This window comes from Nitrogeniibacter aestuarii (assembly GCF_017309585.1).
Classification (GTDB): Bacteria; Pseudomonadota; Gammaproteobacteria; order Burkholderiales; family Rhodocyclaceae; genus Nitrogeniibacter; species Nitrogeniibacter aestuarii.
Window position 1 is genome coordinate 2,580,666 of sequence record NZ_CP071321.1, and the last position, 230,686, is coordinate 2,811,351.

The 230,686-nt window shown below is 61.4% G+C and carries 223 protein-coding genes and 1 pseudogene (2 of these 224 only partly in view); 96 read left to right on the plus strand and 128 right to left on the minus strand.

Features of this window, described 5'->3' with window-relative positions; translation table 11 throughout:
- The 3 genes from J0W34_RS11880 to J0W34_RS11890 all read left to right on the plus strand — a co-directional run.
- A protein-coding gene (locus J0W34_RS11880; RefSeq protein WP_230968934.1) for a cupin domain-containing protein crosses the window boundary here: on the plus strand, nt 1-480 show its 3' end. The gene continues 654 nt to the left of window position 1, outside the view; the window shows 480 of its 1,134 coding nt (coding positions 655-1,134); its start codon lies beyond the left edge, outside the window; its stop codon occupies nt 478-480.
- Nucleotides 467-961: a DUF7931 domain-containing protein gene (locus J0W34_RS11885; protein ID WP_230968935.1), complete on the plus strand. Its 495-nt coding sequence runs from the start codon at nt 467-469 to the stop codon at nt 959-961. Before J0W34_RS11880 ends, J0W34_RS11885 begins: the two co-directional genes overlap by 14 nt.
- A gap of 133 nt (nt 962-1,094) precedes the next feature.
- Entirely contained in the window at nt 1,095-1,544 is a 450-nt protein-coding gene (locus J0W34_RS11890) for a hypothetical protein (RefSeq protein WP_227814318.1), read from the plus strand.
- A gap of 68 nt (nt 1,545-1,612) precedes the next feature.
- Here J0W34_RS11890 and J0W34_RS11895 read toward each other — a convergent pair whose 3' ends face one another.
- From J0W34_RS11895 to J0W34_RS11910, 4 genes are all read right to left on the minus strand, one after another.
- Nucleotides 1,613-2,392 carry an MBL fold metallo-hydrolase gene (locus J0W34_RS11895; protein ID WP_230968936.1) on the minus strand — a complete coding sequence of 260 codons (780 nt, stop codon included), beginning with the start codon at nt 2,390-2,392 and terminating at the stop codon, nt 1,613-1,615.
- Nucleotides 2,393-2,396: 4 nt separating this feature from the next.
- Nucleotides 2,397-3,533 carry an outer membrane protein assembly factor BamC gene (gene bamC / locus J0W34_RS11900; RefSeq protein ID WP_230968937.1) on the minus strand — a complete coding sequence of 379 codons (1,137 nt, stop codon included), beginning with the start codon at nt 3,531-3,533 and terminating at the stop codon, nt 2,397-2,399.
- Nucleotides 3,534-3,552: 19 nt separating this feature from the next.
- A complete protein-coding gene (dapA, locus tag J0W34_RS11905) occupies nt 3,553-4,431 on the minus strand; it encodes a 4-hydroxy-tetrahydrodipicolinate synthase (RefSeq protein WP_227814315.1) in 879 nt (292 codons plus the stop codon).
- Between the two features lie 121 nt (nt 4,432-4,552).
- Nucleotides 4,553-5,479, minus strand: a complete 927-nt coding sequence (locus tag J0W34_RS11910; RefSeq protein WP_227814314.1) for a histone deacetylase family protein — start codon at nt 5,477-5,479, stop codon at nt 4,553-4,555.
- A gap of 145 nt (nt 5,480-5,624) precedes the next feature.
- Here J0W34_RS11910 and J0W34_RS11915 point away from each other — a divergent pair, with 145 nt between their 5' ends.
- The 4 genes from J0W34_RS11915 to mltB are packed head-to-tail and all read left to right on the plus strand — an operon-like array spanning nt 5,625 to nt 10,498.
- Nucleotides 5,625-6,539, plus strand: coding sequence for an AAA family ATPase (locus tag J0W34_RS11915; protein WP_230968938.1), 915 nt, complete (start codon nt 5,625-5,627; stop codon nt 6,537-6,539).
- A 46-nt stretch (nt 6,540-6,585) separates the two neighbouring features.
- The gene (locus J0W34_RS11920) at nt 6,586-7,524 is read left to right on the plus strand and encodes a DUF58 domain-containing protein (RefSeq protein WP_230968939.1); all 939 of its coding nucleotides are present in this window, start codon (nt 6,586-6,588) and stop codon (nt 7,522-7,524) included.
- The gene (locus J0W34_RS11925; RefSeq protein WP_230968940.1) at nt 7,521-9,461 is read left to right on the plus strand and encodes a transglutaminase TgpA family protein; all 1,941 of its coding nucleotides are present in this window, start codon (nt 7,521-7,523) and stop codon (nt 9,459-9,461) included. Before J0W34_RS11920 ends, J0W34_RS11925 begins: the two co-directional genes overlap by 4 nt.
- Nucleotides 9,461-10,498 (plus strand): lytic murein transglycosylase B, encoded by a 1,038-nt coding sequence (mltB, locus tag J0W34_RS11930; protein ID WP_227814310.1) that lies wholly within the window; start codon nt 9,461-9,463, stop codon nt 10,496-10,498. The genes J0W34_RS11925 and mltB overlap by 1 nt, the downstream gene beginning before the upstream one ends.
- Here the strand turns inward: mltB and rpoS are convergent.
- The 5 genes from rpoS to J0W34_RS11955 form a co-directional block, all read right to left on the minus strand.
- Nucleotides 10,495-11,430, minus strand: a complete 936-nt coding sequence (gene rpoS, locus J0W34_RS11935) for an RNA polymerase sigma factor RpoS (RefSeq protein WP_227814309.1) — start codon at nt 11,428-11,430, stop codon at nt 10,495-10,497. The two genes, mltB and rpoS, sit on opposite strands and share 4 nt — an antisense overlap.
- A gap of 13 nt (nt 11,431-11,443) precedes the next feature.
- Nucleotides 11,444-12,376: a peptidoglycan DD-metalloendopeptidase family protein gene (locus J0W34_RS11940; RefSeq protein WP_230968941.1), complete on the minus strand. Its 933-nt coding sequence runs from the start codon at nt 12,374-12,376 to the stop codon at nt 11,444-11,446.
- Between the two features lie 2 nt (nt 12,377-12,378).
- The gene (locus tag J0W34_RS11945) at nt 12,379-13,035 is read right to left on the minus strand and encodes a protein-L-isoaspartate(D-aspartate) O-methyltransferase (RefSeq protein ID WP_407941172.1); all 657 of its coding nucleotides are present in this window, start codon (nt 13,033-13,035) and stop codon (nt 12,379-12,381) included.
- A gap of 5 nt (nt 13,036-13,040) precedes the next feature.
- Nucleotides 13,041-13,781 carry a 5'/3'-nucleotidase SurE gene (gene surE / locus J0W34_RS11950; RefSeq protein WP_230968942.1) on the minus strand — a complete coding sequence of 247 codons (741 nt, stop codon included), beginning with the start codon at nt 13,779-13,781 and terminating at the stop codon, nt 13,041-13,043.
- Nucleotides 13,782-13,942: 161 nt separating this feature from the next.
- Complete coding sequence (locus J0W34_RS11955) at nt 13,943-14,593, minus strand: hypothetical protein (protein WP_230968943.1); 651 nt, start codon at nt 14,591-14,593, stop codon at nt 13,943-13,945.
- Nucleotides 14,594-14,693: 100 nt separating this feature from the next.
- Here J0W34_RS11955 and J0W34_RS11960 point away from each other — a divergent pair, with 100 nt between their 5' ends.
- Genes J0W34_RS11960 through J0W34_RS11985 form a run of 6 tightly spaced genes read left to right on the plus strand, consistent with a single transcriptional unit; the run spans nt 14,694 to nt 22,790 of the window.
- Nucleotides 14,694-15,545, plus strand: coding sequence for a M15 family metallopeptidase (locus J0W34_RS11960; protein ID WP_227814304.1), 852 nt, complete (start codon nt 14,694-14,696; stop codon nt 15,543-15,545).
- Nucleotides 15,546-15,596: 51 nt separating this feature from the next.
- Complete coding sequence (locus J0W34_RS11965; RefSeq protein ID WP_227814303.1) at nt 15,597-15,863, plus strand: PAAR domain-containing protein; 267 nt, start codon at nt 15,597-15,599, stop codon at nt 15,861-15,863.
- A 14-nt stretch (nt 15,864-15,877) separates the two neighbouring features.
- On the plus strand, nt 15,878-17,281 hold the full coding sequence (locus J0W34_RS11970; RefSeq protein WP_230968944.1) for a hypothetical protein: 1,404 nt from the start codon (nt 15,878-15,880) through the stop codon (nt 17,279-17,281).
- A 6-nt stretch (nt 17,282-17,287) separates the two neighbouring features.
- Complete coding sequence (tssM, locus tag J0W34_RS11975; protein WP_230968945.1) at nt 17,288-21,019, plus strand: type VI secretion system membrane subunit TssM; 3,732 nt, start codon at nt 17,288-17,290, stop codon at nt 21,017-21,019.
- Nucleotides 21,019-22,002, plus strand: a complete 984-nt coding sequence (gene tagF, locus J0W34_RS11980) for a type VI secretion system-associated protein TagF (protein ID WP_230968946.1) — start codon at nt 21,019-21,021, stop codon at nt 22,000-22,002. Before tssM ends, tagF begins: the two co-directional genes overlap by 1 nt.
- A gap of 2 nt (nt 22,003-22,004) precedes the next feature.
- The gene (locus J0W34_RS11985; RefSeq protein WP_230968947.1) at nt 22,005-22,790 is read left to right on the plus strand and encodes an OmpA family protein; all 786 of its coding nucleotides are present in this window, start codon (nt 22,005-22,007) and stop codon (nt 22,788-22,790) included.
- Nucleotides 22,791-22,793: 3 nt separating this feature from the next.
- Here J0W34_RS11985 and J0W34_RS11990 read toward each other — a convergent pair whose 3' ends face one another.
- A complete protein-coding gene (locus J0W34_RS11990; RefSeq protein WP_407941094.1) occupies nt 22,794-24,299 on the minus strand; it encodes an FMN-binding glutamate synthase family protein in 1,506 nt (501 codons plus the stop codon).
- Nucleotides 24,300-24,449: 150 nt separating this feature from the next.
- Here J0W34_RS11990 and nadC point away from each other — a divergent pair, with 150 nt between their 5' ends.
- Entirely contained in the window at nt 24,450-25,298 is an 849-nt protein-coding gene (nadC, locus tag J0W34_RS11995; protein ID WP_227814297.1) for a carboxylating nicotinate-nucleotide diphosphorylase, read from the plus strand.
- 20 nt (nt 25,299-25,318) lie between these two features.
- Nucleotides 25,319-25,456 carry a hypothetical protein gene (locus J0W34_RS12000; RefSeq protein WP_230968948.1) on the plus strand — a complete coding sequence of 46 codons (138 nt, stop codon included), beginning with the start codon at nt 25,319-25,321 and terminating at the stop codon, nt 25,454-25,456.
- A 72-nt stretch (nt 25,457-25,528) separates the two neighbouring features.
- Here the strand turns inward: J0W34_RS12000 and thrC are convergent, their stop codons facing one another.
- The 3 genes from thrC to J0W34_RS12015 all read right to left on the minus strand — a co-directional run bounded on the left by thrC (nt 25,529) and on the right by J0W34_RS12015 (nt 29,791).
- Entirely contained in the window at nt 25,529-26,986 is a 1,458-nt protein-coding gene (gene thrC, locus J0W34_RS12005; protein WP_230968949.1) for a threonine synthase, read from the minus strand.
- A 58-nt stretch (nt 26,987-27,044) separates the two neighbouring features.
- The gene (locus tag J0W34_RS12010) at nt 27,045-28,358 is read right to left on the minus strand and encodes a homoserine dehydrogenase (protein WP_230968950.1); all 1,314 of its coding nucleotides are present in this window, start codon (nt 28,356-28,358) and stop codon (nt 27,045-27,047) included.
- A 125-nt stretch (nt 28,359-28,483) separates the two neighbouring features.
- Nucleotides 28,484-29,791 (minus strand): pyridoxal phosphate-dependent aminotransferase, encoded by a 1,308-nt coding sequence (locus J0W34_RS12015; protein ID WP_407941095.1) that lies wholly within the window; start codon nt 29,789-29,791, stop codon nt 28,484-28,486.
- Nucleotides 29,792-29,927: 136 nt separating this feature from the next.
- Between J0W34_RS12015 and J0W34_RS12020 the strand changes: the two genes are divergently transcribed.
- The 5 genes from J0W34_RS12020 to J0W34_RS12040 all read left to right on the plus strand — a co-directional run bounded on the left by J0W34_RS12020 (nt 29,928) and on the right by J0W34_RS12040 (nt 35,062).
- Entirely contained in the window at nt 29,928-30,305 is a 378-nt protein-coding gene (locus tag J0W34_RS12020) for an Mth938-like domain-containing protein (protein WP_227814294.1), read from the plus strand.
- Between the two features lie 83 nt (nt 30,306-30,388).
- A complete protein-coding gene (locus J0W34_RS12025; RefSeq protein WP_230968951.1) occupies nt 30,389-30,844 on the plus strand; it encodes a peroxiredoxin in 456 nt (151 codons plus the stop codon).
- A gap of 73 nt (nt 30,845-30,917) precedes the next feature.
- On the plus strand, nt 30,918-32,330 hold the full coding sequence (locus J0W34_RS12030) for a PhoH family protein (protein WP_227814292.1): 1,413 nt from the start codon (nt 30,918-30,920) through the stop codon (nt 32,328-32,330).
- 130 nt (nt 32,331-32,460) lie between these two features.
- Complete coding sequence (locus J0W34_RS12035; RefSeq protein ID WP_230968952.1) at nt 32,461-34,353, plus strand: DUF294 nucleotidyltransferase-like domain-containing protein; 1,893 nt, start codon at nt 32,461-32,463, stop codon at nt 34,351-34,353.
- 61 nt (nt 34,354-34,414) lie between these two features.
- On the plus strand, nt 34,415-35,062 hold the full coding sequence (locus tag J0W34_RS12040) for a 3'-5' exonuclease (RefSeq protein ID WP_230968953.1): 648 nt from the start codon (nt 34,415-34,417) through the stop codon (nt 35,060-35,062).
- Here J0W34_RS12040 and J0W34_RS12045 read toward each other — a convergent pair.
- The gene (locus tag J0W34_RS12045; RefSeq protein WP_230968954.1) at nt 35,041-35,691 is read right to left on the minus strand and encodes a hypothetical protein; all 651 of its coding nucleotides are present in this window, start codon (nt 35,689-35,691) and stop codon (nt 35,041-35,043) included. The genes J0W34_RS12040 and J0W34_RS12045 overlap by 22 nt on opposite strands.
- Nucleotides 35,692-36,097: 406 nt before the next feature.
- Here J0W34_RS12045 and J0W34_RS12050 point away from each other — a divergent pair, with 406 nt between their 5' ends.
- Nucleotides 36,098-36,649, plus strand: a complete 552-nt coding sequence (locus J0W34_RS12050) for a C40 family peptidase (RefSeq protein WP_227814288.1) — start codon at nt 36,098-36,100, stop codon at nt 36,647-36,649.
- A 6-nt stretch (nt 36,650-36,655) separates the two neighbouring features.
- Here J0W34_RS12050 and J0W34_RS12055 read toward each other — a convergent pair whose 3' ends face one another.
- The gene (locus J0W34_RS12055) at nt 36,656-36,994 is read right to left on the minus strand and encodes a DUF2325 domain-containing protein (protein WP_227814287.1); all 339 of its coding nucleotides are present in this window, start codon (nt 36,992-36,994) and stop codon (nt 36,656-36,658) included.
- Nucleotides 36,995-37,117: 123 nt separating this feature from the next.
- On the opposite strand from J0W34_RS12055, the gene J0W34_RS12060 reads away from it, so the two are divergent.
- Nucleotides 37,118-38,134, plus strand: a complete 1,017-nt coding sequence (locus J0W34_RS12060) for an extracellular solute-binding protein (RefSeq protein WP_227814286.1) — start codon at nt 37,118-37,120, stop codon at nt 38,132-38,134.
- A 65-nt stretch (nt 38,135-38,199) separates the two neighbouring features.
- On the opposite strand, the gene J0W34_RS12065 is transcribed toward J0W34_RS12060, so the two are convergent.
- Together J0W34_RS12065 and J0W34_RS12070 are read right to left on the minus strand one after the other, a co-directional pair.
- The gene (locus J0W34_RS12065; protein WP_230968955.1) at nt 38,200-38,757 is read right to left on the minus strand and encodes a GNAT family N-acetyltransferase; all 558 of its coding nucleotides are present in this window, start codon (nt 38,755-38,757) and stop codon (nt 38,200-38,202) included.
- Complete coding sequence (locus J0W34_RS12070; RefSeq protein WP_230971676.1) at nt 38,754-40,397, minus strand: ABC transporter permease; 1,644 nt, start codon at nt 40,395-40,397, stop codon at nt 38,754-38,756. Before J0W34_RS12070 ends, J0W34_RS12065 begins: the two co-directional genes overlap by 4 nt.
- Nucleotides 40,398-40,564: 167 nt before the next feature.
- On the opposite strand from J0W34_RS12070, the gene J0W34_RS12075 reads away from it, so the two are divergent.
- The 12 genes from J0W34_RS12075 (at nt 40,565) to J0W34_RS12130 (ending at nt 50,678) form a co-directional block, all read left to right on the plus strand.
- A complete protein-coding gene (locus tag J0W34_RS12075; protein WP_227814284.1) occupies nt 40,565-41,656 on the plus strand; it encodes an ABC transporter ATP-binding protein in 1,092 nt (363 codons plus the stop codon).
- On the plus strand, nt 41,653-42,345 hold the full coding sequence (gene aat, locus J0W34_RS12080) for a leucyl/phenylalanyl-tRNA--protein transferase (RefSeq protein WP_230968956.1): 693 nt from the start codon (nt 41,653-41,655) through the stop codon (nt 42,343-42,345). Before J0W34_RS12075 ends, aat begins: the two co-directional genes overlap by 4 nt.
- A gap of 18 nt (nt 42,346-42,363) precedes the next feature.
- A complete protein-coding gene (locus J0W34_RS12085) occupies nt 42,364-43,095 on the plus strand; it encodes an arginyltransferase (RefSeq protein ID WP_230968957.1) in 732 nt (243 codons plus the stop codon).
- A gap of 81 nt (nt 43,096-43,176) precedes the next feature.
- Nucleotides 43,177-44,187 (plus strand): quinone-dependent dihydroorotate dehydrogenase, encoded by a 1,011-nt coding sequence (locus J0W34_RS12090; RefSeq protein ID WP_230968958.1) that lies wholly within the window; start codon nt 43,177-43,179, stop codon nt 44,185-44,187.
- Between the two features lie 101 nt (nt 44,188-44,288).
- Nucleotides 44,289-44,873, plus strand: a complete 585-nt coding sequence (rsxA, locus tag J0W34_RS12095) for an electron transport complex subunit RsxA (RefSeq protein WP_227814280.1) — start codon at nt 44,289-44,291, stop codon at nt 44,871-44,873.
- A gap of 58 nt (nt 44,874-44,931) precedes the next feature.
- Nucleotides 44,932-45,483, plus strand: coding sequence for an electron transport complex subunit RsxB (rsxB, locus tag J0W34_RS12100; RefSeq protein ID WP_227814279.1), 552 nt, complete (start codon nt 44,932-44,934; stop codon nt 45,481-45,483).
- Complete coding sequence (gene rsxC / locus J0W34_RS12105; protein WP_230968959.1) at nt 45,480-47,180, plus strand: electron transport complex subunit RsxC; 1,701 nt, start codon at nt 45,480-45,482, stop codon at nt 47,178-47,180. Before rsxB ends, rsxC begins: the two co-directional genes overlap by 4 nt.
- The gene (locus J0W34_RS12110) at nt 47,180-48,184 is read left to right on the plus strand and encodes an RnfABCDGE type electron transport complex subunit D (protein WP_230968960.1); all 1,005 of its coding nucleotides are present in this window, start codon (nt 47,180-47,182) and stop codon (nt 48,182-48,184) included. The genes rsxC and J0W34_RS12110 overlap by 1 nt, the downstream gene beginning before the upstream one ends.
- The gene (gene rsxG / locus J0W34_RS12115) at nt 48,181-48,873 is read left to right on the plus strand and encodes an electron transport complex subunit RsxG (RefSeq protein ID WP_230968961.1); all 693 of its coding nucleotides are present in this window, start codon (nt 48,181-48,183) and stop codon (nt 48,871-48,873) included. The genes J0W34_RS12110 and rsxG overlap by 4 nt, the downstream gene beginning before the upstream one ends.
- Nucleotides 48,870-49,559, plus strand: coding sequence for an electron transport complex subunit RsxE (gene rsxE, locus J0W34_RS12120; RefSeq protein WP_227814275.1), 690 nt, complete (start codon nt 48,870-48,872; stop codon nt 49,557-49,559). Before rsxG ends, rsxE begins: the two co-directional genes overlap by 4 nt.
- Nucleotides 49,560-49,573: 14 nt before the next feature.
- Nucleotides 49,574-50,233, plus strand: a complete 660-nt coding sequence (nth, locus tag J0W34_RS12125) for an endonuclease III (protein WP_230971677.1) — start codon at nt 49,574-49,576, stop codon at nt 50,231-50,233.
- Between the two features lie 4 nt (nt 50,234-50,237).
- The gene (locus J0W34_RS12130) at nt 50,238-50,678 is read left to right on the plus strand and encodes a DUF1841 family protein (protein WP_230968962.1); all 441 of its coding nucleotides are present in this window, start codon (nt 50,238-50,240) and stop codon (nt 50,676-50,678) included.
- Between the two features lie 64 nt (nt 50,679-50,742).
- Here J0W34_RS12130 and J0W34_RS12135 read toward each other — a convergent pair whose 3' ends face one another.
- The 3 genes from J0W34_RS12135 to J0W34_RS12145 all read right to left on the minus strand — a co-directional run bounded on the left by J0W34_RS12135 (nt 50,743) and on the right by J0W34_RS12145 (nt 52,649).
- Entirely contained in the window at nt 50,743-51,063 is a 321-nt protein-coding gene (locus J0W34_RS12135) for a c-type cytochrome (RefSeq protein WP_227814272.1), read from the minus strand.
- Complete coding sequence (locus tag J0W34_RS12140; protein WP_227814271.1) at nt 51,060-51,380, minus strand: c-type cytochrome; 321 nt, start codon at nt 51,378-51,380, stop codon at nt 51,060-51,062. The genes J0W34_RS12135 and J0W34_RS12140 overlap by 4 nt, the downstream gene beginning before the upstream one ends.
- Before the next feature lie 312 nt (nt 51,381-51,692).
- Complete coding sequence (locus J0W34_RS12145) at nt 51,693-52,649, minus strand: SGNH/GDSL hydrolase family protein (RefSeq protein WP_230968963.1); 957 nt, start codon at nt 52,647-52,649, stop codon at nt 51,693-51,695.
- Nucleotides 52,650-52,809: 160 nt separating this feature from the next.
- On the opposite strand from J0W34_RS12145, the gene J0W34_RS12150 reads away from it, so the two are divergent.
- The 3 genes from J0W34_RS12150 to J0W34_RS12160 all read left to right on the plus strand — a co-directional run bounded on the left by J0W34_RS12150 (nt 52,810) and on the right by J0W34_RS12160 (nt 57,204).
- Nucleotides 52,810-53,652 carry an AAA family ATPase gene (locus J0W34_RS12150; RefSeq protein WP_230968964.1) on the plus strand — a complete coding sequence of 281 codons (843 nt, stop codon included), beginning with the start codon at nt 52,810-52,812 and terminating at the stop codon, nt 53,650-53,652.
- Nucleotides 53,653-53,754: 102 nt separating this feature from the next.
- Nucleotides 53,755-55,674 carry a TIR domain-containing protein gene (locus J0W34_RS12155; RefSeq protein ID WP_230968965.1) on the plus strand — a complete coding sequence of 640 codons (1,920 nt, stop codon included), beginning with the start codon at nt 53,755-53,757 and terminating at the stop codon, nt 55,672-55,674.
- A gap of 348 nt (nt 55,675-56,022) precedes the next feature.
- Entirely contained in the window at nt 56,023-57,204 is a 1,182-nt protein-coding gene (locus J0W34_RS12160) for a vWA domain-containing protein (protein WP_230968966.1), read from the plus strand.
- A 4-nt stretch (nt 57,205-57,208) separates the two neighbouring features.
- Here the strand turns inward: J0W34_RS12160 and J0W34_RS12165 are convergent, their stop codons facing one another.
- The 3 genes from J0W34_RS12165 to J0W34_RS12175 all read right to left on the minus strand — a co-directional run bounded on the left by J0W34_RS12165 (nt 57,209) and on the right by J0W34_RS12175 (nt 61,679).
- Nucleotides 57,209-58,984 (minus strand): M61 family metallopeptidase, encoded by a 1,776-nt coding sequence (locus tag J0W34_RS12165; RefSeq protein WP_230968967.1) that lies wholly within the window; start codon nt 58,982-58,984, stop codon nt 57,209-57,211.
- A 78-nt stretch (nt 58,985-59,062) separates the two neighbouring features.
- Nucleotides 59,063-60,955: an ATP-dependent zinc metalloprotease FtsH gene (ftsH, locus tag J0W34_RS12170; RefSeq protein ID WP_227814261.1), complete on the minus strand. Its 1,893-nt coding sequence runs from the start codon at nt 60,953-60,955 to the stop codon at nt 59,063-59,065.
- A 103-nt stretch (nt 60,956-61,058) separates the two neighbouring features.
- Entirely contained in the window at nt 61,059-61,679 is a 621-nt protein-coding gene (locus tag J0W34_RS12175; RefSeq protein WP_230968968.1) for an RlmE family RNA methyltransferase, read from the minus strand.
- A 40-nt stretch (nt 61,680-61,719) separates the two neighbouring features.
- On the opposite strand from J0W34_RS12175, the gene J0W34_RS12180 reads away from it, so the two are divergent.
- Nucleotides 61,720-62,079: a YhbY family RNA-binding protein gene (locus tag J0W34_RS12180; protein ID WP_230968969.1), complete on the plus strand. Its 360-nt coding sequence runs from the start codon at nt 61,720-61,722 to the stop codon at nt 62,077-62,079.
- Here the strand turns inward: J0W34_RS12180 and J0W34_RS12185 are convergent, their stop codons facing one another.
- The 7 genes from J0W34_RS12185 to J0W34_RS12215 form a co-directional block, all read right to left on the minus strand.
- Nucleotides 62,080-62,553: a DUF4149 domain-containing protein gene (locus tag J0W34_RS12185; protein WP_230968970.1), complete on the minus strand. Its 474-nt coding sequence runs from the start codon at nt 62,551-62,553 to the stop codon at nt 62,080-62,082.
- The gene (gene greA, locus J0W34_RS12190; protein WP_227814257.1) at nt 62,550-63,026 is read right to left on the minus strand and encodes a transcription elongation factor GreA; all 477 of its coding nucleotides are present in this window, start codon (nt 63,024-63,026) and stop codon (nt 62,550-62,552) included. Before greA ends, J0W34_RS12185 begins: the two co-directional genes overlap by 4 nt.
- A 6-nt stretch (nt 63,027-63,032) precedes the next feature.
- Nucleotides 63,033-66,251, minus strand: a complete 3,219-nt coding sequence (gene carB, locus J0W34_RS12195) for a carbamoyl-phosphate synthase large subunit (protein ID WP_227814256.1) — start codon at nt 66,249-66,251, stop codon at nt 63,033-63,035.
- Nucleotides 66,252-66,328: 77 nt separating this feature from the next.
- Nucleotides 66,329-67,471, minus strand: coding sequence for a glutamine-hydrolyzing carbamoyl-phosphate synthase small subunit (gene carA, locus J0W34_RS12200; protein ID WP_230968971.1), 1,143 nt, complete (start codon nt 67,469-67,471; stop codon nt 66,329-66,331).
- Nucleotides 67,472-67,661: 190 nt separating this feature from the next.
- On the minus strand, nt 67,662-70,247 hold the full coding sequence (locus J0W34_RS12205) for a response regulator (protein ID WP_230968972.1): 2,586 nt from the start codon (nt 70,245-70,247) through the stop codon (nt 67,662-67,664).
- A 163-nt stretch (nt 70,248-70,410) separates the two neighbouring features.
- Nucleotides 70,411-71,223, minus strand: a complete 813-nt coding sequence (gene dapB / locus J0W34_RS12210) for a 4-hydroxy-tetrahydrodipicolinate reductase (protein ID WP_230968973.1) — start codon at nt 71,221-71,223, stop codon at nt 70,411-70,413.
- Between the two features lie 2 nt (nt 71,224-71,225).
- Nucleotides 71,226-71,681 (minus strand): outer membrane protein assembly factor BamE, encoded by a 456-nt coding sequence (locus J0W34_RS12215; RefSeq protein WP_230968974.1) that lies wholly within the window; start codon nt 71,679-71,681, stop codon nt 71,226-71,228.
- 120 nt (nt 71,682-71,801) lie between these two features.
- Between J0W34_RS12215 and fur the strand changes: the two genes are divergently transcribed.
- On the plus strand, nt 71,802-72,242 hold the full coding sequence (gene fur / locus J0W34_RS12220; RefSeq protein ID WP_227814251.1) for a ferric iron uptake transcriptional regulator: 441 nt from the start codon (nt 71,802-71,804) through the stop codon (nt 72,240-72,242).
- A 186-nt stretch (nt 72,243-72,428) separates the two neighbouring features.
- On the opposite strand, the gene recN is transcribed toward fur, so the two are convergent.
- Both recN and J0W34_RS12230 read right to left on the minus strand, forming a co-directional pair.
- Nucleotides 72,429-74,093 carry a DNA repair protein RecN gene (recN, locus tag J0W34_RS12225; protein ID WP_230968975.1) on the minus strand — a complete coding sequence of 555 codons (1,665 nt, stop codon included), beginning with the start codon at nt 74,091-74,093 and terminating at the stop codon, nt 72,429-72,431.
- A 21-nt stretch (nt 74,094-74,114) separates the two neighbouring features.
- Nucleotides 74,115-74,999, minus strand: a complete 885-nt coding sequence (locus J0W34_RS12230) for an NAD kinase (RefSeq protein ID WP_227814249.1) — start codon at nt 74,997-74,999, stop codon at nt 74,115-74,117.
- Nucleotides 75,000-75,130: 131 nt separating this feature from the next.
- Between J0W34_RS12230 and hrcA the strand changes: the two genes are divergently transcribed.
- The 3 genes from hrcA to J0W34_RS12245 are packed head-to-tail and all read left to right on the plus strand — an operon-like array spanning nt 75,131 to nt 77,655.
- Nucleotides 75,131-76,159 (plus strand): heat-inducible transcriptional repressor HrcA, encoded by a 1,029-nt coding sequence (hrcA, locus tag J0W34_RS12235; RefSeq protein ID WP_227815075.1) that lies wholly within the window; start codon nt 75,131-75,133, stop codon nt 76,157-76,159.
- A 33-nt stretch (nt 76,160-76,192) separates the two neighbouring features.
- Nucleotides 76,193-77,293 carry a ferrochelatase gene (gene hemH, locus J0W34_RS12240; RefSeq protein WP_230968976.1) on the plus strand — a complete coding sequence of 367 codons (1,101 nt, stop codon included), beginning with the start codon at nt 76,193-76,195 and terminating at the stop codon, nt 77,291-77,293.
- Complete coding sequence (locus tag J0W34_RS12245) at nt 77,290-77,655, plus strand: phage holin family protein (protein ID WP_227814247.1); 366 nt, start codon at nt 77,290-77,292, stop codon at nt 77,653-77,655. Before hemH ends, J0W34_RS12245 begins: the two co-directional genes overlap by 4 nt.
- Before the next feature lie 47 nt (nt 77,656-77,702).
- Here the strand turns inward: J0W34_RS12245 and J0W34_RS12250 are convergent, their stop codons facing one another.
- Nucleotides 77,703-78,233 carry an AP2 domain-containing protein gene (locus J0W34_RS12250; RefSeq protein WP_227814246.1) on the minus strand — a complete coding sequence of 177 codons (531 nt, stop codon included), beginning with the start codon at nt 78,231-78,233 and terminating at the stop codon, nt 77,703-77,705.
- A gap of 167 nt (nt 78,234-78,400) precedes the next feature.
- Between J0W34_RS12250 and trxC the strand changes: the two genes are divergently transcribed.
- Complete coding sequence (trxC, locus tag J0W34_RS12255) at nt 78,401-78,838, plus strand: thioredoxin TrxC (protein ID WP_227814245.1); 438 nt, start codon at nt 78,401-78,403, stop codon at nt 78,836-78,838.
- Here the strand turns inward: trxC and J0W34_RS12260 are convergent, their stop codons facing one another.
- Complete coding sequence (locus J0W34_RS12260) at nt 78,839-80,200, minus strand: serine/threonine protein kinase (RefSeq protein WP_227814244.1); 1,362 nt, start codon at nt 80,198-80,200, stop codon at nt 78,839-78,841. It lies immediately after the preceding gene.
- Nucleotides 80,201-80,374: 174 nt separating this feature from the next.
- Here J0W34_RS12260 and grpE point away from each other — a divergent pair, with 174 nt between their 5' ends.
- The 5 genes and pseudogenes from grpE to J0W34_RS12285 all read left to right on the plus strand — a co-directional run bounded on the left by grpE (nt 80,375) and on the right by J0W34_RS12285 (nt 86,978).
- A complete protein-coding gene (gene grpE, locus J0W34_RS12265; RefSeq protein WP_230968977.1) occupies nt 80,375-80,941 on the plus strand; it encodes a nucleotide exchange factor GrpE in 567 nt (188 codons plus the stop codon).
- A gap of 84 nt (nt 80,942-81,025) precedes the next feature.
- A complete protein-coding gene (dnaK, locus tag J0W34_RS12270; protein ID WP_230968978.1) occupies nt 81,026-82,957 on the plus strand; it encodes a molecular chaperone DnaK in 1,932 nt (643 codons plus the stop codon).
- A 92-nt stretch (nt 82,958-83,049) separates the two neighbouring features.
- Nucleotides 83,050-84,174 (plus strand): molecular chaperone DnaJ, encoded by a 1,125-nt coding sequence (gene dnaJ / locus J0W34_RS12275; protein WP_227814241.1) that lies wholly within the window; start codon nt 83,050-83,052, stop codon nt 84,172-84,174.
- 296 nt (nt 84,175-84,470) lie between these two features.
- Nucleotides 84,471-85,642 (plus strand): annotated as a pseudogene (locus J0W34_RS12280) (ABC transporter substrate-binding protein).
- A 190-nt stretch (nt 85,643-85,832) separates the two neighbouring features.
- A complete protein-coding gene (locus J0W34_RS12285; RefSeq protein WP_230968979.1) occupies nt 85,833-86,978 on the plus strand; it encodes an ABC transporter substrate-binding protein in 1,146 nt (381 codons plus the stop codon).
- A 69-nt stretch (nt 86,979-87,047) separates the two neighbouring features.
- On the opposite strand, the gene J0W34_RS12290 is transcribed toward J0W34_RS12285, so the two are convergent.
- Both J0W34_RS12290 and cysS read right to left on the minus strand, forming a co-directional pair.
- A complete protein-coding gene (locus J0W34_RS12290) occupies nt 87,048-87,773 on the minus strand; it encodes a Crp/Fnr family transcriptional regulator (protein WP_230968980.1) in 726 nt (241 codons plus the stop codon).
- 57 nt (nt 87,774-87,830) lie between these two features.
- Nucleotides 87,831-89,210, minus strand: a complete 1,380-nt coding sequence (gene cysS / locus J0W34_RS12295) for a cysteine--tRNA ligase (RefSeq protein ID WP_230968981.1) — start codon at nt 89,208-89,210, stop codon at nt 87,831-87,833.
- 185 nt (nt 89,211-89,395) lie between these two features.
- On the opposite strand from cysS, the gene J0W34_RS12300 reads away from it, so the two are divergent.
- The 5 genes from J0W34_RS12300 to J0W34_RS12320 are packed head-to-tail and all read left to right on the plus strand — an operon-like array spanning nt 89,396 to nt 93,531.
- Entirely contained in the window at nt 89,396-90,508 is a 1,113-nt protein-coding gene (locus J0W34_RS12300) for a nuclear transport factor 2 family protein (RefSeq protein ID WP_230968982.1), read from the plus strand.
- Between the two features lie 2 nt (nt 90,509-90,510).
- Entirely contained in the window at nt 90,511-91,683 is a 1,173-nt protein-coding gene (locus tag J0W34_RS12305; RefSeq protein ID WP_230968983.1) for a L,D-transpeptidase family protein, read from the plus strand.
- Between the two features lie 17 nt (nt 91,684-91,700).
- Nucleotides 91,701-92,258, plus strand: coding sequence for a peptidylprolyl isomerase (locus J0W34_RS12310; protein WP_227814234.1), 558 nt, complete (start codon nt 91,701-91,703; stop codon nt 92,256-92,258).
- Between the two features lie 33 nt (nt 92,259-92,291).
- Nucleotides 92,292-92,786 carry a peptidylprolyl isomerase gene (locus tag J0W34_RS12315; protein WP_230968984.1) on the plus strand — a complete coding sequence of 165 codons (495 nt, stop codon included), beginning with the start codon at nt 92,292-92,294 and terminating at the stop codon, nt 92,784-92,786.
- Between the two features lie 4 nt (nt 92,787-92,790).
- A complete protein-coding gene (locus J0W34_RS12320) occupies nt 92,791-93,531 on the plus strand; it encodes a UDP-2,3-diacylglucosamine diphosphatase (RefSeq protein ID WP_230968985.1) in 741 nt (246 codons plus the stop codon).
- A gap of 19 nt (nt 93,532-93,550) precedes the next feature.
- On the opposite strand, the gene J0W34_RS12325 is transcribed toward J0W34_RS12320, so the two are convergent.
- The 31 genes from J0W34_RS12325 to fdxA all read right to left on the minus strand — a co-directional run bounded on the left by J0W34_RS12325 (nt 93,551) and on the right by fdxA (nt 130,976).
- Nucleotides 93,551-94,735, minus strand: a complete 1,185-nt coding sequence (locus tag J0W34_RS12325) for an O-succinylhomoserine sulfhydrylase (RefSeq protein WP_230968986.1) — start codon at nt 94,733-94,735, stop codon at nt 93,551-93,553.
- 3 nt (nt 94,736-94,738) lie between these two features.
- On the minus strand, nt 94,739-96,277 hold the full coding sequence (gene purF / locus J0W34_RS12330; protein ID WP_227814230.1) for an amidophosphoribosyltransferase: 1,539 nt from the start codon (nt 96,275-96,277) through the stop codon (nt 94,739-94,741).
- An 11-nt stretch (nt 96,278-96,288) separates the two neighbouring features.
- Entirely contained in the window at nt 96,289-96,780 is a 492-nt protein-coding gene (locus J0W34_RS12335; RefSeq protein ID WP_230968987.1) for a CvpA family protein, read from the minus strand.
- An 18-nt stretch (nt 96,781-96,798) separates the two neighbouring features.
- Nucleotides 96,799-97,467: an SPOR domain-containing protein gene (locus J0W34_RS12340; RefSeq protein WP_230968988.1), complete on the minus strand. Its 669-nt coding sequence runs from the start codon at nt 97,465-97,467 to the stop codon at nt 96,799-96,801.
- 9 nt (nt 97,468-97,476) lie between these two features.
- On the minus strand, nt 97,477-98,757 hold the full coding sequence (gene folC / locus J0W34_RS12345; RefSeq protein ID WP_230968989.1) for a bifunctional tetrahydrofolate synthase/dihydrofolate synthase: 1,281 nt from the start codon (nt 98,755-98,757) through the stop codon (nt 97,477-97,479).
- Complete coding sequence (accD, locus tag J0W34_RS12350) at nt 98,750-99,619, minus strand: acetyl-CoA carboxylase, carboxyltransferase subunit beta (protein WP_227814226.1); 870 nt, start codon at nt 99,617-99,619, stop codon at nt 98,750-98,752. Before accD ends, folC begins: the two co-directional genes overlap by 8 nt.
- On the minus strand, nt 99,616-100,428 hold the full coding sequence (gene trpA, locus J0W34_RS12355; protein WP_230968990.1) for a tryptophan synthase subunit alpha: 813 nt from the start codon (nt 100,426-100,428) through the stop codon (nt 99,616-99,618). Before trpA ends, accD begins: the two co-directional genes overlap by 4 nt.
- Nucleotides 100,429-100,462: 34 nt before the next feature.
- On the minus strand, nt 100,463-101,674 hold the full coding sequence (gene trpB, locus J0W34_RS12360) for a tryptophan synthase subunit beta (protein ID WP_227814224.1): 1,212 nt from the start codon (nt 101,672-101,674) through the stop codon (nt 100,463-100,465).
- On the minus strand, nt 101,661-102,287 hold the full coding sequence (locus J0W34_RS12365; protein WP_230968991.1) for a phosphoribosylanthranilate isomerase: 627 nt from the start codon (nt 102,285-102,287) through the stop codon (nt 101,661-101,663). Before J0W34_RS12365 ends, trpB begins: the two co-directional genes overlap by 14 nt.
- Nucleotides 102,254-103,087 carry a tRNA pseudouridine(38-40) synthase TruA gene (gene truA, locus J0W34_RS12370; RefSeq protein ID WP_230968992.1) on the minus strand — a complete coding sequence of 278 codons (834 nt, stop codon included), beginning with the start codon at nt 103,085-103,087 and terminating at the stop codon, nt 102,254-102,256. Before truA ends, J0W34_RS12365 begins: the two co-directional genes overlap by 34 nt.
- Complete coding sequence (locus J0W34_RS12375; RefSeq protein ID WP_227814221.1) at nt 103,084-103,686, minus strand: energy-coupling factor transporter transmembrane protein EcfT; 603 nt, start codon at nt 103,684-103,686, stop codon at nt 103,084-103,086. Before J0W34_RS12375 ends, truA begins: the two co-directional genes overlap by 4 nt.
- Nucleotides 103,687-103,721: 35 nt before the next feature.
- Nucleotides 103,722-107,027: a FimV/HubP family polar landmark protein gene (locus tag J0W34_RS12380; RefSeq protein WP_230968993.1), complete on the minus strand. Its 3,306-nt coding sequence runs from the start codon at nt 107,025-107,027 to the stop codon at nt 103,722-103,724.
- A gap of 230 nt (nt 107,028-107,257) precedes the next feature.
- Entirely contained in the window at nt 107,258-108,376 is a 1,119-nt protein-coding gene (gene asd / locus J0W34_RS12385; protein ID WP_227814219.1) for an aspartate-semialdehyde dehydrogenase, read from the minus strand.
- 39 nt (nt 108,377-108,415) lie between these two features.
- Complete coding sequence (gene leuB, locus J0W34_RS12390) at nt 108,416-109,477, minus strand: 3-isopropylmalate dehydrogenase (protein ID WP_230968994.1); 1,062 nt, start codon at nt 109,475-109,477, stop codon at nt 108,416-108,418.
- A gap of 45 nt (nt 109,478-109,522) precedes the next feature.
- Nucleotides 109,523-110,161 (minus strand): 3-isopropylmalate dehydratase small subunit, encoded by a 639-nt coding sequence (gene leuD / locus J0W34_RS12395; RefSeq protein WP_230968995.1) that lies wholly within the window; start codon nt 110,159-110,161, stop codon nt 109,523-109,525.
- A gap of 63 nt (nt 110,162-110,224) precedes the next feature.
- Nucleotides 110,225-111,637, minus strand: a complete 1,413-nt coding sequence (gene leuC, locus J0W34_RS12400; protein ID WP_230968996.1) for a 3-isopropylmalate dehydratase large subunit — start codon at nt 111,635-111,637, stop codon at nt 110,225-110,227.
- A 199-nt stretch (nt 111,638-111,836) separates the two neighbouring features.
- Entirely contained in the window at nt 111,837-112,646 is an 810-nt protein-coding gene (locus J0W34_RS12405; protein ID WP_230968997.1) for a M48 family metallopeptidase, read from the minus strand.
- A gap of 13 nt (nt 112,647-112,659) precedes the next feature.
- Nucleotides 112,660-113,805, minus strand: coding sequence for an MFS transporter (locus J0W34_RS12410; RefSeq protein ID WP_230971678.1), 1,146 nt, complete (start codon nt 113,803-113,805; stop codon nt 112,660-112,662).
- Nucleotides 113,806-113,897: 92 nt separating this feature from the next.
- On the minus strand, nt 113,898-114,146 hold the full coding sequence (locus J0W34_RS12415) for a YdcH family protein (RefSeq protein ID WP_227814213.1): 249 nt from the start codon (nt 114,144-114,146) through the stop codon (nt 113,898-113,900).
- 74 nt (nt 114,147-114,220) lie between these two features.
- Nucleotides 114,221-115,360 (minus strand): chorismate synthase, encoded by a 1,140-nt coding sequence (aroC, locus tag J0W34_RS12420; protein ID WP_227814212.1) that lies wholly within the window; start codon nt 115,358-115,360, stop codon nt 114,221-114,223.
- A 114-nt stretch (nt 115,361-115,474) separates the two neighbouring features.
- On the minus strand, nt 115,475-115,783 hold the full coding sequence (gene ilvN / locus J0W34_RS12425) for an acetolactate synthase small subunit (RefSeq protein ID WP_227814211.1): 309 nt from the start codon (nt 115,781-115,783) through the stop codon (nt 115,475-115,477).
- A gap of 12 nt (nt 115,784-115,795) precedes the next feature.
- Nucleotides 115,796-117,460 (minus strand): acetolactate synthase large subunit, encoded by a 1,665-nt coding sequence (ilvB, locus tag J0W34_RS12430; RefSeq protein ID WP_227814210.1) that lies wholly within the window; start codon nt 117,458-117,460, stop codon nt 115,796-115,798.
- 351 nt (nt 117,461-117,811) lie between these two features.
- Nucleotides 117,812-118,123, minus strand: a complete 312-nt coding sequence (locus J0W34_RS12435) for a DUF3325 family protein (RefSeq protein ID WP_230968998.1) — start codon at nt 118,121-118,123, stop codon at nt 117,812-117,814.
- Entirely contained in the window at nt 118,116-119,657 is a 1,542-nt protein-coding gene (locus J0W34_RS12440) for a PepSY-associated TM helix domain-containing protein (protein WP_230968999.1), read from the minus strand. The genes J0W34_RS12435 and J0W34_RS12440 overlap by 8 nt, the downstream gene beginning before the upstream one ends.
- Nucleotide 119,658: 1 nt before the next feature.
- A complete protein-coding gene (locus J0W34_RS12445; protein WP_230969000.1) occupies nt 119,659-119,937 on the minus strand; it encodes an iron transporter in 279 nt (92 codons plus the stop codon).
- A gap of 17 nt (nt 119,938-119,954) precedes the next feature.
- The gene (locus tag J0W34_RS12450; protein ID WP_230969001.1) at nt 119,955-122,078 is read right to left on the minus strand and encodes a TonB-dependent receptor; all 2,124 of its coding nucleotides are present in this window, start codon (nt 122,076-122,078) and stop codon (nt 119,955-119,957) included.
- Nucleotides 122,079-122,343: 265 nt separating this feature from the next.
- Entirely contained in the window at nt 122,344-124,014 is a 1,671-nt protein-coding gene (fadD, locus tag J0W34_RS12455; RefSeq protein ID WP_230969002.1) for a long-chain-fatty-acid--CoA ligase FadD, read from the minus strand.
- A gap of 148 nt (nt 124,015-124,162) precedes the next feature.
- Nucleotides 124,163-124,612 (minus strand): CBS domain-containing protein, encoded by a 450-nt coding sequence (locus J0W34_RS12460; RefSeq protein WP_227815074.1) that lies wholly within the window; start codon nt 124,610-124,612, stop codon nt 124,163-124,165.
- Nucleotides 124,613-124,749: 137 nt separating this feature from the next.
- Nucleotides 124,750-127,983, minus strand: coding sequence for a UvrD-helicase domain-containing protein (locus J0W34_RS12465; protein WP_230969003.1), 3,234 nt, complete (start codon nt 127,981-127,983; stop codon nt 124,750-124,752).
- Complete coding sequence (locus J0W34_RS12470; RefSeq protein ID WP_230969004.1) at nt 127,970-130,642, minus strand: PD-(D/E)XK nuclease family protein; 2,673 nt, start codon at nt 130,640-130,642, stop codon at nt 127,970-127,972. Before J0W34_RS12470 ends, J0W34_RS12465 begins: the two co-directional genes overlap by 14 nt.
- A 10-nt stretch (nt 130,643-130,652) precedes the next feature.
- Nucleotides 130,653-130,976 carry a ferredoxin FdxA gene (gene fdxA, locus J0W34_RS12475; protein WP_227814202.1) on the minus strand — a complete coding sequence of 108 codons (324 nt, stop codon included), beginning with the start codon at nt 130,974-130,976 and terminating at the stop codon, nt 130,653-130,655.
- Between the two features lie 258 nt (nt 130,977-131,234).
- Here fdxA and trxA point away from each other — a divergent pair, with 258 nt between their 5' ends.
- Together trxA and rho are read left to right on the plus strand one after the other, a co-directional pair.
- Nucleotides 131,235-131,561: a thioredoxin TrxA gene (gene trxA / locus J0W34_RS12480; protein ID WP_227814201.1), complete on the plus strand. Its 327-nt coding sequence runs from the start codon at nt 131,235-131,237 to the stop codon at nt 131,559-131,561.
- A gap of 146 nt (nt 131,562-131,707) precedes the next feature.
- The gene (gene rho, locus J0W34_RS12485; RefSeq protein ID WP_227814200.1) at nt 131,708-132,967 is read left to right on the plus strand and encodes a transcription termination factor Rho; all 1,260 of its coding nucleotides are present in this window, start codon (nt 131,708-131,710) and stop codon (nt 132,965-132,967) included.
- A gap of 71 nt (nt 132,968-133,038) precedes the next feature.
- Here rho and J0W34_RS12490 read toward each other — a convergent pair whose 3' ends face one another.
- On the minus strand, nt 133,039-133,686 hold the full coding sequence (locus J0W34_RS12490) for an RES family NAD+ phosphorylase (RefSeq protein ID WP_230969005.1): 648 nt from the start codon (nt 133,684-133,686) through the stop codon (nt 133,039-133,041).
- Between the two features lie 31 nt (nt 133,687-133,717).
- Nucleotides 133,718-134,098: an antitoxin Xre/MbcA/ParS toxin-binding domain-containing protein gene (locus tag J0W34_RS12495; protein ID WP_230969006.1), complete on the minus strand. Its 381-nt coding sequence runs from the start codon at nt 134,096-134,098 to the stop codon at nt 133,718-133,720.
- A 183-nt stretch (nt 134,099-134,281) separates the two neighbouring features.
- On the opposite strand from J0W34_RS12495, the gene J0W34_RS12500 reads away from it, so the two are divergent.
- Entirely contained in the window at nt 134,282-135,565 is a 1,284-nt protein-coding gene (locus J0W34_RS12500) for a glycerate kinase type-2 family protein (RefSeq protein WP_230969007.1), read from the plus strand.
- On the opposite strand, the gene J0W34_RS12505 is transcribed toward J0W34_RS12500, so the two are convergent.
- Entirely contained in the window at nt 135,537-136,448 is a 912-nt protein-coding gene (locus J0W34_RS12505) for a LysR substrate-binding domain-containing protein (RefSeq protein WP_230969008.1), read from the minus strand. The genes J0W34_RS12500 and J0W34_RS12505 overlap by 29 nt on opposite strands.
- 100 nt (nt 136,449-136,548) lie before the next feature.
- Here J0W34_RS12505 and J0W34_RS12510 point away from each other — a divergent pair, with 100 nt between their 5' ends.
- Entirely contained in the window at nt 136,549-137,763 is a 1,215-nt protein-coding gene (locus J0W34_RS12510; protein WP_227814195.1) for an MFS transporter, read from the plus strand.
- 132 nt (nt 137,764-137,895) lie between these two features.
- Nucleotides 137,896-139,020 (plus strand): polyphosphate kinase 2, encoded by a 1,125-nt coding sequence (ppk2, locus tag J0W34_RS12515; RefSeq protein ID WP_230969009.1) that lies wholly within the window; start codon nt 137,896-137,898, stop codon nt 139,018-139,020.
- A 66-nt stretch (nt 139,021-139,086) separates the two neighbouring features.
- Here ppk2 and J0W34_RS12520 read toward each other — a convergent pair whose 3' ends face one another.
- Entirely contained in the window at nt 139,087-140,073 is a 987-nt protein-coding gene (locus J0W34_RS12520; protein WP_230969010.1) for an OmpA family protein, read from the minus strand.
- A 68-nt stretch (nt 140,074-140,141) separates the two neighbouring features.
- Nucleotides 140,142-140,528 (minus strand): hypothetical protein, encoded by a 387-nt coding sequence (locus J0W34_RS12525; protein ID WP_227814192.1) that lies wholly within the window; start codon nt 140,526-140,528, stop codon nt 140,142-140,144.
- Between J0W34_RS12525 and J0W34_RS12530 the strand changes: the two genes are divergently transcribed.
- The 4 genes from J0W34_RS12530 to J0W34_RS12545 all read left to right on the plus strand — a co-directional run bounded on the left by J0W34_RS12530 (nt 140,527) and on the right by J0W34_RS12545 (nt 143,744).
- Nucleotides 140,527-141,735, plus strand: coding sequence for an RtcB family protein (locus J0W34_RS12530; protein WP_230969011.1), 1,209 nt, complete (start codon nt 140,527-140,529; stop codon nt 141,733-141,735). The genes J0W34_RS12525 and J0W34_RS12530 overlap by 2 nt on opposite strands.
- A gap of 157 nt (nt 141,736-141,892) precedes the next feature.
- A complete protein-coding gene (locus tag J0W34_RS12535) occupies nt 141,893-142,846 on the plus strand; it encodes a hypothetical protein (protein WP_230969012.1) in 954 nt (317 codons plus the stop codon).
- Between the two features lie 10 nt (nt 142,847-142,856).
- Entirely contained in the window at nt 142,857-143,033 is a 177-nt protein-coding gene (locus J0W34_RS12540) for a hypothetical protein (protein ID WP_230969013.1), read from the plus strand.
- Between the two features lie 9 nt (nt 143,034-143,042).
- Entirely contained in the window at nt 143,043-143,744 is a 702-nt protein-coding gene (locus J0W34_RS12545; protein WP_230969014.1) for a penicillin-insensitive murein endopeptidase, read from the plus strand.
- Nucleotides 143,745-143,792: 48 nt separating this feature from the next.
- Here the strand turns inward: J0W34_RS12545 and J0W34_RS12550 are convergent, their stop codons facing one another.
- The 3 genes from J0W34_RS12550 to J0W34_RS12560 all read right to left on the minus strand — a co-directional run bounded on the left by J0W34_RS12550 (nt 143,793) and on the right by J0W34_RS12560 (nt 149,493).
- Complete coding sequence (locus tag J0W34_RS12550) at nt 143,793-146,390, minus strand: bifunctional aconitate hydratase 2/2-methylisocitrate dehydratase (protein ID WP_230969015.1); 2,598 nt, start codon at nt 146,388-146,390, stop codon at nt 143,793-143,795.
- A 187-nt stretch (nt 146,391-146,577) separates the two neighbouring features.
- A complete protein-coding gene (locus tag J0W34_RS12555) occupies nt 146,578-146,964 on the minus strand; it encodes a response regulator (protein WP_227814186.1) in 387 nt (128 codons plus the stop codon).
- Between the two features lie 3 nt (nt 146,965-146,967).
- Entirely contained in the window at nt 146,968-149,493 is a 2,526-nt protein-coding gene (locus J0W34_RS12560) for a sensor histidine kinase (RefSeq protein WP_331001518.1), read from the minus strand.
- Nucleotides 149,494-149,594: 101 nt separating this feature from the next.
- On the opposite strand from J0W34_RS12560, the gene acnA reads away from it, so the two are divergent.
- The 5 genes from acnA (at nt 149,595) to J0W34_RS12585 (ending at nt 155,913) form a co-directional block, all read left to right on the plus strand.
- Nucleotides 149,595-152,273, plus strand: a complete 2,679-nt coding sequence (gene acnA, locus J0W34_RS12565) for an aconitate hydratase AcnA (RefSeq protein WP_407941173.1) — start codon at nt 149,595-149,597, stop codon at nt 152,271-152,273.
- 214 nt (nt 152,274-152,487) lie between these two features.
- A complete protein-coding gene (locus J0W34_RS12570; protein WP_230969017.1) occupies nt 152,488-153,102 on the plus strand; it encodes a hypothetical protein in 615 nt (204 codons plus the stop codon).
- A 270-nt stretch (nt 153,103-153,372) separates the two neighbouring features.
- Entirely contained in the window at nt 153,373-153,762 is a 390-nt protein-coding gene (locus J0W34_RS12575) for a YchJ family protein (protein ID WP_230969018.1), read from the plus strand.
- A gap of 58 nt (nt 153,763-153,820) precedes the next feature.
- Complete coding sequence (locus J0W34_RS12580) at nt 153,821-154,204, plus strand: DUF6394 family protein (protein WP_230969019.1); 384 nt, start codon at nt 153,821-153,823, stop codon at nt 154,202-154,204.
- Entirely contained in the window at nt 154,201-155,913 is a 1,713-nt protein-coding gene (locus J0W34_RS12585; protein ID WP_230969020.1) for a potassium channel family protein, read from the plus strand. The genes J0W34_RS12580 and J0W34_RS12585 overlap by 4 nt, the downstream gene beginning before the upstream one ends.
- On the opposite strand, the gene J0W34_RS12590 is transcribed toward J0W34_RS12585, so the two are convergent.
- Entirely contained in the window at nt 155,854-156,276 is a 423-nt protein-coding gene (locus tag J0W34_RS12590; RefSeq protein WP_230969021.1) for a response regulator, read from the minus strand. The genes J0W34_RS12585 and J0W34_RS12590 overlap by 60 nt on opposite strands.
- Nucleotides 156,277-156,379: 103 nt before the next feature.
- On the opposite strand from J0W34_RS12590, the gene J0W34_RS12595 reads away from it, so the two are divergent.
- A complete protein-coding gene (locus J0W34_RS12595) occupies nt 156,380-157,216 on the plus strand; it encodes a DUF4922 domain-containing protein (protein ID WP_230969022.1) in 837 nt (278 codons plus the stop codon).
- A 5-nt stretch (nt 157,217-157,221) separates the two neighbouring features.
- On the opposite strand, the gene J0W34_RS12600 is transcribed toward J0W34_RS12595, so the two are convergent.
- Nucleotides 157,222-157,581: a YkgJ family cysteine cluster protein gene (locus J0W34_RS12600; RefSeq protein ID WP_230969023.1), complete on the minus strand. Its 360-nt coding sequence runs from the start codon at nt 157,579-157,581 to the stop codon at nt 157,222-157,224.
- Here J0W34_RS12600 and J0W34_RS22230 point away from each other — a divergent pair.
- Nucleotides 157,580-157,702 (plus strand): hypothetical protein, encoded by a 123-nt coding sequence (locus J0W34_RS22230; protein ID WP_265332565.1) that lies wholly within the window; start codon nt 157,580-157,582, stop codon nt 157,700-157,702. The genes J0W34_RS12600 and J0W34_RS22230 overlap by 2 nt on opposite strands.
- Nucleotides 157,703-157,772: 70 nt before the next feature.
- Here J0W34_RS22230 and J0W34_RS12605 read toward each other — a convergent pair whose 3' ends face one another.
- From J0W34_RS12605 to J0W34_RS12625, 5 genes are all read right to left on the minus strand, one after another.
- The gene (locus J0W34_RS12605) at nt 157,773-159,002 is read right to left on the minus strand and encodes an ABC transporter substrate-binding protein (protein ID WP_230969024.1); all 1,230 of its coding nucleotides are present in this window, start codon (nt 159,000-159,002) and stop codon (nt 157,773-157,775) included.
- Nucleotides 159,003-159,193: 191 nt separating this feature from the next.
- A complete protein-coding gene (locus J0W34_RS12610) occupies nt 159,194-159,559 on the minus strand; it encodes a YkgJ family cysteine cluster protein (protein WP_227814177.1) in 366 nt (121 codons plus the stop codon).
- The gene (locus tag J0W34_RS12615) at nt 159,543-160,241 is read right to left on the minus strand and encodes a UPF0149 family protein (protein ID WP_230969025.1); all 699 of its coding nucleotides are present in this window, start codon (nt 160,239-160,241) and stop codon (nt 159,543-159,545) included. Before J0W34_RS12615 ends, J0W34_RS12610 begins: the two co-directional genes overlap by 17 nt.
- Before the next feature lie 77 nt (nt 160,242-160,318).
- Nucleotides 160,319-160,993 (minus strand): tRNA (guanine(46)-N(7))-methyltransferase TrmB, encoded by a 675-nt coding sequence (trmB, locus tag J0W34_RS12620; RefSeq protein ID WP_230969026.1) that lies wholly within the window; start codon nt 160,991-160,993, stop codon nt 160,319-160,321.
- Between the two features lie 16 nt (nt 160,994-161,009).
- Entirely contained in the window at nt 161,010-161,981 is a 972-nt protein-coding gene (locus J0W34_RS12625) for a tRNA dihydrouridine synthase (protein ID WP_227814174.1), read from the minus strand.
- A gap of 75 nt (nt 161,982-162,056) precedes the next feature.
- Between J0W34_RS12625 and arsC the strand changes: the two genes are divergently transcribed.
- From arsC to J0W34_RS12640, 3 genes are all read left to right on the plus strand, one after another.
- Nucleotides 162,057-162,410, plus strand: coding sequence for an arsenate reductase (glutaredoxin) (arsC, locus tag J0W34_RS12630; protein ID WP_227814173.1), 354 nt, complete (start codon nt 162,057-162,059; stop codon nt 162,408-162,410).
- Nucleotides 162,411-162,573: 163 nt separating this feature from the next.
- Nucleotides 162,574-162,789 (plus strand): 50S ribosomal protein L31, encoded by a 216-nt coding sequence (gene rpmE, locus J0W34_RS12635; protein WP_227814172.1) that lies wholly within the window; start codon nt 162,574-162,576, stop codon nt 162,787-162,789.
- A 123-nt stretch (nt 162,790-162,912) separates the two neighbouring features.
- Nucleotides 162,913-164,532 carry an ArnT family glycosyltransferase gene (locus tag J0W34_RS12640; RefSeq protein ID WP_227814171.1) on the plus strand — a complete coding sequence of 540 codons (1,620 nt, stop codon included), beginning with the start codon at nt 162,913-162,915 and terminating at the stop codon, nt 164,530-164,532.
- 3 nt (nt 164,533-164,535) lie between these two features.
- Here J0W34_RS12640 and orn read toward each other — a convergent pair whose 3' ends face one another.
- Nucleotides 164,536-165,096 (minus strand): oligoribonuclease, encoded by a 561-nt coding sequence (orn, locus tag J0W34_RS12645; RefSeq protein ID WP_227814170.1) that lies wholly within the window; start codon nt 165,094-165,096, stop codon nt 164,536-164,538.
- A gap of 103 nt (nt 165,097-165,199) precedes the next feature.
- Between orn and J0W34_RS12650 the strand changes: the two genes are divergently transcribed.
- The 3 genes from J0W34_RS12650 to rsgA are packed head-to-tail and all read left to right on the plus strand — an operon-like array spanning nt 165,200 to nt 167,688.
- On the plus strand, nt 165,200-166,447 hold the full coding sequence (locus J0W34_RS12650; RefSeq protein WP_230969027.1) for a M48 family metallopeptidase: 1,248 nt from the start codon (nt 165,200-165,202) through the stop codon (nt 166,445-166,447).
- A 16-nt stretch (nt 166,448-166,463) separates the two neighbouring features.
- Nucleotides 166,464-166,778, plus strand: a complete 315-nt coding sequence (locus J0W34_RS12655) for a hypothetical protein (protein WP_227814168.1) — start codon at nt 166,464-166,466, stop codon at nt 166,776-166,778.
- Between the two features lie 19 nt (nt 166,779-166,797).
- Nucleotides 166,798-167,688 carry a ribosome small subunit-dependent GTPase A gene (rsgA, locus tag J0W34_RS12660; RefSeq protein ID WP_230969028.1) on the plus strand — a complete coding sequence of 297 codons (891 nt, stop codon included), beginning with the start codon at nt 166,798-166,800 and terminating at the stop codon, nt 167,686-167,688.
- A 71-nt stretch (nt 167,689-167,759) separates the two neighbouring features.
- On the opposite strand, the gene J0W34_RS12665 is transcribed toward rsgA, so the two are convergent.
- From J0W34_RS12665 to J0W34_RS12720, 12 genes are all read right to left on the minus strand, one after another.
- Entirely contained in the window at nt 167,760-169,379 is a 1,620-nt protein-coding gene (locus J0W34_RS12665) for a methyl-accepting chemotaxis protein (RefSeq protein WP_230969029.1), read from the minus strand.
- A gap of 200 nt (nt 169,380-169,579) precedes the next feature.
- Nucleotides 169,580-170,761 (minus strand): acetyl-CoA C-acyltransferase family protein, encoded by a 1,182-nt coding sequence (locus J0W34_RS12670; RefSeq protein ID WP_227814165.1) that lies wholly within the window; start codon nt 170,759-170,761, stop codon nt 169,580-169,582.
- Nucleotides 170,762-170,781: 20 nt separating this feature from the next.
- The gene (locus J0W34_RS12675; RefSeq protein ID WP_230969030.1) at nt 170,782-171,708 is read right to left on the minus strand and encodes a CobD/CbiB family protein; all 927 of its coding nucleotides are present in this window, start codon (nt 171,706-171,708) and stop codon (nt 170,782-170,784) included.
- Nucleotides 171,709-171,787: 79 nt separating this feature from the next.
- Nucleotides 171,788-172,375 carry a CoA pyrophosphatase gene (locus tag J0W34_RS12680; RefSeq protein ID WP_407941096.1) on the minus strand — a complete coding sequence of 196 codons (588 nt, stop codon included), beginning with the start codon at nt 172,373-172,375 and terminating at the stop codon, nt 171,788-171,790.
- 44 nt (nt 172,376-172,419) lie between these two features.
- Nucleotides 172,420-173,079, minus strand: coding sequence for a retropepsin-like aspartic protease family protein (locus J0W34_RS12685; RefSeq protein WP_227814163.1), 660 nt, complete (start codon nt 173,077-173,079; stop codon nt 172,420-172,422).
- Between the two features lie 159 nt (nt 173,080-173,238).
- Entirely contained in the window at nt 173,239-173,427 is a 189-nt protein-coding gene (locus J0W34_RS12690; RefSeq protein WP_227814162.1) for a putative motility protein, read from the minus strand.
- 4 nt (nt 173,428-173,431) lie between these two features.
- On the minus strand, nt 173,432-173,917 hold the full coding sequence (locus tag J0W34_RS12695; protein WP_227814161.1) for a YajQ family cyclic di-GMP-binding protein: 486 nt from the start codon (nt 173,915-173,917) through the stop codon (nt 173,432-173,434).
- A gap of 77 nt (nt 173,918-173,994) precedes the next feature.
- Nucleotides 173,995-174,318 (minus strand): pyrimidine/purine nucleoside phosphorylase, encoded by a 324-nt coding sequence (gene ppnP / locus J0W34_RS12700; protein WP_227814160.1) that lies wholly within the window; start codon nt 174,316-174,318, stop codon nt 173,995-173,997.
- Between the two features lie 41 nt (nt 174,319-174,359).
- Nucleotides 174,360-174,590 carry a DUF2788 domain-containing protein gene (locus J0W34_RS12705; protein ID WP_227814159.1) on the minus strand — a complete coding sequence of 77 codons (231 nt, stop codon included), beginning with the start codon at nt 174,588-174,590 and terminating at the stop codon, nt 174,360-174,362.
- 11 nt (nt 174,591-174,601) lie between these two features.
- Nucleotides 174,602-175,828: an argininosuccinate synthase gene (locus J0W34_RS12710; RefSeq protein ID WP_227814158.1), complete on the minus strand. Its 1,227-nt coding sequence runs from the start codon at nt 175,826-175,828 to the stop codon at nt 174,602-174,604.
- Nucleotides 175,829-175,890: 62 nt separating this feature from the next.
- Nucleotides 175,891-176,817, minus strand: a complete 927-nt coding sequence (gene argF / locus J0W34_RS12715) for an ornithine carbamoyltransferase (protein WP_227814157.1) — start codon at nt 176,815-176,817, stop codon at nt 175,891-175,893.
- An 18-nt stretch (nt 176,818-176,835) separates the two neighbouring features.
- Nucleotides 176,836-178,008 (minus strand): aspartate aminotransferase family protein, encoded by a 1,173-nt coding sequence (locus J0W34_RS12720; protein WP_230969031.1) that lies wholly within the window; start codon nt 178,006-178,008, stop codon nt 176,836-176,838.
- A gap of 303 nt (nt 178,009-178,311) precedes the next feature.
- Between J0W34_RS12720 and J0W34_RS12725 the strand changes: the two genes are divergently transcribed.
- Nucleotides 178,312-178,608, plus strand: coding sequence for a DUF3579 domain-containing protein (locus J0W34_RS12725; protein ID WP_227814155.1), 297 nt, complete (start codon nt 178,312-178,314; stop codon nt 178,606-178,608).
- Between the two features lie 69 nt (nt 178,609-178,677).
- Here the strand turns inward: J0W34_RS12725 and rpsT are convergent, their stop codons facing one another.
- A complete protein-coding gene (gene rpsT, locus J0W34_RS12730; protein ID WP_227814154.1) occupies nt 178,678-178,944 on the minus strand; it encodes a 30S ribosomal protein S20 in 267 nt (88 codons plus the stop codon).
- 151 nt (nt 178,945-179,095) lie between these two features.
- Between rpsT and murJ the strand changes: the two genes are divergently transcribed.
- Complete coding sequence (gene murJ, locus J0W34_RS12735) at nt 179,096-180,631, plus strand: murein biosynthesis integral membrane protein MurJ (RefSeq protein ID WP_230969032.1); 1,536 nt, start codon at nt 179,096-179,098, stop codon at nt 180,629-180,631.
- Between the two features lie 60 nt (nt 180,632-180,691).
- On the plus strand, nt 180,692-181,321 hold the full coding sequence (locus tag J0W34_RS12740; RefSeq protein WP_230969033.1) for a YbhB/YbcL family Raf kinase inhibitor-like protein: 630 nt from the start codon (nt 180,692-180,694) through the stop codon (nt 181,319-181,321).
- A gap of 6 nt (nt 181,322-181,327) precedes the next feature.
- Here J0W34_RS12740 and J0W34_RS12745 read toward each other — a convergent pair whose 3' ends face one another.
- From J0W34_RS12745 to J0W34_RS12780, 8 genes are all read right to left on the minus strand, one after another.
- Nucleotides 181,328-183,052, minus strand: coding sequence for a gamma-glutamyltransferase family protein (locus J0W34_RS12745; RefSeq protein ID WP_230969034.1), 1,725 nt, complete (start codon nt 183,050-183,052; stop codon nt 181,328-181,330).
- Nucleotides 183,049-184,305, minus strand: coding sequence for a 6-phosphofructokinase (locus J0W34_RS12750; RefSeq protein ID WP_230969035.1), 1,257 nt, complete (start codon nt 184,303-184,305; stop codon nt 183,049-183,051). Before J0W34_RS12750 ends, J0W34_RS12745 begins: the two co-directional genes overlap by 4 nt.
- A gap of 83 nt (nt 184,306-184,388) precedes the next feature.
- On the minus strand, nt 184,389-185,042 hold the full coding sequence (gene adk / locus J0W34_RS12755; RefSeq protein ID WP_227814149.1) for an adenylate kinase: 654 nt from the start codon (nt 185,040-185,042) through the stop codon (nt 184,389-184,391).
- A gap of 62 nt (nt 185,043-185,104) precedes the next feature.
- Complete coding sequence (gene kdsB, locus J0W34_RS12760) at nt 185,105-185,881, minus strand: 3-deoxy-manno-octulosonate cytidylyltransferase (protein WP_230969036.1); 777 nt, start codon at nt 185,879-185,881, stop codon at nt 185,105-185,107.
- Nucleotides 185,878-186,063, minus strand: a complete 186-nt coding sequence (locus J0W34_RS12765) for a Trm112 family protein (RefSeq protein WP_230969037.1) — start codon at nt 186,061-186,063, stop codon at nt 185,878-185,880. The genes kdsB and J0W34_RS12765 overlap by 4 nt, the downstream gene beginning before the upstream one ends.
- Nucleotides 186,044-187,060 (minus strand): tetraacyldisaccharide 4'-kinase, encoded by a 1,017-nt coding sequence (lpxK, locus tag J0W34_RS12770; RefSeq protein WP_230969038.1) that lies wholly within the window; start codon nt 187,058-187,060, stop codon nt 186,044-186,046. The genes J0W34_RS12765 and lpxK overlap by 20 nt, the downstream gene beginning before the upstream one ends.
- A gap of 4 nt (nt 187,061-187,064) precedes the next feature.
- Nucleotides 187,065-187,484, minus strand: a complete 420-nt coding sequence (locus J0W34_RS12775; protein ID WP_230969039.1) for an ExbD/TolR family protein — start codon at nt 187,482-187,484, stop codon at nt 187,065-187,067.
- A gap of 10 nt (nt 187,485-187,494) precedes the next feature.
- Nucleotides 187,495-188,103: a MotA/TolQ/ExbB proton channel family protein gene (locus J0W34_RS12780; RefSeq protein WP_227814144.1), complete on the minus strand. Its 609-nt coding sequence runs from the start codon at nt 188,101-188,103 to the stop codon at nt 187,495-187,497.
- Nucleotides 188,104-188,460: 357 nt separating this feature from the next.
- Here J0W34_RS12780 and xseA point away from each other — a divergent pair, with 357 nt between their 5' ends.
- The 5 genes from xseA to J0W34_RS12805 all read left to right on the plus strand — a co-directional run bounded on the left by xseA (nt 188,461) and on the right by J0W34_RS12805 (nt 192,160).
- Complete coding sequence (xseA, locus tag J0W34_RS12785) at nt 188,461-189,825, plus strand: exodeoxyribonuclease VII large subunit (RefSeq protein ID WP_230969040.1); 1,365 nt, start codon at nt 188,461-188,463, stop codon at nt 189,823-189,825.
- A gap of 89 nt (nt 189,826-189,914) precedes the next feature.
- Nucleotides 189,915-190,499, plus strand: a complete 585-nt coding sequence (locus tag J0W34_RS12790; protein ID WP_230969041.1) for a superoxide dismutase — start codon at nt 189,915-189,917, stop codon at nt 190,497-190,499.
- A gap of 121 nt (nt 190,500-190,620) precedes the next feature.
- Nucleotides 190,621-191,229 (plus strand): sigma-70 family RNA polymerase sigma factor, encoded by a 609-nt coding sequence (locus J0W34_RS12795; protein WP_227814141.1) that lies wholly within the window; start codon nt 190,621-190,623, stop codon nt 191,227-191,229.
- A complete protein-coding gene (locus J0W34_RS12800) occupies nt 191,223-191,417 on the plus strand; it encodes a zf-HC2 domain-containing protein (RefSeq protein ID WP_227814140.1) in 195 nt (64 codons plus the stop codon). The genes J0W34_RS12795 and J0W34_RS12800 overlap by 7 nt, the downstream gene beginning before the upstream one ends.
- Nucleotides 191,414-192,160 carry a pseudouridine synthase gene (locus tag J0W34_RS12805; RefSeq protein ID WP_227814139.1) on the plus strand — a complete coding sequence of 249 codons (747 nt, stop codon included), beginning with the start codon at nt 191,414-191,416 and terminating at the stop codon, nt 192,158-192,160. The genes J0W34_RS12800 and J0W34_RS12805 overlap by 4 nt, the downstream gene beginning before the upstream one ends.
- A gap of 19 nt (nt 192,161-192,179) precedes the next feature.
- On the opposite strand, the gene J0W34_RS12810 is transcribed toward J0W34_RS12805, so the two are convergent.
- Entirely contained in the window at nt 192,180-192,416 is a 237-nt protein-coding gene (locus J0W34_RS12810; RefSeq protein WP_227814138.1) for a hypothetical protein, read from the minus strand.
- 266 nt (nt 192,417-192,682) lie between these two features.
- On the opposite strand from J0W34_RS12810, the gene arsS reads away from it, so the two are divergent.
- The 5 genes from arsS to J0W34_RS12835 all read left to right on the plus strand — a co-directional run bounded on the left by arsS (nt 192,683) and on the right by J0W34_RS12835 (nt 198,567).
- Nucleotides 192,683-193,648: an arsenosugar biosynthesis radical SAM (seleno)protein ArsS gene (gene arsS, locus J0W34_RS12815; protein ID WP_230969042.1), complete on the plus strand. Its 966-nt coding sequence runs from the start codon at nt 192,683-192,685 to the stop codon at nt 193,646-193,648.
- Nucleotides 193,649-193,664: 16 nt separating this feature from the next.
- The gene (locus J0W34_RS12820; RefSeq protein ID WP_230969043.1) at nt 193,665-195,065 is read left to right on the plus strand and encodes a sodium:solute symporter family transporter; all 1,401 of its coding nucleotides are present in this window, start codon (nt 193,665-193,667) and stop codon (nt 195,063-195,065) included.
- Nucleotides 195,062-195,985 carry a hypothetical protein gene (locus J0W34_RS12825; protein ID WP_230969044.1) on the plus strand — a complete coding sequence of 308 codons (924 nt, stop codon included), beginning with the start codon at nt 195,062-195,064 and terminating at the stop codon, nt 195,983-195,985. The genes J0W34_RS12820 and J0W34_RS12825 overlap by 4 nt, the downstream gene beginning before the upstream one ends.
- A 74-nt stretch (nt 195,986-196,059) precedes the next feature.
- Entirely contained in the window at nt 196,060-197,013 is a 954-nt protein-coding gene (locus J0W34_RS12830; protein ID WP_230969045.1) for a sensor domain-containing diguanylate cyclase, read from the plus strand.
- A 183-nt stretch (nt 197,014-197,196) separates the two neighbouring features.
- Entirely contained in the window at nt 197,197-198,567 is a 1,371-nt protein-coding gene (locus J0W34_RS12835) for a carbohydrate porin (RefSeq protein WP_230969046.1), read from the plus strand.
- 66 nt (nt 198,568-198,633) lie between these two features.
- Here J0W34_RS12835 and infA read toward each other — a convergent pair whose 3' ends face one another.
- Nucleotides 198,634-198,873 (minus strand): translation initiation factor IF-1, encoded by a 240-nt coding sequence (gene infA, locus J0W34_RS12840; protein WP_227814132.1) that lies wholly within the window; start codon nt 198,871-198,873, stop codon nt 198,634-198,636.
- Between the two features lie 454 nt (nt 198,874-199,327).
- Between infA and J0W34_RS12845 the strand changes: the two genes are divergently transcribed.
- The 8 genes from J0W34_RS12845 (at nt 199,328) to tal (ending at nt 207,335) form a co-directional block, all read left to right on the plus strand.
- A complete protein-coding gene (locus J0W34_RS12845) occupies nt 199,328-201,493 on the plus strand; it encodes an FAD-dependent oxidoreductase (protein WP_230969047.1) in 2,166 nt (721 codons plus the stop codon).
- Complete coding sequence (locus J0W34_RS12850; protein WP_230969048.1) at nt 201,490-202,299, plus strand: DUF547 domain-containing protein; 810 nt, start codon at nt 201,490-201,492, stop codon at nt 202,297-202,299. Before J0W34_RS12845 ends, J0W34_RS12850 begins: the two co-directional genes overlap by 4 nt.
- Nucleotides 202,289-203,023 (plus strand): DUF1223 domain-containing protein, encoded by a 735-nt coding sequence (locus tag J0W34_RS12855; RefSeq protein WP_230969049.1) that lies wholly within the window; start codon nt 202,289-202,291, stop codon nt 203,021-203,023. Before J0W34_RS12850 ends, J0W34_RS12855 begins: the two co-directional genes overlap by 11 nt.
- Nucleotides 203,024-203,040: 17 nt before the next feature.
- Nucleotides 203,041-203,736 carry a TIGR04283 family arsenosugar biosynthesis glycosyltransferase gene (locus J0W34_RS12860; RefSeq protein WP_230969050.1) on the plus strand — a complete coding sequence of 232 codons (696 nt, stop codon included), beginning with the start codon at nt 203,041-203,043 and terminating at the stop codon, nt 203,734-203,736.
- Complete coding sequence (locus J0W34_RS12865) at nt 203,733-204,365, plus strand: TIGR04282 family arsenosugar biosynthesis glycosyltransferase (RefSeq protein WP_230969051.1); 633 nt, start codon at nt 203,733-203,735, stop codon at nt 204,363-204,365. The genes J0W34_RS12860 and J0W34_RS12865 overlap by 4 nt, the downstream gene beginning before the upstream one ends.
- Nucleotides 204,362-205,081, plus strand: a complete 720-nt coding sequence (locus J0W34_RS12870; protein WP_230969052.1) for a DUF3047 domain-containing protein — start codon at nt 204,362-204,364, stop codon at nt 205,079-205,081. The genes J0W34_RS12865 and J0W34_RS12870 overlap by 4 nt, the downstream gene beginning before the upstream one ends.
- On the plus strand, nt 205,078-206,169 hold the full coding sequence (locus J0W34_RS12875) for an FAD-dependent oxidoreductase (protein WP_230969053.1): 1,092 nt from the start codon (nt 205,078-205,080) through the stop codon (nt 206,167-206,169). Before J0W34_RS12870 ends, J0W34_RS12875 begins: the two co-directional genes overlap by 4 nt.
- 83 nt (nt 206,170-206,252) lie before the next feature.
- Entirely contained in the window at nt 206,253-207,335 is a 1,083-nt protein-coding gene (gene tal / locus J0W34_RS12880; RefSeq protein ID WP_230969054.1) for a transaldolase, read from the plus strand.
- 160 nt (nt 207,336-207,495) lie between these two features.
- On the opposite strand, the gene J0W34_RS12885 is transcribed toward tal, so the two are convergent.
- The 22 genes from J0W34_RS12885 to J0W34_RS12995 all read right to left on the minus strand — a co-directional run.
- A complete protein-coding gene (locus J0W34_RS12885) occupies nt 207,496-208,293 on the minus strand; it encodes a fatty acid desaturase (protein WP_230969055.1) in 798 nt (265 codons plus the stop codon).
- A 253-nt stretch (nt 208,294-208,546) separates the two neighbouring features.
- Complete coding sequence (locus tag J0W34_RS12890; RefSeq protein ID WP_227814113.1) at nt 208,547-208,912, minus strand: DUF3135 domain-containing protein; 366 nt, start codon at nt 208,910-208,912, stop codon at nt 208,547-208,549.
- A gap of 149 nt (nt 208,913-209,061) precedes the next feature.
- Entirely contained in the window at nt 209,062-210,978 is a 1,917-nt protein-coding gene (locus J0W34_RS12895) for a chemotaxis protein CheA (RefSeq protein WP_227814112.1), read from the minus strand.
- A 67-nt stretch (nt 210,979-211,045) separates the two neighbouring features.
- Nucleotides 211,046-212,134, minus strand: a complete 1,089-nt coding sequence (gene cheZ / locus J0W34_RS12900; protein WP_227814111.1) for a protein phosphatase CheZ — start codon at nt 212,132-212,134, stop codon at nt 211,046-211,048.
- Between the two features lie 29 nt (nt 212,135-212,163).
- Nucleotides 212,164-212,565, minus strand: a complete 402-nt coding sequence (cheY, locus tag J0W34_RS12905) for a chemotaxis response regulator CheY (RefSeq protein ID WP_227814110.1) — start codon at nt 212,563-212,565, stop codon at nt 212,164-212,166.
- A gap of 37 nt (nt 212,566-212,602) precedes the next feature.
- A complete protein-coding gene (locus J0W34_RS12910) occupies nt 212,603-213,556 on the minus strand; it encodes a chemotaxis protein (protein ID WP_227814109.1) in 954 nt (317 codons plus the stop codon).
- A 44-nt stretch (nt 213,557-213,600) separates the two neighbouring features.
- A complete protein-coding gene (locus tag J0W34_RS12915) occupies nt 213,601-214,569 on the minus strand; it encodes a chemotaxis protein (protein ID WP_227814108.1) in 969 nt (322 codons plus the stop codon).
- 93 nt (nt 214,570-214,662) lie between these two features.
- Nucleotides 214,663-216,342 (minus strand): methyl-accepting chemotaxis protein, encoded by a 1,680-nt coding sequence (locus J0W34_RS12920; protein ID WP_227814107.1) that lies wholly within the window; start codon nt 216,340-216,342, stop codon nt 214,663-214,665.
- Between the two features lie 222 nt (nt 216,343-216,564).
- On the minus strand, nt 216,565-216,864 hold the full coding sequence (locus J0W34_RS12925) for an STAS domain-containing protein (RefSeq protein WP_230969056.1): 300 nt from the start codon (nt 216,862-216,864) through the stop codon (nt 216,565-216,567).
- Between the two features lie 33 nt (nt 216,865-216,897).
- A complete protein-coding gene (locus J0W34_RS12930) occupies nt 216,898-217,983 on the minus strand; it encodes a protein-glutamate methylesterase/protein-glutamine glutaminase (protein ID WP_227814105.1) in 1,086 nt (361 codons plus the stop codon).
- A gap of 10 nt (nt 217,984-217,993) precedes the next feature.
- The gene (gene cheD, locus J0W34_RS12935; protein WP_227814104.1) at nt 217,994-218,614 is read right to left on the minus strand and encodes a chemoreceptor glutamine deamidase CheD; all 621 of its coding nucleotides are present in this window, start codon (nt 218,612-218,614) and stop codon (nt 217,994-217,996) included.
- On the minus strand, nt 218,604-219,458 hold the full coding sequence (locus J0W34_RS12940) for a CheR family methyltransferase (RefSeq protein ID WP_230969057.1): 855 nt from the start codon (nt 219,456-219,458) through the stop codon (nt 218,604-218,606). Before J0W34_RS12940 ends, cheD begins: the two co-directional genes overlap by 11 nt.
- 38 nt (nt 219,459-219,496) lie before the next feature.
- Nucleotides 219,497-221,374 (minus strand): methyl-accepting chemotaxis protein, encoded by a 1,878-nt coding sequence (locus J0W34_RS22280; protein WP_331001519.1) that lies wholly within the window; start codon nt 221,372-221,374, stop codon nt 219,497-219,499.
- 83 nt (nt 221,375-221,457) lie between these two features.
- The gene (locus J0W34_RS12955) at nt 221,458-221,973 is read right to left on the minus strand and encodes a chemotaxis protein CheW (RefSeq protein WP_227814102.1); all 516 of its coding nucleotides are present in this window, start codon (nt 221,971-221,973) and stop codon (nt 221,458-221,460) included.
- A 95-nt stretch (nt 221,974-222,068) separates the two neighbouring features.
- Nucleotides 222,069-224,381 (minus strand): chemotaxis protein CheW, encoded by a 2,313-nt coding sequence (locus J0W34_RS12960; protein WP_230969058.1) that lies wholly within the window; start codon nt 224,379-224,381, stop codon nt 222,069-222,071.
- Between the two features lie 49 nt (nt 224,382-224,430).
- Nucleotides 224,431-224,796 carry a response regulator gene (locus J0W34_RS12965; protein WP_227814100.1) on the minus strand — a complete coding sequence of 122 codons (366 nt, stop codon included), beginning with the start codon at nt 224,794-224,796 and terminating at the stop codon, nt 224,431-224,433.
- Nucleotides 224,797-224,825: 29 nt separating this feature from the next.
- Nucleotides 224,826-226,019, minus strand: coding sequence for a methyl-accepting chemotaxis protein (locus tag J0W34_RS22285; RefSeq protein WP_331001520.1), 1,194 nt, complete (start codon nt 226,017-226,019; stop codon nt 224,826-224,828).
- 120 nt (nt 226,020-226,139) lie between these two features.
- Entirely contained in the window at nt 226,140-227,234 is a 1,095-nt protein-coding gene (gene motB, locus J0W34_RS12975; protein ID WP_230969059.1) for a flagellar motor protein MotB, read from the minus strand.
- Between the two features lie 25 nt (nt 227,235-227,259).
- Nucleotides 227,260-228,114 carry a flagellar motor stator protein MotA gene (gene motA / locus J0W34_RS12980; RefSeq protein ID WP_230969060.1) on the minus strand — a complete coding sequence of 285 codons (855 nt, stop codon included), beginning with the start codon at nt 228,112-228,114 and terminating at the stop codon, nt 227,260-227,262.
- A 261-nt stretch (nt 228,115-228,375) separates the two neighbouring features.
- The gene (gene flhC / locus J0W34_RS12985; RefSeq protein ID WP_227814097.1) at nt 228,376-228,933 is read right to left on the minus strand and encodes a flagellar transcriptional regulator FlhC; all 558 of its coding nucleotides are present in this window, start codon (nt 228,931-228,933) and stop codon (nt 228,376-228,378) included.
- A gap of 18 nt (nt 228,934-228,951) precedes the next feature.
- Entirely contained in the window at nt 228,952-229,269 is a 318-nt protein-coding gene (gene flhD / locus J0W34_RS12990; RefSeq protein WP_227814096.1) for a flagellar transcriptional regulator FlhD, read from the minus strand.
- Between the two features lie 165 nt (nt 229,270-229,434).
- A protein-coding gene (locus J0W34_RS12995; RefSeq protein ID WP_230969061.1) for a putative bifunctional diguanylate cyclase/phosphodiesterase crosses the window boundary here: on the minus strand, nt 229,435-230,686 show its 3' portion. 491 nt of this gene lie beyond the right edge of the window; 1,252 of the gene's 1,743 nt are visible here — the last part of the coding sequence; the start codon falls outside the window, past its right edge; the stop codon is at nt 229,435-229,437.

The following is a 230,686-nucleotide window of genomic DNA, read 5'->3' on the forward strand; positions in this document are numbered from 1 at the left end:
TATGTCCAGGAAAACCTGTGTATCGACGGCATTTATGCCGACCCCGATCTGCAACTGCAAACCAACAGCGCCGAAGTCAGCGCTGCGATGGTGAACCAGGTCAGCAGCATGATCGAGCGCCTCACCTGGGACAGGAACGACATCGGCGATTTCCTCGGCCGCTATCTGAGTGAGCCCAAAGCGGCCGTGGTCTTTGATGCGCCGGATACCCCGCTGTCCGAGAAGCGCTTTGTCAGCGCCGCGAGCAAACTTGGCATTGCTTTGACGATCAAGAGCGTCATGCTGTTCCACGGCGACGAAATCTATCTCAATGGCGAAGCCCTCGACTGTGTCGAAGAGGACATCGACGCGCTCAAGATCATGGCCCATGAGCGCTCGCTGACCCCGGCTCAATTCAATGCGCTGACAGCAGACACACAGGGGCTACTCCATGCCTGCTACGAAGACGGCTTTCTGGCACTGATCGATGGCAGAACCTGACGGCGAGGCCCAGGCCCTCGACACCTGGAAGCAAGGGTTCGATGCGTGGCGACAAATGCTGGAAGCCACCGAGCACACGCTCTGGGTTCTCGACCACGATCTCACCGGATTCCACCTGGACCGGGATGCCTGGCCGGCCACACTACAGTCATGCTTGCGCCGGTTGGCGCAAGCGCGGATCAGAATCCTGATTCGCGACGATCAGCCATTGCTGACACGCTTGCCGCGAACGCGCCAGATGCTGGTCGATTACGGACATGTGGCACAGGTCAGAAAAATCGCAACGCAGCATGCCAGCGCGATTCAACAGGCCCTCGTCGTGAGTGACGAACGCCACATACTGCTGCGCCCCCAGTACGATGCACCCCGCGCTTTCCTTCGCCGAAACGACCCGGCCGACTGCCTTCGCCACCTCCCCACATTCGAAGGATTCTGGGATAGCGCCGAGCCGATCAGTCTGGGCACCGTTCTGGGTCTTTGAAGCGCGTCAAACTGTTGCAAGCCGTGTCAATCGATTCAAAACGCCCAAAGCAACGTGCTAACATTTCGGGCTGATGCTGCATTTGCACATCACGAAAAACTAAATCAATCATAGATTGAGAGGAATCAGACCCATGAAGAAATCTCTCCTCGTTGCCGCGCTTGTCGCACTTGCCGTGTCTGCATGCGGCCAAAAGGAAGAGTCGGCCACGACCAACGCTGTTGAAGCCGCCAAGGAAGCCGCGAACGCCGCCACCGAAGCTGCCAAGGAAGCCGCTACGGCCGCTGGCGATGCTGCGTCTGACGCCGCCACCGCAGCCAAGGAAGAAGCCGCCGCTGCCGCTGACACGGCAAGCGAAGCCGCAGCTGACGCCAAGGAAGCCGCTGGCGAAGCCATGGAAGCCACCAAGGAAGGCGCTTCCGACATGGCCGAAGCGGCTACCGAGAAAGCCGAAGCGGCTGCTGACGCTGCTGGCGATGCCGCTGCCGACGCCAAAGATGCTGCTGAAGCCGCTGTCGAAGCTGCCAAGCAGGATGCAGCCGAAGCTGTCGACGCAGCCAAAGAGGCTGTCGAGCAGAAGTAATCTTCGCTTCGCATCAAAAAAGCCGGCATCAAGCCGGCTTTTTTACGCCTGGACGATTTGTCGTCCAGTCAAAGACGCCCGCCAATCGTGAGCCAACCGAAACCTTGGCTCTGACGCGCCACGCACACATCTTCCGGCGCCACATCCAGGGTCGCACACAGGTGTCCGGTGACATGCTCGGGCGTGTTGTTCTGCTCGCTCAGATGGGCTGCCAGTACATGCTGAAGTCGATCGTGCTTGAGTTGCTGGAGCAAGCCGGCGGCCGTCTCGTTATCAAGATGCCCCTCGGGGCCCCCGATTCGACGTTTCAGAAAGGCCGGATACGGTCCGGAGGCCAGCATGTGGCGGTCATGATTGAACTCCAGCATCAGACCTTCGCAATGCGCAAGCGCGTCTGAGATGGTCGCGGTCACGGAACCGGCGTCCGTGAGCACGCCGAGCCGCACAGCGCCGTCGCTGATCACGTATTGAAGTGGCTCAACCGCGTCGTGTGGCACGGCGTAGGGCGTGACCGAGAGATCCCCGATTGCCACCGGGGTGTCGGCACACACGATATGGAGCGGACCGGGAAAAGGATGTCGAGCGGCCAGGACGGAACGTGTGCCGGCCGACAGATAGACCGGACATCGGGTCCGCCGCTGTAGAGCCAGCAGACCGGCGCAGTGATCACTGTGCTCGTGCGTCACGATCACCGCGTCAAGCTGGTCGACAACGGCCCCCAGACGCGCCAGGCGCTCTGAGAGCGCCCGGATGCCAAAACCGCAATCGACCAGAATCCGCGTTGCGCCGGACTGGACCAGCAAGGCATTTCCCTTGCTGCCGCTGCCCAACGACGCAAAGCGAATCACGCGATTATTTCAACTGCTCATGCAGCAAGGAGATGATCTTGCGCGCAGTGCCTGCAGGCACCGCGCCGCCGTCCTTTGTCTGCACCGTGACACGCGCCTGATCATTGCCCGCATCCGCCAACTGCACGCGGAATTCAGCGCCTGCTTCGGTCGCCTTCTCGTCGTCGCGCCAGAACGCAAGACTCGACAACCAGCTGGAGCTCTTCTTGGACTCGTTATCTGCCTGCGGATCGATGTAGCGAACAAAATAGACGCCCTCGGCCCGGTTGCGGTCCTGCACGGTGAAGCCGATGCGGTCCAGCGCCAGGCCCACACGCCGCCATGCGCGCGCATACACATCGTCCACCAGCAAGGCCGGAGTACCGTTCGCATCGACAATGGAAGCGCGCTCGTCACGGGCCTGCTTGTCCACCTGGGTTTCTGCGTAGGCTTCTTCGGCCCCCAGATACACCATCATGCGGCGCAGGATCTCAGCCTCGAGCTCCGGGTCGGCCGGCTGAGGCTGCCATACCGTGCGGCTTTCCGATTCGTTTTCGTAAATCTCGACCATACGGCGATGACTCACGAACACGTCGATCGAACCCGCCTGATCACCCTGCTCGATCCGGGTGCGGAACTTGTCGCGCTCCGGCACGGAATACAGACCATCGAGCACGCGACCAATGGCGCTGCGAATGAAATCCTGCGGGAGCTTGGCACGATCTTCTGCCCAATCGGTCTCCATCACACCGATGGCCGGCGCATCGACATTGAGGACAAAGCCCATCTCGATCCAGAAGTTGCGCAGCTTCGGCCACAACTCGTCGGCGTTGGCGCTCTTGATCACCAGCCAGCGCTCGTCGCCTGCGCGTTGCACCGTGATGTTGTCCGTCTTGAGCAGAACATCGCGCGATTCACCCGCGCCCGGCTTGTATTCACGTTCGGCGTTGTAGGTGGACAGCGTCGCCGTACCACGGCTACCGGTTTCCGGCAGCGCGAATCGATCCGACTGGTTCGGTGCCGTCAGATCCGGCGGCACCTCGAGAGACGGTGCCTGACCTGCGCTCTTGTAGTCGATTTTCTTGGATTCAAGTGCGCCGCACCCGGCGACGGCAAGACTGATGACGCACAGGGAGAGCTTGGCGAGTTGATGTCGCACCATTGTGTTCAATACCCTTGTATTAGCTGATCACACCGGCCTGATTCATGGCCGCGCGGAGACGTTCGTGGTTCGATGCGTCGAGTTGGGTCATCGGTAGCCGCATGGTCGGGCCCACCAGGCCCATCTGGGACACTGCCCACTTGACCGGAATCGGGTTGGCTTCGCAGAACAACTGCTTGTGAAGGCCCAGCAGCGTCTGATTGATCGCGCGTGCCTTGAGGACGTCGCCCTCCATGGCCGCGACGCACATCTCGTGCATGGCCTTGGGTGCCACGTTGGCGGTCACCGAAATGCAGCCGTGACCACCCAGCAGCATGAAGGCCAGGGTGCTCATGTCGTCGCCGGTGTACAGCGCGAAGTCCTTGGGCGCCCGCGCCACCAGGTCACAGATGCGTTCGATGCTGCCCGTCGCATCCTTGATCGCCGTGATGTTGGGGATCTGGGCCAGGCGAAGTGCGGTGTCGTTGGCCAGATCCGCCACGGTCCGCCCAGGCACGTTGTACAGCCAGATCGGCAGATCATCGGCTTCGGCAATGGCCTTGAAGTGCTGGTAAAGCCCTTCCTGGCCCGGCCTGTTGTAGTACGGCACGACAGACAGACCTGCCGCGGCACCCGCCTTCTTGGCAAAGCGCGTCAGCTCGATCGCCTCTGCGGTTGAATTTGCGCCGACACCCGCGATCACCGGAATACGGTTGGCCGCGTGACTGACAGTGACACGGATGAGCTCGCAATGCTCGTCGACGTCAACCGTCGGCGACTCACCCGTGGTACCTACGATAACGATGCCGTCAGTACCCTGATCGACATGAAAATCAATCAGCTTGCGAAGGCTGTCGAAGTCGAGACTGCCATCTTCATGCATCGGCGTGACGATGGCGACAATGGAACCGGTAATCATCTGGCTACTGGGCTATGAAAAGCAAAAGCGCATTGTACCCGAATCACCGAAGCGAACACGCTGCAGCGCACGCATGAAAAAGGCGGGCCTCAGGCCCGCCTTCCATGAGCAGACGTCCGCTTCAGATGTCAGCCAATGCCTTGATATGCGAGACCACTGAACGCGCCAGGGACGAAAGTGCGTAGCCGCCCTCGAGCATCGACACGATGCGCTTCTGCGCGCTCTCTTCTGCAATCTCGCGCAACTGCCCGGTCACCCAGACATAGTCGGATTCAACCAGTCCGAGCGAGCCCATGTCATCTTCGTAATGCGCATCAAAACCGGCCGATATGATGATCAGCTCGGGCTGGTGCGCCCGCAGGGCAGGCATCCACATGTCCGTCACGATCTGACGGAATGCATCGCCCCGGGTACCGGCCGGAACGGGCACGTTACACATGTGTGCCGGCGGATTGTCGGCACCGCTGTATGGATAGAACGGGTGCTGGAAGATGCTGACCATCTGAACGCGCGGATCATCACGGAAGATGTCTTCCGTCCCGTTCCCGTGGTGAACATCAAAATCGACGATGGAGATCCGCTTCAGACCATGAGCGGCCATCGCATGGTGAGCGGCCACGGCCACATTGTTGAAGAGGCAGAACCCCATGGCCTTGCTGCGCTCGGCGTGATGCCCGGGGGGACGAATGGCGCAGAAAGCATTTTCCACTTCGCCGCCCATCACCAGATCGACACCCATGATGCCAGCACCGGCGGAACGAACTGCCGCCTTCATGGACCCGGGGCCGACGGCGGTATCCGGATCCAGGTGACGAATGCCGTGTTCCGGCACATTGGCGAGCAGGGACTCGACGTAATCCTTCGGATGAGCGCGTGAGAGCTGCTCGACACTTGCCGCTGGCGCGTCATGAAAGCTGAGGAACAAATCCAGCCCGGCGGCAATCAATCGGTCATTGATTGCAGAGAGCCGATCCGGGCACTCCGGGTGGTGCGCCCCCATGTCATGCAACCAGCAATCCTTGTGAGAAATGAACGCAGTAAGTGACATAGCCCCCCTTCAGCCAAAAGTCATATCCTCGATGGCCTGCCCGGCGCACTGACGCCTGCTGGCAATGATGGGCATTCAAGTCGATGCCTCTTCTTTCCGTTCCATCATTATCCACTCAACCCGAAAAAATCCCAACCGACAATCCATGAATCCGAGCAAAGCGCACACACTGCTGGACATCGCGGGCACCATCCTGCTGGGAAAAGCTCACCCACTACGGCTATCGCTGTGCTGCCTGCTGGCGGGTGGCCATTTGCTGATCGAAGATGTTCCCGGGGTCGGCAAGACGACACTGGCCCATCTGATGGCTCGACTCCCCGGTCTTGCCTTTCAACGCATACAGTTCACCAGCGATCTGCTGCCGGCCGACATACTCGGCGTTTCAATCTTCGACCGTGACAGCAGCGCCTTCAGATTCCACCCCGGGCCGGTCTTCGCGCAGCTGATTCTTGCCGACGAGATCAATCGTGCAACGCCTAAGACCCAGAGCGCACTGCTCGAAGCGATGGAAGAAGGACAGATCACGGCCGATGGCGCAACCCTGCCCCTCCCGGATCCGTTCTTCGTGATTGCGACCCAGAACCCGATGAGCCAGATCGGCACCTTTTCCCTGCCGGAGAGTCAACTCGACCGATTCCTGATGCGGATCGAACTCGGCTACCCGGACCCGGCCGCCGAGCTTGCCCTGCTCCAGGGGCAGTCGGGGCGACAACGGCTGAGCACCGTTGATCCGGTTTTCAGTGCTGAAGACCTCATGCAGATGCAGCAAGCATGCGAGGCGGTCCACGTCTCGCCACCGATCGCCCGCTACGTTCATGCGCTACTCACGCATACGCGGCACAACCCGGATATTCCTCTGGGGCTGAGCCCTCGCGCCGGACTTGGCCTGATTGCAGCCGCGCGCGCATGGGCCTGGCTGGACGAGCGAGACCACGTCACGCCTGAAGACGTCCAGGCCGTGTTCGGCGCCGTCGCCAATCACCGCATGGGCCTGGGGCACGACATGTCGAATGCCCAGGGCACGTCACAGGCCATTCTCGCGGCCGTCGCGGTGCACTGAAGATGGGGATGATGTGTTCGTGAGAAGCCAATGGCTGAGTCGGGCGATGGATTTGCGCCTGTTCCGGATACGGCCCGCCGAAGCCTATCCGATCGTGCTGGAGCGGCGGCGTATCTTTGTGCTACCCACGCGCAGCGGACTGCTGTTCGCTTTCACCCTGTTCGCCATGTTGCTGGCGTCGATCAACTACACCCTGAGTCTGGGCTACGCCCTGACCTTCCTGCTTGCCGGTGTGGGCGTCACCAGCACATTTCACGCGTACCGCAATCTGCTGGGGATCGAGGTCAACGGCGGCCACGGTACGCCGGCCCACGTCAGCGACATGGTTGGGTTCGAATTCAGCTTGAACGACAAAGCACGTCGTGATCGTTTCGCCATCGGTGTCATCAATAGCGAAGAGACGGTCGTCACCGACCTGCCTGCCTCGAGCACGCTTCATGTTCGCCTGACATGCCGCGCAATCCGCCGTGGCCCGCTCGATGCGGGTCGCATCGTGATCGAGACGCGCTTCCCGCTCGGTCTGGTCCGCGCGTGGAGTGTCTTTACGCCCGACCACACCGTGATCGTCTATCCGGCGATCGAGCGAGAGGCCCCCAACCCACCGCGTGGAGGAGAAGACCACGATGGCGAGAGCAGTGCGAGCGACGGCAGTGACGACTTTGCCGGACTGCGTGGCCACCGCAACACGGATTCGCCCAGGCAGATGGCATGGAAGGCCATTGCACGAGCCGACACGCTCATTTCCAAGTCGTTCACCGCGTCAGCCGGTCAGCAGCTCGACCTGCGGTGGTTCGACCTCCCGGATACGCTGGACACGGAGGCGCGGCTCTCGCGCCTGACCCGCTGGGTGGTCGATGCGGCTGCGCAGGCGAGGGAATACACGCTCACCCTGCCGGACCAGTCCATCGGCCCCGGGCATGACGCCACTCATCGTGATCGCTGCCTGACCGCACTCGCGCTGTTCGGCATGTCGGCACACTCATGAACGCAGCGCCGGCAGACACACGTGCCTTCTGGTGGATGCTGCTCACCGCCGCCATGTCGACGCTCCCGCATCTGCCCTACATCGCGTCGTGGCTGGGCGGCGGCACCGTCATTATTCTGGCCTGGCAAGCGTGGCGGATTCACCGCCGCATCGACGCGCCCAGGTGGTACATCACCACCCCACTGGCGATCGGCGCCGGTGTCGCAGTGGTCATCACCTATCAGACACTCCTCGGCAAGCAGGCCGGCATTGCACTGCTGGTCGTCCTCTTGAGCCTCAAGCTGCTTGAATCGCGCTCACCGCGCGACTTGCGGGTCTGCATTTTTCTGGCCATGTTCCTGCAGCTTGGCCTCTTCCTCGACACCGAGTCGGCCCTGACGGCAGCCATCGCAGTGCTGAGTGCGCTCAGTGCCATCGCGACGCTCATTTCCCTGTCGGGTCTGCGTTCGCCGCAAAGAACACTGAAACTCGCAGGCACCATGGTGCTGCAGTCCGTCCCCTTCATGCTGTTGCTGTTCTTTCTGTTTCCACGCATCCCCGGCCCGCTGTGGGGCTTGCCGGAAGACGCGTTCGCCGCCAGAACCGGCCTCTCGGACAGCATGTCCCCGGGGAGCATCTCCGAATTGATCCAGTCCGGCGCAGTCGCATTCCGCGTCAAATTTGACGAAAGTCCACCGCCACGCCACCAGCTCTACTGGCGTGGCCCGGTGCTTACCAATTTCGATGGGCGCAGGTGGACACCGGTCAAGACGGGCGACGCTACGGCGCCTGAGTACGCGGTGGCGGGCACACCCTATCGCTACACCATGACGCTCGAGGCGCACGACAAACCCTGGCTGCTGGCGCTCGACTACCCCGGGCCGGGCGTTCAGAACGCGCGCTACGCCACCGACTATCGATTACTCGATTCCAAGCGCATTCAGCAACGCACGCGCTACACAGCCGAAAGCTATCCGGAATCCCGAGTCGGCCTGAACGAATCGCAAAGCACGCTCGTCGTTGCGTTAACGCTCCCGCCAGAGCGCAACCCGCGCACGGTCGAACTGGCCCGCACACTTCGTGCAAGCCACGAGTCACCCGAAGCCACCTTGAATGCAGCCCTGTCGTGGATGCGCACCGCAGGTCTCAACTACACACTCCGTCCGCCGACACTCGGCCTGAATACGGCTGACGAGTTTCTGTTCGACACCAAGCGCGGGTTCTGCGAGCACTTCGCCAGCAGCTTCGTGATTCTCATGCGCGCGGCCGGCATTCCCGCGCGCGTGGTCACCGGTTATCAGGGCGGAGAACTCAACGCGTATGACGGTCATCTGGTTGTTCGTCAGTCCGATGCCCATGCCTGGTCCGAGGTCTGGCTGGAAGGCCGCGGCTGGTTGCGTGTCGACCCGACCGCTCAGTCACATCCGGCACGGCTCGACGACGGCCTGGCCGCGGCTCTGGGCGCCAATGACGCCATCCCCCTGTTCATTCGCCCGGACATGCAGTGGCTCAGGGATTTGCGCCAACGGTGGGACTTTGTCAACAACGCCTGGAATCAATGGGTCCTCGGGTACGATCAGGCGCGACAGCAAGACTTCCTGAGCCGCCTGGGACTCGAGAAAGGCAACTGGCCACAGCTGGCGGGCGTTCTGCTTGGCATGAGCGCGCTGATCATGCTGACTCTTCTCTGGTGGGCACACCGCACGCAACGGGAATCCGACCCACTGCTGCGCCAATGGGCGCGATTCGAACATAAACTGCGTCGAGCCGGCGTTCCGCGGTTGATCCACGAAGGCCCTGACGACTATGCTAGGCGAGCAGGCGCGGCCCTTGTGGCTCATCGCGACGCCATCGGCTCAATCGCCACGCAGTATTCACGCCTGCGGTACGGTCGAGGCACACCGGAGCGCCATGAAATCCAGCAACTCAAATCCATGATCGACAGGTTGAAATTCTGATGTCACTTCTTGCGCGCATCCGGCGCCTATCGATGGCCACGGCCATCGCCATCCTCCCCGTCACCGCGTTTGCTCAACAAAGTTACGCAGAACACCCGGAGGCCCTTGCATTTGCGCGCAAGATGCACGCTGAGCACGGCTTTGCTCAGGAAGAGGTCATCGCAACCCTTGGGCAGCTCAATCCCGACAACCGGGTCATTCGATTGATTACTCCACCCAAGAAGTCCGGTCGCAAACGCTCGTGGGATCGCTATCGCAGTCAGTTCATCGAACCGATGCGCATCGAGCACGGCGTTGAATTCTGGAACGAAAATGCCGACACGCTCGCGCGTGCCAGTGAGCGTTACGGCGTCCCCGAAGAAGTGATCGTCTCCATCATTGGCGTCGAAACCATCTATGGACGCAACACGGGTCACTTCAACGTCGCCGAGGCCCTCGCGACGCTGGCCTTCGACTATCCGCCGCGCGCAGAGCTGTTTCGCAAGGAGTTGGAAAACCTCTTTTTGCTGGCCCGGGAACAGGGGCGTGATCCCCTGATTTTCGAGGGTTCTTACGCCGGCGCCATGGGATATCCGCAGTTCCTGCCGAGCAGTGTCCGCAACTACGCCGTCGACTTTGACGGCGATGGGCACATCGACCTGGAATCCAGCACGGCAGACGCGATCGGCAGCGTGGCCAACTATCTGGCCGCACACGGCTGGGAGCACGGTGGTCCGGTCGCCATTCGCGCCCATGTCGAATCGGAAACCGCCATCAAGCCGCTCATCGACGCAGGTATCGATCCGGTCTTTTCAGCGGAAGACTTCAGCGCACACGCCGTCCTGCCGCTGGACGACTATCCCGCCGAACAGCGGGCGGCATTGATTGACCTGGAAACGCCGGGGGCGGCAACTGAATACTGGCTGGGATTCCGGAATTTCTACGTGATCACGCGCTACAACCGCAGCAGCTTCTACGCCATGGCGGTGTTCGGTCTGTCACAGGCACTGAGAAACGCCCACACGGAGACGACGGTCAGTGCCGCTGCGATGCGTTAGAGCAGAGCGTCCTTGTGCATGCCACGCCGCTTGAGGATGCGGCGTAACTGACCCAGCGCTTCGAGCTGAATCTGCCTGACGCGCTCGCGCGTAAGGCCCAACTGGCCCGCGAGTTCCTCAAGCGTATAGACCTCGACCTCATCAATGCCGTAGCGGTGGCGAACGACCATTTTCTGCTTGTCGTTCAGCATGTCGATCCATTCGTGGATGAGCTCTTCCACCTCGTGTGTATGGATACTGATCTCGGGCAGGTCGGCATTTTCGTCGCGCAATGACTCGCCAATGGAAAGGGACGGATCGATGTCCAGCGGGGCATCCAGCGACGCCGTGTGCTCATTGAGGGCAAGCATGGCGCGCACGGTCTCTTCGGTTTTTCCGGTCTCCCGGGCAACTTCCTCGATCAGGCGATCCTTGTTGCCTGCCGCCTCGACCTTTCGGCAGGCGCGCAAGACCTGATTGAGCTCCTTGACCACGTGCACCGGCAGGCGAATGGTGCGCGACTGGTTCATGATCGCGCGCTCAATATTCTGGCGGATCCACCAGGTGGCATAGGTGGAAAAACGGAAGCCCCGCTCCGGGTCGAATTTTTCCAGCGCGTGCATCAAGCCCAGATTGCCTTCCTCAACGAGGTCGAGCAGAGGAATACCCCGATTCAGGTAATGCTTGGCGATGTTGACCACGAGGCGCAGGTTGCGCTCGATCATGATCTGGCGGGCCTCGAAGTCACCCTTGCGCACACGTCGCGCCAGCGCGCCCTCTTCCTCTGCAGTCAGCAGCGGATTGGCACCGATATCGTTGAGATAGAGCTGAGTGACGTCGCTGAGGAACTCGCTTTCGAAGGTCTTTGCCGGCGTCCCGCTGAACGCTTCTACTTCTGGCGGCAGATCCGGCGATTGATCGTCAACGTCATCGTTCAAAGCCGGATCGTACATCGCTACATCCCTCTCATCGGTTGGGCAAGTACTTGAGTGGATCAACCGGTTTTCCGCGTCGCCGAATCTCGAAATGCAGCTTCGGCCGATCCGCGTCGGTATCCCCGAGTTCAGCAATCTTCTGACCTTTGGCGACCGATTGCCCCTCTTTGACGAGCAGGGTTCTGTTGTGTGCGTACGCGCTAAGGAAATCGGCGTCGTGCTTGATGATGACGAGTTTTCCATAGCCGCGCAAGCCAGCGCCGGCATAAACCACCCGCCCTGACGAGGAGGCAAGCACATCGTCACCCGGTTTGCCGGCGATATCGATTCCCTTGGTCTTGCCATCGGCAAAATTCGACAGCACCTTTCCACCCGTCGGCCAGATCCAGGGCGTGGACAGGTCAGGCGCAGCCACCGCAGACTCGTTCGCCTGAGGCTCGCTTGGCGTCTCGGCGACAACTGTCTTGCTCTCGTTGGCGGCCTTCCAGGCCTCGTCCGAATAGGCGACAACCCGCCCAACGGGCTCCCGCTTGACTTCAGGCGCCTGAGCAGACGTCGCCGGCGCCGTCGTGACCGGTTCAGTCGTCGCCACAGGGGTCGAACCGATCGTGGGCCCGGAAGGCGACACCGGAGTGACGGTCACGACATTGCCTGAAGGCGGTGCCACGCGAATGCGCTCACCGACCGCCAGCTGGTTCGGATCGGTCATGTTGTTCCAGCCGGCAACCTCTTGCCAGGTATAGCCGAATTTCTGCGCGATGCGATTGAGCGTATCGCCCTTCTCCACCACGTAGTATTCCTGCCGGGCTGGCGCGCCGACGACACCCTGCTCGGCCTGCCCAACCGTGGGCTGGCCCTCTTGTGACACAGGGCGATCCGCCACCGGGGCCGTGTCGGGCGTGGTGCACGCGCCCAGCACCAGTGCCAGGCTTGCCAGAATCAGACGAAGGTTCATTCCTTTCATGTTCACTCGGTACCCGCCAGAAGCGGTACAAATCTTACAGCGTCGAGACGGGTCTCCTTGAAGACGCCCCCCTGACGCTCAACGAGAATCAGCGACTGCTGCCGGTCGCCAACGGGAACCAGCGCGCGCCCGCCGGGCGCCAGCTGGTCCTTCAGTGCCTGAGGCACACCACCAGCCGAGGCCGCCGCCACGATGATGGTGTCGAACGGTGCCGCTTCAGGCAAGCCAAGCATGCCATCAGTGTATTTCAGCCGCACATTGGGCAACCTGAGCTGCCGAAGGTTCTCCCGCGCACGGTCGAGCAGCCCGCGAATGCGCTCGACGGCATAGACATCGGAACACAGGTGCGAAAGCACCGCCGCCTGATACCCGCATCCGGCACCCACTTCAAGCGTCTTGCCCAACTCGCGTCCTGATCGCAGGATCTCGGCCATGCGGGCCACGATGAACGGTTGCGAGATGGTCTGCTGATACCCCAAGGGCAGTGCCGTATCTTCATAGGCACGCGAGGCCAGCGCCTCTTCGACGAACAGGTGACGCGGAACCAGATTGAGCGCCGCCAGTACCTTTTCATCCTTGATGCCGTGCTGCCGCAGGCGTTCCACCATTCGCGCCCGTGCGCGCGTGCGCAGAGCGGCGGTGGCGTTGGGGCTGCGCAACTCGGTCACCGAAGCCACTCCTTCACGTCGATCAACTGGGCACCATGCGTCAGATCAATCTGCAACGGCGTGATTGAAACGTAGCCTTCTTCAACGGCATGGAAATCGGTCCCTTCGCCTGCATCCTGTGCGGCGCCGGCAGGCCCGATCCAGTACAGCGTCTCGTTGCGGGGGGATTTCATACGAATGACCGGTTCGGCCTTGTGCCGGCGCCCCAACCGTGTCACGCGCATCCCCTTGATGGCATCCAGCGGCCGTGCCGGGATGTTGACGTTCAGCAACACGGGCGCATTGAACGGGCGTGCCTTGAACTGTTGCGCGAGCTTCGTGGCGACGTGCGCAGCAGCGGAGAAGTCGTCCGCAGTATGGCTTGCCAGCGAGAAGGCCATGGCGGGCACGCCCAGCAGATATCCTTCAGTCGCCGCGGCCACCGTTCCGGAATAGATCGTGTCATCGCCCATGTTGGCACCGTGATTGATACCGGAGACCACCATGTCGGGCAGCGCGTCCAGCATGCCGGTCACCGCCAGATGCACACAATCGGAGGGCGTGCCGTTCACGTAGTGGAAACCACTGCTGGCGCGTCTCAGCGAGAGCGGCCGATCCAGAGTCAGTGAGTTGCTGGCCCCCGATCGATCGCGTTCTGGTGCCACCACCGTGACATCGCCCACATCTCCCATGGCTTCGGCCAAGGCCTGAAGGCCGGGGGCAAAATAACCGTCATCGTTGCTGATCAGGATACGCACGAGCGCCGCGTCTCTTTTGTCGGAAATTCATCAGGCCGTCAGGCCCAATGCCCCGGCAGAACAGCGCCCGAGTTTAGCACAGGGGTTTGTCCGTACGTTGCGCGCGGTGAGCCACCGAATGAAGGCGCAGACGCGCCTGAGGTGAGTCTCCGAGCCCGCTGTTACCGACCTGCACTACGCACGATGGCAGTGATGATATCCACGTCAGCGTCAGGCGCGACTTCGCGCCTGGGCGCTTGGGACTTCGCGACGGCTTTCGCTTGCTTTTTTGGTTTCGGCGCAACGGCTGGCGGCGAGACAACAGGGTCACTGTTTGCGCCGAGCTGGACTTCCTCCGGCGGCTGTACAACGGACTCCACGACACCAGCATCCTGGTGCTCGACCGGGTCAGCGGAAAGCATGCTCTCGACCGATGTCGCCGGTGCCTGAGGCGCGACATCCCTGATCAATGCAGCTTCGGGTGCCTGTTCAACGAGCGTCGTCTCGATTTCAACCGGTACAGCTGTCGTCACCACGGCGTCAGTCACTGGTGGCACCGGCTCCGTTATGGCGACGACCTCCGGTGACTCCTGGAGGTCGGACGCGACGGTGAGATCGGTGAATTCGGGGGCAAGCTGAAACGCCAGCAACGCGAGTGCAGCGGATGCAACCCCCATGACCAGCAGCGGCTTGCGCAATCGACCGGAACGTGTCCTGCGCTGGCGTGAATCGAGTGATCCGAGAATGCTGACGTTGGACACATCATCCGAGGACGTATCTGCCTGACCGACGAGCGAAGGGGTTGAAGATGAACGGGGTGTGAACGAACTCATGCCGATGGCAACTTTTTATGACAATCAGGAAATCATTTCGCGTAAGATACACCCTTTTCGAAAACGCGATTCGCATTTTTTTGCCTGATTCTTCTGCTGGTTGTCCGATTTGATCCTTCTCGCCATCGCCCTTTATTTCCTGTTGTTCGCCGGCTGCGCAGGGTTGATCATCTTTGCTCCGGCGCGCGTTGCGCTGTCCCGTTCGGCCGGCCGTCTCGCCATCGGTTTGCGTGAAACCGCCAGAACGGGTGTAAACGGGGCGGTCCTGCAGCCAGTACGACTCATCGGTCGCGGCCTGCTGAAGACTTGGGCCTGGTTGGTAGTGCAGAGGAAGACGCTCGGTCTCGTGGCATTGGCCGTCGTCACGCCGTCACTGCTCGTGGCATGGCTGCTGGACAAACCGGTTTTCGACTTCACCGACAACTACGACGCCCCAGATCGCAAGATCGCCATGCTTCTGGCCGGCGAGCAATTGAGCGCGCCACCGCCGCTCGCGCCCGAGATCTTCACCACCCGCGAAGTCGAACTGATCCGCCCCGCCACCGCCTGGGCCAGCCGCGACTGGGCCCTGCTCGACGACGATTTTCGCCAGCGCCTGCTGAGCCTCTTCAAACTCATGCGCGAGGACCATGGTTACGAAATGGTCATCCTCGAAGGCTACAGGAGCCCCGAACGTCAAGCGGCTCTGGCTGCCATGGGCCCTTCCGTCACGCAGGCCGGTCCGGGCATGAGCTACCACCAGCACGGTCTCGCCGCAGACTGCGCCTTCTTGCGCGACGGCAAGCTGGTGATCAGTGAGCAGGACCCATGGGCGATGCGCGGCTACCAGCTGTATGGACAACTCGCCGAGCAACTGGGTCTGACATGGGGCGGGCAATGGCGCATGCGTGATTTCGGCCATGTTGAACTTCGCGTACCCGGCGCGCTCTCCCGGGCTGTCGCCCCCGACTGATCCGACCGTTCCGTCCCTCCCCACCAACGTATTGCCTTCAAAGAGCCCACTATGAGCCGACCCTTCATTCTTCTCGGAGACAAGACCTCTCATGGCGGCACCGTCATCAGTGCCTCGCAAACGAGCGACTGCGATGGAAAAGGCATCGCGCGCGTCGGTGACAAGGTGACCTGCCCGAAAAAAGGCCATGGCCGGATCACCACCATTGCCACCGGCGATCCGACAGCCATCATCGACGGCAAACCTGCAGCGCGCCATGGTGACAAGACGGCATGTGGTGCGACGCTGATCTCCAGCCAGTCACTCACCACTGACTGACCCCGCCGAACTCCATGGTGATGCTCATCGTTCGCTACGCCGCACTGTTCCTGATCACGGGTATCGTGATCTGGGCGCTCGTGCTGGGCTGGTGGCAATCGAATGACCACTCGCCGTCGCCGGGCGAATCCGCCCTGTATTTGCTTGCCCTGCCCATCGCGCTGTTTGGTGGCTTCGTGTTCCTGAATGCGTTCATCAAGAACATGCGAACGCCTTCGGCGCCCCCCCAGACTGCGCCTGAGTCGTCGACGTCAGCCATCGACCCGACCGCACTTGCGAGCGAAGCCGGTCTGCGTCGTCGGCAGCTGGCGGTTCTGGCGAACAGTATCTATGCGCCCGGTTCGGTGGATGCAGCCGGGTTTCTCGATGTGGTGCGGGAGGGGAAGACACCACAGCCAGACAAACAATTGAAAGACGATGACGGCTTCCCGGCCTTCGTCGCCCGAATTGCAGAAGTCGACGATCTGTCGAATGCGGAACATCTGACGTCATACGATGACGTCGCTGAGTGGCCGAACGGCTTCGTCCGCAACATGGCCATTCTTGAGCAGGTGCTGATCGGCATCCTGCCGGACACGCTGAGCTTGATCGACACCGACAAGGCCAGCGACGTCTTTCTGCGTATCGTCTGGATTACCGACGCAAAACTCGACAAGACTCAGCTCGAACGCGCGCACGCCTGGCTGATGACGCATCATTTTTCAGGCATCGCGTCCGGCCGACTCGATCTGGTGATCGAGATGGCGGATGACGACATCGCACTTCCGATGCGGATCAACCAGCTGTGCGATTTGACGCCCGACGCCACGGAAGGCGCCGTCACACTGCTGCTTGCCACAGCATCGAACGTCTCGGAAGTCACGCTGCGCCAGTGGCAGGCTCGAGGGACACTGTTCTTGCCCGATCAGCAAAACGGCCAGATTCCGGGCGAGATGGGTGCCGCTGTGCTGCTTGCCGCACCTTCGCTCGCGACGCAACTGAGCGACGAGAAACCGATCCTCGTCAGCCGCCCGAACGCGCAGGCCCGAGACAAATCGGCAGACGCAGGCGGGCGCATCAGTGCGGACCTGTGTACCCGCCTTTGTGAGGAACTGCTCTCCCTGTTCGAGCGCACTCCGGATCAACTCGGTGCGCTTGTGACCGACAGTGACCATCGTGCATCACGCCAGGCCGAAGCGCTGGGCGTCATCACCGAGGATTTCACCCACATCGAGCCGACGCAGGATTTCCTCGCGCTCGGTACTGCCGCAGGCACGGCACCGCCCGCATCTGCCTTGCTGATGCTGGCGTGTGCCACCGAACTTTCCAGAGAAAAAGATGGGCCCGTGCTGGCATTGAGCGTTCAGCATCCGACCCGACGTGCCGCCATGCTGCTCATGCCTGCACCCGACCCCGTGTCATCGCCTCCTTCAGAATAAGACCCCATGTCCCGTTTGCGATCATTCTTTCTCGACACCCGAACACTGACCTTTCTCGGCCTCGCCGCCCTGATCGGGTTCTTCTTCCTCGGCGCCAGCACACTCCAGCTGGCGCTCACGTGGGCTGCGATCGCCACCGGCGTCATCCTGTTCATCTGGCTTTGCGTATGGGTCTGGCGCCGACGCAAGGCCCGTAAGGCCGCCGCCGCCCTTGATCAGGTGCTGGAAGATCAGGCTGTTCGTGCGGCCTCCGAGGCCGGTGACGAAGACGCCAAAGCCGAAATCGCCGCACTGCGCTCACGCATGCAGGAAGCGGTCAAGACTATCAAATCCTCGAAGCTCGGCCAGCTCTCGGGCAATGCGGCGCTTTACGAGTTGCCCTGGTACATCGTGATCGGCAATCCGGCGGCAGGCAAGAGCTCGGCCGTGGTCAATTCAGGCCTCAAGTTCCCGTTCGCCGATGGTCGCAGCAATATCATCCATGGCATCGGGGGCACCCGGAACTGTGACTGGTTTTTCACCTCCGAGGGCATTCTGCTCGACACCGCCGGACGCTATGCAGTTCATGAAGAAGACCGCAGCGAATGGCTCGGCTTTCTCGATCTGCTCAAGCGGCACCGGAACCGGGCCCCGATCAATGGCGTGATTGTCACTGTCAGCATTGCCGAACTGGTGGGCAACCCCCCTGAATTTGCCATCGAGCTGGCCAAAAACCTGCGTCAGCGGGTTCAGGAGCTCACGGAGCGGCTTGAAGTGTTTGCGCCGGTCTATGTCATGTTCACCAAGGCGGACCTGATCACGGGCTTCAATGATTTCTTCCAGGACGTGGACTGGAACGAACGCGACCGTGTCTGGGGCGCAACACTGCCCTATCAGGTGGAACACCCCATCGACGTGATCGCGCAGTTCGACTCGCACTTCGACGAACTCTACGAAGGTCTGCGCGAGATGAGTGTGGCTCAGATGGCGTTGTCTCGTGGCGGCGCCATGCCGCCGGGTCTGCTTGCCTTCCCGCTGGAGTTCGCCGCCATCAAGCCGGCCTTGCGCGGTTTCATGGCCACCCTTTTCGAAGAAAACCCCTTCCAGTACAAACCCGTTTTCCGCGGCTTCTATTTCACCTCCGCAGTCCAGGAGGGCGAAGCCAGGAGCGCATCAACCCAGCGTGTTGAAGATCGATTCGGCCTGACCGGAGATGGCCCGGCACCGACGCGCATCGCATCGTCCAACGGATTCTTCCTGAAAGACCTGTTCTCCCGGGTCATCTTTGCTGATCGCAATCTGGTCCGCCAATACACCTCGCGACGCAAGACCCAGATGCGCTACGCCGGCTTCGCCCTGTCCGTGCTCTTGCTCGGGTTTGCACTTGCGGGCTGGACCTGGTCTTTCCTCAACAACCAGTCACTCATGGATAACATCCGTGCCGATCTGGACCAGGCGGTCAGCGTTCAGGCCGACCGGATCGATCTTGCCTCACGTCTTGAAGCACTCGACATCCTCCAGGACCGGATCGCGCAGCTCGAACAATTCGAACAGAATCGCCCGCTGGAACTCAGCCTCGGCCTTTACCAGGGCAAGGAGCTGAAACAGAAGTTGCTCGCGGAATATTACGCCGGCGTTCGCAACATCATGCTCAAGCCGGTCAAGGAAAACATCGAGGCCTTCCTTGCCGAGGTCAACCAGCACGCGGACGAACTCAAACCAATGCAACCGGCGGACGCCCGAGACGTTGCTGCACCGTCCGGCACATATTCCAAGGCCTCGGCCACCAAGGTCGAAGACGGATACAACGCCCTCAAGACCTATCTGATGCTTTCCAACCGCGATCATGTGGAGGCAGGTCATCTCTCCGATCAGATCACCCGATTCTGGCGCAGCTGGCTGGAGGCCAATCGCGGCACCCTGCCTCGCGAACGGATGATCCGCAGCGCCGAGCGCATCCTCTCGTTCCACCTGGCACATGCCAACGATCCCGCGTGGCCGACGATCGACACCCAGCTGGCGCTTGTCGACGCCACCCGCGAGAACCTGCGCCGTGTGGTCCAGGGCATGCCTGCGGTCGAACGAGTCTACGCCGACATCAAGGCTCGGGCCTCCACCCGGTTCCCGCCGGTCACCGTCGCGAGTCTGGTGGACGAAAAGGACGCCAAACTCGTGACCGGAGCGCATGCCATCTCGGGCGCGTTCACCGAAGAGGCATGGAAGTCCTACGTGCGCGAAGCCATCAAGGAGGCCGCGACCAACGAACTACAAAGCAGCGACTGGGTGCTCAAGACATCGGTCCAGGACGACCTGACCCTCCAGGGGAGCCCGGAGCAGATCCAGAAGTCCCTCACACGCATGTACAAGGAAGAATACGCGAGCCAGTGGCGTGCCTTCGTCGCTGGGGTCAATGTTGCCCATTTTGCCGACTTCGACGATGCCGCCAACGCCATGAATCGCATCGGCGACCCCCAGGTCTCGCCCGTCGACCGCTTGATCAAGACGATCCACACGCAGACCGTCTGGGATAACCCGTCGGCCGTCAACAAGGGCCTCGAGCGTGCGCAGACCGGATTCATCGAGTGGTTCAAGCGCTCGATCCTGCGCATGCAGCCCAGTCGCGTCCAGGTGGATCTGAACGTCAACAGTGACAAGGCCGGCGTGGCGATGGGCCCCATCGGTGAAGCGTTCTCCGGCATCGCCACCATCACCGCCGAGCGTGACGGTTCGGATTCGATGGAGAGCACCTATCTCAAGCAACTGGGCAAGGTCAGGTCGAGACTCAATCAACTGAAGCTGCAAGGGGACCCGGGCCCCGGGGCCATCCTGTTGATGCGCCAGACCATCGAGGGCAACGGCTCCGAACTGGCCGACACCCTCAGATTCGTCGACGAACAGATGCTCGCCAACACGCCAGACGAACAACGCAAGGTGCTCCGTCCCCTGCTCGTTCGCCCGCTACTTCAAACATACGCCGCCATGATCCGCCCGGCAGAGCGCGAGCTCAACAAGACCTGGCTGGCGCAGGTGTTCGATCCGTTCCAACGCAAACTCTCGATCAAATACCCCTTTGACGCCGAATCGAGCATCGAGGCCACACCCACCGAGATTGCACAGGTATTCGGCCCCGAAGGCGCAATCTCCAAGTACATCGAAGGTGCCATGGGGCCTCTTGTCGTACGCCGAGGCAATACCATCGTTGCCCGCACCTGGGGTGATCTGGGCATCGCCATCCGGCCGGATTTCCTGCGCGGCGTCGGGCAATGGGTCGCCCCCATCGACGGCGGCGCAGCCAGCGGCAGTGCGCAGACCATCTTCCAGCTTATGCCACATCCGGCTGCCAACACCACCGAGTACGTGGTCGAGATCGACGGCCAGCAATTGCGCTACCGGAACACCGCCGCACAATGGGCCAACTTTGTCTGGCCAAACGCACAGGGCACACCGGGGGCTCGTATCGTTGCGACCACCTTCGATGGGCAGAGCGTCGAGATCATCAATTTCCCGGGGCGCTTCGGGCTTGAAAAACTCATCAATTCGGCAACCCGCCAGCGCCGTGAAGACGGCACCTTCCAGCTGGCGTGGAGCCGCGAAGGCGTGACCGTCAAGGTCAATCTCCGCATTATCAGCAGCCCGGGCAAACAGGCCGAACAGAAAGGCGATCAAGGCGTGGCAACGCAGCAGCTGCCACGCGCCGTCGTGGGGAGCTCGCCTGTCGCCACACCGTCCGTTGCGGCAGCAACAGCGGAGGCAAACTGATGCAGGCGCCTCATGCCCAGGCCACCTACTTCGGCAAAGTCCCGACCCGAGGCGATTTCATCAAGGGGAGCGGCCAGAATCAACTGCTCAGCATGCTTGATCGCTGGCTCTCGAGCACGATGGAGCGCATGGCCGACGATCCGCACTGGAAGAGCGCCTACGACGCGGCAACGCCGGTGCATTTCGCCTTTGTGGGACCGCGCAGCAAAGTCTCGGTGGTCGGTCACCTGCGCCCGAGTCACGATGCGTCGCAACGGCGCTTCCCGTTCTTGACAGCCACCGCCATCGACGCCGACGAGGGCGCGCTCTTTTCCCATGCGCCCGCCTACTTTTCCCAACTATGGGGGCGCTTCAAGCGGGTCACGGAACAAAGCTGCACCGCGGATGAAGCCTCGGTTCATCTCAAGGCCCTGCAGCAGCTTGACTGCCATCAGGAGATCGCCGCTGCGGCCCAGGGCGATCCACTCGGTGTATTCTTGCGCACCCACACGCTCGGCCGGCTCGAGACACTGCTGGCAAACGACACCGGCGCGGCCGATGTGCGACGCATCTTTCTCGCGCTGGGTTTGCTACTGAACCCGCTGCTTGGCAGCGCGCGCATCACGATCGAAAAAGGCCTGAGCCTTCCGTTGCCCAGCGACCCCATGTACCGGGATCTGACGGCAGCCTTGTGGATGAGTCTCGTCGCCGGCTTTCTCGCGCGCAGTCAGACCGAGGTGCAGCTGCTCATCGGCGCTCGGGCGCATCAGCACCGAATGGTCATCGGTTTCAACGGCGCCACCCCCCAGCCGCTGGTCAGCCTACTGTCGCCTCGCGCCGGCAGCGAGACAAACATCGAGCTGGATGACCCCGAATGGGTCGAGACCCATCCCGACATGCAGCACAACTATGGCGTGGCCAAGCTGTCGAGCTATCTCGCTCGCCCTGATACGGCCTTGGCCTCGGCCATCAAATCGTTCAACGAAGTCTTTCTCGGAGTCTGAGCATGTCGCGTATCGATGCTGCCCAACGCCTCATCTTCCTCTGTGCGCTGATTGCCCTCGCGACGCCTTGGCAACCGGTCGCAGCCGAGCCGCTTCGCGAGCCGGTCAAGGTCAGCGGTACGGTGCCGGATGAAGCGACCCGTGCCGAAATTCTCGCCCGCTTGCGCGACATCTATGGGCCCAAGGGCGTGATTGATGCCATCGAGGTCGGCGGCGTCGTGCCCCCGCCCAACTGGAAAAAGCACGTCACGGCCATGATCACGGACGATCTCAAGGGAATCAGGCAAGGGCAGCTGCACATCGATGGCACCCAGGTGCAGTTGAGTGGTCAAGTGGGCAACGAAGCCCAGCGGCAAGGCATTGCCAGTCGGGTGGCGACCGCGCTCAATCCGACCTACGTCGTGGACAACGAGCTTGTTGTTGTCGAACAGGCGCAGGAGGTGATCGATGCGACGCTGGCTGATCGCATTATCGAATTCCAGAGCGGATCGGCTCAGCTGACCGACAGCGGTATCGCCGTGCTCGACGAAATGGCTCAGGCCATCGCCCGTTTCGACGGTGCCGAGATCCAGGTGGTTGGGCACACTGACGACAGCGGCAGCCGAATGGCCAACATTGCCTTGAGTCTCTCGCGCGCCAACGCCGTACGCGACTACCTCATGAGCAAGGGGATCGACGGCGGGCGCATCATGGCGCTGGGCGCAGGCCCCGACAAGCCGATTACCACCAACGATACGGCCGAAGGACGTGCCCGCAATCGACGTATCGAGTTCCGCATGCTCAACTGAGCATCAACGAAAGGGGACGGCACCGGGCTCTCGATGCTCCGGGTAAGGAAAACGGACATTCAAGGCAACCGTCCGGCCGTCTCCCTGGGCGATGCGCACATGCTCGCGACGCAGCTCACGAGCGTGGGTGAGCCCGCAGGAGTGGGCAATCATGTCCACCTCTTTTCCGATGTTGCGACAGTAGTTGGCCACACGCAGACACTTGTCTTCAACCACAAGGCCTCGATGCAGCTTCGGATTATGCGTGGTGATGCCGGTCGGGCAGCTGTTGGTGTGACACCGCATCGCCTGGATGCAGCCAAGCGAAAACATGAAACCGCGGGCACTGTGCACGAAGTCGGCGCCTGCCGCCATCGCCCAGGCCACGCGCGCCGAGGTCACGAGTTTGCCACTGGCGATGACCCGAACCCGGTCTCGCAGTCCGTATTCAATCAAGGAGTCCACCACCCGTGGGAGGGCCTCCTCAATCGACAGGGCCATGTGATCAGCCAAGGCCTGGGGCGCCGCTCCTGAGCCCCCCTCTCCGCCATCAACGGTGAGAAAGTCGGGCGCAAACTCCTTGCCTCGAACCGCAATCGCTTCGCACAGCTCGCTCATGAAATACCAGCCACCGATCGCGGTCTTGATCCCGACCGGCTTGCCCGTATGCTCTCGCAGCATGGCGACGTAATCGATCAGCTCGTGCACATTGCGGATCTCTGGATGGCGATTCGGGCTGATCGACGCGACCCCGACCTTGATCCCGCGAATGCGCGCGATTTCCTCCGACACCTTCTGTGCCGGCAACATGCCGCCCTTGCCGGGCTTCGCCCCCTGGGACAACTTGAGTTCGAACGCCCTGACGGACTCATAGGCCGCGATTTCCTTGAGACGCGTCTCTGATAGGCGACCATCTTCGTCCCGCACGCCATACTTGGCCGTTCCAATCTGCGCGATCAGGTCACATTCGCCCTCAAGGTGGTATGGACTCACGCCACCCTCGCCCGTGTTGAGCCAGCAACCCGCAATCTTCGCGCCTTTGGAGAGCGCCTGTACCGCCGGCGCCGACAGCGCGCCGTAGCTCATTCCGCTGATGTTCATGATCGAGCCCGCCATGAACGGATTGTCGCAATAGCGCTCGCCGATACACAGGGCTGGCGTTGGAAGTTGATCTTCGTGGAGCACCGGGAAGGGCGAATTCACAAAAACGATTGCCCCCGCCTCATGCATGTCGTAGGTCGAACCGAAACCCACGGTGCCGCCCTCGTCTTTGGCCAGGCGATATACCCAGCCTCGTGTCGACCGGTTGAAGGGCATTTCCTCGCGATCGCCCAGGAAGAAATATTGTCGGAAATACTCCCCCAGTTCCTCGAAAAAATAGCGCAGATGCCCCACCACCGGGAAGTTGCGCAAGATGGCGTGCTGCTTCTGGGTAATGTCTCTGAGAAAGAGAAACACCGTCGCGGCGACGAGAATGACCACTAGAATCACCCCCAGCCCGACTGAAAAGACTGTCGTCACCCCACCCATCGCCTCACCTCCCCTCGTTATTGCCTGCAACCTGTTTATGTAACGGGGGCCGAGCCCCGTGCTTGAGCGCGCCCGAGCCCAAGAAACCGCTCATCATAGGGCGCCCCCAATGATAGAATGCCTCGGCAATCACAGGCACATAGAAACCGAATGGAATCCATCGAGCAACTTCGAGTCGAAATTCAACGCACCGTTGCCGCCGCACTTGCGGAAGATATCGGAACAGGCGATCTGACCGCGCGACTCATTCCCGACAGCACCGAGGCCCGCGGCCGCGTCATCACGCGTGAAGACGCAGTTCTGTGCGGCACGGCCTGGTTCGATGCGGCATTCGCCACGCTCGACCCCACCGCAACCATCCTCTGGCACGTTCGCGATGGCGAGCATGTGAGTGCCGGGCAGAGCCTGTGTGACGTGGTCACCGGCGCGCGTGCCTTGCTCACAGCCGAGCGCACTGCGCTGAACTTCCTGCAGCTGCTCTCCGGCACGGCGACCCTGACCAGCCGCTATGTGGACGCAGTGGCTGGCACCAACGCCAAGATTGTCGACACGCGCAAGACATTGCCGGGTCTGCGCCTGGCGCAGAAATACGCGGTTGCCGTCGGTGGTGGCACGAATCACCGGGTTGGGCTGTATGACGGCATCCTCATCAAGGAAAACCACATCATTTCCGCCGGGGGCGTCGCTCAGGTCATGGCAGAAGCACAGCGCATTGCCCCGTCCAATGTCTTTATCGAGATCGAGGTGGAAACGCTCGACCAGTTGCGCGTGGCGCTCGACGCGGGCGCGCGAATGATTCTGCTCGACAACATGTCTCTCGACGAAATGCGCGAGGCGGTCGACATCAACCAGGGGCGTGCCGAACTGGAAGCGTCGGGCGGCGTCAATCTCGACCGCGTCCGTTCGATCGCCGAGACCGGGGTTGATCGCATTTCCATCGGCGGGCTGACCAAAGACATCCGGGCCATCGACCTGTCACTGAGACACGTCGAAGACTGAAGCACCACAACGGATCAACCATGCTTTTTGCGCTGTATTACGTTTTCGCAATTACCGTGCTGGTTCTCCATTTCACGGGAACGTTGGCGCGACGCAACCTCGAATGGCTGCTGTACCTGGTGGCGATCACCGTCTTCCCCGCGGTGCTCTACCTTTAGGCAAGGCCAGTCCCAACAGAAACGGCACCCTCGGGTGCCGTTTCTGTTGGGACAATCACTCAGGACATCGCCTCAATCATTCGCATGCTTGCGGATGAAATCCTTCACGGCATTCACATCCACCGGCATGACTTCCACTCGTTGAGGCAGGGCTTCGAGGTGATCGAAGCCATCGGGTCGCGGCGGTGGTGCGCCAAGCGCTTCGAGAATCGTCTCTTCGAACTTGGCCGCCTGCGCGGTTTCGAGGACCAGCATCGGCGCCTGATCGTCACGGTGCTCTCGCCCCACCTTGAGGCCGTCCGCCGTATGAGTGTCGACCACGATACCGTAGGCATCGCGAGTGGCTCGAATCGTCTCGAGACGGTTCGCGTGGTTGCTGCTACCGGACTCGAAGCCGAAATCAGCCACCTTGGCGCCGAACGGCGTTTCGTTCAGATCGAAACTGCCACCGGATTCCACTTGCTGCCACAGTGCGCGAACCCTGTCACCATCACGGCCGACCAGGTCGAAGACAAAGCGCTCGAAGTTCGACGCCTTGGAGATATCCATCGACGGGCTGGACGTCACATGGGTTTCGGCCGAGGTACGCGGGCGGTAAACGCCAGTCCGGAAGAATTCGTCCAGCACATCGTTTTCGTTGGTGGCACACACCAGCTTGCGAATCGGCAAACCCATGGTGCGGGCAATATGACCAGCACAGATGTTGCCGAAATTGCCCGACGGCACGGCCATATCGACCTGCTGATCGTTGCTCGTGGTGGCGCCAAAATAGCCGGCAAAGTAGTACACCACCTGGGCGACCACTCGGGCCCAGTTGATCGAATTGACAGCACCGATCTTGTATTGCTTCTTGAAGGCGTGATCGTTGGACACGGCCTTCACGATGTCCTGCGCATCATCGAACATGCCTTCGATGGCGATGTTCAAGATGTTCTCGTCCTGCAGGGAATACATCTGCGCACGCTGGAAGGCACTCATCCGGCCATTGGGCGAGAGCATGAAGACACGCACACCGTGCTTGCCACGCATGGCGTATTCAGCCGCCGAGCCGGTGTCCCCAGACGTCGCGCCCAGAATGTTGATCTCCTGGCCGCGCTTGTCGAGCACGTACTCGAACAGGTTGCCCAGCAATTGCATGGCCATGTCCTTGAAGGCCAGCGTCGGCCCATTGGACAGTTCGAGCAAACCGAGGCCACCGCGATGGTTCTCGCCTTCGCCCGCTTCAAGCCACGTCACCGGGGTGATCCTGCTCGCGTCGCTCCCCTCGCGGGTATTGCAATACACCTCTGCCGTATAGGTTTTGTCGCAGATGGCGCGCAGATCGTCGGCCGGAATGTCGTCGATGAAACGGGACAGAATTTCGAAGGCCAGTTCGGCATACGACAGATCGCGCCATGCCGTCAGTTCCGCATCCGAGATTTCCGGATAGGACTCGGGCAGGTACAGGCCGCCATCGGGCGCCAGACCACCGAGCAGAATGTCGCAGAACTGTTGGGTGGGCGCCTGCCCACGGGTCGAGAGATAACGCATATATGACAGTCAAAATGCAGATCGGCAGCGAAGCGCTGCCGATCCGGGGTTCATCAAATCAGCGGTCGAGCTGTTCCATTCGCAGGCGGGTGACTTCACCGGCCACCACCGGCAGCGCTTCGATCTGCGCGATGGCCTGGTTGGCATTGCCTTCCACGGTGACGTGGGTGAGCAGGATCACATCGGTCTGCGATTCACCCTCGGCCGGCTCTTTCTGGATCAGCGCATCGATGGAGATTTCGTTGTCCGCTAGGATACGCGTGATGTCGGCCAGCACGCCCGGCTTGTCCTCAACGCGCATGCGCATGTAGAAACCACAACGGCACTGTTCGATCGGCAGCACCTTGAGATCTTCGAGCTGATCGGGCTGGAAAGCCAGATGCGGCACCCGGTGCTCGGGATCGGCAGTGTGCATGCGCGTAACATCAACCAGATCGGCAATCACCGCGCTGGCGGTCGGCTCGTCGCCGGCGCCCTGGCCGTAATAGAGCGTCGGCCCCACGGCATCGCCCTTGACCAGCACGGCGTTCATGGCGCCTTCCACGTTTGCCAGCAGGCGACGGGCCGGGATCAGGGTCGGGTGAACGCGCAGTTCGATTCCATCGTCGCGCTTCTTGGCAATGCCCAGCAACTTGATGCGGTAGCCCAGTTCCTCCGCATACGCGATGTCGCGCGCGTCGAGCTTGGTAATGCCCTCGATGTGGGCCCGCTCGTACTGGGTCGGCACGCCGAAGGCGATGGAGGCCATCAGGGTGGCCTTGTGCGCCGCGTCGTTACCTTCGATATCGAAGGTGGGGTCGGCTTCGGCATAGCCCAGAGCCTGGGCTTCCTTGAGCACCACATCGAAGGGAAGACCCTTGTCGCGCATCTCGGACAGAATGAAGTTCGTGGTGCCATTGATGATGCCGGCGAGCCACTCAATGCGGTTGGCGGTCAGGCCTTCACGCAATGCCTTGATGATGGGGATACCACCGGCCACGGCGGCCTCGAACGCCACCATGACGCCCTTCTTCTGGGCTGCGGCAAAGATTTCGTTGCCGTGCAAGGCCAGCAGGGCCTTGTTGGCGGTCACCACGTGTTTGCCGTTTTCGATCGCGGTCAGCACCAAGTCCTTGGCGACGGTGTAGCCCCCGATGAGTTCGACAACAATGTCGATCTCCGGGTCCTTGCACACCGAAAACGCGTCATCGACCAGCTTGGCCTGACCTTTGGTGACCTCACGTGCCCGATCGAGATCACGGTCGGCCACGGTGGTAATGGAAATCGGACGCCCCGCACGGCGGGTAATTTCTGCTGCGTTACGGGTAAGGACGGTCCAGGTGCCGCCGCCAACAGTGCCGATGCCCAACAGGCCAACATTGATCGGTTTCATTGCAGTGGTTTCTTGTCTCTTGAGTAGTCACCCCCGGGCGTCCGGCCCGGGACAAAATTGCCTCGATCGACGCCCGGCGCATCACCGGGCGACAGATCGAGACGCGTATTCTAACCGCTTCCGCTTCAGCCGCCCGCGTGACGCTTGCGGTAATGGTCGAGGAAGCGTGCGATGCGCCCGACAGCGTCGCGCAGGTCGTCTTCGTGCGGCAGGAACACCAGACGGAAGTGATCCGGCTGCGCCCAGTTGAAACCCGTGCCCTGAACGATCAGCACCTTTTCCGCCTCGAGCAGTTCGAGCACGAACTGCTGATCGTTCTGGATCGGGTACATCGTCTGATCGAGCTTGGGGAACAGATAGAGCGTTGCCTTGGGCTTCACGCAGCTCACCCCCGGAATCTGGGTGAGCAGGTCGAAGGCGAGGTCACGCTGTCGCGTCAGACGGCCGTCCGGTGCCACCAGCTCGGTAATGCTCTGGTAGCCGCCCAGCGCCGTCTGGATACCCGACTGCCCGGGGACATTCGAACACAGACGCATCGAGGCCAGCATGTCGAGGCCTTCGATGTAGTCACGGGCATGGCGCTTTTCCCCGGAAACCACCATCCATCCGGCACGGTAGCCGCAGGCACGATAGTTTTTCGACAGACCGTTCATGGTCACGCACAGCACGTCATCGGCCAGGGAGGCGATGGACGTATGCGTGGCACCGTCGTAGAGCATCTTGTCGTAGATTTCGTCGGCGAACACGATCAGCTGGTGCTGGCGGGCCACCTCGAGAATCTGCTTGAGGAATTCGTCCGGATACAACGCGCCGGTCGGATTGTTCGGATTGATGATGACGATGGCGCGCGTGTTGCTGCTGATCTTGCGCTTGATATCAGCGATATCCGGAATCCAGTCCGCCTGCTCGTCGCACACATAGTGGACGGGTGTGCCGCCCGCCAGGCTGACGGCTGCGGTCCACAGCGGATAGTCCGGTGCCGGCACCAGCACTTCGTCACCATTGTTCAGCAAGGCCTGCATGGACATGACGATCAGCTCGGACACGCCGTTGCCGATGTAGATGTCCTCGATGCCCACCCCGGCAATGTTTTTCTGCTGGGTGTAATGCATGATCGCCTTGCGCGCAGAGAACAGGCCCTTCGAATCGGTATAGCCGGAGGCGCCACGCAGATTCTTGATCACGTCGACAACGATCTCTTCGGGCGCTTCAAAGCCGAAGGGCGCCAGATTGCCGATGTTGAGTTTGGTCACCCGGTGACCTTCGTCTTCGAGCTGCTTGGCGCGCTCGAGGACCGGGCCGCGAATGTCGTAGCAGACATCCGCCAGCTTGTGGGACTTGCGCACCGCCCGCATGGCGGCCGCATCGGTGCAGGCCGCGCCTGCTGCGCCTCCGACCGATTCTGCCACCTTGAGATTGGGCGTCGTGCTCATTTCATTCCCCTTTGACTGGATCACCCCGACCCCTCCGGCTCGCCCCATTGCGAACAACGGTAATTTGGTCGGGAAAACAAAAGATTGTAATCTAAATCATCCCCTGTTCGCGGCCCTGCCCGCACTGAATGAATTCATGAAACTTCACGAAGACACGCTGGACGACCTGAACGTGATCACCGGCTACGGTGACGACCATGTACTCATCAACGGCGAGGCCATGACAGGCAATGTCATCGTCCTGCCGCGCAGCACCCGCACGGGATGGGCGCCGAACGGTTTCGACGGGCTGACGAGCGACGACATCGCCCCACTGGCCGCACTGGAGACCGATATCGTCATCATCGGCACCGGATCGCGTCAGCGCTTCCCCTCCCCGGCCATTCTGCGCCCCCTGATCGACGCCCGAATCGGCATGGAAATCATGGACGTAGCAGCGGCCTGCCGCACCTACAACATTCTCGTGGGCGAAAACCGCAACGTGGCCGTGGCCCTCATGTTCGACGCCGCCTGAGGGCGGCGGGCACTGCGCCCGTTTGTCTTCCGGTCGCGTTGTCGATTACTCTGCGATCACACCCGTTCCACGCAGGAGAATCGATGAGCGCGACCACCGCCCCCGACATCAGCTTGCCGGCCACCGGCGACCAGGAAATCAACCTGGCCAACCTGAAGGGCCAGCCGGTCGTGGTGTACTTCTATCCGAAGGACAGCACCCCCGGATGCACCAATGAAACCCGCGATTTCGGCACTCTCCATCCCGAGTTCGAAAAGCTCGGTTGCAAGGTCTTTGGTGTCTCCCGCGACAGCATCAAGTCCCACGACAACTTCAGAGCCAAGCTCGAAACGCCGTTCGACCTCATCTCGGACGCCGACGAAGCGCTGTGCTACGCCTTCGATGTCATCAAGATGAAGAACATGTACGGCAAACAGGTGCGCGGCATCGAACGCAGCACCTTCGTCATCGACAAGGACGGCAACGTCTGCCAGGAATGGCGCAAGGTGAAGGTGGATGGCCACGCCGCCGCCGTCCTCGAATTCGTCAAGACGCTGTAAGCAAACCGTCACACCATTGGGGTTGCAAGCCCCGCTTGCAGCCACACCCGCCAGCCCTGATTCCGGAGCCTGCATGGTCACCAAACGGCGAACCAAAGCCTACAAGAACAAGCTGTTCGTACTCGACACCAACGTGCTGATGCACGACCCCACCAGCCTGTACCGCTTCGAGGAGCACGACCTGTTCGTGCCGATCATGACCCTCGAAGAACTCGACGGAAACAAGAAGGGCATGTCCGAAGTGGCGCGCAACGCGCGTCAGGCCAGCCGCATGATGGACGAGATCGTCAAGGCCTGCCCCGACGGCATCGAAGAGGGCATCGATCTCACCATTCCGTCGCGCGAACAAGCCACCGGCAAGCTCTTTCTGCAGACCGAGGCCATCGATCTGCATCTGCCGCCCGGCCTGCCCACCGGTCGCGGCGACAACCATATCCTTGCCGTGGTCGCCTTCCTGGCCAAACGCTTCCCGAAGCGTCCGGTCATCCTGGTCTCGAAAGACATCAACATGCGCATCAAGGCGCGTGCCCTCGGTCTGGAGGCTCAGGACTACTTCAACGACAAGGTCCTTGAAGACACCGATCTGCTCTACGCCGGCGCGCGCGAGCTGCCACCCGACTTCTGGGAAGCCCACGCCGCGGATCTGGAATCCTGGAAGGAAGAAGGACGCACCTACTATCGCCTCAAGGGGCCGCTGGCCAGCGAACTGACGATCAACGAGTTCGTGTTCGACAGCAAGCAGGATGGCGCCTTCGACGCATGGGTGGTCGAGCAGGACGGACCGTCGGTCGTGCTCGAAACGCTGACCGACTATTCGCATCAGAAGAACAATGTCTGGGGCATCACCGCTCGCAACCGCGAACAGAACTTTGCCCTGAACCTGCTCATGAATCCGGAGATCGATTTTGTCTCCCTGCTCGGCCAGGCCGGTACCGGCAAGACCCTGCTCACACTGGCTGCCGCACTGACCCAGGTGCTCGACACCAAGCGCTACAGTGAAATCATCATGACCCGGGTGACGGTACCGGTCGGCGAGGACATCGGCTTCCTGCCCGGAACGGAAGAAGAGAAAATGACGCCGTGGATGGGTGCGCTGGAAGACAACCTGGACGTGCTCAACGGCACCGTTGACGAAGGCGGCGAATGGGGCCGCGCCGCCACGCGGGACCTGATTCGTTCGCGCATCAAGATCAAGAGCCTGAACTTCATGCGCGGGCGCACCTTCATCAACAAGTTCCTCATCATCGATGAGGCGCAGAACCTGACCCCCAAACAGATGAAGACGCTCATCACCCGCGCCGGCCCCGGGACCAAGGTGGTGTGTCTGGGCAACATCGCGCAGATCGACACGCCCTACCTCACCGAGGGCAGTTCGGGTCTTACGTTCGTGGTCGATCGTTTCAAGGGCTGGCCGCATTCCGGCCATATCACCTTGCAGCGTGGCGAGCGCTCCCGCCTCGCCGACCATGCCGCAGAGGTCCTCTGAAGCACATTCCGACGGCATGAATACAACAAGGCGCCCCCGAGGCGCCTTTTTCATACCCGAAGTTTGAGCGAGATCAGCCTGCGGGCGAACACCCCTCCTATAATTCGCGGATAACGATGAGGGAGCAACGATGACGACAGCAGCACAGGTACTTGCCGGGGCCAGCACCGACTTTCTGAAGCGGTACTCGCCATTCGACCAGATGCAGCCCGAAGCGCTCGAATTTCTCGGCGAACGGCTCCTGCTCAGTCACTTCGCCAAGGGCAGCGCCATTCTGTCGCCCGAGATGGGGCAGCCGCGTCACTTCTTCATCATCCAGCGTGGCAAAGTGCAGGCCAGCCAGGCGGGCAACGTGGCGGTCACCGAATACGCCACCATGACACTGAGCCCGGGTGAATGTTTTCCGATCGGCGCCATTTCCGCTGGGCGTGCCTCCACCAACAACTACGTCGCACTGGAAGACACGTTCTGCTACCAGCTCCCCGCGCGTGACTTCATGGAGCTGATGCGCATCAGCCCTGAATTTCACGTCTTCTGCACCCAGTACATCGCCAGCCTGCTCAACCAGTCCCGGCAGCAGCTGCAGACGACATTCTCGCAGCGTGCGGCCGAACAACAGACCATGACGACGCCCCTCGGCGCGCTGATCAAGCACGAACCGATATGCGTCACGCCCGACACGCCCTTGCGCAAAGCGCTCGAAACCATGGCGGAACAACGCATCGGCTGCATGGTGATTGCCGATGAGGCATTGAAGCCGGTCGGCATTCTCACCCAGAGCGATCTGTTGCCCCGCGTGGTGCTGCCGGAGTTCGACCTGAGCCGCCCGATCTCCGAGGTGATGACCAGCAAGCCGCACGTGCTGTCAGCCACCGCTACCGCCTACGATGCGGCACTCGAGATGGCCACCCACGCCGTTCGGCATCTGCTGGTCGTCGATAGCATGGACCGCCTCAAGGGCGTCGTCTCCGAGCGCGATCTGTTCACCCTGCAGCGCATTGGCCTGCGCCAGATCCGGGCAAGCATCGAAGGTGCCGAGGATATCGATTCGCTGCAACGGGCCAGCCAGGACATCCGTCAGCTCGCGCTCAACCTGATCGCCCAGGGCATTGGCGCTGAACAGCTCACCCACTTCATCTCCGCGCTGAACGACGCCCTCACCCGCCGGATCATCATCCTCGAACTGGATCGCCACGACCTGGCCGGCATCGCATTCTCGTGGGTCGCATTCGGCTCCGAAGGCCGGCACGAACAGACCCTGTCCACCGATCAGGACAACGGCATCATCTACGACCCGAAAGACAGCAACAAGGACGAGGCCAAGACCCGACTCCTGGCGTTTGCCAAGGATGTAAACAAGGCTCTCGATGCCTGCGGATTCCCGCTGTGCAAGGGAAACATCATGGCCAGCAACCCGGATCTGTGCCTGACGCGCGAGGAGTGGGAGCGCCGCTTTGGCGCATGGATTCGCCAACCTGATCCGCAGGCGCTCCTGAATGCCTCGATCTTCTTCGACTTCCGCGTGCTGTACGGCAACGAAAAGATCGCCGACGAGCTGCGCCGCTGGCTCAACAACGCCGCCAAGGGCAACAGCGCTTTCCTGCGCATGATGGCGCACAACGCACTTCAGGTCGCGCCACCGCTCGGACGCATTCGCGACTTCGTGGTTGAAGACGACGGCATGATCGACCTGAAGAAATCCGGCGCGCGTCTCTTTGTGGATGTGGCCCGCATCTTTGCGCTACGTTCAGAGGTTGAATCATCCAGCACGGTGCAGCGCCTGCGTCAGGCGGGCCAGAAGTCCGGCATGCCCGCGGACGAACTCGATGCCATGATCGAAGGCTTCCACTTCATTCAGCTGCTGCGCCTGCGCTCGCAGCACCTGGAGACCGAGCATGATGCCCCGGGTGACAACAAGGTCCATCCGGATCGACTCAACGAACTGGACCGACGCATCCTGAAAGAGGCATTCCGACAGGCACGCAAGCTCCAGTTGCGCCTCAAACTGGACTACCAGCTCTGATTCTTCCGACAATAACAATACGGCCGCGCCTGCCGCGGCCCCACACGAAAGAGCATTGCCAATGAACTGGCTGACCAAGATGTTTTCCGGCGACCACCCGGCCGCCAACCTGCCTGAGGCGCTGCGAGAGCGCGTCGAACAGTGGCGCGCGCTTGAGGAACCGTCACTCGACAGCTCCCACAGCGACACCCGCTATTGCATTGTCAATACCGAAGCCACCGGCATGGACCTGAGCAAGGACCGCCTCCTCGCCGTGGCCGGCATCGGCGTCGAAAAGGGCCTCATCGCCCACCGTGACGCCCTCGAAATCGGCTTCGATTCGCCCGCCGAGGCGCTGGTGCAGATGCTCGAATTCATCGGAAAGTCACCGGTGATCATTTTCAACGCCGAATTCAACCGGACGGCATTGATGGCGGCATTCGAGATGCATCTCGGTTTCGAGCCGGACATCGAATGGATCGATGCCTACTGGCTGCTGCCCAGCCTCTTCAACGACAAACACGACCGTCCGGTACGTCTGGCCGACTGGATGAAGGCGATGGGCGTTGAAACCTTCCAGCGGCACCGGGCGCTGGGTGACGCCTATGCCATCGCCAAGCTCTTTCTTGCTGCACAGTCGAGGGCCAGTCAGCGCGGCTATCGCACGGTGCGCAGCATTGTCGATCTGGCCATCTCCCGAAAACGGCTTCAGCGCTCGATTTCGTCCTGAGTGCTCACCGTCGGCTGCGCCATCAACCACTCGCGCAAGAACTGCTTGTCCGGCAATTGGGATGCGTTCCAGCACGCGTAACGGACCCCGACCTCATCGAGCATCTCGCGCTTGAGGCGGTTTGCCGCAAGGTCCTGCCGAGCCCGCTCCAGATCAACAACGCCGGCCACACGCAGCTCTGCATCGCAAATAACGAAATCGAGCAGCATGTCCTTCTGGGCGCGGTCCTTGCCCACCACCCGGCGCAAGGAGCCGCGCGCAAAGATCTCATGCCCCGGCAAGGCCGTCTTGAGCCACCGCCACACAATGAGGTGGGAACGCTCCAGATACACCGGGCCAATCGCGCTGGGGCGCACATCGGGCTCTCGCTCAGGCACCGGGGTGAAGCCCATCGGGACCCGCGAGATCTCCGCCTCCCGGGCATGAGCTGCCACTATCGATGACACCGCTGGCGAGCCGGTTGCGGGGCTGTCCATCATGACGTCACCGCCGCGACGCCCGTGCATCTCCATCAGAAATGCCTGCGCACGCGCCTCCTCCGCTTCTCGGAGCTCCTCACGTCGCCGACGCAAGTAATAAAACAAGCCTGCAAATGCAGCAATGAAGATGAACGTGAACAACCACGCCATATTCGACTCCCGTCTCGGCCGGGCCGGTCAGATCAAGTGAAATCATGTTAGCGACACTTGCATACAGGGTCGAGTCATTCACCGATCCCCCATCCGGAGAAACAGTCCACCGGTCAGATCAGGGCCACAGCCATGCGGATACGCAGCAGTCGCGGTTATGCATCGGAGCAGGCTGAGATGAGAGCGATCATGCTGTCGGAGGCACTTCTGGAGAACACAGGGCCTAGACTATTGGGTCAGGACTCATGCTGTCGAACTCGACCGCTTCGCTTTTGCGAGCCCCCGGTTCTGCGGCCAGACAACCCGACGAAGACCCGATGCATGGGGTTGCACTGAACGGCGCTCGCAAAGACCGCCATTAAATCAGCGCTTTACGAAACATCTCGTCATGCGTATAGTCACGCCGATGCGATTTTTGACAGCGCTACCTTTCTTGCTGACCTGCCTGTTGGGCTCCGCCCATGCGACCGAGGCACCTTCGGCCCAGCTTGACGCTGTCCCGGTGGTGAGTGTGGATCCGACGGTCAAGCCCAGTCGCAAGCCTCAACTCACCGAAGTCGTGCTGCACGGCTTGAGCTTTCTGGACATCCCCTACCGCTACGGTGGCACCACCCGGGATGTCGGCCTCGATTGCAGCGCCCTGGTCCAGAAGGTGTTTTTCGAATCTCTCGGCATGTCTTTGCCGCGCACCACGCGCGGGCAGGCACTCGCCGGTGTCAAGGTTGCTCGCAAAGAGCTCAAACCCGGCGACCTCGTGTTCTTCAACACCCGCCGTCGCGCCTTCTCCCATGTTGGCATCTATCTGGGCAACGACCGATTCCTGCACGCGCCTTCCAAGGGCGGCAAGGTTCGCATCGAAAAGCTCAGCGTGAGCTACTGGAACAAGCGATTCAACGGCGCCCGCCGAGTGATCAAGCCTCAGACGCAGCTGACTGCGGCGACCCAGACCACCCCCTGAACACGCTCATGCCCGACTGCGGCGATCGCAGGCGGGTGATTCGCACTGACGGCAGCGACTGGCTTCGCGTTTGTCGAGCGCTTGTTTAAGGGCACACACCGACCGGCGACAACACACCAGTTCAACCCCCGCTCGCGAGGCCGCTTCGCGGAAACGCAGCATGACGTTGTGCCCCAGAAAGTCGGTAAACAGAATCACCATCTCGATGCCGGTGGGCAGATCCGAGGCGCGGCGCTGGTGCGAGCGATCACGTCCGGTCACATGCGCCGCGATATGGATACCGAACTCTTCGAGTACGCCTGGAATATTGCCAAGTCGATCTGCGCCGACGAGCATTGCGTTCATGATGAACTCCTATATGCGAATGGTTCTCATTCACTATACCTAAACGCGAATGGTTTGTGTTTACAAATTGTTCTCGTTACACTTCCCTCCAGCTTGAATCCGATCCACGAAGGAACCTTCAGAATGAAACGTCTAGCACTCGTCTCGGCGATTTTTGCCACCCTGACCACTGCCGTCGCGCACGCCGAAGAACAGGTGGTCAACCTCTACACCTCCCGCCACTACCAGTCCGACGAAGTCCTGTACGAGAACTTCACCAAGACGACAGGCATCAAGGTCAATCGCATCGAAGGCAAAGACGACGCCCTGATCGAGCGCATCCGCAACGAAGGCGAACACAGCCCGGCCGATGTCCTGCTCACCTCCGATGCCTCACGCCTCGGCAAGGCATCGAGCCTCGGCCTGCTTGCCCCGCTCGACAGCAAGGTGCTCGAGGAGCGCATCCCGGCCAACCTGCGCACCAGCGACTGGTTCGCCTTCTCCAAGCGCGCCCGCATCATTGTGTACAACCAGAAGAACATCGACCCGGCCATGGTCCAGAATTACGAAGATCTGGCCGATCCCAAGCTCAAGGGCAAGGTCTGCACCCGCTCCGGCAGTCACCCGTACAACCTGTCGCTGGGCGCCTCCCTCATCAAGCGCCTTGGCGCAGATGCGACGGAAGCCTGGGCCAAGGGCGTGGTCGCCAACTTCGCCCGCAAGCCCAAGGGCGGCGACACCGATCAGATCCGTGCCGTTGCCGCCGGGGAATGCGGCGTGGCGATCGCTAACTCCTACTACTTTGCCCGCTTGATGAATTCAGACAAGCCGGAAGACCAGGAAGTGATCAGCAAGGTCGGCATCGTGTGGCCGAATCAGGCCAACGTCGGCACCCACGTGAACATCTCCGGTGGCGGTCTGGTCAAGACTGCACCGCATGCAGCCGCCGCCAAGGCGTTTCTGGAGTACCTGAGCACCGACGAGGCGCAGCAGTATTTCGCCAACGGCAACAACGAGTGGCCCGCCGTGCCGAGCGTCAAGGTGAGCAACCCGGCGCTGGACAAGATGGGCGAATTCAAGGCAGACCCGCTGCCGGTCGCCGAACTGGCCGACGGCGTGGCCGAAGCCCAGAAAATGTATGATCGCGCCGGTTACCAGTAATCAGCCCGACATCGACAAAAAGCCCGGCATGCCGGGCTTTTTGTTTTTTGATCCTCCGTTTTACATCAGCCCCCGGGGGTCAGGCAGAACATCAACGCCTCATGCGCCTGCTGACGGAACATCAGCCGGTTCGCCAGAAGCCCCTCGCAACGCGCACCCAGCTTCTCGGCAACGCGCCGGCTGCGCAGGTTGTCAGGCAAGACCACGATTTCCAGCCGATTGAGCCCCATGTGCTCGAAACCGAACCGCACCGCCAGTTGCGCAGCACGCGTCGCAACCCCCTGCCCCGTGTGCAACGAAGACACCCAGTACCCCAGGTTGGCAAAGCGATTGCACGGGTTGATCTGATTGATCCCGACGCAGCCGACCAGTTGCTCGCGCTGCGTGTCGAAGATGCCGAACTCCCGATTTGCCAGCGAAACGGCCCACTGACCGCAACTGTCGTCAATGAAGGCTCGCGCCGAATCGATTGAATAGTCGGCGCTCGCCCAATCCTGCCAGCGCGACAACTCAGGCATGGACGCGCTCACGGCGTCGAACAGCGCCATTGCATCGTCCGGCACCAGCGGTCGAATGAAACACCGGCCCTGCGCATAATCAATGCGCAGGCTGGCTGTGCTCACGCCTGACTCCGTCGCTGCCGCGCAATCTGTGCGGAAAGCACGATCACGGGTACCAGCCCCACGGCAACGATCATGAGCGCCGCCGTAGAGGCCTCCGCCAGGCGCTCATCCGCAGCAAGATTGAAGGTCTGGGTGGCCAGGGTGTCGAGATTGAAGGGACGCATGACAAGCGTTGCCGGCAACTCTTTCATCACATCCACGAAGAGCATCAGCCCTGCGGTGAGCAGGCTGCCCCTCAGCATGGGCGCATGAATGCCGCGCAAGGTCGCCCACAGGCCAGCCCCCAGATTGCGTGCCGCTTCATCCATCGACCGGGTGATGCGCCCCAGACCGGTATCGATGGTATGCAGCGCTACACTGAGGAAGCGGGTGAGATAGGCATAGACCAGCGCCGCCATACCACCGGTCAGAATGAGGCCGGGACTCACGCCGGACAGCGCGGCGATGGCATCGGCCAGCCAGTTATCCAGTTGCGTAACCGGGATCAGCACGCCCACCGCAATGACGGTGCCCGGCACGGCGTAGCCCAGACCCACGAGCCGGTTGAAGAACGCGGTGACCGGGGTTCGGGACAAGCGCTGGGCATACGCCAGCAGCAAGGCCAGCACCACACCGATGACGGCAGTGACGCTTGCCAAGGTGAAACTGTTGGCCGCCAGACCGATGAATCGTGGCCCGAACTGGGCATCGCCCTCATTGAAGGCCATCTTGAGCAGCAAACCCGCCGGCAGCAAGAACCCGAGCAGCAGAGGCAGGAAACATACGGCAAAGGCCCCCCAGCCCGCCATGACGGACAAGCGCTGCCCAAACCCCGGGCGACGTTGACGGGAGGTGTCGTTGAAGCGGGCCCGCCCCCGACTCATGTGCTCCAGCACCAGGACGAAGATCACGAACGACAGGAGCACGCCAGACAGTTGCGCCGCTGCAGTGCGATCCCCCAGGGAGAACCATGCGCGATAGATGCCCGTGGTGAACGTCTGGACCCCGAAGTATGAAACCGTGCCGAAATCCGCCAGCGTTTCCATCAACGCGAGTGCCGTCCCTGTCACGATGGCCGGGCGTGCCAGCGGCAGCGATACCCGAAAAAAACAGGCCCACGGGCCCAGTCCGAGTGAGCGCCCTGCCTCCATGGCCCCGGACGCACGCTCCAGAAAGGCCGTACGCGCCAGCATGTAAACATAGGGATAGAAAACGAAAGCAAACATGGCGATCGCGCCGCCCACTGTTCGCACGTCGGGAAACCAGTAATCACCGGCCTCCCAGCCGAACAGGTTGCGCAACCCCGTCTGCACCGGGCCGACAAACTGCAGAAAATCGGTAAATACGTAGGCCATGACGTAAGCCGGCATGGCAAGCGGCAGGATGAGGGCCCACTCAAAGAGGCGACGGCCCGGAAAATCGTGCATCACGGTCAGCCATGCGGTCGCGACCCCGACCACTGCAACACCAAGGCCCACGCCCAGGCACAGCCAGACCGTGTTGATCACGTATTCGGCCAGCACCGTCTCAAGCAGGTGTGACCAGGTATCACCGGTGCTCCAGTCAGTGAGCGAAGCAAACACCGCCATGATCGGCACTGCCGCAAGCACGGCGACCACAATGGCGGCGACGGTCAGCCAGCGGTGCTCACCGAGGGGCATTGAGCGACGGAGCTTGGGCAAATCAATCGATCCGAAGGTAGGATGTTGGGCAGACGGTACTGCCGGGCCGCGCCCGGAGCAAGAAAATCAAGCCTCATGCGTGAGGTGTGGAGCGGCTAAATTATAATGGATCTCATTCTCTTTCACCCGCGAATTGCGCCGATTCCATGACCTTGCTTGAAGTCGATCAGCTCACGCTGGCCTACGGCCGCCACCTGGTGGTGGATTTGCTGGACTTTGCCCTCGAAAAGGGCAGTATCGGATGCCTGCTCGGTCCCTCGGGTTGCGGCAAGACCACCGTCTTGCGCGCCATTGCGGGCTTCGAGCGCGTCCATGGCGGCAGCATCCGCATCGGTGCCGAACAGGTCAGCGGTACCGGCGTGCACATCCCCCCCGAGCGTCGGCGCATCGGCATGGTGTTCCAGGACTATGCGCTATTCCCACACCTGACGATTCGCGACAATATCGGCTTCGGCCTTCACCGTGCCGATGCCGGCACCCGGAGCCGACGCGTCGACGCCATGCTCGAGCTGGTGGGCCTCGGGCCGCAGGCCCAACGATTTCCGCATGAACTCTCCGGTGGGCAGCAGCAGCGGGTCGCACTCGCGCGAGCACTGGCCCCCGCCCCCGATCTGCTGCTCATGGATGAGCCCTTTTCCAACCTGGACGTCGAGCTGCGCGAGCGCCTGTCGCTCGAAGTGCGGGCCATTCTCAAGGAAACCGGAACCACCGCCATTCTGGTGACCCATGACCAGAATGAGGCTTTCGCCGTGGCGGATGTGATCGGTCTCATGCACGACGGCGCGCTTCAGCAATGGGACACGCCCTACAACCTGTATCACAAGCCGGTGAACCGCTTCGTGGCGGACTTCATCGGCCAGGGTGTGCTGATCCCCGGTCGCATCATCGGCGAGAACCAGGTCAAGATCGCCCTGGGCACCTTGCGCAGCGAGTTGCCCATGGACTGCGGCCCGCTTGGCATCTGCCCGCCCGGCTCGGACGTGGACGTGTTGCTCCGCCCCGATGACGTGGTTCATGACGACGCCAGCGAACAGACGGCCGTTGTGACCAACAAGGCGTTCCGGGGTGCCGACATCCTCTACACCCTGGAACTCGACAACGGCGTCAAGCTGCTCTCGCTGGTGCCCAGTCATCACAATCATGCGCTGGGCGAACGTATCGGCATCCGGCTCAATGTGGATCACGTGATCACCTTTTTCGAGCCCGCGCGATTGCCCGAGAGCGAACTCGATTCATGATTCCCTGGCTCACCGAGCCGGCCTTCCCCCCGGTCACACAGGCACTCGAAGAACCCAACGGACTGCTTGCCGCAGGCGGCTCGCTGGAGCCGCACTGGCTGCTTGCTTCGTATCGTCGAGGCATCTTCCCCTGGTTCAGTGACGGGGAACCGATCCTGTGGTGGAGCCCCGATCCGCGCATGATCCTGCGTCCGGGTCACATCAAGGTGTCACGCAGCCTGCGCAAGACACTGCGTCAGGGGAAATTCGAATTGCGCGTCGACAGCGACTTCCCGGCCGTGATCCATGCCTGCGGCCAGCTGCGAGCGCAAACCCATGGCACCTGGATCACCCCGCACATGGAGCGCGCCTACTGCCGGCTGCACGAACAGGGCTTCGCGCACAGTATCGAGAGCTGGCTGGACGGCCAGCTGGTGGGTGGCCTGTACGGGGTTGCGCTCGATCGCGCGTTTTTTGGCGAATCGATGTTCTCCATGGTCACTGATGCCTCCAAAGTGGCGCTGGTGCACCTGGGCGAACTGCTTGAGCCACGCGGATTTGGCGTGATAGATTGCCAGATGACGACGGCGCATTTGCGCTCCATGGGTGGCGAAGAGATCCCCAGAGCGCAGTTCGTCGAGGAACTCAACCGTCTGGTGTCACCCTTACCGACGCCGCAGGATTGGCGCCGACCCGACGGAGATTCATGAGGACGCCCCCAACGGCCCATGCAGCAGGATTATCCCTACGCCCTCATTCAGTTCTATGTGACCGGTCCGTACGACTGCTCGTATCTGGCGGATCAGCGGGCTCGCTCGCAGGTCGCCACGCCCAACCACATCATTGACACACCGGTCTATTCGGAACTGGTTCGAAACGGTTTTCGACGCAGCGGTGTCTTCACCTACCGGCCTTACTGCGATCACTGCCGGGCCTGTGTGCCTGTCCGGGTCCCGGTCGCGAAGTTCGTCCCCAACCGCTCCCAGAAGCGCGCGTTGCAACGACACCACCAGATGACCGTGCGCGAGATGCCGCTCGAATTCAATGACGAGCACTATCAGCTTTACCAGCGATATCAACTGGCCCGGCACGCGGGCGGCGGCATGGACCAGGACAGCCGCGAACAGTATGGTCACTTCCTGCTTCAGAGCCATGTGGACACGCGGCTCATCGAGTTTCGCCAGGATGGCATCCTGCGCATGGTGTGCATCATCGACTGGCTCACCGATGGTCTGTCGAGCGTCTACACCTTCTTCGACCCGGAAATCCCCAACGCCAGCTACGGGACCTGGGGCGTGCTCTGGCAGATCGAGGCCTGCCGCCAGCTCAACCTGCCCTACCTCTACCTGGGCTACTGGATCCGCGACAGCCGCAAAATGGCCTACAAATCGCGTTTCCGCCCGCTCGAAGGGCGAGTCGCCGGCAACTGGCGTCCGCTGACCGACAGCGACTTCGAGTAGCCATCAGACCCGCCTGAAACGGGCTTAAAAGGCTGACGCAACGCAACAAATCAGGGCAGCAGTGGAGTAAAATGCGCCGCTATGCTCTACGACCTCGCACGCCCCCTGCTCTTCGCGCTTGACGCGGAATCCGCCCACGAAATGTCCCTGTCCGCGCTGTCGCGCCTGGGCGCGCTCTTGCCGCCTGCCAAGCCGTTGCCGGCCACGCCGACGACGGTCATGGGCATCGAGTTTCCCAACAAGGTGGGCCTTGCCGCCGGGCTGGACAAGAACGGAGAAGCCATCGACGGTCTGGCCCGCTTCGGATTCGGCTTCATCGAGATCGGCACCATCACGCCACGTCCGCAACCGGGCAACCCGAAGCCGCGCCTGTTCCGGCTGCCCGAGGTCAAGGGCATCATCAACCGTATGGGTTTCAACAACCACGGGGTCGATGCGCTGATCGAAAACGTCAAGGCGGCCAAATTCAAGGGCGTGCTGGGCATCAATATCGGCAAGAACTTCGACACGCCGATTGAAAACGCCGTGGATGACTATCTGGCCTGCCTCGAAAAGGTCTATGCCCTGGCCACCTACGTGACGGTGAACATCTCGTCACCCAACACCAAGAACCTCCGTGCGTTGCAAGGCGCTTCAGAGCTCGATGGCCTGCTCGGCCCGCTCAAGGCGGCCCAGACACGACTGGCCGACACCCACGGGCGCTACGTACCGTTCGCCCTCAAGATCGCGCCGGACCTCGAAGCCGATCAGGTCACCAACATTGCAGACGCACTCAAGCGCCACCACATCGACGCGGTGATCGCCACCAACACGACCATCGCCCGCGACAAGGTCCAGGGCGTCAAACATGGTGACGAACAAGGCGGCTTGTCCGGCGCGCCGGTGCGCGAGTCGAGCACGCATATCATCCAGTCGCTGTCGCAACAGCTCGCTGGCGAACTGCCGATCATTGGCGTCGGCGGCATTCTGGGTGGCCGTGACGCGCTTGAAAAGATCGAGGCCGGCGCTTCGCTGGTCCAGGTCTACAGCGGGCTCATCTACCGCGGTCCGGCGCTGGTGCGCGATTGCGTCAGCACCACGGCCAGTGTGTAAGCCGCACGCGGGCGTGACGGTCATATACCTATAACTTCAGCAGGGTTGAGCCCCCCTGACCGGCAAGCGATAATCGACGACTTGGGAAAATTCAAGCGCATATGAGCAGTTATCTTTTCGTCATTCTCGGCGCCGTTCTGGTGAACAACGTGGTGCTGGTCCGCATTCTGGGCCTGTGTCCGTTCATGGGTGTCTCCAAAAAGCTCGAAACCGCCATTGGCATGGGGGCAGCGACAACATTCGTGCTCACCCTGGGCAGCGGTACGAGTTACCTGATCGACCACTATCTGCTGGTGCCGAACGATCTGGTTTATCTGCGCACGCTGTCCTTCATCGTGGTTATTGCCGCCATTGTCCAGCTGACCGAGCTGGTCATTCACAAGACCAGCCCGCTACTGCATCAGGTGCTTGGCATCTACCTGCCGTTGATTACCACCAACTGCGCGGTGCTCGGTGTGCCCTTGCTCAATGTGGGCCTGCGACACAACCTGCTCGAATCCCTGCTGTTCGGCTTTGGCAGCTCGATCGGCTTCACGCTGGCGCTGATCCTCTTCGCCGGCATCCGCGAGCGCCTCGACGGCGCCGACGTGCCGCTGCCGTTCAAGGGCACCGCCATCGCCATGATCACCGCCGGCCTCATGAGCCTTGCCTTCATGGGCTTTGCCGGCCTGGACCGCTACCAGTGACACCCATGAGTACACGCTTGCACCTCATGACAGCCACACACACCGAGAGCACACGTTCATGCTGACCGCCATCATCGTCATGGCCGGCATCGCCATCGTGCTCGGTGGCGCACTCGGTTTTGCCGCCATCCGCTTCAAGGTCGAAGGCGACCCGCTGGTGGACAAGATCGATGAGATCCTGCCCCAGACCCAGTGTGGCCAGTGCGGCTTCCCCGGTTGCCGGCCCTATGCCGAGGCCATCGCCAACGGCGAGGCCGACATCAACCAGTGCCCGCCGGGCGGTGAAGAGGGCATCCGTCACCTGGCCGATCTGCTCGGGCGCGAGTTCAAACCCCTGGATGAAGAACACGGTGTCGAAAAGCCCAAATCCGTCGCGCTGATTGACGAAGAGACCTGCATCGGCTGCACCTTGTGCATCCAGGCCTGTCCGGTCGATGCCATTGTGGGCGCCGCCAAGCAGATGCACACCGTGATCGAAAAGGAATGCACCGGCTGCGAACTGTGCCTGGCGCCCTGCCCGGTCGATTGCATCACCATGGAGCCGCTGCCCGAAACGGTCAAGAACTGGAAGTGGCGTTACCCGGTCATCAAGCTCAAGGAGGTTGCATGATCGCCGGGCTCTTCAAGTTCAATGGCGGCGTCAAACCCGATACGCACAAGAACGAATCGGCGCAGACACCGATTCGCACGGCACCGATGCCGGCCCGGCTCTTCGTGCCCTTGCGCCAGAGTGCTCGAACGACCGCACGCTGCATTGTCCAGCCGGGCCAGAAGGTCCTCAAAGGCGAGCGCATCGGCGTACCCGACGAATTCCTCGGTACCGCCATCCATGCGCCCACTTCGGGAACGGTCATCGGCGTTGAACTGCACACCATGGCCCACGCCTCGGGGCTGGGCACTCGCTGCGTCATCATCGAAGCCGACGGCGAAGATCGCTGGATCGATCACCATGGCTTCGACAAGGTCGATGCCACCCGCGAGGACAAACTCGCCTGGCTGCGCGACTGCGGCGTGGTGGGCCTCGGGGGGGCGACCTTCCCGAGCCATATCAAGGCCGGACGCGGTACGGGCATCGATACCCTGGTGCTCAACGGGGCCGAGTGCGAACCCTGGATCACCTGCGATGACCGCCTCATGCGCGAACAGCCCGCCGACATTCTCGCCGGCGCACTGATCCTGCAGGAACTGGTCGGTGCCACCCGCATTGTCGTCGGTATCGAGGACAACAAGCCCGAAGCCATCGAGGCAATGCGCGCCGCAGTGAAAGACACCGACGGCGACATCACCGTGACGGCCATCCCGTCGATTTACCCGGCGGGTGGCGAAAAGCAGCTCATTCGTGTGCTTACCGGCATCGAGATCCCCCACGGCAAACTGGGGGCGGACTTTGGCGTGCAGTGTTTCAACGTGGGCACGGCCCGGGCGGTTTATCGCGCCATGGCCTTCGGTGAGCCGCTGATCTCCCGTGTCGTCACGCTCACCGGCAATGTCGAGCAACCGGGCAATGTGGACGCGCTCATCGGCACGCCGGTGACGGACCTGATCGCCCAGGCGCGCCCCAAGGCCGATACCAACCGCACCCTGCTGGGCGGGCCCATGATGGGCTTCGAGTTACCGGCGCAGGACGTCCCGCTGGGCAAGGGCATCAACTGTCTGATTGCCTGCTCGCCGTCACTCTTCCCGCCACCGCCGCCCGAAATGAACTGCATTCGTTGCGGTGCCTGCGCGCGCGCCTGCCCGGCCGATCTTCAGCCGTTCGAGCTGTACTGGTTCTCGCGCGCGAAGAACTTCGGCAAGGCCCAGGAATATCACCTGTTCGACTGCATCGAGTGCGGTTGCTGTGCCTATGTGTGCCCGTCCCACATCCGGCTGGTGGACTACTACCGCTTCTCCAAGAGCGAGATCTGGGCACGCGAGCGGGAAAAAGCCGCTGCCGATGCCGCTCGGGATCGCTTCGAGTTCCGTAACGAGCGCCAGGAGCGGGAGAAGCGCGAGAAGGCCGAACGCCTTGCAGCCAAGGCTGCCGCCACCAAGGCCAAACTGGCTGAAGAGGCCAAAGCCAAGGAAGGTGAGTCCGGCGCTGATACGGGCGCCAAAGCGGGTGAAGATGACGCCAAGGCCGCCTTGATCAAGGCGGCGCTGGAGCGGGCCAAACAGCAAAAGGCGCAGGTTCAGGCCAAGAACACCGACAACCTGCCGCCCGGCGTCGAAGCACAGATTGCCGAAGCCGAAGCACGGCGTCAGGCCGAGCTTGCGCCCGAAGTACCAGCCCAAGACACCCCGCCCGACGCACCGGAAAAACAGTGATGTTCACGTCCCCCTTCGTACGCAAACCCGCCAGTGTCCAGCAGGTGATGTTCACCGTGCTGGTCGCACTCGTACCGGGCGTGGCCATCTACGTATCGCAGTTCGGGCCCGGCATTGTGGTGAACCTGCTGATCGCCTCGCTGGCCGCCATCGCCGCAGAGGCCCTCGTGCTGTGGTTGCGAAAGAAACCAGTCGGTCTTTATGTGACCGATCTGTCGGCAGTGGTCACGGCCTGGCTCATCGCACTGGCGTTTCCGCCCATCATTCCCGCCTGGATTCTCATCCTGGCGACGGTGCTGGCCGTGGTCGCCGTCAAGCACCTGTACGGCGGTCTGGGGCAAAACCCCTTCAACCCGGCCATGGCGGCTTACTGCCTGATGATCGTCGCGTATCCGTCTGCCATGTCCCAGTGGCCGCCTGCCGGCTGGATGGATCTGGCGACGCACTGGCAGCACATCGTCGGTGGCAACATGGACGCCATCACGGGCGCCACGCCGCTCGATGCGATGCGCACCGGTGTCCGTGGCAATGCCACTGTTCATGACGTTCTCCAGGGCAATGCATTCGGCGTGCTCGGTGGCGCGGGCTGGGAATACATCGGTCTTGGCTATCTCGTCGGCGGCCTCTTCATGTGGTGGCGCAAGACCATTACATGGCACCTGCCCGTGGCCTTTCTGGCCGGTATGGCTGCGATCTCGGGCCTGTTCTGGCTGATCGACAGCACTCGATACGCCTCTCCCCTGTTCCATCTGGCCAGCGGCGGCGCCCTGCTGGCGGCCTTCTTCATCGTGACTGATCCGGTCTCGGGCGCGAGTACGCCGCGCGGCAAACTCATCTTCGCGGCGGGCATCGGCGTCATTGCCTATTTCATCCGCACCTTCGGCGCGTATCCGGACGGTATTGCCTTTGCCGTTCTGCTCATGAACATCTGCGTTCCGCTCATCGACATGAAGACCCAACCCGCCGTCTTCGGACACAAAGGGTCGAACGGAGGGGCGTCATGAGCACGACGCAATACACCGCCGGGCGCACCGCGGCCCGTACCGGCGCCATTCTGACCGTGTTCGCGGCCCTGTTCACGGCGGCCATGGCGTTCACCTACAGCCTCACCAAGCCGGACATCGCGGCGGCTGTTGCCGAAACGAAGCGCAAACTGATTGCCGAGGTGCTGCCGCCTGACGCCTATGACAACGCCCTGCTCGAAGACGCCATTCACCTGCCGGCCAATGAGAAGCTCGGGCTGGACGATGGCGGCACGGTCTATCGGGCGCGCGAAGCCGGCAGTCCGGTCGCCCTCATCGTCGAAGCCCGTGCGCCCAATGGCTATGGCGGCGCCATCGGCATGATCGTCGCCGTGCGTACCGACGGGAGCCTGTCGGGTGTGCGCGTGACCGATCACAAAGAGACGCCGGGGCTGGGGGACTACGTTGATCGCAAGAAAGACAGCAACAAGGCCAGCCCGTGGATCGATCAGTTCTCGGGCACGTCGTTCGAGACCCTGCCCCGTGACGATTGGCGCGTCCAGAAAGACGGGGGCCGGTTCATCTATCGCACCGGCGCGACGATCAGCGCACGCGCCGTGATCGAAGCCGTCGCCAAGACGCTCGACTGGACCAACGCCCACCGCGAGGCGCTGTTCGCCACGCCCACGGGCACCACCTTCAAGCCGAACGCTGGGGGGGAAGCGAAATGATCGAATTCAATCGGGACAACTGGATCAACGGGCTGTGGAAGCAGAACCCGGGGCTGGTCCAGCTGCTGGGGCTGTGCCCCATCCTTGCCGTCAGCACCACCATGGTCAATGCCGTGAGTCTGGGGGTGGCCACCATCCTGGTGATGGCGCTGGCCAACCTCGGCGTGGCCATCCTGCGCAACTTCATCCCCTACGAAATCCGCATCCCGGTGTTCATTCTGGTGATTGCGTCCTTGGTGACGGTGGTCGATCTGCTCTTCAACGCTTATCTGCACGGACTTTATCTCGTGCTCGGCATCTTCATTCCGCTGATCGTCACCAACTGCATCGTGCTCGCTCGCATCGAAGCCTTCGCCGCCAAGAACAACCCGGTTGCGTCCACCTTCGACGGCATCGCCCAAGGTATCGGCCTGCTCTGGGTGCTGGCCGTGCTGGGCGCCGTGCGCGAATTCCTGGGCTCGGGCACCCTGTTTGGCGGCATCGACCTCATCATCCCCGAGGCAAGTGCCATCAAGCTTCTGGGCGATGACTACCCGGGCTTCCTGATTGCCATCCTGCCCCCCGGGGCTTTCTTTGCGCTGGGTTGCCTGATCGCGGCATTCAACTGGCTCAACCTGCGCAAGCACGAGCACAAACCGGCACCCGCTACCCCGGTATCGACCGACGCCACCACGGCCGAGGCCTGAGCATGGCGCGGCCGATGACGCGCGAGGCCATCGCGCAGATGTTCGAGCGCTTTGCCGCCGCCAACCCGTCTCCACAGACAGAACTCGAATACGCTTCGCCCTATCAGCTGCTGGTTGCCGTGGTGCTCTCCGCCCAGGCCACCGACAAGAGCGTGAACATCGCGACGCGCGGTCTCTTCAAGGCAGCCCCCACGCCCGAAGCCATGGTCACTCTGGGCGAAGCCGGTATTGCCGAGCACATCAAGACGATCGGTCTGTATCGCAACAAGGCCAAGAACGTCGCCGCACTCTCCCACCTGCTGCTGGAACGCCATCTGGGAGACGTCCCGGATACGCGCGATGAACTTGTCGCACTCCCCGGCGTCGGACGAAAAACCGCCAACGTTGTGCTCAACACCATCTTCAGGCAACCGGCCATGGCGGTCGATACACACATTTTTCGTGTGTCCAACCGGACCGGCCTGGCCAGTGGGAAGAACGTCGACGAGGTGGAACAACGCCTGCTCAAGCGGGTGCCCAAGGAATTCCTGCTCGACGCACATCATTGGCTGATTCTTCATGGCCGCTACACGTGCACCGCGCGCAAACCCAAATGTGGCGAATGCATCGTGCGCGACCTGTGCAATTTCAAGGACAAGACGGACGTGCCCATCGAGCGCGCCCCAGAGGACTGACACCATGTTCGACCCCAGCCGTGACCAGGCGCGCCAGTTTTTCATCGAGGCATGGAAGAAGCACCGCGACGGCAACGTCCTGACTGCCATGGAAACGATGTTCATCGGCATCGCCGAGGCGCACCCGGAATACCATGCCCTGCTCGAGGATCCCGAGGCCATCGACAAGGACTTTGCGCCCGAGGATGGCCAGATCAACCCTTTTCTGCACCTGTCGCTGCACCTGGCGGTGGAGGAGCAACTCTCCATTGACCAGCCGCCCGGCCTGAAGCCCGCCTTTGCTCAGCTTCAGCTCAAACTCGGCAGCCGGCACGATGCACTCCACGACGTGGTGGAATGTCTGGGTGAGACGATCTGGCGGGCACAGCGCGATCGCCAGCCGCCTGACGGCATGGCCTACGTGAACGCCGTACGCAAGCGCGCCGGGCTCCCCATCGCGGGCTGACACGGCCGACACCAAATGAAAAAAGGCGGGCCTGAGCCCGCCTTTGCCGTTTCAACGTCAAGATTTACTTCTTGACGACCAGCCCCTTCTGGGACGCGAAGAAGGCCGCGAGATCGGCAATGTCTTGCGAGCTCAGCGGCTCGACCTGACCTGCCATGATTTCATTCTTGCGATTCTTGAGTTTGTAATCAGTGAGAGCGCGTACCAGATAGTCCTCATGCTGGCCAGCCAGCTTGGGGAACATGGGCGTCGGACTGTTGCCGTCCGCCCCGTGGCACGCGGCACACACCGCGGATTTTTCCTTACCGGCTGCCGGATCACCTCCCGCCAGCGCCGGGGCACAGGCGAGCGTGGCGACCAGAACAGCCATCCATTGCAACTTCATTGAGCACTCCCGTAGTAAGCAGCCAGATCCGCCATGTCCTGATCACTCAGGCTGGCGGCAATGCCCTGCATCGTTGGGTGACTGCGCGTACCGTCTTTGTAGGCCATGAGCGCAGCCACGATGTAGTCGGGGTGCTGACCACCGATTTTGGGTACGTGATACACAGACGGGAACGCCGTGCGATAGCCCGGAATGCCATGACAGCCCACACACATGGAAATTTTTTGTTTTGCAGCTTCGGCACTGCCATCGGCTGCCCATGTGGCTGTGGACGCGACTGCCAGCACGGCAGCCAGGATGAACCGTTGTCCCTTCATGAAGACTCCTCTGTTGGGTTTGGGGGAATCTGAAACTGAAACGGCCCGTCGATTCTAAAGGTGAAAAAGCGCGTGTTGCAAACTATTCTCGCTTCGCTGCGACGCACAAATTTACTTAAAAATCATCAACTTCTAATCTAGCTCGACGCCAACCCGAGCAAATCCGCACGTTTTCCAGTGGCAACCCGATACGACGAACTCGAATCGGATTGAAAAGACAGTTTCCAATACCGGTTTTGCGCCGCACTGCGGCAGAGCAAACCCCCGCAGCATGAATCAATCCGGCGGGGGCATTTTCAATTCATCTGGTGTTCAGAAGACACGACGTCTTGCAGCGATGAACGCGCCGAGGGCCAGCAGTGAGAGCAAGGCAGTCGACGGTTCCGGTATCTGGCGGGCCACCGCATCGGCAAACGCCAGGCCCAGTTGCTGATGGGCTGCGGTTGTGGGATGGACGCTATCCCAGAACAGGTAGGTACTCTGTTCATTGGGATCTAGGACGCAGGCAAGCGAGTCGATGCAGGCAGCATCGACCACGGCCAGGCCCACACTCGCCGGGTCAGCCACGACATCCCGGAGGAAATTGAAGGTGTCAAAGGTCGTCACGCGCGCGTCCGGCGTACTGATCCGGAATGACATCAAGGCCTGGTCGAGCAGCAGATTGAATCCCGCCGAAACCGCCGTCATCGTGCCTTGCTCAGCGGTGCCGAGAAAAGAGGGCGTCAGGCCCAGATCCGGCATGTTCGGCAGGAAGAAATTTCGAGCACCGAGCGAGTAAAGATCCCCCAGGACCACCATCAGATTGGCCACCGACTGATCGGGCGTCAGACCGGCCTCGAAGTAATCATTGGGCCCGCCCCAGACGCCATACAAGGCATCCGGATCCGCCGGCGCACCACCGAGCGCATTGGCAAACATACCCACTTGCGCCTGCATACCGGTTCCGTTCAGCCCCTCAGCCCACAGAAAGCTATCGTTGCCATTCACGTCGAACCCGGTCTTGGCACCGCCAAAGGCAAAGTCGGTCAGACTCAGCCCGAGCGAGTCGGCCATGTACTCCGCCGCCACCGGACCATTGCTGAACCGGCCATCCACATAGGGTGGCGGCGGGAACGTACTTCCGCTCAGCGCGAACACGTTTCCGTTGTCCGAAAGGCTGTCGCCGAAAAAAACGAGTTGGGAATAGTCGCTTGACAGCAAGGCAGCCGTGCCGGTCTGAGCCATGACGGCCATGCACAATGCGGTGAAGACTTGACGCAAGCCACGCATAAGGGATCTCCTCTGTCGGTTATAGTTTCCGCGTCCCCTGCACACGGAGTTGATACACACTAGTGCAGTGCTACAGAATAATCAAACGATCGTTCGCATCTCCTCGATGTGGGAAAAGGACACATTCATGTAATGTTGCCTGAACGATCAAGGAAACCCCATGCGCTTTGAAGGCAGTCAGAACTACGTCGCCACCGACGACCTGAAACTTGCGGTGAACGCCGCGATCACGCTCGAACGCCCTTTGTTGATCAAGGGCGAACCGGGCACCGGCAAGACCATGCTGGCAGAGGAAGTGGCAGCTGCGCTCGGGGTGCCGCTGCTTCAGTGGCACATCAAATCGACCACCAAGGCTCAACAGGGGCTTTACGAGTACGACGCGGTGTCGCGGCTGCGCGACTCGCAGCTGGGTGATGATCGGGTCAAGGACATCGGCAACTACATCGTCAAGGGTGTGCTGTGGCAGGCTTTTGAACAAGACACGCCGTGCGTGGTCCTGATCGACGAGATCGACAAGGCGGATATCGAATTCCCCAACGATCTGCTGCGCGAGCTCGATCGCATGGAGTTTCATGTGTATGAGACACGCGAGACGATCCGGGCGCGCAACCGGCCGATCGTGTTCATCACCTCCAACAATGAGAAGGAACTGCCGGACGCGTTTCTGCGCCGGTGCTTCTTTCACTACATCCAGTTCCCCGACCGGGAGACGATGCAGGCCATCGTTGATGTGCACTTTCCCGGCATCAAGAAAACGCTGCTGACCGAGGCGCTGGAGGTTTTCTTCGGCCTTCGGGATGTTCCGGGGCTCAAGAAGAAACCGTCCACATCGGAATTGATCGACTGGCTGAAGCTCTTGATGGCCGAAGACATTCCAGCGGAAGTGTTGCATACACACGATCAGGGCGAGGCCTTGCCTCCGCTTCACGGGGCACTGCTCAAGAACGAGCAGGACGTTCACCTCTATGAGCGACTGCTCTTCATGAACCGGCGCAACCGCTGAACGGCAGCAAGGCGTGGCGATGACGTGATCCAGTACCGGCAGGGTTCCTGAGCGCCCTGCTTCACGTTATGCTGAGCGGAAACCCGCGAGGATAACGACGGTTTGGACGGTATTTTCATCAGCTATCGACGCGACGACTCGGCCGGCTACGCCGGGCGTCTGTACGACCGCCTGGCAGCCCATTTCGGGGTCGATCGCGTGTTCATGGATGTCGAAGGGATCGAGCCGGGCACCGACTTCATCGTCGCCATCGAAAAGGCCCTGAGATCGTGCCGCGTCCTCATCGTCCTGATCGGGGACGAATGGCTCGACATTCGCGACGTACGCGGCCGCCGCCGGCTGGATGACCCGAACGATTTCATTCGCATCGAAACCGGCACGGCGCTTGGGCGCGATATACGTGTGGTGCCGGTGCTGCTCGATGGCACCCCAATGCCGGACTCAGACGCCCTGCCGGACGACCTGAAGTCACTGGTGCGACGCCACGCGGTGGAACTCACACACAAACAGTGGGAAGCCACGTCGGGCGAACTCATCGCCACGCTGGAAAAGATTCTTCAGCAGAACCCCGTGCCTGTCGAACCCGCAACGGGCGGCGGGACTCAAGCCCCGCCATCCCCCGAGACAGCACCAAGCAAGGGGTCCCGTGGCGTCAAACGATGGCTCGCGTTCGCCGCTGTGGCGATCGCACTTGTGCTGGCCCTCGCCTATTGGGCGGCGAAACCGATCAACTCGGTCAGCGTTGATACGGATTCATCCCGGCTTGCCGTCGAGCGCAAGACGTCGCCCCCCCGTCTGTCGAGCCCACAGACGCAACTCGATTTTGGCAAGGTGCCGGCATCGGAGACCAAACACCTCGAATGGCTCGTCCGAAACGCAGGCGGCACCAGCGGAAACGTTGAAATCGTTCTTGACGGTCCGGATGCAAGCGTCTTTTCAACCCCGGTCGACACCTGCAGCGCCGGCATTCGCGAGGACAGCCAGTGCAGCATCTCGGTCCGCTATCAGCCTGTGGCATCCGGTGCCCATTCAGCGCGCCTGACGGTGCGCACTCAAGGGTCGAGCACTGCCGTCGCGCTCGTCGGCCTCGCTACTGATACCGTCGCTTCTCCGCCCCCCACAGCACCGCAAGCACCGAGCACACCGCCAGAGCCGCCAGCCACGCCCGCTGCGCCTCCTGCTGCGACGGTCAAGCCAAAACCCTCGATAGAAGACATCAAACTTGTGGCGCGTGACGGCGGCGTCACTCTTTGTCACGAAACCCGTCACGCGACTGAACTGCGCATCACCCCCGGAAATATCGTTGCCAACGACCCCGCGCGCGGCTGCATCGAGATTCCACTATCGACAACCACAACGCTCACGGTGACGGCCAGCAACGCCCACGGCCAGACCAGCAAACGCATCACGGCTTCACCGGCCGCGCCCGCGGCGGCGGCCGGTGATTCAAGACTGCCGAGCCCTGGCGACCGCTGGGTCTACCAGACCCGCGGCAAATGGGCCAACAGCCCCAAACGCACGGTCTCGGTCACCGTCGATAAAGTCGAAGATGCGCTGATCTACGAATCCATGGCGCTGAAGATCCCGAATGCGCGACCGGGTGGTAGCAAGCGATCCAGCCGAGTGCGCCCGGCCATCATCGACTGGACGTGGCTGGGCTGGGAGTTCGCCCCCTGGCTGGCCGCGGGCGATGCGCTCGAGACCGCGCGCTGGCGAGGATTTTCAGTTCCGGATGTGGGCGCACACTGGACCAACTGGCGCGGAGAGGCCGAGGTTGTCGGTCGGGAGACCGTGACCGTGCCTGCAGGTCGATTCGACACGATCAAGGTCAAGGTGCTTGCGCAGCGTCGTCAGAGCGGTAGTCAGATCGAGGCCGACGTCGAGCCGACGCAAACAAAACTTACGGTTTGGTACTCGCCCAAAACCAAGCGCTACGTGAAGATGGAACGCATCATCGACGCCGCCAGTGGGACGGAAATCGAACGAGATCAGATCGAACTGATCGAGTATCGAACTCAATAGCGCCCTGATCGCATCATGCATGCTGGCGCCTCAGGAGACGTCAGCGCTTGGTTCGACTTTCATTGTGTGTGATGGCGTGCGCCCTTTCGAGCGCGGCATACGCCGGGCTGTGTCCGTCCCCGCCGGTGGTGACGCTCAATCAGGCGATGTGCCTGGCACGCAACTTTGTCGAGCGCCCGTCCCCACCACCATGGCAAACGGACTATCGCGTTTTCAAGACGACCAGCGGCTGGTCGGTGCGCTATGCACCGCGCACGCCAACCCCGCGCGGGGGTTCGGGCGAACTGCTCATTGACGCCCAATCCGGTAGAGTGAGAGTCATACGCATGGACCGCTGAGTGTCACGACGTGCTGATCGACTTTTTCCTGTATCTGCGCACCCACAAACTGCCCGTTTCGACCAAGGAGTTTCTGCTCCTGCTCGAGGGCGTGCGCAGTCACGTCTGCGGGCACTCGATCGATGAGTTCTACTATTTTTGCCGCACCTGTCTGGTCAAGGACGAGACTCACTACGACCGCTTCGATCAGGCCTTTGGGCGCTACTTCAAAGGCGTGAGCGAACTGCCTGGGCTGGATGCGGACCTGCCGGATGAATGGCTCAAGGCTTTCACCAGGAAATACCTCTCCCCGGACGAACGGGCCAAGCTCGAAAAATTGGGTTGGGACGCGCTCATGGAGACGTTTCGCAAGCGGCTGGACGAACAGCAGGCACGCCACGAGGGTGGAAACAAGTGGGTTGGCACGGGCGGGACATCCCCATTTGGTAACAACGGATATCACCCGGAAGGGCTCCGCGTGGGCGGGGAATCCGGAGGAAACCGCACCGCGATCAAGGTCTGGGACAAGCGCGAATTCCGTAATCTGGACGATTCAGTCGAGATCGGCACGCGCAACATCAAGGTGGCCCTGAGGCGCCTCAGGCGATTTGCGCGCGTCGGCGCCGCCGATGAACTCGATCTGGAATCGACCATTGCCGCAACGGCCCGAAACGCCGGCTGGCTCGACCTGCATATGCGTCCGGAACGCCACAACGCCGTCAAGGTGCTCATGTTTTTCGACATCGGCGGCTCGATGGACGATCATATCAAGGTCTGCGAAGAACTGTTCTCGGCGTCCAGATCCGAGTTCAAGCATCTGGAGTATTTCTACTTCCACAACTGCGTCTACGAGCATGTGTGGCGAAATGCGCAACGGCGTCACAGCGAGCGAACCCCGCTGCTGGACGTCATCCACAAGTACGGGCCGGACAACAAACTGATCTTCGTGGGCGACGCGACCATGAGCCCTTACGAGATCCTGCATCCGCATGGCTCGGTCGAATACATGAACAAGGAGGCCGGCGCCACCTGGCTGAGACGCCTGCTCGACGCTTACCCGTCAGCGGCCTGGCTGAATCCGGAGCCAGAACGTCTGTGGAGCTATCGCCAGTCGATCGAAATCATCCAGGACATTATCGGCAAGGGGCGGATGTACCCCATGACGCTAGCCGGCCTGACCGATGCCATTGCCCAGCTATCGAAAAAACGCTGAGCGTTCAGGCGCCGATCCAGGCTTTTCGCAAGCGCTTCGCCGCGGCGCCCGGCTTTGCCGCCAGCATGAGCTTGACCGTTTCCTCTGCCGGGGACAGTCTCAGTACGGATGACATGAGCTCGTCGCGGCGGAAGTAGTGAACCTCCAGGCGGTCGCCCGGCACCTTGCGATCAAGCACACCGTCGAGCGAGTCGGCCGACACCCTCAGCCCATCGATCGCGATCAACTCATCGCCGGCGCTCAGGCCTGCGAGGTGGGCCGCGGACGCCTCGTGAACAGCCGCAATCACCGCCTTTCCGGATTTGCTCTTGAGGCGCATACCGATCGAGGGGCGCTGTCCCGGCACACGGGTGAGTGACACGCCAAGGGATTTGAGCAGCGAAGCCAGTGGAAGGTCATCCGTTCCGGTGACAGCACGTTTGAGCCAGCGCGCGGTCGGCTCGTCCGAAACCTCGGTCACGACCGTGAACACGCCATCCTCAGGGACGCCGACGCCGGTTTCGCCGTACTGGGCCCACAGCGCACGCATGACATCGTCCATGCTCTTCTTGCCTTTGCTGTCCCCACGCAATTTGAGATCGAGCGCGAGTGCAATGAGAGAGCCCTTGGTGTAGTAGCTCACGATGGCGTTGGGGGCGTTCTCATCCTGCTTGTAGAACTTGCTCCAGGCATCGAAAGATGATTCTGCAACACTCTGTTTCAGCCGACCGCTGCCCCGCTCGACCCGCGTGATGACGTCACCGACGGTCTTGAGGTAGGCCGCAGGTTCGATAACACCACTGCGCACCAGACACAGGTCATCGAAATAGGAGGTAAAGCCTTCGAACGCCCATAGCAGCCGCGTGTAGCTTTCTTCAGCGAGTTCGTAGGGCGTAAAGCGTGCCGGCTTGATGCGTTTCACGTTCCAGCTGTGGAAGTACTCATGGCTGCACAGACCGAGGAATCGCTGATACGCCTCAGGCGTACCCTGCATGCCCTTCCATGGCAGGTCCTCGCGCGATGTCAGCAGGGCCGTGCTGGCACGATGCTCGAGCCCGCCGTATCCATCGCCGGTCACCATGGTGAGAAAGAGGTATCGATCCATGGGCGGCCGACCGCCGAACAGGTCGATCTGCCACTGACAGATCTTCTTCAGATCGGCGCACAAACGCTCGGTATCGCAGTCGTGACGTCCGGTGAGGACGACTTCGTGCGTGATCCCGCCCGCCTTGAAGCTCGCGAGCGTGAAGTCCCCCATCTCGACGGGATGATCGATCAGCTCGTCGTATGAATCCGCCTTGTACAGGCCAAAGCCATGCCGCTTTGCGGCCCCCTTGCTCCCCTTGGCCTCGCGCATCGCCGTTGCCACTTTCCAGGTACCAACAGGCGCTGCCTTTGGAGGACAGATGTCCACCAGACAGGGCTGATCCTCCTGACCATCGACACTCAGAAAAACACTCGTCCCATTGAAAAAGCCGTGGGTCTGATCAAGGTGAGCCGCGCGAACCGACAGATCCCACGCATACACGTGATAGGTCACACACAACATCGCGTCGGCGAGGACCCGACCGCATCGCCAGGTCTGCTTGTCGAGTTTTTCAACATCCACTTTCTTGCCGCCTGCCTCGGCAGACAGCGTCACGATGTTCTTAGCAAAGTCCCGAATCATGTAACTACCGGGAATCCACGCCGGCAAGCTCAGCACCTGATCACGAGGTGCGGGGCGATCGATTTCGAGGCGAACTTCGAACAGGTGGGCGGCGAGATCGGAGGGCTCGATACGGTATCGGATGGCTGCCATGGTGTCGTCGGTCTTCGAATGGTGTCAGGCAAAAAAACAGGGCCGGCTGTTGAGCCGGCCCTGTCCGCGATACTTCAATCAGGCTGCGGGCGCAGGGGGCGCTGCAGGCGCTGCGTCCGGCGAATCATCGCCGGACTTCGGCTTGGGCGGCGTGCTCGGCTTCGGCGGCCGCGGCTCACGCCCATCCATGATGTCGTTGATCTGGTTCGCGTCAATCGTCTCCCACTCCAGCAACGCCTTGGTCATCATTTCGACCTTGTCGGTATTTTGCTCGAGCAGGTTACGCGCCAGCGAATACTGCTGATCAAGAATACGACGAATCTCGGCATCCACCTTCTGCATCGTCGATTCCGACACGTTCTTGTGCGTGGTCACGGCACGGCCGAGGAAGATCTCACCCTCCTCTTCGCCATACACCATCGGACCGAGAACGTCGGACATACCCCACTGGGTCACCATCCGTCGCGCAAGATCAGTGGCACGCTGGAAGTCGTTGGACGCACCCGTTGTCATCTGCTTCATGAAGATCTCTTCGGCGATACGGCCACCGAACAGGACCGCGATGGTCTGCATGAGGCGTTCGCGATCCTGACTGTATCGATCTTCTGCCGGCAACTGCATGGTCACCCCGAGGGCGCGGCCGCGCGGGATGATGGTGACCTTGTGCACCGGGTCGGTCTTGTCCAGCAGCTTGGCCACAACGGCGTGACCCGACTCGTGGTAAGCCGTGTTCCGGCGCTCTTCTTCAGGCATGACCACAGAGCGGCGCTCGGCGCCCATCATGATCTTGTCCTTGGCACGTTCGAAATCGTCCATGTCCACCAGGCGCTTGTTGGAGCGCGCGGCAAACAAGGCAGCTTCGTTGACCAGGTTGGCCAGATCTGCACCGGCAAAACCCGGTGTGCCGCGCGCCAGCACCATCGGCTCGACGTCCGGCGCAATCGGCACCTTGCGCATGTGGACACGCAGAATCTGCTCACGACCACGAATGTCCGGGAGCGGCACCACAACCTGACGGTCAAAGCGCCCCGGACGCAACAACGCAGGGTCGAGCACGTCAGGACGGTTGGTGGCTGCAATCACGATGATGCCGGTCGCGCCTTCAAAGCCATCCATTTCAACCAGCAACTGGTTTAGCGTCTGCTCACGTTCGTCGTTACCGCCGCCCAGTCCGGCACCACGCTGGCGACCGACCGCATCGATTTCGTCGATGAAGATGATGCAAGGGGCCTGCTTCTTGGCCTGCTCGAACATGTCACGGACGCGAGCCGCACCCACGCCGACAAACATCTCGACGAAGTCAGAGCCGGAGATGCTGAAGAACGGGACCTTGGCTTCGCCGGCAATGGCCTTGGCGAGCAAGGTCTTACCGGTACCCGGCGAACCCACCATGAGGACGCCCTTGGGGATGCGGCCACCCAGCTTCTGGAACTTGGATGGATCACGCAGGAAGTCCACCAGCTCGGACACTTCCTCTTTGGCTTCATCGCAGCCGGCCACGTCGGCGAATGTCACCGTATTGGCCGAATCGTCGAGCATGCGCGCCCGTGACTTGCCGAAAGAGAACGCACCGCCGCGACCACCGCCCTGCATCTGGCGCATGAAGAAGATCCAGACACCGATCAACAGCAGCATCGGGAACCAGGAGACAAAGATGTTCATCAGGAAGGACTGTTCCTCGTCCGGCTTGGCTGCGCGAATCTTGACGCCATAGCGCATCAGATCGGATTCAAGCCAGATATCCCGCCCTGTCTGATAAACGGTGACCGACCGGTCGTCCTGAGTGCGGGCGTGGATGACCTGCCCGTCGATCTGGACTTCCTTGATATTGCCGGACTTGGCCTCTTGCATGAACTCGGAGTAAGCCATGCTCTGCTGGGCCATCTGTCGGGTGTTGAACTGATTGAAGACCGTCATCAGCACGACACCGATCACCATCCAGATCGCCAGGTTTTTGAACAGATTATTCAATGCGACTTCCTTGAACGCCCGTCAGGGGCTTTAGTAGCAGACTCATTCTATTAGTGAATGTTCCCGCAGGTAAAGCAATCGACCGGATAGGTCGGGCCTATGCTCATGCTCGCTTGCCAACACCGAGGAAATACACCTCTGAACTGCGATCGCGCGATGCGGCGGGCTTGCGTACGACCACCTTGGAGAAGACGTCCTGCATGGCGCGGCGATACTCATCGATGCCGGCACCCTGGAAGACCTTAACGAGAAAATGCCCCTCCGGCTTGAGATGCGTTGCCGCAAAATCCAGCGCCAGTTCGCACAGCCCGATCGCCCTCGCCTGATCCGCGGTCGCAATACCTGAGATGTTGGGGGCCATATCGGAAATTACAAGATCCACCGGCTGATTTTCGAGTGCTGCTTCGAGCGCATGCAGTACGGTATCCGACTGAAAATCACCCTGGATGAAATGGACATTGTGCAAGGGCGCCATCTCGAGCAGGTCCAGCGCGACGACCTTTCCGTTGTCGCCCACCTTCCGTGCCGCGATCTGGCACCAGGACCCGGGGGCTGCCCCAAGATCCACGACCGTCATCCCGGGCTTGAGCAGATGATCCTTCTCGTCAATTTCCAACAGCTTGAACGCGGCCCGTGCCCGATAGCCCTCTGCCTTGGCCATGTGAACATAGTGGTCGTTCACGTGCTCACGCATCCATGCCTTACTGGTCTTGCTTCGCTTCATAGGAGTAGAATCACGCCCTTCCTCGAGGAATCAAATGTCTATGACCGAACTGTCCAGCGCGCAGCGACGAGCATTTCGCGCGCAAGCCCATCATCTTAATCCGGTTGTCAGTGTCGCCGGTAACGGACTCACGCCCGCGGTGCTAGCCGAGATCGAAAAAAACCTGCTCGCCCACGAGTTGATCAAGGTGCGCGTGTATGGCGAGGACCGCCATCAGCGCGACGCCATGATGCAATCGATCTGCGAAAGTACAGGGGCGGCCGCCGTCCAGCACATCGGTAACATTCTGGTGATTTACCGTCAGGCCCCTGCCCCGGAAAAGAAGCCCGTCAAGCCGGTGCAGAAAGGCCGCGCTTCCGGCACGAAGAAGCCGAGCACCTCAAAACGCGCCAACCGCTGATCAGAGATCGGTTGGCGCCGAGCGCCAGACCGCAAGCGCGCCCAGCATGCTGGCAATGAGGAACAGCGTGCTTGAAATGCCGTGAAGGGCGCCGAAGCGTGAGCGCAACTCACCGCTCATTTCGACGCCTGCCGGAAACTGCGCCTTGATGTCGGCCATCATCGGCTGAAGGCCGAACTGGCCGACCCCCGTGATGATCAGCATCGCAACGATGCAGCTCAGCGCTACACGGCTCAGCCCGCGATGACGCGCGCGCCATTGCACAAGCAGGATCAGCCCACCACAGAGGAATCCGATCCAGGAGACGATCGAAAAAAGGGTACCGGCAATGGCCCCCGCCTGCATGCGACTTTCGATCGCAGCAAACAGGACCGGCGCTGCCACGTATCCGATCGCCCACATCGCACCCACCCAAACAGTGAGCAGCAGTCGCTGCACACCGTTGAGCGGATGGGCGATGCGAAACAGCTTCACACGTACCGAACGTCGACGAGTTCGTACTCGCGGGTACCGCCGGGCGCTTGCACCTCGGCCACATCACCCGCGTATTTTCCGATCAGTGCCCGGGCAACCGGAGAACTGACCGAGATCTTGCCTTTCTTGATGTCGGCTTCGTCTTCACCAACGATCTGGTAGGTGACCGTGTCGCCACTATCCAGATCTTCGAGTTCGACGGTTGCACCGAATACACAGCGACCATCAGCATCAAGCAGCGCCGGATCGATGATCTGTGCGTTCGACAGGGTGCCTTCGACCTCCTTGATGCGTCCCTCGATAAAGCCCTGACGCTCCTTGGCCGCGTCGTATTCGGCGTTCTCGGACAGATCGCCGTGGCTGCGAGCCTCGGCAATCGCCTCAATCACGGACGGACGCTCCACCGTTTTTAGACGATGCAGCTCCGCTCGCAGTTGCTCCGCCCCTGCGACGGTCAATGGAATTTTGTTCATATAGGTTTAGCCGAGTTCCGCGTGCAGGTCCTGCACCGCGTAAACTTCCAGTTGTTCGAGATGCTGCAAACCCATGCAGGCGGCGCGTGCGCCCTCTGCCGTGGTGTATGCGGTGATCTTTGCGCCCAGGGCGCTGGTGCGAATCGAGCGCGAGTCGGTGACCGCTTGACGACGCTCTTCGACCGTATTGATCACCAGAGAGATCTCGTGGTTCTTGATCATGTCAACGATGTGCGGACGCCCCTCGTTGACCTTGTTGACCGGCGTCACCGGAATGCCGGCCGCTTCGATGGCGGACGCCGTTCCACGCGTCGCAACCAGACCGAAACCGAGCTCATGGAGCTGGCGCGCGACGTCGACGGCCGCCGGACGATCCGTGTGCTTGACGCTGATGAATGCCGTACCGCCCTTGGGCAGACGAATGCCGGCGGCGATCTGCGACTTGACGAAGGCTTCGGCGAAGGTGCGGCCGACGCCCATCACTTCACCGGTAGACTTCATTTCAGGCCCGAGAATGGTGTCCACGTTCGGGAATTTGTTGAACGGGAACACCGCTTCCTTGACCGAGTAATACGGCGGCACGATTTCGCCGGTCACCCCCTGGTCCGCGAGGGAACGGCCCGCCATGCAACGTGCGGCAATCTTGGCCAGCGGCAAAGAGCAGGCTTTGGAGACAAACGGCACCGTACGCGAAGCACGCGGATTCACTTCAAGCACATACACCACAGCCGCATCGCCCTCACCCTGAATGGCGAACTGCACATTCATCAGGCCACACACGTTGAGCGCCTTGGCCATGGCTTCGGTCTGGCGACGCAGTTCATCCTGCAACGCCTTGCCAAGCGTATAGGGTGGCAGCGAGCAGGCAGAGTCACCGGAGTGAACGCCGGCCTGCTCAATGTGCTCCATGATGCCGCCGATGATCACCTGTTTGCCATCGGACAGCGCATCGACGTCCACTTCGGTCGCGTCATTCAGGAAACGATCGAGCAACACGGGCGACTCGTTGGACACCTTCACGGCCTCGCGCATGTAACGCTCGAGATCCTTCTGCTCGTGCACGATTTCCATGGCGCGACCACCGAGCACATAAGACGGGCGCACCACCAGCGGGTAGCCGATCTCGGCGGCGAGGCGGACTGCCTCGTCCGGTGTCCGTGCCGTGCGGTTGGGCGGTTGCTTGAGACCGAGGTCATTGAGCAGCTTCTGGAAGCGCTCGCGGTCTTCGGCCGCGTCGATCATGTCCGGGGTGGTGCCGATGATCGGCACACCATTCGCTTCGAGCGCGCGGGCACGCTTGAGCGGCGTCTGGCCACCGAACTGGACGATCACGCCCTCGGGCTGTTCGATATGGGTGATCTCAAGCACGTCTTCGAGCGTGATCGGCTCGAAGTAAAGGCGATCGGAGGTATCGTAGTCGGTCGACACCGTTTCGGGGTTGCAGTTGACCATGATGGTCTCGTAACCGTCTTCGCGCAGTGCCAGAGCGGCATGCACGCAGCAGTAATCGAATTCGATACCCTGACCGATACGGTTCGGACCGCCACCGAGAACCATGATCTTGCGATTGCCGGTCGGCTGAGCTTCACACTCTTCCTCGTAGGTCGAGTACATGTAGGCGGTCGACGTGGCGAATTCGGCCGCACACGTATCCACGCGCTTGTAGACCGGGCGCACTCCGAGCGAATGACGATGCAGGCGCACAGCGGTTTCGTCTGCAGCCATCAGCTTGGCCAGACGACGATCGGAGAAGCCCTTGCGCTTGAGCGCACGCATCTGTTCGGCATTGAGTCCCTTGAGGGAACGGCCGGAGATGGACTTTTCGGTGGCCACGATATCTTCGATCTGCGCGAGGAACCACGGATCGATCTTGGTCAGGTTGAACACCTGCTCCAGGGTCATGCCTTCGCGGAATGCCTGACCCACGTACCAGATGCGCTGCGCGCCCGGATCGGCCAGCTCGCGCTCGAGTTCATCGGTATCGGCGTCGATTTCATCGAGACCGTACACACCGACTTCCAGACCGCGCAAAGCCTTCTGAAACGATTCCTGGAACGTGCGACCGATCGCCATAACCTCGCCCACGGACTTCATCTGGGTGGTCAGGCGGTCGTTTGCCATCGGGAATTTCTCGAAGGCAAAACGTGGAATCTTGGTTACCACGTAGTCGATCGACGGTTCGAAGGACGCCGGCGTGGCCCCACCGGTGATGTCGTTCTTGAGTTCGTCGAGCGTGTAACCCACTGCCAGCTTCGCCGCCACCTTGGCGATCGGGAAACCGGTGGCCTTGGAGGCCAGTGCAGACGAGCGCGACACCCGCGGGTTCATTTCGATGACGATCATGCGACCGTCCTGCGGATTGATGGAGAACTGAACGTTCGAGCCACCGGTATCGACCCCGATCTCGCGCAATACGGCGATCGAGGCGTTCCGCATGATCTGGTATTCCTTGTCCGTCAGGGTCTGCGACGGCGCCACCGTGATGGAGTCGCCGGTATGCACGCCCATCGGGTCCAGGTTCTCGATCGAGCACACGATGATGCAGTTGTCGGCGCGGTCACGCACCACTTCCATCTCGTATTCCTTCCAACCGATCAGCGACTCTTCGATCAGCAGTTCGTTGGTCGGGCTGGCTTCGAGACCGTTCTTGCAGATGTCGGAGAACTCTTCCATGTTGTAGGCAATGCCGCCACCGGTGCCGCCCAGTGTGAAAGACGGACGAATGATCACCGGAAAACCGATACCGGCCTGCACCTGAAGCGCCTCCTCCATCGAATGCGCAATGCCGGAGCGCGCGGAACCCAGGCCGATCTTGGTCATGGCCTGCTTGAATTTCTCGCGGTCCTCGGCCTTGTCGATGGCTTCTTTCGACGCGCCGATCAGCTCAACACCGTACTTGTCGAGCACGCCGTGCTTGGCCAGATCGAGCGCGCAGTTGAGCGCGGTCTGACCGCCCATGGTCGGCAGGATCGCATCCGGCTTTTCCTTTTCGATGATGCGCTCGACCGCCTGCCAGGTGATGGGCTCGATGTAGGTCACGTCGGCCGTACCCGGGTCGGTCATGATGGTCGCCGGGTTGGAGTTCACCAGAACAACCTTGTAACCCTCTTCACGCAGGGCCTTGCAGGCCTGGGCACCGGAGTAGTCGAATTCGCAGGCCTGGCCGATGATGATCGGGCCGGCACCGATGATCAGAATTGTTTGAATGTCTGTGCGCTTGGGCATTTCTTTGCCTCGAAAATCTGTTTTGGGGTGATGTGCTTGCGGTTGTGGATCGGGCACCTTCCGGTGCCCGCCTCACATCACGCCCGCTCGTCCATGAGCTTGATGAATCGATCGAACAGGTAGGCCACATCGTGCGGCCCCGGACTCGCTTCCGGATGCCCCTGGAAACTGAAGGCAGGCACATCGGTACGTGCAATCCCCTGCTGCGTACCGTCGAACAACGAGACGTGCGTGGTACGCAGGTTGTCCGGCATGGTGGTTGCGTCGACCGCAAAGCCATGGTTCTGACTGGTGATCAGCACCTGACCGCTGTCCTGATCCTTGACCGGGTGATTGGCACCATGGTGACCGAACTTCATCTTCATGGTCTTGGCGCCAGAGGCCAGCGCCAGCAGTTGGTGACCCAGGCAAATGCCGAACGTCGGTTTGCCAGAAGCAACGATCTCCTTGATCGCAGCGATGGCGTAATCGCACGGCTCGGGGTCACCCGGGCCGTTGGAGAGGAACACACCGCCAGGGTTCATGGCGAGCACTTCGGCGGCCGGGGTCTGGGCCGGCACCACAGTGAGCTTGCAGCCGCGGCTGGCGAGCATGCGCAGGATATTGCGCTTGACGCCGAAGTCATAAGCCACCACGTGATATTTGGGGGCTGCCTGCTTGCCGTAACCGGACTCGAGATCCCATTCGGTCTCGGTCCATTCGTAGGCTTCAGAAACCGTCACTTCCTTGGCCAGGTCCATCCCGGCGAGGCCCGGGAATCCCTTGGCCGCCTGCAGCGCAGCATCCACATCGAGCTTGCCATCCGCGCCAGCGGTGACAATGCAACCGGCCTGAGCGCCCTTTTCGCGCAGAACGCGGGTCAGGCGACGGGTATCGATGTCGGCAATGGCCACGATGTTTTCGTCGCGCAGATACTGATCGAGTGAGCGCGTGGAGCGCCAGTTCGAGACGCGCAGCGGCAGATCGCGAATCACCAGCCCGGCGGCATGAATGCGGCTGGCTTCGACGTCTTCTTCATTGACACCGGTGTTTCCGATGTGTGGATAGGTCAACGTGACGATCTGGCGGGAGTAGCTCGGATCGGTAAGAATTTCCTGATAGCCCGACAAGGAAGTGTTGAACACCACTTCACCTACCGTCTGGCCCACAGCGCCAATACCTTTACCGCGAAAAACCGTCCCGTCAGCGAGGACGAGAATGGCGGGCGGAAATTGAGTCACGACGAAGCTCCTGAAGACGAATTCATGCGTTGAAACGAGCAAAACCGCAGCGTGACAGCACCCCACAGCCCACACGTGAAAAACGGGACCGGTCGTTGCGACCCATCCCGCTCAACAATCAACAAGTTAATCTCTCGATTTTAGCGAATTAGCCGGTCTCAGGCAATGCGCTGCAACATCGAAAGACGACTCAGCGAAACGCAACCGAGTGCTTTCTCAGTTCGGTGGCCAATGAATTGAGCGCATCGAGCAACGCCGGCAAATGAGATCGGGCCCGTTCGAGATCGCCCTTTCTGGCAGCATGCTCCACCGCCTGCGCGGCCTCGGCCGCAGGTGCGGCATTGAATACGCCCACCGACCCCTTGACCGTGTGCGCCACACTCGCCAGCTGGTCCAGCGTACCTTCAGCGGCTGACGTCTTGAGCGTTTGAAGATGTTTCCCCAGATCGGCAAAAAACAGATCGATCAGTTGCTTGAGGGCGAACTCGTCACCATCGAGCAACTCGAGCGTATCGTTGAGGTTCAGCACGGTTCCCATCTCGGAGAAGCGGCCGAAATCCTCAAGCAGACTGTCTTCCGGATCGTCGTACCCTCTGCCGTTGATCGGTTGGGTTACACGCTCGATCGCGGCGAAGAGTTCGCGCGGGCTGATGGGTTTCGACACATAGTCATCCATCCCGGCCTCAAGACATCGCAGCCGGTCACCCGCCATGGCGTGAGCAGTCATGGCCACGATGGGCACGGCATGCCAGTTCCCGGCCATTGCCCAGCTCTTGCGCGCCTCGCGGGCTCGAATCGCCTGCGTGGCCTCAATCCCGCCCATAACCGGCATCTGCACGTCCATGAGGATCAGGTCGAAATTGTTGTCATTCACCAGTTCGACCGCTTCCTGACCGTGCGATGCCAGCGTCACGCGATGGCCCGCCTTTTCGAGTATCTTCGTCGCAACCGTCTGATTGACCGGATTGTCCTCGACCAGCAGGATCGAGAGCGCATCGTCCCTGGCTTCGGCAGTGAGCTGTGTCAGCGTCATTTCGGGATCGAATCCGAATTGATCACCTTCGTCCGCACTCACTCCACTGAGCGCCGAAAGCAATACTTCGGATACATCTTCGGCAGAAAAAGGTTTGACCAGCCGTGAATTGACGCCCAGAGATCGGCATTGCTCCGAATCTTTCCGCTGCGAGACGGTGGTCATCATCATCACGACCCGATCGAGCAACTCCGTCTCCTCCTTGAAACGCTTGACCAGTCCGAACCCGGCTGGCGGGGCCATGTTCGTCGCCAGCATGATGAAATCATAGGGCTCGACCAGATCGGTCGCTCGTTTGAGCGCCACTTCCATGGCGTCGGCTGTCTCGGCAGTCGCCACATGCAAACCGATTCGCTGCAGTATCCGCTGTATCACCGCGGCAGCCACAGGGTTGGACTCAACAACGAGCACTCGACGGCCAAGCAATCCCGTGTCCCGGGCGCGACTTGGTGGCGCAATCACAGAGAGCCGGGCCGTGAAAGAGAAGGTACTGCCCTTGCCTTCAGCGCTCTCAAGACCCATCCGGCCATTCATCAAGGCCACCAGTCGCGTTGAGATCGCCAACCCGAGCCCGGTGCCCCCGTACCGTCGCGTCGTGGATGAATCTGCTTGCGAGAATGCTTCAAAGACTGCGGCCTGCTTGTCGGCGGGAATGCCGATGCCCGAGTCTTCCACGGCAAACTTCAACTCAGCCTCGCCCCCCTCATTGGAGATGACCGAGAGCTTCACGAAGATGTGTCCCGATTCGGTGAACTTGATGGCATTGCCGATGAGGTTCAGCAAGATCTGGCGCAGGCGCCCGGGATCGCCGCTGAGCACGGCGGGCACGTCGGAGGCCACTTCGTAAACGAGCTCAAGGCCCTTTTCATGCGCGCGCAAGGCCATGGTCTTGAGCGTGTCTGACACGAGTGAGCGCGGCGAGAAATCGATGGACTCGAGGGCAAGCTTGCCCGCCTCGATCTTTGAGAAGTCGAGTATGTCGTTGAGAATGGTCAGCAGCGCTTCACCCGAAGCCTTCACGCTGTTCAGATAGCCGCGCTGTTCGCTATCGAGCGGTGTATCGAGTGCCAGATCCGTCATGCCGATCACCCCGTTCATCGGGGTGCGGATCTCGTGGCTCATGTTGGCCAGAAATTCACTCTTGGCTCGACTGGCCGCCTCGGCGGCATCCCTGGCCTCGCGCAGTTGCTCTTCCGCAAGACGGTCTCGCGTGACGTCCTGATAGGTGCCGATCATTCGCACCCAGCGCCCCCCCTCTCCGCGCTGGTAGGCCTTGCCCCGCGCCTGGAACCAACGTGTCGTTTGGTCCTTTGCGGTTGCACGGAAAAGGATGTCGAAGGTCTCGGCCTCTCCCTTGAGGTGTGCTAGCAGGGGAACCGGGAAGCCGGCAATGTCATCCGGATGGATACGCGCCTGCCATTCGCTGAAGTCGTCGCCGATTTCATCGCTCGCGTAGCCGAGACACGCTTTCCAGGTGCCGTCGACCTCGATACGCGCATTGGGAATGTCCCATTCCCACTGACCCACACCCGAATTGCGCATGGACAGCGCGAGCCGGTGTTCTGCCCGCGAGCGCGCATCGTTCGCAGAGGCGAGCATGGACTCGTAGCTGGCAATCAGGCGGCTCAACGCGGTACGGGCCGGGCCGTCGACGCCAAGCGACGCCAGTGCGTCTTCAATGGATTGGCCGGGCCTCGCGCCCAGCAATTGAGCCGAATGCGCCGACAGGTCTGGGCCGTTCACTGACCGCCTCCGACAAAGCGCCTCATCGTTTGCCGCGCCGGCTCAAGAACAGTTGATGCAGCCTGCATGCTCAGAGATTCCCGCAATGAAACCGCGCCGGAACCACACCGATTCCGGGCATCATCGCCATTTAACGGCTCAGACACCCGGTCCTTGAACAAGCTCAGCGCAAGCCCAGCACATCCTGCATGTCGAACAGCCCGTTTTGGCGACCTTTCAGATATCGCGCACCGCGCAGCGCGCCGCGGGCATAGGACACTCGCCCACCCGATTTGTGCGTGATTTCGATGCGTTCGCCCATGCCAGCGAAAAGGACCGTGTGATCACCGATCACATCGCCGCCACGGATGGTGGAAAAGCCGATGGTCTGGTCATCGCGCACGCCGGTCACACCCTCGCGCCCGTAGATGGCGCATTCATCCAGGTCACGGCCAAGCTCTCTGGCCACGATCTCACCCATCCGCAAGGCTGTGCCTGAGGGCGAATCGACCTTGAATCGATGGTGAGCCTCGATCACTTCGATGTCGTAACCCTCATTGAGAATCTGCGCCGCAACCTCCAGCAGCTTGAAGACGGCATTGACACCCACTGCCATGTTCGGCGCAAACACGACGGGAATATTTTCGGCGGCCTGAGCCACGCGCGCCTTTTCCTCGGCCGACAGGCCCGTGGTGCCGATGACGATCGCTTTGCCCTGCCGCTCGGCTTCGGCCAGATGGCTCATGGTGCCTGCCGGCAAGGTGAAATCAATCACGCAGTCGCATGCAGCAATCGCGGCAGGCATGTCGTCGGTAATGAGCACGCCGGTCTGTTGACCGATCATTTCACCTGCGTCGCGTCCGATGAAAGCACCGCCCGGACGATCAAAGACGGCAGCAAGCTCCATGTCCGGTTCGCCCAGGCAGGTTTCGATCAACATGCGGCCCATCCGGCCGCTACCACCGGCGATGGCAATTTTCATTTTCCCTTCGCTCATGCTCACTGCTCCCCTTTTTCTGCTTTCACCGGCGCTGCATCTTCCGAGGATTCCGCCGGAGCACCCAGATCAAGCGAGCGAATCCGGTTGGACGTGTTTGCGGAAACTTCGCCTTCGGGCGACGCCGCCGTGACATCGCCGGACACGTGGCTCAACTGTCCGTCGACAAAGAACACGGTGATTACGCGCTGCTCGGGTTCGCCGTAACCCGGCTCGAAACGATAGACGTAGTCCCAGCGATCCGCGTGAAAGATGTCAGTGAGCAAGGGAGTCCCGAGTGCAAAGCGGACCTGATCCTTCGACATTCCCTTCTTGAGCTGGGAGATCATCTCCTGAGTCACGAAGTTGCCCTGACGGACATCGAGTTTGTACGGGCGGACTTTTTCGGTCACGCCACAACCGGCGGTGGTCAGGCACAGCGCAGAAACAATCAGCGCAAAAGCAGTTTTCGATAGCATGGTGATGGATCGCCGTGCGGGCGGGTTAGGCAGCCGCATTCTCAGAAAAGGGCAAAAAATATATCATACCGTCCAGCCCGACTTTTCGTGACCTCACCGTCACCTGGACCAGACACCGACATGCCCAACAATTCACAAAGCCTCAAAAGCATCGGTCTCAAGGCCACTTTCCCCCGGCTCAAGATCCTTGAACTGTTCCAGCACACGGAACAGCGCCACCTGACCGCAGAAGACGTCTACCGTCTTCTCATGGAAGAAGGCATGGACATCGGCCTGGCGACGGTCTATCGCGTTCTGACGCAGTTCGAGCAGGCAGGCCTGCTCGAACGCCATTTCTTCGAGTCCGGCAAAGCCATCTTCGAACTCAACGAAGGCGGTCATCACGACCACCTGGTGTGCGTCGAATGCGGCGCGGTCGAAGAGTTCTACGATCCCGAAATCGAAAAGCGTCAGGTCCAGGTCGCACAGGAGCGCGGTTTCACACTCAAGGAGCACGCCCTCTACATCTACGTCGAGTGCAAGCGGGAAAACTGCCCCAATCGCGAAACCGACAAGAAGTAGGACGCATCCGCCCTTGGGTTGAATCGCGGCGCTACGCGCAAGGCCCTCGGCCTGAGGGTCGCCAATGCACCTGCGCTGCCGGTGCAAGTCTATCGCCTGCAGAAAACCGCCTCGACAACGCTCGTGTAGAACTGCTGCGATCCGCCTCATCGGAACGGGTCCAGACGCCGCAGCTGGCCAGCTGAATCAGGCCGGCTGACGTCCGAGCATTTCCGCTGCGTGCTGTCGGGTGGTTTCCGTGATCTCGACGCCGCCAAGCATTCGTGCAATTTCGTCGATACGTGCCTTGTCGTCCAGTGGCGTGACCTGACTGAGAGTCTCACCGGCGACTTCCGACTTGGCAATCGACCACTGCCAGTCTGCGCAGGCAGCCACCTGCGGCAAATGGGTCACGCACATCACCTGGCGTTGCTGGCCCAACGCGTGGAGCATGCGGCCAACGATCTCGGCCACGCGGCCACCGATGCCCACATCAACCTCGTCAAAGATCATGGTCGGCGTCGCCGAGGCCCGACTCGTGATGACTTGAATGGCCAGACCAATACGCGACAGCTCGCCGCCGGACGCGGTCTTGGCCAGCGGCTTGAGCGGCTGGCTCGGATTGGCCGCGACCAGAAACTCGACCCGCTCGTCGCCATGCGCGCTGCCTTCCGGCTCGGGTACCAGCGCGACTTCAAAGCGTCCGCCATTCATGGACAGGGTCTGCATGGCGGCCGTCACCTGCTCGGACAACTGCGCAGCGATGGGCGCGCGTGCCTCGCTCAGCCCCTTGGCCAGCGAACGATAAGCAGATTCGGCTTCGACCGCCCGCGCTTCGAGTTTGGCCGGATCCCCTGCTTCGCTCAGCGCATCGAGCTGGGACGACAGACGCTGGTGCAGCGCCTCGAGTTCTTCGGGCGGCACGTGGTGCTTGCGCGCCACATCGGTGACCGCACCCAGGCGCGCTTCCAGCTCGGCCAGCTGCGCTGGATCGACATCGACCCGATCTCGATAACTGCGCAGGGCATGCAGGGCTTCGTCGGCCTGAATGGCCGCGTTGTTGAGCATGTCCTGAGCTTCACTCAGAGCACCGTCGATCTGAGCGAGTTCGGCAAGACGCGCCGCCAGACGTTCGAGCGACGACACCACGGGGGCTTCCCCCTCTTCGAGTGCATCAATCGCCATCGAGGCACCTTCGATCAAACCGGCCGCGTGACTCAGACGGGCGTGGTCCTGATTGAGGGTTTCCCATTCCGAAGCCGTGAAGACCAGCTCATCGAGCTCTTTCACCTGCCAACCCAGCAACTCCCGTTCCCGCTGCAGGCCTTCGGCGTCGGCCGCTGCCTGCTGCAGCGCTTTGAGAACCCCTTGCCAGACACGCCAGGCGTCGGACACATCCGCGGCAAGCGACTCGAGGCCCGCATACCGATCAATCAGCGCGCGCTGCGCGTCACCACGCAACAGCGCGTGGTGCGCATGCTGTCCATGGATGTCGGCCAGCCACTCGCCCACTTCACGCAACTGGGACAGCGTCGCCGCTGCACCGTTGATCCAGGCCTTTGACCGACCTGATGCATCGACGGCGCGTCTGAGCAACAGCACGTCATCGTCGATATCGATCATCTGCTCATCGAGCCATGATCGAAGTTCCGGGATATCCGGCAGATCGAACTCGGCCGAAATGTCGGCACGCTTCTGCCCCGAACGTACCACGCCGCTCTCCGCACGATCCCCCATCACGAGGCCGAGCGCGTCGAGCAGGATGGATTTACCCGCGCCGGTCTCGCCGGTCAGCGCGCCGAAACCTGCCGAAAAATCGAGTTCGAGCGTATCGACGATGACGAAATCTTGAATGGAGAGTCGGCGCAGCATGGTCCGCGGGAGTGAAGTGAATCAGGGATTGCGCGGAGAGGCGCTCCAATGGAGCTTCTCGCGCAGCATGGCAAAGTAACTGTAGCCCGGCGGATGGAGCAGACGGATGCTGTGCTCGGCGCGGGTCACACGAATGCAATCGCCCGCGCGCGCGTCGAAACGCTCCTGCCCGTCGAAGTGCACGCTGGCGTCGTGGGGGGCGAGCAGAGTGATTTCGATTGTGCAGTGATCAGGCAGCGTCACCGGACGTGCGGTCAGCGTGTGCGGGCACAGCGGCACGAGCGCAATGCCGACCACATTGGGGTGCAGAATCGGCCCGTTGGCCGACAGGGCGTACGCTGTCGATCCAGTCGGCGTCGAGATGATCATGCCGTCCGAGCGCTGGGTATAGACAAACTCGTCGTCAATGCGCACATCAAACTCGATCATGCGCCCGAGATCGCCCTTGTTGACCACCACGTCGTTGAGGGCACAGGTGTGGAAGACTCGCTGCCCTTTGCGCATCACGTCGATGTCGAGCATGAAGCGGGTCTCTTCTTTCGCCTTGCCGTCGAGCACGGCGCGCAGCGCCTTTTCGGCATCGTGACTGGGGACATCGGTGAGAAACCCCAGGCGCCCCTGATTGATTCCCAGCAAAGGGACCCCATAACTGGAGAGACGACGTGCTGCATTGAGCATGGTGCCATCACCGCCGACCACGACTGCCAGGTCCGCATTTTCGCCGATCTCGTCGTAGCTGCTGACGATGTAGCCCGACACCAGCCCGGTCGAACTGGCCGTTCCCTGCTCGATGCGGACAGACAGACCGTAGGCACGCAGAATGTGCGCGACATTGGCAATGGTGGGGGTCACCTCCGGGCTCTGGTATTTGCCGATGAGCGCGACCGTCGTGATGGGTGTTTGCATATGGCGCAAATTAAACCACATCTGATGCGCGCATTCGATGACGACAAAACTTGCACAGACCGCTTCAATGCGCGCTATGCAGCCGGACGAGAGTTACATAGAATCCAAAGCCAATGGCTAAAGAATCCGACCTGACCCAACTCGATGAACGTTCGCGCATCCTGCTCAGAACGCTGATCGAGCGTTACATTGCCGACGGCCAGCCTGTTGGCTCCCGCGCGCTGTCGAAGCATTCAGGGCTCGACCTGTCGGCGGCCACTGTCCGAAACGTGATGTCGGATCTGGAAGAACTCGGATTCATTGCCAGCCCGCATACCTCGGCCGGTCGGGTACCTACATCGCGCGGTTACCGCCTGTTCGTCGATCAACTGCTCCGCGTGAGGCCTTTGCACGCCAATCTGCTTCACGAACTCGAGGGGCAACTGCAGCCCGACCAGCCGCAGCGGCTGATCGGCGCGGCATCCAACCTGCTTTCGGAGCTCTCGCAGTTCGCCGGTGTGGTGGTCGCGCCGCGCAAGGATGCGGTGCGCATTCGGCAGATAGAATTCGTGCCCCTGTCGGAAGGTCGTGTGCTGCTCATCATCGTCACCACCAGTGGTGATGTGCAGAACCGCATCCTGGCGACCAAGAAGCCCTACTCGCCCTCCGAACTGGTCACCGCCGCAAACTACCTCAACGCGCACTACTCCGGGCTCGACTTCGAGGCTATCCGCACCCGCATCCAGACCGAACTCAAGCAACTGCACAGCGACATGTCGGACCTCATGACAGCCGCCGTCGATGCCGGCAACGAGGCGGTTCAGGACTCATCGTCCCGATACGTGCTCTCGGGTGAAACCAATCTGCTGGACGTGGAAGACCTGTCGTCGAACATGGTTCGCTTGCGCGAGCTGTTCAAACTGTTCGATCAGAAAACCAGCCTGCTGCAGCTGCTGGACATCTCGAACCGGGCAGACGGCGTGCAGATTTTCATCGGCGGGGAATCCGGCCTGGCGCCGCTGGACGAGTGCAGCGTGGTGACCGCGCCCTACGAGGTGGACGGCATGATTGTCGGCTCGGTGGGCGTCATCGGGCCGACGCGTATGGCGTACGAGCGCATCATTCCCATCGTGGACATCACCGCCCGCCTGCTCTCAGGGGCACTTTCCTCGCGCGGCTGAGTCCATCAGGCACCCAAGAATCAGGAGACACCCATGGCCCGCTACCGGCCCGAGCCAGCGCATACCCACGGTCAGACCCCACGCACCGGCGTTCTGCTGGTCAACCTTGGCTCGCCTGAAGCGCCCACGGCAAAGGCCTTGCGCCCGTATCTCAAGCAGTTTCTTTCGGACACTCGCGTGGTCGAGATCCCGAAGCTGATCTGGTGGCCGATCCTGAATCTGATCATCCTCAACACCCGCCCGGCCAAGTCGGCTGAAAAGTACGCCTCCATCTGGATGGACGAAGGCTCACCGCTGCGCGTCCACACCGAACGCCAGGCCAAGCTGCTCACCGGCCACCTGGGCGAAGCCGGCCACAAGGACTGGATCGTGCGCTGGGCCATGCGTTACGGCGAACCGAGCATCGGGCGAACGCTCGATGAGATGCGCTCACTTGGATGCGATCGCATTCTCGTGGTGCCGCTGTACCCTCAGTACGCCGGCAGCACCACCGGCAGTGTCATGGACGAGGTGGCGCGCAGTCTGCTGTCCTGGCGCAACCTGCCCGAGATGCGCTACATCCGCAGCTACCATGACCAAACAGGCTATATCGAATCACTCGCAGCCTCGGTACGGCGTCATTGGCAGCGCAATGGGCAAGGCGAGCACCTGATTCTCAGTTTCCACGGCGTGCCGCGTCAGACCCTCGACAAGGGCGACCCTTACCATTGCGAGTGCCACAAGACAGCCCGCTTGCTGTCGGAAGCACTCGGTGACGACGGCAAGCGCGTGAAAGTCACCTTCCAGTCCCGCTTCGGCAAGGCCGAGTGGCTTCAACCCTACACACAGCCCACACTCGAAGCCATGGCACGTGACGGCGTCCGGTCAGTGGATGTGATGTGTCCGGGCTTTTCGTCCGACTGCCTTGAAACGCTTGAGGAAATCGCGATGGAGTGCAAGGAAGCCTTCCTCTCCAACGGCGGCAAGCAATTCAACTACATCCCCTGCCTCAATGAAGACGCCGCCTGGATTCAGCATCTCACTGATCTGGTCCTGGCCCATGCCGGCAACTGGCGCACGGAAGACGTCCGCCGTGGTACCAGCGACCGCAGTGTCGGGGCCGAGCATGCCCGCAAACTGGGAGCAAAGCATTGAACTGGCGACTACTTGCCCGCTGGGCATTGAATGCGTGCGCGCTGATGCTGGTGCCCGAGGTGGTCAGCGCCATGGAGGTCACCTCCTTCCCCGCCGCACTGATCAGCGCGCTGCTGATCGGACTGGTCAACGCGCTCATTCGCCCGATTCTGCTCCTGGTGACGCTGCCCATCACCGTACTCACGTTCGGCATCTTCGCGCTCATCATCAACGGCTTGATGTTCTGGCTGGTCTCGGCTCTGGTTTCGGGTTTCGTGGTCCCCGATTTTGCGACCGCGTTCTGGGGCGCGCTGCTCTACAGCATTCTCACCTGGCTGGTGAGCCTGGCCATGAGTGAACCCAATCCCGTTCGACACCGTTAAAAAAAACGCTCCTGGCGGAGCGGTTTTTTTATCGTGACTGCGTCGGTTCAGGCACCGGGGCGTTTTGCCTCTGCCTCATCCTTGGTTGCACTGCGTCTCGGGCGGCGACGCACGGCGCCCGGATCAAAATGGCCGCCGAGCTTTCGCAACGCATCCTCGCGTGCTTCGAGCGCGCGCTGGAAAGCGCCGTCCTCGCCGTACTTCTTCACCGAGAACTTGACCCGCTTGCGCCGCCCGTCAGGCAATGGCCAGGAGGCGACCCAGAACCAGCGCTGCTTGTCTTCCGGAAGATCACGCGTCTCCGAGGCGCAGTAGCGGCATACACCCACCACGCCGGAGCGGTTGTTCTTCTTTCGGATGGACGAATACTCCTGCATCGACAGGGGTGGATGATTGGCGATGATTTCGTCGCGATATGACTTCGCTTCGGCAAACGCTTTGCGCTTGCCGCCGAAAACGCCATCACTGAAGTGCTTCCGATAGATGACGCCGCGCCGCTGAATGGTGACCAGCCAACCGTGCGTCCGACTTGCGTCGTTGTCCACGCGGCTGATGCCGTAAACGCTACCTCGAGTCACTCCCACTCCCTCCGATTTTTCTTGGCTTGGGGCATAGGAGAAATTTCGGCGGCGCGGTGGAAAACTTTACCTGCGCAGACGCGAGGGGATTGAAAGCCGACCAGCGGTCACCAGTTAAGGAGCAGCTGATAATGCCAATGCTGGCTGCCAGGACACAGGAGCACACCATGACCCAATCCATCCAGACCGCCTGCCCATCGTGCAACGGTCTCAACCGGCTGCCCGCCGAGCGGCTTGGAGACGACCCCAATTGTGGTCGCTGCCACGCACCACTCTTCCCCGGCACGGTCGTCAATGCAAACGCCAGTGCCTTTGAATCACACGTGACACGCAGTGACGTACCGGTGGTGGTGGATTTCTGGGCACCCTGGTGCGGCCCCTGCCGCATGATGGCCCCCGCGTTCGACGCAGCAGCCAGAGCGCTGGCGCCGGATTACCGCCTGCTGAAGGTCAACACCGAAGAGGAACAAGCCTTGGCGAGTCGCTACGCCATCCGGAGCATTCCGACCCTGATGCTTTTCCGGCGCGGGCAGGAGGTCGCACGCATGAGTGGCGCCATGAACGAGCAGCAGCTCGTCCAGTGGGTGCGCGCTCAGGAACGCTGATCAGTCTTCGAGCAGTTGCAGATCGAGACCGGATGCCATGCCCTTGCCTTTGGCCGCGGCTGGCGCGTTTCCCGAGACAGCGACGGCCATCTGGGCAAGACGTTTGGTCATTGAGGTGGTCAGACGCGCCCGGAATGCTTCGAGCGTTTCGTCGGTGGCCAATGCCAACGCTGCGGGATTGATCTCAAGGTAGGTCACGTCAGTCAACGAGGTGACGGTAAACATGTGCTTATGATCGAGGCCATCGAGATACGCGGTCTCGCCAAACGCATCACCAGCATCGACACAGGCAATCTGCTTTCCGGTGCAGGCCAGCTCGACCTGCCCTTCGACCAGCACGCCAAAGCGCTGATCCTGATCGCCTTCGCGGAACAGCGTGGTATTCGATTCGGCCACGCGCCAACGGGAGATGCGCAACACCTCCCACAACTCGACGTCATCGAACTCGGTGAAGAACGGCATCTTGCGCAAGGCACCGAAACGGCTGGTGTCGGGCGGCACGAACTTGTCGTCCACAATCTTGTAGCGCACCGCCGACAAGTCCTTGGCGAATTCGGCGCCGTTCTTGTAGCGGGAGTACAGATCCTTCTCGAGCGCCTTCTTGATCACCTTTTCCATCAGCTCGGGCAATTCCGGCTGCAGCTGGCACACCGAGGGAGGCTCGGCGTTGATGATCTTGTAGATCAGCTGCGCTGGATTCTTGGCCCTGAATGGCAAACGTCCGGTCAGGAGGTGGAAGAGCAACACACCCAGCGAATACAGATCCGTCTTCTGGTTCAGCGGGTAACTCTTGATCTGTTCAGGCGACATGTAGGCTGGCGAGCCCACGCCCATGATGAACGTCGAATCGGAATCGACCCGCTTGTTGATGTTCATCGCCAGACCGAAGTCGGTGATCTTCACGTTGTCCTTGTCGTCGACCATGATGTTGGCCGGCTTGATGTCGCGGTGAATCACCCCCTGCCGGTACGCATAATCGAGCGCCATACAGCACTTGAAAACGATACCGATGGTCCGATGGATCGGCATGAGGTTGGCAAAGGTACAGAACTTCTCCAGCGACTCTCCAGAGAAGTACTCCATCACCACATAGGCTTCGTTTTCGTCAACGACGCCTTCGAAAATGCGGATGATGTTCGGATGCTTGAGCCGGCTGGCGACGTTGCTCTCGGCCTTAAGGAGCTTGAGCAGACGCCGGTTCCACTTGGCTTCGTCTTTCGCCTTGTCGTCAAAGCGGATGTACTTGAGCGCAACGGGCTCCGGGTAAACAGAACTCTCTGCGAGGTAGACGGTTGCCGTCGCACCTCGACCCAATTCCCGGATGATCCGGTACTTCCCGATCTGGCTCGGGATATCGCTCATCGTCACTCCCAGGCTGAACCCTGACCTCTCTGTTATGGGCTTCATTATGCCCGCGTCGATCCATTCGGACCACGGTTCGTCAACAAACTCACATTTTTTTGAAGCCGGCACTTGAAATCGCGTCGCCCACCCCAAGGTAGCGAGGCATCGAAATCAAAGTCGCAGGACGTCACAATGCAAGAGAACAACCCGACGCCGGATCAGGCCCTTAACGCACAAGAGGCCGACCACGCCGACAAGGCCGCCGAACAAACGACTGCCGAAGGCCACATCGACACCATGCCGAGCCTTGAAGAGGCCGTGCGGACTGCCGAACTCAAGGCGCAGGAGCACCATGACGCATGGCTGCGCGCCAAGGCTGAGACCGAAAACCTGCGCCGCCGCGCTCAGGAAGACGTCGAAAAGGCGCACAAGTACGCAGGCGAGAAATTCGCTCAGGCCATGCTGCCAGTCAAGGACAGCCTGGAAGCAGCGCTGTCTGCCGAAAACTCCACCTTCGAAAACCTGCGCGACGGCGTCGAGATCACCCTCAAGCAACTGGTGTCCGCCTTTGAGAGCACCGGCGTGGCTGCGGTTGATCCGGTGGGCGAGAAGTTCGACCCCAACCTGCATCAGGCCATCAGCGCCCAGCCCCACGACGGGGAGCCGAACACGGTCCTGACCGTACTGCAGAAGGGCTACACGCTGCATGGTCGCGTCATTCGCCCGGCATTGGTCATCGTATCGGCCGCCAAGGCTTGAAAAGGCCCAGGCAAGCCCCACATTGGAATCAGACGCAGGCCGGCGGATCGGCCAGCCTAAGAAAATTGAGATAAAGGAATCATCATGGGAAAAATCATTGGTATCGATCTGGGCACCACCAACTCCTGCGTGTCCGTGATGGAAGGTGGTAAGGCCAAGGTCATCGAAAACGCCGAAGGCGCCCGTACCACCCCGTCCGTGGTCGCCTACGCCGAAGACGGCGAGATCCTGGTCGGCGCGCCGGCCAAGCGTCAGGCAGTGACCAACGCACAGAACACCCTGTTCGCGGTCAAGCGCCTGATCGGCCGTCGCTTTGAAGAAAAAGAAGTCCAGAAAGACATCGACCTGATGCCCTACAGCATCGTCAAGGCCGACAACGGTGACGCCTGGGTCGAAGTGCGCGGCAAGAAGATTGCGCCGCCGCAGGTCTCCGCCGAAACCCTGCGCAAGATGAAGAAGACCGCCGAAGACTACCTCGGCGAGCCGGTGACCGAAGCCGTCATCACCGTGCCGGCCTACTTCAACGACAGCCAGCGTCAGGCCACCAAGGACGCCGGCAAGATCGCCGGTCTGGACGTCAAGCGCATCATCAACGAGCCGACCGCTGCTGCCCTTGCCTTCGGCATGGACAAGAAGCCGGGCGACTCCAAGATTGCCGTGTATGACCTCGGCGGCGGTACCTTCGACATCTCCATCATCGAGATCGCCGATCTTGACGGTGAGCACCAGTTCGAAGTGCTGGCCACCAACGGTGACACCTTCCTGGGTGGTGAAGACTTCGACCAGCGCATCATCGATTACATCGTCACCGAGTTCCAGAAAGAACAAGGCGTCGATCTGAAGAAAGACGTGCTGGCCCTGCAGCGACTGAAAGAAGCGGCTGAAAAGGCCAAGATCGAGCTCTCTTCCAGCCAGCAGACCGAAGTGAACCTGCCGTACATCACGGCCGACGCCTCCGGTCCGAAGCACCTGGCCATCAAGATCACCCGCGCCAAGTTCGAGTCACTGGTCGAAGAACTGGTCGCACGCACCATTGAGCCCTGCAAGGTGGCCCTCAAGGACGCCGGCCTGAGCATCGGTGAAATCGACGACGTCATTCTGGTCGGCGGTCAGACCCGCATGCCCATGGTGCAGGACAAGGTCAAGGCCTTCTTCGGCAAGGAACCGCGCCGCGATGTGAACCCGGACGAAGCCGTGGCCATCGGCGCCTCCATTCAGGGTGGCGTGCTGCAAGGCGACGTGAAAGACGTGCTGCTGCTCGACGTGACCCCGCTGTCCCTCGGTATCGAGACGCTCGGTGGCGTGATGACGAAGCTCATCCAGAAGAACACCACGATCCCGACCAAGGCCAGCCAGGTCTTCTCGACCGCGGATGACAACCAGAACGCCGTGACCATTCACGTCCTGCAGGGCGAGCGCGAAATGTCGTCGGGCAACAAGAGCCTGGGTCAGTTCAACCTCACCGACATCCCGCCGGCACCGCGCGGCATGCCGCAGATCGAGGTCACTTTCGACATCGACGCCAACGGTATCCTGCACGTGTCCGCCAAGGACAAGGCCACGGGCAAGGAAGCGAACATCACCATCAAGGCCAACTCCGGTCTGTCCGACGAGGAAGTCGAACGCATGGTGAAGGACGCCGAGGCCCACGCCGAAGAAGACAAGAAGGCTCACGAGCTGGTCGATGCCCGTAACCAGTGCGACACCCTGATCCACTCGATCAAGAAGGCCCTGGCCGAGCACGGCGACAAGGTGGACGCCGACGAGAAAGGCAAGATCGAAGCGGCGCTGGCCGAAGCCGAAGAAGCCATGAAGGGCAACGACAAGGACACCATCATGGCCAAGACGGAAGCCCTCGGCCAGGCCAGCCAGAAGCTCGGTGAGAAGGTCTATGCCGACGCCCAGGCCCAGGCCGGTGCGGCTGGCGGCGCCGGTGCCGAGGCGGGCAACGCCAAGGCTGAAGATGCCGACGTCGTGGATGCTGAATTCACCGAAGTTCAGGACGACAAGAAGTAAGCCGACAAGGCTGACACCCCGGCCGGACCGCACTGCACCTCGTGTGCAGGCCGGTCCGGCCTTTCCACGACAGAGCAAGCTGGAATTACCCCATGTCGAAGCGTGATTACTATGAAGTGCTGGGCGTCAATCGCGACGTCAACGAGGCCGACCTGAAGAAGGCTTATCGCAAGCTCGCGATGAAATTCCACCCGGACCGCAATCCAGGCGACAAGGAGTCGGAAGAGAAATTCAAGGAGGTCAAAGAGGCCTACGAAATCCTCTCCGAGCCAGACAAGCGAGCCGCCTACGACCAGTATGGCCACGCCGGGGTCGACCCGAGCATGGGCGCTGGACGCGGCGCACAAGGTTTCGATGGTTTTGCCGACGCCTTCAGCGACATCTTTGGCGATATCTTCGGCGGTGGCGGTGCGCGCGGCGGGCGTTCGAACGTCTACCGGGGCGCCGACCTGCGCTACAACCTGGAAATCTCCCTCGAAGAGGCGGCCCGCGGCGCCGAGAAGACCATCCGCATTCCCACGCAGGAAAACTGCGATAAGTGTGGCGGTTCAGGCGCCAAGCCCGGCAGCGAGGCCAAGCCCTGCCCCACCTGCGGCGGCGCCGGTCAGGTGCGCATGCAGCAAGGCTTTTTCTCGATTCAGCAGACCTGCCCGAAGTGCCACGGATCGGGTTCGTACATCCCGGACCCCTGCGGCAGCTGCCACGGCACGGGTCGCGTCAAGAAGCAGAAGACCCTCGAGGTGAAGATCCCTGCCGGCATCGACGATGGCATGCGCCTTCGTCATGGGGGGCATGGCGAGCCCGGCATCAATGGTGGCCCTGCCGGCGACCTGTACGTGGAGATTCACATCAAGCCGCATTCGGTCTTCCAGCGCAACGGGGACGATCTGCACTGTGAAATGCCGATCAGCTTCGCCACGGCGGCGCTGGGCGGCGAAATCGAGATTCCGACCCTCGACGGCATGGCCCGTATCAAGATCCCGACCGAGACCCAGACAGGCAAGGTCTTCCGTCTGCGCGGCAAGGGCATCCAGAACGTGCGCACGCATGCGCATGGCGACTTGATGTGCCATGTACTGGTCGAGACACCGGTCAAGCTCACAGACCGTCAGAAAGAACTGCTCGAAGAATTCAACAGCATCGCCATGGAGAACGAGCACAAGCACAATCCGAAGGCGAAGTCATGGATGGACAAGGTCAAGGATTTCTTCCAGTAAGTCTCTCCGACCAGACCATCGAGAGCCCGGCCACACGGCCGGGTTTTTTCGTTCACACTCAATGCGAAGTTCTTGGCAGATCAAGCACCGCGCACGGGGGCAATATTAGACACTTGCCATATACTCCGCATGGGTGGCCGTTGGGCTGACGCCTATCTGCAGGTCCATCACCCTATCTGAGTCCGCCCTGGTGCGGAGAAAACCACGGCACAGTCAAATCGAGCGGTAAACGCCAGAGTGTCGCCGAAACAACGAACCGACGTTCGTTTTAATTCAACCGGTGAATTGAGGGAAACATGACGCCAAATCATTGGAAGGCGCGCCTGATCGCGCGCCGGGACGCGATCATCCGCGCCATCCGAACAACACTTCCGATCGTGGGGCTCCTGTGCGCCACCCAGGTCGGCGCCGAAGCGGGCATCAGCGCGACCGAAGTGCTGATCGGCCAGACCGGCTCCCAGACGGGCACGCTGGCCAGCCATAACCAGGCCTTTACCGCAGGCGCCCAACTGTATTTCGACGCCTTGAATACCCGTGGTGGCGTCCATGGACGCAAGATCCGGATGCTGACGATGGACGATGGCTACGACCCGGATCGCGCACTCGAAAACGCCCGCAAACTCATCGAAGAAAAACGTGTTTTTGCGCTCTTCGCCTGCTTTGGCACCGGCCCTTCCATGAAAGTCCTGCCCTTTGCTTCGTCACGCGCGGTTCCGTTCTTCGCCCCCTACTCCGCGGCCAGCAGCGTGCGTAGCGCCGAATTCCCGTTCACCTTCCACGTACGTGCGTCCTACGACGAGGAGATCGAAAAGATCGTCGAGCACCTCACCATGTTGGGTGTCGGGAACATTGCCATTGTTCACCACGACGACGACTTCGGCAAAGCCGGCTTGAGCGCAGCACTGGCCGCCATGAGCACGCGCCAGGTCAAACCGGTCGCGACCCTGTCCATCCGACCTGACGGCAGCGATGCGGTTGCAGTGGTGAATGAGCTTGCCCGAATCAATCCAGCCGCGCTGATCATGATCACGGCGGGCAGCAGTTCAAGTCAGTTGATCCGGGCCGAAGCGCAGACGTTCATCCTCAGCTCTATGGTCTGTCTGTCCTGAGTTCCACCGCCCTGCTCAGTGAACTGGGTGAGCTTGCAAACGGCATGGTGGTGACCCAGGTGGTGCCGTCTCCTTACCGTCTCGAAGCGCCGGTAGCCGCGACTTACCGGCAAGCAAGCGAAACCAGCGGGCAAACGCCGACCTATGCCGGGCTGGAGGGTTATATCGCTGCAAAGACCTTTGCCGAAGCGCTCGAACGCGCAGGAGAAAACCCGACCCGAAACGACTTCATCTCAGCACTCGGGAGCATGAAACGCTACGACGCCGGGGGCTACACCCTGAGCTATAGCGCGGAGCGTCACGCCGGATCACAGTACGTAGATCTGTCCCTGGTCAATCACGGTCGTTTCACCCACTGAGGCCTGGATCGAACGCCTGCCGGCCCCTGTCCGGCTGGCTTCATCCGCGCCTCAAGTCCCACAGCGAACTGCCGTTCTGCATAGCAGAGACATGCAGATTTCGCAGAGTCTTTCGAATTTGAGAGTCGGCGTTATCAACTTCGATATACTCGGGCAGATCACACCAAACCTAAAAAATACAAGAGAACCAATGCGATACCACACTCTGGGCCGCGCTTTTCTTGCGCTAGCGGCCAGCGCCCTGTTCAGCCTTACCGGTCACGCCGATCCTGGGGTGACCGCCTCCAGCATACATCTGGGGATGTCCTCCCCATTCAGCGGCCCTAACGGTGAATACGGCATCACCATGCGCGGTGGCGTCGAAGCGGCATTCAGCGAAGTCAATGCCAGCGGCGGCATCAACGGACGCAAACTCAGGCTCACTGCGCTGGACGATGGCTACGAAACCGAGCGCAGTGTGGCCAACACCAAGCAGTTGATCGAACAGGAGAAGGTGTTCGCCCTCCTGGCCTTCTATGGCTCGAGCCCGACAACGGCTGCCATGAAGGTGTTCAGTGAAGCCAAGGTTCCCCTTGTTGGCACCATCAGTGGCGCCGGCACACTCCGTGACCCGGTCAATCCCTACATGTTCAACCTGCGCGCGAGCTACGCCGACGAAACAGCCGCGATCGTGGATCACCTGGTCGGCATCGGCATCTCAAACATCGCGGTGTTCTATCAGGATGATGGCTTTGGCAAATCGGGGCTCGATGGTGTCACCAGAACGCTCGAAAAACACGGGCTGAAGGCCAGCGCCATTGCCCCTATCGAGCGCAATGCCACCGATGCATCTGCAGCGGTCAAGACGATCTCCGCTGCCAATCCGCAGGCGGTGGTGATGGTGACGCTGCTCAAGCCCACGGCGGCCTTCGTCAAGGCCATGCGCGCAGCCGGTCATCAGCCGCAATTCGTCACCCTTTCACCCATTGGCGCAGACCTGCTGGTCAAGGAGATGGGCGCGGAGAACGCACGCGGCATCGGCATCACCCAGGTCATGCCGTATCCGTGGAACGATGCACTCAAACTCGTGCGCGACTACAAGGCAGCACTGGCAAAGACGGATGCAAAGGCCGAACCGTCCTATTACGGCCTTGAAGGTTATGTGGCCGGTCGGGTCATGATCGAGGCAATCCGCAGAATCGACGGCGAGCCCACGCGCGAGAAACTTGTGGCTGCGCTCGAACAGGCACCCTTCGAGCTCAAGGGCTTCAAGGTCAGTTTCACGCCAAGCAACCACTCAGGTTCAACGTTCGTTGAGCTGACGATTCTGGATCGCAACGGACGCATCCTGCGCTGACGTTCTGGACAGTCGTGAAAAAAGGCGTTCCGAGGAACGCCTTTTTTCATTGTCTGCCGAGGCTGATGATCAGAAATCCACGCTTTCCGCTTCGATTTCCAATGCGCCGATATCAGCTCCCATGACCGCACTACCCGGCTCCGGCGGAGTGAGAATGCTTTCGCGCTTGAATGCCGCCATGACGCGACTCGCCGTCTCGACGGTGATACCAAGAATCGCCGCGATATCGGCGGACGCAAGGCGGATGATCTGGCTGCCTTTGTCGTGAGTCCTGAGGCGCAGCAGCAGTCGTGCGACCCGGACGCGTGCCGGCGCACTCCCTGCCGTCAGTTCAGCCAGCCAGGCCTGGGCTTCGGACAAGGCATCGGAAGCCTTTTCAAGCATGCGCTCGCCGACCCCCGCATCCAGCGACTTGAGCTTTTCGACCGAGGCCAGCGGCAAGCGGCAGATGCGCACCGGCCCCACCGCAATCGCAGAGGCATCGTACTCACGGCCACTCAGGACCTCGAGCCCCGCCAGATCGCCCGGTTTGACAATGCGCACGATGCGGGCCGTCCCGTCGGCGCCATGACGCACGAGCTTGACCGCGCCTTCACGCACGGTATAGAGCGCCTCGCTCTTTGCCCCCTGGTGGTAAAGCACCTGTTTCGAGCTGAATTTCAGGTCGTCGAAACAGTCGTGCACCATCGACATGTGCTCGGGTTGCAGAACGGAAAACAGCGCCGATCGCCTGACCGGGCAGGTCACGCAATCGGTGTGACCGATCCAATGCGCGGTTGAACTTGATCTGGACATGGGGTCAGATTGTGCCGTGTACGGATTGAGCCTGCCGTGACAAAGATGTCAGCTGTTTCACGAACGGCGCCAGACCGTGCCGCCAGGACCGTCTTCGAGCACGATACCTGCGTCCGCCAGTTCGGCACGGATACGGTCGGCCGTCGCAAAATCCTTCGCTTTTTTCGCTTCAGCGCGCTGCACGATCGCCGCTTCAATCGCCTCGGCATCCACATCATCCGATCCGGTGTCACCCTGAAGGAACTCGGTGGCCGTGCGCTCCAGCAGTCCCAGCACATTGGCCATCGCCCGCAACTGCTGCGCCAGCGCGGCATCCTCGGAGCGGTTGACCTCCGTGGCCATTTCAAAGAGCACCGACACGGCACCCGCAGTGTTGAAATCGTCATCCATGGCCGCCTTGAAACGGGCCGCCCATGGGCCTGACCAGTCGACCGCAGCGTCTTCATCCGGCGCATGCTTGAGCGCCGTGTACAGGCGGGTCAGCGACTGACGCGCATCATTGAGGTGCGCATCGCTGTAGTTCAGCGGACTGCGATAATGCGCGCGCAGGATGAAAAAGCGGACGACCTCTGGGTCGTAGGCCTTGAGCACGTCACGAATGGTGAAGAAGTTGCCCAGACTCTTGGACATCTTTTCATCATCGACGCGCACGAAACCATTGTGCATCCAGTAATTGACGTAGGTGTGGCTGTGTGCGCCCTCGCTCTGGGCGATCTCGTTCTCATGGTGGGGAAACTGCAGATCCTGACCGCCGCCGTGAATGTCGAAATGCTCACCCAGCAGCGCCTGACTCATCGCCGAGCACTCGATGTGCCAGCCCGGGCGCCCTTCGCCCCATGGGGACGGCCACCGCGCCTCGTCGGGCTCACCGGCCTTGGCATGCTTCCAGAGCACGAAATCGAGCGGGTCATGCTTGCCGTCGGCAACATCGACGCGCTCTCCAGCGCGAAGATCGTCCAGCGACTTTCCCGACAGCCGGCCATAGCCTTCGAACTTGCGTACCGAATAGCATACGTCCCGGTTCTTGGCCACGTAGGCCAGACCGTTTGCCTGGAGCGACTCGATCATCGCCAGCATCTCGCCGACATGCTCGGTCGCGCGAGGCTCATGATCGGGACGCTGCACCCCCAGCGCGTCGGCATCCTCGTGCATGGCGGCGATGAAACGGTCCGTGAGTGCACGAATCGACTCGCCATTGTCCAGCGCACGTTTGATGATCTTGTCGTCGATGTCGGTGATGTTTCGTACGTAGGTCACATCAAAGCCGCTGGCGCGCAACCAGCGCACCACCAGATCGAACACCACCATGACGCGGGCGTGACCAAGGTGACACAGGTCGTACACGGTCATGCCGCACACATACATGCGTACCTTGCCGGGTTCGATGGGTTTGAAGCTTTCCTTCTCCCGGGTCAGGGAGTTGTAGATCGTCAGCATTATTGTGTGACTCGAACATGGGGCCAGAAGTCGCTGCAACCGCAAAAAAAGCGGGCTCTTTCATGAACCCGCCAACGACCGGCGGCGGTGGCGTTCCGGTTGAGACTCTGAAGTGGTTTTGTTGGTAGAATGCCGCGTTAATCAAGGCTTTCAGCCGCAGCAACCAGGCGGCGAATTATAACACAATGAAAACACCCTTCTTTCGAACACGCAGTACCGTCCTGGTCCTTGCGCTCATAGCGTCGCAACCGGCGTTTTCGGCCGTCAAGGACATCCAGGCACTGATCGAAAGCGGACGCTATTCCGATGCCCTGAGCGTCGCCGACAAGGACCTGCAGAGCACTCCGCGGGATCCCCAGACGCGATTCCTCAAGGGCATCGCACTGGCCGAGATGGATCGCCCGAGCGACGCCATCACGGTTTTCAAGCAGCTGACCGAGGACTACCCGGAGCTGCCGGAGCCTTATAACAATCTTGCTGTCCTCTATGCGCAGCAAAGCGAATTCGACAAGGCGAAGAATGCCCTCGAAATGGCCATTCGCACGCACCCGAGCTACGCCACCGCCCACGAAAACCTCGGCGACGTCTATGCCCGCCTCGCCAAGCAGGCGTATGACAAGGCCCTGCAGATCGACTCGGGCAATGCCGCCGCCCAGTCCAAGCTGGCGCTGATTCGCCAGCTCATGACGGTTTCAGGCCAGGGCGAGGCCACCATGGTCGCCGCAGCCACCCCGACACCCGAGGCAGCGCCAGCGCCCGCCCCACAACCCAAGCCGCCTGTCGAACAACCGAAACCTGTCGAGCCCCCAAAGCCGGCACCGGCACCGGAAGCAGTCCCCACCCCACCCGCCCCGCCGCCGGCCAATCCCGAACCGGTCAAACCTGAACCCGTCGCCGAACCGGTCAAACCTGAACCGGCACCGACCGTGAGCCCGCCGTCCACCGCGACGGCAGAGGCCGCGATCGAGACCGCTGTCCTGGCATGGGCGCAAGCATGGTCCAGCAAGGACATGCCGGCCTACTACAGCTTCTACGCAAAGGATTTCAACCCGGGTGGCGGTCAGTCGCTGTCGCGCTGGCGCACGGAGCGTAAGCAGCGGATCGGTGATCGCGCGGGCGACATCCACGTCGATGTCGACAATCTGTCCATCCGCGTCACGGGCAAAGACAGCGCTTCGGCCGTCTTCCGTCAGCAATATCGCTCTCCCACGTTCAAAGGCGACACGACCAAGACGCTGAAGATGGTACTGCGTGATGGCCGGTGGAAGATCACTCAGGAACTGATCGGAAGCCATTGAACATGAAGCACATCGTCAGTTGCCTGCTTGTCCTGCTGGCTGCCTTCGCGCTGCCGGCGAGCGCCGCCACGGTCAGCGATAACGGACCGGAGGCCGACCTCGAAAAAGTCTTTGCCGCCATTGACCAGAATCAGCTGGACGTGGCCCTTGATCGCACCGAGGCACTCCTGAAGGTGTACCCCAACTTCCGGCTTGCCAACCTGATCAAGGGCGATCTTCTGCTTGCCCGCGCCCAGCCGCTGACCACTTTTGGCAACGTGCGCGCCGACAAGGCGCAGATCGCCGACCTGCGCGATGAGGCCATCGTGCGCCTGCGGGCCTATCGGGAAAAGCCGAACGCGAAATATGTTCCCCGCTATCTGATGCAGATGGGGGCCGACCAGAAGTACGCGGTGGTCGTCGACACACGCCGGGCGCGTCTTTACGTCTATCGCAACGACAACGGAACGCCCCGGTTCGTCGCCGACTTCTATGCAAGCCATGGCAAGGCCGGTGCCGAGAAAATGTTCGAGGGCGATATGAAAACGCCGGTGGGCGTCTATCACGTGGTCTCACAGATCGACGGCGGCAAGCTGCCCGAGCTCTACGGTGATGGCGCGTTCCCGATCAACTATCCCAATCCATGGGACAAGCGCCTGGGCCGGACCGGATACGGGATCTGGCTGCACGGCGTTCCCTACGACACATACTCCCGCCCGCCCAAGGCCTCCGAAGGCTGTGTTGTACTCGCCAATCAGGATTTCAATGCCTTATCGAACTACGTTCAGGTCGGGCTGACGCCAGTCATCATCAGCAACGAAATCGAATGGCTGAACCTGGACGACTGGCAATCGGAACGCACCTCGCTGAACGCCGCGATCGAAGCCTGGCGACAGGACTGGGAGAGTCGCGATGTCGAGCGCTACCTGGCGCACTATGCTCGCGAGTTCAAGAGCGACAACCAGAATCTGGCCCAGTGGAAGCAGCGCAAGCGCGCTGTCGGTCGAGGCAAATCCTGGATCAAGGTGGGGATCAACCGCGTCAGCATGCTGCGCAGCCCCGGCAACGACGGGGTGGTCGAAGTGATCTTTGAACAGGAATACAAGAGCAACAACTTCACCGACACCAGTCGCAAACGTCAGTACTGGATCAAGGAAAATGGCCAGTGGCGTATCGCCTACGAAGGCGCCGCCTGAGCCCGTTGGAGACCTCAATGAAATCATTTTTGCTGGGCCTGGCGATGACCCTCGCCAGCGGCCTCATCATGGCGGCACCGACCGTCGAACTGGAAACCAGTGAAGGCAACATCACGCTGGAACTCAATGCCGAGGCCGCGCCGAAAAGCACCGAGAACTTCCTCGCCTATGTGCGCAGCGGTTTCTATAACGGTACGATCTTTCATCGTGTCATCGATGGCTTCATGATTCAGGGTGGTGGTTTCGAGCCGGGCATGACTCAGAAAGAGACGCGCGCCCCGATTCCCAACGAAGCAAAGAATGGCCTCAAGAACGCGGTTGGCACCATCGCCATGGCACGCACGCAGGATCCGCACTCCGCTACTGCGCAGTTCTTCATCAACGTGGCCGACAACACTTCGCTGGACTACCCTTCGTTCGACGGATGGGGCTACGCGGTGTTCGGTAAAGTCACTGACGGACTGGATGTCGTGATGAAGATCGCAAAAGTGCGGACTACGCAGAAGGGTTACCATGGCGACGTTCCCGCCCAGGACGTGATCATCCGTCAGGCGCGCATCGTTTCAGCACAGTAATACCGAATTCAATCGAAACAAGGAGGACCCCGCATGGCGGTCAAACTGCATACCAACCATGGCGTCATCACACTCGAACTCGACGCGGACAAAGCGCCCGAGACGGTCAAGAACTTCATCGCCTACGTGGAAGCGGGTCATTACGACAACACACTGTTCCATCGGGTGATCGACGGTTTCATGATCCAGGGCGGTGGCTTCGAACCGGGCATGAACCAGAAAGGCACCAACGCGCCGGTCAAGAACGAGGCGGATAACGGCCTGAAGAACGAGCGCGGCACCATTGCCATGGCACGCACGCAGGATCCGCATTCTGCCACCGCGCAATTCTTCATCAATGTGGCCGACAACGACTTCCTCAACTTCCGCGCGCCGTCCGCACAAGGCTGGGGTTACTGTGTGTTCGGTCGTGTCATCGACGGCATGGATGTGGTCGATGCCATCAAGAGTGTCCAGACGCGCTCGTCAGGCTTCCACCAGGACGTACCGGCAGAGAACGTCGTCATCGAACGTGCGGAAGTGGTCTGAGGGTTTGAATCCCCCCATTGACGACATCTTCATTGCGGACCTGCACCTGTCCGCCGAAACGCCCGACACCGTTCGGGCGTTTTTCGCTTTTCTGGCCGGGGCGGCCACCACGGCACAGCGACTGTTCATACTGGGCGATCTCTTCGAGTACTGGGCCGGCGACGACGATATCGACACACCGTTCAACACCGGCGTGTGCGAGCGTCTTCGCACGCTGGTCGACCACGGTACGGAAGTGGCCTTCATGGCCGGGAACAGGGATTTCCTGATCGGTCAGCGCTTCAGCGACGTCACTGGCATCCGCCTGTTGAACGACCCGACAGTGATCGAGACCGCCGGACATCGCGTCCTATTGCTTCACGGCGATACCCTGTGCACTGACGATCACGCCTATCAGGACTTCAGGGCGCAAGTCAGAAACCCTGTCTGGCAAAAGGCGTTTCTGGCCAAGCCGCTCTCCGAACGCAAGGCCATCATTGCGCAGGTGCGTGAGCACAGCGAAGCAGCGAAACAGGTCAACGCGATGGAGATCATGGATGTGAACGAAGACGCGGTCAGAGCAGCGTTTCTCGCGCATGACTGTGAGCACATGATCCATGGCCACACCCATCGCCCGGCGACACACGCCATGACAATCAATGGCACTGCGTGCGAACGCTGGGTTCTCGCCGACTGGCATGGTAACGCGCCGTGCATTGTCAGCCGGTCCGGCGCACTCTCGCGCGCCGCAGATCTGTCCGACTGACTACGGCAGGAACGCGCGCTCAGGCGCCTCCACGCGACAGGTCCGCCTGCAGGTCCTGCAGCGATTCAAGTCCGACCGCAACCCTCAGAAGCCCCTCGCTGACCCCCATCGCCGCACGTGCTTCCGCGGATATGCGGCCGTGCGTCGTCGATGCAGGATGCGTGATGGTGGACTTGGTGTCACCCAGGTTGGCCGTGATCGAAATCATGCGTGTCGAATCGATCAGGCGCCATGCCGCTTCGCGTCCACCTTTGACATCGAAACTCACGATGGCACCGGCCAGGCGCTGCTGACGCTTGGCCAGCTCATGCTGCGAATGCGACGGCAGCCCGGGGTAATAAACACGATCAACCCACGGCTGGCCTTCGAGCCACTGCGCCAGCGCCATTGCGGTATGGCTTTGAGCTTCCATCCGCAACCGGAGGGTTTCCAGGCCTTTGAGGATAATCCACGCATTGAAGGGGCTCAGGGTCGGCCCGGCCGTGCGCAGAAACTTGAACACCTCGTCCATGAGCACCTTGCTGCCGACCACGGCACCGCCAAGCACCCTGCCCTGACCGTCCAGATACTTGGTGGCCGAGTGGATCACGATGTCGGCACCCAGTTTGAGCGGTTGTTGCAACGCCGGGGAACAGAAGCAGTTGTCGACGGCCAGCAGAACCCCGTGTCGATGAGCCACATCAGCAACGGCGGCAATATCGACGAGCTCAGTGAGCGGGTTCGACGGCGTCTCGACGAAGATCAGCTTGGTCTCGGGGCGAATTGCCTTCTCGTAGGCAGGCACGTCGGCTGCGGGAACAAAGGTTGTCTCGATGCCGAACTTGCTGAAAATATTGCCGAACAGCTGTTGCGTGGAACCGAACAGACCTTGTGAGGCGACGATGTGATCACCCTGCTTGAGCAGCGCCATCACCATGGCCATGATCGCGGCCATGCCGGATGCCGTGGCAATGCAAGCCTCGGCGCCTTCCAGCGCAGCCAGACGTTCCTGCATCGCCGTCACGGTCGGATTGGTGAAGCGGGCATACACGTAGCCCTCTTCCTCACCGGAAAAGCGCGCGGCAGCCTGCGCTGCCGAATCGAACACGAAGCTCGAGGTCAGGAACATGGCCTCGCTGTGTTCGTTGAAATGGCTGCGATCGATACCGGTGCGGATCGCCAGCGTATCGAAGTCCTGCACGAAGGGGGCTTGCTTCTTAACCACGTGTCAGTCCTGCGTCTCGCTGGCGAGATTCAGATCCAGTTGATTGGTGGCGGCACCGTCCGCGTCTTCGACGGTCACCGGAGGCGACCCGCGCTGGTCCTCGATCCCGGCCAGGTACTCGGCAGTGACGTCACCGGTCACGTAGCATCCATCGAAACAGGAGGTTTCGAAGAAATTGAGCGCGGGATTGATTGCCTGGACGGACAGCCTCAGGTCATCCAGATCCTGATAGATCAGGCCATCGGCACCAATTTCGCGGCAGATGGCGTCATCGTCGCGATCCGATGCAATCAGCTCGGCCCGGGTTGGCATGTCGATACCGTAAACATTGGCGAATCGGACAGGTGGCGCCGCCGAGGCAAAGTAGACCTTGGTGGCGCCCGCATCACGGGCCATGTTGACGATTTCCTGACTCGTCGTGCCGCGCACGATGGAGTCGTCCACCAGCAGGACACTCTTGCCCTTGAACTCCTGATGGATGGTGTTGAGCTTCTGCCTGACCGACTTCCGGCGAACGGCCTGACCCGGCATGATGAAGGTGCGACCGATGTAGCGGTTCTTCACGAAACCTTCCCGGTACGCCACGCCCATACAGTTGGCCATTTCCAGCGCGGCCGGACGGCTCGAATCGGGAATTGGAATCACCACGTCAATATGGACGTGTGGCATGGTGCGCTTGAATTTTTCAGCGAGGAACTCGCCCATTTTCAGACGCGCCTCATAGACCGAGACCCCATCGATGACCGAATCGGGTCGTGCCAGATACACGAACTCGAACATGCAGGGGGCGTGCTTGACCTGTCGCGGCGCACAGGCGCGGGAGCGGAAGTTACCCTCCATGTCGACCAGCACGGCTTCGCCGGGCTCGACATCGCGCAGCAACTTGAAGCCCAGGGCATCAACCGCCACGCTCTCGGACGACACCAGCCATTCTGTTCCGCGCTCGGTTTCGTTCTTGCCCAGAACCAGCGGGCGGATGCCGTGCGGATCGCGGAAAGCCAGCAGGCCGACGCCGGCGATCATAACCACGGCCGCATATGCCCCCTGACAACGGCGGTGCACATTGCTGACCGCGGCAAAAATCGTGTTGTCGTCGAGCTTGCAACCGTTGGAGGCGGCCTGCAATTCGTGCGCGAGGACATTGAGCAGGACTTCCGAATCCGAATTGGTATTGATGTGGCGAAGGTCCGCGAGAAACATCTCGCGCTTGAGTTCTTCCGAATTGGTGAGGTTGCCGTTATGGGCCAGCATGAGCCCGTAGGGCGAATTCACATAGAACGGTTGAGCCTCTGAGGCGTTGTAGGCAGAGCCAGCCGTCGGGTAGCGCACGTGCCCGACACCCCAGTTGCCAATCAGGTTGCGCATGTTGCGCGTACGGAAGACGTCACGCACCAGGCCGGAGCCCTTGTGCATGAAGAACCGACCGCCTTCACTCGTCGCAATACCCGCTGCGTCCTGGCCACGGTGCTGCAACACCTGAAGACCGTCGTAGAGCAACTGATTGACTGGCGATGTTGCGACAACACCCAAAATCCCGCACATGGATCATCCACCTATTGAAAACGCACCCGCTCGGCCACCGACGGTGGCAACCACGGTTTGGCCGCGACTACGGCCGTCTCTAGCAGCGGTGAAAACAACGCTGCCTCCCACCAGGGGGCACGAGACACACCACTCACGCCACCCAGCGCCACCAGCAAACATGCGATGGCAAAACCCTTGATCGCACCGAACACGGCACCGAGACCACGGTCCACAAAACCGAGCCCGACGGCACGAATCAGTGCCCGGAGCAAATAGCGGCAAATCGCCACCAAAAGTAAAACCGCAATGAAGACGAGAACAAAACCGGCCACGTAGGCAAACGCCGGTTCCGAAATCCACTCCACGAACAAGACTGCTGCCTGCGTACCGAACAGTCTGGCAGCGATGAAGGCCAGAATCCAGCCCACCAGCGCCAGCACTTCGCTGATCAGCCCTCGCCAGAAGCCCAGCACCGTCAGCACCGCCATCAGGCCCAGAAAGGCGTAATCGAAAATCGTCATTGTGCATCCGCCCGGTGCTCAGCCGCGCGGCATCACCACACCCTTGAAACCTTTACCCGACATACGGGAGGCCTCAGCCTCGGCCTTGTCACGATCGCCAAAGGGGCCCACTCGCACCCGAGTCGTCGAACCAATCTTGCGCGTGTAGGCCTTGAAGCCCGCCTGGCGGATCTTTTCCGCCAGGGCCGAGGCACTGGACGCGTTGGAAAAGGCCCCCACCTGAACGACAAATTGCGGCCCGCCGGTCGCGTTTTCAACTGCCTCACCCGACAAAATGGCCGCGACCCGATCCGCCTCTTCGGATTTTGGTTTGACGGGCGCACTGGTCTTGGGTGACTCGGCCGGGGCTTTCGCTGGCTTCTCGGGTTCTGGCTGCTTTTCAGGCAAATCCGGGTGAACCGCCGCCTTCTGCTCGACCGGACGAACGACCGTATCGGGCACCTTGACCGGCACTGGCGCCACTGGCTCACTCACCGCAGGTGCGGGAACAGGCTCGATGCTCCGCTCAGCCACATTGACACCCGACAGCGGGGGAATGCGCACTTCGATGTCTTCGCCCGCCGGTTTGGGCTCCGGGTCCATGATCATGGGCAGCACAATGACCGCAAACAGGGCAAGTGCGGCGGCACCCACCAGACGGCGGCGTGCACGTTTCTTGAGATCGGTCTGGGCGTCGTCGTTGGCCATCGCGAGAAATTACTGGCGTTCAGCGCGGATCGCCGACATGACGTCCGCCACGGTCAGGAAGGAACCAAAGACGACGATTCTATCACCCTCCGTGGCCCGACCTCGGGCGACACGAAAGGCCTCTGCGGGCGAGTCGTAACTTTCTGCGACATTCAGATTCATGGCCGACAGACGGTCGGCAAGCGCCTCACCCGACATCCCTCTCGGCCCGGGCAAAGTGACTGGCAACCAATGATCGATGCGCTCCGCAATACGCTCGATGGTCGCCTCGATCGACTTGTCGGCGAGCATACCGACAACCGCCCAGGTTTCAGGATAGAACCCCATGTTCATGAGGTTGTCGGCCAGCACACCGACGGCCTGTGGGTTATGAGCGACATCGAGCACCACGGCGGGCTGCCCTGGCAGGGTCTGAAAACGCCCCGGGAGTTCGACAAGCATCAAACCTTCGCGAACAGCCTGCATGGAGACGGGGATGCGATCACGCAAGGCATCAAGCGCCGTCATTACTGCCGCGGCATTCAACAGTTGATTGGCACCGCGCAGCGCCGGATATGCCAGACCACCTCGCTTGTGTGCCGGGCCCCAGTACGCCCACTGCGTGCGATCACCGGAGAATCCGAAATCGCGACCACTGACCAGAAGATGAGCGCCCACTTCATTGGCAACGTCGAAAACGCTGTCTGTGGGCATGGGATCCGCGCAGACCGCCGGCCGCCCTGCCCGGAAGACTCCCGCTTTTTCGCGACCGATGGCCTCGCGCGTGTCGCCCAGATAATCCATGTGATCCATCGCAATACTGGTGAGGATGGCACAGTCACAATCGAAGATATTGGTGGCATCAAGGCGACCACCGAGACCGACTTCGAGAATGATCACATCGAGCGGTCGCTCGGCAAAGCAGACCCATGCAGCCAGCGTTCCGTGTTCGAAGTAAGTCAGGTCGGTCTCGCCACGCGCCTGTTCGACACGGGCGAACGCGCCAGCCAACGACGCATCGTCAATGTCGAGACCATTGATTCTGACGCGCTCGTTGTAGCGGAGTAGATGCGGCGACGTATACAGCCCGACGCTGTAGCCCTCGGCCAGCAGGATCGCTTCAAGCATGGCGCAGGTTGACCCTTTGCCATTCGTGCCGGCGACAGTGATGATCGTCGCATTGCTGGTCAGCCCGAGTGCATCGCGCACCCTGGCAACCCGCTCAAGCCCCAGTTCGATTTTCTGCCCGTGCCGCGCTTCAATGAGGGCCAGCCACCCGGCGAGATCCTCGGGCAACCCCGTGTCAGACATTGATGGCAGGTTTGCGTGTCAGCAGTGTGAGCAGAGCAGCCAGGCGATCGCGCAACTCGCGACGATCGACGATCATGTCGATCGCGCCTTTCTCGAGCAGGAATTCGGCTCGCTGAAACCCGTCGGGCAGCGTTTCACGAACCGTCTGCTCGATCACGCGAGGACCGGCGAAACCCACCAGGGCATTGGGTTCGGCAATGACCACATCGCCCATGAAGGCGAAACTTGCGGACACCCCCCCCATGGTCGGGTCCGTGAGCAGCGAGATGAACGGCAGCTTCTCCTGCGCCAGCCGATTGATGGCAGCGGTCGTCTTGGCCATCTGCATCAACGAGAAAAGGCCTTCCTGCATGCGGGCACCGCCCGTAGCAGTCGCGCATATGAAGGGGGTCCGCTGATCAATGGCCGTCTGGACGCCCCGCACGAAGCGCTCGCCAACCACGGAGCCCATCGAGCCGCCCATGAAATCGAATTCGAAACAGGCCATGACTGCCGGCACCGACTTGATCGCCCCCTGCATGACCACGAGCGCATCCTTCTCTCCGGTACCGCGTGCCGCGGCCTTGAGACGATCCGGATAGCGCTTCTGATCCTTGAACTTGAGCGGGTCCACCGGTTGGACGTCAGCACCGATCTCGATCCGCCCGTCCTTATCCAGCACCAGGTCGAGACGCTCACGCGCACCGATCCGCTGATGGTGGCCGCATTTGGGACATACGTTGAGGTTGCTCTCAAGGTCCGAGCGATACAGCACCGCTTCGCACGCGACACACTTGCTCCAGAGCCCTTCCGGTATCGATTTGCGAACCCCGCCCTCATCGCGCTTGATCTTGGGGGGTAGCAGCTTCTGAAACCAACTCATGCGCCTGCTCCAATGCTGTCGATGGCGTCGCGAATTTCGCGCATGAAGGCGGTCACTCGTGCGGGCGCATCGGCCTCACCGGCGGATTCGATTTCCTCGATGATGCGACTGCCGATAACCACCGCGTCTGCGACTTCACCAATCGCTTTGGCGGAGGCTGCATCGCGGATGCCGAAACCGACACCCACTGGCATGCCGACACGCTCACGAATCATCGGAATACGCTTGGCCACTTCGCCCAGGTCGATCTTGGCCGAACCGGTCACACCCTTGAGCGACACGTAATAGATATAGCCGCTGCCTGCACGTGCAACATCATCGATGCGTTGATCAGTCGACGTCGGCGCGAGCAGAAAGATGGGATCGACGCCAGCTTGCCGACAGGTCGCCGCGAAGGTTTCGCACTCCTGAGGTGGGTAGTCCACAACAAGCACACCATCGACGCCGGACTCAACCGAGGCTTTGACAAAGCCTTCAAGCCCCATGGCTTCGATCGGATTGGCATAGCCCATCAGAACGATCGGCGTATCAGCGTCCGTTTCGCGAAAGGTCTGGACCATCCCGAACACCTTGCGCAGCGACATCCCATTGGCGAGCGCGACCTCGGATGCGCGCTGGATGGTCGGGCCATCCGCCATCGGATCTGAGAATGGAACGCCAAGCTCGATGATGTCGGCGCCACCGGCAACCAGTGCATGCATGAGCGGCACGGTAGCGGCAACGCTCGGGTGGCCCGCCGTAATGAAGGGAATCAGGCCGCGTCGCCCTTGGCGTTGCAATTGATCAAGAACAGATTGGATTCGGGACATGGTCTCGTGGGCCGGGCCCGAAGGCCCGGTCATATCAGAACTGGATGCCGGACTTCTCGGCGACGGTGTGCATATCCTTGTCGCCACGACCGGAGAGGTTCACAAGCAGGACCTTGTCCTTGGACAGGGTCGGCGCAAGGCGCGCAGCATAGGCCAGTGCGTGAGAGGATTCAAGCGCGGGGATGATGCCTTCGAGACGGCACAACTCATGGAAGGCCTTGAGCGCTTCTGCGTCGGTCACACCCACGTACTCGGCACGGCCGCAGTCCTTGAGCCAGGCATGTTCGGGGCCAACGCCAGGGTAGTCGAGGCCGGCAGAAATCGAATGCGTCTCGATGATCTGGCCGTCCTCGTTCTGCAGCAGATACGTCCGATTCCCGTGCAACACGCCGGGTCGGCCACCCGTGAGCGACGCGGCGTGACGGCCGGTATCAAGACCGTCCCCGGCCGCTTCAACGCCGATCAGACGCACGTCCTTGTGCTCGATATAGGGGTGGAAAATACCCATTGCATTCGAACCACCGCCCACGCATGCGATCACGGCATCCGGCTGACGACCGACGTGCTCAGGCATCTGTTCGATGCACTCCTTGCCGATCACGGTCTGGAAATCGCGCACCATTTGAGGGTACGGATGTGGCCCGGCGACCGTACCGATGATGTAGAAGGTGTTGTGAACGTTCGTGACCCAGTCACGCATGGCTTCGTTCAGGGCGTCCTTGAGCGTCTTGGAACCCGATGAAACGGGAACGACTTCAGCACCCAGCAGCTTCATTCGATAAACGTTGGCAGCCTGGCGTTTGACGTCCTCGGCCCCCATGTAGACGACGCATTCGAGACCATAGCGTGCCGCCACAGTCGCCGTCGCCACTCCATGCTGGCCCGCACCTGTTTCGGCGATGACACGCGGCTTGCCCATACGTTTTGCAACCAGCGCCTGACCGATGCAGTTGTTCACCTTGTGGGCGCCGGTGTGATTCAGATCTTCGCGCTTGAGATAGATCTGCGCGCCACCATACGTCTCGGTCAACCGACGCGCATGGTAGATCGGGCTTGGTCGCCCGACATAGTGCTTGAGCTCGTATTCGAACTCGGCGACAAAGTCGGGGTCCTGCTGGCACGCGGCATACGCCGCCTTGAGTTCCTCGAGCGCCGGAATCAGCGTCTCGGCAACGAAGACACCGCCGTAAGGGCCGAAATGACCCTGGGCGTCGGGCAACTGGTAAGGCACATCAGCCATCTGCATTGCGTACTCCGGAGATGAAGCGATCGATCGCGACCGCGTCCTTGATACCTTTCACTTCCGTCTCGACCCCGCTGGAGACATCCACCGCCCAAGGGTGAACGCGCTCGATGGCCTCTGCCACATTGTCAGCGTCCAGCCCTCCGGAGAGGATCAGCGGCGGCGCGAATCCGTCCGGAATGAGCGACCAGTCGAAGACTTTGCCGCCTCCTCCGTAGCCTTCGACAAAGGCATCCAGCAGGAAGGCCCGAGCCGACGGAAAACAAGCTGCGTATTCTACCAGATCGACCCCGGCGCGCATTCGGACCGCTCTGATGTAGGGCCGGTTGTAACGCACACACTCCGCCTCGGTTTCATCGCCGTGAAACTGCAGCAACTGCAAGGGCAGCGCGTCGAGCGTGGCATTGACGTCGTCGGGCTCTGCGTTGACGAACAGGCCGACCGTCGTCACGAACGGTGGCACATGCGCCATGAGCGCACTGGCCTGCTCGATGGAAACGAAACGGGGACTTTTTGAATAGAACACAAAGCCGATTGCGTCCGCACCGGCCGCAACGGCAGCCTGAACATCTTCAACGCGCGTCAGCCCGCAGATCTTGATTCGGGTTCGCTGCAAGAGAGCACCATGGGCAATTGGGGAGGCCTGATGATACGCCCGCCCTGCGGCAAGGACCAGTTGTCGGGATACTCGACACCGCACAGATAGAGCCCATCGGGGGAGAAGGTCGGTGCGGACTGGGTTCGGTCCTTGCGTGACAGAAGATGATCGATCCATTCAGGACCGTGCCTCCCCTTTCCCACATAGACCAATGCACCGACAATGTTTCTGATCATGTGATGCAAGAATGCGTCAGCGCAGAAATCGAACACCCAGAAATCGCCTTCGCGGGTCACGCTCAGTGCGCGGATGGTGCGAACAGGCGACTTGGCCTGACACGCCGCAGCACGAAACGCTGAAAAATCGTGCTGGCCGACAAGCGCGGCGGCGGCGCTTGACATGGCTTCACCGTCAAGCGGCATGTGAAACCACCCGACTCGACCGGAGAGCAAGGCCGGTCGCACCGGCGCATTGAAGAGCAGGTAACGGTAATGGCGTGCCGTTGCCGAAAAGCGCGCGTGGAATCCGTCATCGACTTCATGAGCCCAACGTACGGCCACACTGGCGGGAAGGTGACTGTTTGCACCGCGTACCCAGGCATTGATCGGGCGCTCGACCGGGGGGTCGAAATGAACCACCTGCGCTGTCGCGTGCACGCCGGTATCCGTCCGTCCGGCACAAACGAGCTCGACCTGAGCCCCTGCGACGCTGGACAACGCGTGGACGACGGCGTCCTGCACCGTTCGCCCGTGCGGTTGTGTCTGCCAACCCTCGAACATGTCTCCGGCGTACTCGACACACAACGCGATCCGTTTCACACAACTCCCCATCCAATCAGCCCCCCGAGGGCGAGGATGATACATGCGACGTCAAGCGGCCGCAGAGGCCTCACATCCACGGAGGCGATGCCGTTTGCCCTTGGCACTTCGGCTCCGAGCAGCCAGGCACGCCATCCGGAATCGGAGCGCTCCATGGCGGCGAGCACGAGCGACAGTCGCACCGCAATACGATCCGCCGGCACACCCAATGGCGTCGACACGCGTAACCCGTGATGCAAAGCACTGATCAGCTCATTCACACCGAGTGACTCGAGCAAGGTCGCCACCAGAGCCACCATCGACAACAAGCGCATCGCGTGAATGACACCAAGCTCAAGGCCGTCCCATGTCATTGGCAACCAGGCCAGCGACGGGAAAAGGCGGATTCCGGGCGTCGCCATTGCAAACAGGACAATCGTGACACCACATAGAATACGGATGCGCCGCGCGAGCTTGAGGAAACGCGCCCGCGCGAAAATGGCGGCGAAGACGGACACGCCCAGCACGCCATACCAGAGCCATGGAGCCGGCAGTGTCTGAATGAAAACGGCGATGCTTGCCCAGAGGCAAAGCACCGCCGTGGGGTGCAGCACGTTCATCAAACGCCTGTCATGTCCGACTCATGGCATGAGCCTTAGCCCAGCCGCGCGAGAATCGATTTGGCCTGTTCCTGCTGAGCATCGTCCCCGTCACGCATGACCTCGTCGAGCAACTCCCTTGCGCCCTCGGCATCGCCCATTTCTTCGTAGGCACGTGCAAGCTCGAGCTTGGTATCGACTTCCTGGTTCAACTCCTCGTCCGCCGGGAGGTCCGGAACGGCGCGACTATCCGTCAATGAGGTCACGACACTCTTGGTGAGCGACGCCATCATGGCGTCGTCGCCGCTCGGCTGTTCAAGCTGGGGAGAACCCTCTTCAAACGATGCGAGCTGGTCCTGGGTTTCGGTCAGATCAGGCAAATCGAACGAATCGGCATCGTCCGACTGGGCTGTCTCAGCTGACACGTCAGCAGGCGAATCCAGCTCCGGTGCTGCCGGCGCTTCGGCATCGGCACCTTCGAGGTCGAGGTTGATGTCAGACAGATCAAGCGAGGTCGCCATCATGTTCTCTTCGTTGTCGCTCGACTTGTCTTCATCCAGATCGAAATCAAAATCCAGCAAACTGCCTTCGAAGTTGGTTTTTTCAAGATCCACAACGGCCACATCACTGTTGTCGCCACCAGACACGTCCGTACCCGCATTCAGCGCCGATTCGAAATCGATCCCGCTGCTGGTGCCGAGATCTGTCGCCTCCAGATCGACCTCGACGCCGCCCTCACGGGACTCCATTTCGGCAGCACCACCGCTCAGGTCCGTGCTTTCCAGATTGATATCCGGAAGCACACTGCTGACCGAGGTTTCGGCCATGTTCTCATTTCCCGGCGGCGGCTCGGACAGATCGAGATTGAATTCAAGCGACGAATCAGCCGCATCGAAAGACGAATCGAACTCGACACCATCTTCGACTGGCGCGTCTTCGGCCTTGGCAACAGCCTCAATGGCCTCGCCTTCGGTATCGGTTTCATCGAGATCGAGGTTGAAATCCAGATCGCCCGTATCAAGAGACAGATCTTCTTCCTCAGCTGTCTGCCCCGCCTGCGCGGATTCAACCTGACCCATCAGGTGGTCTGCATCCGAATCCGTAAACTGGTTCAACTCACCCGGGATTGCCCATGTGTCTTTCATTTGCGAGGGCGACGGCTCATCAGGCGTCGGAATGGCCCCGCTGAAGTCCAGTGAGGCATCAATATCATCTTCTGGCGCCTCGGCGGGTTTTTCCTCAGCAGCGGCGACCGCCATGCCGGTCAGTGCCGCGCCCGCAGCGGCAGCAGCCGCCGTCGCACTTGTCTGAGGCGCCGTGAAGCCTTCGGACACACCCGCGTCAGGAGCAACAGCGTTATCGGGCGCCGGCTCACGTTTGAAGAGCGGATTGTCCGGATCGAGCTTGGTGCCCATCTCCACGGCCTTATCCCACGCTTCACCCTTGCCGCCGGTCACGGTGTAGAGCTCGGCGGCCGTGGTTTCAAACTGCTGGAGATTCTTGCGTTGGCTATAGATCTCAAGCAGCTTCAGGTGAATTGCCGTACGGGACGGATCCGCCTTCATGGCATCGAGAAGAATCTCTTCGGCCTGAGCATCGCGGCCATAGGCCATGTACACATCAGCCTCTGCCACCGGATCGACACCTTCGTCAGTATCAATTGCAGAGAGGCCCGACTGGCTGAAATCGGTCTGGATCAGGCTACTGCTACCTGTATCGACACTTTGGCCGCCCGTTTCACCAAAGACGGAATTCTGGTCTGGCGGGAACACGGACGCCATGGCTGTTTCGTTCGGCGTATCGCCCTTGCCTGCTGCCTTCTTCCGGCGCAATGCGACAAGGCCCAAAGCGGCGGCCAGGGCAGCAAGGAGGCCGCCAATGGCCAGCGGGTTTGACATCAAGCTGTCAACAATGCCGGGCTCAGGCTTGGGCGCGGGTGCTGGCGGAACAGGTTTCGGCATGGGCGCCGGCTCTGCGGCAGGCGCCGGCGTCGGCTCCGGAGCCGGCTCAGCCGCCACCGGGGGTGCCGCTTCTTCCTGCGGCTTCACCAGATCCTGCAATTCCTTCTCAAGCGCATCCTGCGCACCGGCCGGCATCGACGGCTCGCCACCGGCAGCAGTTTCGCTGCCTGGGGCGGGGGCCATGGGCGCCTCAGCAGGCTGCGCGCCAGCGGGAGCCTCTGCCGGGGTCTGAGTGGCTGTTTCAGGCATCGGTGCAGCGGTAACAGGCTCGGCCGGGGCGTCAGGCGCTGCGGTTGTGTCACCACCCTGTGCCTGCTGCTGAAGCGCAGCAAGGCTCTCGTTCTTCATCTCGATGAGCTGCTGGAGCTCGGAGATGTTCTGCTCCAGCGCAGCCAGCCGATCGTTGGCCTCCTTAAGGGCGCGATCGCGGGCGACGATGTCTTCTTCCAGCGACTTGAGGCGTTCATTCGCCTCGCCGATCTCGCTACTTGCACCAGCGGGGGGTTCAGCTGTCTGGGAAACCTTGACCTGGTCCTTGCTTTCGCTGACAGGCGTCGGCGTCTCTTCGACTTTCGCGGTAATCTTGCCTGCGCTGGCCTGAGTGCTTTCGGTCGGCTCGACCGGTGCGCTCGCGGCAGCTCGGTCAGCGACACGGCGGCGGTAGGCATTGAAATCGGCCGCATGCGCAATCACCTGCTGACGCGCCTCGCCAGCGGATACTGCGTTGGCTGCATTCGCGTCGGGCACATTGAGGATGACACCCGCACGCAGACGGTTGATGTTGTTATCAACGAACGCATCCGGGTTGGCCTGGTAAAGCGCGATCAGCATCTGATCCATGCTCACGCCAGCCGGCTTGTACTGGCGCGCGATCTTGCCAAGGGTATCGCCGCGCTTGACGCGATAATCGCCCGGAGCACCACCGATTGGACGCGCAGCACGCGCCACCGGCTTGCTTACCGCGGTCCCGACACCCGAGGCGGCGGCAGGTGCCGGCATGTCGGGCGGATCGAGCAGGAAGGTGTATTCACGCAGAAGCCGGCCGGCCGACCAGTTCAGTTCAACCAGTACATCAACGAAGGGATCATTGATCGGTCGGGCGCTCGTGAGTTTGAGGACAGACCGCTTGCCTCGACGCTCGACGGACATCTGAATGCCCTTGAGTGCGGGTGCGTAAGCGATTCCAGCGTCTTTGAATGCGGTAGGTGCGGCAACGGCGGCCGTCATCGAACTGAGTTCATCCGCCGTCGCGGTGAGTTCGATCTCGGCGCGGAGCGGCTGCCCAAGCGCGCTGAGAACAGAAATTCGACCCAGGCCTGCTGCGTTCGCGCTGAACGGCATCGCCGCTAGGGTGGCCGCGATCAGCGTGGCCCGAATTGAGGTCTTCTGAAAGGTATTCAAAACCGCATCCTCATGCTGGAAGCACTACATTGGAATGCGAACATATCATTTAGGATATGCTGCATCAAGCCAGTATCCACTTTAAGTATCGTTGCCAATACCTTAAAACGGAAGGAATTTTCACTTCGCTGGCCCCAATTACACCCAAGCTGCGGTTCGACATGTGTCATAACTGCCACATCGTGGCAGGGTCAGCCCGACTCCCACGCGGTGGAAGCCGGGCCGGCACATCACTGCTCCAACAGGATTCGGAGCATGCGACGCAGCGGTTCCGCAGCCCCCCAAAGGAGCTGGTCACCTACCGTAAAGGCTGAGAGGTAGTCCCCCCCCATACCCAACTTACGAAGTCGACCGACCGGTACCGTCAGGGTACCGGTCACCGCGGCGGGGGTCAGGTCACGGATGGAGGCTTCCTTTTCGTTGGGAACCACCTTCACTGACCCATTGGCCTTCGCCAGCATGTCATTGATTTCGTCAAGGGGGACGTCTTTCTTTAGCTTGATCGTCAATGCTTGTGAATGACACCGCATGGCGCCCATGCGCACACACAGGCCATCTATGACAATCGGATTAGCCTCACGCCCCAGAATCTTGTTCGTTTCCGCCTGCCCTTTCCACTCTTCGCGGCTCTGTCCGTTGCCCAGATCGGAATCGATCCAGGGAATCAGCGAACCCGCCAGGGGCACACCGAACTGAGTCGTGTCGTAGTCACTGCTGCGCAGCGCTGAAGCCACATTGCGATCGATCTCGAGAATGGCCGACGCCGGATCATTCAACGCATCACCAGCCGCCTGATTCAGGAAACCCATGCCCTTGAGCAGCTCACGCATGTGCTGTGCGCCGCCGCCGGATGCCGCCTGATAGGTCATCGAGGTCGCCCATTCGACCAGATTGTTCTGGAACAGTCCGCCCAGCGCCATCAGCATCAGACTGACAGTGCAGTTGCCGCCAACGTAGTTCTTCACGCCTCGGGACAGACCATCACGGATGACGCCATCATTGACCGGATCGAGCACGATGATGGCGTCGTCATTCATGCGCAGTGCCGACGCGGCATCGATCCAGTAGCCCTGCCAACCGGCCTCCCGCAGTTTGGGGAACACCGCCTTCGTGTAATCGCCGCCCTGGCAGGTCACGATCACGTCCATGGCCTTGAGCGCGTCGATACTGTTCGCGTCCTGCAGCGCAGGAACATCCTTGCCCACATCGGGGCCCTTGCCACCCGCATTGGAGGTGCTGAAGAACACCGGATCGATGTGCGCGAAGTCATCTTCTTCGCGCATGCGCTGCATCAACACCGAGCCGACCATGCCACGCCAGCCAACCAGACCTACTCGCTTCGTTGCCATTTTTCCGTTCCTGAAAATTCGTTGTCGTTCGTTGCTCTCTTACAGCGCCGCCAGCACCGCATCGCCCATTTCGACCGTACCGACCTTTCGCGTACCGGGTTCGTAGATGTCACCCGTACGCAAGCCTTCGGCCAGCACCTTCTTGACTGCCGACTCGATCTTCGCCGCAGCCGCCTCCTGAGCGAAGGTGTATCGCAGCATCATGGCCACGGACAGGATGGTGGCCAGGGGATTGGCGAGACCCTTGCCCGCGATATCGGGCGCCGATCCGTGACACGGCTCGTACATGCCCTTGTTGTTTTCGTCGAGCGACGCGGACGGCAGCATCCCGATGGACCCCGTGAGCATGGCCGCCTCGTCAGACAGGATGTCGCCGAACATGTTGCCGGTCACCATCACGTCAAACTGCTTCGGATTCTTCACCAGCTGCATGGCGGCGTTGTCCACCAGCATGTGAGTGAGTTCGACGTCCGGATAGTCGGCCGACAGTTCGATCATCACGTCGCGCCACAGCTGAGTGCACTCAAGCACGTTCATCTTGTCCACCGAACACAGGCGCTTGTGGCGCTTGCGCGCAATATCGAACGCGACTTTCCCGATACGCCGGATCTCGCTTTCACTGTAGATCATGGTGTTGTAACCGACACGCTCGCCGTCACGCATCTCGATGGCACGTGGCTGGCCGAAGTAAATGTCGCCGGTGAGCTCACGCACGATCATGATGTCGAGACCAGCCACGAGTTCGGGCTTGATCGAAGAGGCATTGGCCAGTTCCGGATAGAGAATCGCGGGTCTCAGATTGCCGAACAGATTCAGTGCCTTGCGAATACCCAGCAAACCGCGCTCCGGGCGCTGTTCGCGCGGGAGCACGTCCCACTTGGGACCACCCACGGCGCCGAGCAGAACGGCATCTGCCGCCTTGGCAATCTCCAGGGTTTCGTCGGGCAGCGGGACGCCGTGGGCATCAACCGCAGCACCACCAATCAGCGCCTCTTCAAGTTCGAAAGCCAGTCCGTCACTGCGCAGCGCCTCGAGCACGCGCACGGCCTGCGCCATGATTTCCGGACCAATGCCGTCGCCCGGCAACACACAAATCTTCATTCTTATCTCCAAGCAGCCCTGTCGACCGGCGACAGGGATCTGATATCAGCGGAAGTAGTACGGGTGCTCGGCCTTGCGCTTTTCTTCGTAGGCGCGAATCTCATCCGCGTGACGCAGCGTCAGTCCGATCTCGTCCCAGCCATTGAGCAGGCATTCCTTGCGGAACGGGTCGATATCGAAGTGGTGGGCCTTGCCATCAGGTTCGCGCACTTCCTGAGCCGCCAGATCGACGGTCAGCCGGTAGCCCTCGTTCGCCGCACAGTTCTTGAACAGATGATCAACCACTTCGGGCGACAGACGGATCGGCAGCAACCCGTTCTTGAAACAGTTGCTGAAAAAGATATCGGCAAAGGTGGTGCCGATGATGGCGCGGATGCCATAGTCTTCCAGCGCCCAGGGCGCATGCTCGCGGGAACTGCCGCAGCCGAAGTTGGCACGCGTGAGCATGATCTCGGCGCCGGCATAACGCGGCTGGTTGAGCACGAAGTCCGGATTGACCTGTCGCGCGCTGTTATCCATGCCCGGCTCGCCGCGGTCGAGATACCGCCATTCGTCGAACAGGTTCGGACCGAAACCGCTGCGCTTGATCGACTTCAGAAACTGCTTCGGAATGATGGCGTCGGTATCGACATTCGCGCGATCCATCGGGATCACGAGACCATTGAGTTCAGTGAAAGCTCGCATGATTCCTTACCCTCGGCGGCTCGAACCGCCGGTTTGTATTCTTGAGATGCCCGGTTCTCTGGCTCAGAGATCGGCCACGTCGACAAAGTGGCCGGCAATACCCGCCGCTGCGGCCAGCGCCGGGCTGACCAGGTGAGTCCGGCCACCCGCGCCCTGACGTCCCTCGAAATTCCGGTTGGACGTCGAGGCGCAGCGTTCGCCTGCCTCGAGACGATCGGCATTCATGGCCAGGCACATGGAGCAACCCGGCTCCCGCCACTCGAAACCGGCCTCGACAAACACCTTGTCGAGCCCCTCGGCCTCGGCCTGACGCTTGACCAGACCGGACCCCGGCACCACCAGCACCTGTTTGACCGAATCCGCCTTCTTGCGGCCCTTGGCCACGGCGGCTGCAGCGCGCAGATCCTCGATCCGTGAATTGGTACAGGAGCCGATGAACACGCGATCCACCGGAATGCGCTTGATCGGCGTTCCGGCTTCGAGATCCATGTACTTGAGCGCACGCTCCATGCCCTCACGCTTGACGGCATCGGCCTGGTCCGCCGGATTCGGCACCACGCCATCGACACTGGTGACCATCTCGGGCGACGTGCCCCAGGTCACCTGCGGGCGAATCGCGGCCGCATCGAGCGTGACCACCTTGTCAAACTGGGCGCCCTCGTCGGTGTGCAGCGTCTTCCAGTACGCCACGGCCTGATCCCACTGTTCGCCTTCCGGCGCGAACTGGCGACCTTTCACATACTCGATCGTGGTGTCGTCCACGGCCACCATGCCGGCACGGGCGCCGGCCTCGATGGCCATGTTGCAGACGGTCATGCGCCCTTCAACCGAGAGCGAACGGATGGCAGAGCCACCGAACTCGATGGCGTAACCCGTACCACCGGCCGTACCGATCTCACCGATGATTGCAAGCACCACATCCTTGGCCGTCACACCCGGCGCAAGTTCGCCCTCGACGGCCACGAGCAGGGTCTTGGATTTCTTCTGCACCAGGCACTGGGTGGCGAGCACGTGCTCGACCTCGGAAGTGCCGATACCATGCGCCAGGCAACCGAGCGCACCATGGGTTGATGTGTGCGAATCGCCGCACACGACGGTCATGCCGGGCAGCGTGGCACCGTTTTCCGGTCCAACCACGTGAACGATGCCCTGACGCAGATCCTTGAAGGGAAAATAGGCCAGCGAGCCAACGCTCTTGATGTTGGCGTCAAGCGTTTCGACCTGCTGTCGGGAGATCGGGTCCTTGATGCCCTCGTCCCAATGATCGGTCGGCGTGTTGTGATCCGCGGTGGCAACGATGGACCCGGTACGCCAGGGCTTGCGCCCGGCCAGCTTCAGCCCCTCGAAGGCCTGCGGGCTGGTCACTTCGTGAACCAGATGGCGATCGATATAGATCAGCGCCGTGCCGTCCGCTTCTTCGCGAACAACGTGGCTGGACCAGAGCTTTTCGTAAAGGGTTTTCGCTTGTTGCATCATGCATTCCAACACATCGAAAGAACCGTAAATTAAACCACACCAACGACTTATTGAATAGCCGGCTACCGCATCGCACCATCCTCCGGATGGCTCACCAGCGCTCAATTTTCTGCTTTACACAAAGAAAAACCGCATCGCACTTTCGCGCGATGCGGCTCTGGCACGACCGGCAGCCCTGCCGCCATTCAGCAGACGGCTATCATTTAGCTGCCTGATAAAGTGGCATGACCCGTTGCGCATCGCGCGCCAGATCCTGCTGACGCGTCGCATAAGATGGGTGGGTGGACAGGAACTGGGGCGGCGCGCCGTTGCTTGCCTTGGACATTTTCTGCCACAGGTTGACGGCCGCGCGCGGGTCATAGCCGGCACGAGCTGCCAACTCAACGCCGACACTGTCCGCCTCGGTTTCATGCAGCCGCGAGTTGGGCAACTCGAAGGTCACCTTGGCCACGGCCCCCATGAGATTGGCACCGCCCTGCCCCACGCCGGTCACCGCGCTGAGCACCGACAGCCCCAGGTTGGTCACCATGGCACGCGACGCGCGCTCGCGTGAATGCTCACGCAGCGCATGAGCGATTTCATGCCCCATCACCGCGGCAATTTCCGCATCGGTCAGACTGAGCTTGTTGATCAGGCCGGTGTAAAACGCAATCTTGCCCCCAGCCATGCACCAGGCATTGAGCTGATCGGAGGTAATCACATTCACCTCCCACTTCCAGTTCACCGCATCCGGCCGGAAGGCGGCCGTGTGCGGAATCAAGCGGTTGGCAATTCGCCGCACGCGCTGGACCTGCTTCGCATCCTGATTGAGCACCCCCTTCGACCTGGCCTCCTGGAGAACCTGATCATAGGCCTGGGCCGAGGCTTGTTCGATCTCGGCTGCAGAGACCAGCATGCTCTGTCCTCGGGTCACGCCCACCGCGCCCGAATTGGTCGTTTGCACCGTCTGGCAGCCAACGGCCAACGTGGCCGCCGCCACCAGACTCAGCATCCGAAGCATTCTCTTCATTGTTTCGCTCTCCTCAAGACCGCTGTTTCGGGTCGTGCCATCTGTGCAGAAGGATCCACACCCCGATCAACGCAAACAGGGCACCAAAAGTGTACGTCCAGGCCGGGCCGATCGATTCCCAAGTGTAACCGCTCAACAATCCCCCCAGCATTCCCCCGGCGCCGAAACTGATACTGCCATAGAGCGCCTGCCCCCGCGCCTGCAGCCGCCCGGGAAACCATTGGTTGATCGCGGCGATGGATGCCGCATGATAGGACCCGAAGGTCAGACCATGAAGCAGCTGGGCGACGAACAGCACGGCAAACGACTCTATGCCCCAGCCGATCATCAGAAACCGGATGACGGCCGCGACATAACTCACCAGCAAAATCGCACGCAACGAAAATCGGCGACTCAAGCGCGGCATGATCATGAACATCCCGATCTCGGCCACCACGCCCAGCGTCCACATCCAGCCGACCACCGCCTTGCTGTAACCCGCATCGACCAGATAGATCGAATAAAAGACGTAAAGTGCCCCGTGCGCCGCCGACATGAAGAAACACGCCCCCAGCACTGCCTGCACCTCACGACGGGCGAGCACTGACTTCAGGCCCGGGGCATCATGATGATGGGGCGGACGCCCTGCTTCGGGCACGACCATGGAGAACGCAACAATGCCGCCCAGAATCAGCGCCGTCATCCATAACTGTTTATCGACACTCACATAATTGAGTGCGTAGCCGATACCGAGCACCGCCACGATGAACCCGACCGATCCCCACAAGCGGATGTTGCCGTAGCGTGCGGTATCTCCCTTGAGGTGATTGAAGGTCAGGCTCTCCATCAACGGCAGCGCCGCACTCCAGAAAAACGCCATGACGGCCATGCCCGCGAAGACGCCGGCAAAACTCGTGGTCTGGAAGAAAACGGCAAACCCGGCAAGAGACGCCGCGGCCGAGAAGCGCACGATAGGCATGCGCCGCCCCATGCGATCCGCCAGCCAGCCCCACAGGTTGGGCGCCACCACGCGCATGACTTGCATGAGTGACATGAGGATGGCGATATCCGCCGCCGAAAAGGCGAGCGATTGCAGATAGAGCGTGAAGTACGGGGCAAAGGCACCAATAAAGGCGAAGTAGAAAAAGTAATAGCCCGACAGGCGCCAGTAGGGAAGCATGGCCGGCATTTTAACGGCCCACCGGGACGCCTGCGTGTCAAAACGAAAAAAGCGCCCGCAGGCGCTTTTCGAATGATCCGGAAGGGACGGCATCAGCCCGCTTTCTGCTTGACCAGCATCTCATGCAGCTGATCCTTCAGCAGCAAGCGTTCCTTTTTCAGATCTTCCAGTTCCGGGTCGGTGGCCACTTCGGCCTGAACCTCGATCCGGACCACATGCCGGTTGACCTCGTGATACTTGTCGAACAACCGTTGAAAATGAGCGTCGCTTGTCTTCAACGCGTGAATTTCATCGTTGTATTCGGGAAATTCGTTATGAAGATCATGGGCCTGAAGTTCCATCGCCACCTCCGTGTCTTGTGTATTTGGCTTCAACTTCAGATTACGCCGCCAACCCTCACGAGCGTTGATGCAGGTCAAGCCTTGGGCGATGGCACCCGCTGATTTCCCGTCGGCGCCAGACCCGCGATCTTCGGCGTCTCGCACACGACATCGGCATTCTGCCCCCGGTGGCGCAGCGCATGATCCATGAGCACGATCGCGAGCATGGATTCGACAATCGGTGTGGCCCGAATCCCCACGCACGGATCGTGACGACCGTGGGTGTTGACCGTGACCGGATTGCCTTCCAGATCGATGGATTGGCGATCCAGGCGAATGCTTGATGTCGGCTTGATGGCGACGCTCGCCATGATGTCCTGGCCGGTGGAAATACCGCCGAGCACACCACCCGCCTCGTTGCTGAGAAAGCCCTCGGGCGACATCTCGTCGGAATGCTCGGTACCACGCTGGGCCACGCAATCAAAGCCGGCACCGATCTCGACGCCCTTGACGGCGTTGATGTTCATCATCGCGTAGGCAATATCGGCATCCAGTCGATCATAGACCGGCTCCCCCCAACCCACGGGCACCCCCGAAGCGACCACATCGATGCGCGCGCCAATGGAATCGCCCGACTTGCGCAACTCATCCATGTAGGCTTCCAGCTCGGGAAGGATGTCCTTGTTGGGCGCAAAGAACGCGTTGCCCTCGACGTTGATATCGTCCCACGACCGGAACGGGATCTCGATGGGGCCGAGCTGAGACATGAAGGCGCGAATCACGATGCCGAAGCGCTCGTTAAGCCACTTGCGGGCCACCGCACCGGCTGCAACACGCACCGCCGTCTCGCGGGCCGAAGAACGGCCGCCCCCTCTGTAGTCGCGAATGCCGTACTTTTGCCAATAGCCGTAGTCGGCGTGTCCCGGCCGGAAGGTATTGGCAATGTTGGAGTAGTCCTTGCTGCGCTGATCCTGGTTGCGGATGAGCAAGGCAATCGGCGTACCGGTCGTGACGCCCTCGAAAACGCCCGACAGAATCTCGACGGTGTCAGGCTCGCGGCGTTGCGTCACGTGGCGCGAGGTGCCCGGCTTGCGTCGGTCGAGCTCCGCCTGAATCTCCGCTTCGGTGATCGCCAGTCCCGGCGGACAGCCATCGATCACACAGCCGATGGCTGGACCATGGGATTCGCCAAAGGACGAGACGGAAAAGAGCTTGCCAATCGAATTACCGGACATTCGGGGACACACCAAAAGCGGGGAAACGCGTAATTTTATCAAAAGCCTGCATCACTCACGAGCAGGCATGAAAAAGGCCGGCCGCCAGACCGGCCTTTTTCCTTTTAAGCAGACTCAGGCGAAGAATTCGTCCAACCGCGTCAGCACGGCATGGTCGGCACCGTGGCGACGCACAGTCAGCACGTCTTCGAGCTTTTCAACCTGCTTGATCATCTGCTCAAGGCGCTGATCCTCGAACACCACCAGCCAGATGCGACTGCACTGGGTGTTCGGTACCGGCATGCACAGAATGCCTTCAACGTTGAAAGCCCGGCGTGCAAACAGGCCGCAGATGTGCGACATCACACCCGGGTGGTTGTTCACCTCAAGCTCAAGGACCACCTTGACCAGACCTGCCGCTTCACGATCGATAACTGTAGACATGGGTTTCTCTCCTTAACCGATCATTTCAGTGTTGGCGGCACCCGGGGGCACCATGGGGTACACAAACTCGTCGCGATCAATGGACACATGGATCAGACACGGCCCCGGGCGATGCAGGGCATCGGCCAGCGCCGCCGTCGGATCTTCTGCGGTATCGAGATTGCACACATCCAGACCAAAGCCTTCAGCCACCTTCAGGAAATCGGTCGCACGCTTGTACTTGGAGGCCATCACGCGCTTGCCGTAGAACATGTTCTGCTGCTGATACACCAGCCCCAGCGAGTTGTTGTTCATCAGCACGATCTTCACGTTCAGCTCTTCTTCCGCCATGGTGGCCATTTCCTGAATATTCATCTTCAGGCTGCCATCACCGCTGAAGCACACCACCGTGCGTTTCGGTTCCGCAAGCGCGGCGCCGATGGCTGCCGGCACCCCAAAACCCATGGTGCCGAGACCACCGGAAGTCAGCCACTGCCGAGGCCGACGGAACGGATAGGCCTGAGCCACCCACATCTGGTGCTGCCCCACGTCGGTGGAGATCACCGCATTGTCGTCCAGGGCATTGGCCACGGCCTGCACGATGCCGTAGTGGGAACGCGGATTCTCGACACCCGGCATCTCCAGCGGGAAACGGCTCTTCAGCCCTTCCACGTGCGACAGCCAGCGCTTGCGCAGCTTGACCTCGACGCGCGGCATGAGTTGCTCGAGCACGTCGGCCACGTCGCCGTTGATGCCCACGTGGGCGGTCTTGATCTTGTCCAGTTCGGACGGATCGATATCGATGTGAACGATCTTGGCGTTCGGACAGAACTGCGCCGCCTTGCCAATGGCACGATCATCAAATCGCGCACCCACGCAGACCAGCAGATCAGCCTCTTCGAGCACGTAGTTGGTGTACTTGGCGCCGTGCATGCCCAGCATGCCGATGGACAGCGGGTGGTCAACCGGCATGGCCCCCAGCGCCATCAGCGTCATGGTGGTCGGCATGCTGGCCTGCTCGGCGAGCGTCACGGCCTGATGGCTGGCTCCGGCGTGAATCACACCACCACCCAAATACAGCACCGGCTGCTCCGCCTCATTGATCATGCGCGCTGCCGTTTCGATCGCGTCCATATCGATCGCCGGGGTCGCGTCACGCGTGGCGGGGTCGGGATAGGCCTCGAAGCTCACCAGCTGGGTCTGCACGTCCTTGGGGACGTCGACCAGCACCGGGCCCGGACGGCCGGACATGGCCAGACGGAAGGCCGCGGGAATCACCTCGAGCAACTCCTGAGCGTCGCGCACCAGGTAATTGTGCTTGGTGATCGGAATGGTCATCCCGTAGGTATCGACTTCCTGGAAAGCGTCGGTGCCGATCATGGCCAGGGGCACCTGACCGGTGATGGCCACCATGGGAATGGAGTCGAGCTTGGCATCGGCGATGGCGGTCACCAGATTGGTGGCACCGGGGCCGGACGAGGCCAGGCACACTTCCGGACGGCCGGAAACACGCGCCATGCCCTGCGCCATGAAGCCCGCGCCCTGCTCGTGTCGCGCCAGCACGTGGTGGATTTTCTCGCTCTGGGACAGGGCGTCGTAAAACGGCAAGATCGCGCCGCCGGGCACGCCGGCCACGGTTTCAATACCCTGGCGTTCCAACAGGCGGACAATCAATTCCGCGCCGCTCATCTGCATCATGGTGCTGCACTCCTGAAAGTAAAGCCGGTTCTATTTTGCTGACGCGGAAAATGAGAAACCCCCGCCAGCTTCGCGCCGGCGGGGGTTTCGAGAATCCTTGGATTGCCTGACCCGCTACGACGCGCCGATACCTACGCTGACTACGCGTACTACGACGACGTCAATGGCGAAGGCAGAAATTCGGCGCATGAAGATGCGATCCAGTCAGTCAAAGTTAACGTGGCGATAAGAACATGGATGCGAGAAAAACGCAAGCGCCCATCCGCTTCGCGTCGTGCAGCCCGTCACATGCTTCGTGCTTAAGGTGACCACCGCCGATTCCCACGCATCGGCGTCGATGGAGCTCTCCATTCAGCATCCTCTCCTTGCGATCGCCGCCAGCCATTGCGGTCGCCAGGTCAGCGTGAGAGCCACCGCCATGGCACTGGCACAAAGCAGGAGAACACCGAGTACGCAGCCAAAGGCGGCGCCGTCTCGCCACAGTGCCAGAACGAAGCAGGCACCAAGGCCGGCGGCGCCAGTGCGCCTGAAGGCGGTACAGGACCGCGCCGGCATGGCGAGCTGGCCAGTCACCTCGCGCCAATGTCGCGGCAAGGACAGGCCAAGCAGGGCGAATCCCGCGTACCCGGCGGCGAACGCCGCGGCCAGCAGCAGCTCAGCCACCGCCCGCCCCCGTCGCCGACGCGGCAGGCGCTTCGGCTTGCACCACACGGCCCAGGCGGCGCGTCACCATTGTCGCGACCACTGCAATAACCAGCAAGGCGCCATCGACGCCGGCCACGGCCCACTGCCCGTCCGCCAGGGTCGCGGCCAGATGGTCACCGGTGGTCAGCGCGTTGAGCACCACCGCCGCCAACGCCAGCGCGCCGATCGCCCACGACTGGGCACGCCAGGCGCGCTGACCACGGCACGCGGCGTGTGCCAAGGCCACTGCCCAGGCCGCAAAGAAGACCTGCATCTCGGCCGTGGCCCGGGCCGGCATGTCTGGTAGCAGTCGATTGGCAATCAGGAAGGCGAGCGTCGCGACGAGCGTGCCGCAAGTGGCCGCGACGGTCACTGCCTCGACGACGCGCACGCGGTGCGCACTGCCACGACGCCCTCGTCGCGCCTGAAGCCAGAACAACAGGCCGGTGACGATCATCACGCAACCGGACAAACCGGCGACGAAGTACAAGGCGCGCAGAAGCCCATGGCGAAACTGGATGAAGTGCAGACCCGCAACGAAGCGCTGCACGGCCATCACCGGCTGGGCCGTGTGGCGCTGCAGTACCGCGCCGCTCGCCCCGTCGAAGTGAATGATGTCCAGGTTCATGCCGACCTCCCCTGCCACGCTGCGTCGCACCTCGACATAGGCCGCCGCATCGCGCGGATGCATGATGCGCACCAGGTAGGGACGCCCGCCCTGCCACTGCGCCCGGGCGGTCGCGAGCATGGCGTCGAGCGACGCCAGTGCCCCGGGCTCACCCGCCTTCGGGCGCTGCCAGCGCCCGAAGGCCTCGCGCTCGAAGGCGAGCTTTGGCCGAGCGTCGTCCGCGAAGGCGAATTGCCAGGCAACGGGAAAGTAGATCGAGAAGAAGATGACGAGCCCGGACAGGGTCACCACGAAATGGAAGGGCAAGGCCAGCACACCGGTGAGGTTGTGCAGGTCCAACGTCGCGCGCGGCAGCGCCCGACGCGGCCGGAAGGTGAAGAAATCGGTGAACATGCGCCGGTGCACGATCACGCCGGAGATCAGCAGTAGCAGCATCGCCATACCCGCCACGCCCACCAGCCAGTAGCCCAGCCGAGCGGCGCGCAGGTGCAGGCTGAAGTGGAAGGGAAAGAAGAAACCGTTCGCGCCCACGCTGCCCGCATCGGGCAGCAGCGCGCCGGTGGCCGGGTCGAGGTGGCGACGCACATCCCTGCCCGCGCCATCCGTGTAGCGCAGCTCGAACACCGGCGTCCGTTCGTCTGGCAGACGAATCGACCAACGCGGCGCCGCGCCGGCCAGGCGCTCGGCCACCGGCAGCACCGTGGCGTCGAGCGAAGGCAGCTGAGCCGGCACGGACAGACGGGTGGCGGGCATCATCCAGCGGTCGATCTCGCGATCAAACACCGACAAGGTCCCCATCCAGAAGATCACGAACAGCAAGGCTCCGATTGCCACCCCTGCCCAAGTATGCAGCCAGACCATGCCTTGACGCAGCTGACTGCTCATCTCAGCGCACCACCAGCCACAGTGCTGCACCCCAGACAAGCGCTCCGCCGCCCAGCAGCACGGCCCACACGCGCACCAACCGCGGCGTTGCAAAAACCCACACGAGCACGATCAGGTAGGCAACGAAGCCACCCATCGACGCAAGCACCACCGCTTCGCCACGCGCCATGCCGAAAACAGCAGGCAGCGCAACGGCGACTAGCGCAACGAGCCCGGCAGTGCAGGCGTAGCCGCCTGCCACCGCAGCCAGCACGCGTGAGAAGACGGCCAATCCGTTCACGTCAAGGGGGCCGCGGCTCAGAAGTCCACCTGGTAACCCAGCGTCAGTGTGCGACCGCGGCCCTTGAAGTAGCGCTCGTCGCGGGTGGTCGAATCCGCGCTCTGGCCGTAGTAGGTCACGTAGTCCTCGTTGAACAGGTTCTCGATGCCGGCGCTGATACGCCCTTTGTCCAGTCGATAGCTCAGCGAGGCATCCACCAGGCTATAGCCATCAAAGTTCAGTTCAGGCTTGTCGAACTCGCGGTCAAAGTAGTGGTAGGCGCTCAACTGGCTGTCCAGGCGCTCGGTCCAGCGCGCCAGCCAGCCGACGGTGAGGCGGTTCGGCGAGATGTTGGCGCCGTCCAGTCTGGTGTCGACCTTGCCATCGCCGTCAGTGTCCGAGCGCCCATGCAACCGCGCATAGGCGGCTGTCAGCCGATGGGCGTCGTTCAGACGCAGGCTGGCCGTGGCCTCGACGCCGCTGATCTCGGTGCGCTCGCGCCGCACCTGATACACGCCACCGACATTCTGCAAGCGCGAGCCAAGATCGGCGTCAGACTCGAAGTAGGACAGTTCCAGGTCAAATGGACCGTGTGCCAGGCGCACGCCGATCTCGCGGTTGTCGGTGATGATCGGCTGCAGATCGAGAAAGTCGTCCACCCGCTGACCACTCTGGTTGATGCCCCGCAACACGCGGCCGACATCCGGCATGCCGAAGCCCTCTGCGTAGTTGGCAAACAGCTGCGCCCAGTCGGTGGCCTGCACGACCACGCCACCGTTGAACAGCGTCTCCTGGAAGCTGGGTTCGCCGCCCTGCACGGTCACGCCATTGGCCGAGGCCACGGTGGTGAAGGTGTCGACATGCAACTCGGCGTACTCGCGACGCACGCCGGCTTGCACCTTGAGGCGCTCGATCGGACGCAACTCGGCCTGCAGGAAAGGGGCAAAGTTGCGAAAACGCGTCTGCGGCACCCACTCTCGGTCGGTTTCGATCAGCATCTGACGGGTTTTGTCCTGCAGCAGATCGAACCCCCCGGTCAGCGTCAGCCGGTTGTCGAACAGGTCGCCCCGGGTCAGGGTCAGCTTGGCCCCCGCCTTGTCGGACTCATTCTGCGACTGGTCGAACAAGGTCCCCACCGGCGCGATACCCGGATCCTGGAAAGTGCCGAAGGTGCCGCCGCCGAAACGCGCGCGAAAACGCTGGGTATACAGCTGCACGGCCAGTTCTGCGCCGGCCAGATCACCGTGTTTGTAGGCCAGGCTGGTGGTGAGCACCTCGTTCTGGGGTGCCTTGCCCGGCGCCTCGCCTCGTTCTGAGGTGGCCGGGATGCCCGCCTCGGCGTCTCCGGGCACGTTCACGTAGTCGTTATTGCCTTCCAGGTAGAAGCGGTTGAGCGTGAAAGCCAGGTTCTGGTCCTCGTCGAACCAGTAGCCGAGCTTGAGCATGATGTCCTGGCTCACCGAATCCATGATGTCGCCCTGGGTATTGTCCACGCCGATCGGCTCGCCATTGCCGTCGTAAAACAGTCCGCGTGTCTGGTAGCTCCCTGCGGCGAGGAACTCCCAGCCGCCGCTCATGCCCTCGACGCGGTAGTCGAGCTTGTAGCCCAGACCGTCCGAGACCGAGTCGGTGGGCCCGGTGACACTGACGCCGGCATGCTGGACGAGTTTTTCGCTGCGCACACGGCGGGTGACGAAGTTGATGATGCCGCCAGTGGCACCCAGGCCATGCTCCGCACTGGCACCATGGATGATCTCGATGCGTTCGACCATCGACAGGTCGATGGTGTAGCCGTCACGCGAGCTGTCGCGCAAGGGGTTGGACTGGGGCACCCCGTCAATCATGAACAGCGGCGCGCGGCCGCGGAAGGTTTCGCCCGCGTTTGACAGCTTCTGACGACTCGGGGTGTAGGCAGGCAGCAGATTGCTGAGCACCTGCGCCTGATCCGTGGATACGGCCAGCTGGCGTTCGATGTCCTCCCGGGTGACGACGGTGATCTTCTGTGGTGTCTGTCCGGCCACACTCCCGGCACGAGTCGCGCTGACGGTCACCGTCCCGAGTTCAGCCGACGGCTCGGCGGCGTGAACAAGGACGGGCAACAGCAGGGTCAGCGCTATGGCGGGACGCTCAAGGCCAACGGAAAAACGGGAACGGCAGTGCATCGATCACTCTCCAGGTGGTCATAGGTTTTAATCCATGGCTGGCAAGGAGCGCGACGCACTTGGCTGGCTTTGGGGAATGGCAATAGATCGCTGCGCATGGCGCAGGATGAGGATGCCGAAGTCCGGGCATCCGGAGGCGTGAAGCCTTAGTGAGGGGAGGATTGTAAATGATACTGATTGCTATTTACAATCCCGTCTTCCGGCGCCCAGATCCGGGCAGACGCCATCGCGGCGCCGGCACGCCGGCACCGCGATTCACACGACTTCAGGCCTTGGTCTCGTCGCGCAGCGCGCGACGCAGGATCTTGCCGACATTGGTCTTCGGCAACTCGTCACGGAATTCGATCAAATGCGGCACTTTGTACCCGGTGAGATTCTGCTTGCAGAAGGCAACCAGGGCTTCCTTCGTCAGACTCTTGTCCTTGAGTACGACAAAAATCTTCACCGCCTCGCCACTGTGTTCGCTCGGGACCCCCACCGCAGCGACTTCCAGCACGCCCGGATGCGAGGCGACCACATCTTCCACTTCGTTCGGATAGACATTGAAACCGGACACCAGAATCATGTCCTTCTTTCGGTCAACGATTCGCACGAAGCCCGCCTCATCCACGGTCGCCACGTCGCCTGTCCTGAAGAAGCCATCAGAGGTCATGACGCGGGCGGTTTCCTCGTCGCGATTCCAGTAGCCACGCATCACCTGTGGCCCTTTCACGCACAGTTCTCCGGGCTGTCCGGTCGCCACCTCCTTGCCATCATCGTCACGAACGCTGATCTCGGTGGAAGAAATCGGCAGTCCGATCGAATGGTTGAAGGTGGTCAGGTCAAGCGGGTTGATGGTGACTGCCGGTGACGTTTCGGTCAGGCCGTAGGCTTCGATCAGCGGCTTACCGGTCACCTCGAGCCATCGATCGGCCACCGCCTGCTGAACCGCCATGCCGCCCCCCAGGGTGATGCGAAGGGCACTGAAATCGAGCTTGGCAAAATCAGGGTGATGCAACAAGGCATTGAACAGCGTATTGACCCCGGTCACCGCCGAAAACTTCACCTTGCTCAGCTCCTTGATGAATCCGGGGATGTCGCGCGGGTTGGTGATCAGCACATTGGTCGCGCCGATCTTGAAGAAGGTCAGGCAGTTCGCCGTCAGCGAGAAGATGTGATAGAGCGGTAGCGCAGTGATGATCACCTCCCTGCCTTCGCTCAGGAAGGGTTTGATCCACGCGTGCGCCTGCTGAAGGTTGGCCAGGATGTTCCGATGGGTGAGCACGGCGCCCTTGGCGACCCCGGTTGTCCCACCCGTATATTGCAGATAGGCAATGTCGTCGTGGGTGACATCTGCCGGTTTGAGCGCATGCCGGGCGCCTGCCGACAGGGTGTCGCTGAAACGCACGTGCCCCGGCAACGACCACGCCGGCACCATCTTCTTGACGTGCTTGACGACAAGATTGACGAGCATGCCCTTGAGGAAGCCGAGCATGTCACCCAACTGCGTGACAATCACGTGCTTGATGTGCGTGTTGGGCAGGGCGTGCTGCAGGGTGTGGGCGAAGTTTTCGACGATCACGATCGCCTCAGCCCCGGAATCGCGCAGTTGATGCTCAAGCTCTCGCGAGGTGTACAGCGGATTGCAGTTGACGATCGTGTACCCGGCCCTCAACGCGCCGTACATGGCAACCGGGTATTGCAGCAGATTGGGCATCATCAGGGCGACTCGAGTCCCACGGGGCAACTTCAGTTCGCTCTGGAGGTAGGCACCGAACTGGGCGGACAAGCGCTCGAGCTCGGTGTAGGTGATCGACTTGCCCATGTTCACGTAGGCCGCCCGATCACCGTACTGGCGACAGCTCTTTTCGAACATGTCGCCAATGGAAGTAAATGCCGCGATGTCGATTTCCGCAGGCACGCCAGGGGGGTAGCTTTTCAGCCACACTTTTTCCATGTTGTCTCCTCGTTATTGCGCCGGATTTGCACCCGATGACACCGGGCCGCCCTCTCGTGGCAAATCGACTGACCTGATCAATCGATTCCAGCGTGAAACCCGTCTCACGCCCCCCTGCGGCGCAAGACGCGAATCATGGTCTTCGCAATCAGGACTCGTCGGCTTCTGCCGGCCAGTTGCGAATGTAGTTTTTCAGCATTCTGTTTTCGAAACTCTGCTCTTCCAGCACGGCCTTGGCCACATCGTGGAAAGAAATGACGCCGAGCAAGACGTCCTCCTCCATCACCGGCAGGTATCGCTGGTGGTTGGCAACCATATGCCGGCGAAGTTCATCCATTTCCATGTTGGCGCCCGCCGTCATGGGCTCGGCCACCATGGCATCGGCAATGGTCTTTTCCTGCCACGCGCTGCCGGCATCGTTCACGGCCTTGAGCACCTCGCGGAACGTGAGCATGCCCACCATCTTGCCGTGCTCGAACACAACCAGCGACCCGACATCCTGCTCGGTCATGGTTGCCACAGCCTCGGAAAGGCTACGGTCTGGCGCGATCGTGTAGAGCACCTTGCCCTTGATCGCGAGAATCTCACTCACCTGCATCATCGATAACCTCTACGTACTGGCCAGCGCGCTTGACGGCGCCTTGTTTTCAGGATGGTAGTCGATTGAGCGCCGGGCGCAAAGCCGGGCGCTCACATTGGCGCAGCATCCCTCAGGCATGTGATCTGACATGGTGATCAAACCCGGTGTCGTGTGCCATCGGGGAAGACCAGCATGGCACGTACCGGCCGATCACCATAGAGCCCCCCCAGGGCCTGTTGATACCCTTGCAGTTGAGCGCGGTAGCTGCCTGCCAGCGCCTCGTCCATCCCCCCACTCTTGTAGTCGAGCACCCACAGTTCATCCTCGAACAGAACGAGCCGGTCAATGCGCCCCAGGCGCCCGTCCGGATGCATGATTTCGACCTCGTTCCACGCCTGCAGATGCTGGCCCGGGTCAAACCAGCGCTGCATGTCCGGCGCTGCCAGAATCGCCTCGGCGGCCGCGATTGCCGCTTCGGGCACGTCGTCGGGCACCGACATGCCTGCACTCAATCGGGCTTCGAGTACGGCGTGCATGGCCGTACCGAAGCTCATGCCCTCGCTGGCCGGCGACAATCTCAGACGCTCGCCGACGGGCCGAGTGACTTCAACCGTGGCGGCTTCCGCCTCGTGGGAGGCCTCCACCCTCACGGGAACGTCCAAAGCTGGCAAGGCTCCATGAGCCCGCTCACTGCCGAGCTGCCTCAGCGCGCTCTCGATCCGGACGTAATCCGAGGTCTGCGTGCCACGCCCCTTGGCGCCACTGACGACGAAACATTGCTCGGCTCGAGTGATCGCCACATAGAGCAGGTTCAGTGCTTCACGTCGGGCCGCCGCTTCATCGGCTTCGAAAATGTGAGCCCTTGCGCGCCCCTGAAGCGCCTTGGTCGCGTGCATCGAGAAATGGGTCGGTGCCGATGCCCCGACCGGCCACGCCATGACCGGCTGATAGTTGTCGGGCTGCGTCTTCGTGTTGTTCGCATCAATCATCCACACCACCGGCGCCTCCAGCCCCTTCGCGCCATGAATCGTCATGATGCGGACCCGGCCACCACTGCCCTGCTCAGCGAGGCGACCTTCATCGGGTGCTTCTTCATCCCCGGCCTGCCCCAGACGCCGGAGTTCGTCCACGAAGCGTGGCAGGCTGGGGAAGCGGCCACCATCGACGTTCAGCGCCAGCTCAAGAAAGGCCTCCAGATTGGCGCACACGCCGGCCCACATGGCTTCGGGGACACGCGCCCGATAGGCACGCAACAGATCCGCCTCGTGGTAGATGCGATCGAGCAGATCATGTACCGGCAACCGACGCGCCAGCTCGATCCACGACGACAGGCTTGCATGGGCGCGCTGCGCGAGTGCCGACTGGGGGTCACCTGCGGCGGCCAGGATTTCAAGCCGCGCCCACCAGTGTCCGCTGCCGACCCCGGCCAGCGCCATCAGAAAGGCGTCGGGGACGCCGAAAACGGGGCTGCGCAACACATGGACAAGGGCAAGGTCATGACTCGGCGCGATCAGGAATTCGAGCAAGGCGCACAGGTCAGCAGCTTCGAGCGTGGACAGCAACTGACCTCGACTGACGCTCAGATACGGGATGCCCGCCTCGCGCAACGCACGCTCGTATTCCGGCAGGATGCCTCGTTTGCGGGTAAGGATGAGAACATCGCCCCAGCCCATGGGACGACGCTTTTCGCCCTCACCAACGAGCAAGCGCCCCTGCCATTCCGACAGTTGGGCAACCATCGAACGCGCCTCTTCACTGCGCGCCAGCGATTCGGCAATGGCTTCGGGCACCGTCAACGGATCGCGCAGGGTGCCGACCGAGTCCGCCTCTTGAGGCGTCTTTTCGACTTCGATCAACGGCATGACCTTCACCATACCCTCGCGGTCGCGGAGGCGTGCCTGCTGCGGTTCGAAGCCCGCAAACCCGGGCTCGTGCTCAAACACCGCGTTGACCACTTCGACAATCGCTGGCGCATTCCGCCAGGTGTGGTTGTTGGGCAGATGAACCGCGCCAAATTCGCGCGCAAGCCATTCAGTCGCGTAAGCAAAGATGCGTGCATCCGCCCGGCGGAAACGGTAAATCGATTGCTTGGGGTCGCCCACCATGAAAACCGACGGACGGTAGGCATCGGCGTCGTAAGCGCCGAGCCATGAGAGCAGGATGCGCCACTGAACCGGATTGGTATCCTGGAACTCATCGAGCAGGATCTGGCGGTAACGGGCGTCGAGTCGCGCCTGCAAGTAAGGCCCCTGCGCCTCGTCCCCCAGCAGGCGATCGACGTGCACTTCCAGATCGGTAAAGTCCATCACCCGCCGATCGCGTTTGATCTGGTCGAACGCGGCCAGCAAGGCCGAGCCGGCCTGCACGGCGTCGATGTTGAACGCCAGCACCGACACATCAACCCGCGCGCCGATGCAGTCGAGCACGCGTTCGCTCATCTGGGCGTGCAGTCTGAGCAAGTCGCTTTCACCGGCTTCGCCCAAGCGCTTGGCTTGCGCCGCAGACGCCTTGCGGATTCGCGGTTCGCCCGCAGTGGTGAGAAACACCCCCACCATGGCATCAAACCGGGCGGACAGGCGCTCCTGCGCAAGAGCATCGACAAGCCGACGGGCCAGTTCGACATCCTTGCTGGTGTTCAACCCCAGCAACCGGCCGTATTCAAGCAGATCTACCGTCAGTCCGGGCGTGGCGAAGAATCGCTCAAGCACCGCCTCATCGGAATCACCGCCAAACTCGTCGGCCCAGCGTTCAAGGAGCGCGTCGACCGAAGCACCCTGAGCATAGATGCTCCACTCGGCCCGTCGCGCCACGAACTGCTCGAGCATGCGGGTTGCGTTGCCTCGACCGAATTGCCCGAACAGAGCCATCAGTGACGTTGACACCGGTCCGTCCGGCTCGCGCTCGCATTGACGCGACAACACCGCCCAGGCTTCTTCGAGAACCGGACGCTCGGCGTCCGCCATCGCATACCCGGCCACCCCGGAGCTCAGGCTCGCGCCGCCGAGAATACGGGCAAACCACCCATGAAAAGTGGTCATGGTGATGCCGGGGCTCGCCTGCTCAACCACTTCGATCAGGCGCCGGGCGCGAGGCAATGCCGCACGGGCCGACGCCTCATCGAGCCCACGTGCTATCAAAAAGGCGATGACCTCGTCGTCGCTTTCACTGGCCAGCAGTCTCAACCACTGATGCAACCGTTCGCCAATTTCACGCGCCGCCTTGCGGGTATAGGTAATGGCGAGAATATCTCCGGGGCGGGCACCGTCGAGCAGAATGCGCAACATGCGCGAGACCAGCAGCCAGGTTTTGCCACTGCCCGCACACGCCTCAACGACCACACTGCGCGCCGGATCAAGTGCCGTGGCCGTGAAGTGCTCAGTGCTCGTCATGGTAGTCCTTGCGGCACACGCCACGCACCGCACACCAGTCGCAACTGCGCCCGCTGCCATTGGCCGGCATGGGCGTCCCCGCCCCGATCCGGGTAAAGAGGTCGATGAGTCGGGTCACATGGGCTTGGGCATGCGCCTGCGGCGCGTCGACCCTCGCCTGGTCGATGGTGTCGCCGTCGAGCGCGACATAGGCGGCCTCCGTCACCGATGGCCCGACCAGGGCGGCATACACCGCCAATTGTCCGTCTTCCGGATCTTTGGCCTGACGCTTGAGCTGATCGATGTCACGTGTCTTGTAATCGAGCACGGCCACATCGTCGTCACGTCGGTCCATGCGGTCAATTCGTCCCTTGAGCGTGATCTGGTCACCATCGGCAAGGGGGAGCGGACGCGTCACTGCATGCTCGCCCACCGTGTAGCGCCACCCGTCCGATTCACGCCGCTGCTGCCAGGTCAGGTAGTCCTGCAGATGCGCTTGCCACCGCATCAGCCAGGCCCCTTCGAAAAAACTCTGGGCGCCCATCGCTTCAAAAACCTGCCGACTGATGGCCTCCAGTGCGGCGAGCATGCCTGCCACGTCCTGCCCGCTCACCACCGGGTAGGCCTGGTGGAAGCGATCGAGCACATCGTGGACGAACTGCCCGTATTCGCGCTTCTCAAGCGCCTCCTGCACGGCTTCAGCCTCGTCGATACCCAGCATGAAGCGCAGAAAGTACTGGTAGGGGCAACGCACCAGCGACTCGTAACCATAGGCGGTCACTGAGGCCGGACGAAGCGCCTTGGGTACCTCGGGTGCGGGCACTGGCGTGCCCTCATGGACCACGCGAGGCATGGGCACCGCCGCCGCCGGCACAACCAGCCCCCTGCCCGTCCCCAGGGTGTGCGCCAGATCGAGCAGATCGAGATCGCTGGCCAACGCATTGGGCTCACCCGCCTTGAGTCGCTGCCAGGTGAAGGTCACTCGCCGGCAACCCGCGAGCAGGTTGACCAGATCGTCACGCAAACGACGAATACTGGCCCCCACGCCCGGCAGACCGAGGTCCTGTCGCACCCCCTCGTGGGCAAAGACCGGCCGCTGGGATTCCGCCTTGAGTTGTTCGCCATCAGCACCGATCACGATCGCCAGCTCGAAGTGCCGCAGGCGACAAGCGGGAAGATGCGTCATCACCACCGGGCTGCGAATGGAGCGGTCACGGAACAAGGCCTCGTCCATGCCGCGCTCGAACCATGCACGCCACTCATCGAAACTCAGTTCGCACTGCTCGGCGCGCAACTCGTCACGCCGCCCTTCGATCCATTCGATCAGGACCTGTCCGGCAGCGTCGTCCGCCAGGGGGGGCATCGCGCCAAGGGCCTCGAGGGTGGCCAGCAATCGACTCAGCCAGGCAGAAGGTCCCGCTGCGGAATGGCCGAACGCGTCACGCGCAGCCTTGAGCCGGTCGATGAACGTATCCACGTCGGGCGCCAACTGCTTCAGGCAGCCCAACTGCTCGAAGCCCGCCACAAAGTTCGCCCCACTGATGGCCGCCTCCAGCGCCAGAATGGCTTCGTCTCGTGCGGCCGGCGCGATATCGGCAAGCAAAAAGGGAGATTTAGCCAGATCGAGCAGATCGCGGTGGTAGGCGTTCCCGGCCAATGTCCGGAAGATGGCGTCGATCAGCGCCGCGGCACGGGTGGTCGAGAGCTTCCAGCCGGATTCATCGGCAACCAGAATGCGGTCGCGCTCAAGCAGCGCCCGCGCTCGCCTCGCAACGAGACGATCGACCGCCACCAGGGCAATTGACTCGACCCCGGCCGCCAGCGCCGACTTGACGCGCTCGACGACCGCGTGCGCCTCTTGCTCAAGCGACTCGGCGCACAGCAAGGTCACCCGGTCATCAATGGCGGCCGGGGCCGGCAGTCCGGCGACACGCGCCTTCAGTGGCATGTCGTCGGCCGCGTCATGCGGCCACGCGGCATTGAGCCAGTCGAGCATCGGACCGCCGCCAACGCGGCGATCAGCCTCGCACAGAATGACCGGCACCTGCTCGGCATGCGCAGCCAGCCACTCGTGCCACGGTCGCGGTAACGGGCCCTCGGCAATCACCAGCAAGGGGTTGGGGGCTGACCGGGTCCATTGTGCTGCCGCCAATAGCCTGGCGGCCGTCACCGAAGGCGCCCCCGTTGTTTCGGCCAGCCACAAGGCGTGGACCACGCGCGCTTCAAAGCGAAGGGCCGCGTCTTCACGCGCTTCGTAGGCAGCGGCCAGTTGGGCGCTCAACGCCTCTTCGCTCGCCGGCAGATGGGCGCCATGTTCCGTCAGCTCGTCGAACAAGGCAATGAATTCGGCACACAAGGTCCAGAGATCACCCTGGGCGAACCAACGTCGTTCGCGCAGCTGCTGATACAGGGCAAACCTGCGCCGGTGGTCCGGCATGGGCGCGAAACCTTCGACCCAGGGGCGCAGGTGCACCTGCAGGGTTTCCACCGGCGGCAGCAAGAGGGCGTGCCCTGCGGCCTCGACCAGCGCCCGCTTGATATCGGGCGCGATCATGAGGTTGGGCACCACAACACGCCAACGGGTCAGATCTCGATCAGTGCAGATCTCGACAAGAGCCCGCGCACAGGCATCGACGAAGCCCTCGCCGGGTGCAATCCGGACGTGACGGAGCCCCGTCATTGGCCGCCTGTCAGCGCTCGAGCAGGTGTTTCTTGTCCTTGACCTTGGCCCATTCGTCGGCGTCGGACAGCGGGTCCTTGCGCTCGATGATCACTTTCCACTGGCTGGCCAGCTCGGCGTTGATCGCGATGAATTCCTGTTGGTCATCCGGCACGTCATCTTCGGCGTAGATGGCCTCGACCGGGCACTCGGCCACGCACAGGGTGCAGTCGATGCACTCTTCAGGGTCGATCACCAGAAAGTTCGGGCCTTCATGAAAGCAGTCCACCGGGCACACGTCCACGCAATCGGTGTATTTGCATTTGACACAGGCTTCGGTCACCACGTAGGTCATTTCAGTTTGTCTCCATGTGTTGCGTCCACACCACAGGGCCGCGAGGCGCCCCCATGCAGTGCATTCAGGCAAACTATAGCAGCGAAGCCGGTGCGAAAGGCGCCGTCCGAGGTACCGTCGAGCGCGCGTCAAGTTGACGCGCACGGCGCCTTGGCATAAGTTCGTGCAATACCGCATCAGGGCAGCCGCCCTGCAAGCCTGTTGGCCATTTTCGGCCCATCCCGATTGAATCCCTACTGAAGGACCCCGACGCGAATCATGAGCGAGCAAATCATTCACGCGACCGACGACACTTTTGACTCCGAGGTACTGCAATCACAAGTTCCAGTCCTGCTGGACTACTGGGCCGAATGGTGTGGCCCATGCAAGATGATCGCTCCGATCCTCGACGAAGTGGCCAAGGAGTACGACGGCAAGCTGAAAGTCGTCAAACTGAACATCGACGAGAACCAGGGCACGCCGGCCAAGTTCGGCATCCGTGGCATTCCCACCCTGATGCTCTTCAAGGGCGGCAACGTGGAAGCCACCAAAGTGGGCGCGCTCTCCAAGTCGCAGCTGACTGCTTTTATTGACAGCAACATCTGATCGGACCACAATCCGCTCAACTCACCGCGACGCCCGGTAGTGGGCTCTCCGCCCTGATTTCTCCCGGCGTCGCGGATTAAATATCCCACCTCAAGCACGACCTTCTGGCCGCACCGGCCTCAAATCCCCACATCTGTAAGAAAATCATGCAACTATCGGAGCTCAAGAATCTCCACGTCAGCCAATTGCTGGAAATGGCGCAGGAGCACAGCATTGACGGTGCGAACCGTCTGCGCAAACAGGAACTCGTCTTCGCGCTGTTGAAGAATCGCGCCAAGAAAGGCGAACCCATCTTCGGCGATGGCGTGCTGGAGGTACTGCCCGACGGTTTCGGCTTCCTGCGCTCGCCCGAGGCGTCGTACCTGGCCGGCACTGACGACATCTACGTGTCGCCATCACAGATCCGCCGGTTCAATCTGCATACCGGTGACACCATCGAGGGCGAGATCCGCACCCCGAAGGATGGCGAACGTTACTTCGCCATGGTCAAGGTGGACAAGATCAACCACGAGCCGCCCGAGGCGTGCAAGCACAAGATCCTGTTCGAGAACCTGACCCCGCTGCACCCGACCGAGTGTCTGCAGCTCGAACGCGACATGAAGGGCGGCGAAAACGTCACCTCCCGCGTTATCGACATGATCGCCCCGATCGGCAAGGGTCAGCGCGGTCTGCTGGTCGCACCGCCCAAGAGCGGCAAGACAGTGATGCTGCAGAACATTGCACATGCCATCACCGCGAACCACCCGGACGTCTCCCTCATCGTGCTGCTCATCGACGAGCGCCCCGAGGAAGTGACCGAAATGCAACGCTCCGTCAAAGGCGAGGTCGTGGCCTCCACCTTCGATGAACCCGCTGCCCGTCACGTACAGGTCGCCGAGATGGTGATCGAAAAGGCCAAGCGCCTGGTCGAACACAAGAAAGACGTGGTCATTCTGCTCGACTCGCTCACCCGACTGGCGCGCGCCTACAACACCGTGGTGCCGGCCTCCGGCAAGGTGCTCACCGGTGGTGTCGATGCCAATGCCCTGCAAAAGCCCAAGCGCTTCTTCGGCGCTGCGCGGAACATCGAAGAAGGTGGATCACTGACCATCATCGCGACCGCCCTGATCGACACCGGCAGCCGCATGGATGACGTGATCTACGAAGAATTCAAGGGCACCGGCAACATGGAACTGCACCTGGACCGTCGCATGGCGGAAAAACGGGTGTATCCGGCCATCAACGTGAACCGCTCGGGTACCCGTCGCGAAGAACTGCTGATGGATCCGACCGTGCTGCAAAAGATCTGGATTCTGCGCAAGCTGCTCTACGGCATGGATGACATCGATGCGATGGAATTCCTGCTCGACAAGATCAAGCAGACCAAGAGCAATGGAGAGTTCTTCGACGCCATGCGTCGGGGCTGAAGCGCCTGATCTGCAAGCAAAAACGCCACCTTCGGGTGGCGTTTTTCGTGACCGGCCCTGCCCGTGCGGCTTCACTGCCGCCAGCGTTCGGCACTGAAACTCATTGATTCGGATTCACGGCGCCACAACACACCATCGGCATTGACCGCCAGCCACCACGTTTGCGTGGCCGGCAATGGCTTCTTGCGCGCGAATCCGCTCGGCGTGAGCAAGGCAAGACACCACGCCGGCTGTTCGGCGCGCACCGAGCGATAGACAATGCCGCCGACACCGGCTGTTCGGGCAACGCGGGCAAACGCCTGGGTCCCGGTGTAATCGACCGGATGCGTCCAGACGGCGGCGTCTGTATCGAACGGCGCGCGGCGCAAGTCCACGGTGCTCGTCATGACCTCTGCCCCGAATGCCGTATGCGGTACCGGCTCGATGCGATCGAGATCGACCGCGTCACCGAGAAACTTCCATCGCCAGTAACCCAGCTCGGCACCGGCCGTCGCGACCGTATCGGCCCCGTAAAACACGCCTTCATCCACCCCGGTGCGAAAACGTGACCCGCCCGGCAACGGCGGATACCGAAATGGCGTGGCAAGGAGGTAATCGAGTGGCTGGGCCTCGAGGGGGACCTGTGGTTTGGCACCATCGAGCAAGGCTTCGAGGATGTCCTGCTCTTCGGGCGAATCGACGATCTTCATGGTGGAGGCCACATGCTGTGCCTCGACCATGCGCCACACCTGCCCGCGCCACGGGCGTGCTTCAGACGATACCGCGGGAGGCGTCCAGATATTGAACGACACGAACCAGACCCTCAGTGGAAGTCATCAAATCGATCGGGCGGCCCCCGAGCGCACGATTGTCGCTGGCAAGCCATTTACGGGCCGTACTCTCCTCACCCACGATGGAATCGAGGGATCGAAACGCCCGCACGAGCAGCACGGCAAACTCCCACTCTTTGCGGTTCGGTTCAAGTTGGTAGGTGCCGCCGTACAGCCGGGTGACCGTCGCCGGGCTGAGACCCAGCACCTTGCCCAGCAGCGTACGCGTCAGCGACATGCGCTCCGCCGCTCGCGTTACCGCCTTGCTCAACACCGCTCGCGCCTCGGGCTGCACTGTCCTGGAATTGGCGATGGCACTCATTGCACCCTCCGAATAATTTCCATGGAAATAATACTAAATCAAATTTTCCACAGAAACAAACAAACGATCATTCATCAGGGTCAACACGAGTAGGCAAAGCCGCTTCCGCGATCAATGATTGGCAGAAAAAGCGATGCCACACCAAGACAACAATACGGCACAGAAAAACCGGAGAGGGGGTGCATGGTGGACGCAAAAAAGTGTCTGAACGCCATGTTCGCGGCCGCGCTGGACGCAGCACGGCCAGAACATGTCGTTCCTGCCGCACTGGACGGCATTGCAACGCCTGAAGGGCGTATTGTGGTCGTCGGCGCTGGCAAGGCCTCAGCGGCCATGGCTGCTGCTGTGGAGAAACACTGGGCACACCTGTCCGAGCGCATGAGCGGCCTTGTGGTCACTCGCGACGGCCATGCCGTGCCCTGTCATCACATCGAAATCGTCGAAGCGGCACATCCGGTGCCGGATGCCCGAGGACGGGACGCTGCACGACGCATCATGGACGAAACGCTCAAGGGGCTGACCGCCAACGATCTGGTCCTTGCGCTCATCTCCGGCGGTGGGTCCGCGCTGCTTGCCCTGCCCGCGCCAGGCATTTTGCTTGAGGAAAAACAACAGCTCAGTCGTGCCCTGCTACGCAGCGGTGCGTCGATCAGCGAAATCAATTGCGTGCGCAAACATCTGTCCGCCATCAAAGGCGGGCGCATGGCACTGGCGTGCTCCCCGGCACGGGTGGTCACGCTCCTGATCTCGGATGTGCCGGGCGACGATCCGTCGATCATCGCCTCGGGCCCCACCCTGCCGGACCCCACCACCTGCGAGGGGGCGCTGACCATCCTGCAGCGCTACGGCATCGATATCCCCGAAGCAGTTGGCGAGGTCCTGATGGAAGGCTATGGCGAGACACCAAAGCCCAGCGATGAAGGGTTCGCCGGCCACGAGGTGCACATGATCGCAACGCCCGAACGTTCGCTGGAGGCCGCCGCTGAGGTGGCACGGACGTTCGGGCTTGAGGCGCACATCCTCTCCGACGCCATCGAGGGCGAATCACGAGACGTGGCCAAAACACTCGGCGCCATCGCACGACAGATTGCCGAGCGGCGCCAGCCATTTTCGCCCCCGTGCGTCTTGCTCTCAGGGGGAGAAACGACGGTGACCGTGCGGGGCACGGGCCGTGGTGGGCGCAACGTGGAGTTCCTCACCGCGCTGGCGCAAACGCTGCATGGGCATCCGCGGATTCATGCACTGGCGGCAGACACCGATGGCATCGACGGCATGGAGGAAATCGCGGGGGCCATCATCGAGCCGAGCACCGAGTTTCGCGCACTCAACGCAGGCCACACCCTGCAGTCGGTCCTCGACAACAACGACGGCCATACCCTGTTCGAGACCCTCGGCGATTCGCTCGTGACCGGCCCCACCCTGACCAATGTGAACGACTTCAGGGCGATCCTGATTCTGCCGGATTGACCACCGCGTCGAGCACGCCAAGAAAACCGTCGACCACCGGGGTCCTTCGGTCTTGCGCGACGGCCACGGAAAGAGGGAAGCCGCCGATGACGTCGTCGAGCGGCTTGTACGTCACACCAGGCACCCGCACATGGGACAATTGCATCGGCAGGAGTGCCAGACCGACACCGGCAGCCACCAGACCGATCTGCGTCGTCGCCTCCCGGGCCAGCTGCACCACGTGGGCCTCAAAACCGGCAGCTCGAGCCGTCTGAGCCAGCAGACGCGGCAGCCCCGTCCCCGCATCCGACGGGAACGTGACAAAACGCTCCTGCGCCAGTTGCGCCATGCCCACCGATGGCGCATCGCTGAGCGGATGATCGTCGGGCATGACAATGCAGACCGGATCATGCCAGATCTCCCGTACATCAATACCATCGGGTGCCGCACTGGCGGGCGAACGCACCAGGCCCACGTCGAGGCTATTGACCTGCAGGCGCTTGAACTGGGTGTCGGTAAACAGCTCTTCGAGCTGCAGATCCACGTGCGGAAAGGCCTCGCGGTACCGTCTGATCACCTGACTGAACACCGCGCTATACGGTAACGACGACGTGAAGCCGACCCGCAAGTGCCCTCGTTCGCCGCGGGCAGCGAGCAAGGCCGCATCCGCCGCCAGGGCCGCATCGGCCAGTAACTGGCGTGCGCGATCGAAAAAAACCTGCCCGGCCGGTGACAAGCGCACTTTGCGCTGGCTGCGTTCGAACAGCACGACGCCCAATTCTTCTTCCAGCGCACGAATCTGCATGGAAAGCGGTGGCTGAGCCATATGCAGTCGCTTCGCCGCCCGGGTAAAGCTCAGCTCCTCGGCCACTGCCACGAAATACCGCAGGTGACGAAATTCCATTGATATCCAGAAAGTATCAAATGAAGACAAAACATATATTGGACATACCAGTAGCGCCTGTCTAGCATCAATCACCCCGATAGCCGCCCCCCTAACCCCCATGCAAGTCCCAAGCATCGATGCCACTCACCTTGAAGCGGGAACGCGCGCCTACCGCCGCGCCAACTTCGCGATGTTTCTGGGTGGCTTTGCGTGCTTCGCCATGCTTTACGCCACGCAGCCCTTGTTGCCGCTCTTTGCGGACATCTTCGGGGTGACCTCCACGCACGCCAGTCTGAGCGTGTCCTTCGGGACCGGCGCGCTTGCCCTGGCCCTGATTCCGGCCAGCCTTCTGTCTGATCGTTTTGGCCGGCTCACCATCATGCGCTGGGCACTCGCCCTGTCGGCACTGATGGCCCTGCTCGTACCGTTCGTCCAGAGCTTCGATGCCCTGCTGGTGCTGAGGGCCCTGCTCGGCCTGTGCCTGGCCGGACTGCCCGCCGCTGCCATGGCCTATCTGGGCGAGGAAGTGGCACCCAGTGCCCAGGGGCGAGCGATGGGGCTATATATCGCAGGCAATGCCTTCGGTGGTATGAGCGGGCGCTTTCTCAGCGCCGGCATCACCGATCTGAGCGACTGGCGGACCGGACTGTTCTGCATCGGTCTATTGGGCGCCCTGGCCGCCGCCGCCTTTTTCTACGCACTGCCCGATTCGAGGCACTTCAGGCGGCGCAGCATCCGGCTTGATGCCGTGTGGCGTGACACGTGCGCCCTCTACCGCGACGCGGGGCTACCCTGGCTGTTCATGTGTGCATTCCTGCTCATGGGAGCGTTCGTGGCGCTCTACAATTTCCTGACCTTCCGCCTCTCCGGCGCTCCGTTCGAGCTGGGCCAGACGGCTATCGGCGCCATCTTTCTGCTCTATCTGGTGGGCACCTGGGCTTCCGCCTGGGCAGGCCAGCTCGCTGACCGGATCGGTCGACGCAATGTGCTGTGGATGATGGTTGTACTGATGATCGTCGGCGTGCTGCTCACCGCCGTGCGTTGGCTGCCGGGCGTCATCGTCGGCATCGGGGTCTTTACCCTGGGCTATTTCGGCGCACACACCACGTGTAGCGGATGGGTGAGTCGGCGCGCCGGGGGCAGCCGAGCGCTGGCTGCCGCCCTCTACCTGAGCAGCTACTACCTGGGCAGCAGTGTGCTGGGATCGTCCGTGGGTTTCGCCTGGGACCATGGGGCCTGGCCTGCCGTGGTGGCCGTCCTGGTCTCGCTGAGCGCGGCCGTGCTGGGCATTGCATTTCACCTGCGCCGCATCCCCAAGGCGGGCAGCGCGTAGCTCTAGTTGCCATCACACAACACCAGCGTCATTGATTCGTCACAAACGCCACGGTGTTTGACGCACGTCAGAGGTTTTTTCGCGCATCGGCGCAGCCTGATTTCAGTAACTGACTGAAAAAAGGAGGCGCCCATGAGTGAAGCAAAGACCACAGACCCCATCGCCCAGGATCTGGAAGCACCGTCAGGATCAGCAGCGACCAAGTCGACACGCAAGCCGCGAACCCGCAGTACGCCGAAACCCAAGACGTCAAACACGGCGACCCGCGGTAAATCGCCGGGCACCCAACGAAAGAAGACACCCGACGACGACACGCCAGTCGTCTACGAGTCGCATCACACGCCGGCTCAGGAGGCGGAGGCGGCCGACGAGATTCTTCACGTCAGCCATGGCCCCGTCGCGCTACAGGTAGCGTCGGCACCGCATGGCAGCTACGAGGACAGCGGCAAGGCCAGCTTGCCCGCCAACTACCCCTACCGCCAGCGCATGCGCCGCACCCAGTATGAAAAGATCAAGCAGGAACTGCAGATCGAGCTGCTCAAGGTGCAGAACTGGGTCAAACAGACCGGCCAGAAAATCGTCATTCTGTTCGAGGGCCGCGATGCAGCCGGCAAGGGCGGGACGATCAAACGATACATGGAGCACCTGAATCCCCGGGCGGCCCGCGTTGTTGCACTGGAGAAGCCAAGCGAGCGGGAACAGGGGCAATGGTATTTCCAGCGTTACGTCGAACACCTGCCCACCTCGGGCGAGATGGTGTTCTTCGATCGCTCCTGGTACAACCGCGCCGGCGTCGAGCGTGTCATGGGTTTCTGTACGCCCTCCGAGTACCTGGAATTCATGCGCCAGACACCCCAGCTTGAGCGCATGCTGGTCAACAGCGGTGTCAAGCTGTTCAAGTACTGGTTCTCGGTCAGTCGGGAAGAACAACTGAGGCGCTTCATCTCCCGCCGCGATGACCCGCTCAAGCACTGGAAGCTCTCGCCCATCGACATCAAGTCACTCGACAAGTGGGACGAATACACGGCCGCCAAGAAGGCCATGTTCTTCCACACGGATACGGCCGATGCGCCATGGACGGTGATCAAGTCCGACGACAAGAAACGCGCGCGTCTGAACTGCATGCGCCACTTCCTGTCATCGCTCGACTATCCCGAGAAGGATCTGTCGGTCTGCGGCAAGCCGGATGCCAAGCTGGTCGGGCCTGCAGAAGTCATCTTCGAACAGGACGAAGCTGAATCCAACGCGTTCACTTAATCGACTTTCTATCCACTCGAAATAAAAGCCACCCCCGGGTGGCTTTTCTGACTGAACCGAAGCATTTCAATTCGCGGCGTCGCGGTCCATTGAACCGAGCGATCGCGCGAAGGACAGATTTCGCGCACTTTCAGGCAGCGGTTTCGCGTAACGCGTCTCGGGCATGGCAGCCACCGCTTCTGCCGGCATGATGAATTCCACATCCACGCGTCGATTCTCGCGACGTCCCGCTTCGGAGTTATTGCTCGCGATGAAACACTCGGTGCAGAAGCTGATACCGAGCTTGTCAGTGGGCACCCCGGCCTCGACGAACTTTTCGCGGACGGTATATGCGCGTTCCAGCGCTACGCGTTTGTTGACCTCGAATGCGCCCTTCGAATCGGTACGACCACGGACGTGCACTTTGTCCGCTTTCAAGGCGATGGGCACCAGCTCCTTGATGGCGGCCTCCCCTTCCGGACCGATACCGACCCGATTGAATGCAAACGGGACGATGCGGGTTGCCGAGGCAAAGGTGGTGGCCAGCTTCAGCCCCCGTTTCTCCGCCACCAGGGTGTCTTCCACGTAGCGGCGAGCCACGATGGTCGTGTCCTCCGCCCGGAGCACCAGGCGGTCAGGGGATTCAGTCGTAGTGCGGGTATTGCGCTCCTGTTCAGGAGCGAGCGCAGTAATAGCCGCAGGCGGAGACAGTTCCATCGTGTCATTGGCCACGGCCACGGAGTCCGCCACCGCCGACGTCGTTGCCTCGACGGGCTGGAACCGGTCGGTGTGCTCCTGGCTGCCCAGGGCAACGGATGCGTTTGAGGTGTCGACGGTGGGCTCGTTCCCGGACGCAGCCGAATCTCGCGCTGGCATGCTCGAGCTTTCCGGGGGCTCCGGCGTTGAATCGCTCGCCGCGGCGCTACCCGAGTGTATCGTGCGGATTTGCCCGCCAACACTCACCGCCCCTTTGACTTCGTTGAGCCCAAGACCGGGAGTTTGATCAGACTGCGTCGCTTGTTCGATCACCAGATAGCCCACAACCACACCGACCAGTACGGTGAGTATGGCCATGAGATTCTTTGTGCTGTCTGAACGTCTGACCTGTGTCATTTTTGCGAGTCGCATATGCAACCGATGTTTTATTTGCGAAAAATGTTACAGGACATATCAAACCCGGCACGAGCACTTTTCTTGTCGCGGTTAAAAAATCGCCCACAACGACACAGAAAATCACCTGATGGCACCGCTTGAAGGCCCTCCATGGGCGAAATCGAATCGTCACGAGGGCCTTGACAAACCCGGTTAATGCCTTCAGCATCCGCCCCCAGCTTATCAATGCCTACTTTGAGGACGCCCAAATGACCTACGCCATCACTCAGGAGATCACACCCCGCTAAGACGGATGGCGTTCGCTCATGCACGCCCGGGTCTTGGCGACCCGGGCCAGGCGCAGGCGAGATGGAAACTCGAATTAAAAGCCCTGGTTCAACCGGGGCTTTTTGTTTTTTATCGAGGATTTCTGTCATGCCTGTTCAAATGACCCTCAACAAGGGCACGGTCCCCGTCCGCATCTGGACGGACGACATCGCTCACGACGCACTACAGCAACTGCAGAACCTGTCGCGGCTTCCGATCATCCACCACCATGTGGCAGCGATGCCGGATGTTCATTACGGCACCGGTGCCACGGTGGGCGCGGTCATTCCGACCCGAAGCGCCATCATTCCGGCTGCGGTCGGCGTGGATATCGGCTGCGGCATGAACGCGGTCCGTCTCTCGCTCAAGGCGCACGAACTGCCCGATACGCTCGCGCGTGTGCGCAGCGCCATCGAAAAGGCGGTACCGGTCGGCTTCGAGCAGCATGCGCGCACCAAGGTGAAGGGCTCGGCCCATGCACGCCGGGCACGCAAGATGAACGACCGCCTCGACGCCATCGTTACCCGGCATCCGGGGATCATGAAGATGCAGCGCCGTTTCAACGACACCTGGATGTGCCAGTTGGGCACGCTCGGGGGCGGCAACCATTTCATCGAGTTGTGTATCGATGAATCGGATGGCGTGTGGATCATGCTCCACTCCGGCAGCCGCGGTATCGGCAACGTGATCGGGCGCTATTTCATCGCGGCCGCGCAGAAGGACATGCGCCGACATCAGGTGCATTTGCCGGACCGCGATCTGGCCTACTTCAGTGAGGGCAGCGACCTGTTCGACGACTATGTGGACGCCGTCGACTGGGCCCAGGACTACGCCATGGACAACCGGCGCATGTTGCTGGAACTGGTGGTCGAGGCCATCCGACCGTTTCTGCCGCGCTTTTCGCTTGAGGCCGAGGCAATCAACTGCCATCACAACTACGTGGCGCGAGAGCATCACTTCGGTGCCGATGTGTATGTCACCCGAAAAGGCGCGATTCGCGCTGGACTGGGCGAGATGGGGATCATCCCCGGCAGCATGGGCACACGCTCTTACATTGTGCGCGGGCTGGGCAACGCCGAGTCCTTGTGTTCCTGCTCTCACGGCGCCGGCCGGCGCATGAGCCGGGGCCATGCCAAACGGCACTTCAGCGCACGTGACATCGAAGCCCAAACGGCAGGTGTCGAGTGCAGAAAGGACCGCGGCATCATCGACGAGATTCCGGGGGCCTACAAGGACGTCGACCAGGTGATGGCACACCAGACCGATCTGGTCGAAGTGGTCCACACCCTCAAACAAGTGCTCTGCGTCAAAGGCTGAGCACCACAACCGAAACCTGAAAGGAGAAAAACCATGACATACGAACGGGATATTGCACACGCCCCCCGCCAGAGCACGGTGGGCCGGCCCACCCGACATCCAGATCAATCAGCGGTATGGGCACACCGGCAACGGTATGCCCCATTGGAACGACACCATGGACATCCAGGAATTTGACGACCTGCGACGCGCACTGCCAAGCGGTCGAACGCTCTACACCTACTACAAGGATCGATACAGCCTTCAGCTGCTGCGCTATGCGGTCCGGACACCCACGCCGTTCTCGCGCCTTCGTCAGCATCCGGTGGCACGCTTGCTGGAGAAACCGCGCGTCAAGCAGATGATCGCGCGATGCGGTCAGCGCCTGACGCCGGCCGACATCGAAAACCATGACGGCGATCCGCAGGCCCAGGTCTATCACCTCAGCGTCGGCTGCTGGGACGCAGCACCCAGAGAGCAAGAGCAGATGAGCCGCCGCGGCGTGAATCTGGTCCTGCAGCTCAACTTCTCTCAGGAGCACTGCCGCACGGCGCGGCACTTGCTCGGCATCGACGGCGATACCGACCCGTTCAACGGCCGAGCACACCCGGTGCTCAAGGACGCACGTCCGGACCGTCGTTACACGCTGGCCTGGTCGCGCGTGGATATCGACCTGGGCGCCCGAGAAGCGCTGATCGAAGAGATCCAGTCTGACTGGGTGCGCGATGTGCAGTGGATCCGGACTTGGGCGGAACGGCGCGGCGGCCTGCCTAAATGCGTACAGAAAAGACGCGGCATCAATGCGTCGGCGGACAATATCGTGAAATACGACGAGATCGCCCTCGCCCCCCACCGCAGCCAGTGGGCAGAAGCAATGCTCTCGGCCACGCTCTTCTTTCTTCGGGAAGAACTCGGCGTCGAGCGCATCTGGATGCATACGCCAACGAGCAGCGAGCATTTCAAGCGCATGCACAACCGATCGCAACCGCCCCGCTCGCTCTACACGGACTTGCCGCGCCGATTCTGTTTCGAACCCACAAGCAGCCTGCCCGGATTTGTCGCAGAAGACCGAAAGCTTCAGCGTGTTATCCGACGACGCCCGGCTGCAGCACTGCAAACCCTGAACTTCTAGGAGGACCCTCATGGCCAAGAAGAAACACCGGGCCGAGACGGTCCGGTTCGACAACCCGCTCCGGCCACGCAACCCGTTTGCGCTCTCGCCACTCATGCATCGAGGCGGGGCACACGAAAAGAGTCAGGGCGCTAAACGCCGGGCGGCTCGCGTGGCACTGAAACGGGGGGACTTCGAAAACGACTAGAATCCCACCATGCACTTACCGAAATGGCATTATCTGCTGGCTGCTTTCGTCCTCTGCCCGCCGGCACAGGCGGGTGAAAGCACCTGCTATGGCACGCCTTCGAACGGACGGCTCGAAGGCGGTGTCAGCCTGCCGAACGCCGGCGCCAACTTCCACACGTACGGCCGCGTGCCCAGTGCCTTGGGGCGAACCTATGTGCACGCCAAGGTCCGGGACACGCTCACAAGCGCCTATAAACGCCTCGAAGCGCTGACGCCAGGCGTCCCCTATGTGTTTGCGGAAAGCGGCTGGGCAACGGGCGGCTCGTTCAAGCCCCACAAGACACATCAGAATGGCCTCTCGGTCGATCTGATGGTGCCCGTGCGTCGACATGACGGCACGCCCGTTCCGATGCCCACCCATGCGTTCAACCGTTACGGCTACGACATCGAGTTCGACGCCACAGGCAGGAGCGACGACCTCGTCATTGATTTCGATGCGCTTGGCGCCTTGATGCTGGCACTGGCCGACGCCGCGCGTACTAACGGTATCGGGGTGCAACGCGTGATCTTTGCACCCGATTTACAACCCGCGCTGTATGCCTCCGAGCACGGCAAAGAGGTCAGGCGCCGGGTGACAATCCCGACGAAGCGCTCATGGGTACGGCACGACGAACACATCCATGTCGATTTCAGCGTGCCCTGCCAACCCTTGAACAAGTACCCCAAATAAAAAACCCCGCCATCACTGGCGGGGTTTTTCGTTGGCGGTCGAGGTCGATCAGACTTCGACGGTGTCAGCCACTTGCTTGAACTCTTCGATCTGGTCGAAGTTCATGTAGCGGTAAACTTCGCCGGCCTTGGCGCCCAGCGCCTCGACCTGGGCCATGTACTCGGCGGTGGTCGGGATCTTGCCCATCAGCGCGCACACCGCAGCCAGTTCGGCGGAACCCAGATACACCTGGGTGTCGATACCGAGACGGTTCGGGAAGTTACGCGTGGAGGTGGACATGGCCGTCGAGCCCTTGCGGATCTGCGCCTGGTTACCCATGCACAGGGAGCAGCCCGGCATTTCCATACGGGCACCGGACTTGCCGAGCACCGAGTAGTAGCCTTCCTCGTTGAGGATCATGGCGTCCATCTTGGTCGGCGGCGCGATCCACAGGCGCGTCGGGATGTCCGACTTGCCTTCCAGGACCTTGCCGGCAGCACGGAAGTGACCGATGTTGGTCATGCACGAACCGATGAACACTTCATCGATGTTGGCACCGGCCACGTCGGACAGGGTCTTCACATCGTCCGGATCGTTCGGGCAGGCCACGATCGGCTCCTTGATGTCGGCCAGATCGATCTCGATGACGGCAGCGTATTCGGCATCGTCGTCGCCCTTGAGCAGTTCGCCATTGGCGATCCAGTCTTCCATGGACTTGATACGGCGACCCAGGGTGCGCTTGTCTTCGTAACCGTTGGCGATCATCCACTTCATGAGCGTGATGTTCGAGTTCATGTACTCGACGATCGGCTCTTTGTTCAGATGCACGGTACAACCGGCTGCAGAACGCTCGGCAGATGCATCGGACAGTTCGAATGCCTGCTCGACCTTCAGATCCGGCAGACCTTCGATCTCGAGGATGCGACCAGAGAAGATGTTCTTCTTGCCCTTCTTCTCGACCGTCAGCAGACCTTGTTTGATGGCGTACAGCGGGATGGCATTGACCAGATCACGCAGGGTGACGCCCGGCTGCATCTTGCCTTTGAAGCGCACCAGCACCGACTCGGGCATGTCCAGCGGCATCACACCGGTAGCGGCCGCGAAGGCCACCAGACCTGAACCGGCCGGGAAGGAAATGCCGATCGGGAAACGGGTGTGGGAGTCACCACCGGTACCGACGGTATCGGGCAGCAGCAGACGGTTGAGCCAGGAGTGAATCACGCCGTCACCCGGGCGCAGGGCAACACCGCCACGGTTGGAGATGAAGGACGGCAGTTCGCGGTGCATGCGCACGTCGACCAGCTTCGGATAGGCAGCGGTGTGGCAGAAGGACTGCATCACCAGGTCGGCGGAGAAGCCCAGGCAAGCCAGATCCTTCAGCTCGTCACGGGTCATCGGGCCGGTGGTGTCCTGGGAACCGACGGTGGTCATCTTCGGCTCGCAGTAGGTGCCCGGGCGGATGCCCTGGCCTTCCGGCATGCCGCAGGCGCGACCGACCATTTTCTGTGCCAGAGAGAAGCCCTTGCCGGAATCGGCCGGGTTCTGCGGCAGGCGGAACAGGGTGGAGACCGGCAGGCCCAGCGCTTCGCGCGCCTTGGCGGTCAGGCCACGACCGATGATCAGGGGAATACGGCCACCAGCACGCACTTCGTCCAGAATCACCGGGGTCTTGAGCGGGGCTTCAGCGATCTGCTCGCCGTTCTTGAAGGCGGTCACGACAGCGGTGTCGGTGTTCACCTTGAGTTCGACTTCATCACCCATTTCCATCGACGACACGTCGATTTCGATCGGCAGCGCGCCGGCGTCTTCCATGGTGTTGAAGAAAATCGGCGCAATCTTGGAGCCCAGGCACACGCCACCGAAGCGCTTGTTCGGGACGTAGGGGATGTCTTCGCCAGTGAACCACAGCACCGAGTTGGTGGCGGACTTGCGCGAGGAACCGGTACCGACCACGTCACCGACGTAGGCCACCAGGTTGCCCTTGGCGCGCATGTCTTCCAGGAACTTGACGGGGCCACGGACGCCCGGCTCTTCCGGCGTGATGCCCGGACGCGGGTTCTTGAGCATGGCCAGCGCATGCAGCGGGATATCCGGACGGGACCAAGCATCGGGTGCCGGGGACAGGTCGTCGGTGTTGGTTTCGCCGGTCACCTTGAAGATGGAGATCTTCATGGAAGCAGGCACTTCCGGACGGCTGGTGAACCACTCGGCGTCGGCCCACGACTGCATCACGGCCTTGGCATTGGCGCTGCCCTTCTCGGCCAGTTCCTTGACGTCATGGAAGTAATCGAACATCAGCAGGGTCTTTTTCAGGCCCTCGGCTGCGATACCGCCCACTTCAGCGTCGTCGATCAGGTCGATCATCGGCTTGATGTTGAAACCGCCCAGCATGGTGCCGAGCAGTTCGGTGGCCTTGGCGCGGGACACCAGACCACAGGACTCTTCACCCTTGGCAACCTTGGCGAGGAACTCAGCCTTCACCTTGGCCGCATCGTCCACGCCAGCCGGCACACGGTACGTGAGCAGTTCAACCAGGAAGTCTTCCTCGCCCGCCGGGGGGTTCTTGAGAAGTTCGACCAGATCGAGAGTCTGCTGCTTATCCAGCGGCAGCGCGGGGATACCAAGCGCTTCGCGCTCGGCGGCATGCTTACGATAGGCTTCTAGCATGGAGTCCTTCCTTAACGGTTCAAGTACCAAATCACGTGCAAATCAGGGCCTGATGGGCCGATCACGCCAAACGACCAGGGGCTCGCACATCAAGCGAGCACCAAGTCTTATATATGATACATGTTATTGTGAAAGAGATGTGCAATCGCACAATCCGGTTCCCTCACATTCCCCGGTCGGGATCACCTCACTGGCACGCGGCTTCGAAGCTGGACACACTGACGGGCTTGACCAGCAGGTCGTCGAAACCGGCTTCGAGCAGTCGCGCCCTTTCGCCGGGAAATGCATGAGCAGTATAGGCCAAGATTCGCGGACGTGGATTGGGTGACGTGGCCAGATAGGCGGCCAGCAATTCGTCGCCGGACATGCCCGGCATACTGATGTCGAGCAGCAGAACATCGAATTGCTGCGCCGCAAGAATTTTCTGGCCATCCAGGCCATTGTCTGCCTCGACGACCTCGAAGCCCATGCGATTGGCCATCATGCTCGCGATCTTGCGATTGACCGGATTGTCATCACAGATGAGCATGCGACGCGGCTGATGCTCGTTCGTTTTCGGGTCGTTTTCCATCATGGGCTACTGTGACGTGAGTGGAATCGTGAGCGTGAATGTCGAGCCTTCGCCCGGCACGGACCGGACGGTGATATCTCCGCCGAGCATCTGGGCGAATTCGCGTGCCAGCGCGAGGCCAAGGCCGGTGCCACCTTGCGCACGGGTCAGGAACTGGTCCACCTGACGGAACTTCTCGAAAATCGCGTCGAGGTCATCCTCTGCGATACCGCATCCAGAGTCGTGTACATCGATGACAAGATGGTCCCCTTTCCGAAGGGCACACATGGCGACCTCGCCCTCGTCTGAAAACTTGATGGCGTTGTTGAGCAGATTATTGATGATCTGGCGCAAACGCTGCTCATCAATTTCAATCGAGCCGGGCAGCGCGTCGTCCAGCTCAAGACGCATTTTCAGCCCCTTGGCCTGCCCGTGCGCCCGATGGCTTTCGAAGCTGCGTTCGAGAAAAGGCTTCAATTCCAGTGTCTCCCGGCGCAATTCCATGCGGCCGGCCTCGATCTTGGCAAGATCGAGCAGATCATTCACCACACTCAGCAGATGCGCCCCGGAATTCTTGATGGTGGTGGCACAGTCACGCTTGACGGGATCATTCAGTTCGAGTTCCAGCAGTTCGGCAAAGCCCATGATGCCGTTGAGCGGCGTGCGCAACTCGTGCGAGATGCTGGCAATGAAGTCCGACTTGAGCTGATTGGCCTCCTCGGCCCGTCGCCTCGCGTCCTCGGATCGCGCAAAAGACTCCTGAACCGCGTCAGCCATGTGATTGAGCGAGACCGATAGCTGGCCCATTTCGTCACGCGATTTCACCTTGAGCCGATACCCGAGATCACCGGCCGTAAATTGCCCGATACCCGAATTGATGTCGGTAATCCGACGCGTCATGAAGCGCGCCATCCAGATGGCCACGGCAATCACCACGATGACCATCACGAGCGTCGACATCCCCAGCTCCGAGGCCGTGCGGTGAAGGTTTTTCTGAATGGAATCGAGAATGAACCCACGCTGGCGTTCGAAGAGCACTCGTTTGTCTTCCACCATCCGCCCGATACGGTCGGCCGACTCGGTAGCCGCGCTGTGAAACTCGTCGACGTTGGCGCCGATGGTCACGAAGCCGAAACCCGTGCCCGACGCTCCGTATTGCCCGGTGTAGTAAGGAATGGCAGCCGCCGTCGTGAGTTTCCACAGACCGCTGAAAAAGATCAGGAAAGAGCCCGAGCCTCCGTTTTCGGTCAGCTGGACCCAGCCGGCGCACTGGGGCGAGAAGTTTAGATAACGGCAATCGAGCGCCACCGTACCCGCCTTGATCATGTCGACCGACGGCTTCTTCGATAAGGACTGCTCGTCAAACGGCAGCATGTGAGTCAGAAAGGTCTCGATGTCCTCCCCGGAAGCCTGCCACTGCGCGTAGGTGTCCTTGTCCAGCCACGGCGCGACCCGCTTTCCGGTTGCCGGATCGAATCCGGGGATGAAGTAATCCCGCGGATGGGAAATCGCGCGGGCTTCATGGTCCCACATGAAGGCGTAGTTGCCGTCGGCTGCGTTGTTGATCGATGTGTAGCGCCGGTCGGTCGGCACGATTCGATCCGTGAACTGCCGGATATGATCATGATCGAGGGCCAGAGTGACGTATCCCACGATCTCACCGCCGCGCTCCACGGGCGTTGCCCAGCGGACGATGCCCTTGAAACGCTGCCCTACCGGATTTTCCATCCCGGCATACGCCGACGCTTCGGGTTCGTAGGCGATGCCGGCCTTCTTCGCACTCGCCGGCGTGTAGGGGCCGATCACCCGGCTCCCGACGTAGGCACCAATGACATCGGACACATAGATGTCGCCGGGTTTGAGTTTGCTCAACGCCGGCCAGTATTTCTCCGCTTTGACAAAGGTGTTTTCCTGCCGGGTGATGTCATTCAGCGTGCCTCGGCGGCCGTCACCATTGATCTTGATACGCTCGCGTCCGTCAAGGTCGACAAAGGTCATTTCGACAAACAACGGCGCATCGCTCTGAACATCGACTGGGCGTGGCGGGCGCGCATTGAACGAGCGATTGTTGTCGCCCAGTGCCAGTGAAGGGTCGGCTGCGAGGTGCTCAACCACGAGCGGTTTCACGGGCTCCCAGCCGCTCTCATCAGCCTTCAGACGCCACTGCCCGTGATCGATCAAGGTGCGCGTTCGATGCTGCAGGAAGCGGCTGTAGACCGCCTCATCGGGGGCCAGATCGGCGGCGGCGAGGACATCCTTGTCCCGATCGTACAGAAACGCGGCAACCGCAGCGGCGGTATCGGTGGTGAGACGCTCGATCGATTGACGTGCCCGTTCGTCCAGGGCGCGTATGGCATCCGATGAGGCTTCGGCACCGATTTCCTTGACCACCGCGAGGCTCCGGTCGGCCAGGGCGCTTGCCCCTTCGGTCACTGTATCCCCGAGACGCTGGGCGGCGGCCCAGGCAATGAGTGCCAGCAGAATCAGGGGAACGACCTTCATGACCACAAAGATCGCTATCAGCTTCGACTTGATGCTCCTGAGCGAAAACAAGCCACCCTCCCATCCATGACTTGGGAACCTCTCGGCTGCGATGTCGACCAATTCAGGGAGACAACAACTTTGAGGGACCGATTGTGAAAGACTTTTACGACATCGAGCGCACGTTCTTGACCCCTGGCGGCCATGAAGGCCGGTTCATGAGCCTTCCAGCCCTTGCCGAGCGTTTCCCTCAGATCAAGCGCCTGCCCGTGTCCATCCGCATCCTGCTTGAGGCTGTTGCCCGAAACGCGGATGACACGCGCATCACCGGCACCCATATCGAGCAATTGGCCAACTGGCAGGCGCAAGGCGAGCGCAGCGAAGAGGTGCCTTTCATGGTGGCTCGTGTCGTGCTGCAGGACTTCACTGGCGTGCCTCTGTTGTGCGACCTGGCGGCCATGCGCACGGTGGCCGACGACACCGGCCGCTCGCCCGCCGCCATCGAGCCGCTGGTGCCGGTGGACCTGGTGGTCGACCACTCGGTACAGGTGGACTTCTTCGGCACCGTCGACGCCCTTCACAAGAACATGGAAATGGAGTTCCAGCGCAACCGCGAGCGCTATCAGTTCATGAAGTGGGGCATGCAGGCCTTTGATGGATTCCGTGTGGTCCCGCCCGGTATCGGGATCGTCCACCAGGTGAACCTGGAGTATCTCTTCGAGGGCGTGCGCAATCGCCCGGGCGACGATCTGTACTACCCCGACACCCTGGTCGGTACGGACTCCCACACCACCATGATCAACGGTCTTGGCGTCGTGGGCTGGGGGGTTGGCGGCATTGAGGCGGAGGCCGCCATGTTGGGCCAGCCGGTCTATATCCTCACGCCCGACGTGATCGGCGTCGAACTCACTGGCACCCTGCCCGAAGGCACCACGGCGACCGACCTGGTGCTGACGGTTACCGAGATGCTGCGCAAGGAAAAAGTGGTCGGCTGTTTTGTCGAATTCTTCGGCGATGGCACCGCCAGCCTGTCGGTGACCGACCGGGCAACCATTGCCAACATGGCACCGGAGTATGGCGCCACGATGGGCTTTTTCCCGGTGGACGAAAAGACCGTCGACTACATGCAGAAGACCGGACGCGCCGACGACGCCTGTGAGCGCTTCGAGGCCTACTTCCGCGCGCAGGAGATGTTCGGCATCCCCCGCGCTGGCGACGTGGACTACACGCGGGTGGTTAAGCTCGATCTATCGACGATCGTTCCCTCGCTGGCCGGACCGAAGCGCCCGCAGGACCGCATCGAACTGCCCGCCATGCGCAAGACCTTCGAATCCCTGTTCGTTGCCCCCTCTTCCGACAACGGCTTTGCCATGAAGCAGGAAAAGCTCACCGAGCGCTACCCTACCCAAATGAAAGGGGTTGATCTTGGCCATGGCGATATTCTCATCGCCGCGATCACCTCGTGCACCAACACCTCGAACCCGGCCGTGATGATCGCTGCCGGGCTGCTTGCCAGAAAGGCGGTGGAGAAAGGCCTGCGGGTCAAGCCTCATATCAAGACATCGCTGGCCCCCGGATCTCGGGTGGTGACGGATTATCTGACCAAGTCCGGGCTGATCGAGCCGCTGGGCGAACTGGGCTTCACGCTCGCGGGCTACGGGTGCACGACCTGTATCGGCAATTCCGGCGATCTTGCCCCCGAGCTCAACGAGGCCATCGTCGAACATGACGTGGTGGCCGCCGCCGTGCTCTCGGGCAACCGGAACTTCGAGGCCCGCATTCACCCCAATATCCGCGCCAACTACCTGGCGTCGCCACCGCTGGTGGTTGCCTACGCCCTGGCCGGCACGGCAAACATCGACCTGTCGAGCGAGGCGCTGGGTCAGGACGCCAGTGGCAAACCGGTCTATCTCAAGGACATCTGGCCCAGCTCGGAAGAAATCGACACCGTCATGCCTTATGCCCAGGACCCGGTCACCTTCAGCAAGCTTTACACCGACTTCTCGGGCGAAGTGGAATTGTGGAACGAAATCCCGGCCCCGACGGGCGACGTCTACGACTGGCCCGAATCCACCTACATCGCCAAGCCGCCCTTCTTCGACGGATTCGGCATGACACCCCCGCCGGTCAGCGATGTGCATGGGGCCAAACCGCTGCTCCTGCTGGGGGACTCGGTCACTACCGACCACATTTCGCCGGCCGGACGCTTCAGCGAAACATCGCCGGCGGGCCAGTGGCTGATCGACGCCGGCGTCGAGAAGAAAGACTTCAACTCATATGGCTCCCGACGCGGTAACCATGAGGTGATGATGCGTGGCACCTTCGCCAACGTGCGCATCAAGAATCTGATGCTGCCGCCCGATGCCGACGGCAAACGGATCGAAGGGGGTTATACGCTCTTCGACGGGGAGCAGACGACCGTCTTCGACGCAGCAAGCCGATACATGGCAGGCAATGCGCCCACAGTGGTCTTTGCCGGCGAGGAATACGGCACCGGCTCATCTCGCGACTGGGCGGCCAAGGGCACCCTGCTGCTGGGGGTCAAGGCGGTGGTGGCCAACAGCTTCGAGCGCATCCACCGGTCCAACCTGGTGGGTATGGGCGTGCTGCCGGCTCAGTTCATGGACGGCACCAGTTGGGAGTCTCTGGCGATTGGCCCCAATGACAGCTTCGACATCGAGGGCATCGAAGCCGGACTTGCACCACGCCAGGAACTGACCTTGCGCATTCACCGCAGTTCGGGCGAAACGGAGGAAGTGCCCATTCGCTCGCGGCTCGATACCGACGTCGAGGTCGCCTACTACCAGCACGGTGGCATCCTGCCCTACGTCCTGCGCGACATCATGAACTGACCCTGTCGGCAAGCAAGAGCGTCGAGGGTGGCCTGCAGGGCCACCCTTTTTTCTTTTCGTGCCACTGGCGATGTCGGGCGTCATACCGTCTTGTCATCGCCGCACGGAGCGGCATATCCTTCGCCAGACAACCATCCACCAGGATCGGGGCCATCCGACCGTTGAGGCATTCATGATCAATCGATGCGCAAGACTCATCGCAAGCCTGAGCGCAATGCTGTTTCTTGCCGGCTGTGCTGTCAGGAACATCGACGAGAGCGCCACGCTCTCACCCGAGGCCAAAGACGGCATCATGGTCGTCTCGGTATCCCACGATGACGAAGGCGGCCGCGGCCTCTACGCATCGTTTTCGCTGGACGACGACGGGCAGCTCGTCTCCTTGAAAGAAGTGGTACCCGGCATTGCCGGCGGCAGCGAGTTCGAAGAGGTCTACGGGGAACTCTACGCCGTGCGACTTGCCGCCGGCACTCACAAGATCACCCGTTGGAGCCTGCACAGCCGACAAGGCATACACGTGAGCCCCGCGCAGGCGCCTGACCCCCTGCTCTTCACCATTCGTCCGGGAAGGGTCACCTATATCGGCAACCTTCACATGCTCGTCGGCATGGGCGAAAACATTTTCGGCATGGACGTCCTCGGCACCGGTCACGCGATCGTCAAAGACATGCATCAACGCGATTTGGCGGTTTTCGACGCCAACTACCCGAATCTGGCCGGCAAAGCGGACATCGAGCTCTTGCCACTGGGCCCCTGGCCTTCCTTCCACGGAAGCATGAATCGGCGCACCGATCCGCCTCCGCCGGTCTACATCCCACCCAGTATCCGGTAAGGGAACTGCGGCCCAACGGGCGGCAGCTTCAGTCTGGCATAGCCACATGCCATGACGGACGTGGCCGCCGGGCTGACTGCGGAGGACCCCTGTTTTCCCTCTGAATGACCGCGACACAAGTTAGCGCTCTGCTCGACCATGGAGTCTTGAACGTTGCCTGCCGCATTGCCCGCACTCGGACTCGATGTTCAACAGCATCTCGCCCGGCGCGCTTGGAGCGAACGACGGTACTCGGCGACAATGGCGCGCTCGACCGCTCCCGAATGCCCCATGAAAAAGAAACCCGTGCCCTGTCCGTGCGGCCGCCCGGCCCGCCTCGATCTGTGCTGCGGCCCGATCATCGAGGGCCGGCAGGCAGCCCCGACGCCCGAGGCGCTCATGCGATCCCGCTATACCGCGTTCGCCACCGGCGCCCGCGACTACCTGCTGGAGAGCTGGCACGCCTCGACACGGCCTGACGCGCTGGACCTGGATGACAATCCACGCTGGATCGGCCTGACGGTTGTCTGCGCCGAAGAGACTGCCGACGAGCGCGCCACGGTCGAGTTCATTGCCCGGTACCGGATCGGCGGCAAAGCACACGTGTTGCATGAGGTCAGCCGCTTCCTGCGTGAAGACGGACGCTGGTTCTATCTGGACGGCGATATCCTGTCCGACTGACAGCCCGGCAAGGGCCTCCTATAATCGGGTTCCATTCTGACGACAGGATCGTCCACGCATGAATCTCGAAAAAGTCATCTTCGGCTTCTTCATCGTTCTGGCCGCCACGCTCAACTTCGGCTTTTTCGTGGGCGATCTGGACAATCCGGCCCATCACGACATCTATGAGCTGTTCGCCGCCATTGTGGTGAGCTTCATCGCCACCGTGCTCAAGTTTGGCGATCGCACCCAGATCGGCGCTGTCCACCTGGCCACCTCGCTGGTGGCCGACCTGCAGCTGATCGCGGCGGCCATGGTCTGGGGGTATGGCGTACACGTGGCCGGGGTGGGCATGTCGCCTGACATCACGGCCAAGGTGGTTTCCCTGTCCGGCGGCGCCATGCTCGCCAACATCATCTCGATCGTCATCCTGATCACCGAAACCATCATGCAGCGTCGATGAAGGGCGAAACGCACCTCAGCACGCTTTTTCTCGCCATGCGGCGCCTGCGGGCGCCGCTGATCACGCTCATTTCGATCTACGCCGTCTCGGTGCTGGGTCTGACCCTGGTGCCGGGCAACGATGGCGACGGCATGAGTTTCTTTCATGCCTTCTATTTCATCAGCTACACCGCCACCACCATCGGCTTCGGGGAGATCCCGGAGACCTTCACCGACGAACAGCGTCTGTGGGTGCTCATCTGCATCTACATGGCCGTGATCGGCTGGGCCTATACCCTCGGTTCGCTGTTCGCCCTGCTACAGGACAAAACCTTTCAGGACGCAGTCTTTACCGAACGCTTTACCCGTGTCGTCTCGCGCATGACCGAACCCTTCTACCTCATTGCCGGCTACGGAGAGACGGGCCGTCTGGTGGTCAGAGCCCTCGATCGCATGGGTGTGCGCGCCGTTGTGCTCGAAACCGACGCACGCCGGGTCGGGGAAGTGGACCTGCACAACCACTACGCCGATATTCCCGTGCTCGGTGCCGATGCCAGCAATCCGTCGCATCTGCGCATGGCCGGACTCGGCAAGCCCAATTGCCGCGGCGTACTGGCACTGACCAACGATGATCACGCCAATCTGGCGATCGCCATCTCGGCCCGCCTGCTGGCCCCGAAGACCCCCGCGCTGTGTCGGGCCGAGTCCATCGAGGTGGGCGCCAACATGGCTTCGTTCGGCACGCGCCACATCATCAATCCGTACGAGAAATTTGCCGAATATCTGGCCCAGGCGCTTCATGCGCCCAACTCCTACCACCTGCTCACCTGGCTGACGGGCCAACCCGGGGCAACCGTCACCCGACATCGCGATCCACCGATCGGCAAGTGGGTGCTGTGCGGCTACGGGGATTTCGGGCGGATACTGGTGGAGGCTTTCGATCAGGAAGATGTTCCGGTCACCATCATCGATCGCGAGCCGGGCGAACAGGACGGTCATCGCCACGTTCGGGGCGACGGCACGGGTGCCGCCGTGCTCGAACGCGCAAACATCCAGCACGCAGTGGGGATAGTCGCCAGCACGGGTGACGACATGGACAATCTTTCCATCGTCATGACCGCGCGCGAACTCAATCCGGACCTGTTCGTGATCCTGCGCATGAATCACTACACCAATCATGAACTGTTCGAGGCATTCGAGGCCGATGTGACTGTGGTGCCGAGCCAGATCATTGCCAACGAATGTCTGGCCGTGGTCACGACTCCACTGCTCGAACCCTTCCTGAAAGAGATTCACGACCGCGACGACGAATGGTCACAGAAACTGCTTGAGCGACTGACCGGGCGTTTCGGTTGGGACGCCCCCCACGTCTGGAGCGTCAGGCTCAATCTCCGGGAAGCGCCGGCGCTCTACAAACGCCTGATGAACGATCAGGAAGAGATCACGATTGGACAACTGCTGCGCAGTCCGCACAATCGAAACGCGCCCCTTGATGCCGAAGCGGTCTATCTGCAACGCGATGACGACGACCATCTGATCGACCCGTCACCAAGCACCCGGCTGCGGCCCGGCGACGAACTGCTGATGGTGGGCATGCGCCCTTCACGACACGCTTTTTCGCTCACGCTCGACAACGAGCACTCGCTCACCTACGTGCTCACGGGCAACGAGTTACCGGGGGGGTTGATCTGGGAGTGGTTCGCCAGACGCAGTCGGCAGAACGGACACTGAATCGCTGTCAGTCATGGAGCCCACCGCCGTGAGGATGGCTCTGGGCGTGACCGGTTTGACGAGAAGATCGTCAAAGCCGAGCGACAGCAGGTGGGTACGATCCTCTTCGGTCACAAAGGCGGTGTACGCCACCAGCTTGAGTTGATCGGGCGAGTACTGGCGACGCAAGCTGTGGCAGACATCGATTCCGCTCATCTCGGGCATGTTCAGGTCGAGCAGCACCACGCTGAAATCGCCGTGCGCAATGGCATCGAGCGCAGCGGCTCCGGAATCGACGCTCGTCACGGGGATGCCCGCGCGACGTAACACCACTTCCGGTAAACGCCGGTTGGCGGCGACATCATCGACAATGAGAACATGCATCCTTTCGGCCCCTTGCAATCGGCAATTCGGTCAGTGGATTTTTTAACGGCTCGCACGGGCTCGCCTGAAGTGTGCCCACCGAGATTTATTGATATGTCTTTCGATGCCTGACATTCTGATCCCCACCGAACATCAAATCGATGAATTTGTCCACGCTGCCCTGGCCAGGGGCGTGCTGCTGCCCATTGCGACCGAATCACGCATCGTCGAACACGAGGGTTTGCCGTTTCTCGTCAAGTGGGTATCGACACAAGCGCTGAAACCCCGTGTGGCCAAGCCTGGCCGGCAGTCGGCCCACAATCCGTTCGCACAGCCGGAGCCGGCCCTCACCCTTGGCGACATCGCCCCGAGGCATCGCCTGCTGTTGAACAAGTTTCCGGTCATGAGCCGGCATCTGCTGATCGTGACCCGTGATTTCGAACCGCAGGAAGATGCCCTCTGCGCCGACGATTTTGCAGCCATCGCGCCGCTGATCGAGCGCAATGCCGGCCTTGGCTTCTACAACGGCGGCGCACTCGCAGGCGCCAGTCAGGCCCACAAGCATCTTCAATGGATTCCCCAGTGTCCGCCGCTCGCCCAGTGCCTGCCCGAGGCCTTGAGCGCGCCGCTGACGCCCTTGGATTTCCGCCATGCCTTCATGCCGCTCGACCCGGGTCTGTGGACAAGCGGCAATGCCGGTCCTCACCTGCTCGAGGTCTACCGGTCGCTGCTCGAGCGCGCCGGTCTGCCCGCTGGCGATCACCACCCCGCACCCTACAACCTGCTGCTGACGCGCGGCTGGATGTGGCTCATTCCCCGCCGCGCCGAACACTGGCGTGAGATGTCCATCAATGCACTGGGATTCGCCGGCTCACTGTTCGTGAAGCGCCAAGAGGCACTCGATGAGCTCGTCTCCGCCGGCCCGATGAACGCCCTGCGCGCCGTCGCCTGCCGTCGCTGACTCCGCTAGGCAGCGGAGGGCATCGGCGCCCACTCCAGTGGGCTCAAACCGGCCTTCAGGCGTAACTCGTTGCAGCGGGGGTTGGGCTCGCCGTTTTCAAGGTAGACCTCGAATTCGCGGCACGGGCTGGGCCGTTGCTCGTAGATACGGCAGGCGACCGACTCGCCGACCTGCCCTTCCAGAGCATGACATCGACGCGGCGCCTGCCCCGTCCCCTTCATGCACCGATAGAAGTCATTCACTTTTTCAGTCAGATGGGCCGGCACGTAGCCCCCGGGCGCGTCATCGCCCTCAGCCCAATAGAAAGACACACGGAAATGCGTGCAGCAAAGGCCGCACCCAAGACACGGATTCGGGTCTGTCATGTCCAACACACGCTTTGATCACGCCGGTCACGACCACCATGGTCGTGACCACCGACTCGATGACGCAGTGCGTCTGCTGGACAACGCCGCCCGGAACGAACGACGCGTTGACGAATTGTAGGCTCAGCCCATCGAATACGGCGCGCGGATTATATCGATTTCCTTACGCAAATCAATAGGTTTCGAGCGATTTACTGCTCTTTTCGGCGCACCGCGAAACTGCGTCTGGCGTCTTCCTGGAAGGCGTACTCGATACGCCCCTGACGCACCACGCCAAGCACCAGCATGTTCTCCGTCAGGGCATCATGATCGTCGGCACTGAACGGGTGGATGTAGGTGGACACCACGCCCTCGACGCCGCGATCAATCCGCTCGAGCGCGTTACGGATGGCATCCCCGTCGGTTGAGCCTGCCGAGGACATGGCATTGAACAGCACGCGCATGGCGTCATAGCCCTGAGCCGCCGACATGGCCGACTCCATGGCGTCATTGCCGTAACGGTGGCGAAACTCGCTGATGAATGAGCGATGCCGCGGGCTCTCGGAGCCCGGAATGAAGCTTTGCGCTGCCATCACGCCAGTGCCCGCTTCCCCCGCCTCATCGAGGAAGTTACGCATGGAGATGGTCCAGCTCGCAAAGGTGGGCACCTGCCAGCCCATGTCCCGGCGATTGCGCGCAATGGCCGCCAGTTCCGGACCGATCCCGTACATCACCAACACCTGGGCGTCGGCGCCGCGCGCGGCCTCCAGCTGACTACGCATGTCCCGATCACCGATCGAAAACCGCTTGATGAGCACCGGCTCGGTCTTGAGGGATTTCAGTGCAGCCACCAGATCATTCATTTCCGCCTCGCCGTAACCGGTGTCGTCGGCAAGAATGGCAATGCGCTTCATACCCAGTCGTTCGACCAGGTGACGTGCCATGAAGCGATTGCTGACAGCCGTCGGGGCCGACATGCGGAAGATGAAATTCTTGGGCGCGGCTGGCGGCGCATAGCGTCTGGTCAGCTCTGCCCCGGTGGAGACGGCCACCAGCAAGGGCACCCCGGCCTGCTGATAGGCATCGATGCTGGCCAGACCGACACCGGTGTTGACGACCCCGACAGTCACCGCCACTTTTTCCTTTTCGATCAACTCCTTGGCGATTTCAGCCCCCTTCTTGGGGTTGGACTCATCATCGCGCAGAACCAGCTCGACCTTGCGCCCGAGCACCCCACCCACGTAGGTATTGATCTCGTCCACGGCCATCTCTATCCCCATGCGCATGCTGTTGCCCATGGGCGCACTCCCCCCGGAAAACGGGCCGGACACACCAATCTTGATCGTCTGCTCCGCCAGTACCGGCACAGCCGCCGCGCTCACCGCCAGTGCCAGCAAGCAACGTCGTACAACGCGAAAGACCCGCTTCGATTCAATGCTCATCGAATTCACTTCCCCCATGCTTCCTCCGGAACACCCCCACCTGTCGGGCGTCCGATTCAGTGTTGTTTTTCCCGAGACGGTCGCCCGGCGCGCAATCCAGAGATTCTATCGGCCATGACATCGGGAAATTGATCAGAGAATACCCCACGCCGTGAGGAAAACCACAGGCCACCACGCGTGACACCCACCTGCTAAACGGAGCGCTCGTCACCCAGGGGCTTCAGCCCGTGACGCGCACGCGCACGGGTACATGCATCGTCACCCAGCCCCAGCGGAGCGTAGGGCGCAAAGTCGTGGCAAGGCGAGGGGCGGCTGTCATAGATGCTGCAGTAAGCGAATCGACCGACCTCACCGCGCAGCGCGATACACCGAGGCGGCGCAGCGTCGGTATCGCGCATGCGGACCAGAGTCCGGGTGACCATGACCGTCATGTCCTTCGGCACGCCCCGACCCTGAGCGTCTTCAAGCTCGCTGACATGGAAGTCCACACGAAAAGCGGCGCAACAGGCGCCGCAGGTCGTGCATGGATCAGGCTTGGGTTCAGTCGTCGGCGCCACAGCAGTGCTTGAACTTCTTGCCGCTACCGCACGGACACGCTTCGTTCCGCCCGGCCGCGGCCGGATCGGACACCCCCACGGGCTGACTTGCTGCCGGCACAGCCGCCAGCTCGCAGGCGACACGCAGGTGGTACATGGCACGCACGGCGGCCCCGGTGTCTTCGAGCCACTGAAGACGCTCGTCATCGGTCGCCTCTTCCATGTCTTCGGCCATCCACGGCCCCATGGCCTTGTCGATCAGACCATCCCAGGTGTCAGCATCATGGTCGTCGAGCGCGTCACGCCAGTCCTCGTCCCACAGTTCGAGGCCGAGCTCGAAACCGGTCATCCACTCATCACCCAGGCGGACGTCTTCTTCGTTGTCCTCCGCCGCATAGCAGAACGGCTCCCAGCCATCCTCGTCACCCATGGTGAACGCCACTTCATCGTGATAGGCCAGAACGAGCAACACCAGGCGCTGAACACCCTTGCCTTCCGGCATGCTCTCAGTGTCGGACCAGACACGCGGGAGCCATGTGCCGGTCGGGAGCGGCTCGGGCGAAAGCACGACGGCAGCCAGATAACCATCGAGCATCTCAAGCCCCATGCAATCGTCAGGGACCACATCGGAGACCAGGAGTGATTCCAGCTCGTCCAGCTCAGCCTCGTTCAGGCCCACGTCTTCATCACTCATTTCAACCATCGTTGTCTCCCGGACGACGCGAGCGTCCATTCGCTCGCGCACGCAGCATGCACCTTTCGGCAATCCACGGCAAGCAATCAGATGCCGCGCAAATCAACGCTGGCGCGATACAGTGGCTGCCCCGAATCGCGATACTTGCGTTCGAACGGTGTCAGCGGTGACGGGGCGTCGAAGGTCTCCCAGCCAACCGGCTGATCGAGCAGGACACCCAGTGCCGCGCAAAACTCTTCAATGTAGACCTGCCAGTTCGTCCGGCACTCAAGCACGCCCCCCAGACGAGGAATGAATGGAAACACCGGGTGTGCCGGCCAGCGGCGCCCCACATGACCGATCTTGGGCCACGGGTTGGGATAGAGGATGTAATGGCGCGCCAGGCTCACCCCCTCGTCAGCGAGCAAGCGCCAGAAATCGACCAGATCCGCCCGCACGAGCAACATATTCTTCGGCAGCAGCGCTTCCGGGTACGGCTTGCGCCTGTTGAGGCGATCTTCCGACTGATCCACACCCCACACGAAATGGTCCGGAAAGGCACGCGCCAGCGCAATGGTGCTGTGCCCGACACCGCAGCCGGCATCGAGAATCAGCGGTGACGCACGATCCCAGGCCGCCATCGCACCTTCAAACGCCTGCAGGTTGTATTCCGTATATGGCTTTCTGAACGGGCTGTCACGGTGTCGCTCGACGCGTTCGACCAGCTTCTCGTGAACACCTTGCTGCGCACTCACAGGGATCTTGGAATTGGCGTAACTCATGTCATTCCGATGGGGCTCAGGCCGCTTGACGGTCGCACGTGATACCCAGCCCAAGCAGCGCAGCGTCAATGTCGGCAGCGGTACGGAGCGGACGCACATGGGCGAACAGCGTGGCCGCCTGTTCATAACGACGCGACATCATGTTGAGCCATTGCTTGAGACGTCCCGGTGCATGGCGAGCCTCCACCTTGGCCCGCACCCGGGACCAGAAATAGGCGATGGCCGATTCGATCCGGGCCCAGTCATCGGCGCGAGGATCGGCCGCATCCCGAACAATGCCGGCGCGAATGTCGCGTGCCAGAAACGGATCTGCGACCGCCCCACGGCCAATCATCACATCAGCCACGCCACTCTCGGCTCGACAACGCATCCAGTCTTCGACCGTCCACACCTCCCCGTTGGCGACGACAGGAATGTCGACCGAATCGGCGATACGCGCGACCCACTGCCAATGAGCCGGCGGCCGATAAGCTTCTGCCTTGGTCCGGGCATGCACCACGAGCCGCTCGACGCCGGCCGAGGCCAGTGCCTGGGCGCACTCGATGGCGCGCCCCTTGTCGGCCACACCGAGTCGCATCTTGGCCGTCAGCGGCGGCCCACCGACCGGCATGACCTGGCGAACGGCGGTCGCAATGCTGTGCAGCGTTTCAGGCTCGTCAAGCAGCACGGCACCGCCTCGATTGCGGTTGACCGTGGGCGCAGGACATCCGAAGTTCAGATCGATACCCGCGGGTGACAGGGGCAGCGCAGTGGCTGCACTCAGCGCCATTCGCTCGGGGTGAGAACCGAGCAGCTGTACCTGAACCGGGGTGCCCGATGGCGTCCGGCCGCCATTGCGCAATTCGGGGCTGATTCGCAGAAATGCGCGACGCGGCACGACAGCAGCGGAGACCCGGATGAACTCCGTCACTGCCTGGTCATAGGGCGTCAGCGAGGTGAGCACATCGCGCAGGACCTCGTCTGCGAGCCCCTCCATGGGCGCAAGCATCAACCGCACCGGCGCACCCGCAAAGCGTCACAGGTTAATATCCATCCATCCATTTTCGACACCGTTGGTATTAGCATGGCCGAGACGATCACCTTCTATCACAACCCGCGCTGCTCGAAGAGCCGCAACGCCCTTGCACTGCTCGAAGAAAAAGGCGTGACACCCGACGTCGTCCTTTACCTGGAAACACCGCCCGACCGAGTCACCCTCACCGACATCATCGCCAAGCTGGGCATCTCGCCGCACGATCTCATCCGTACCGGCGAAGACATCTACAAGGCCGAGTACAAGGGCAAAGAGTTCGATGACAGCGGGTGGATCGACGCCATGCTCGCGCACCCCAAACTGATCGAACGCCCGATCGCCGTTCGCGGTCATCGCGCAATCATTGGCCGGCCACCCGAGAACGTGCTGACGCTGCTTGACTGAGACTTTCCGGCTCACGCGGTCGCATTGTAGCCGTGCCCGGATCGCAGACAAAGTGGCAGACACCCGAAAACGCTTGATCCGTCAAGCGTTTTGGAGAATAATGCTCGTTTTTCCGAATCTAGGGTGGTCACAACCGCCGCCCGCGTAATACAGCGAGAATCAAATGAAAGCGGACATCCATCCCAACTACAACGAAGTGGAAATCACCTGCAGCTGCGGCAAGGTCTTTACCACCCGTTCTGCCATGGGCAAGCAGCAGATGCACATTGAAGTGTGCTCTGAGTGCCACCCGTTCTACACCGGTCAGCAGAAGATCGTCGACACCGCAGGTCGCGTCGAGCGCTTCCGCCAGAAGTACGGCAACGTGCAGCGCGGTTAATCACCGGCGCATTGCTGAAAAAGGCAGCTCCGGCTGCCTTTTTTGTTGCCAGGTCGAACCACCCGACCGCAGCTGTCGCCGCCTTGCAGTAAAATCGCCCCCGCACAGAAACGCCTCGAACGCATGAACCCCACCCGCCCTGATCCGTTTGCCCCGCCCGCGCCCCGACCGCCCCGGTCCGTGGTGATGTGGGCGATGGCGCTGATCTATCTGCTGGTTGGCGTGGTTGGCCACGACCCCTGGCGCGGTGACGACGCGCGATTCTTCGGCCCTGTGCTCGAAATGCTCAACGGTCAGCACTGGCTGATTCCGCACATCGTCGGCGAGCCCTTTCTCGAATATCCCCCGCTTTACTACTGGGTTGCGGCGCTCACTGCAAAGCTCACCGCGTGGATACTGCCCTGGCATGACGGCGCCCGCCTCGCCAGCGCGCTCATGGTTGGACTGACGTTATGGCTGTGCGCCGACGGCGCCAGAAGACTTCATGGTGACCCTGCCCGTCCCTCGGCATTTCTGCTGCTTCTGGGCACGCTCGGCCTGGTCGTTCATGCCCACGAAACCCAGCCTTTGCTCGCGGTCATGGCCACACAGGCGCTGACATTCTGGGGCGTGGCCTACACGACACGGCGCCCCCTGGCCGGCGCCGTTGCCGCCGGACTCGGTGTCGGTCTGGCGTTTCTGGCCAACGGTGTGCAAGCCGTCATCTTTGTCGCCCCGGCCCTTTTCTTTCTGCCCGGTGTCGTGGCCATGCTGGTTGGCGTTGGCGCAGCCATCGCCACGGCTGCGGCATGGCTCGTCCCCGCTTCGTCCGCACAGGGCGAACTGCTCACCTTGTGGTGGCAGGTCCACCTGCTCGGCCTGACCCCCAACCCCGGCAAACTCATGGACGCCGAAGGCGTCTTCGGCCTGCTGGGCTGGTTCATCTGGCCGCTCTGGCCCGTTGCCGGCTGGGCACTGTGGCGGGAACGCCATCGTCTGAACCGGCCAACCTGGCGAATGCTCATTGCCTGCACCCTGATCGCCTTGTTGAGCTATCTGCTCCTGGGCACTCTGCGGCCCGCCAATGCGCTCCCTTTGATCGTGCCGTTTGCGATGATCGCCTCTGCCGGCCTGATTACCTTGCGTCGAGGCGCGGCAAACTTCTTCAACTGGTTTTCGGGGATGAATTTCGCGGTCTTTGCGATCTTGCTGTGGATCGGCTGGACGGCGCTGACCCTGTCGTGGCCACCCGGCCTGAGCCGCCATGTGGCCAAAGTCGCCCCCAATTTCGTGGTCGGCGACACACTCATCCCTTCAATCATCGGTGTGGTGCTGTGCCTGCTCTGGCTTGGCCTCTTGATCAACTCCAGTCGCAGCCCGTACCGCGGCGCCAAGAACTGGGCTGCCGGCATGACCATGCTGTGGTGCCTGGCAGTCATGCTGTTGCAACCCTGGTTCGAGCATGGCAAGAGCTATCGTCCGGCCGCGGAGTCCCTGCAGGCCGTGCTGGCCGCAAATCCCGTTCGCTGCATTGAACGGCTCGACGTATCACCCAGCCTGCGCGTCTCGCTCGATTACTTTGCCGGCATCCGGACCCAGGCGTTCAAAGCCGCTGGATCCGGCTGTGACGCCGTGCTTGCGTACGGCCTGGAGCGGCCGCGAGTTCTTGACGCCGACTGGCATGCCAAATGGACCTACGCGCGTGGCGGCGGCAACAAACGTGAAGAAATCAGACTCTATCTGAACGAGCGCACGCCACGCTGAGTATCAACCCGCTTCCGGCATGCGCAGGAAATGCGTGCGGTAGTGGCGCAACTCTTCAATCGACTCGTGGATATCCGCGAGTGCCTCGTGCTTGCCCAGCTTTTTCACGCCCTTGGCGACCTCGGGGTGCCACCGGCGCGCCAACTCCTTGAGGGTGGAGACATCCAGATTGCGATAATGGAACCAGGCCTCGAGCTTGGGCATATAGCGCGCCATGAAGCGCCGATCCTGACAGATCGAGTTACCGCACATGGGCGAGGTGCGCTCGGGCACGTGCTGGGCAATGAACTCGAGCATCCGGGCTTCGACCGCAGCCTCATCAAGGCGTGACGCCCTGACGCGATCAATCAGGCCGGACTGTCCGTGCGTACGCGTATTCCACTCGTCCATGCCGTTGATGACGCTATCGGGCTGGTGCACCGCGAGCACAGGCGCTTCGGCGATGGTGTTGAGTTCGCCATCAGTGATCACGATGGCCAGTTCAATGATCCGGTCACTGTCCGGCTCCAGACCGGTCATCTCCATGTCCAGCCAGATCAGGTGGGTCGGGTTCGGTTGTGCCATAATTTTCGCCGCAGAACGAATAAACGCGCATTGTGTCACATAAGGTAGGTCGCGGCCGCCTCAAGCAGGCCGGTCGTTTGACAGTGCGATCCAACGGACAGACATGACCAACAGCAGCTTTTCCCTGATTTTCGTTTTCTTTCTCGCAGCCACAACGGCATTCAAGCTCTGGCTCGCAACCCGGCATGCTCGTCATGTGCACAAACACCGTGCTCACGTCCCTGCCGACTTCGCCGAAGCCATCAGCCTGAGCGCGCATCAGAAAGCCGCCGACTACACCGTGGCACGCAGCGTCATTTCGCGCGCCGACGTGATCATCAGTGCCCTCTGGGTGCTGATCCTTACACTGGGCGGCGTTCTCCAGTGGTTGCACGAGGCGTGGGCCGACGTTCTCCAGACGGGCGGCATCGCCCACGGCGTCGCCTTTCTCGCGTCCATTGGCGTCCTCGGCTGGCTGGTGGATCTGCCGCTGTCGATCTACCGTACCTTTTTCGTGGAAGCCCGCTTTGGCTTCAACAAGATGACACCGGCGCTGTTTGCCAGCGACGCTGCAAAAACAGCCGTCCTGGCAGCAGTCATTGGTCTGCCGGTGCTCGCTGCCGTTCTGTGGCTCATGAACGCCATGGGGACACTGTGGTGGCTGTGGGTGTGGGCTTTCTGGATGGGCTTCAACCTTCTGGTGCTGCTGATCTATCCGACCTTCATCGCGCCCATGTTCAACAAATTCAGCCCGCTCGAAGACGGCCCCATGCGCCAGCGCATCGAAGCCTTGCTGACGCGCTGCGGCTTTCGCAGCAGCGGCCTCTTCGTGATGGACGGCTCACGCCGTTCGGCACATGGCAACGCCTACTTCACGGGCTTCGGCAACAGCAAGCGCATCGTCTTCTTCGACACCCTGCTCGACAAGCTCGACCCACCGGAGATCGAGGCAGTTCTGGCGCACGAACTGGGCCACTTCCGTTGTCGCCATGTGGTCAAGCGCCTGGCACTCATGGCCGTCGTCACTCTGGCCATGCTGTGGATCCTGAACCAGCTCATGCAGGCCCCCTGGTTTTTTGCCGGGCTGGGCGCCAGCGCAACCACCACAGCCATGGCACTGGCACTGTTCATGACCGCCTTGCCAGTATTCACCTATGCCCTGTCGCCCCTCATGAGCGCGTGGTCCCGCAAGCATGAATTCGAGGCAGACGCGTACGCGGTGGCGCGCACCGACAAGGAAGATCTCGTCAATGCGCTGGTCAAGCTCTATCGGGACAACGCGGCGACGCTGACGCCAGACCCCCTGTACTCGAACTTCTACGATTCCCACCCGCCTGCGGCAATTCGCATTGAGCGATTGCGCGCGGCCTGAGCCGGAGGAAGTGACGATGAAAACCACCCTGCTGTTTGCCCTGCTTGCCGGGAGCAACCTCGCGTATGCCGAGGCTTTTCCGCATGCCGACCCGGCCGAGGGAAAAGCGTTGCATGCCGAAAAATGTATCGCGTGCCATGAGAAGGATTTCGGTGGTGAAGAAGGCAGCGCCATCTATCTGCGCCCGGATCGCAAGGTCAACACCGTCAGCGGGCTCAAGTCGCAGCTGACGGCCTGTACCACGATGCTCAGCCTTGACCTCTTCCCCGAGGACGAGGCCAACATTGGCGCCTACCTCAATAATAGCTACTACAAATTCGAGACCCCATGACCCTGTCCAGCGCCTGCGCATGAAGTCAGGCACCATCGTTGCGGCCTTCGGTCGCCATTTCGAGGTTATCGACGCTGATCAGCAACAATGGCGCTGCGTCACACGTGGGAAACGGACGAACTTTGCGTGCGGCGACCGGGTCGAGTTCCAGCCGACAAGCGATGGCGAAGGCGTCATCCAGAAGTCGGCACCGCGCATCAGCCTTCTGCACCGCTCTGACGCATTCAAAGAGAAGCTGCTCGCCGCGAATGTCACCCAGGTCTTCATTGTCGTCGCCACCGAGCCGAGTTTCAGTGACGAGCTGATCTCACGCTGCCTGTGCGCGGTCGAAGACCAGGGCCTCAAGGCCCGTATCGTGCTGAACAAGGTGGATCTCGCCGATCGGCTTCCCCAGGCGCGCGAGCGACTGACGCTGTTCGCTGCGCTGGGATACGACGTGATCGAGACTGTCGCCAGGCAGGAAGCCGAGGCATTACGCCCCTATCTCAAGGACGAAATCTCGATTCTCGTGGGGCAGTCCGGCATGGGCAAGTCGACACTGACCAACGCGCTGATTCCGGAGGCCAATGCAGCCACACGGGAAATTTCAGACGCCCTCGATTCAGGCAAACACACGACCACCTCGACCCGCCTGTACCCCCTGTCTGGCGGAGGCGCACTCATCGATAGTCCGGGCCTTCAGGCTTTCGGTCTGGCCCATCTCGACCAGGACGCACTGGCCCACACCTTCCGTGAGATCGCACCGTATCTGGGCGACTGCCGCTTCCGAAATTGCCGCCACGAAAAAGAGCCGGGCTGTGCGATCCGCGCGGCGGTGGCGGCGGGCCAGGTTACTGAAAGGCGCTATGGGCACTACCGTCTACTTCGAGATGAAATCAGTCGCGCTCAACGTCAGGCACAGGGCTGGTGACTCCCCTACTGAAGAGTACCTCCCGCCCAGTCCGAAGCGCATTGCCTTCATCCAATACCGCACGCCAAGGTTCAGCAGCGAAAGCGGGTCACAGCGTTGGCCAGAGCATGGGCGATCCGTTCGAGCTCCCGAGCAGTCTCGGCGGTGCTGCCCATGTTGGCGCTGCTTTCCTCAACCATCTGGACAATGGTCTCAACCTCTTGCGCAATTAGCGTACTGGCCTCTCGTTGCTCCCGGGTCGCCAAGGCCACGTCCTTCGCACGAGACAGCGCTCCTTTAGCGCCCTCTTTAATCACGCTCAACTCAGCAGCTGCGTTCCGGGTTAGTTTTACTCCATTGTCAACCAATGGCAGCGTCTCATCCATCGCACTTACAGCGGCGGCCGTTTCCCCCTGAATCGCATCGATCATTCGCTCAATATCAACAGTCGCGTTCGAAGTACGCTCGGCCAGCACGCGCACTTCGTCGGCCACCACCGCAAATCCTCGCCCCTGCTCGCCCGCCCGGGCCGCTTCGATTGCCGCATTGAGTGCCAGCAAGTTGGTTTGCGCTGCGATCTCCTTGATCACGCCCGCGATGCTCGAAATCTCTTTCGCCCGGCCACCCAACGCGCGGATGCGTTCCGCTGTCTCGGAGACGCCATGCGCGATACGACTGATTTCATCGGCGGCACCGCTAACCGTCTGCTCCCCCTTCCCCGCCCGCTCGACTGACTGCGCCGAGGTCACCTCAGTCTCTTCGGCGCTCTCTGAAACGTGACTCACACTCACCGTCAATTGCTCAATCGAGGCCGCCATGGCAGATGTGGCATCGGACTGGCCACGTGCAGCCTTTGACACGACTTCGGCAGCCGACGCGATGTGTTTGGTGTTGTTGAGCACACTGCGGGCACTCTCCTGAATCTGACCGATCAAGGTGCGCAGATTGTTCATCATGTGCCCCAAAGACGCCAGCACGCTTCCCTCTGGCGCGGAACCAACATCCAGGTTCAATTCACCATCGCTTGCGCGCTTCATTAGCGCCATGACAACACTCGGCTCGCCACCAATCTGTCGCTGCACCGCACGAACAAGCCATGCTGCCAGAACGATGATGACCACCAGCAAAGGCAAGACAATGCTCCCGACCCTCATCAGCGTCCGCTCGAAGGCAGCATCTATGTCATCCACGTACAGACCGGTGCCAACCATCCAATCCCAGGGCTCGAAGAACTTGACGTGTTGCCACTTCTCAATGGCCACGTCGCTGCCGGGCTTTGGCGTCAAGGTGCTGGTGAAACCATTGCCCTTGCGAGCTGCATCGAGAAGGTTACGAACAGTGTATGCACCGTTCTTGTCCGTTCGATCCCAATGACTGATTCCTTCATATTCGGCGCGTATCGGATGCATCACGCCGAAGCCCTTTCCGTCGTAAGCGTAGAAGTAGTTGTTGCCTCGATAGCGCATGTGACGCAACACCTCTTTCGCTCCCGCCTGCGCTTGTTCGCGTGACAACTCGCCCTTGCTCTCTCGTTGCTGAAACGAATCGAGCACGCTGATGGCATTGTCCATCGCACTGTTGAGCAGCGAGCGACGATCTTCCAACATGCGAGAGCGCATCTCGTAGACCTGAAAACCGCTGGCAAGCAAGAGGCCCGCTATAGCAACAATACAGATGAGCAACAGTTTTGCCCTGAGTGTTTGAAGCTTCATTCGATCGCCCCTAACGCAATTAGGATCATAGAACTTGAGCGCGCATAACAACCACGCGACAAACTCTCTACGGCAGCGCAAGGACAGGCTTGAGGCGCTCCAATGGCTCCGACTTGATCAACCAACTCAAGCAGCAGGCGTCCGACAAAACCACGAAAAAAAGCCCCGCACGAGCGGGGCTTTTTTTGGAAACGCTCGGCTTACATGCGTTCGAAAATGGCTGCAATACCCTGACCACCACCGATACACATGGTCACCAGCGCGTAGCGACCACCGGTACGCTGGAGCTCGTAGACCGCTTTGGTCGCGATGAACGCACCAGAGCAACCGACCGGATGACCCAGCGCAATAGCGCCGCCGTTCGGGTTGGTCTTGGCCATATCAAGTTCCAGCCCCTTGGCCACGGCCAGCGCCTGAGCAGCGAAGGCTTCATTGGACTCGATCACATCCATCTGGTCGACGGTCAGGCCGGCGCGCTGAAGTGCGATCTTGGAGGCCGGAATCGGACCTTCGCCCATGATGTGGTTGGGCACACCCGCCAGCGCATAAGACACCAGACGCGCCATCGGCTTGTGGCCCGCTTTTTCTGCTGCATTGGCTTCAGCCAGCACGAAGAAGGCGGCACCGTCGTTGATACCAGAGGCGTTACCGGCCGTGACCGTACCGTCCTTCTTGAAGGCCGGACGCATGGCGCCAAGCTTTTCCATGGTGGTGGCACGGGGGTGCTCGTCGGTATCGAAGATGGTTTCGCCCTTACGGCTCTTCAGGGTGATCGGCACGATCTGATCCTTGAAGTAACCCGCTTCGATTGCCTTGGCGGCACGGACCTGAGACTCGAGCGCGAAAGCATCCTGCTCTTCACGGGTAATGCCCCATTTCTCGGCCAGGTTTTCTGCGGTGATACCCATGTGACCGGCACCGAACGGATCGGTCAGGACCGCCACCATGGCGTCAACCAACGCGGTATCGCCCATGCGCGCACCAGTACGCATCGCCGGGGACAGGTAGGCACCACGGGACATGACTTCAACGCCACCGCCAACACCAAAATCGCAATCGCCCAGCATGATGGACTGGGAGGTGCTGACGATGCCCTGGAGACCCGAGGAGCACAGGCGGTTGACCGCCATGGCCACGGAATCCATGGGCAGACCAGCCTGGATGGAGGCCAGACGGGCAACATACGCATAGCGTGCTTCGGTCGGGATGCAGTTACCGACCGTCACATAGTTGATCTGTTGTGGATCGACACCGGAGCGATCCACGGCTTCCTTCATCACGAGACCAGCCAGATCCGCAGGCTCCATGCCACTCAGCGAGCCCCCGAAACCACCGATAGCGGAACGGACGGCACTCAAAACTACGACTTCACGATTTGCCATGAATCACTCCCTCCAAGAGATCAATGTGCTACCCAACTGGCGATTCCTATCAAGGCCAGCGCAAGCAGACAAAAACACAGGGCTCGCCAGATCAACCCGACGGTTCCCTGCATGAATTCGATGCGGGCGTCGTCACCGCACCCCATCTCGGGCCGGTCGACGAGTTGGCCCGCTTCATGTCGCGGCAGACCAAGGCGCACACCGAGCGCCCCGCCACCACTGGACAACAATATACCCGAACTGCGATTCATCCAAAGTCCCGACTGGGTTCGCCAGCACAGAACGGCATCCTCGAAATTACCCACGACGGAAAAAGAAAACGCGGTGAGTCTGACAGGCAGCCAGTCGATCCACCCGAACCAGGCTCTGGAGGCCTCGCCGAATCGACCGAATTCCTCATCCTGCCGCGCACCCCAGTGCAGGTCAAGAAAACTCGACACCCGGTAGAGCACAGCCCCCACGGGACCGGGCAGCAAGATGAACCAGAAGATGGCGCCGTACACGTTTCTGTGTGCCGAGACCAGGGCCTGTTCAATGGCGAGCCGCGTCACCTCACTACTGTCGGCGGCTTCGCAATCGCGTCCCGACCATTCGCCCAAGAGCATGCGGGCGCGCGACAACTCCCCCAGGCGCAAGGCAACGTGAATATCGGTGAAGTAGTGGCTTTCATGGCGAACGCCCATGGTCATGTAGAGCACAAGCAGGGAAAAGGCGAATGCAAGCACCGGCTGAACAGATTCCAGAAGCCCGTAAATCAACCACGTAGCGCCGGTACAGGACACCACCAACAGCGCCGTCGCCGCGACGCCGCTGTTCAATCGCCCATCGTTGAGCTTTTCTTCAATGTACGTCGCCAGGCGCCCGAGCGGTCGCAGGACCCAGCGCGCCACAGGCATGGGCCGCACCTGCTCGATCAGCAGGGCAAGCACAATGACAATGAGACTCATGGACTGGACGCGGACTCCACGCACTTGAAATCAGAGCGCTCGACGATAGCACACTCAATGAAACGCAATTTGTCGCTGATCAAATGCGTTCGTGCAAGAAGGCGGAAAGGCTGACCAGCATCCCTGCCGTTGCACCCCATATGTGATAGCCCTGCCATGGCATGGCGTAGTACGTGCGGTCACGACCACGGTAGAACATGGTTTCCTGGCGATGATTCCGTGGGTCGATCAGGAATGACAGCGGCACCTCGAACACCTCTGCCACTTCAAAGGCATCGATGCTCAAATCAAAGGGTGGATGTACGAGCCCGACCACCGGCGTCACCTGAAAGCCGGTGCCGGTGCGATAAAGGGGCAAGCGCCCCAGCAATTCAACATGTCGCCGATGGAGGCCGACCTCTTCCTCGGTCTCTCGAAGCGCTGTGTGAATGGCGCCGTCGTCGGAATCCTCGACGCGCCCGCCGGGAAACGATATCTGTCCCGGGTGGTGATGGAGGTGATCGGTCCGCTTGGTCAGCAACACCGTCAATTCTTCGGGCCGCACCACCACGGGCACAAGGACTGCCGCCGGGCGGAAATGGCCTTCGGCACCGTCCTCGATGATCGGCGCGGCGCTCGGCCCCTGCGCAAAACAGGTGCGCAAGCCTGCCGCCGTCAGCGTCGGCACGCCTGACCCCTTCTCACAAGGCGCGGCCATTTCAGACACAGGTCTCAGTATCTCCGTCGAAGCGTCAAGGTATCACCGTCGCGTTGCATTTCCATGCGATTGAGAAAACTCATGCCCAACAGGACAAACGGCAGGTCGGATTCATGCACCGCGGCATCTACATTATGGAGTGTGACATCGCCAATGCGGACCTTGTTCAGCTTGACGATCCAGGTCTTGACGACGCCGTTCGCCGTCTGCGCCAGGCTGGGTCGCCCGTACTTCAGAAAGTCGATCCCCGCACGCTGCGCGTCGGATTGCCCCATGGCGATCAGGCTGGCGCCGGTGTCGACCAGAAAACGCACTGTCGCGCTATTGACCGAGCCGAGCGTGGAAAAATGACCACGAGGATCCGCCGTCAGCGTAATCGTACTGGAAGCGGTCGCGCCGCCCCCACCTGAACGAACCACATGATCGCCGAGCCGCAGGCGCTGGCGCTTGCCATCCACTTCCAGTTCAACGGTTTCACCACGAATGGCGACGACACGAACACCCGCCACGCTATTGCCCGGTGCCACCAGTTTGGGCGGACCGCCATCGATGACCAGTAACGCCTTGCCCGGGAAAATACCCCCGACGGCCACGTCGACTGCATGTGCAGCGCCGCAGACCAGCAGGCCGAAGCAAACACTGACGATTCGCCAGCTGAGGTTCATCTTAGCCATCAAGCCCTATCACCCGAGTTTCGGAACGCCTCCATTTTATGCGGTCCCCTGCGATGAGGCATCTGGAGGTCCAAGTCACGAGGATAAACAAAAGGCCGGTCACTCGCGACCGGCCCTATTACCACCGAACGATACGAACCGCCGGACGGCGGTGAGTCATCAGACAAAGATATTGATTTGTGATCCCACTGTTGCCTCCGGATCGGGCGTGGGCTGGGTCTGCGGCAGGCTGTTGATCAGCTGCTGCGCATTCTGCGCCTGGATCTCCTGTGCCCGCTTCTGGACCTCATTGGATACCTGGGTTCGCAAGTCCATTTGCGACGCAGACGAAGCGCTTGAAACATCCATCTTTTCAGTCCCGGAAGTTACCGTACTGTAGAGGATAGTCTTTGATCTCAGCCTTCACCAGGGTGATACACGCTTGCAGGTCGTCGCGCTTCTTGCCTGTGATGCGCACGACATCACCCTGAATGGCGGCCTGCGTCTTCACCTTTGAATCCTTGATCATTTTGACGATCTTCTTGGCCAGATCCTGCTCAACGCCGACACGAACCTTCAGCTCCTGCTTGACCTTGTTTCCACCGACCGTTTGCAGGTCACCGTACTCGAGACAGCGAACATCGATTTGCTTCGCGGTCATCTCGGGCAGCAGGATCTGCTTCATTTGGTCCAGCTGAAAGTCATTGTCACCATGCAAGGTGAGGAGCTTGTCATTCTGTTCGATACGGGCATCCGTGCCCTTGAAGTCGTAACGATTGGTGATCTTGCGATTGGCGCTCTCCACGGCATTGCGCAGATCGACCATCTCGACTTCAGAGCTGATATCGAATGAAGGCATCTTGTTTTTTCCTCGACAGATTTCTCAATGACAACGCTCAAAGAGAACGGCCGCACTCGGCGGCCGTCGGCGGGTCATCAACCGAAGTGACAGACGTAATGCAGTGGCGTGCCCACCACCTGAATGTCAAAACTCGAATTGCCCGGCACCTCGAAAGTCTGCCCGGCCTCGAAACTACGCCATTCGGCATCGCCGCCGAGGCGCACGCTACATGCACCACTGACGATCTCCATCACTTCCGGCGCAGCAGTGTTAAAGGTCAGCGTGGCCGGCATGATGATGCCGACGGACTTCTTCGTTCCGTCAGACAGCGTCACACTGTGGCTCACGCACTTGCCCCCGAAATAGACGTTGGCCGTCTTTTCGACAGACACGTTTTCAATCACGGCGTCCTGCGACATGGTCCCCTCTCCTTCCCTTGTTACGATGACGTGGCCGGTCCTTATTCGATCCCCATGATCTTGGCGATCAGCCCCTTGGCCACAAACCCGACAAACCCGAGCCCGAGCGCCAGGAACATCCACACCGTTCCGTAGCGCCCAGCCTTCGACTGTTTCGCCAGATTGCCAATAATGAACAGCATGTAAAGAATCAGGCCGGTAAAACATACCTTAAGCGAAATTTCTTCAAATTCCGCAACGGTCAGCCCGAAGATAAGCGGTCCGCTGTCCACCACGACACTCCTCAGCGCTTGTTGCGCGCGTTTTCGGCAATCCGCATGCGGAGCGCGTTCAGACGAATGAAACCATGCGCGTCCGCCTGGTTGTACGCACCTTCATCGTCCTCGAAGGTCGCAATGGTCGGATCGAACAGCGAATCGGTCTTCGAATCGCGGCTCACCACGATGACGTTGCCCTTGTAGAGCTTGACGCGCACCCAGCCATTGACGGTCTGCTGCGTCTGGTCGATCAACGCCTGGATGGCGAGGCGCTCCGGCGCCCACCAGTAGCCGTTGTAGATCATGCTCGCGTAACGCGGCATCAGATCGTCCTTGAGGTGGGCAACTTCGCGATCCAGCGTCACGGACTCGATGGCGCGGTGGGCGCGGAGCAGAATCGTGCCCCCCGGCGTTTCGTAACAACCGCGGGACTTCATGCCCACGTAACGGTTCTCGACCAGATCAAGACGGCCAATACCGTGCTTGCCGCCGACCTGGTTGAGCCTGGCCAGCAGTTCATACGCCGCCATGCGCTCGCCGTTGATGGCGACCAGATCACCTTTCTCGAATTCCAGATCGAGATACTCGGCCGCGTCCGGTGCTGCCTCGGGCGAGACAGTCCACCGCCACATGGACTCTTCAGCTTCAGCCGAAGGGTTCTCGAGGTGACGGCCCTCGTAGGAGATGTGCAACAGGTTGGCGTCCATCGAATACGGCGCGCCGCCCTGACGATGCTTCATCTCGATCGGGATGCCGGCGTCTTCTGCATACTTGAGCAGTTTCTCGCGCGACAGCAGATCCCACTCACGCCAAGGGGCGATCACTTTTACGTTGGGCATCAGCGCGTAGTAACCGAGCTCGAAACGCACCTGGTCGTTGCCTTTGCCGGTTGCGCCGTGTGACACCGCATCGGCGCCGGTTTCGCGCGCGATTTCGATCTGGCGCTTGGAGATGAGCGGACGCGCGATGGAAGTGCCCAGCAGGTACTCGCCTTCGTAAACCGTGTTGGCGCGGAACATCGGGAACACGAAATCACGCACGAATTCTTCGCGCAGATCGTCGATGTAGATGTTCTCCGGCTTGATGCCGAACTTCAGCGCCTTCTGCCGAGCCGGCTCGAGCTCCTCACCCTGACCCAGGTCGGCCGTAAAGGTCACTATTTCGCATTGATAGGTGTCCTGCAGCCACTTGAGGATCACCGACGTATCCAGCCCGCCCGAGTAGGCAAGCACTACCTTGTTAACATCACTCATCGCTCTTCCTGACAATGTTGACCGGGTGCGCCAAGGGGCCCCCGGACTGGTTCTCTCTGAATTCAGTTGTCGCCGACACGGCCAACGACCAGATACTCGAGCAAGGCCTTCTGCACGTGCAGGCGATTCTCGGCCTCGTCCCAGACCACTGACTGCGGCCCGTCGATCACTTCGGCGGTCACTTCTTCACCACGGTGCGCGGGGAGGCAATGCATGAACACGGCGTCCTTCGCTGCCACTTGCATCATGTCTTCGTCCACGCACCAGTCGTTGAACGCGGTCTTGCGTGCCTCGTTCTCGGCTTCGAAACCCATGGACGTCCACACGTCGGTGGTCACCAGGTCCGCCCCCTTGCAGGCATCCATCGGATCGGCGAACTGCTCGAAATTGTTCGTGCTGTAAAGCCCTGCCCGTTCGGGCTCCACCTCGTAGCCCGGCGGCGTTGAGACATGGACATTGAAGTCCAGCAGTTCGGCCGCCTGCAGCCAGGTGTTGCACATGTTGTTCGAATCACCGATCCACGCCACCGTCTTTCCGCGAATGTCGCCACGGTGTTCAATGAAGGTGAAGATATCCGCCATGATCTGGCACGGGTGATACTCGTTCGTCAGCCCGTTGATCACCGGCACGCGCGAGTTCAGCGCGAAACGTTCGATCACGTCCTGATCGAAGGTCCGGATCATGACCACATCGCTCATGCGCGAAATGACCTGACCAGCATCTTCAACCGGCTCACCCCGGCCCAACTGAGAGTCCCGGGTATTGAGATAAATCGCGGAACCACCGAGCTGATGCATGCCGGCTTCAAACGACAGGCGGGTACGCGTACTCGCCTTTTCGAAGATCATCACCAGCGTCCGGTCGAACAGCGGGTGGTGCGGCTGATAGTTCTTGAATTTGTCTTTGATCCACGCCGCGCGCTCGAACAGGTACGCGTATTCTTCTTGCGTGAAATCCTTGAATTGCAGGTAGTGTTTGATGGCATCCATGAGCCAGGAATACTCCGATCAGGCCGCCAGAAACTGACGAATCAGTGGCGCAAGCCCCTCAACAAGCGCACTCACCTCGGCGTCGGTGAATGTCAGCGGCGGCAGCAGCCGTACCACACGCTCAGCAGTGACGTTAATCAGCATTCCCGCGGCCAGTGCATCCGTCACGAGCTGGGCACACGGACGATCGAGTTCAACCCCGATCATCAGCCCCTCGCCCCGAATCTCGACCAGACCAGTGACCCCCTCCAGGGCCTTGGCCATTTCACCGCGCAACTGCTCGCCTCGCGCGGCTGCGTTTTCGAGTAGCCTGTCGCGCTCGAGCACATTGAGCGTCGTCAGCGCAGCTGCGCACGCCAGCGGGTTGCCGCCAAAAGTGGACCCATGGTTACCCGGTCCGAAAACACCCGTGGCACGCCCCGCCGTCAGGCACGCACCGATGGGAACACCTGACCCCAGCCCTTTGGCCAGCGTCATGACGTCCGGCAGCAATTCGGCCCATTGATGGCCGAACCACTTGCCGGTGCGGCCGATGCCACACTGGACTTCATCCAGCATCATCAGCCATTCATTCGTGTTGCAGACCTCGCGAAGCGCCCTGAGATAGTCCATGTGCGCCACATGGATACCGCCCTCACCCTGGATCGGCTCGAGCAGCACGGCGACAACACTCTTGTTGGTCAGTGCCACCTGCTCAACCGCCTCGATGTCATCGAACGGCACACGCACGAAACCGGATACGAGGGGCTCGAAACCGGCTTGAACCTTGCGGTTCCCCGTTGCCGACAGGGTCGCCATCGTCCGCCCATGGAAGGCGTGCTCCATGACAATCACCGATGGATTTTCGACCCCGCGCTTGTGACCGTAGTAACGTGCCAGCTTGATGGCCGCCTCGTTGGCCTCACAACCGGAGTTGCACAGGAACACAGAGTCCATGCGTGACAACTCCGCCAGACGATCTGCCAGAGCCTCCTGATTCGGAATGCCATAGAGGTTGGAGGTATGCAGCACCTTGCCTGCCTGATCAGCGATTGCCTTGACCAGATCCGGGTGGTTGTGCCCAAGCGTGGAGACGGCAATGCCCGACAGCGCATCCAGATATCGCTTGCCATGGTTATCGAACAGGTACGCCCCTTCGCCGTGGGAAAACGCCACGGGCAATCGACCATAGGTGTTCATCACATGAGACATGACGCTAATGCCTTGATAAATCTGGAATGAATATCGTCAGGAGCACCTCTCGCACCTGCCGAACGGAAACCGTCGATCTTAGTTCATCCGCACAATCTTGTAAAACCATGCACGGGTTCGAAACCACGTCCTTTGCGCCATATCAAGGAATGCTGCAACGCATCGAACCATGCGACCGAGGGCGGAAATCTGCTAGAATCCGCGACTCATGCCGTGGCGCACAAAAGAGGGAGCTCTGAGTTACCCGGAGCGCCATGTCCACGAGGGAGAGGACAGCCCGAACCGGGCTTTGCGGTGTCAGCTATGACCAACAAGATCGAAAGCTTCGTCATCGTGGGCGTGACGAGCGCAAACAAGAAATTCAGACCCAGCGACTGGGCTGACCGCCTGTGCGGCATCATGTCCGCCTTCGGAGCCGACAACCGGATGATGTATTCGCCCTACGTGAGGCCAAGCTGCACGATTGAAGGGCACAAATCGGTCATTGTCGACGCCAGGCTCTACGACATCGAACCCCTCGCCTACAAATTCCTGATCAATTTCGCCAACGACAACGACCTGACGATCGAACCGATTGCACCGGACGAAGCCGAAGCTTGAAGTCGTCATCGCGCAGCAACAAAAAAGGCGACCCGATGGTCGCCTTTTTTGAGACCGCCGAAACCGCGATCAGGCAGCCATTCCCTTGATAGCTGCAGACAGGCGGCTCTTGTGGCGCGCAGCAGCATTCTTGTGAATGATCTTCTTGTCAGCGATGATGTCGATGGTCTTCTGGGAAGCGCGGAACAGGTTGCGAGCCGCTTCCTGATCACCAGCTTCAACCGCCTTGCGCACGTTCTTGATCGCCGTACGCAGACGCGAACGCAGGCTCGCATTGTGGTCGCGTTGAGCAGATGCCTGGCGAGCGCGCTTACGGGCTTGTGCCGAATTGGCCATAAGATGTTCGTCCTGTTGTACTTAGGGTGAATCTGAAAACGCGCGAGTTTAGCGCGTATGCCGCCATTGCGCAAGCCCGAATGCAAAACCGTTCGCTGACACCGAACACAGTATCATTCGGCATCTTGTCAGCACCGGACCCGGTATCTCCATGAATCTGCTTCGCGCCCTGGCGACCGTCAGCGGCATGACCCTGCTCTCGCGCATCCTCGGCTTCGTTCGCGACTTCGTCATCGCGCAAAGCTTCGGCGCGGGCGCCGCCACCGACGCCTTCTTTGTGGCATTCCGGCTGCCCAACCTGCTGAGGCGGATGTTTGCCGAGGGCGCGTTTTCGCAAGCCTTTGTACCGATTCTTGCAGAATACAAGAACAAGCAGGGTGACGAAGCCGCTCATGCACTCATCAATCGGGTTGCGACCCTGCTCGGCCTCGTGGTGCTGACCATCTCAGTGCTCGGTGCGCTGGCATCCCCCCTCATCATCTATGTTTCCGCGCCGGGTTTTGCGGACGAGCCGGAAAAATTCGCGCTCACCGTCGAACTGACCCGAATCACCTTTCCTTACATCTTTTTCATGTCACTGGTCGCGCTGGCTGGCGGTGTACTCAATACCTGGAGCCGCTTTGCCATTCCCGCGTTCACGCCGGTGCTGCTCAACATCAGTTTCATCGGCATGGCGCTGTTCGCCGTGCCGTACTTCGACCCGCCGGTACTTGCGCTGGCCTGGGCCGTCTTCATCGGCGGTGTACTGCAACTGGCCTTGCAGTTGCGCCCGCTCCGGCAGATCGGCCTGTTGCCCCGCTTTGACCTCCATACCAAAGACCCCGGGGTGCGACGCATTCTGAAGCTCATGGCACCCGCCACCCTTGGGGTGTCAGTGGCGCAGATTTCACTGCTGATCAACACCATCTTTGCTTCTTTCCTGATCAGCGGAAGTGTGTCCTGGCTCTACTACGCTGATCGACTCATGGAGTTTCCTGCCGGCCTGCTCGGGGTCGCCCTTGGCACCATCCTGCTGCCCAGCCTGTCGAAATACCACGCCGACGCCAATCCGGAGGGGTTTTCCGACCTGCTCGACTGGGGCCTGCGCCTGACCCTGATGCTGACCCTGCCGGCCGCACTTGCGCTGGCTGTCCTTTCTGTTCCGCTGATTTCAACGCTGTTCAACTATGGTGAATTTGCCGACGCAGATGTATTTGCCACACAGCCGGCACTCATCGCCTACAGCATCGGCCTCACGGGCATGATTCTCGTGAAAGTGCTGGCCCCCGGGTTCTACGCGCGCCAGGACATTCGAACGCCCGTCAAGATCGCCATCATCACTCTCGTGGCGACGCAATTGATGAACCTTGCTTTCATTGGCCCGCTCAAGCACGCAGGTCTGGCCCTGTCGATCGGGCTGGCGGCGTGCCTGAACGCGTTCATGCTGTTTCGCGGCTTGCGCCGTATCGACATCTTCCGGCCGCGACCCGGCTGGGGTGTCTTTGCGCTCAAGCTCTGCCTCGCCCTGGCGGCACTCGGCGCCGTGCTGTGGCTGGCCAAGGGAGATGACGCCGCATGGGTCAATCATCCAGGTCTGGAGCGGGCGCTAAGACTGACCGGCGTGGTCGTCGCGGGCGCGGTGACCTACTTCGCCGTCCTGTTCGTGCTCGGTTTCCGCCCCCGGGATTTTTCGAGGCGTGCTGCCTAGCGAAAATTCGATCCGGGCTAGAATCGAAGCCATGTCATCACGATAGCCACGGAGCGATTCATGAAGCTGAGCAGTAACAGCATGGTCAACGGTCAGCCGATCAGTGGGAAATACGCGTTCGGCGTCCCTGCCGACGAGGGTCACGTCTCGCTAAGCAGCAATCTCAACCCTCATCTTGCCTGGGCCGACCTGCCCGCCGGCACCAAGAGTCTGGTTCTGATCTGCCACGACAAGGATGTTCCGAGCAAGGGCGACGACGTCAACCAGGAGGGCAAGACAGTTCCGCCCGATCTCCCGCGAGTGGATTTCTTCCACTGGGTGCTGGTTGATATCGACCCGTCCAGCGGTGAAATCAGGGAAGGCGAGTATTCGAGCAAAGTCACCGCCAAGGGCAAATCCGGCCCCGCCGCGACCCAAGGCACTCGCCAGGGCATCAACGACTACACCAACTGGTTCGCTGGCGACGCCGACATGGGCGGAGACTACTACGGCTATGACGGCCCCTGCCCGCCGTGGAACGACAGCATCAAGCACCACTACATCTTTACGCTGTACGCAACCGACCTGGACTCGGTTCCGGTTGAGGGGCGCTTTACCGGCCAAGACGTTCGCGAGGCGATCGCCGCTCACACGCTGGCATCCGCCAGCATGACCGTCACCTACAGTCTCAATCCCGACGTGCCGGCCTGATCGGTCTCACTCCCCGCCGACCGTACCCTCGCGGCGCGAGTCGGCGGCACCGAGCCACCCGGCCCCGTCGCGCACGATCACGTGCAGGCCACTCGTCAGATCCCTGAGTTTGACCTGATGCCCGAACACCCCGACCAAGACCTCGGCCAGCGCAGCACCCTCTGGCGTGTCTTCCACTTCGGTCGTGCCATTGCGATTGCTGACATGGGGCAAGGCGATGACCGCGTCAGGCGGCATGCCCCAGTCAATCAGGCCCACCAGCGTTCCTGCGACATAGTTGATGATGTGGCTCCCACCGGGCGAGCCCAATGCGGCGTAGAGATCTCCTTGCGCATCGAAGACCAGCGTCGGCGCCATGGAACTGCGCGGCTGACGCCCCGCACCCGCACGGTTCGGATGCAGTCCCCGCTCGTTGCGGGGCCGAAAGGAAAAATCCGTCAGCTGATTGTTGAGCAGAAAGCCGGACACCAGGAGACGGCTGCCGAAGGCATTTTCGATCGAAGCGGTCATCGCCACGGCATTGCCCTGGGCGTCCACAATCGACAGATGGCTGGTGGACGGCAATTCCGGCGAGCGGGCATGCACTGAACGAGCCTCCTGAGGCAAGCCGGGTTCCACCGCGCCGTCGGCAGCTTGCGCGGGATTGATCAGCTGTGCGCGTTGCTGCAGGTAGTCTGGTGCAAGCAGATCGGCCGGCGTCACCGTCATGGTCGTCGGATCGCCGTACCAGGCATCACGATCGGCAAACGCCACCCGGCTCGATTCGGCGAACAGGTGCATGGCAAACGGCGAGCCGGGCGCCCGCTCCTGCATCCTGAATCGCTTCAAGAGACCCAGAATTTCAAGCACCGTCCCACCACCGGCACTGGGCGGCGGCATGCCGCACACTTCAAAGCCTTGGTATTCGCCGCACAGCACCGGGAGCCGCCTTGCTTCGTAGTTCGCCAGATCATCAAGGGACAGCACACCCGGATTGGCTGCTGCCTGAACGCCATCGACAATAGACTTGGCAATTTCACCACGATAGAACACGTCCGCACCACCATCCGCGACTGCGCGCAAGACCCGTGCGAGCGATGGATTTCTCAGCAGACCTCCGACAGGAAGCGCATCGCCCGACGCGGTGTAGAAGAGGCGCCGTGCGGCCACATCCTGACGCAGGAAACGATCAGCCGCGAGCAAGGCATGCAAGCGCTCCGAGACCGGGAAACCTGCTTCCGCCAAACGGATCGCCGGCTCGAACAAGCGTCGCCACGGCAACCGCCCACTGTCGCCATGTGCCAGTTCCAACATCTTCAGCAGACCGGGCACACCGATCGAGCGCCCGCCGACGACCGCATCGAAAAAGCCCAATGGCTCGCCATCAGCGCGAAGAAACAACGCCTCGTCGGCAGCCGCCGGCGCGCGCTCGCGGCCGTCATAGGCGGTACGCAAACCGGAATCACGCGCATAGTGAAGCAGGAACCCACCCCCACCGATCCCGGATGATTGCGGCTCGACCACATTGAGTACCAGTGCAGCCGCAATGGCAGCGTCAGTCGCTGAACCACCCGCGCGAAGAATGCTTACGGCAGCGTCTGTGGCGTGAGGATTCGCCGTAACCGCCATGAATCGGGCTGCCTTGACCGCCGGCTTGAACGTATGCCCGGTCGCCAGCTCCGGGGTGGCCTGTTGCGCCCACGCGGTGCCGAACAACACACACAGCAGGACCATGCATAGCTTGCGTCTCATACGGTGTAGTCGGCCAGCTTCTTGATCACCGCAGGGGCTTCCGGACAACGATAGTCCGGCACCCCCCCCGCAAATGGCGGCATCACCTCCCCGTCGACCAGGGGTTTCAACCACGTGATTGCCGCCGGGGTGATATCGAATCCACACTCGGAGATGAACTCGTCCGGCACGCGGCGCTCGGCGTTAGCGATACCCGCCAGATCGACCGGCGCAGTCTGCCAGCGGTAAGGCACATCACTTCGGCGAACAATGCCCGGCATGACATTGTCGCGCCCCGCCGCCGCATACTGCACCGCAGCCCATCCGACACCTTCAGCTTGCGCACGATCCGTCGCCGACACCAGATGGCCGGCCGAGCGTTGCAGGTAATCCGGCACGGTCCAGTGGTGCTTGTAACCCAGCCGGGTATGGATGAGTCGGGCAATGAACTGACCAATCCCCCCGAGCTGAATGTAACCCTTGGCATCTTCGTCCTGCTCGATGAGCAAGCGCCCGTCCTTTCCGCGAACGCCTTCAGCCACGGTGATGGCGCAGTAGCCGAGCCGTTCGACACAGGCCTTCACCCTGGCGAGGAAGGCCGTTTCGTCGAAGCTGCGCTCGGGGAACAAAACGAGATGGGGCGGATCATCGGCCACACGGCGCGCCAGTACCGTCGATGCGGCCAGCCAGCCACAATTGCGCCCCATGACCTCCATCACGAAGACACGCCCGCGCCGACTCGACATCGCCTTAAGATCGAGCCCGGCTTCAAGCATTGAAGTCGCCAGGTATTTGGCAGCCGATCCGAAGCCGGGTGAGCAATCCGTTCCCAGCAGATCGTTGTCCACCGTCTTGGGCACACCGACACAGGTCAGCGGATAGCCGCGAGAGCGCGCGGCGGCGGAGAGCTTCATGACCGTATCCATCGACCCGTTGCCCCCGTTGTAGAGGAAGTAACCAATGTCGTGGGCAGAGAAGACCGTGATCAACCGATCGAACTGGGCCGGATTCTCCTCCGGTGGATCGAGGTCGAAGCGACATGACCCGAACGCGCCGCCGGGGCGCGCCATGAGCGCACGACAGTCGGCATCGTCGAATGTCGTGCAATCGACCAGCTCCTCCCGGAGTACACCGAGAATGCCATGACGCGCTGCATACACGCGCCCGATGGTCTCCGGGTGGGCCCGTGCGGCGGCAATGACGCCCGCTGCCGTGGCATTGATGACGGCCGTGACACCACCGGACTGCGCATACAACAGGTTCCTGCGCTTCATGAAAGGTCGATTCCCGCGAGACAAAGAAAAACGCGATGGTCCCGGTGGGGTGCCATCGCGTTCATCATGCAGCTGCAGAGCGATCAGCTCAAGGCAGCAAATGCACGGGCTGTAATTTCGTCGACCGAACCCAGGCCGGAGATGATTTCGACGCGCGGTGCCGCGGCCTCACCCGTCGCTGCCCAGGACTGGTAGTAGTCGAGCAGCGGCTTGGTCTGGGCGTGATACACCTCCAGACGCTTGCGCACCGTCTCTTCCTTGTCGTCGTCACGCTGGATGAGGTCTTCACCGGTGACGTCGTCCTTGCCTTCGACCTTCGGCGGGTTGTACTTGATATGGTACGTACGACCCGAGGCCACGTGAGCGCGACGACCGCTCATGCGCTCGATGATTTCCGAATCGGGCACATCGATCTGGAGCACGACGTCGACAGCGACGCCGGAATCCTTCAGTGCATCCGCTTGGGGAATCGTGCGCGGGAAGCCATCGAACATGTAGCCGGCCTTGCAGTCGTCCTGCTGCAGACGCTCCTTGACCAGACCGATGATGATGTCGTCGGACACCAGACCACCGGCGTCCATGACTTTCTTGGCTTCGATACCGAGGGGCGTCCCGGCCTTGACGGCAGCACGCAGCATGTCCCCGGTGGAGATTTGCGGAATACCGAATTTCTCCTTGATAAAGTTGGCTTGGGTCCCCTTGCCCGCTCCCGGCGGTCCCAACAGGATTAAACGCATGACGCCCTCCCTTGTTGTGCGTTTATTGACGGTCGTATGCCGCTTCTTGAGAAACGGCGAAGTTACTCGGAAAGCCCCTCACGGTCAAACATCCGGCTGACCCGCTCGAGGTCTTCCGGAGTATCCACCCCCGGCGCCGGCGGAAGTGCCACCGTGAGGACATGAATCCGTTCGCCATGCCACATGGCCCGCAGCTGCTCGAGCGCCTCCCACTGTTCGACGGGAGCAGGCGCCATTGAGGTATAGCGACGCAGAAAGCCAGCCCGGTAGGCGTAAATGCCGATATGACGCAGCACCCCAAGCCCGGCAGGGATGGCGTCACGATTCTGGGCATATGCGTCACGCGCCCACGGGATGGGCGCACGCGAGAAATACATCGCCCGACTGGCTGCATCGGTCACCACCTTGACCACGTTCGGATTGAAAACATCGTCAGCCGAATCGATCGGATGTGCCGCGGTGGCAATCGCGGCGTCAGGATCGGCGGCCAGTGCCTCGGCCACCCCCCGCACAAGCGCCACATCAATGAGCGGCTCGTCACCCTGAACGTTCACCACGATGCTCTCATCCGCCCAGCCGCGCTGTTCGACCACCTCGGCAAGACGATCGGTACCAGTGGGATGGTCTGCGCGCGTCATCGACACCTGACCACCGGCCGAGGTGACTGCATGCGCCACGCCATCATGGTCGGTGGCGACCCAGGTCTCGTCAGCGCCAGAACCGGCCACACGCTCGAGCACGCGCACGATCATGGGCTTGCCGGCGATGTCGGCCAGCGGTTTTCCCGGCAGACGGCTCGACGCGTAGCGCGCCGGAATGACCAGCTTGAAAGCGCTCACGCGTCCTCGCCTTCAGACGCATCCAGCTCGCGCGCTTCATCCTCCAGCATCACGGGAATGTCGTCGCGAATCGGATAGGCCAGACGACACGGTTGGCAGACCAACTCCTGTTCGGCCTTGCGGTACTCAAGAGCGCCCTTGCAAACAGGGCAGACGAGAATTTCAAGCAGCTTGGCGTCCATGGCGATCCAGTGAGTCGAGAATGGGCTGCAGCGCAGCCTCGGAAATTCGGGCGCTGACCGGAAACACCCAAGTGTCGGCCGGCGCGAACGGCGCACATTTTACCGCATCCTTCTCCGTGAGCAGGATCGGTTCGCCCGGCTCGAAGGCCAGATCTTCAGGCACATACTCATGATGATCAGGGAACGGGTGCGGGACGACGTCCAGCCCCATCGCGCACAACTGGTCGAAGAAACGCTCGGGCCGGCCGATGCCTGCCACGGCATGCACGCGACGCCCCGCAAAATCGGCGGCCAAACGCCGCTCGGCACGGTTGGAGATTGCTTCGAAATGCGTTCCATCGAGCGTCATCGACACCTGTGGCACATCAGGCAGTCGCGCCATCAGCTTGTCGGACACCCTTCCGTGCACCACCAGTACCGAAGCCTCTCCAAGGCGGGCGACCGGCTCACGCAAGGGCCCGGCGGGCAAGAGCCAGCCATTGCCGAGCACCTGTTCGTCCACCACCACCACTTGAGCATCACGTGCCATGGCCAGGTGTTGCAGGCCGTCGTCGCTGATGACCACATCGACCGCTGGACACGCCGCCAGGAGGTGCCGAATCGCTTCGGCCCGATCAGCGCCAACGACCACGGGCACGCCGGTCAGCTGTGCGAGCAAGCGCGGTTCATCACCGACCGACGCGGGCGTGTCCCCCGATGCCACGATGCGGATGGCGTCGTCCTTGCGGCCATAGCCTCGACTGACGATGCCCGGCGACCAGCCACGCGCTTCGAGCGCGCTCGCCAGCCACACCACCACCGGGGTTTTGCCACTGCCGCCAACCGCAATATTGCCAACGACGACGACAGGCACCGGCGAGCGCCGAGACTTGAGCACGCCCAGCCGATAGCACAGGCGCCTGAGGCCTGAGAGCAAGAGAAAAACGAGGGAGACCGGCCACAGCAGCAGGGCCCAACCGGAACGCTGCTGCCAGAACGCCGGCCTGTTCGCCGCCACCGATTTACTCGTCGTTGCGGGTCGCGAAGGTGATCTTGGCCAGCCCGACCCGCTGCGCTGCCTGCAACACATCGATGGTCCGCTGGTGGGCCGATTTGGCATCCGCGTTGATGATGACCAGCGGCTCCGGCGTATTGGCCGGCACGGCACGGCCGAGCGCCGCCGCGATGCTGTCCACATCCCCCCCGACCACCGGCACTCGATTGACCAGCACATCGCCCTCGGCGGTCACGGCAACGTTCAACTCGTTGGGCTGGCCGTCCACTTCTTCAGCTGCCGCACTCGGCAGTGTGAGTTCCATGCCGGCGAATCGCGCATAGGTGGTGGTGAGCATCAGGAAAATGATGATCACCAGCAGCACATCGATGAGCGGAATCAGATTGATTTCCGGCTCTTCCTGGCGCCGGTTGGTCTGGAAGCGCATGGGGCCGCCCTTACCCGCGACGCTCGCCGTGGACGACTTCCACGAGCTTGATCGCCTGCTGCTCCATGTCGAGCACGAAGGTGTTGACCAGCGCGCGGAAGTGGCGCCAGAAGATCATCGCCGGAATGGCAATGATCAGACCGAACCCGGTGTTGTAGAGGGCCACGGAAATACCGTGGGCCAACTGTTGCGGGTTTGCCCCACCCGGCGTCTGAGACCCGAAGATCTCGATCATGCCCACGATGGTGCCGAACAGCCCCATGAGCGGGCTGATCGAAGCAATGGTGCCCAGCGTCGTCAGGAAACGCTCAAGGTCATGCACCACGGCACGACCGGCTTCCTCGATGGATTCCTTCATCACTTCCCGCGGGCTTTTCACGTTGCGCAGGCCCGCCGCCAGCACCTGTCCCAGAGGCGAGTGCGCCTGGACACGCTGAATCATGTCCGCGCTGACCCCATGGCGGCGCAGATCGGCAACAATTTTTTCGAGCAGTCCGCTGGGGACGATCTTGCTGCGTCGGAGAGTGATGGAGCGCTCGATAATGAGGGCTACGGCGATGACAGATGCAAACAGCAGCGGCCAGATGGGCCAACCGGCCGCCTTGATGATCTCGAACACGCGCGCTTACTCCCCCGAAAAATCGTTAAACCGAAATGCTATCGTTGATGGCCCGATTTCGTCCAGCACAGTGCAATATTCCATGAGAAACACGGGTAAACCCCGGCGGGATAAGGGCTTTGTGAAACCATCCACAAAAACTGTGGATAACTTTGTGGATGAACTCTGTGCGTAGAGGCTAAACCCGCTCCCCGTAAGGTTTTTTCCTACACCGACCAAAAATTAAGCAGAGATTAAAATTCATATATTTCAAACACTTAAGAAACACGAAATTTTCTTCATGAAAAAAGTGTTGCTGCATCGCAGCAAGTATTGACAAAGAAAACATGGTGTGGATTGACGCTAGAATTCGAACCCATGGAACCTGATGACACCCCACTTCCTTCGACCATCAGCGTCACGGAACTCAATCGCCTTGCCCGCGAGACACTCGAGACCCGCTTTCCCCCGCTATGGGTGCGCGGTGAAATCTCGAACTTCACTCGCGCGCCCTCCGGGCACATGTACTTCACCCTCAAGGATGCCGGCGCGCAAGTGCGCTGCACCCTGTGGCGCACCCGGGCACAACGATTGACCGTCACACCACGCGCCGGCATGCAGGTCGAGGCGCGGGCCACGGTCAGCCTGTACGAGCCTCGCGGTGACTACCAGCTCAACGTCGAAAGCCTTCGCGAAGCCGGTCGCGGCAACCTTCACGAAGCCTTCCTGCGCCTCAAGACCAAGCTCGACAACGAAGGTCTGTTTTCGCCAGAGATCAAGCGCGCGATCCCCCGCTATCCGGCGAGTCTTGCCGTGATTACCAGCCCACAGGCGGCCGCCTTGCGCGATATCATGGCCGCCCTCGCCCGTCGCGCCCCGAACCTGCCGGTCGAGTTGCTGCCGACGCCCGTCCAGGGAGAGGGTGCAGGCACTCACATCGCCGCGGCACTGGGCCAGATTCTCGCCATGCCCGAAGCAGCCCGTCCCGAACTGGTCCTGCTGGTGCGCGGTGGGGGCAGCCTCGAAGATCTGTGGTCATTCAACGAAGAAGTGGTCGCACGGGCGATCCGGGCCTGCCCGGTCCCCGTGATTGTGGGCGTGGGTCACGAGACGGATTTCACCATCGCGGATTTTGCGGCCGACTGCAGGGCCGCCACGCCGACCGCAGCCGCGGAGCTGGCGAGCGCAGGTTATGCAGAAGCAGCCGGCCGGCTGGCGCATCTCGAGATCGTGCTCCGCAGGGCCATGCGGCGCCAGCTCGACACGGCCCACCAGCGACTCGACCGTCAGTCCCTGAGACTGATTCACCCCCGTGACCGTGTGGCGCGGTCACGCAAGGAGCTCGCGGCACAGGCGCTGCGACTGCGTCAGGCCCTGACCCAGCGCATGCGACAGCACACCACCACGCTCGCGTTTGTGGAACGCCGGCTCCGGAACCAGAAACCCGAGCTGTCAGGTCTGCAAAAACAGCTTGAACGCACGGGCGATGCCATTGTCACACGCATGTCCCGACACCTGTCTTCACGCCGGGAACGGCTGAGCGCGCTGGCCGCATCGCTGGACCATCTCAATCCGGAAGCGGTCCTCTCGCGCGGCTACAGCATTGCCCGTGATCATCACGGGCGCATCTTGCGCGATGCAGCACAAGTGACCGCCGGGGAAAATATCCGGGTCCAGTTGCACCAAGGCGAGATTGATGCGACCGTTTCGGACATTCGCGCTGCAACGCAAAAGCGCGAATGAGACCGTTCGCCGGTTGCGAGAAGTTTTGATTCCCGACTAGAATGGTCGGGTTATAGAGTTACCGTCCAATTGCCAACAAGGAGAGACGAATGGAACACGTTCTGCCCGAACTGCCGTATGCCAAGGATGCACTGGCTCCGCACATTTCTGCCGAGACCCTCGAGTTTCATTACGGCAAGCACCACCAGGCCTATGTGACCAATCTGAACAACCTGATCAAGGGCACCGAGTACGAAAGCCTGGATCTGGAAGCCATCATCAAGAAAGCACCGGCTGGTGGCGTGTTCAACAACTCGGCACAGGTCTGGAACCACACCTTCTTCTGGAACAGCATGTCGCCCAACGGCGGCGGTGAGCCCTCCGGCGCACTGGCCGATGCCATCAAGGCCAAGTGGGGCTCCTATGAAGATTTCAAGAAAGCTTTCACGGCGTCGGCCACCGGCAACTTCGGTTCCGGCTGGACCTGGCTGGTCAAGAAGACTGATGGCAGCGTCGACATCGTCAATACCACGGCTGCCGGCACGCCCCTGACCACCGACGACACCGCCCTGCTCTGTATCGACGTGTGGGAACACGCCTACTACATCGATTACCGTAACCGTCGTCCCGATTTCGTGGCCACGTTCCTGAACAGCCTGATCAACTGGGACTTCGCTGCCAAGAACTTTGCCTGATCGGCACCGTTCGAATCGCGAAAAAGCCGTGGCAATCCGCCACGGCTTTTTTGTTGCGCAACGTCACCGGCTGACGACGCGTTTGATATGATCGCAATCCTCGTGTGCCAGGAGAGCTTTCTTGGATACTGCCAAAGCCGAAACACCGGTCACGCCGGAAGCACTCGAAGCGCTGCGCACCGACATGTTGCGCTTCGCCACGATGCAGCTTCGCGACAGTCACCTGGCTGAAGACCTGGTGCAGGACACCATGATGACCGCGCTGGCCAAGGCGTCGCAATTTGCGGGGCGCTCGACGCTCAAGACATGGGTATTCACGATCCTGCGCAATAACGTCATCGATGCGATTCACAAGCGCGCCCGGACGGTCAGCGCGTCGGACTACGCGCTTGAAGGCGAGAGTCTGGACGCGACCTTCGATCACCTCTTCAAGGAAAACGATCACTGGACCCCGGCAGCGAAACCCCAGGAATGGAGCCAGCCCGACGCGGCCATGGAAGAACAGCAGTTCTGGGCCGTCTTCGATGCGTGCATGGATCATCTGCCGGAAAACACCGCTCGCGTGTTCATGATGCGCGAGGTGCTCGAACTATCGAGCCAGGAGATCTGCGAGACCCTGTCCATCAGCACGAGTAACTGTCACGTCATCCTGCATCGTGCTCGCATCGCCCTGCGCAAGTGCCTCGAAGGCAACTGGTTCTCCGATGACGCGGGGTGCGCCACATGCTGAGCTGCAAGGAAGCCACGCACCTCATGTCCGTTGCCCAGGAGCGCCCCCTGTCGGTCAGCGAGAAGATGCAGCTCAAGATGCACCTCATGCTGTGCAACGGCTGTGCGCGCTTTCAGACACAAATGGCTTTCATCCGCCGGGCCTGCAAGGGTTACCTGAAGCGCAACGGTTTCAAAGACGACGCGTGAGCTGCGACGCTCAACAGGATGAATTGCCGATCCTGTACCGCGACCCTTGGATCGTTGCTGTCCACAAACCCTCGGGCCTGCTCGTTCATCGCTCGGAAATCGATCGTCACGAGACCCGGTTCGCGGTGCAGCTGCTACGCGACCAGATCGGTCAGCGGGTGTGGCCGGCCCATCGGCTCGATCGCGGCACCTCCGGCGCACTGATCTTTGCGCTCGATCCGGTCACCGCCGGTGCACTGGGCAAGCAGTTCGAGGCACAGCAGGTCCGCAAGCGCTATCTCGCCGTGGTCAGGGGCCATCCGCCAGCGTCAGGCAGCATCGATCATGCCCTTGCGCGAAAGCACGACGCGCGTGACTGGCGCGACCCCAGAAGCACGGCAGAAGCGCCGCAAGCGGCAGTGACCGACTTTCGTACGCTGGCCACCGTCGAACTGCCGTTCCAGGTCGACCGCTACCCGACCAGCCGCTATGCACTGGTCGCGCTGGAACCACACACCGGTCGCCAACACCAGATCCGGCGCCACCTCAAGCATATTGCGCATCCGATCATTGGCGATGCCACCTATGGCAAGGGCCGGCACAACCGCATGTTTGCCGAACGGCTGGGCAGCAATCGCCTGCTACTGGCGTGCACACATCTGAGCGTGACTCATCCGCACAGCGGGGCGTCGGTCAGCATCGACGCCCCTTTGGCCCCGGAGTTTGCCGATCTGCTCGCGCAGCTCGGTTGGTCTCCGGGCTGACTGGAACGGATCACGGCACTCACTCGTGCAGCGGGAAGGAATACACCGGATCGTCTGCCTGGATGTAACGCAGGGAGCGCCATTCGCGAATCGTTTCGACCGCGATTTCGAACTCCTGGTATGACAGGGAATCCAACCGTGACAGATCGAAGGTCTGCCCTTTTTCGAGGGCTTCGAGCAATTCGCGGAAGACAGACGATGAGGCGGGGGCATCCGGATTCGCCAGTTGGGCGCGGACATGTTGGAGGTTGAACATCTGACGCTCCTGATCAAGCAGTTTCTCGACATCTCGAGGACACTGTCTCCTTCGCCTTCTTGCGAGGCCTGACGCCAATTTACCCCTTTGAGGCCCCAAGCGAGTTAAGTTTTTGTGACACCCACATCAGTCAATTGAATGACGATGGCAAGCTCGAGTCCGCCTCCGGCGTCCCCCTCTTGTAAGTATTTCGACGACACCACGGTCAAAGCTCTCAAGACACGAAAATAACGCCCGACACGGGCTTGAACCGACAAGGATCCGGCATGCTAGCGACTCTCCCCCTGCTTCGAAAAACAGCCTTTCCGGCGCTTCAGCGTGCCCGTATCGATACCCTTCAGGTCAATCTGGGCTATCGATGCAATCAGACCTGTCTTCACTGCCACGTCAATGCCGGCCCGAATCGCACAGAGGAAATGGACAGCGAGACGGTTGATCTGGTCATCGATTTTCTGGCGGCGAATCCGGGCATCAAGACCCTCGACCTGACCGGCGGGGCACCGGAACTCAACCCCCATTTCCGCCGCCTCGTCTCGGCGGCGAACGCCAATGAGGTCAGGGTGATCGACCGATGCAACCTCACCATTCTGAGCGAGCCCGGCCAGGAAGACCTCGCGACCTTCCTCGCCGAGCACAAGGTCGACATCGTCGCCTCACTGCCCTGCTACCTGGAAGACAATGTCAATGCCCAGCGTGGCAAGGGGGTTTTCGACGCCTCCATCGCCGGGCTGAAGATGCTCAATGCGCTCGGCTATGGCCGCCCGGACAGCGGTCTGGTGCTCAACCTGGTCTATAACCCGCAGGGCCCCAGCCTGCCCCCGGCCCAGACCGAGCTTGAGCGCGCGTACAAGACACATCTTGGTGAGCAGCTCGGCGTCGTTTTCAACGAGTTGTTCACGCTGGCCAACATGCCCATCCAGCGCTTCGGTTCAACCCTGCTCTCCCACGGCCGCTTCAACGAATACATGCGTCTGCTGCAGAGCGCCCATCGCGACGAGAACCTCCCTGGCGTCATGTGCCGCAGCCAGTTGAGCGTGGACTGGCGTGGCCATCTCTTCGATTGTGATTTCAACCAGATGCTTGACCTGCCGGTCACAGCCCGGGACGGACGACCGCTACACCTGAGCGAAATCAGCGCTGCCCAGCTCGAAGGTGGCGACATCGTGGTCGCGGGTCACTGCTACGGTTGCACCGCGGGGCAGGGCTCCAGCTGCGGCGGCGCGCTGGGCTGATCGGAGGAAGCGGATCATGAACCAGTCCAGTGATTTCCAGGGTGTCTTTTTCTGGGGCTTTCTCATCGTCTTCGGGGTGGTGATGTACGCCATTTCCCCGCGGGTCAAGGACGAGGGTGGCTTCTTCCGGGGCACTGACGCCGACGGTCGCCCCGCCTCGAGCTGGGCACTGATGATGAGCATCTTCATCAGCTGGATCTTCGCCAAGTCGGTCACCAACGCTGCCAACCTTGGCGCCGCGTACGGCGTCGTCGGCGGCCTTGCCTATGCCACCTACTGGCTGTCGATCCCGTTCGCCGGGTGGGTCATTTACCGTTTGCGCACGCGCGAGGGGGCCACCGGATTGGTGAGCTTCCTGATGGGCAAATACGGCCGTGGGGCAGCGCTGGCCTTCTCCGCTGCCATTCTGATCCGCCTGTACAACGAAGTGTGGAGTAACACCGCGGTGGTCGGGGGCTACTACGGGGAGGCCGGCTCTGCAGCCTTCATTGGCGCGGCCCTGCTCTTCACCCTGGCCGTGCTGGTCTATAGCCTCAAGGGCGGGCTGCGCAGTTCGATCTTCACCGACGTGATTCAGGCCGTGGTGTTCGTGCTGTTCCTCGGTCTCGTGCTCATCTGGATCGTGCCCGAGCATGGTGCGACACGTCTGCTGACCGAGGGCGAGTTCGCGCTCGATGCCGGTGCCGATCTGCTTCTGGTGGCCTTGCTTCAGGTGCTCTCCTACCCCTTCCACGATCCGGTGCTGACCGACCGCGGGTTCATCACCCGCGAAAAAACCATGCTGAAGGCCTTCGTGGTTGCCGGCGTGCTCGGGTTTCTGGCCATTCTCGCGTTCAGCCTGGTCGGGGTGCATGCCCGCCTCGAAGGAATCGCAGCCAACGGCAATGCCCCCGCCCAGGTGGCGCGCGTGCTTGGCACGGCCGGCTTCTTCGCCATGGCCGTGGTCATGATTTCGTCGGCCGCTTCAACGCTGGACTCCACGTTTACATCTCTGTCCAAGTCAGTGGCCCATGAGTTACCGCTGCTGGCCGGTCGCACCCCGGGCCAACGCGCGATTCGCAATGGCGTCGTCACCATGACCCTGTTCGCGCTGCTGGGCAACCTGCCGATGATCGCCGGGACCGATATTCTCAAGGCGACCACCCTGTCGGGCACGATGGTCATCGGCTTGGCACCCGTGTTCCTGCTCTCCCGCTGGGTATCGCATTCGCCCCTGTCCTTCCATCTTTCTTTCTGGACCGGCATGGGGCTGGGCATCCTGCTGGCACTGGGCCAGATTCCGGCCGGCTGGGCCATTGGCGAAGGCAAGTACGGCCTGTTGCTGGGGACCAACCTCTATGGGCTCACCCTGTGCACCGTGGGTTTTCTCGCCCCGCTCGCCCTGGGGCTGCATCGTCCGCGGACGCAAGCGGCATGAGTGGCGCCGGCCGCAGCTGCCCGCTTCGCTATCGCTATGGCCCGGCGGCCATTGCGAACGCGCACGCAGAGGCCCTCGACACGCTCTACGTGGTTGGGGGGCTCTATGGCAATCCGTTCGCGCTCCGTGCGGTGGACGCGCTCCTGGCCAAAGAGACGGGCTCACCGCGCGTGTGCTTCAACGGTGATTTCAACTGGTTCAACGTGGGCGACGAAGACTTTCGTCAGATCAACAACACGGTACTGAAGCACGATGCCACCCTAGGCAATGTCGAGGCCGAACTCTTCGGGCCGGACGATGAAACAGGCTGCGGTTGTGCCTACCCGGACACCGTGAGTGACGAGGTGGTCGCCCGTTCCAACCGGATTCACGCCCGACTCAGACGCACGGCACAGGGCCATCCGGACGTGCTCAGACAACTCGAGACGCTGCCCATGGTACGTCGCTATCGCGTGGGCAACCTGACGGTCGGCGTGGTCCATGGTGACGCTCAAAGCCTCGCCGGTTGGGATTTCGATGCTGCTCGTCTGGGGGACCCAAACACGCATGGCGCATTCACCGAGCTCTTTGATGCAGCCCGGGTCCAGGTCTTCGCCAGCAGCCACACCTGCCTGCCGGCATGCGCGCGTATCGGCCCGGGCCGGATCATCATCAACAACGGCGCCGCCGGCATGCCCAATTTCAAGGGTGAATTGCACGGTGTCGTGACCCGCATCAGCACCCGGCCATCACCCTGGTCAAACCTGTATGGCGTTGTCGAAGACACCATTCACATTGATGCCATTGCCCTGCGTTATGACAGCTCCGCCTGGACAGCGCATTTTCTCGCCCACTGGCCACCCGGCAGCGACGCTCACGGCTCCTACTACGAGCGCATCGCCTGCGGCCCAGAGCACACCGTCGCGCAAGCTCGCCCCTGATCCCCGGACAGTGCCGGTTCAAGTAAACGGATTTCATTGCCGTTAAGCCCCACAGAAGCGGCTAACTGCGAGCAATGATCGTGAAAGAAGCGCCACGACCTCCGAACGAAGACCTGCGCCTGAGCACCCTGAGGGCGCTCAACGTGCTCGATACCCCTCGAGAGGAGCGTTTCGACCGCTTGACCCGGCTCACGCGCAGGATGTTTCGCGTACCGATTGCCGCCATCAGCCTGATTGACGAAAACCGCCAGTGGTTGAAGTCCTGCATGGGCCTTGCCGCCCGCGAGACGCCCCGTGCCTATTCCTTCTGCGCGCACGCCATCCTGCACGACGACCCTTTGGTCGTCGAAGATGCACTGCATGACGAACGTTTTTTCGATAATCCGCTGGTGACCAGGGAGCCACGGGTCCGCTTCTACACCGGTTGTCCGATCAAGGCCGGCAACGGCTGCCGGCTCGGCACCCTGGCGATCATCGATCACGACCCTCGAGGCCTCACCGATGATGAGCGCAGCGCGCTCAAAGACCTCGCCGCCATGGTGGAGCGCGAGTTGCTCATCATGCACCCGAGCACGACGGACGAACTGACCGGCATTACCAATCGCAAAGGCTTTCTGGCAATGGCACAGCGCTGCCTCAGTCAGTGCATCCGTCATGGCATGTCAGCCACCCTGGTGATGTTTTCGCTCGACACGCAGTCCGATGCACATGGCCCCGAAGCGGAACTCGGCCTCACGACGTTTGCCGAGACCATGAAGGCCGGTTTTCGTGAATCGGACCTTTTCGCCCGGCTCGACTCAAACGAGTTCGCCCTCCTGCTCTCACACACGGGAGCTGACGGCGCCGGCAAGTGCGCCCAACGATTCACCGCCCTCATGAGTGCAGAGAACGTGGGCCTGCCGCCCGAAGCGCGTATCAACTTCCTCTGGGTGGCTGTCGAATTCGACCCTTCGCGCCACAACACCGTGGATGCCCTGCTGACCGAGGCGCGAAAGGCGGTTCATCAACAACGGCGACGCGGCGGCTGAACGGCTGCCGAACCCCCGCATTCTGGCTGCCGCAGGCAGTTTTCGACGGAACGGTCTCGCACCATGGAACACCTCCCGAACAAGATCGAGCGAAACCGACAGCCGGATTAGTTAACACGAATTGTTCGCATTTGCGTTATCATCCATAAAAACTTACGTATCCGCTCTTGGAGTACCTGTCTCATGACCCCGATTCGAACTGCCATCATGGCAGCACTTTGCGCAGCGCCCATGGCGGCCTCCGCCGCGCAGCCCAGCCAGCAAGAACTGATCGACATGCTGCAAAAACTCGCTGCCCGCGTCGAAAGCCTGGAACAACGCAACGCTGACCTTGAAGCCAGACTGAGCGAAACACCCTCAGCCGACTCGAATGCGCCGCTGGCAAAGCGCGTCGAAGCCCTTGAAACCGCTCAGGCCACGGGCGGCAGCGTCAACGAGTTTCTGTCCGGCATTGAAGTCGAGGGTAACGTGGTCGGTGTGATTCAGAGCGCCACCGCCGACGACCACGATGAAACACACACCAACTGGCGCGGCGATCTGGGCATCACCCTCCCGGCCGGTCAGGTGGGCAATTCCGTCGGGACCTTCTTTGTCCAGCTGCGTGCCGGTCAGGGCGAAGGCCCGAGCGAATTGCCCGCAACATTCACCGGCACGCTCAACACAGCCAGTTTTCAACAAGCCGACGTCAACGCAGCCAACGCGAACGCGATCATCGCGCAGGCCTTCTATCAGCTCGACACGGCCATTGGCGGTGCTGACAGCGGCCAGAATCTGGCCGTGACCGTCGGCAAGCAGGACCCCTTCGTTTTTTTCGACCAGAACGCCGCGGCCGACAACGAAGTCGAGAAGTTCATGAACAACGTATTCGTGCATAACCCGCTGCTGGACTCGGGCGGTGCCGTGGGTGCCGACGAATACGGTTTCACCCCCGGCCTTCGAGTGGCTTACAGCCAGGAAGGCGCTGGCTCCGGCTGGGGCGTCTCGGGCGCGGTATATGGCGCCGGTGACGGTGCCACCTTCGGGCGCAGCTTCACCCAGCCCTTCTACATCGCACAGGTGGAGTTCGGCCCGCGCGGTGAGGCGCGCGAAGGCAGCTACCGGGTCTATGCCTGGCACAACGGCCAGTACGAAGGTTTCGATGGCTCCGTCGGCAAGAACACCGGACTTGGCATCTCATTCGACCAGCAGGTCAGCGCGATGCTGACCCTCTTCGGTCGCTACGGGCACAATTTCTCAGGCAAAGTCGCTTTCGACCGGGCGCTGACGCTGGGCGGCGAATTCAGCGGCGCGGGCTGGGGACGCGACGACGACGGAATCGGTCTGGCCTGGGGCTGGCTGCGCTCATCGAAGGAATTCCGACGCACCTCCGCGAGCCTCCAGGACTATGGCTACGATGCCAGCGGTGCCGAGCAGGTGGCCGAGCTGTACTACCGCTACGCTGTCAACGACCACCTGTCACTCACGCCGGATCTGCAGTTCGTTCATCGCCCGGGCGCCAACGACGACGAAGACAGCATCTACGCCTTCGGCGTTCGCGCACTGTACGGCTTCTGAGCAGTTCGCGGCCCACAAACAAAAACGCCCGGCATTGCCGGGCGTTTTTGTTGAAGCTCATGCCGATCACGCAGCCGCGCGGCGAACTTCCTTGTGACGGTAGCAGATACGCGCCTTGGTCAGGTCATACGGTGACATTTCAAGGGTGACGCGATCGCCGGCGAGAATACGGATGCGGAACTTGCGCATTTTGCCGGACGCATAGGCCGCGACGTCCATGCCGTTGTCCAGTTTCACGAGGAAACGGGCATCACGCAGCACTTCCTCGACCGTACCTTCGAATTGGATCAGATCTTCTTTTGCCATGGCTTTGCTCTCCTTAATTTGAATACGAGTTGATCTCCTCTCCAACGGCAAGGCGCGAAAAGAGATCTGCGCGTCTCGCAAACGGCGGGACACGCGGTCAAACAGTGACGCAGGCAGTTGCGGCTCGACGCCGGCAACCGACAGACAGAGCGGAACGACTTCCAGCTCTTGTGGGGCGGGACTGAACCCGACTCAGATCGCCTGGATGCCGGGCATGCAAACCCGTACCGGCGAAAAAGACAGCACCTCTCGGTACCCGGTGCGCACTACCATCACACAGTGACATAGCGCGGCATTGATAAGGGGCTCATTCTACAGGATTTTGTGCGCAGCAAAAAGTCCTGCTTGAATTTTCTGTGTGAATGATGTCAGGTTTTGCGCCTCCGGGCAGTCTATTGAGTCAGAGCAACAAAAACCACGAACCGAACACTGCACAGGGAGCCGGACAACGGCCATGGACAAGAAAAAACTCGGACTCATCTTTGTGCTCGCACTGCTGATCGCGAGCTACTTCATTTTCGACCTGGGGCGCTTCTTCAGCCTTGACTATTTCAAGGCGCAGCAAGCGGCCATTGAAGCCTACCGCGCGGAGAACCCCGTGCTGACGGCCGGCCTGTTCTTCCTCATCTACGTCGTCGTCACCGCCCTGTCCTTTCCGGGGGCTGCGGTACTGACCTTGGTGGCCGGCGCGATCTTCGGCCTGTGGTGGGGCGTGCTGATCGTCTCGTTCGCTTCTTCCATCGGCGCCACGCTCGCCTTTCTGGCCTCGCGTTTTCTGCTGCGCGACTGGGTGCAGAAGCGCTTCGGCGACCGTCTCAAGGCCATCAACACGGGTGTCGAGAGAGAAGGCGGCTTCTACCTCTTTACCCTGCGCCTGGTACCGGCGTTTCCCTTCTTCGTCATCAATCTGGTGATGGGACTGACACCGATTCGCACCACCACGTTCTACTGGGTCAGTCAGCTCGGCATGTTGGCCGGCACGCTGGTCTATGTGAATGCCGGCACGCAACTCGGGCAGATCGAGTCGCTGGCGGGCATCCTCTCGCCGGGGCTGGTGGGTTCGTTCGTGCTGCTGGGCATTTTCCCGCTGATCGCAAAGCGGATCGTGGCGACAGTCAAGGCGCGAAAGGTATTCGCCCGCTGGAGCGAGCGCAAGCCCTCGAGTTTCGATCGCAATCTGGTGGTGATCGGCGGCGGATCGGCGGGCCTCGTGACGGCTTACATTGCAGCTGCCGTCAAGTCGAAGGTGACGCTCGTCGAGCGGCACAAACTCGGTGGCGATTGCCTCAACACCGGGTGTGTGCCATCAAAGGCGCTGATCCGCTCGGCCAAGTTCCTGTCGCATGTGCAACGCGCCAGCGAGTTCGGCATCGACGCGGCGGAAGCCAAGGTGGACTTTGCGCGGGTCATGGAGCGCGTGCAGTCGGTGATCACTGCCATCGAGCCACATGATTCTGCAGAGCGCTATGAGGGGCTGGGCGTGGATGTGGTCGAAGGGTCGGCCCGCATTGTCTCGCCATGGCAGGTGGCGATCACCGAATCCGATGGAACGGTGCGCACACTGACCACCCGGTCGATCGTCATCGCCACCGGTGCGCGTCCCTTCGTGCCGCCGATTCCGGGCATTGATGAGGTGGGCTATCTGACCTCAGACACCCTCTGGAACCTGCGTGAGCAGCCGCGCCGCCTGCTGATTCTGGGCGGCGGTCCCATCGGCAGCGAATTGACACAAGCCTTTGCGCGGCTGGGCAGTCAGGTGACCCAGGTCGAGATGATGCCGCGCATCATGGCCCGCGAGGACGAAGACGTCTCCGAGGCCGTCATGGCGCGCTTCATCCGCGAGGGCATCGATGTGCGCATCGGCACCAAGGCCAAGGCCTTCACGGTCGAAGATGGCGAAAAAGTGCTGATTGCCGAACAGGATGGCCAAGAGGTGCGCATCCCCTTCGATCAGGTCATCGTGGCCCTCGGGCGTGCGGCCAACCTCACCGGTTTCGGATTGGAGGATCTGGGCATTCCGACCGGCAAGACGGTCGACACCAACGAATTTCTCCAGACCCTCTATCCCAATATCTATGCCGCAGGCGACGTGGCAGGCCCCTACCAGTTCACCCACACGGCGGCGCATCAGGCCTGGTACGCCGCGGTCAACGCGCTGTTCGACCCGTTCAAGACCTTCAAGGCCGATTACTCGGTCATCCCCTGGGCCACATTCGTCGAGCCGGAAGTGGCCCGGGTGGGTCTCAACGAGCAGGAGGCCCGCGAACAGGGCATTGAGTACGAACTCACCCGATTCGGCATCGACGATCTGGACCGCGCCATTGCCGACTCGGAAGCCCATGGATTCATCAAGGTGCTCACCGTACCGGGCAAGGACCGCATCCTGGGCGTCACCATCGTGGGCGAACACGCTGGGGACCTGATTGCCGAATACGTACTGGCCATGAAGCATGGCATCGGCCTGAACAAGATACTCGGCACGATTCATATCTATCCGACGCTCGCCGAAGCCAACAAGTACGTGGCCGGTGAGTGGAAACGTGCTCATGCCCCGCAGAAGCTACTCGAATGGGTCGAACGCTTTCACGCGTGGCGTCGCGGCGAGGGGAGCCAGAAATGAAATACATCCGCGCAGGTATTGCCGCACTGGCATTGAGTCTGTTCGCCCACGGCGCCCAGGCCTTCGATCACACACATCAGGCGTGGAACACGCTGCTGGGAAAACTCGTGGTGGTCAACAAACAGGGCACGGCATCGAGCGTCAAGTACGCGCAGGCCAAGCAGGACCATGCCGAACTGAAGGCGTATCTGGCCAGCCTCAGCGCGGTATCGCGTCAGGAATACGCCCCCTGGGCGAAGGACCAGAAACTCGCCTTTCTGATCAACGCGTACAACGCCTTCACCATTGAACTGATCCTGACTGAATACCCCAAACTGGATTCGATCAAGGACCTGGGCTCGTTCCTCGCGTCGCCCTGGAAGAAACCCTTCTTCGAGTTACTGGGCAAGAAGGAAACCCTCGACGGCATCGAGCACGAGCGCATTCGCGCGCCCGGCGCCTTCGATGATCCGCGCATCCATGCCGCCGTCGTCTGCGCCTCCATCGGCTGTCCGATGTTGCGCAACGAAGCCTACGTGGCGACACGGCTCGACGCCCAGCTTGAAGACCAGATGCAGCGCTTCCTGCGCGACCGCAGTCGCAACCGCTTCGATGCCGGGACCGGGACACTGCATGTATCGAAGATCTTCGACTGGTACGCGGGCGATTTCGACAAAGGGCATCGCGGTTTCGATTCACTCAAGGCCACCTTCGGCCATTACGCCGACGCCTTGGCAGACACGCCCGAAGAGGCCGCTCGGCTGCGCCGCGGCGACTTCACGATTGACTACCTGAACTACGACTGGAGGCTCAACGATGCGCGCTAGAACATGGATTGCCGCACTCGCCCTGATCAATGCAGCGCCCGCCGTCCTGGCCGGCACCTGCGAGGCCACGAGCGCTAAAACGCACACCCCCCTGGTCGAGCTCTATACCTCCGAAGGCTGCAGCTCCTGTCCGCCGGCAGACCGGTGGCTGAGCTCGCTCAAAGGGCGGGACAACGTGGTCGCCCTCGCCTTTCATGTGGACTACTGGGACTACATCGGCTGGAAGGATCGCTTTGCCGAACCGCGCAACAGTCAGCGTCAGCGCGACTGGGCGCGGCAGACCGGAGCGGGCACCATCTATACGCCTCAGGTGCTGGTGGACGGGCGCGACGCGCGCGCCTGGCGCGGCGGTGATCCGCTGTCCAGCGCGCAGACGAACGAACCGGCGACCGCACGCATCCATCTGCGTGCCGACAGCGGCGCAACAGGCACACGTCTGAATGCGCAGGTGAGCGCGCCGCCCGACCGCGCGGCCCGACTGATCGTGGCGCGCTTTGAACACGGGCACCAAAGTCGTGTCGAAGCGGGTGAAAACGACGGCCGCACGCTGCACCATGACTACGTGGTGCGGGACTGGGAGGTCCATGACCTGCCGGCATCGGGCACGCTGGACACGCAACTGCAGTTTCTCCCCGGCGAGCGCACCGGCGGTTTTGCCGCCTATGTCGAAGACGCCCGCACTGGCCGGATCCTTCAATCCGTCGCACTTGGCGACTGCTCCTGATATTTGGCAGAAGCACCATGCAACCGAGCCGCCCCACCGTCTCCATCATCATGCCCGTGCTCAACGAAGCAGAAACGATCGCCGAAGCGCTCGTTCCCCTGCAGACGCTTCGCGCCCATGGCGCCGAAGTGATCGTGGTCGATGGTGGCAGTTGTGATGCCACCCTGGCCCAGGCCAGAGCGGGCTGCGATCTGGCCATCAGTGCCCCGCGCGGCCGCGCCTGTCAGATGAATGCAGGTGCCCTGCATGCGCGAGCCGACATTCTGCTCTTTCTCCACGCGGACACCCGCCTGCCCGAGGCCGCGATTCCCAGCATTCGCTACGCGCTCGGCCTGGGCGAAACCTGGGGGCGCTTCGATGTGCGCATCACCGGGGCGCATCGCATGCTGCGTGTCGTGGCACAGATGATGAACTGGCGCTCACGTCTGACCGGCATTGCCACCGGCGACCAGGCCATCTTCTGCAAGCGCGATGCGTTTCGATCCGTGGGCGGTTATCCGGAGCAGCCCCTCATGGAAGACATCGCGCTGAGCCGCGCCCTCAAACGCATTACCCGTCCGGTCTGTCTCGATCGCCGCGTCGTCACGTCCGGGCGCCGATGGGAGAAACACGGGGTCTGGAAGACCATTGCCCTGATGTGGCGACTCAGGGCGGCCTACGCCCTGGGGGCCGATCCGGTCTCGCTGGCCCGTCAGTACGGGTACGGCCCATGACCCGACGAGACGTCCAGATTGCGGTCTTTGCCAAGCCGCCGGTAGCGGGCCGCGCCAAGACCCGTTTGATTCCGGCCCTCGGGCCGGAGGGCGCAGCACAACTGCATGCCACACTGGTGGCCCGCACCCTGGAGATGGCGGTCGCTGCAGACATCGGACCGGTCACCTTGTGGTGTGCCGACGATACCGGGCACCCCTTGTTCGACCACCTGGCCACGCGACTTGGCCTCGAACGTCGCCAACAACGCGGCAGTGACCTGGGCGAGCGCATGTTCCATGCCTTCGAACACCACTGCCCGGCCGGCCCGCTGATTCTGATCGGGACCGACTGTCCGGCGCTCGAAGGCAAGACACTGGCCCAAGCCGCCCAGACCCTCAGGACACACGACGCTGTCTTCGTGCCTGCCGAAGACGGCGGCTACGTGCTCACGGGCTTTAACCGACCTGAAAGATCGGCGTTCCAGAATGTGCCCTGGGGCGGTTCCGAAGTCATGGCGACTACCCGGCGCCAGCTGCAGCGAGCCGCCGTCCGCTGGGCGGAACTCGACGCCCACTGGGATCTCGACCGACCTGAAGACCTGCCGCGTTTTCTCGCACTGAACCAAGCCAAACTCCCGCTCACCACATGATCGCTCAAAGACTTTTTCCGATTGCACTGCTGAGTGCGTCCTTGGCCTGCGCCGCCACCAGCCAGCCGCCCTCATGGTCCGGCACTCCACCCGGTGCGCCACCGGCCGGCTGGGTGCACACCCAGATCAACAAGGACGAGCCGGCCACCGAGTTCTCGGTGGTCCGGGATGGCGATGAGTCAGTCCTTCAGGCGGCCTCTCGGGACAGCGCCTCGAGTCTCGTCCACACCCTCAATGCACCGGTGTCGCCCGACCAGCAGCTGGCGTGGCGGTGGAAGGTCTCGAACGCCGTTCCGGGCTCGTCGATGGAATCAAAAGGCACCGACGACTACGCGGCCCGGCTGTATGTGTTCTTCGACTACGACGAGAGCAAGCTGTCGCTCAGACAGCGGGCGCGGATGGATCTGGCGCGCACCTTCTGGGGGGCCGAGCTGCCCACCGCGGCCTTGTGCTATGTCTGGGGTACAGAGGACGCGGTCGGGCGGATTGGTCCCAATCCCTACACGGACCGGGTCAGGATGATCGTGCTGCAACAGGGCGATGTCCGCGCCGGTCAATGGGTCACCGAGACACGAGATCTGGCCGCGGACTTCAAGGCGGCATTCGGCGAAGATGCCCCTCCGGTGACCGGAATCGCACTCGGTGCCGACACCGACAATACCGACGGGGCCGTGCAGGCACGATTTGCCGACATCCGCTTCGAGCCCAGGCCGTGAAACGGCTGGTTCTGCTCGGGGGCGGCCACGCCCATGTGCACGTGCTCGACGCACTGGCAAACACCCCGCTCGACGACGTCGAAGTCACGCTCATCACCCCGTATCGACGCCAGATCTACTCGGGCATGTTGCCGGGCTGGATCGCCGGCCACTATCAGCTCGATCAATGCGCGATCGACCTGACCCGGTTGAGTGACCGTGCCGGTTGTCGCTTCGTGCAGACGCGGGCTGTGGGCCTCGACCTCAACGGCTGCAGTGTGCTGTGCGAAGACGGCACGCTGGCATCCTTCGATTGGCTGTCCATCGACGTCGGGCCGGTGACGGCACACCAGAGCATCGACGGCGCGTCATCCCACGCCCTGCAGGTCCGCCCCATCGAGGAGTTCATCGGCGGCATCAACCACCTGCTGCCGCTGCTGCAGGACAAGCCAACAAACCCGATCGCCATCGTCGGCGCCGGCGCCGCCGGCGTCGAACTGGCATTTGCCCTGCGCCATCGGTTCAGCGCCACGCCCATTGCCCTGATCGGCAGCGACGCGCTGCCGCTCGACGGCCTCCCGCCCCTGCTTCGCCGCCGGACATTGAAACTGCTGCGCAACCAGCAGATCAAGTGGATCGGCGAGCGCCGCGCGCAGCGCGTCACCGGCAACGGCGTCGAGCTGAACGACGGCTCCACAGTCAGTGCCGCTCACGTGCTGCAGGTCACCGGTGCAGCCGCCCAATCGTGGCCAGCAACCGCAGGACTGGCCACCGACGAACGGGGTTTCATCCAGGTCAACGAAAGCCTGCAGTCACGCTCCCACCCGCATGTGTTCGCGGCAGGCGATATTGCCGCCTACCATGACCCACGGCCCAAGTCCGGGGTCTTTGCCGTACGTGCCGGACCGCCACTGGCGGAAAACCTTCGCGCCGCCATGGCCGGCAAGCCGCTTGTGCCATGGACGCCTCAACGCCGCGCACTGTATTTGATCAGCACCGGCGATCATCACGCCATGGCGGCCTGGGGGCCCTTCGGCTGGTGGGGCAACTGGGTGTGGCGCTGGAAAGACCGTATCGACCGCCATTTCATGGCCCGATTCGGGGCCTGACTGACCCAGATCAAACGACTGACCTACGGTTGAAACCGAAAACCGGGCACAATGGTCGCTTTCCATTGCACAACCCGTTTGCCATGAATCGTCTGCTTGAAGTCCGCAAGCTGGGCCAACAAATCTGGCTCGACAACCTGTCCCGTAGCCTCCTGCGCGAAGGCCATCTGGCGCGCCTCGTGCGCGAGGATGGCGTCGCCGGCGTCACCACCAACCCGGCCATCTTTGAAAAGGCCATTGCGGGCGGCAAGTATTACGAAGACGATCTGGCCGAACTCAAGCAGCAGAACCTGACGGCCGAACAGCGCTACGAAGCGCTGGTCATCCCCGATGTGCAGGCCGCCTGCGACGAACTGCTCGATACCTGGACCGAATCCGGCGGTGACGCCGGCTACGTGAGCCTGGAAGTCTCGCCCGATCTGGCCCATGACGAAGACGGCACCGTGGCGGCGGCACACCGCCTGCATGCGGCCGTCCATCGCCGCAACCTGCTGATCAAGATCCCGGCCACCGCGGCTGGCGTGCGTGCCATCGAGCGGGTCATTGCCGACGGCATCAGCGTGAACGTGACGCTGATGTTCTCGCTGGCGCATGTTCAGTCGGTTGCCGACGCCTACGTGGCCGGTCTTAAGAAACGTGCCGATGCCGGCCAGGACATCTCGGGCATCTACTCGGTTGCCAGCGTGTTCCTGTCCCGTGTCGACACCACGGTGGACAATGCGCTCGATGCCATCGGCACACCGGAGGCCCTTGCCCTGCGCGGTCGCAGTGCAGTGGCCATGGCCAAGCGGGCGTACCAGATGTATTGCGAGCGCTACGATGAGGACGCGGCCTTTTCAGCACTGCGCGACAAGGGCGCACGCCCCCAGTACATGCTCTGGGCCAGCACCGGCACGAAAAACCCCGATTACAGCGACCTGCTCTACGTCGAGCCGGTCATGGGTCCCGACACCATCAACACCGTGCCCGACGCCACCCTTGAAGCGCTGATCGATCACGGTCAGGTCGCGGCACGGCTGGATGAAGATCTCGACGCGGCTGTCGCCCAGTACGAAGCCCTGGCCTGCTACCGGATCGACATGACCGAGGTCGGCGAAAGCCTGCAAGCGGCCGGCGTCAAGCAGTTCGAAGAGGCGTTCGCCAAGCTGCTGGCCGTGACGGCCTGACGACCACCACGCCGGAACGAAAAACGCCACCGATGTCGGTGGCGTTTTTTTATGGCACGCGCTGAGCATTCGGCGTCCGTGACTTGGACCGGGAGCACGTTCAGCCCGTGAGTCATTAATCGCATGGTCGCGACCAGAAGACGCACGTTCGCAGCAATTTTCAGAAAACCTGCTTGAGCGGCATGTTGTCGATTGTGCCATCGAGACGCGTGGCAAGAACACGCAGCTTGCAGGTCGGCACCGCCGGAAACAGGTGATGCTCCACGTGGAAAAACATGTTGTAGGTGAGCATGGCCTTGAGCTTGCCGCGAACCGTCCTTGCCTGCAACGGATGATCGTCACAATCGTGATGGACCGTCCAGACCGCAAAGAAAGCCGTCAGGCACTGCCCTGCGCCCATGGCAAGCACGTGATGCTCGAGCCACGACACATCAAGCAGCACAAAGACCAGCCCGACGACGAGCACATTCAGCAGCAGTTCCGCAGTGATCCACGCCCGCTGCCGTCCGTCGCCCACCTCCATCGCCTTGAGGTGCAACATGAAGGGAAAGACGGGGCCGACGAGAATGGCTTTCCACCAGGGCAGTCTTGCACTCATGGCCTCCACATCTTCCGCCGTCATGCAGTACCGATGATGGCGCAAGTGATTGATCTGCACCGCGTGCATGGATCCGAGCATCAGCACGCTGAGGCAGAGCATGCCCCAGTGGGTGGCGCGACGACTGATTCCGAGTGCGTAGTGAAACGCGTTGTGAACCTGACGCAGCCCGGTGAGGAAGAACATGAAAGAGCAGCCGAGCGCCAGCGGATACCACGCATGGTCGGCAGCGACCCAGGAGGCGAGCAGCCATGGAAGCGACAGCAGCAGTTCGTGCGCCACTTCGAGCCGGCTCAGGGCCGTGAGATCACGCCACTGAACCGTCCCGACAAGGTGTGTCCTGAGTGCTCGTCCTTGCATTGTCGCCTGCTATCCCGCTGTCGTTGCACCGGATCACGTGTCTGACCACGGCGCGATCACTATCCGCCCGCGCGGCCTGGGCAACCAGGCCGCCTCGGGGATCAGCAGCGAATGTATGCACCCAGATGGCGTATGTCAAAGTCCTGAACGTCGGGGCCGGATCATCTCATCGGGCGATCGGCAACGCACCGCCCAAGGCGCGCTGCGATGGTCAATGACGGGGTGAAACAGGTGGGGCGCCGGATGCCTGTCCTTACTCGTCCTCTGTCTTGCGGCGAACGTCAATCGGCTTCAGGTCGGGCGTGTGGGCATACAGATCGACCAGATGCGCGTTGAGATGCTCCATCTCTCGCGCCGCCTGCTTGAGTGCGACGAAACGGGAGGTCATGGCTTCGAGCCGATCGGACATCATCTCCATCATTTCGCGCGTCGCCCGCATGGGCGATCCGGCATTGGCCCGAATCATGTCGATCTCGCCCTGAAACTCGCGCAGGCTCGCCTGCTCTTCTTCAGGGAAACTGTCGATCACGCTGTTGATATAACGCTCACGGGCCCGGAAATAGGCCTGAGGGCTGCGTCTGGCCAGATTGGCCCAAGCGTCGAAGTCGAAATCTGACATGTTGGGGTGCCTTCAAAATCTCTTGTTCTGGTCGGATCATACGAGCGTTTAATGGTTCGCACGTAACAACCATGTCACACAAAAGAACACGCCCCGGTCAGGTCGTCAAGACCTGCGGGGCGTGCGAGGAGACACCTTTGAGCGCTGAATCAGGCAGCCAGCAGCGGCCTTTTGATCAGTTCAGCGCGTGGCACACCGTGCCGTTCGTTGGGGCTACCGAGCAGTTCCTTCATGTCGAGGATCAGCACGATCTGTCCGTTGGAGAGCGTTGTCACACCGGCGACACCGTTCGGCCGGAAGTCGTCGAGCGACTTGATCACCGCATCCTCCCGACCCGCGAAGCTGTCGATGGCCAGGATGAAGCTCTGCTCGGCGGTCTGCATGAGCACGCCGTATTCCGGTTGTGCGTCCTGCGGCCAGCCGAGCAGGTTGGCCAGCGGGAGGATCGGCAAGACCTCGCCGCGCACCACCATGGTGGCGCGCCCGCCCACTTCCTGAACCTCTTCGGCCTCGATCGGCAGGATTTCGCGCACCATCGACAGGGGCACAGCCAGCGGCTGGTCGCCGAGGCGGACCAGCAGCACCGGCAGAATCGCCAGCGTCAGCGGCAGGCTGATGACGAAGCTGGTGCCCTGCCCCTGGGTCGATTTGATGTCGATGGCACCGTTGAGCTTCTGGATGTTGGTTCGCACCACATCCATGCCCACACCGCGACCCGACACGTCGGAGATCTGACCTGCGGTCGAGAAGCCCGGGAGGAACACCAGGTTGTAGCTCTGGCGCTCGTCCATGGTGTTGGCTTCCTCATCGGTGATGAGGCCCTTGGACACGGCCGATGCGCGCAGCTTCTCGGCGTTCATGCCACGACCGTCGTCCGCCACCATGATGATGATGTGGTCGCCTTCCTGACGGGCCGTGAGCTTGAGAATCGATTTGGTCGGCTTGCCGTTGGCCTTGCGCTCGTCCTTGCCTTCCACGCCATGATCCACCGCGTTGCGGATGAGGTGGATGATGGGGTCGGAGAGATCCTCGATCATGGTCTTGTCGATCTCGGTCTCTTCACCTTCGAGCACCAGCTCCACATCCTTGCCCAGGTTGCGGGCCAGGTCGCGGGCAATACGCGGGTATTTCTGGAACAGACGACCGATCGGCTGCATGCGGGTCTTCATGACCGCGTTCTGTAGATCGGACACCAGCAGGTCGAGCTGGCTGACCGCCACGTCGAGCGCATGCAGGGTGTCGTTGTCGTTGTCACCGTTGAGAATCTGGCTGCGCAGCGCGTTCAGCCGGTTCTTGGTCAGCCCGATTTCACCGGACAGATTCAGCACCTGGTCCAGACGGGTCGTATCGACGCGGATGGAGTTGTCGCGCTGCTTTTCGCCTTCGCGCCGTCCGCTCGGGCCACTGTAGCCCGGCTTGTCGCTGGCGCGTCGGCCCACCGCGGCCTTGATGATCTGCTCGGGCGGCTCCTTGGGCTGAGCCGGAGGCGCTTCAACGACCGGCGCCGGCGCTGGCTTGGCTGCACTGGCAGCGGGTGCGGTGGTGGCGGGCACGCCCGTCACTGCCGAATGCAGCTGATCCCAGTTCGGCCCGCCCTCGCTCGCGGCAGAGGCAGCGGCCGCAGGAGCAGCAGGCGCCTCGGCGGCCGGGGCGTCTTCATCGGCACCGTCCAGCTCACCGGCCAGGGCGCGACGCAGACTGTCGATCAGGCCTTCATCCGCTGCCGGGGGCTGCTGACCACCTTCGAGATAGCCGAACATGTCGCGTACCGAGCCGGTCGCCGAGAGGATGGCATCCATGATCTCGGGATTGACCTTCAGTTCGCCATTGCGCAGCTTGTCGAAGAGGTTCTCGGTCAGATGGCACAGTTCCACCAGATTGGTGGCATTCAGAAAACCGGCGCCGCCCTTGATGGTATGAAACCCGCGGAAAATCTCGTTGAGCAGACCGACGTCGTCGGGCGCCCGCTCAAGATCGACGAGCTTGTTATCCACATCGGACAACAGGTCGCCTGCCTCGACGAGAAAGTCCTGCAGGAGGTCTTCCATTCCAGCGAAATCACTCATTGTTCTCGCTCCGCTATGACACCGCCCGCAGCACACATGCGCCGGGGCGTTTCAGATTCTTGTTGTTTCAGAAACCCAGTGACTCGAGCAGATCGTCGACCTGCTCCTGACTGGTGACCACGTCGTCCCGGCCTTCGGACTGCACCACCGGCCCGTTCATGAGGCCTTCGTCGCCCGTCACCTTCTTGGCCGGCTTCTTGTCCTCGGGCGCGGTTTCGATCAGCACACCCAGCAGCTGGCCTTCGACCATCTGCGCCATTTCGACCACGCGCTTGATCACCTGCCCGGTCAGATCCTGGAAATCCTGCGCCATCATGATTTCGGTCAGCTGGGCATTGGTGCCCCGGCTGTCCTCGATGGTGGCACCCAGAAAGTCCCGGGTCTTTTCGGCCAGCGACTTGAACTCGTCCGCCGACAGCTGATTGTTGAATACCTTGTCCCACTGGCTCTTCAGATCGACAGCGCCATTCTCGATGCGGTCCTGCATCGGCTTGGCGATATCGGTCGCGTTGAGCACCTTGCTGGCCGCCTGTTCCGTCATCTGCGCGATGTAGTTGAGGCGTTGGCGGGCGTCTGGCATCACCTCGGCGGCATCTTGCAGCGCCTGGTCATATCCCAGTTCGGAGAGGGCGTCGTGCACCTTGCGCGTCATCTGACCGATCTTCTGATAGACGATGTCACAGCTGTGCTCGGGCGAGAGGCCGGCCGCCATGGCCTCCTCCATCAACGATCCGGCGGTGGCGTCCGCGGCGAGCGCTTCGACAGGCACGCTGTCGGCCGCCGGTGCGACATCTTGATGGGCGGATTCCTGGACCACGGAGTCAAACAGCGACTGCAATTCATCGGAATCGCCACCGTTGTCAGGCACGGATGCGGCCGGCTTGGCTGCGGGCGCAGGCGCCGCGGCAGCGGGCTCGGGTTCCGGTGCAGCTTCCGCTGCGACAGCCTCGACCGACACGTCATCGGTTTCGAATTCATCGGCCACCGCATCGAAGAGCGACTGCAGCTCGTCCGAATCGTTGCCGGTGCTTGCCTTGGGCTCGACCACCTCGAGCTTGGGTTTTTCCTCTTCCGGCGGACTGCCTGCAATACTGTCGAACAGCGCCTGAAGGTCCGCGGAGTCTCCGGCGTCGTCGAAATTCACGCGTTTTGTCATTTTGTCGGCCTCCTCTCAGTGCGTGGCCATCAGGCGGCCGCCTGCTTCCCCATCTTCTCGAAGATCTTCTCCAGTTTTTCGGAGAGGGTCGCGGCAGTGAAAGGCTTGACGATGTAACCGCTGGCACCGGCCTGGGCGGCAGCGATGATGTTTTCCTTCTTCGCCTCGGCCGTAATCATCAGCACCGGAAGGTCCTTCAGATTCGGTGTCTTGCGAATGGTCTGCAGCAGCGTCAGGCCATCCATGTTCGGCATGTTCCAGTCGGTCACGACAAAATCGAAACCTCCGCTGCCGAGCTTTTGTAGTGCGACCACACCATCCTCGGCTTCATCCACATTGGTGAAGCCCAGCTCCTTAAGCAGGTTGCGCACGATACGGCGCATGGTGGAAAAGTCATCGACGACGAGAAATTTCATGTTGGGATCTGCCATAGTTTTCTCCGGTGTATGTCCTTGCGCCCGATACCGCTCACCGGCCTCGCAGCAAGAGCGGACGCAGTGTGTCCGCGAGGTTGTCTGCATCGAATTTGGCCACGTAGGCATCGACGCCGACGCGCTTGCCCATGGCCCGGTTTGCTTCGGAAGACAGCGACGAGTGCATCACCACTGGGATGCCTTCAAAGCGTGAGTCTTCCTTGATGTTCTTGGTCAGCACGTAGCCGTCCATCTCCGGCATTTCGGCATCGACCAGGATGAGGTCCACCTCGTCCTTGAGCGGTCGGCCGCTGGCCTGGGAGTGCTTGGCCATGCCTTCGAGACGGGTCCAGGCCTCGAAGCCGTTCTGTGCGTGCTTGTGCTTGACGTCCAGCTTGTCGAGCACTTCAGCGATTTTCTTGCGCGCCACGGCCGAGTCATCGACGAAGAACACATTCACGTCGTGCTCTGCGCCCAGCGGCGAAATGTTGCCGATGATGGCCTCGCCGAAGGTGTTGGCCAGAATCGTCTCCACATCGAGGATCGACACCAGCGTGCCGTCCGCCAGTTCGGTAATGGCCGTGATGTAGCTCTGGGTGCCGGTGGACACGTTGTCCGGCGTGCGGACCTTGTCCCACTCGACACGGATGATGCGATCGACCTCATCGACCAGAAAGCCCAGCGTGCGCTTGCTGTACTCGGTCACCATCATCGACTGCCCGAGGCCGCCATCCGGCCGACGCAGCCCGAGTACCTTCGAGAGCTCAAGCACGGGAATCACGTTGCCGCGCAGCGAGATCAGGCCTTCCACGCCATTGGGCATGTTCGGTGCCTTGGTGATGAACGGGGTCTTGGAGACCTCGCGGACCTTGAACACATTGATGCCGAAGGTCTCACCGGTACCGAGCGAAAACAGCAGGATCTCCATTCGATTGGAGCCGGCCAGCGTGGTACGGGCATCGACGGCGTCGAGCAGGTTCTTTTCGGCCTGATCGAGCACTGAACTCATTTTTTTTGTCGCCACTTCACTCATGGTCTGAATTCCCTCGCTTCTCAGGCTGCCGCAGCGTCTTCGTCGTGCTTGCTGAGCAGACGTCGCAGGGTCGCGGACAGACGCTGGGGTTCGAATTTCGGTACGTACTCATCCACGCCCACCGACAGGCCCAGCTGCTGGTTCGACATCCCCGACAGCGAGGAATGCATGAGCACCGGGATACCCTCGAAGCGCGGATCCGACTTCACCTTCTTGGTCAGGATGTAGCCGTCCATCTCGGGCATCTCGATATCCGTCAGGATGACCCGCACGAACTCCTTGACCTTGCGGCCCTGGCTGTCGGCCACGTGAGCAATCTTGGTCAGCTCGTCCCAGGCGACGCGGCCATTGACGCAGGCCACACCACGTGCGCCCAGCACATTCAGCGTGCGCTCGATCTGGTTGCGGGCCACGGACGAATCGTCTGCATACAGCACGGTGACATCCGGCTCTTCGAGCGGCTGGATGCCTTTGAACATGAGCTCGTCGTCGTAGCCAGAGGTCTCGGAGAGCACCTTCTCCACGTCGAGCATCATCACCAGTTCGTTGTTCGGCAGTTCGGTGACGGCGGTAACCAGGCCGCCCATCTTGGCGACCAGCATGTCGGGAGGCACCCGCATCTGGGACCAGTCGAGCCGGAGGATGGTGTCCACCGCCTCGACCAGGAAGCCCTGGGTGTGACCGTTGTATTCGGTGACGATCATGATGTCGCGGGACGTCCCGGTGCCGATGCCGGTGTATTTGGCCAGATCGACCACGGGCACCAACGCACCGCGCAGACTCACCATACCCTCGACCGAGGACGGCATTTCCGGCGCGGCGGTGATCTGCGGCGTACGCATCACCTCGCGCACCTTGAACACATTGATGCCGAAGGTCTCCCGGCGACCGGTCCGGCTATCCTCGCCGAGCGAGAAAAGCAGGATCTCCAGCTTGTTGGTCCCCGCCAGGCGGGTCCGTGCATCAATGTTTTTCAGCAAATCCGACATCTTGTTCTCTCCGGTGGCGGGGCCTGAATCAGGTTCAGGCCGCGCTCGCTCTTGCTTGTCTAGAGCTATCTACGGCAGGGTTCCGACGATCCTTTAGGCGCGATAACCGATGCGAACACCACCCCAATGGCGGCCATTCACATAAACCGGAGAAGACACGTCATGCATGATCTCCCCGGTGTCGCGACGATAGGTCTGGATCAGGAACTGCAGTTCGTGGGCACCGCATTGCTTGCCCACAGGGTCATCAAAAATCCGTTTGGTCCGGTTGCCGGCCATGTCTTTCTCATAGTCGCCCGTGAGCGGCTGGCAGAACGCCTTGTTGTGGGTCGGCACATAGCCACGGGTATCGCAGCCAATGGCGTAGACAATGGCAGGATCTTCCCTGAGCAATGCTTCCTGGATGGTCGGGAAGAGATCGTCCGTGAGCTTGTCGAACTTGGTCGAAAACTTCTGCGGCTTGGTGTTGCCGATCGGCTGGTAATTGCGGTCGAACAGTGAAGCCTCGTCGATTCGACCGCTGGCAATGGCTTTCTCCAGTACCTCGCCCACCAGCTTGGCGCCACGCACCGCCGCCTCGGGAATGCGTCCATGTGCCTTCATGGCGGCCTCACCGGCCTGCCCCAGGCGGAACACGTTGCTGATCTCGTGCAGGTTTGCTGCCAGCGACTCGAGACGCTTGGCCTCTTTCTGCGTACTGGCGGCCCCGTCCGTGTTGCGCTCGGTCATGGAGATGATCTCGCGCACGTTGGTGACCACCCCGTCGGCTTCGCGACTTTGCTGGTTGATCGACGTGGCAATGGCGTCGACCTTCTCCATCGTCTCGGTGGCGCCCTGATTGATCTGCTCGAGCGCGCCGGCCGCCTGGCGAGCCAGTTCAGCCCCGGAGCGAGCCTGCTCCGAGCCGGCTTCGATGGAGCCGATGGCCGTCCGCGTCTCTTCCTGAATGGCCTCGATCATGGTGCTGATCTCGGTAGTGGCCGTGGAGGTGCGCTCGGCGAGCTTGCGCACTTCGTCCGCCACCACGGCAAAACCGCGACCCTGCTCGCCCGCACGGGCTGCTTCGATCGCCGCATTGAGTGCCAGCAGGTTGGTCTGGTCGGCGATCTCGCGAATCACCTTGACGATGCCGCTGATGGCCTCGGAGCGCTCACCCAGGGCACTGATCACCTGTGCCGACTGCTCAACCGAGCGAGCAATGCGCTCGATCTCTTCGGAGGCGCTGATGACGATCTTGCCGCCTTCGAGGGACAGCTCGCGGGCCTGTTGGGCATTGCGGGCGGTCTGGCTGGCATGCTCGGCCACGGCATTGACGCCGGCGGTCATTTCTTCAATGGCGCGGGCCATGCTCTCGGAAGCACCGCGCTGCGTCTGGGACCCTTCAGCCACCATGTCGGCATGCGCAGACATCTGGTCGGCCGATTCGGCCACCCGGTTGGCATCGAAGATCACTTTGCCGATGATGCCCTGGAAGCTGCCGATCAAGTCGTTGAAGCGCTCACCGCAGTCGCCGACCGGGCCTGAACCGAGGCTCACCCGATGGGACAGGTCGCCCTGCTTGTACATGCGAACGAACGCATCCGTGAGTTGACGAAGCGGTTCGCCGACACGCGATTTGAATAGCACGCCCAGCACACCCGCAACAACCGCACCGACCACGACATGGCCGGCGATCAAGGTCACCGACACATCCGCCCCACTTACTGCAGAGACCGCAACCCCTAACGTTGCGATCAAGGCACAGGTCAGCACCCACACCAGAGTCATACCCATTGTCTTTCCTCCACCATTCAGCGTTTTCGGCGCCTTTATGTTGTGAAATAGCAGGCACCGTTAAGCCGGATTACGGTCCGATTCACCGTTTCTTTAGGATGAAGTGGCGGGAAATTTGAGGCTATATCGTTGAATTAGCGTGAATTGAATGGCCATAAAAAACGCCTGTTCCAAATTGGTACAGGCGTTTTTTCGCCCCCTGCGGGGCCGCGCTTACCCGATTCAGTTGATCGAGAAAAGCTTGCCGAAATTTGCGATTTCGAGCACCTGACGCACGCTACCCCGTGCATTGACCAGGCGGACCTCACGACTGGAGCTCTTGGCCTTGTCACGCAGCATCAGCAACATGCCCAGCGCGGAACTATCGAGGTAGGCGACCTCGCCCAGGTCGACGTCGACACGCCCCTGCTGCTGCAGCGCGCGGTCAACACCTTCGCGAAACTCGCGATGGGCATTGAAATCGAAGCGGCCGCCCAGCTTGAGCACGGCACACCCTTCTCCCTTGTTCACCGATACATCCATGGTTACACCTCCTAAAGTGCCGAAAAATTGTTCCTAAGCGCCCACCTGCCGGCCAGCGGCTCCGCCACGCGACAACTCGCGGCAGATCCGGCTCGCCACATCGGGCAGTGGCGCAACATCGACCGCGCCGCCAATGCTCACGGCCTCGCGTGGCATGCCATACACCACGCAGGTTTCTTCGTTCTGGGCCACCGTCCAGGAGCCGGCCTTGCGCATGGCCAGCATGCCCCGCGCACCGTCTTTACCCATACCGGTCAGCAGCGCACCGACCGCCGCCGGCCCGACCAGCCTTGCCACACTGTCGAACAGGACATCCACTGCCGGGCGATGACGATTGACCGGATCGGCCTTGGAAAGCTCGCAGTACCAGTGGCTACCGCGCTTGGCCAGCAACAGGTGCGAGTGGCCCGGGGCCAGATACGCGTGCCCGGGAAGGATACGCTCGCCATGCTCCGCTTCTTTTACGTTGATAGCACACAAACTGTCCAGTCGTTTCGCGAATGAGCCGGTAAACATCTCGGGCATGTGTTGCACCATCAGCACGGGCGGACACTGCGCAGGAAATTGCGAAATGACCCGGCGGATCGCCTCGGTCCCGCCGGTTGACGCACCAATGCAGATCAGTCGCTCGCTGACCACCCGCGGTGGCAGGTCCGGCAGCCGCGACGTATCGGAGGCGGCCGACTTGCCCTGGCTCGTGGCCAGACGCGGTCGCCCCACCCGGGCCCGATATGCCGTCCGAATCTTATCAACAATTTCAGCCGTTGACGCTGCCAAAGCGTCCGGGTCGGTGGCACGCGGTTTCATCACGAAATCGACTGCACCCAGTTCAAGGGCGCGAATTGTTGCGTCGGAGCCGGCCGCCGTCAATGTGGAGATCATCACCACCGGCATCGGTCGAAGACGCATGATCTTTTCGAGGAAATCGAGCCCGTCCATTTTGGGCATCTCGATATCCAGGGTGAGCACGTCCGGATTCGTTTCCTTGATCAACTCCCGGGCGACATAGGGGTCCGGCGCCAGACCGACCACGACCATGTCCGACTGAGCCTCGACCACGCTCTTGAGCATGGATCGCATCAGTGCCGAATCGTCGCAGATCAGTACCTTGATAGTCATCCCCGCGCCCTCAGCCGAAGAGTTCGATATCACCGGAGACCGGCTCAGCCGTGAGGCGATCCGCGTATTCGCGCTCGCGCTCGATCACGGTGTTGTTGCGGGTATGCATCATCTTCTTGAGCATGACGCGCCCGTCTTTGGGGAAATAGTAGACCTTGCGCGGATACACATCGAGCAGGTCCTCTGCCACCACCGGAATGCGCTCGTTCTGGAGATACTCCCTCACGAACGCCACATTGCGCTTGCCGACATCACTGCCGGCCAGCGAGGCCATCACGCGGCCGCCGCCGAAGATTTTCGCCTCCAGACGCTCGCGCCGTGCCCCGCTCTTGAGCAGGTGGTTGATCAGCACTTCCATGGCATAAGCACCATAACGGGCCGATGGCGAGAAAGTGTCGTCCTTGGTACCGGTGTCGGGGAGCATGAAATGATTCATGCCACCGACGCCCAGCTTTCGATCGCGGATACAGGCGGAGACGCATGAGCCCAGCACCGTCACCAGCACCATGTCGGTTTCGGAGACGAAATACTCACCCGGCAACACCTTGACCGCGTCGCTATCGAATGTGCGATCGAAGTAGCGATTGGTCGCCAGATGCTCGGCGTAGGCTGGATCGTGACTAACGGGCATCGGAGAGCTCATACACGGTACGTCCCAACGAGCGGAACACGTCTGCCGCATGCAGGAAACTCTCCGAATGACCGGCGAACATCAAGCCCTCTTTGCGCAGCAAAGGTGCGAAACGCTTGAGGATCTGATACTGCGTCGGCTTGTCGAAGTAGATCATGACGTTGCGGCAGAAAATGTAGTCCAGAGGCCCCTGGATGGGGTATCGGGCATCGAGCAGGTTGATCCGGCGGAAGCGCAGCAGTTCCTGCAGCTCGGGCCGGATGCGGACCTGGCCCGCCTGGGCGCCCGTGCCCTTGAGGAAGTACTTGCGTACCCGCTCGGGCGACAGGCGCTCGACACGGTCTTCACGAAACACACCGGCTTCAGCCTGGGCCAGCACATTGGTATCAATGTCGCTGGCCAGGATCTGCACCGGCGGCGTCAGGCTATTGAAGGCTTCGCATGCCGTGATCGCCAGCGAGTACGGCTCCTCCCCGGTGGAGGCCGCCGTGCACCAGATCTTGATCGGTCGATTGACCTTGGCCGCCTTGAGTTTCTCGGCCAGGATCTCGAAATGATGCGGCTCGCGGAAGAACGACGTGAGGTTGGTCGTCAGCGAATTGGTGAAGGTTTCCCATTCAGCATGATCGTTGTCGAGCAGCTTCAGGTAGCCGGAGAAGGTCTTTTCGCCGACCGCCCGCAGGCGGCGAGCCAGTCGGCTATAGACCATGTCTTTCTTGGCCGGCGACAGCGAGATGCCTGCATGCTTGTAGATCAGCTGGCGGACCTTCTCGAAGTCGTCGGCGGTAAAGTGAAACTCCCGGTCATTGATGGCGGGGCCCGAAGGCACGCGACTCACATCCATGTTGTCAGCTCTCCTGTCACGCACCGTGCTTGTCATGCTTAGAACTCTTCCCACTCGTCAGACGAGCTGCTCGCGGCACGCTTGACCTTGGGCACCGGCGCACCGCGCTCCTGACGGGCCGTGCGGGCCGGCAGGCGGGACACCTTGGCTGAGGCGCGTGCGGCCGGCGCTGCGAAACCACCCGCGTCGTCCTCGTCACCGCCCAGGCGGAACATGGCCACCGTCTGTGCCAGGGTGCTGGCCTGATCCTGGAGGGATTCGGCGGCAGCGGCAGCCTCCTCGACCAGCGCGGCGTTCTGCTGGGTCACTTCGTCCATCTGAGTGATGGCGATATTGACCTGTTCGATACCGCTGGACTGCTCGACCGAAGCGTTGGCGATCTCGGCCATGATCTCGGTGACCTTGCGCACCGAGGACACCACCTGATCCATGGTGTCACCAGCCTTGTTGACCAGTTCGGACCCGGAGTTGACCTTATCGACAGAGTCGGAGATCAGTTCCTTGATTTCCTTGGCGGCCGAGGCACTGCGCTGCGCGAGGTTGCGCACTTCGGAGGCCACCACCGCGAAACCGCGACCCTGCTCGCCGGCACGCGCGGCTTCCACCGCAGCGTTCAGCGCCAGGATGTTGGTCTGGAAAGCGATGCCGTCGATGACACCGATGATGTCGGCAATCTTCTTGGACGACTCGGAGATCTTGCTCATGGTGTCGACCACCTGGCTCACCACGTCGCCACCCTTGGTCGCCACATCGGAAGCACCGGCCGCCAGTTCGTTGGCCTGCTTGGCGTTCTCGGTGTTCTGACGCACGGTTGAGGTCAGCTCTTCCATCGAAGAGGCGGTCTCTTCCAGGCTGGACGCCTGGTTCTCGGTGCGGCCGGACAAATCGGCGTTACCCTGGGCGATCTCCTGCGAGGCGGTGCTGATGGCGCCAGTGGCTTCCTTCACACGGCCCACCACGTCGACCATGATGTCGACCAGTGAATTGACGCCGGCGCACAGGGCCTCGATAGAGCCATCCTTGCCGTCGAGCGGCACGCGTTGGGTCAGGTCGCCTTCCTGGGCAGCCGCGACCACGACGCCCGTCTGGGCAACCGCTTCTTCCATGGCCCGGGCGGCACGCACCTGGGCGGTCACGTCGGTAGCATATTTCACCACCTTGAAGGGCTTGCCGTTCATGTCCATGATCGGGTTGTAGCTGGCCTGAATCCAGATCTCTTCACCCGTCTTGGTCACACGCATGTATTGCCCGGCATCGTATTCGCCGCGCCCCAGCTTTTCCCAGAACGCGCGGTACTCGGCGCTCTTGCGGTGATCGGGATCGACAAAGATGCTGTGGTGCTTGCCGCGCACTTCATCCAGGGTGTAGCCGACGGCATTCAGGAAATTGTCGTTGGCGTAGCGAATGGTGCCGTCAAGTTCGAATTCGATGACGGCCTGTGCCTTGCTGATGGCCGCGAGTTGGCCTTCGAAATCAGCGAACTTGAGCTTCTGCTCCGAAATGTCCGTGGCCCACTTGACCACGCGAACAACCTTGCCGTCATGGTCGAAGATGGGGTTGTAGCTGGCCTGGATCCAGATCTCCTTGCCGCCCTTGCCGATCCGCTTGTACTGGCGGGCATCGAATTCGCCGCGAGCCAGTTTGGCCCAAAACGCGACATAGTCCGGCGAACTGGCCTCGACCGGATCGACAAACATCCGGTGATGCTGGCCCTTGATTTCGTCAAGGCGATACCCGAGGGCATTCAGGAAGTTGTCGTTGGCCGTGATGATGGTGCCGTTGGGCTCGAACTCGATCATGGCCTGAGAGCGGCTGATCGCCTCGGTCAGCGACTTGAGATATTCAAGCTCCGCCGACGTCGACTTGTTTTTGGCCACTGCCACCGAATCCGATGCCTTGTTTTCGCTATCGCTCATTTTGAACTCCTTGTTCTGTCTCCCTGGCAGGACGTTTGCCCAGGGTCAATGATGTTGAGATACTCGGTTTATTGACGCCGGGACTACTGAATCGGTGCGTCGGTCAGGCCCATCTGCGGGCTGAGCAACAGGCGCTCGATGTCGATCAGGATCAGCATGCGTTCGTCTGCGGTGCCGATGCCCTTGATGTGATCGCTCTCCATGGCCGAGCTGAACTGCGGTGCCGGCTTGATCTGCTCGGAATCGAGCATGATCACGTCCGAGACGCTGTCGACCACGATGCCGATGACACGCTCACCCACACTGAGGATGATCACCACGGTGAATTCACTGTAGGTGACTTCCTCGAGCTTGAACTTGATGCGCAGATCGACGATCGGCACGATGGTGCCGCGCAGATTGATCACACCCTTGATGTACGGGGGGGTATTCGCGATTCGCGTGACCGCGTCGTATCCCCGGATTTCCTGCACACGCAGGATATCGATGGCGTATTCCTCTTCACCGAGGGTGAAGGTCAGGAATTCCTGCGCACCGACGCTTTCCTCCGCGCCTTCGACCCGCGCGACTGAATTCGACGCGTTCAATTGTTGCAACATGGTCACGCTCCTTTTGTCCTTCCGTTTGTTGCTCGCTGCGCTATCTTTATCGGCAGCAAATCAACATCTTTAGCTTATTTAACATTTTTTTCGTTTCAAGCCGCGAGACTGACCGGCTCCTGGGCCAGGGCGATCACGCCGCCAACGTCGATGATCAGCGCCACCGTGCCGTCACCCATGATGGTGGCACCCGAGATGCCCTGAACACGGCGGAAGTTGGCGTCCAGGCTCTTGATGACTACCTGGTGCTGACCGAGCAGCGAATCGACGAACAGGGCCGCCTTGTGGCCACTGGCCTCGACCACGATCATCAAACCCTTCATCAGATCGGTCTGGGCTTCGGTACAACCGAACACTTCATGCATGCGAATCACCGGCAGGTACTCGCCGCGCACCTGAATGACATGCCCCATGCCTGAGAGCGTCCGGATCTGAGCCGTTTCAGGCTGCAGGGATTCGACGATGTAGTTCAGCGGCAGCACGTAGGTTTCACCCCCGACCTCCACCGACATGCCATCGAGGATCGCCAGGGTCAGCGGCAGGCGCACGGTCATGCGCGTGCCGATACCGGTCATCGATTCGATCTCGACACTGCCACCCATCTCGGCAATGTTCCGCTTGACCACGTCCATGCCCACACCGCGACCAGACACGTCGGTCACCTTGTCGGCGGTGGAGAAGCCCGGTTCGAAGATCAGCTGCCAGACCTCGTTGTCGCTCATGGCGTCGGAGACCGGCAGACCGCGCTCCTTGGCCTTGGACAGGATCTTGTCGCGGTTGAGGCCGGCGCCATCGTCGCCCACCTCGATAATGATGTAGCCGCTCTGATGAGAGGCATTGAGCGTGATCGTGCCCTGCTCCGACTTGCCCGCCTCGCGACGACGCTCCGGGCTCTCGATACCGTGATCGAGACTGTTGCGGATCAGGTGGGTCAGCGGATCGGTGATGCGCTCGATCAGGCCCTTGTCCAGTTCGGTGCTCTCGCCGCTGACCTTCAGCTCGACCTGCTTGTTGAGCTTGCGGGAAACGTCGCGCACCACGCGCGGGAAGCGGGAGAAGACCACGGAGATCGGCATCATGCGGATGGACATGACCGATTCCTGAAGATCGCGGGTGTTGCGCTCAAGCTGGCCCAGGCCCGCCATGAGGCGTTCGAACACCACCGGATCGATATCGCTGGCCGACTGCTGCAGCATGGCCTGAGTGATCACCAGCTCGCCCACCAGGTTGATCATCTGATCGACCTTCTCGACGCTGACGCGGATGGAGCTGTCGCCACCACCCTTGCCACCGGCACGGGCCGGCGCGGCATCGGTCGACTTGGCCGCCAGTTTGGGTTTGGCCACTGCGGCGGCTTCGACGCCCTCGGGCTCACTGACCGCGGTCAATGACACGGGCTCGGACTGGGCAGCAGGCACCGCAACGGGCTGGAAGAAGCCGAAAGAACCGTCTTTGGCGTCGGCTTGCACTTCGGGGGCCTGCGGCGCTTCGGCACTTGCATCCTGCGCTTGAGGCACCTCGAACAGACCGAAGCCTTCCTCCTCGACAGCAGGAGCGACTGCTTCTGTCGGCGCAGGCTTGTCGTCGTCGGCAAAGAAACCGAAGCCTTCATCGGTTTCGGCAACCGCGGCGTCGGCGGCCGGGGCCTCATCGCCAAAGAAGCCATAGGCGTCGTCGGCGGATGCCGCTGGCGCTGCCGAATCGACCGGAAGGATCTCTTCGGCCAGATCGACTTCCATGGAATCGGTCACCGCCACGAAGCCGATGATGCCGGCCACGTCAGCAGGATCGGCCTCGGTGGCCAGGCGCAAATGCCAGCGATCGCCGACATTGGCCGGTTCGGTCACGTCAAGACGGCCCTTGCCACGCAGTTCATCCATCATCGCGTCGATGATCGAGCGATCCTTCTGAGCCCCACCATCGAGCACAAAGCTGATCTCGAGCACCGGTGTGGCGACCGTCGCGACGGGCGCCGATGTCACAGGCACTGCAGCGACCGGACTGAGCGCAAGCGCTTCCTCACCTTCGCACAAGGCTTCGAGGCGGGCGGAAACCTGTGCCGCAGCTTCTCGATCGGCTTCGTCCTCACCCCTGTGGGCACCCAGCAGGTTGCGCAACACGTCACCGGCCGACAGGCAGGCATCGACCATGTCGGAGGTCAGTGCCATCTCGTTCTTGCGGACCTTGTCCAGCATCGTTTCCATGACGTGCGTCACTTCCGTCATGTCATGGAACCCGAAGGTGCCGCTCGAGCCCTTGATGGAGTGCGCTGCACGGAAAATGGCGTTGAGGTCTTCGGGGTCAGGCGCATCGATGTCGACCGCCACGAGCAGGGACTCCATGTCCGCAAGATGCTCGTCCGTCTCTTCGAAAAAGACCTGGTAAAACTGGCTCATGTCGATCGTCATGCCTGACTCCTGGGCGCCGTCGTACTTATTGATATGAATGCTTAGCGGCTTAGCCGATCACCTTCTTGACCACTTCGATCAATTTGTTCGGATCAAACGGCTTGACCAGCCAGCCGGTGGCACCGGCGGTGCGCCCCTGGGACTTCATGGCATCGGACGACTCGGTGGTGAGCATGAGGATGGGCACGCTGCGATAGCTGGGCATGCCGCGCAGGGACTTGATGAGCGTCAGCCCGTCCATGCGCGGCATGTTCTGGTCCGTCAGCACGAGGTTGAAGGCGCGGCCCTTGGCCTTGTCGAGGCCTTCCTGGCCATCGGCCGCTTCAATCACGTCGTAACCGGCGCTCTTGAGGGTGAATGACACCATCTGGCGGATGGAGGCAGAGTCATCAACTGCGAGAACGGTCTTGCCCATGTTGGTCTTCCTTGTTTGGTTTGCGTGTCTCAGAACAATTCGATATCGCCGCTATCGACGCTATCGGCCTGCTTGACCGGGTTGGTTTCGCCGAATGCAGCGAGTTCGTCGAGCTTGTGGGCCACCTGGCTCAGGCGCTCGGTCAGGTTTTCGAGGGTGTGATCGTTGTGCGGTCGCGAGGCTTCTCGCGCGATCTCGCCAACGTCCTTGACGGCTTCGCGCATGCGCGTGATGCGCTGCCCGGTGTGGCCGATCAACTGGGAAACGAGATCCTGGAACTGCAGCGCCGTCACCGCGCGCCCCACTTCCCGATCAACGATGTTGGCCTGGGAAGACAGCTCGCCAATGGCGTTCGCACGGTCGGTATTGAGTTTTTCGATCGAGCCCAGCACGGTTTCGACCTGATGCTTCGATTCCAGGGCAAAGTTCATGTCCTGGGAGGCCATGCGCTCGATGGCCGATTCGGTGTCCTTCACCGCCACCAGCATGGTGCCCATGGTCTTGGAAATCTGTTCGCTGAACTGGGTGGTGCGCATGGACAGATCGCGCACTTCATCGGCCACCACGGCAAACCCGCGTCCGGCCTCACCCGCCCGCGCTGCCTCGATGGCCGCGTTCAGAGCCAGCAGGTTGGTCTGCTTGGCGATACTGCCGATCTCGTCGAGGATGCCTTCGACTTCATAGGCGCGACGGGCGATGTCGTCGGTCAGCTCCACCAGCTCCATGCCCAGCTTGCTGTTGCCGATGACGCTATCGACGATTTTCTGCATGGTGGCGGAGGTCGCCGTCACGAATTCGTCGAAATCCACCCCGTTGCCGTCGCCTTTGGACATGATCGACATGGCGATTTCCCGCTGCCGGCCGGTCGAGCTGTTCATTCCGTTGAAGCTGCCCAGCAGCTCCTCGATGGCGTCCGAGAGCACCGAGAGGGCACGATTCGACTCTCCCTCGATGAATTCGAACTGGGTATTGAATTCGCGCACACACTCGCCAAACGCGTTGTCGAACTCGCTCTGATGCACGGGCGTGACGCGAATTGCTTCGGATGCGGGCGCGCTCTCGGTCTTGTTGCCGAACCAGAGCACGACAGCCCATCCCAGCGCGGTGGCCCCGGCAGCAAGAAACACCTGCCCACTCAGCCCTGGCGCCACAGACATGGCGCCGCCCACGATTGCGGTCCAGAAGGCACCACCAATGAGCTTTTTGACGGGTGTATTGAACATTGAACGAAGTTCTCTTGTGTGATTCCGATTGATACTTCTGGGCGATATAACGTCAATTACGACCTTGACTTTAGAGCGACAAAGAACGTAAGGAAGTTCGGCAGCACTACCCTTACGGAATTACCTTTGCGAAGGCATCACGATGCGGGGTTTGAGCGGTTCACCCGTACCACGGGAGCGCTCTGGCGGCATCGGCAGAACAGGCTCGGCAGCAGGCGCCAGTGAGGGCGCGATCGACGGTCGCAGGCCATCGCGAATCTGAGTGGCGCTGATCGGCTGTTGCTGACCGACCTGAACGTTTCGTGGGGCCCCGATCAGGCCTTCCTCCGTGCGTTTGTTGAGCACGATGATGCTGATGCGACGATTGGTCGGATCAAGCGGATCGTCGGGTTTGAGCGGAATCATGTCGGCCAGACCGACCACACGAATCACCTTGCCATCGTCGAGCCCGCCGGCCACCATTTCCCGCCGCGAGGCATTCGCACGATCGGCAGACAGCTCCCAGTTGGAGAAGCCCCGATCGCCGCCCGCGTACTGGCTCGCGTCAGTATGGCCCGAGAGACTGATCCGGTTATCAACGCTGTTGAGCGCCCGACCGATCGACTGCAGCAACTCCTTGGTGTAGGGCTGCAGACGCGCACTGGCCGAGGCAAACATGGGCCGGTTCTTTTCATCCACGATCTGGATGCGAAGCCCTTCGGTGGTCATGTCCATGAGCAACTGCTCGCGCATGGATCGCAAGGTGGAACTGGCTTCGATCAGCGCTTCGATCTGACCTTTCAGGTCGATCAGTTGGGCGCGCTCGCGCTGCTCGAACTCGCCATTGGATTCCACCACCACGGCGTCGGTCGACTTGGACTGATCCGCCGGATCGCGCGCCGCATCCAGGTTGATGCTCTTGCGCCCCTCGACATCGCCGCGCTTGACCTGCCCCACCGAGCGGGTGAGGTCTTCCCCGCCCCCCTTGATGATGCTGGAACTGTCACCCGAGCCGGAGCCGCCTTCCATTGAAACCTTGAGGGGATTCTGGAAAAACTCGGCGATGCCTTCCATATCGCCCTGGGCCGTCGAGCCGAGCAGCCACATGAGCAGGAAGAAGGCCATCATGGCGGTCACGAAGTCGGCGTAGGCGATCTTCCACGCCCCCCCGTGAGCGCCACCGCCGCCCTTCTTGATCTTCTTGACGACAATGGGTTGTTGGGTATCGTCACTCATGGTTACGTCCCGTCAGCCTCGCGCATCAACCCTTGCGACTCTTGACGTCTTCCTCCAGCTCGAGGAAGGTCGGACGATCACCGGAGAACAGCACCTTGCGGCCGAATTCGATGGCCACCTGCGGCGCGTAGCCGTTCATGCTGGCCAGCAGAACCACTTTCATGACCTCGTAGATCTTGCCGCTCTCCTCCACCTTCTGTTCCATCTGGCCGGCGATCGGCGCGACGAAACCGTAGGAGACGAGAATACCGAGGAAGGTACCGACCAGCGCACCACCGATCATCTTGCCGAGCACGGCCGGCGGCTGGCCCACCGAACCCATCACGTTCACCACGCCCATCACCGCCACCACGATACCGAAGGCAGGAACGGAGTCCGCGACCTTCGAGACCACATGTGCCGGGCCGTGAGCCTCCACATGGTGGGTCTCGATCTCCATGTCCATGAGGTTTTCAATCTCGAAGGCATTGAGGTTGCCGCCCACCATCATCCGCAGGTAGTCCGTGAGGAATTCACAGGCATGGTGGTCATGCAGGAAGTTGGGGTACTTGGAAAAGATGGCGCTGGCTTCCGCGTTTTCGATGTCCGCTTCGATGGACATCAGGCCTTCCTTTCGTACCTTCGAGAGAATCTCGTACATGAGCGCCAGAGCGTCCATGTAGTACTGCTTGTTATAGGGCGAGCCCTTGAGGACGCCGGGGAGTGCCGCGACCGTCCCCTTGATCGCCTTGATGCCGTTGCCCGCCACGAACCCCCCGATCATCAGCCCGACAATGGCGACGTATTCGGTCGGCACCCACAGGGCGGCCAGGGAGCCGTGCACCGCGTAGGTGCCCAGCGAAGCTGCAAGTACGATCACGTATCCGATGATGAGAAACATCGCCACAACCCTTGTTCTTCTGATCGATCAGGCGGTCGGTAGACCCTCTCCGGGGCGCACCTGCTGGCACGGCCCCGCCTTCCCTCCTGCTATCGACACTGCCACGCAAAACTTGAGCGCCCGAACAGGGAGAAGCCCCCGCCCAACGGGGCATCCAGCATGGTGCGCACGGTCCCGATGCGTATGCCCGGATACTGGCGGGCAAAAAAAAACCGCCGGTGGAACCGGCGGTATGGAACCCCTTGCTGAGCAAGGAGGAGGTCAGACCATGGCAGTACTACGATCAGCTGCAGTTGCCTTCTTGGAGCGGCGACCCTTTCCGGCCCGCGAAGGCATGTTGCAAAGACCACATACGTATTCATGCGTCGGGTCATACGCATGCGCGACGTATTTACCACCGCAGCACGTGCAGGTGGCCTCTTGCAGCAAGTCGGCATCGAAGAAGCGCACCAGCGTCCACGCACGGGTGAGGCTGAGCACATCTTCCAGTCCCTCGGCCTCGATCTGATTCATGTACAGGCGGTAGGCCTTGAGAATCGCATCCAGGTCGGGGAGCCCTGCCGTGTCCTTCATGAATCTGAAGTAGGACATGAACAGGGACGAGTGAACATTCGGCTGCCAGGTCATGAACCAGTCGGTCGAGAACGGCAGCATGCCCTTGGGGGGCGAAACACCACGAACTTCCTTGTACAGCTTGAGCAGGCGTTCGCGGGAGAGTTTGGTTTCCGATTCGAGCATCTGCATGCGTGCACCGAGGCGGATCATGTCCACCGCACGCTGGATGTCTTCGGCTTCGGCCAGGACGCTTTTATTACGCATGGGTTCGACTCCGCGTGATCAGGCCAGTCTTTCGACCGGCTGTCCGGCAGCAAGAATGGCGGCATGGAGCGCCGAGGTCGACGCGTCACGGCCCTTGCCTGTGAGCATGTCGAGCAAGGCGGTATCGTCGAAGCGGAAACGGCACAGGACCATCTGGGTACCGGCCATGCGCGCGATCTGGGAGGTGGAGAGACCTTCGATCAACTCGGCCACTTCGGCCGAGATACCGAGGCGGAACATGGCTTCTTCGCGATCCTCGCGAACCATCTGCTGGGCCAGCATCAGGTAGGCGAGATTCAGCTCCCTGATTTCTTCCTGCATGTCCATGCTATTCATCTAGACCTCCGGGCGTCACGCGTTGTTCGCGTTTGTCTTCATCGTGGGGGTCATTGTGCTGGCAGGCAAAAAGTAACGGTATCGGCGGGGTTTGTAAGATGACGTAACAAGCGTCTTACCCCTTGATGTAAGAACTTGTCCTACACGATGCCTGATACCAGTGGGTCAGCCGGCGCCTTGCTGAGCCTCGAGTCGCTCCAGCAGGAGGGAAGACTGCATGGGTTTTCCGAAGTAATAGCCCTGGAAGAACTCGCAGTGCTCGCGCCGCAGGATCTCGACCTGGGCCTCGCTCTCGACGCCTTCGGCAATGGTCGATCGGCGCATGCTGTGCGCCAGGGCGATGATGGCCCGCACGATGGCCGCGTCCTCCTCGTCGGTGGTCAGATCGCGCACGAAGGACTGGTCGATCTTGATCACGTCGATGGGAAAGCGCTTGAGGTAGGACAACGACGAGTAACCGGTGCCGAAGTCATCCACCGAAATGCGCACCCCCATGTTGTGAAGCGCGCGCAGCATGCCGGCAGTGGATTCGGCGTCCTGCATCAGGGAGGATTCGGTGATCTCCAGCATCAGGCTTTCGGCCCGCAGGCGCGTCTGGCGCAAGGTGTCCCGCACCGTTTCGAGCAACTTCGGTTGCGCGAACTGGATGGCCGACACGTTGATCGACACATGCATGTCGGTGAAACCGGCCTGGTGCCACAAGCGGCAGCAGCGAGCCGCCTCGCGCATCACCCATTCGCCAATGTCGACGATCAGTCCGGATTCATCGGCAATGGAAATGAATCGGTCAGGCGGAATCCGGCCCAGTCGCGGATGATTCCAGCGCACCAGCGCCTCGGCACTGACAATGCGCCCGCTCGCCGCATCCATGACCGGTTGAAACTCGAGAAACAGCTCGCTGCGCTCCACCGCGTGACGCAGATCCGCCTCAAGCGCGACCCGCTCGGCAGAGGCCGTGTTCATGGCCCGATCATAGAAGCGATAGGCATTGCCCCCGCCCTGCTTTGCCTTGGCGCTCGCGGTCTCCGCGTGCATCAGCAAATCGTAGATCTGCGTGCCATCGGTTGGCACCAGCGAGATGCCGATACTGGGGGTGAGAAACAGTTCGATGCCGTCTTTGACAAAAGGCGCCTCGAAGGCTTTCATGATCCAGCGGGCGAACACCTCGGCACTGGCGCGCTCGCCGATGCCCGGCACGAACACGCCAAAGGCGTTGCCTCCCAGGCGCGCCAGGATCACGTCGGCATTGAGCACTTCGTCGAGCCGCAGGCTGACCTGACGCAGCACCTCGTTGCCGGCCTCCCAGCCAAAGCTGGCATTCACACGCAAGAAGCGGTCGATGTCCACCGTCAGCAGCGCCCCGCGTGCCGAGCGCCCACGCTCGGCAGCCTCATCGAGCCAGGCGGACACACGCTCG

Bases quoted from the DNA above. Each gene is read 5' to 3' on its own strand.
- J0W34_RS12000 (WP_230968948.1), top strand. From the start codon at position 25,319: ATGCTTTTTGCGCTGTATTACGTTTTCGCAATTACCGTGCTGGTTCTC.
- rsxC (WP_230968959.1), top strand. From the start codon at position 45,480: ATGATCGCCGGGCTCTTCAAGTTCAATGGCGGCGTCAAACCCGATACG.
- J0W34_RS12020 (WP_227814294.1), top strand. From the start codon at position 29,928: ATGAAACTTCACGAAGACACGCTGGACGACCTGAACGTGATCACCGGC.
- J0W34_RS12920 (WP_227814107.1), bottom strand. From the start codon at position 216,342: ATGGGTATGACTCTGGTGTGGGTGCTGACCTGTGCCTTGATCGCAACG.
- J0W34_RS12825 (WP_230969044.1), top strand. From the start codon at position 195,062: ATGAGTGGCGCCGGCCGCAGCTGCCCGCTTCGCTATCGCTATGGCCCG.
- J0W34_RS12545 (WP_230969014.1), top strand. From the start codon at position 143,043: ATGCACTTACCGAAATGGCATTATCTGCTGGCTGCTTTCGTCCTCTGC.
- J0W34_RS12010 (WP_230968950.1), bottom strand. From the start codon at position 28,358: ATGAAACCGATCAATGTTGGCCTGTTGGGCATCGGCACTGTTGGCGGC.
- J0W34_RS11920 (WP_230968939.1), top strand. From the start codon at position 6,586: ATGGATTTGCGCCTGTTCCGGATACGGCCCGCCGAAGCCTATCCGATC.
- dnaJ (WP_227814241.1), top strand. From the start codon at position 83,050: ATGTCGAAGCGTGATTACTATGAAGTGCTGGGCGTCAATCGCGACGTC.
- trxA (WP_227814201.1), top strand. From the start codon at position 131,235: ATGAGCGAGCAAATCATTCACGCGACCGACGACACTTTTGACTCCGAG.
- J0W34_RS12585 (WP_230969020.1), top strand. From the start codon at position 154,201: ATGAAGGGCGAAACGCACCTCAGCACGCTTTTTCTCGCCATGCGGCGC.
- J0W34_RS12650 (WP_230969027.1), top strand. From the start codon at position 165,200: ATGACCAACAGCAGCTTTTCCCTGATTTTCGTTTTCTTTCTCGCAGCC.
- J0W34_RS11925 (WP_230968940.1), top strand. From the start codon at position 7,521: ATGAACGCAGCGCCGGCAGACACACGTGCCTTCTGGTGGATGCTGCTC.
- J0W34_RS11910 (WP_227814314.1), bottom strand. From the start codon at position 5,479: ATGTCACTTACTGCGTTCATTTCTCACAAGGATTGCTGGTTGCATGAC.
- leuB (WP_230968994.1), bottom strand. From the start codon at position 109,477: ATGAAGATTTGTGTGTTGCCGGGCGACGGCATTGGTCCGGAAATCATG.
- J0W34_RS12495 (WP_230969006.1), bottom strand. From the start codon at position 134,098: ATGAGTGCCATCGCCAATTCCAGGACAGTGCAGCCCGAGGCGCGAGCG.
- J0W34_RS12930 (WP_227814105.1), bottom strand. From the start codon at position 217,983: ATGACTATCAAGGTACTGATCTGCGACGATTCGGCACTGATGCGATCC.
- J0W34_RS12550 (WP_230969015.1), bottom strand. From the start codon at position 146,390: ATGCTAGAAGCCTATCGTAAGCATGCCGCCGAGCGCGAAGCGCTTGGT.
- J0W34_RS22285 (WP_331001520.1), bottom strand. From the start codon at position 226,019: ATGTTCAATACACCCGTCAAAAAGCTCATTGGTGGTGCCTTCTGGACC.
- trpA (WP_230968990.1), bottom strand. From the start codon at position 100,428: ATGTCCCGAATCCAATCTGTTCTTGATCAATTGCAACGCCAAGGGCGA.
- J0W34_RS12860 (WP_230969050.1), top strand. From the start codon at position 203,041: ATGCAACCGAGCCGCCCCACCGTCTCCATCATCATGCCCGTGCTCAAC.
- J0W34_RS12745 (WP_230969034.1), bottom strand. From the start codon at position 183,052: ATGAGACGCAAGCTATGCATGGTCCTGCTGTGTGTGTTGTTCGGCACC.
- J0W34_RS12415 (WP_227814213.1), bottom strand. From the start codon at position 114,146: ATGGAACTTCAGGCCCATGATCTTCATAACGAATTTCCCGAATACAAC.
- rho (WP_227814200.1), top strand. From the start codon at position 131,708: ATGCAACTATCGGAGCTCAAGAATCTCCACGTCAGCCAATTGCTGGAA.
- J0W34_RS12890 (WP_227814113.1), bottom strand. From the start codon at position 208,912: ATGTCAGATTTCGACTTCGACGCTTGGGCCAATCTGGCCAGACGCAGC.
- J0W34_RS12165 (WP_230968967.1), bottom strand. From the start codon at position 58,984: ATGGCAGCCATCCGATACCGTATCGAGCCCTCCGATCTCGCCGCCCAC.
- J0W34_RS12810 (WP_227814138.1), bottom strand. From the start codon at position 192,416: ATGTTCAACCTCCAACATGTCCGCGCCCAACTGGCGAATCCGGATGCC.
- J0W34_RS12110 (WP_230968960.1), top strand. From the start codon at position 47,180: ATGTTCACGTCCCCCTTCGTACGCAAACCCGCCAGTGTCCAGCAGGTG.
- J0W34_RS12965 (WP_227814100.1), bottom strand. From the start codon at position 224,796: ATGGGCAAGACCGTTCTCGCAGTTGATGACTCTGCCTCCATCCGCCAG.
- J0W34_RS12555 (WP_227814186.1), bottom strand. From the start codon at position 146,964: ATGATGGAAAACGACCCGAAAACGAACGAGCATCAGCCGCGTCGCATG.
- J0W34_RS12135 (WP_227814272.1), bottom strand. From the start codon at position 51,063: ATGAAGTTGCAATGGATGGCTGTTCTGGTCGCCACGCTCGCCTGTGCC.
- recN (WP_230968975.1), bottom strand. From the start codon at position 74,093: ATGCTGCGCCGACTCTCCATTCAAGATTTCGTCATCGTCGATACGCTC.
- J0W34_RS12460 (WP_227815074.1), bottom strand. From the start codon at position 124,612: ATGCAGGTGAGTGAGATTCTCGCGATCAAGGGCAAGGTGCTCTACACG.
- J0W34_RS12910 (WP_227814109.1), bottom strand. From the start codon at position 213,556: ATGAGTTCAGTGCTCGATCAGGCCGAAAAGAACCTGCTCGACGCCGTC.
- J0W34_RS12595 (WP_230969022.1), top strand. From the start codon at position 156,380: ATGCCTGACATTCTGATCCCCACCGAACATCAAATCGATGAATTTGTC.
- J0W34_RS12800 (WP_227814140.1), top strand. From the start codon at position 191,223: ATGCTGAGCTGCAAGGAAGCCACGCACCTCATGTCCGTTGCCCAGGAG.
- leuD (WP_230968995.1), bottom strand. From the start codon at position 110,161: ATGCGAGCTTTCACTGAACTCAATGGTCTCGTGATCCCGATGGATCGC.
- murJ (WP_230969032.1), top strand. From the start codon at position 179,096: ATGAATCTGCTTCGCGCCCTGGCGACCGTCAGCGGCATGACCCTGCTC.
- J0W34_RS12865 (WP_230969051.1), top strand. From the start codon at position 203,733: ATGACCCGACGAGACGTCCAGATTGCGGTCTTTGCCAAGCCGCCGGTA.
- fdxA (WP_227814202.1), bottom strand. From the start codon at position 130,976: ATGACCTACGTGGTGACCGAAGCCTGTGTCAAATGCAAATACACCGAT.
- J0W34_RS12540 (WP_230969013.1), top strand. From the start codon at position 142,857: ATGGCCAAGAAGAAACACCGGGCCGAGACGGTCCGGTTCGACAACCCG.
- J0W34_RS12375 (WP_227814221.1), bottom strand. From the start codon at position 103,686: ATGAACGTGCTGCACCCCACGGCGGTGCTTTGCCTCTGGGCAAGCATC.
- J0W34_RS12340 (WP_230968988.1), bottom strand. From the start codon at position 97,467: ATGGCCAACGACGACGCCCAGACCGATCTCAAGAAACGTGCACGCCGC.
- rsxB (WP_227814279.1), top strand. From the start codon at position 44,932: ATGCTGACCGCCATCATCGTCATGGCCGGCATCGCCATCGTGCTCGGT.
- J0W34_RS12510 (WP_227814195.1), top strand. From the start codon at position 136,549: ATGCAAGTCCCAAGCATCGATGCCACTCACCTTGAAGCGGGAACGCGC.
- J0W34_RS12060 (WP_227814286.1), top strand. From the start codon at position 37,118: ATGAAACGTCTAGCACTCGTCTCGGCGATTTTTGCCACCCTGACCACT.
- J0W34_RS12885 (WP_230969055.1), bottom strand. From the start codon at position 208,293: ATGCAAGGACGAGCACTCAGGACACACCTTGTCGGGACGGTTCAGTGG.
- J0W34_RS12335 (WP_230968987.1), bottom strand. From the start codon at position 96,780: ATGACGATTTTCGATTACGCCTTTCTGGGCCTGATGGCGGTGCTGACG.
- J0W34_RS12720 (WP_230969031.1), bottom strand. From the start codon at position 178,008: ATGTCTCATGTGATGAACACCTATGGTCGATTGCCCGTGGCGTTTTCC.
- folC (WP_230968989.1), bottom strand. From the start codon at position 98,757: ATGTCTGACACGGGGTTGCCCGAGGATCTCGCCGGGTGGCTGGCCCTC.
- J0W34_RS12520 (WP_230969010.1), bottom strand. From the start codon at position 140,073: ATGGCCATACTCACCGTACTGGTCGGTGTGGTTGTGGGCTATCTGGTG.
- J0W34_RS12670 (WP_227814165.1), bottom strand. From the start codon at position 170,761: ATGGCAAATCGTGAAGTCGTAGTTTTGAGTGCCGTCCGTTCCGCTATC.
- J0W34_RS12605 (WP_230969024.1), bottom strand. From the start codon at position 159,002: ATGAGCATTGAATCGAAGCGGGTCTTTCGCGTTGTACGACGTTGCTTG.
- J0W34_RS11965 (WP_227814303.1), top strand. From the start codon at position 15,597: ATGAGCCGACCCTTCATTCTTCTCGGAGACAAGACCTCTCATGGCGGC.
- ilvB (WP_227814210.1), bottom strand. From the start codon at position 117,460: ATGATGCAGATGAGCGGCGCGGAATTGATTGTCCGCCTGTTGGAACGC.
- J0W34_RS12410 (WP_230971678.1), bottom strand. From the start codon at position 113,805: ATGCTTCCCTACTGGCGCCTGTCGGGCTATTACTTTTTCTACTTCGCC.
- hemH (WP_230968976.1), top strand. From the start codon at position 76,193: ATGGCCCGCTACCGGCCCGAGCCAGCGCATACCCACGGTCAGACCCCA.
- J0W34_RS12685 (WP_227814163.1), bottom strand. From the start codon at position 173,079: ATGGCTAAGATGAACCTCAGCTGGCGAATCGTCAGTGTTTGCTTCGGC.
- J0W34_RS12260 (WP_227814244.1), bottom strand. From the start codon at position 80,200: ATGAGCGATATCCCGAGCCAGATCGGGAAGTACCGGATCATCCGGGAA.
- J0W34_RS12775 (WP_230969039.1), bottom strand. From the start codon at position 187,484: ATGCGCTTCCAGACCAACCGGCGCCAGGAAGAGCCGGAAATCAATCTG.
- J0W34_RS12130 (WP_230968962.1), top strand. From the start codon at position 50,238: ATGTTCGACCCCAGCCGTGACCAGGCGCGCCAGTTTTTCATCGAGGCA.
- purF (WP_227814230.1), bottom strand. From the start codon at position 96,277: ATGTGCGGGATTTTGGGTGTTGTCGCAACATCGCCAGTCAATCAGTTG.
- asd (WP_227814219.1), bottom strand. From the start codon at position 108,376: ATGGCAACGAAGCGAGTAGGTCTGGTTGGCTGGCGTGGCATGGTCGGC.
- J0W34_RS12835 (WP_230969046.1), top strand. From the start codon at position 197,197: ATGACCCCGATTCGAACTGCCATCATGGCAGCACTTTGCGCAGCGCCC.
- J0W34_RS12050 (WP_227814288.1), top strand. From the start codon at position 36,098: ATGCGATTTTTGACAGCGCTACCTTTCTTGCTGACCTGCCTGTTGGGC.
- accD (WP_227814226.1), bottom strand. From the start codon at position 99,619: ATGAGTTGGTTTCAGAAGCTGCTACCCCCCAAGATCAAGCGCGATGAG.
- trpB (WP_227814224.1), bottom strand. From the start codon at position 101,674: ATGCAGATGGCTGATGTGCCTTACCAGTTGCCCGACGCCCAGGGTCAT.
- carB (WP_227814256.1), bottom strand. From the start codon at position 66,251: ATGCCCAAGCGCACAGACATTCAAACAATTCTGATCATCGGTGCCGGC.
- J0W34_RS12765 (WP_230969037.1), bottom strand. From the start codon at position 186,063: ATGGACGCCAAGCTGCTTGAAATTCTCGTCTGCCCTGTTTGCAAGGGC.
- rsxE (WP_227814275.1), top strand. From the start codon at position 48,870: ATGATCGAATTCAATCGGGACAACTGGATCAACGGGCTGTGGAAGCAG.
- J0W34_RS11970 (WP_230968944.1), top strand. From the start codon at position 15,878: ATGGTGATGCTCATCGTTCGCTACGCCGCACTGTTCCTGATCACGGGT.
- J0W34_RS12015 (WP_407941095.1), bottom strand. From the start codon at position 29,791: ATGAGCACGACGCCCAATCTCAAGGTGGCAGAATCGGTCGGAGGCGCA.
- J0W34_RS12290 (WP_230968980.1), bottom strand. From the start codon at position 87,773: ATGTCCAGATCAAGTTCAACCGCGCATTGGATCGGTCACACCGATTGC.
- arsS (WP_230969042.1), top strand. From the start codon at position 192,683: ATGCTAGCGACTCTCCCCCTGCTTCGAAAAACAGCCTTTCCGGCGCTT.
- rpoS (WP_227814309.1), bottom strand. From the start codon at position 11,430: ATGTACGATCCGGCTTTGAACGATGACGTTGACGATCAATCGCCGGAT.
- fur (WP_227814251.1), top strand. From the start codon at position 71,802: ATGCCCAACAATTCACAAAGCCTCAAAAGCATCGGTCTCAAGGCCACT.
- J0W34_RS12590 (WP_230969021.1), bottom strand. From the start codon at position 156,276: ATGCATGTTCTCATTGTCGATGATGTCGCCGCCAACCGGCGTTTACCG.
- greA (WP_227814257.1), bottom strand. From the start codon at position 63,026: ATGAACAAAATTCCATTGACCGTCGCAGGGGCGGAGCAACTGCGAGCG.
- J0W34_RS12470 (WP_230969004.1), bottom strand. From the start codon at position 130,642: ATGACGGGGCTCCGTCACGTCCGGATTGCACCCGGCGAGGGCTTCGTC.
- rpmE (WP_227814172.1), top strand. From the start codon at position 162,574: ATGAAAGCGGACATCCATCCCAACTACAACGAAGTGGAAATCACCTGC.
- J0W34_RS12790 (WP_230969041.1), top strand. From the start codon at position 189,915: ATGGAACACGTTCTGCCCGAACTGCCGTATGCCAAGGATGCACTGGCT.
- J0W34_RS12310 (WP_227814234.1), top strand. From the start codon at position 91,701: ATGAAATCATTTTTGCTGGGCCTGGCGATGACCCTCGCCAGCGGCCTC.
- J0W34_RS22280 (WP_331001519.1), bottom strand. From the start codon at position 221,374: ATGAGCGATAGCGAAAACAAGGCATCGGATTCGGTGGCAGTGGCCAAA.
- J0W34_RS12740 (WP_230969033.1), top strand. From the start codon at position 180,692: ATGAAGCTGAGCAGTAACAGCATGGTCAACGGTCAGCCGATCAGTGGG.
- J0W34_RS11940 (WP_230968941.1), bottom strand. From the start codon at position 12,376: ATGAAAGGAATGAACCTTCGTCTGATTCTGGCAAGCCTGGCACTGGTG.
- J0W34_RS12915 (WP_227814108.1), bottom strand. From the start codon at position 214,569: ATGTCGGATTTGCTGAAAAACATTGATGCACGGACCCGCCTGGCGGGG.
- dapB (WP_230968973.1), bottom strand. From the start codon at position 71,223: ATGAGCGAAGGGAAAATGAAAATTGCCATCGCCGGTGGTAGCGGCCGG.
- J0W34_RS22230 (WP_265332565.1), top strand. From the start codon at position 157,580: ATGTCCAACACACGCTTTGATCACGCCGGTCACGACCACCATGGTCGT.
- J0W34_RS12575 (WP_230969018.1), top strand. From the start codon at position 153,373: ATGAAAAAGAAACCCGTGCCCTGTCCGTGCGGCCGCCCGGCCCGCCTC.
- tagF (WP_230968946.1), top strand. From the start codon at position 21,019: ATGCAGGCGCCTCATGCCCAGGCCACCTACTTCGGCAAAGTCCCGACC.
- rsxG (WP_230968961.1), top strand. From the start codon at position 48,181: ATGAGCACGACGCAATACACCGCCGGGCGCACCGCGGCCCGTACCGGC.
- J0W34_RS11915 (WP_230968938.1), top strand. From the start codon at position 5,625: ATGAATCCGAGCAAAGCGCACACACTGCTGGACATCGCGGGCACCATC.
- J0W34_RS12030 (WP_227814292.1), top strand. From the start codon at position 30,918: ATGGTCACCAAACGGCGAACCAAAGCCTACAAGAACAAGCTGTTCGTA.
- J0W34_RS12850 (WP_230969048.1), top strand. From the start codon at position 201,490: ATGAAATACATCCGCGCAGGTATTGCCGCACTGGCATTGAGTCTGTTC.
- J0W34_RS12665 (WP_230969029.1), bottom strand. From the start codon at position 169,379: ATGAAGCTTCAAACACTCAGGGCAAAACTGTTGCTCATCTGTATTGTT.
- J0W34_RS12035 (WP_230968952.1), top strand. From the start codon at position 32,461: ATGACGACAGCAGCACAGGTACTTGCCGGGGCCAGCACCGACTTTCTG.
- J0W34_RS12055 (WP_227814287.1), bottom strand. From the start codon at position 36,994: ATGAACGCAATGCTCGTCGGCGCAGATCGACTTGGCAATATTCCAGGC.
- tssM (WP_230968945.1), top strand. From the start codon at position 17,288: ATGTCCCGTTTGCGATCATTCTTTCTCGACACCCGAACACTGACCTTT.
- bamC (WP_230968937.1), bottom strand. From the start codon at position 3,533: ATGGTGCGACATCAACTCGCCAAGCTCTCCCTGTGCGTCATCAGTCTT.
- cheY (WP_227814110.1), bottom strand. From the start codon at position 212,565: ATGGCAGATCCCAACATGAAATTTCTCGTCGTCGATGACTTTTCCACC.
- argF (WP_227814157.1), bottom strand. From the start codon at position 176,817: ATGGATGCCATCAAACACTACCTGCAATTCAAGGATTTCACGCAAGAA.
- J0W34_RS12820 (WP_230969043.1), top strand. From the start codon at position 193,665: ATGAACCAGTCCAGTGATTTCCAGGGTGTCTTTTTCTGGGGCTTTCTC.
- J0W34_RS12305 (WP_230968983.1), top strand. From the start codon at position 90,511: ATGAAGCACATCGTCAGTTGCCTGCTTGTCCTGCTGGCTGCCTTCGCG.
- J0W34_RS12405 (WP_230968997.1), bottom strand. From the start codon at position 112,646: ATGAAGAGAATGCTTCGGATGCTGAGTCTGGTGGCGGCGGCCACGTTG.
- motA (WP_230969060.1), bottom strand. From the start codon at position 228,114: ATGTTTCTCATCATCGGATACGTGATCGTACTTGCAGCTTCGCTGGGC.
- cheD (WP_227814104.1), bottom strand. From the start codon at position 218,614: ATGCCCGTTAGTCACGATCCAGCCTACGCCGAGCATCTGGCGACCAAT.
- J0W34_RS12615 (WP_230969025.1), bottom strand. From the start codon at position 160,241: ATGGTTGAAATGAGTGATGAAGACGTGGGCCTGAACGAGGCTGAGCTG.
- rsxA (WP_227814280.1), top strand. From the start codon at position 44,289: ATGAGCAGTTATCTTTTCGTCATTCTCGGCGCCGTTCTGGTGAACAAC.
- J0W34_RS12940 (WP_230969057.1), bottom strand. From the start codon at position 219,458: ATGGATGTGAGTCGCGTGCCTTCGGGCCCCGCCATCAATGACCGGGAG.
- J0W34_RS12640 (WP_227814171.1), top strand. From the start codon at position 162,913: ATGAACCCCACCCGCCCTGATCCGTTTGCCCCGCCCGCGCCCCGACCG.
- J0W34_RS12750 (WP_230969035.1), bottom strand. From the start codon at position 184,305: ATGAAGCGCAGGAACCTGTTGTATGCGCAGTCCGGTGGTGTCACGGCC.
- J0W34_RS12655 (WP_227814168.1), top strand. From the start codon at position 166,464: ATGAAAACCACCCTGCTGTTTGCCCTGCTTGCCGGGAGCAACCTCGCG.
- J0W34_RS12530 (WP_230969011.1), top strand. From the start codon at position 140,527: ATGCCTGTTCAAATGACCCTCAACAAGGGCACGGTCCCCGTCCGCATC.
- J0W34_RS12090 (WP_230968958.1), top strand. From the start codon at position 43,177: ATGCTCTACGACCTCGCACGCCCCCTGCTCTTCGCGCTTGACGCGGAA.
- J0W34_RS12855 (WP_230969049.1), top strand. From the start codon at position 202,289: ATGCGCGCTAGAACATGGATTGCCGCACTCGCCCTGATCAATGCAGCG.
- tal (WP_230969054.1), top strand. From the start codon at position 206,253: ATGAATCGTCTGCTTGAAGTCCGCAAGCTGGGCCAACAAATCTGGCTC.
- nadC (WP_227814297.1), top strand. From the start codon at position 24,450: ATGGAATCCATCGAGCAACTTCGAGTCGAAATTCAACGCACCGTTGCC.
- J0W34_RS12150 (WP_230968964.1), top strand. From the start codon at position 52,810: ATGCGCTTTGAAGGCAGTCAGAACTACGTCGCCACCGACGACCTGAAA.
- J0W34_RS12285 (WP_230968979.1), top strand. From the start codon at position 85,833: ATGCGATACCACACTCTGGGCCGCGCTTTTCTTGCGCTAGCGGCCAGC.
- J0W34_RS11890 (WP_227814318.1), top strand. From the start codon at position 1,095: ATGAAGAAATCTCTCCTCGTTGCCGCGCTTGTCGCACTTGCCGTGTCT.
- J0W34_RS12140 (WP_227814271.1), bottom strand. From the start codon at position 51,380: ATGAAGGGACAACGGTTCATCCTGGCTGCCGTGCTGGCAGTCGCGTCC.
- J0W34_RS12180 (WP_230968969.1), top strand. From the start codon at position 61,720: ATGACCGAACTGTCCAGCGCGCAGCGACGAGCATTTCGCGCGCAAGCC.
- J0W34_RS12070 (WP_230971676.1), bottom strand. From the start codon at position 40,397: ATGCCCCTCGGTGAGCACCGCTGGCTGACCGTCGCCGCCATTGTGGTC.
- J0W34_RS12845 (WP_230969047.1), top strand. From the start codon at position 199,328: ATGGACAAGAAAAAACTCGGACTCATCTTTGTGCTCGCACTGCTGATC.
- xseA (WP_230969040.1), top strand. From the start codon at position 188,461: ATGGAACCTGATGACACCCCACTTCCTTCGACCATCAGCGTCACGGAA.
- J0W34_RS12465 (WP_230969003.1), bottom strand. From the start codon at position 127,983: ATGACGAGCACTGAGCACTTCACGGCCACGGCACTTGATCCGGCGCGC.
- J0W34_RS11985 (WP_230968947.1), top strand. From the start codon at position 22,005: ATGTCGCGTATCGATGCTGCCCAACGCCTCATCTTCCTCTGTGCGCTG.
- J0W34_RS12870 (WP_230969052.1), top strand. From the start codon at position 204,362: ATGATCGCTCAAAGACTTTTTCCGATTGCACTGCTGAGTGCGTCCTTG.
- nth (WP_230971677.1), top strand. From the start codon at position 49,574: ATGACGCGCGAGGCCATCGCGCAGATGTTCGAGCGCTTTGCCGCCGCC.
- rsgA (WP_230969028.1), top strand. From the start codon at position 166,798: ATGAAGTCAGGCACCATCGTTGCGGCCTTCGGTCGCCATTTCGAGGTT.
- J0W34_RS11990 (WP_407941094.1), bottom strand. From the start codon at position 24,299: ATGGGTGGGGTGACGACAGTCTTTTCAGTCGGGCTGGGGGTGATTCTA.
- ppk2 (WP_230969009.1), top strand. From the start codon at position 137,896: ATGAGTGAAGCAAAGACCACAGACCCCATCGCCCAGGATCTGGAAGCA.
- J0W34_RS12570 (WP_230969017.1), top strand. From the start codon at position 152,488: ATGCTGTTTCTTGCCGGCTGTGCTGTCAGGAACATCGACGAGAGCGCC.
- trmB (WP_230969026.1), bottom strand. From the start codon at position 160,993: ATGAGTTACGCCAATTCCAAGATCCCTGTGAGTGCGCAGCAAGGTGTT.
- J0W34_RS12040 (WP_230968953.1), top strand. From the start codon at position 34,415: ATGAACTGGCTGACCAAGATGTTTTCCGGCGACCACCCGGCCGCCAAC.
- rpsT (WP_227814154.1), bottom strand. From the start codon at position 178,944: ATGGCCAATTCGGCACAAGCCCGTAAGCGCGCTCGCCAGGCATCTGCT.
- J0W34_RS12725 (WP_227814155.1), top strand. From the start codon at position 178,312: ATGACCAACAAGATCGAAAGCTTCGTCATCGTGGGCGTGACGAGCGCA.
- J0W34_RS12960 (WP_230969058.1), bottom strand. From the start codon at position 224,381: ATGACGATCGACATGAGCCAGTTTTACCAGGTCTTTTTCGAAGAGACG.
- ilvN (WP_227814211.1), bottom strand. From the start codon at position 115,783: ATGTCTACAGTTATCGATCGTGAAGCGGCAGGTCTGGTCAAGGTGGTC.
- cysS (WP_230968981.1), bottom strand. From the start codon at position 89,210: ATGCTGACGATCTACAACTCCCTGACCCGGGAGAAGGAAAGCTTCAAA.
- J0W34_RS12535 (WP_230969012.1), top strand. From the start codon at position 141,893: ATGGACATCCAGGAATTTGACGACCTGCGACGCGCACTGCCAAGCGGT.
- J0W34_RS12830 (WP_230969045.1), top strand. From the start codon at position 196,060: ATGATCGTGAAAGAAGCGCCACGACCTCCGAACGAAGACCTGCGCCTG.
- orn (WP_227814170.1), bottom strand. From the start codon at position 165,096: ATGGCACAACCGAACCCGACCCACCTGATCTGGCTGGACATGGAGATG.
- cheZ (WP_227814111.1), bottom strand. From the start codon at position 212,134: ATGACAAAACGCGTGAATTTCGACGACGCCGGAGACTCCGCGGACCTT.
- J0W34_RS11955 (WP_230968943.1), bottom strand. From the start codon at position 14,593: ATGAGTTCGTTCACACCCCGTTCATCTTCAACCCCTTCGCTCGTCGGT.
- J0W34_RS12215 (WP_230968974.1), bottom strand. From the start codon at position 71,681: ATGCTATCGAAAACTGCTTTTGCGCTGATTGTTTCTGCGCTGTGCCTG.
- J0W34_RS12675 (WP_230969030.1), bottom strand. From the start codon at position 171,708: ATGAGTCTCATTGTCATTGTGCTTGCCCTGCTGATCGAGCAGGTGCGG.
- dnaK (WP_230968978.1), top strand. From the start codon at position 81,026: ATGGGAAAAATCATTGGTATCGATCTGGGCACCACCAACTCCTGCGTG.
- J0W34_RS12525 (WP_227814192.1), bottom strand. From the start codon at position 140,528: ATGACAGAAATCCTCGATAAAAAACAAAAAGCCCCGGTTGAACCAGGG.
- J0W34_RS12230 (WP_227814249.1), bottom strand. From the start codon at position 74,999: ATGCAAACACCCATCACGACGGTCGCGCTCATCGGCAAATACCAGAGC.
- J0W34_RS12505 (WP_230969008.1), bottom strand. From the start codon at position 136,448: ATGGAATTTCGTCACCTGCGGTATTTCGTGGCAGTGGCCGAGGAGCTG.
- J0W34_RS12625 (WP_227814174.1), bottom strand. From the start codon at position 161,981: ATGCTTGCGCCCATGGAGGGGCTCGCAGACGAGGTCCTGCGCGATGTG.
- mltB (WP_227814310.1), top strand. From the start codon at position 9,461: ATGTCACTTCTTGCGCGCATCCGGCGCCTATCGATGGCCACGGCCATC.
- J0W34_RS12300 (WP_230968982.1), top strand. From the start codon at position 89,396: ATGAAAACACCCTTCTTTCGAACACGCAGTACCGTCCTGGTCCTTGCG.
- aat (WP_230968956.1), top strand. From the start codon at position 41,653: ATGATTCCCTGGCTCACCGAGCCGGCCTTCCCCCCGGTCACACAGGCA.
- J0W34_RS12955 (WP_227814102.1), bottom strand. From the start codon at position 221,973: ATGTTGCAACAATTGAACGCGTCGAATTCAGTCGCGCGGGTCGAAGGC.
- J0W34_RS12175 (WP_230968968.1), bottom strand. From the start codon at position 61,679: ATGAAGCGAAGCAAGACCAGTAAGGCATGGATGCGTGAGCACGTGAAC.
- flhD (WP_227814096.1), bottom strand. From the start codon at position 229,269: ATGAATAGCATGGACATGCAGGAAGAAATCAGGGAGCTGAATCTCGCC.
- grpE (WP_230968977.1), top strand. From the start codon at position 80,375: ATGCAAGAGAACAACCCGACGCCGGATCAGGCCCTTAACGCACAAGAG.
- J0W34_RS12580 (WP_230969019.1), top strand. From the start codon at position 153,821: ATGAATCTCGAAAAAGTCATCTTCGGCTTCTTCATCGTTCTGGCCGCC.
- J0W34_RS12025 (WP_230968951.1), top strand. From the start codon at position 30,389: ATGAGCGCGACCACCGCCCCCGACATCAGCTTGCCGGCCACCGGCGAC.
- fadD (WP_230969002.1), bottom strand. From the start codon at position 124,014: ATGGAAAAAGTGTGGCTGAAAAGCTACCCCCCTGGCGTGCCTGCGGAA.
- J0W34_RS12315 (WP_230968984.1), top strand. From the start codon at position 92,292: ATGGCGGTCAAACTGCATACCAACCATGGCGTCATCACACTCGAACTC.
- motB (WP_230969059.1), bottom strand. From the start codon at position 227,234: ATGAGTGACGATACCCAACAACCCATTGTCGTCAAGAAGATCAAGAAG.
- J0W34_RS12895 (WP_227814112.1), bottom strand. From the start codon at position 210,978: ATGAGTGATTTCGCTGGAATGGAAGACCTCCTGCAGGACTTTCTCGTC.
- J0W34_RS12600 (WP_230969023.1), bottom strand. From the start codon at position 157,581: ATGACAGACCCGAATCCGTGTCTTGGGTGCGGCCTTTGCTGCACGCAT.
- ppnP (WP_227814160.1), bottom strand. From the start codon at position 174,318: ATGTCGCAGGACGCCGTGATTGAAAACGTGTCTGTCGAAAAGACGGCC.
- J0W34_RS12710 (WP_227814158.1), bottom strand. From the start codon at position 175,828: ATGAGTGATGTTAACAAGGTAGTGCTTGCCTACTCGGGCGGGCTGGAT.
- thrC (WP_230968949.1), bottom strand. From the start codon at position 26,986: ATGCGTTATCTCTCGACCCGTGGGCAGGCGCCCACCCAACAGTTCTGC.
- infA (WP_227814132.1), bottom strand. From the start codon at position 198,873: ATGGCAAAAGAAGATCTGATCCAATTCGAAGGTACGGTCGAGGAAGTG.
- J0W34_RS12925 (WP_230969056.1), bottom strand. From the start codon at position 216,864: ATGGATGTATCGGTGAACAAGGGAGAAGGGTGTGCCGTGCTCAAGCTG.
- J0W34_RS12075 (WP_227814284.1), top strand. From the start codon at position 40,565: ATGACCTTGCTTGAAGTCGATCAGCTCACGCTGGCCTACGGCCGCCAC.
- J0W34_RS12500 (WP_230969007.1), top strand. From the start codon at position 134,282: ATGGTGGACGCAAAAAAGTGTCTGAACGCCATGTTCGCGGCCGCGCTG.
- J0W34_RS12695 (WP_227814161.1), bottom strand. From the start codon at position 173,917: ATGCCTTCATTCGATATCAGCTCTGAAGTCGAGATGGTCGATCTGCGC.
- J0W34_RS12045 (WP_230968954.1), bottom strand. From the start codon at position 35,691: ATGGCGTGGTTGTTCACGTTCATCTTCATTGCTGCATTTGCAGGCTTG.
- J0W34_RS12690 (WP_227814162.1), bottom strand. From the start codon at position 173,427: ATGGATGTTTCAAGCGCTTCGTCTGCGTCGCAAATGGACTTGCGAACC.
- arsC (WP_227814173.1), top strand. From the start codon at position 162,057: ATGGCCGAGACGATCACCTTCTATCACAACCCGCGCTGCTCGAAGAGC.
- flhC (WP_227814097.1), bottom strand. From the start codon at position 228,933: ATGCGTAATAAAAGCGTCCTGGCCGAAGCCGAAGACATCCAGCGTGCG.
- J0W34_RS12450 (WP_230969001.1), bottom strand. From the start codon at position 122,078: ATGCACTGCCGTTCCCGTTTTTCCGTTGGCCTTGAGCGTCCCGCCATA.
- trxC (WP_227814245.1), top strand. From the start codon at position 78,401: ATGACCCAATCCATCCAGACCGCCTGCCCATCGTGCAACGGTCTCAAC.
- leuC (WP_230968996.1), bottom strand. From the start codon at position 111,637: ATGATGCAACAAGCGAAAACCCTTTACGAAAAGCTCTGGTCCAGCCAC.
- dapA (WP_227814315.1), bottom strand. From the start codon at position 4,431: ATGATTACCGGTTCCATTGTCGCCATCGTCACGCCGATGCATGAAGAT.
- adk (WP_227814149.1), bottom strand. From the start codon at position 185,042: ATGCGTTTAATCCTGTTGGGACCGCCGGGAGCGGGCAAGGGGACCCAA.
- J0W34_RS12085 (WP_230968957.1), top strand. From the start codon at position 42,364: ATGCAGCAGGATTATCCCTACGCCCTCATTCAGTTCTATGTGACCGGT.
- J0W34_RS12490 (WP_230969005.1), bottom strand. From the start codon at position 133,686: ATGGTCGAGGCACAGCATGTGGCCTCCACCATGAAGATCGTCGATTCG.
- J0W34_RS11885 (WP_230968935.1), top strand. From the start codon at position 467: ATGGCAGAACCTGACGGCGAGGCCCAGGCCCTCGACACCTGGAAGCAA.
- aroC (WP_227814212.1), bottom strand. From the start codon at position 115,360: ATGTCCGGTAATTCGATTGGCAAGCTCTTTTCCGTCTCGTCCTTTGGC.
- J0W34_RS12145 (WP_230968963.1), bottom strand. From the start codon at position 52,649: ATGCGTGGCTTGCGTCAAGTCTTCACCGCATTGTGCATGGCCGTCATG.
- J0W34_RS12440 (WP_230968999.1), bottom strand. From the start codon at position 119,657: ATGAGCAGTCAGCTGCGTCAAGGCATGGTCTGGCTGCATACTTGGGCA.